Genomic DNA, 230686 nt, shown 5'->3' with positions numbered 1-230686 from the left:
GAACTGCCCGGCATCGGCCTGTCCACCGCCGGCGCCATCGCCAGCCTGAGCATGGGCCTGCGCGCGCCGATCCTCGACGGCAACGTTAAGCGCGTACTGGCGCGCTTTACCGCACAAGAGGGTTACCCAGGCGAACCCAAGGTAGCCAAGCAGCTGTGGGCTACCGCAGAACGCTTCACGCCCCATGATCGCGTCAATGCCTACACCCAGGCGATGATGGACATGGGCGCCACCCTGTGCACGCGCAGTAAACCCAGCTGCCTGCTGTGCCCGCTGGAAAAAGGCTGCGAAGCCCACATGCTCGGCCTGGAGACACGCTACCCGATCCCCAAGCCGCGCAAGACAATCCCGCAGAAGCGCACGCTGATGCCGATGCTGGCCAACGCCGAGGGCGCGATCCTGCTTTACCGTCGCCCCTCAACCGGCTTGTGGGGCGGCCTATGGAGCCTGCCGGAGCTGGACAACCTGGAAGACCTCGATCACTTGGCCATCCAGCATGCGCTCGAACTGGGCAAGCACCAGGAGCTGCCAGGACTGATCCATACCTTCAGCCACTTCCAGCTGGCCATCGAACCCTGGCTGGTCCAGGTCGAGGAATCCGCCCATCACGTGGCCGAGGCCGACTGGCTCTGGTATAACCTCGCCACCCCGCCGCGCCTGGGCCTTGCCGCCCCGGTGAAGAAACTGCTGAAGCGCGCGGCTGAAGTATTGAACGCAGGAGTGTCGTCATGACCCGCACCGTAATGTGCCGCAAGTACAAAGAAGAACTGCCAGCCCTGGAACGCCCTCCGTACCCAGGCGTCAAGGGCCAGGACATCTACGACCACGTCTCCGCCAAAGCCTGGGGCGACTGGCTCAAACACCAGACCCTGCTGATCAACGAGAAACGCCTGAACATGATGAACGCCGAAGACCGCAAATACCTGGCGGGCGAGATGGACAAGTTCTTTTCCGGCGAGGAATACGCCAAGGCCGACGGCTACGTGCCACCTGCTCAATAATTGAGCAAAAACCGGGGTCGACTCGTAAGCGACGGTAATAATTAAATATTTTTTGAAAACTTGCTTGACGACCCCCTGAAAAACCCGTTTAATGCGCCCCGTTGCCCAGATAGCTCAGTCGGTAGAGCAGGGGATTGAAAATCCCCGTGTCGGCGGTTCGATTCCGTCTCTGGGCACCACTAATTAGTTTCAGGTGGTGCAAACGTCATCTGAAACACACAAGAAACCCGCCTAGTGCGGGTTTTTTGTTGCCTGGGATTTAACCCCCTACGCCCTCTCCTGTTGCCCCGCGCACTAGTAGCGCTATGATATGATTCAAAATGTGCCAAGGTAGGCGATTAACAGTATGCGGATGCATCCCTCCTGTAACCCGTCAGCCATTGCCACGTAGCATCGGAACAGGCAACGACGGCGGATCCAGTATCCCCGCGCTCCTCGCCCAAAACGCTGCAACTCCACACCCCCGCTTCGACACCATCTTGGGTCATGCCCAAACGGTGAGAGCGTGCGCGCAAGAGCAGCGGAACAAGGACACATCATCCGGCGACGCGCAGCCCGGCGTATCGCTTACTCATACGGGCACATGGAGAAATAAATGGCATACACATCGATCATTTTCAAAAACCCGAATACGGGCGCGATGAAGGAAGCTCCAGTCGGCTTTTCGTGGACAACCTTCTTTTTCGGTTGCTTCCCGGCACTGTTTCGCGGCGACGTGAAATATGGCTTGATCCAGTTCGTCATTGCGATGATCACCATGGGCGTCAGCAACATCGTCTTTGCGTTCATCTACAACAAGCTCTACATCAAGGATCTGATCGGCCAAGGCTTCAAGGCTCAGTCCATCGCCAGCGGCGACATGAACTTTGCCTCGGCCAAGATCGGCATGCAGATCCCTCAGCTGGAAACCGCATAAACCGTATTCGACAAAAAGCCTGCTGAACGCAGGCTTTTTGCTGACTGGCTGACTCACCTCAACAAAAACACCATCAATGGATTGTCGTTTAACCGACCTTCAAAATCCGGGCCCTGGTGCTCCAACGGCGTCCCCGCCAGCAACGCGGTTTCCTTGCGCGCCACGACCACCCAGGCTGGCCGAGGTACATCGGCTAGTTGCCCAAGCTCATGACCGCCGATGAACACCGGCTGCTCGTCGTGATCCAGGTTCATCATGTAGCGCACCGCCCAGGTATCCCGGCCGAGGTCGATAAACACCAGAGGGCCCGGCTGCGTTGCACGCAGCGCTTCAACCTGGCTGACAAACTGCCGGGTATCGAACTGCAAGTCCTTGGCCGGCTCCACCACAGCCACCAGCAGTAACCACTGCGCCGCCAGTGCAATCAAGCTGAGCGACACCAGCCGCCCCAAACGCCGCCAAGCAATCAACGCAGCGACTTGCAGCACCACCAGCACGCCGACCAGTAACGGCAGCGAAACGTCTGGCCAGTAACCGTGCTTCTGCCACCCATGCCGGCAGACAAAGACTACAACCACGCACAACGCCGGTAGCGCTGCGACAAGCCCTTCGTAGCATCGGCGCACGCCCGTAAGCCACCCTTGCGCCTGAAGGAGCCCATAGGCAGCGACAGCGGCAAACATCGGCACCATCGGCAAGATGTAATAGGCGCGCTTGAAGTGCGGCAGCGACAACCCGAGCAGAATCATCAACCCGCAGGCACCGAGCCGCACAACCAATTGCACGCGCCCATCAAACCGTTCAGGCCAGCGATGACGCAACGCAACCAACGTGGCCAGCGCCAGCGGCACCACAGGGAAGTAGCGATACAAACTCAATTGAAGATAGAAATAGAACGGCTCGCCACTTTCATCCAGGCGCCCGCCCACTTGCATCTTGAACACCGCATCGGCAAATGCATCGCCCCCACTGATGCGCGCCAGCTTTATCAGCAACCACCAACAGGCCGCCAACAACACCAGACCAACCAGGCCGTGAACCAGCACTTGCCTGACCCGCGCCCCAGGATTGCCAAGCGCCCAATACACACAGACCACGCCGCAGACCTCAATCAAGCCCAATGGCCCACGCACGGCAAAGCCGAGGACGAACAACGGAAACACCGCCAACCGCCTCAGTCGCGAACCCACGCGCTCGCCGCTGTGCAGCAGGTAGAAGCTGCCCACGCAAAGCAACGCGACCATCTGGTCCAGGCACACCGAACGGGACTTCTCAAGCAGTTGAGTGGTGAGCAAGGTCAACAAAACGGCGAGCAGCGCCCACTGTCGACTCGCAGGGACCAGCAAGCGATACAGCAGCGCAACCACCCCGGCGGACGCCATTGCGGTGGGCAGTACATTCGCCAAGTGATTGGGCGCACCGAATAACCGGGCAAACACAAAGCTGAAGAAGGTCGCGGTGCCAGGGTAGTCCGCGTAGGGCTGGCCGTAGGTGGTGGGGAAAAGGCTCGCGCCATGGCGAAACATTTCCTGCAGGAATAGCGCCCAGCGCCCGTCAAATCCCTGGGGCTGCTGATCCCAGATTCCAAAGGTGAACAGCACTAGGGCAAACAGGAAAATGCCCAGGGATTCCAGGCGAAAACGGTTGCGGTGATCCATCGGTAGACCTGTCAGGTGGGGAGCGCCGACTTATGTTGCCGAGCACACCCCTGAATAGCGCCTGAACAGACCTGAACATTCACCCGGTTACCGACCTGCGGGCCACACCAACCGAGGAATAAGGCGCACATAGATCAACTCGGCCACCAACTCGACCAAGGTCTGCAGGATCACCGCCGTGGCGGCCAACCCGCGCACGTCTTCGGGCAGGGCCAGGGCCAGCGGCAAAACCACCAACGAATTGCGCGTGGAGGCGCTGAACGTCACCGCCCGCGCCGTGACCGCAGGTAGCGCGAACAGCCGCGCCGCCAGCATCCCCATCAGCGGCGCCAGCAACACAAAGGCCACATAAATCGGGATCACCGGCATCAGCAGGCCTATATCACGCACCACCGAGGTGATTTGCGAGCCGATCACCACAAACAGCACCATCGCCATCGCAGGCACGGGCAACCAAGCCCATGCGTCATTCCAAACGCTGATAACCGTCGAGCGCCGCGCGAGCGCAGTCGTCAGCACCGCAAGCACCATCGGCAGCACAATCAGCAACACGAACGCCTCGATAAACGGCCCCGCCTGCACCACTAACTGCGACTGCGTGCCCAACATCAAACCCAGGTACACCGGCAACAGCGCCAACTGCAGTAACAACAGCAGCGGCGTGGCCGCCAGCATTAATCGCGAGTCGCCCTTACCGATGTGAGTAAACACCACCACGTAATCGATGCACGGTGTCAGCAACACCAGCAACGCTCCCACCAGCAACGCCGGGCGCTCCGCCAGGCCACGGGTCAATACCCACACCAGCACCGGCACCAGAATGAAATTGGCCAGCAACAACGCCGATAGGAAGCGCTTGTTGCCCAAGCCTGTACGCAGGTCCAGAAAGGGGATTTGCAGGAACATTGCGTACATCAGTATCGCGATGACGGGCGTGATCCATACGCTGAGAGTGTGAGCCGATAAAGGCGCGAGCAGGCCAACGACTGCAGCCAGGAGAACGGTGAGTAAATAGAGGGGGATCTGGTGGTGTTCGAGGGTGTCGCGGGTCATGGAATAGGCTCTGGCGTATCGCAAAAGTGCGAGGCTATGTGCCTACTGACTTAAGGTCGAGCGAAATAGTCGACCGAGCCAGAAGGATATTCTTGGCGAGCATGAAGCACAGTCAGTATCTCGATGCGGTCGGTAACTCGGCGCACAACAATTTCACGAATACCCGGAATTCGACCCAACCGATACAGATAAGGGTGCTGGGGAAGCGCGGTAGTTACGGCCTCAATTGCTTCATTCAAATCGCTGGCCGCTACAAGATTGCGACCGACGATGTATTCAAGAATCTCCCTGAGTTCAGCTCGCGCCTCGGGCCGCCAATCCACTTGCATCACGCTCTTTACGCTTGGACTCGATCAGCGCGCGCATCTCAGCCATAACCTGATCATGCGGAATACTCGGACGAGGATCATCAATTGAAGCCTGCACCTTGGCCCTAAACCAACGTTCGTAGCTCGCGGCCTGCTCTTCTGTTTCAAACTCCGAAACGATAGGAGAAAGTGGGATGCTCATAGAGACCCCCGTATTGGATGCCTGCCAGTCTAATCTGTGCATGGTTCGCTGTCGTCTCTCTCAGATGTGTGGTTTTTCCAAAGCCGCACGCCGGAACGATCCACGGTCCATCCAACGAGTGGCGCGAACGTCGGAGGTTAATGACCCAGCAAAAGCTCAGACAAGTGCTGGCAAATCGGTTAACGGTTACTAAAAAATAAAACTGGAGCACAGGGCTGCGCGTGACGAAACACACCCGCAACCCTTGGGATTTGCCCCAACCTGCGCTTCAATACCCACCCAGACCCAGAACCTTAGGACGTTGAGCCCATGGCCTCGCCGAACAAGCAGCAAAAACGTGCCCAGCGGGCAAAGACCAAGGCCAAGCAAAACCGTACTCAACGCGCCGTGGCGACCAAGCCGGATGCGTTTGCAGGTGATGACAGCCGCATTGACCTTGAGTCGGTGGACTTGACCGAGCTGTTTGTGGAGATGCGCACCGCTGGCGAGACCAGCCAACAGGCATTGTGCGCAGCATTCCTGGCACACCCGCTGCTGGCGCTGGTGCTGGAACAGGAAGGCGAAGAAGAAGCCACGGACTTTATCCTGGCGGCGCTGATCGAGTATCGGCAGTGGGCCACGGACAGTGACGATGAAGCGGCGGCACTGGCGTGGATCGAGTCGCCAGAGTTCCAGGCGGATTACCTGGCGGCGTCCCAAGCGCTGACCAACTCGCAAGACTGACGCAGAACCCAATGTGGGAGGGGGCAAGTCGAATCGTCGCACCGCCCCTCCCACATTTTTTACCGCATTTCGTCAGTTAAGCACCGCAGCGCCGGCTCTCTGCGCCTTGCGACGGCTCGCCACAACCAACCCCGCCACCACGACCAGCAAGCTCAAAACCCCCGTCGCGATAATCTCGACCCGGTGCGCTTCCTGGAACAGCATGATGGTCAACGTACCCACGATAAACACCATCACCGCATAGGTCAGGCCAGGGAACAGCCACATCTTGAAGACGATTTTCTCGCCCGCCGCCGTACGCTTCTGACGCATGCGCAGTTGCGACACCGCGATCACCAGGTACACCAGCAATGCGATGGCGCCGGAGCTGGCCAGCAGGAATTCGAACACCGCCGCCGGCGCCACATAGTTGGCAAACACCGCCAGGAACGCAGCACCGGTGGACAGCAACACCGCCCAGTAAGGCGTGCCGCTCTTGTTGGTGCGCTTGGCCACGGCCGGTGCATCACCGCGACGGCCCAAGGAGAACAGCATGCGCGAAGCGGTGTACAGCGCCGAGTTCAGGCAGCTGGTCACGGCAACCAATACCACCAGGTCGACGATCAGCTTGGCATTCGGAATACCCATGCGTTCCAGCACAGTCTGGTAGGAACCTACCGCCGCCAGGGTCGGATCGTTCCACGGCACCAGGGACACGACGATGAAGATCGACAACAGGTAGAACAAGCCAATCCGCCAGATCACCGAATTGGTGGCCTTGGTGATTTGCTGCCCTGGGTTCTTCGATTCGGCCGCTGCAATGGTGACGATCTCGGTGCCCATGAACGAGAACATGGTGGTCAGGATCGCAGCCAATACGGCGCCCATGCCGTTCGGCATAAAGCCTTGGGTGTCGAACAGGTGCGACACGCCACTGACCTGGCTGGTCGGCAGGAAGCCGAAAATCGCGGCCAGGCCGAGGATCACAAAGCCCACAATCGCCACGACCTTGATCAGCGCAAACCAGAACTCGAACTCGCCGTAGTTCTTCACGCTGAACAGGTTGGTCGCCGTGAGCAACAACGTGATGATCAGGGTAAAGGCCCAGATGGCCACATCCGGGAACCAAGCGTGGAGGATGGTCGCGGCGGCGTTGGCTTCCAACGGAATCACCAGCACCCAGAACCACCAATACAGCCAGCCAATGGTGAAACCGGCCCAGTGACCGATCGCACGGTCGGCATAGGTGGAAAACGAACCGGTATCCGGCGACGCCACGGCCATCTCGGCCAACATACGCATCACCAATACCACCAGCGTACCCGCAGCGGCATACGCCAACAGGACAGCGGGGCCGGCGGCAGCAATCGCGTGACCGGAGCCAACAAACAAACCGGCACCAATAACGCCGGCAATCGACAGCATGGTGACGTGACGCGGTTTGAGCCCCTGTTCGAGGTCATTGGAGCTTTGCGTACTACTCATTGACACACCTTTGCGAGGAATTGCGAAAACGGTTCGCCCGGCCTGGGATCTTCCTCGTGAAAAGAAACCAACAGGGCGTTCTTTATTTTTTACGCAAGATCTGCGCCAAAATGTTACGAAGTCGCGATTGACGCGGGCTGTAGGACGATTCGTCAGCCATTGCAACTCATTGATAATAATGGCATTCCGCTATAGCGTTACCGCGCGACTCACATTCAAGACGAACCAGCGCACCAAAAACACACACAAAAAGTACGTGGCGCGCCATAAAGGGGCTGATAGCTACCGTTTGCCCGTTTAACCCTTCCAACACCCGGCCAAAGCTGGCACCATCGCGCCCTTTTTTACGCGAAGCCTGCGGTTTACCGGGATCAAACGGTTGTTCGGTTGTTGATGGCGCGACACGCTGCTGTGCCGATGCGACACCCTGCCGCACACCGTCTGTTTACCCTCCGCGGGGCTGTTGGTGTCGTCCGGGCGCTATGCTAGCTTGGCGCCTCGCCAGGAAGGCGTCCCAACAGCAGGATCGCAACGAACACAATGAGGACCGCACATGGCCGAGGCCACGCCCGCGCTTGAAATCCGCAACTTGCATAAACGCTATGGTGAGCTGGAGGTACTCAAAGGTATCTCGCTGACCGCTCGCGACGGCGATGTGATCTCGATCCTGGGTTCCTCCGGTTCCGGCAAGTCCACGTTCCTGCGTTGCATCAACCTGCTGGAAAACCCACATCAGGGCCAGATCCTGGTGGCCGGCGAAGAACTCAAGCTCAAGGCCGCGAAAAACGGTGAGTTGATGGCCGCCGACGGCAAGCAGATCAACCGCCTGCGCAGCGAAATCGGTTTTGTGTTTCAAAACTTTAACCTGTGGCCACACATGAGCATCCTCGACAACATCATCGAGGCGCCCCGCCGTGTGCTCGGCCAGAGCAAGGCCGAAGCCATAGAAGTGGCCGAAGCCCTGCTGGACAAGGTCGGCATCGCCGACAAGCGCCACGCCTACCCCGCGCAATTGTCCGGCGGCCAGCAACAACGGGCCGCCATTGCGCGCACCCTGGCGATGCAGCCTAAAGTCATCCTGTTTGACGAGCCCACTTCTGCCCTTGACCCGGAAATGGTCCAGGAAGTACTTAATGTGATCCGCGCGCTGGCCGAGGAAGGTCGCACCATGCTGCTGGTCACCCATGAAATGGGCTTCGCCCGTCAGGTATCCAGTGAAGTGGTGTTTCTGCACCAAGGCCTGATCGAAGAGCAAGGATCGCCACAGCAGGTGTTTGAAAACCCGCTTTCGGCGCGCTGCAAACAATTCATGTCCAGCAACCGCTAACGGAGCAACATGCATGCAGAACTATAAAAAATTCCTTCTGGCCGCGGCCGTCTCGATGGCGTTCAGCGCCACGGCCATGGCAGAGACCTTGAAAATGGGGATCGAAGCGGCCTACCCGCCCTTCAACAATAAAGACGCCAGCGGCAACGTCGTCGGCTTCGACAAGGACATCGGCGACGCCCTGTGCGCCAAGATGAAAGTCGAAAAGTGCGAAGTGTACGTGTCCGACTGGGACGGCATCATCCCGGCCCTGAATGCCAAGAAGTTCGACTTCCTGGTGTCCTCGCTGTCCATCACCGATGAACGCAAGCAAGCCGTCGACTTCACCGACCCGTACTACTCCAACAAACTGCAGTTCATCGCCCCTAAAGCCACTGCAGACTTCAAGACCGACGCCGCTTACCTGAAGGGCAAGGTCATCGGCGCCCAGCGCGCAACGCTGGCCGGTACCTACCTGGAAGACAAGCTGCCGGATACCGAAGCCAAGCTCTACGACACCCAGGAAAACGCCTACCTCGACCTGACTTCTGGTCGCCTGGACGGGATTCTCGCCGACAAGTACGTGCAGTACGAATGGCTCAAGAGCAAAGACGGTTCGGCCTACGAGTTCAAGGGTGACCCAGTTGTAGAAAGCGACAAGATCGGTATCGCCGTACGCAAGGGCGACCCACTGCGCGAGCGCCTGAACAAAGCCCTGGCAGAGATCAAGGCAGACGGCACCTACAAGAAGATCAACGACAAGTACTTCCCGTTCAGCATCGAATGACCTGAACGGCCTGACCGGCGCGCTCGCTTGAGCGCGTCGGCTTCCAGCAATGCCTGCCGCGATATGAAAACACCATGAATTTCGATCTCTACGGATTCGGCCCCGCGCTCGCTGCCGGCGCGCTGATGACCGTCAAACTGGCGCTCACGGCCTTATGCCTGGGGCTGGTCCTCGGCCTGGCCGGGGCCTTGGCCAAGACTTCCGCGTACAAGCCTCTGCAATGGCTGGGCGGGACTTACTCGACCATCGTTCGCGGCGTGCCGGAACTGTTGTGGGTGTTGCTGATTTACTTCGGCACCATCAACGCCATGCGCGAACTGGGTGAGCTGTTCAACATCCCCGACCTGTCCCTGAGCGCCTTCGCCGCCGGCGTCATTGCGCTGGGGCTGTGTTTCGGCGCCTACGCCACCGAAGTGCTGCGCGGCGCAATCATCTCCATTCCCAAGGGCCACCGCGAAGCCGGCGTGGCGCTGGGCCTGTCGAAGTTCCGCATCTTTACCCGCTTGATCATGCCGCAGATGTGGCGCATCGCCCTGCCGGGGCTGGGCAACCTGTTCCTGATCCTGATGAAAGACACCGCGCTGGTCACGGTCATCGGCCTCGAAGAAATCATGCGCCACGCGCAGATCGCCGTCACCGTCACCAAACAGCCGTTCACTTTCTACATGGTCGCCGCGCTCATCTACCTGGGCCTGACCTCACTGTCGATGGTCGCCATGCACTACCTGGAAAAACGCGCCGCCCGCGGCTTCGTGAGGACGACGTAATGGAATGGGAAGTCATCATCAAGTGGCTGCCGAAGTTTATCCAGGGCGCCATCCTGACCCTGGAACTCGTCAGCATCGCCGTGATACTGGGTTTGATCCTGGCCATCCCGCTGGGCATCGCACGTTCGTCCAAGCGCTGGTATGTGCGCTCGCTGCCCTACGCCTACATCTTCTTCTTCCGGGGTACGCCGCTGCTGGTGCAGTTGTTCCTGGTCTATTACGGCCTGGCTCAATTCGACAGCATCCGCTCAAGCTTCATGTGGAAATACCTGCGCGACCCGTTCTGGTGTGCCACCGCCACCATGACGCTGCACACTGCGGCCTATATCGCCGAGATCCTGCGTGGCGCCATCCAGGCCATTCCGCCTGGGGAAATCGAAGCAGCCCGTGCGCTGGGCATGTCCAGGCCCAAAACGCTGTTCTACATCATCTTGCCGCGTGCGGCGCGCATCGGCTTGCCGGCCTATAGCAACGAAGTGATCCTGATGCTCAAGGCAAGTTCACTGGCGAGCACCGTGACCCTGCTGGAACTGACCGGTATGGCCCGCACGATCATTGCGCGCAACTACCTGACGGTAGAAATGTTCTTCACCGCCGGCGTGTTCTACCTGTTGATCTCGTTCCTGCTGGTACGCGGCTTCAAACTGCTGGAACGCTGGCTCCGCGTCGATGCTTGCCAGGGACGTTGAAACGCGCTTCCGGGCGCTGGATGCGTTTCTGATCGAGCATCAAGGGCTGTGGCGACCACGGCCCTTTACGCATCGCCAACTGCCCTGGGAACGCGAATACCCCGAGCTGGCCCAGTGGCTGCGCCAACGCTCGTTGGCCGAGGCTGAAGCCAGCCACAACCAGCCCCACGAGCTGCCCGCTCCCGCGCCGTTTCCACAGATTGCCTTGCAAGCGCTGCAACTCGGCACTGTGGATAAGTTACCGACGCAGCCCCTGCATCCCGCCGCGCATCGCCTGAATGTCGATGTCCCCGGCCGCAAATGGCAACAGATCGAAGCCTTCGGCGCGGCGCTGCACTTTGCGCAAACACCCCGGCATTGGCTGGACTGGTGCGCCGGCAAAGGCCACCTTGGTCGCCGCCTGCTGCACACAGACCAACAGCTGACCTGCCTGGAATACGACCCGGCCCTGGTCGCGTCCGGCCAAGCCTTGAGCGAGCACCATGGCCTGCCCGTCACCCATCGTTTGCAAGACGTGATGGCCGATGTCGCCATCAGCGCCGAACACACCCCCGTCGCCCTGCATGCCTGCGGCGATTTGCACGTACGCCTGCTGCAAGTGGCCAGCGCCGCCGGCTGCAAGCAACTGGCATTGGCGCCGTGCTGCTATAACCGAACCCATGCACACACTTACCAGCCGCTGTCCGTAGCCGCCCGCGCTTCCACCTTGCAGTTGTCGGTCGACGACCTCGGCCTGCCCCTCAGCGAAACCGTCACCGCCGGCAAACGCGTGCGCCTGCAACGGGACACGTCCATGGCCCGGCGCCTCGGTTTCGATCAGTTGCAACGCCAGTTACGCGGCTGCGACGACTACCTGCCCACGCCGTCCCTGCCCGCCCGCTGGCTGGACAAACCCTTCGCCGACTACTGCCACGAGCTGGCCCGCCTCAAAGGGTTATCCACAGGCAAACAGGATTGGGCGGCACTGGAGGCGCACGGTTGGCAGCGTTTGGCTGAGGTCAGGAATCTGGAATTGGTGCGCGGTCTGTTTCGGCGCCCGCTGGAAGTGTGGCTGGTGCTGGATCGGGCACTGTTTCTCAGCGAGCGTGGCTACAGGGTTGAAGTAGGCAGCTTCTGCGACCCGGCGTTGACACCGCGCAACTTGTTGGTGCTTGCCGAGCGCGATTAAAGGGCGAAATTGTCGCACCCCAGCCTGTGGATAACTCTGTTGATGAATTCTTTACAGAGCCTGTAGCCGTCTACGCTACAGGCCAAAAGCCACGATGTTCATTTTTTACTCACACCATAAAACGCACGTAAAACAGGCAGTTGCAGTGTGTTGAGAACCGCTCCACAAAACGGCTATTTCATGACAACTGCATCCGACCGATTGTGCATAAGCATCTGGCGTCAAGCGTATAACCCGTGCTTTACAGGCGTTTTCTGCGAGCGATCAGTAACCGGCAAAGGTCGTTGATGTCATCACCCGCCAGGCTTGTAACCGCGTTGTCCAGAGGGTCGGTAGAAAAGGCCAGGCCTTCGCTGATCGCCGGATCGCGGTGTATGACTTCCAAAGGGTACTCACTGCGACGCAGCTTGAACGCATCAAGCATGTCTAGGTTGAACGCCGAGTTTTCATCCAGTTGGTTGATCACCAAGTGGCAACGCGGTGGACGTGCACGCTCAAGGTGGGGTGCCAGCAGCGCATCCAGTTGATCCAGCGTGCCGAGACAGGCGGCGTTCGGTTGGGCGACGACCAGCACGATATCGGCCACGCTCAACGCTTGATGGAGGTAGACGTTGTTGCCGGCGGGAGTATCGACGATCACGGTGTGCCGTTCGCTCAGGTCCAATGCCGCCAGGCGCTGGGCCAGCCACTTCGGTTCCCGCGTCAACCAGCGTTGCAGGTTTTCCTGCTGCTGGGTGTCCGCGTCGCCGAAGGGAATCACCTGGCAACCGGCAAAACCCGATTGCAGGATGGTGTTCCATGGCGTGTTGAGCAGGCTGCTGCGGGCGAGGCCGGGAAGCTCATGGTCCACACCGAAGTGCTGGCGCAAAGCGTTCTGAGGATCCAGGTCCAGCGCCACGACCGACTCACCCAGACGCTGCAGACCGCTGCTCAGCGCCGTGGCCAGCGTACTGCGGCCAACGCCGCCATTGACGGACACCAGCGCGACTACCGTCGGGCGCAGCGCGGTCAATGACTCATGGTGGTGATGTTCATTGGCGTGGGAGGCATGGGCCCCAAAGCGCGAACCCTCTTTCTGGTTCACCCGTGTGCCATCGTCGAAAGGAATGCTGCCAAAAAAATGCAGGCGGGCGTTTTTTCCCGTGGGGTCGCGGGAAACGCTCTTGCCGAACAGGGCAAATAGATCATCAGTGCGGCTCATGGCCGGAGCTCCTTCACGGCGCCATATAAAGACGTGGAAAGATCAGCAAGGTACGGCTTCACCGCAGGTCTTTTTGTAGGCGTTTTCATTGCTTCATTCTGTGACAGCGCTAGGGAAGTGTCATTATTTTGATGAAAGTCGAGCCAGCCTTTCAGACGAGCGGAAATTAGCCAATTTACTGACGTACCATTACTACAATTCAATGGCGGTGATTTCATCGTGCCATTGTTTTTTCCCCTATATCACCGCACCATTGCCGCACCTTCAATGCTGCAAGCTTGGGTAATCGCAGTGGCGATACGCTTTAAACTCCCTCGGATTCTGTACGGCCTCGCCATCACGCTGTTGCTGGGTGGCGGCCTGCTGGGCGATTTGCTCGCCGATTGGGATTTCAGCCAGATCAGCCGCCGCGCCGAGTCGCTTTATGGGCCGCTGGGGCCGGGGCGCCAGCGCATTGATGCCTGGCAACAATTGCTGGCGACGCAGAAGCAGGTGAGTGAGGCAGAGCAGCTCAACGTGGTGAATCTGTTCTTCAACCGCCAGTTGCGCTACGAAGAAGACATCGACCTGTGGCACGAAATTGATTATTGGGCGACCCCAATTCAATCCCTGTGGAAAGGCGCTGGCGATTGCGAAGACTACGCCATCGCCAAGTACTTCAGCCTGCGTCACTTGGGGGTGCCCGCCGAAAAACTGCGTATTACCTACGTTAAAGCCTTACGCCAGAATCGCGCGCACATGGTGCTGACGTACTATGCCAGCCCCGAAGCCATGCCCCTGGTGCTGGACAGCCTGATGGACGCCATTTTGCCCGCCAGCCAGCGCGCAGACCTGCTGCCGGTCTACGCGTTCAACGGTGAAGGGCTGTGGCTGACCGGCGCAGGCGGGAACAAAAAAGTCGGTGACACCAAGCGTCTATCACGCTGGTTGGACGTCTTGAAAAAAATGACCGCTGAAGGGTTTCCGGCCAGTTCGGATAATTAACAGGAGCTACGATGTCACTGTTCAAACAATTGCTGATCGCTATCTGCGTGTTCCTGGTGGTCGCGTTCAGCGGTAGCTTCTTCGTCAGCCTGGAAAGTTCGCGTACCCAGTACGTCAACCAGTTGCGCTCCCACGCGCAGGACGCGGCCACAGCGCTGGCCCTGTCGTTGACGCCGAACATCGATGACCCGGCAATGACCGAACTGATGGTCAGCTCGATCTTCGACAGCGGCTACTACGCGAGCATTCGCGTGGTGGACCTGAGCAATGACCAGGTGCTGGTGGAACGTGCCGCCGAGCCGGATGCCAGCAGCGTGCCGGCCTGGTTCGTCAAGATGATCGGCCTCGCGCCGGCCGGCGGCGATGCCATCGTCAGCCGTGGCTGGCAGCAGGCAGCGCGGGTCGAAGTGGTCAGTCACCCGATGTTTGCCCTGGCCAAACTCTGGCAAAGCGCGCTGGGCAGCCTGGTTTGGCTGCTGGTCTGTGGCGCGGTGAGTGCGGTACTGGGCGCGCTGTTGCTGCGTCGTCAGCTCAGGCCTTTGGACTATATGGTGGAGCAGTCCCACGCTATCGCGCGTCGAGAGTTCCTCAGCTTGCCCGACCTGCCCCGCACCCCGGAACTGCGCCGCGTGGTGCAGGCCATGAACCAGATGGTGGAGAAGCTCAAGGCGCTGTTCCACGAGCAGACCGAGCGCAGCGAGAAGCTACGGGTGGAGTCCTACCAGGACAGCCTGACCGGGCTGGCCAACCGTCGCTACTTCGAGATGCAGCTGCAATCGCGGGTCAGCAACCTGGAAGAGTCCAGCTCAGGCTACCTGCTGATGCTGCGGGTCAACGACCTGGGTGGCCTCAATCAGCGTCTGGGCGGGCAGCGCACCGATCAGTTGCTGCAAGCCGTCAGCCAGCAACTGGTGCGCACCTGCGCCAAATACCCGGAAACCCACAACCTGATCACGCGCAGCCGAGGTGGCGAGTTTGCCGTGCTCGCGCCGGGCCTGGTGCGTGACGAGGCCGTGCAGTTGGCCCAGGAACTGGAAGCCACCTTGCAGAGCCTGCACGAAACCGGCGCCACCGACATGCCCACCGTGGCCTACATCGGCCTGGCCCCTTACAACCCCGGCGACGCCTCGGCAGACCTGCTGATGCTGGCTGACCAGGCGCTCACGCAGGCCGAAGCCAACAGCCTGCAAAGCTGGGTGTGCCTGACCCATCAAACCCTCGACACCGTCAGTGACGACCCGCACAGCTGGCACACCCTGCTCGACACCGCCCTGAGCCAGGGTCGTTTCCGCCTGTTCTTCCAGCCGGTGGTGAGCAGCAACGATATCCGCCAGGTCCTGCATTACAAAGTGCTGTCGCGCCTGCTCGACAGCCAGGACCAGACCATTGCCGCCGGGCATTTCCTGCCATGGCTGGAGCGCTTCGGCTGGACCGCGCGCCTCGACCAGGTAATGCTCGATCTGGTGATCGCCCACTTGGGCCAGCACAACCAATCGGTCGCGCTGAACCTGTCGGCAGCCACCCTGAACGACCCGCAAGCCCTGGAGCACATGTTCGAACGCCTGGCCCAACACCCGCTGTTGGGCGAACGCCTGACCCTGGAAATCGGTGAAGAACAAGTACCCGAACAGACGCAGCTGGAGCGTTTGATCCGGCGCATGCGCGGCCTCGGCTACAGCCTTGGCCTGCAACGCTTCGGCGGGCGCTTCAGCATGATCGGCAACCTCGCGCACCTGGGCCTGGCCTACCTCAAGATCGACGGCAGTTACATCCGCGATATTGATCAGGAAAGCCACAAACGCTTCTTTATCGAAGCCATCCAGCGTGCAGCCCACAGCATTGACCTGCCGTTGATTGCCGAGCGCGTGGAAACCGAGGGAGAGTTGCGGGTGATCCGCGAGATGGGGATTGAAGGGGTGCAAGGCCAACTGGTCGGTGAACCGGCGCCCTGGAAGTGAAGCTCAGAATAATCACGCCTCCTTGACGCTCACGCCGTGAAGGAGGTGCGCGTCAGATCAGGCCGGTTTCTTCGTCATTGATCAGCTCGCTCAAGCCACCCAGCGCCGCCCGGGCTTGGGTACGCTCCAGGAACTTGGTCTGCGCCGCCGGCGGCAAGTCGGTGATGCTCATCACGTTCTTGGTGATCAGCACCTGGATCAAGTCGTCCAGTACGCGGATCATCTCAAGGTCACTGCTCTTGAGCTGCTTTAGGCTGTTCTCAATCTCATCGTCGGCAAACCACGCCTGGATCTCATGATGGTCAGCCGGTAGCGTCTCAGTGGCTTCTGCGAAGGCCTGCGCCTCGACACGCACCAAAGCGTTGTATTGATCGCGTTGCACGTAGAACATCAGCCCTCTCCCAATAAAAAATCCCTGCAGGCGCCGCACACGGCTCCCACAGAGATTACACACATTTCCCCAAAGCGCATGCCAAAGGGGCACCAATCCCGAAAGATTGACGCCCCGCTGGTGATCAGTCGTGGTGTTTGACGGTCAAGTCGCCACCGGCGATCAGGCTATTGATCGCAGCGGCGCCACTGCCCCAGCTCGCGCCGTCCACCTTGATCGTCACATCTGCCGTGCCGCCGTTGGTGCCGGTAAACGACCCGGTGCTGCTCACGCTCAGCGTCGAGTTGCCCGCCGAGTCGGTGGTCAACCTCAGGTAGCTCGACAGGTTGGTGTCGTTATTGCCTTGCAGCAAGTCGGACAGGTCCAGCTTGTCGCCTTCGCCGTGCTTGAAGTCAGTGATGCGATCAAAGCCACCGCTGGTGTTGGTGTCGCCTTTGAGCCACACAAAGGTATCGGCACCCGCGCCGCCGGTGAGGATGTCGTTACCCTTGCCACCCACCAGGATGTCATTGCCTGCACCGCCGGAGAGCGTGTCGTTACCGCCCTGGCCGAACAGGATGTCATCGCCGGCGTTGCCGATCAGGTTGTCGCCACCATCGCTGGTGCCGTAGATGTTCGACGCGTTGGCCAGGGCACCGACGTCCTGCACATGCTCAGTGATGTACTGATGCAGGGTGCGGTCGTCGATCTGATCGACGGTGGTCGCCAGCTTCTCGGCAGCGAATGCCTTGAGCGCCGCGCTGCCTTCCTGGCCTTTGTAGCTGATCAGGTCGCCGAAGATGATGTCGTTGCCCGAACCGCCGGAAACGTTGTCGGCACCGGTATCGGCAGTGTGGCCGGTGATGGTATCCGCCAGCTTGGCGGTGTCGATGGTGGAGACCGTCTTGTCGGTATCAAACTGTTTGAGCACGGTGCTATCAATGTCGCTGCCAAGACCGATGGCCTGCACCTCAACCCCGCCCTTGACCGCAGTGGTCAGCGCAGCATAAGCGGCCTTGGCCGCTTCCAACGGATAGTCGTAGTAGTAGCTGCTGTTGCCGACAGCCCCCGCCACGTCGAAACCGCCACGGCCGTCGGACACGACATAACCTTCAAAGGTCTTGGTGCCGGACGAGCTGTACGAGTAGACCTTGCCGTCGCTGTCGACAATGACCTGGGTCTTGCCGTAGACCGTTGCGGTGACCGCAGCGGACTGGCCCAGGGTGTAGGTTTTGCTGTTGACCTTACTGTCGAAGTAAACCGTGTCACCGTAGCGGCTGGTCGCGCCAAGAGTGATGTCGCTGTATGTGTAGTTGTAGACGTTCGGCGCACCGTCGGTAATGAAATACGTCAGGTTTTTCGCACTGGCGTTGCTGGTCGCTTCAGAGCTCTTGAACCAGGCCGTCGCGGTGTTGAAGGCGTCCTGGTAGTTGGTCACGTCAGTCGAGTTGGAGCTCATGTTGTTCAACACAGCCTGCAACGCATCCTTGGCAGCCGCCTGGTCAGCCAGGTTGACCGACACTTGCGATTCGACCTTGGTATCGAAGTCCACCAGCAACACTTTCACCACACCCGAACCGGTCAACTTGGCGTTGGCGATCAAGGTATCGAAGATGGTCGACAACTGGGACTTGATCGACGTCATCGCGCTGGAGCCGATACTGCCCGAAGTGTCGACGATAAACGCGATGTTGTAGTTGGTGCCCGGCGTGGTGATACCGCCCTTGTCGCTTACCACGATGTTGTGGGTCGAGCTGGAGCCCAGGTCAATGGTATCCGCTGCCGCGCCGCCTTCCGTGACAGGGCTGTAGACCTGAGGCTTGACCGTGATGGTGGTCGTTGCCGCCAACGAACTCAGGCTGTTGCCACCCTCATTGTCAGTCACCGAGACATCAATGGTGCGATCGCCCAGCGTCGGGTACTTGCTGGTGCTGGAGTACTGGAACGACTCAAGCAGCGTCTTGTAAGTCGCCGCGTCCGCCGTGCCCGACAGGGTCAGCACGATCTTGCCGCTGACGTCAGTCCCGACGCTGGTCACGGTGATGCCTTTGTACGTACCCCCGACGGCTACCAGGTTGGAGCTCAGTACATCGCCCGAACTGGCGTTTTTCAGGGTGATGGTGGCGCTTTGCATTTGGGTGCTGTCGACGTCAGCGATGGCCACGCTGCCGGTAATCGCAACACCGCTGGTGCTACGTTCGGTGTACGAGGTGCTGAAGCCAGTAGCGACCGAACCGTCGGCAGTGCTCAGGTCCAGGGTTGGGGCGTCGTTGACCGCCGTGATCACGATGCTAACTTTGCCGGTCGTCACCGCCGAAGCTCCGGTGCTCAACTCGGTGGCCGTGGCTTTCACGATGATGTCGAAGCTGGCGGTCGAATCCTTGGCCGGCGTAACTGTCAGAGTCTTCAGGTTCCAGGTGCTGACATCGTAGAGCGTGCCGCTGCCATTGGAGGTGATGCTCGTGGTGCCATCGGTGATCACCGTACCGGCAGGCAAGCCGCTGATTTGCACCTTGTGCGACTCCGAGCCATCGTTGTCGACAAACGTGGTGGTAATCGGGCTGACCTTGATCGCGGTGTCTTCCAGGCCACGGTTGTAGACGTAGCCGGTGTAATAGCCTTCGCCATTGACCACGTGGCTATCGCCGAGCACTGCACCTGCGGCTTTCAACGCTTCCACGCTGGTGTAGGTCTGCAGGCCGCTGTTGCCCAGGGACATCGACACGCCGTTGTTAATCGACACGTTGACGTCGTAGTTGCCCCCGCCGGCCTGGTTGTAGTGGTAGATGTCGAGGGTGTAGTAACCCGACTCGGTCGGCGTGTAGCTCGACCCGCTAATCGCGCTGCCCTTGCTCCAGGTCTCGGTGGCAACCAACTTGCCGCCCACGGTAATGGCCAGGCTGTCGTCGGCCGTACCGGTGAAGGTGTAGCTCTTGCCGGCTTCCAGGTAGATCAGGCCGGAGACCTTGGTCGCGGTGCCATCGACCACATTGCTGTTGCTGACGTTGTTGGTCACACCGGTGGAAGCCGCACTGGCGGCTGTCTTGGCGTCGATCACACGGATCAGATCGCTGGAATTGGCCACACCGTTACCGTTGGTCCCCAAATCATTGCGCAGGGTGCCGCCGGTCCAGGTCTGGATCACCAGGCCTGTCGGCACAGCGCCGAACGCGCCAACCGCCACGACAGGCACGTCCGCCACCGGGTGGATATCCACGGTGATGATCTTGGTGTCGCTGTAGGAATTACCGTCGGTAGCCTGGAATTTCAGCTGGGTGTAATCGCTCTGCTTGTTGCCCACGCCTGTGCCGCTGAAGCTGTTATCGCCCGACTCGTTGGCCGCCGGGGTGTAACGCACGTTGTGACTGTCGAAATCAGCCTGGCTGAACGACTTGCCGGCCGAGGTGGCGGTTTTCAGGTCAGACGCGGTCAGCGCAACCCACACGCCGTTGACGTTGTACTCGATCGAACCGGCCGGCAGGTTGGTGAACACCACTTTAGGGTTTGCGGAGTCTTCATCGCTGACGCCGAAGTTCGCCCAGATCAATTCGATCGAAGTGTCTTCGTTGCCTTGGATGTAGCCATTGTTGGCGATAGGGGTGTCGTCGACCAACGTCACGGTCGGCTGGCCAATGCTGTGTGAGTAAGCGCCGTCAGCGTCGGTGACGGTCAGGTCAATCTTCGGCAATTGATGACCGGAGTTGACGTAGTCCGCGCCCTTCTGCGTCAGCACAACGCTATTGCCGGACAAGCTGTAGTAGCCATCGGCGTTGCTTGTGCCGGTGAAGGTGATCTTCAGTTGGGCGGCCGGGGTTTCTTCGTCGCTTGCCGTGAAGGTACCGGCCACAGTGCCGACTTTGGCGGTGTCCTCAACAATTGTGGCAGGCGTGATTGCAATCACTGGCACGTCGTTATGCAAGTTGACGGTCGGTTGGCCACTGTTGTTGGAGTGCGCGCCATCAGGATCGGTGACGGTCAGGTCGATCTTCGGCAGTTGATTGCCCGCGTTAACGAAATCAGCACCTTTCTGGGTCAGCACAACGTTGTTGCCGGAGATGCTGTAGTAGCCATCCGCGTTGCTGGTGCCGGTGAAGGTGACCGTCAGGCCCGAACGTGGGGTTTCTTCGTCTTTAGCAACGAAGGTACCGGCGACGGTGCCCGCAGTCGCAGAGTTCTCTTCCAGGGTGTTAGCAGCAACCGTGATGACCGGCACGTCGTTATGTAGATTGACGGTCGGTTGGCCGCTGTTGCTGGAGTTCGCGCCTGATGGATCGGTAACGGTCAGATCGATCTTCGGCAACTGGTTGCCGGCGTTAACGAAGTCAGCGCCCTTTTGGGTCAGCACAACGTTGTTGCCGGAGATGCTGTAGTAGCCATCGGCGTTGCTGGTGCCGGTGAAGGTGATCGTCAGGCCCGAACGTGGGGTTTCTTCGTCGGTCGCGGTGAAGGTACCAGCGACGGTGCCCGCAGCAGCCGAGTTCTCTTCCAGGGTGTTAGCAGCAACCGTGATCACCGGCACGTCGTTATGTAGGTTGACGGTCGGTTGGCCGCTGTTGCTGGAGTTCGCGCCCGATGGATCGGTAACAGTCAGGTCAATCTTCGGCAACTGGTTGCCGGCGTTAACGAAATCAGCGCCCTTTTGGGTCAGCACAACGTTGTTGCCGGAGATGCTGTAGTAGCCATCAACGTTGCTGGTGCCGGTGAAGGTGATCGTCAGGCCCGAACGTGGGGTTTCTTCGTCGGTCGCGGTGAAGGTACCAGCGACGGTGCCCGCAGCAGCCGAGTTCTCTTCCAGGGTGTTAGCTGCAACCGTGATCACCGGCACATCGTTGTGCAGGTTGACGGTCGGTTGGCCGCTGTTGCTGGAGTTGGCGCCCGATGGATCGGTAACAGTCAGGTCAATCTTCGGCAACTGGTTGCCGGCGTTAACGAAATCAGCGCCCTTTTGGGTCAGCACAACGTTGTTGCCGGAGATGCTGTAGTAGCCATTGGCGTTGCTGGTGCCCGTGAAGGTGATGGTCAGGCCATCACGCGGAGTTTCTTCGTCGGTGGCCGTGAAGGTACCGGCGACGGTGCCGACTGAGGCAGAGTTTTCTTCGATCGTGGTCGGAGTAACTTCAATCACCGGTACATCGTTGACCAAGGTCACAGTCGGCTGACCTTCGCCAGTAGAGCTGAGGCCACCAGCGTCGGTAACAGTCAGGTCGATCTTCGGCAGCGCGTTACCCGCGTTGACGAATTCGGCACCTTTGGCCGTCAGTACAACGTTGTTGCCCGAGATGGCGTAGTAGCCGTCTGCGTTGGTGCCAGCAGTGAAGCTAACAGTCAGACCATCGCGTGGGGTCTCTTCGTCTTTAGCAACGAAAGTGCCGGCAACGGTGCCTGCTTCAGCAGTGTTCTCAACGATGGTGGCCGGCGTAACAGCAATTTCGGGAACGTCGTTGACCAGCGTTACGGTCGGCTGGCCTTCGCCAGTAGAGCTGAGGCCTCCAGCGTCGGTGACGGTCAAGTCGATCTTCGGCAGCGCGTTACCCGCGTTGACGAATTCGGCGCCTTTGGCCGTCAGCACAACGTTGTTGCCGGAGATGGCATAGTAGCCGTCGGTGTTAGTACCGGCAGTGAAGGTAACGCTCAGACCATCACGCGGTGTCTCTTCATCACGTGCGTTGAAAGTACCGGCAACGGTGCCTGCTTCAGCAGCGTTCTCAACGATGGTGGTCGGCGTGATGTCGATCAACGGTACGTCGTTAACCAAGGTCACAGTCGGCTGGCCTTCGCCAGTGGAACTGAGGCCACCAGCGTCAGTAACAGTCAGGTCGATCTTCGGCAGCGGGTTACCCGCGTTGACGAATTCGGCGCCTTTCGCGGTCAGCACAACGTTGTTGCCCGAGATGGCGTAGTAGCCGTCTGCGTTAGTACCAGCAGTGAAGCTCACGGTCAGACCATCACGCGGAGTTTCTTCGTCACGTGCGTTGAACGTGCCAGCAACGGTGCCAGCTTCAGCAGCGTTCTCAACGATGGTGGTCGGTGTTACATCAATCACCGGAACGTCGTTGACCAGGGTCACGGTAGGCTGACCTTCGCCGGTAGAGCTGAGGCCACCGGCGTCGGTGACGGTCAGGTCGATCTTCGGCAACGGGTTACCCGCGTTGACGAATTCGGCGCCTTTGGCCGTCAGGACAACGTTGTTGCCCGAGATAGCGTAGTAGCCGTCTACGTTGGTGCCGGCAGTGAAGCTAACAGTCAAACCATCGCGAGGAGTTTCTTCGTCACGTGCGTTGAACGTGCCCGCAACAGTGCCCGCTTCAGCGGCGTTCTCGACAATGGTGGTCGGCGTGATGTCGATCAACGGTACGTCGTTAACCAAGGTCACAGTCGGCTGACCTTCACCGGTGGAGCTGAGGCCACCAGCGTCAGTAACAGTCAGGTCGATCTTCGGCAGCGGGTTACCCGCGTTGACGAAGTCAGCACCTTTAGCCGTCAGGACAATGTTGTTGCCGGAGATGGCGTAGTAGCCGGCTGCGTTAGTACCAGCAGTGAAGCTCACGGTCAGACCATCACGCGGAGTTTCTTCGTCACGTGCGTTGAACGTGCCAGCAACGGTGCCAGCTTCAGCAGCGTTCTCAACGATAGTGGTCGGCGTAACGTCAATCAGCGGAACGTCGTTAACCAGCGTTACGGTCGGCTGGCCTTCGCCAGTAGAGCTGAGGCCACCAGCGTCGGTGACGGTCAAGTCGATCTTCGGCAGCGCGTTACCCGCGTTGACGAATTCAGCACCTTTGGCGGTCAGGACCACGTTGTTGCCCGAGATGGCGTAGTAGCCGTCTGCGTTGGTGCCGGCAGTGAAGCTAACAGTCAAACCATCGCGCGGAGTTTCTTCGTCACGCGCGTTGAAGGTACCGGCAACGGTGCCCGCTTCAGCAGCGTTCTCAACGATAGTGGTCGGTGTTACATCAATCACCGGAACGTCGTTGACCAGCGTTACGGTTGGCTGACCTTCGCCAGTAGAGCTGAGACCACCAGCGTCGGTGACGGTCAGGTCGATCTTCGGCAGCGGGTTACCCGCGTTGACGAATTCAGCACCTTTGGCAGTCAGGACCACGTTGTTGCCCGAGATGGCGTAGTAGCCGTCTGCGTTGGTGCCTGCCGTGAAGCTAACAGTCAGACCTTCACGCGGAGTTTCTTCGTCACGGGCGTTGAAGGTACCGGCGACGGTGCCAGCTTCAGCAGCGTTCTCAACGATAGTGGTCGGCGTGACGTCGATCAGCGGAACGTCGTTAACCAGCGTTACGGTCGGCTGACCTTCGCCAGTAGAGCTGAGACCACCGGCGTCGGTGACGGTCAGGTCGATCTTCGGCAGCGCGTTACCCGCGTTGACGAATTCGGCACCTTTCGCGGTCAGGACCACGTTGTTGCCAGAAATAGCGTAGTAGCCGTCTGCGTTGGTGCCTGCGGTGAAGCTAACAGTCAGACCATCGCGAGGAGTTTCTTCGTCACGTGCATTGAAGGTACCGGCGACGGTGCCTGCTTCAGCAGCGTTCTCAACGATAGTGGTCGGTGTTACATCAATCACCGGAACGTCGTTGACCAGCGTTACGGTTGGCTGACCTTCGCCAGTAGAGCTGAGACCACCAGCGTCGGTGACGGTCAGGTCGATCTTCGGCAGCGGGTTACCCGCGTTGACGAATTCAGCACCTTTGGCAGTCAGGACCACGTTGTTGCCCGAGATGGCGTAGTAGCCGTCTGCGTTGGTGCCTGCCGTGAAGCTAACAGTCAGACCTTCACGCGGAGTTTCTTCGTCACGGGCGTTGAAGGTACCGGCGACGGTGCCAGCTTCAGCAGCGTTCTCAACGATAGTGGTCGGCGTGACGTCGATCAGCGGAACGTCGTTAACCAGCGTTACGGTCGGCTGACCTTCGCCAGTAGAGCTGAGACCACCAGCGTCGGTGACGGTCAGGTCGATCTTCGGCAGCGGGTTACCCGCGTTGACGAATTCAGCACCTTTGGCAGTCAGGACCACGTTGTTGCCCGAGATGGCGTAGTAGCCGTCTGCGTTGGTGCCAGCGGTGAAGCTCACGGTCAGACCATCACGTGGGGTCTCTTCGTCTTTGGCAACGAAGGTACCGGCAACGGTGCCTGCTTCAGCAGTGTTCTCAACGATGGTGGTCGGCGTAACAGCAATTTCTGGAACGTCGTTGACCAGAGTCACAGTCGGCTGGCCTTCGCCAGTAGAGCTGAGACCACCGGCGTCGGTGACGGTCAGGTCGATTTTCGGCAGCGGGTTACCCGCGTTGACGAATTCGGCGCCTTTCGCGGTCAGCACAACGTTGTTGCCGGAGATGGCGTAGTAGCCGTCGGCGTTGGTGCCAGCGGTGAAGCTCACGGTCAGACCATCACGTGGGGTCTCTTCGTCTTTGGCAACGAAGGTACCGGCAACGGTGCCCGCTTCGGCAGCGTTCTCAACGATGGTGGTCGGCGTAACGTCAATCACCGGAACGTCGTTGACCAAAGTTACGGTCGGCTGGCCTTCGCCGGTAGAGCCGAGGCCACCGGCGTCGGTAACGGTCAGGTCGATCTTCGGCAGCTGGTTGCCGGCGTTGACGAATTCGGCGCCTTTGGCTGTCAGGACAACGTTGTTGCCAGAAATAGCGTAGTAGCCGTCTGCGTTGGTGCCAGCAGTGAAGCTAACAGTCAGACCATCACGCGGAGTTTCCTCGTCACGCGCATTGAAGGTACCGGCGACGGTGCCCGCTTCGGCAGCGTTCTCAACGATGGTGGTCGGCGTAACGTCAATCACCGGAACGTCGTTGACCAAAGTTACGGTCGGCTGGCCTTCGCCGGTAGAGCCGAGGCCACCGGCGTCGGTAACGGTCAGGTCGATCTTCGGCAGCTGGTTGCCGGCGTTGACGAATTCGGCGCCTTTGGCTGTCAGGACAACGTTGTTGCCAGAAATAGCGTAGTAGCCGTCTGCGTTGGTGCCAGCAGTGAAGCTAACAGTCAGACCATCACGCGGAGTTTCCTCGTCACGCGCATTGAAGGTACCGGCGACGGTGCCCGCTTCGGCAGCGTTCTCAACGATGGTGGTCGGCGTAACGTCAATCACCGGAACGTCGTTGACCAAAGTTACGGTCGGCTGGCCTTCGCCGGTAGAGCCGAGGCCACCGGCGTCGGTAACGGTCAGGTCGATCTTCGGCAGCTGGTTGCCGGCGTTGACGAATTCGGCGCCTTTGGCTGTCAGGACAACGTTGTTGCCAGAAATAGCGTAGTAGCCGTCTGCGTTGGTGCCAGCAGTGAAGCTAACAGTCAGACCATCACGCGGAGTTTCCTCGTCACGCGCATTGAAGGTACCGGCGACGGTGCCCGCTTCAGCAGCGTTCTCAACGATAGTGGCCGGCGTAACGTCAATCAGCGGAACGTCGTTAACCAAGGTCACAGTCGGCTGGCCTTCGCCGGTAGAGCTGAGGCCACCAGCGTCGGTGACAGTCAGGTCGATTTTCGGCAGCGGGTTACCCGCGTTGACGAATTCGGCACCTTTCGCGGTCAGGACAACGTTGTTGCCAGAAATAGCGTAGTAACCGTCTGCGTTAGTACCAGCAGTGAAGCTAACGGTCAGACCTTCACGCGGTGTCTCTTCATCACGTGCGTTGAAAGTACCGGCGATGGTGCCAGCTTCGGCGGTGTTTTCCACGATAGTGGTCGGCGTTACATCAATCACCGGAACGTCGTTGACCAAAGTTACGGTCGGCTGGCCTTCGCCAGTAGAGCTGAGGCCACCAGCGTCGGTGACGGTCAAGTCGATCTTCGGCAGCGGGTTACCCGCGTTGACGAAGTCAGCACCTTTAGCCGTCAGCACAACGTTGTTGCCAGAAATAGCGTAGTAACCGTCTGCGTTAGTACCAGCAGTGAAGCTAACGGTCAGACCTTCACGCGGTGTCTCTTCATCACGTGCGTTGAAAGTACCGGCGATGGTGCCAGCTTCGGCGGTGTTTTCCACGATAGTGGTCGGCGTTACATCAATCACCGGAACGTCGTTGACCAAAGTTACGGTCGGCTGGCCTTCGCCAGTAGAGCTGAGACCACCAGCGTCGGTGACGGTCAAGTCGATCTTCGGTAGCGCGTTACCCGCGTTGACGAAGTCAGCACCTTTAGCCGTCAGCACAACGTTGTTGCCCGAGATGGCGTAGAAGCCGTCTGCGTTAGTACCAGCAGTGAAGCTAACAGTCAGACCATCACGCGGTGTCTCTTCATCACGTGCGTTGAAGGTACCGGCGACGGTGCCCGCTTCGGCAGTGTTCTCGACAATAGTGGTCGGCGTGATATCAATCAGCGGCACATCGTTGACCAGCGTCACACCCGGCGTAGCCGCATCGTGGGAGCTGCCCTTGTCGGCGTCGGTGACGGTCAGGTCAATGGCCGGCAGTTTGTTACCCGCGTTGACGAAGTTCGCGCCCGCCAGGGTCAACACCACGGCGTTGCCCACGAGGGTGTAGTAGCCGTTTTTGTTGGTGTCGCCGGTGAAGGTGACTTTCAGATCGGCAATCGGGGTCTCGACGTCGCTCACGGTAAAGGTACCGGCGACGGTGCCTTCGCCGACCTGTTTTTCCACCAGGTCGTTCGCGACGACTTCAATCACTGGCAGGTCGTTGACCGCAATCACATTGATCGGCAGCGTAATCGACTCGGACTTCGGCGTCGCATCACCATCTTGCGCAGTGGCGGTAACGGTGAGGTTCACCAGGCCGTTGGCGTTTGGCACCGGGTTGTAGACCAGTGTGGCCTTGTTCCAGCTGCTGATATCGATGCTTTGCACGTCAGCCGTGGCCGTGAAGCTGTGGCCCGGCGTGCCATCGGAAATGGTCGCGCCTTGCGGAATGCCGCTGATTTCCAGCTTGAGGGTCTCGGAACCATCTGTGTCAGTGGCATAAGCATCAATCGCGGACAACTTGATCGCGTGATCTTCCAGGCCGGTATTCAGCACTTGGGTAACGCTGATGTTGTCCAGCACGCCGCCAAGCGAGTTGTTGGTGTCGCCGGCCGGGGCCTTGAATTCGAGTTTGGCGTCGCCGTCAGCGGTGACGGGCACGGTGAAGGTGTAGGTCTTCATGCCCACGACGGTGGCGTCCAGGGTGCCGACTTTGACGCCGCCCCAGAACACGTCGATCACCGAGTTGTTCTCGGCGCCCGCACGCGGCGAGTAGTCGACCGAGATGGTGTAAGCAGTGCCGCTTTCAGCCTTGATGATGGTGTACAGGCTGGCGTCATCGCCGGCGTTTTTCTCCAGCTCGATGACCGGGCTGTTGCCTGGGGTCTCTACGCCGTAGACGCTGCCTTGGCCGATTTCCACTTTGCCGTCGGCGTTGCCGGTCAGCCATTGGGTGTTCGGATTGGTGCCCGTGCCGGCTGCGTTATTGGCATCGCCAACCGCGACCGTGCCCCAGGCGCCGTTGATCGGGGCGCTGTCGAAGTTGATCGCGCTCACCACGCCGCCGCCGAGCAGGCCCAGGTGCGGGGTGTCGGTGACTGGCGCGATGGTGATTGCCGCGGTGGTGTCGCCGCTTGGTTTGCCGGCATTGTCGACGGCGGTGAAGGTCAGCGAAGTGCTGCCGCTCCAGTCGCCGGTCGGCGAGAAGTACACCGAAGCCTTGCCGTCGGCACCTGCCGGTACCGAGTCGCCGACTTTCAGGGCGATGGTGAGCGTCGAGTCGCTGTAGAGCGTGCCGTTGGTCGGCAAGGTGGTGATGACGAAGCTGGCAACGGAGCCATCCACGTCGGCGCCACTCAGGACGATGGTTGCGGCGTGGTCTTCGTTGGCACTGGCTGGGTCAGCCGAGGCGGTCGGAGCATCGTTGAACAGGTCGATGGTGACCTTGCCGGTGGCGCTGCCGGTTTCCGGTGGCTCGCGGTCAAGGTTGCCGCCGCCGATGTCGGTGACGTCGATGGTGACGGTGCGATCAGTGCCAGCCGGATTGTTGCCCGGGGCTTGGAAGGTAATCGCTTCAACCAGCTTGATGAAGTCCGCCGCGCTGCTGCCGGCTGGCGAATTGCTGGTCAGGGTGTAGACGACTTTGCCATCCGCGGCGCTGCCGGTTTCGGTGATGGTGATACCGGCAACGGCCAGGGCCTTGAGTACATCGGCATTGCTGAGCAGATCACCAGACACCAGGTGATCAACCGTGACCACCACTTTGCTGAAGGTGGAGTTGTCGACGTCGCTGATGGACAGGTTCTTGACCAGCGCGCCGCCTGCGGTCTGCTCGGTGAAGGTGGTGCTGTCGAAGCTGACTACCGGCACATCGTTGACCGGAACCACGTAGACCACCGAGGTCACTGGCGCGGAGTCCGCCTGACCGTCGTTGACGGTGATGGTCAGGTTGCGATTGACCGGGCTCGGGTCTTCGCTCTCGCTGGCGAAGTGTACCGAGCGCAGGACTTCCTGGTACTCAGCCTTGGTGGCTTCGCCGGACAGGCTCAGCACACCGGTGTTCTTGTCATAGCTGACAGTGATTTTGGTGTTACTGACATCCGCGATCAGCACGTCATCGGTCAGGTGGTTGACCAGCGTGACCTTGGCGCTTTGCAAGGTGCTGTTGTCGACGTCGGCGATGGTCAGGTTTGCCGCAACGTAGCCGCCCGGCTTGCCTTCAATGTAGGTGTCGCCGAACGCGTTGGTCGAACCGTTGCCCAGCACCGGCGCGTCGTTGACCGCAGTGACTACGATGCCGATCTTGCCGCTGGTGACTTCTTCAACGCCGGTGCTCAACTCTTTGGCCGTGGCTTTGACGGTCAGGTCGAAACTGGCAGTCGAGTCCTTGAACGGGGTAACGGTCAGGGTGCTCAGGTTCCAGGTGCTCACATCGTAGAGCGTGCTTGCGCCGGTCGAGGTGATGCTGTGACCAGTGGTGCCGTCGGTGAGCACGGCGCCTTCCGGCAGGCCGCTGATTTCAACCTTGTGGGATTCCGAGCCGTCGTTGTCGACGAACGTGGCGGTAATCGGCGCGATCTTGATCGCGGTGTCTTCCAGGCCGTGGTTGTAGACGGAACCGGTGTAATAGCCTTCGCCGTTCACCACGTGGCTGTCGCCGAGCACCATGCCGGCGGCTTCAAGCGCGGCCACACTGGTGTAGGTCTGCAGGCCGCTGTTGCCCAACGACACGGCCGGGCCGTTGTTGGTCGATACGTTGACGTCGTAGTTGCCCGGGCCGTTCTGGTTGTAGTGGTAGACGTCGAGGGTGTAGTAACCCGACTCGGTCGGCGTGTAGGTCGACCCGCCAATCCCGCTGCCCTGGCTCCAGGTCTCGGAAGCAACCAGCTTCCCGCCTACGGTGATTGCCAGACTGTCGTCGGCAGTACCGCTGAAGGTGTAGCTCTTGCCGGCTTCCAGGTAGACAAGGCCCGACACTTTGGTCGCGGTGCCTTCGGCCACGTTGCCGTTGCTCACATTGCTGGTCACGCCAGTGGAGGCTGCGCTGTCAGCGGTCTGGGCGTTGATCACATTGATCAGCGTGCTCGACTGGGTAACGCCTTGGCCGTTGGTGCCCAGTTCAGCCGGCAGGTTGCTGCCGGTCCAGGTTTGAATGGTCAGACCGGTTGGCACTTGACCGAAGGTCAAAACCGGCACATCCGTCACCGGGTGGATATCCACGGTGATGGTTTTAGTGTCGCTGTAGGAGCTGCCGTCAGTCGCCTGGAAGTTCAGCTCGGTGTAATCGCCTTGCTTGTTACCCACGCCAGTGCCGCCGAAGCTGTTATCGCCCGACTCGTTGTCTGCCGGGGTGTAACGCACGTTGTGGGCATCGAAGTCAGCCTGAGTGAAGGCCTTGCCCGCCGAGGTGTCGGTTTTCAGATCGGCCGTGGTGAGCTTGACCCACTCGCCGTCGACTTTGTATTCGATGGAACCGGCCGGCAGGCTGGTAAACACCACTGCCGGGCTGGTGGAATCCTCGTCCTGGACGCCGAACGTCGCCCAAGTGAGCTCGATCGAGGTGTCTTCGTTGCCCTCGATGCGGCCGTCGACGGCGGTCGGGGTGTCATCGACCAGGGTTACGGTTGGCTGGCCTTCGCCGGTGGAGCTGAGGCCACCGGCGTCGGTGACAGTCAGGTCGATCTTCGGCAGCTGGTTGCCAGCGTTGACGAAATCGGCGCCTTTTTGGGTCAACACGACATTGTTGCCGGAGAGGCTGTAATAGCCGTCAGCGTTGGTGCCGGTGGTGAAGTTGATGGTCAGGTTTTCACGCGGCGTTTCTTCGTCACGTGCGTTGAAGGTACCGGCGATGGTGCCTGCTTCGGCGGTGTTCTCAACGATAGTGGTCGGCGTGATGTCGATCAGTGGAACGTCGTTGACCAGGGTTACGGTCGGCTGGCCTTCGCCGGTAGAGCTGAGGCCACCGGCGTCGGTGACAGTCAGGTCGATCTTCGGCAGCTGGTTACCCGCGTTGACGAATTCAGCGCCTTTGGCGGTCAGTACGACGTTGTTGCCAGAGATGGCGTAGTAGCCGTCGGCGTTGGTACCAGCGGTGAAGCTGATCGTCAGATTTTCGCGTGGGGTTTCTTCGTCACGGGCGTTGAAGGTACCGGCGACGGTGCCTGCTTCGGCGGTGTTCTCAACGATGATGGTCGGCGTGATGTCGATCAGTGGAACGTCGTTGACCAGAGTTACGGTTGGCTGCCCTTCGCCGGTAGAGCTGAGGCCACCAGCGTCAGTAACAGTCAGGTCGATTTTCGGCAGCTGATTACCCGCGTTTACGAATTCAGCGCCTTTGGCGGTCAGTACGACGTTGTTGCCAGAGATGGCGTAGTAGCCGTCGGCGTTGGTACCAGCGGTGAAGCTGATCGTCAGATTTTCGCGTGGGGTTTCTTCGTCACGGGCGTTGAAGGTACCGGCGACGGTGCCTGCTTCGGCGGTGTTTTCGACGATGGTGGTCGGTGTGATGTCGATCAACGGAACGTCGTTAACCAGGGTCACAGTCGGCTGGCCTTCGCCGGTGGAGCTGAGGCCACCAGCGTCAGTGACAGTCAGGTCGATCTTCGGCAGTTGGTTGCCCGCGTTGACGAATTCGGCGCCTTTGGCGGTCAGGACGACGTCGTTGCCGGAGATGGCGTAGTAACCGTCGGCGTTAGTGCCGGCGGTGAAGCTGATGGTCAGATTTTCACGTGGCGTTTCTTCGTCGCGGGCGTTGAAGGTACCGGCGATGGTGCCTGCTTCGGCGGTGTTCTCAACGATAGTGGTCGGCGTGATGTCGATCAGTGGAACGTCGTTGACCAGGGTTACGGTCGGCTGGCCTTCGCCGGTAGAGCTGAGGCCACCGGCGTCGGTGACGGTCAGGTCGATCTTCGGCAGTTGGTTGCCAGCGTTGACGAATTCGGCGCCTTTGGCGGTCAGGACGACGTTATTGCCGGAGATGGCGTAGTAACCGTCGGCGTTGGTGCCGGTGGTGAAGCTGATGGTCAGATTTTCACGCGGCGTTTCTTCGTCACGTGCGTTGAAGGTACCGGCGATGGTGCCTGCTTCGGCGGTGTTTTCGACGATGGTGGTCGGCGTGATGTCGATCAGTGGAACGTCGTTGACCAGGGTCACAGTCGGCTGGCCTTCGCCGGTAGAGCTGAGGCCACCAGCGTCAGTAACAGTCAGGTCGATTTTCGGCAGCTGATTACCCGCGTTTACGAATTCGGCGCCTTTAGCGGTCAGGACCACGTTATTGCCGGAGATGGCGTAGTAGCCGTCTGCGTTGGTGCCAGCGGTGAAGCTGATCGTCAGGTTTTCACGCGGCGTTTCTTCGTCGCGGGCGTTGAAGGTACCGGCGATGGTGCCTGCTTCGGCGGTGTTTTCGACGATAGTGGTCGGCGTGATATCGATCAGTGGAACGTCGTTAACCAGGGTCACAGTCGGCTGGCCTTCGCCGGTGGAGCTGAGGCCACCGGCGTCAGTGACAGTCAGGTCGATCTTCGGCAGTTGGTTACCCGCGTTGACGAATTCGGCGCCTTTTGCAGTCAGGACCACATTATTGCCGGAGATGGCGTAGTAGCCGTCGGCGTTGGTGCCAGCGGTGAAGCTGATCGTCAGATTTTCACGCGGGGTTTCTTCGTCACGGGCGTTGAAGGTACCGGCGACGGTGCCTGCTTCGGCGGTGTTTTCGACGATGGTGGTCGGTGTGATGTCGATCAACGGAACGTCGTTAACCAGGGTCACAGTCGGCTGGCCTTCGCCGGTGGAGCTGAGGCCACCAGCGTCAGTGACAGTCAGGTCGATCTTCGGCAGTTGGTTGCCAGCGTTGACGAACTCTGCACCTTTCGCGGTCAGGACAACGTTGTTGCCAGAAATAGCGTAGTAGCCGTCTGCGTTGCTGCCGGCTGTGAAGCTAATAGTCAGATTTTCGCGTGGGGTTTCTTCGTCACGGGCGTTGAAAGTACCGGCGACGGTGCCTGCTTCGGCGGTGTTTTCGACGATGGTGGTCGGTGTGATGTCGATCAACGGAACGTCGTTAACCAGGGTCACAGTCGGCTGGCCTTCGCCGGTGGAGCTGAGGCCACCAGCGTCGGTGACGGTCAGATCGATTTTCGGCAGCTGATTACCCGCGTTTACGAATTCGGCGCCTTTAGCGGTCAGCACAACGTTGTTGCCGGAGATGGCGTAGTAGCCGTCTGCGTTGGTGCCGGCGGTGAAGCTAATGGTCAGGTTTTCGCGCGGGGTTTCTTCGTCACGGGCGTTGAAAGTACCGGCGACGGTACCTGCTTCGGCGGTGTTTTCGACGATGGTGGTCGGCGTTACATCAATCAACGGTACGTCGTTGACCAGCGTTACGGTCGGCTGACCTTCGCCGGTGGAGCTGAGGCCACCAGCGTCAGTGACAGTCAGATCGATCTTCGGCAGTTGGTTACCCGCGTTAACGAACTCTGCACCTTTCGCGGTCAGGACAACGTTGTTGCCAGAAATTGCGTAGTAGCCGTCGGCGTTGGTACCAGCGGTGAAGCTGATCGTCAGGTTTTCGCGTGGGGTTTCTTCGTCACGCGCGTTGAAGGTACCGGCGACGGTGCCTGCTTCGGCGGTGTTTTCGACGATGGTGGTCGGTGTGATGTCGATCAACGGAACGTCGTTAACCAGGGTCACAGTCGGCTGGCCTTCGCCGGTGGAGCTGAGGCCACCAGCGTCGGTGACGGTCAGGTCGATCTTCGGCAACTGATTACCAGCATTGACGAAATCAGCACCTTTTTGGGTCAGCACGACATTGTTGCCGGAGAGGCTGTAATAGCCGTCAGCGTTGGTACCAGCAGTGAAGCTGATCGTCAGGTTTTCACGCGGCGTTTCTTCGTCTGTGGCAACAAAAGTGCCCGCAACAGTACCCGCCGCCGCCGTTTCTTCAACAATGGTGTTAGCCGTGATTTCAATCACTGGCACGTCGTTGACCAGGGTCACGGTCGGCTGGCCAGCTGCGTTGGAGTTTAGGCCTTCGGGGTCGGTAACAGTCAGGTCGATCTGCGGCAGCTGATTGCCGGCGTTGACGAAGTCAGCGCCCTTCTGCGTCAGTACAACGGTGTTGTCGACGATGGCGTAGTAGCCATCTTTGTTGTTGTCGCCCGTGAACGTGACCGTCAGTTGGCCAGCCGGCGTTTCAGCGTCGCGGATAACAAACGTGCCTGCCACGCTGCCCGCGACGGCGGTGTTTTCGACCAGGGTGGTGCCCGTCACGTCGATCACCGGCGCATCGTTGACCGGCGTGATGGTGATCGTCAGCGTGCTGCTCGATCCGGTATTGGTGGTGTAACCGATCTGCGGCACTTCGCCGCTGTAATCCTTGACCGGGGTGAACACGTACGCGCCATCAGTCCCGATGGTGACGGAACCGATACCTTCGATGTCAGCCGTCTGGCCCGCGTTGTAGGTCGTGTTGCCTACTGTGAAGGTGGCGACAGTCAGCACGTTATCGATGTCGCTGTCGTTGCTCAGCACGTTGCCGGTAGCGACGCCATCTTCGGCAATAGTGTTGGTATCGGCGACCAAAACGCTTGGATCATCCACAGCAACCACAGTGGAAGTGGCTGGCGCGGGATTGATTGCCAGGTTTTCGTAGTTACCGCCGGTCGCCTCGGTGATCGTGACGCTGACGGCCAGGTCCTTGCCATCTGCCAGGTTGGCAGGTGTGTCGGCTGTGACCGTGCCGGTGGTTTTACCGGCCTCGATGGTGATGCTCAGGTCGTTGGACAGCTTGATCACAACGTCGGTCTGCGCCGCGTTGGTCACGGTGGCGGTGTAGACGATCTGGCCGCCTTCGTTCACCGACGGAGTCGCGGTCAGGGTGACGGTAGTGGTGTCGATGGTGTCCGCGATCTGCGTGACCGCTGCCGCCGGGTCGGTGGTGATGATCAGGTTGCCGCCGCCAGAGGTGCCGGCGATGGTGGCGGAGATCGACGAGGCGTCCAGGTAAGGCGTGTCATTGCCGGCGAAGGTGACGTTCAGCACGCCCGAGGTCTGGCCAGCGGCGATCACAACGGAGAGGCCGTTGGACAAGGTGACGGTCAGGTCGCTGGTCGGTGCCTGGGTGATGAATACGGTGTAAACCACGACGCCACCGGCTTCGGTGATGCTCGGCGTGGCGGTCAGGGTGATGGTGACGTTGCGCGGATCGACGCCGTTATTGTCAGCGCCGGTTTGGGTAGTGCCTACGGCGTCACCGGCATTCAAGCCGGTCGTGGGGTAGCCGATGGTCGGGTCAACCACGCCTGCGGTGGCTTCCAGCACGACAAAGCTGTGGCCGCCACCCACGGCACCGTCTGCGCCTGCGGCGGCCGGGCCGGCAGCGGTGGCTTCGAGATCTTGGGTCGGGTCGGCGCCGGCAGCGATGGCTTGCTGCAGTTCGGCAACGGACGGTGCGGCTTGAGCAGTGGCGGCGCTCAGGTCGGTGACAGAATCAGGAGCGTTTGCGCTCCACTGAGTGTCGCGACCCAAATCGATGATCCGGCCGTCGGCCAGTTCCAGCGAGACAGCGCCCGATGCGCCGGTATCGACTTGCTCACCCGCGAACAGGCGATCCCCTTCTACAAGCAGGCGACGAATCCCTTCCGGGGAAACCGCGAACACTTGACCGACAATGCTTTTGACGACCGCAACGCTGCTCATAAAAGACTCTCCGTGTATTACCGTTCAGGGGGTATCCATCAAGGAGACCGGCCCTTTCGCTGGTGCCGATTCAGTAGCTGGAGTACTTAATTTCTTGGAAAAAACTTTGGCGTCAATATTTTGTTGTCTCGTCAGAAAAATTACTTTTCCGTCAAGGTATTGACCTATTGGGCGTCATCCTAAACAATCCGCCAGGTAATGTCACATTGATATTTATGCGGCCTCGCGACTTTCTGTTTGCGCCCTCCGGCGCCCTAGAAAAACGGGCATTTCGAGTTGCCACTCCAATGCAATATTCCAAGTTTGTTGCGGTTTTTCAGGCAACCAATCCCCGGGGAAACATCAGAATGCGTTTGCACCTTCTTAAAGCTGTGCCTTTTGCTCTAGCCGCCAGTTTCGTCCAGGCTCAGACCCTGCCCGAAGCCATGCAAGATGCGGTGAAAAACCACCCGGAGATCCAGGCAGCAATCAATGCGCGCATTGCCGCTGACTATCAGGTCAGAGAGGCTCAGGGCGGTTACCTGCCTAAAGTCGACCTGCTGGGCGGCTATGGCCGCGAAAGCTCGGACAACACGTCGACCCGTGCCGCCAGCAACAGCCATGACTGGAAAACCCTGAACCGCGGCGAGTCGACCATCCGCCTGCAACAAAATTTGTTCCAGGGTTTTGGCACCGTCAATGAAGTCGGTCGCCAACAAGCCACCGCCAATTCCCGTGGGTATGCGCTGCTCAATACTTCCGAGCGCACCGCGCTGACCGTCGCCCAGGTTTATCTGGATGTCCTGACCCGTCGCGAGATGGTGCAGCTGGCAGAAGACAACCTGAAGAGCCACGAACGCATTTTTGACCAGATCAAACTGCGCACCAGCCGTGGCGTCGGAAGAATGGCGGACATGGATCAGGCCGAAGCCCGACTGGCTCAGGCGCAGAACAACCTGATCACCGAGCAGACCAACCTGGCAGACGCCAACACCAACTTCCTCAGCGTTGTCGGCAAAGAGCCCGACCAGTTGGAACGGCCAATGGGCATCGTGACTGCCCTGCCTGCCAGCCTGGATGAAGCACGCCGCGCGATGATTGCCGACAGCCCGGTACTGCGCTCGGCCGAATCGGACATCGCTGCTGCCGAGAAGCAGTACGAAGCTGCCAAGTCGACTTTCTACCCGCGTTTTGATGCGGTGCTGCAACGTTCGGCCAACAACAACATCGGCGGCGAAGAAGGCCATGACAATGGCTACTCCGCGATGCTGAACATGCAGTTCAACCTGTACAACGGCGGCAGCGACAAGGCCAGCCTGCAGTCCAAGGCTTCCCAGGCCACCCAGGCGCTGGATATCCGCAACAACGCCCTGCGTCAGTTGAACGAAGAACTGGGCCTGGCGTGGAACGCTTACAACAATGCCAGCCAGCAAGTGCCCATCGCGCAGCAGTACGTCGACCGCAGCACCAAAGTGCGCACCTCGTATCAGCAGCAGTTCAGCCTCGGTGAGCGTACACTGCTCGACTTGCTCGACAGCGAGAACGAACTGTTTACCGCTCAGCAGCGTCTGGCACAGATCAAAAGCCTCTACGTTTACACCCAGTACCGTATCAAGGCTGACATGGGCCAACTGCTGAGAAGCCAGGGCGTCGTTGCTCCGATGGCATCAGTTGTGCAAAACGATATTAAACCGTCGGTAAACCTGCCAGGGATGAACTGATTCTTGACGGCGTTGGACCACACAACCGTTTAAGAGAGAGTCAGCTTGGATTCTGAAATAGGTTTGGCGCCACTTCACCATGACCCCCGCGCTCAGCATGACGACCCATTGCTAGATGGGTTGTTGGCTCTCTGCTCGCTGCATTACAAGCCTGCCAGCCGAGCCATGCTGACCACCGGCCTGCCCTTGGCGGGACAGCGCCTGAGCCCCGACTTGCTGCCGCGCGCAGCAGCCCGGGCGGGTTTGCAGGGGCGTTTGCTGCAGCGCAAGCTGGAGCAGATCCCGTCCATCGCATTGCCGGCCTTGCTGCTATTAAAGGAAGGACGCAGTGCGGTGCTGTTGGGATGGGAAGGTGATACCGCCCGCCTGCTGCTCAGCGAAAGCGACGGCGGCGAAGTCCAGGTCACCCGCGAGGCGCTGACTCAGGATTACAACGGTCGGGTGTTCTTCGCCCAACCACAGCATAAATTTGACGTCACCAGCGGCACGCTGATCCCCCGCGCACGCTCGTGGTTCAAAGACACCCTCAAACGCTCCCGCTGGCTGTACGCCGACGCCATCGCCGCGAGCCTGGTGATCAACCTGATCGCCCTGGCTGCGCCGTTGTTTGTCATGAACGTGTACGACCGCGTGGTGCCGAACCAGGCCACCGCCACCTTGTGGGTGCTGGCCATCGGTATTTGTGGCGCGTACCTGTTCGACCTGCTGCTCAAGATGATGCGCAGCCTGTGCCTGGACCTTGCGGGCAAGAAAACCGACCTGATCATCTCCGCGACGCTGTTCGAGCGCATCGTCGGCATGTCGATGAAAATGCGCCCGGCGCGCGTCGGCAGCTACGCCTCCAACATCCACGAGTTCCAGGGGATGCGTGACTTCCTCACGTCCCTGACCCTCACCAGCCTGATCGACCTGCCCTTTACCCTGATCATCCTCGGCGTGATCGCGCTGCTGGGGGGCCACTTGGTATGGATTCCCATCGTCGCCTTCCCGCTGGCATTGGGTATCGGCCATTTCCTGCAAAAGCCACTGACCGCGACACTTGAGCGCACCATGGCCCTGGGCGCCGAGCGCCAGTCGAGCCTGATCGAGACCCTCGCCGGGCTGGACGCGGTCAAGGTCAACAACGCCGAAAGCGAACGCCAGTACCAGTGGGAACAAACCATTGGCACCCTCAGCCGCCTCGAACTGCGGGTCAAAGTGCTGTCCGGCCTGGCGATGAACATCACCTTGCTGATCCAGCAAGTAGCGGGCGTGGCGATGATTATCTTCGGCGTGTACCAGATCATCGACGGCACCCTCAGCATGGGCGGCCTGGTGGCGTGCTACATGCTCAGCGGTCGCGCACTCGGCCCGTTGGCCCAGCTGTCGGGCCTGCTGACACGCTACCAGCAAGCCAAGGTGACGATGGTCTCGGTGGACCAGATGATGGAGCTGCCACAGGAACGCAACTTCGACGAACGCCCGCTCAGCCGCAAAACGCTGCAAGGCGCGATGACGTTCCGCGAGGTCGACTTCACTTACCCGAACCAGCAAAACCTGGCCCTGCGCGGCATCAACCTGAATGTCCGCCCTGGCGAAAAAATCGGCATCATCGGCCGCAGCGGCTCGGGCAAAAGCTCCCTGGCCAAGCTGCTGGTGGGCCTGTATCAACCGGACTCCGGCTCGTTGCTGGTGGACGGTGTGGACATCCGCCAGATCGACGTCAGCGAATTGCGCCATAACATCGGCTACGTCGCCCAGGACATCCAACTGCTGGCCGGCACCTTGCGTGACAACCTGGTCTCGGGCGCCCGCTACGTGGACGACGAGATGGTGCTGCAAGCCGCAGAACTCGCCGGCGTGCATGAATTCGCCAGGCTGCACCCGCAAGGTTACGAGCTGCAAGTGGGCGAGCGCGGGCAGAACCTTTCCGGCGGTCAACGCCAGAACGTCGCCCTGGCCCGTGCGCTGCTGCTGAACCCGCCGATTCTGTTGCTGGACGAACCGACCAGCGCCATGGACAACACCGGTGAAGAGCGCCTCAAGCAGCGCTTGCAGTCGGTGATCGAAAACAAGACGGTGATTCTCGTCACCCACCGTGCTTCGCTGTTGAGCCTGGTTGATCGCCTGCTGGTGATCGACCGTGGCCAGATCCTCGCAGACGGTCCAAAAGCGGCCGTTATGGAAGCGCTGAAAAAGGGGCAGATCAGTGTTGCTTAAGTCCGGCCCAGGCCATTGGAAAGACGTTATCTTCCGCTACTTCAAGGGCAGCGACTCGCTCGATGATCAGCCACTGCCCGAAGTCGAAAAGGCACTGATCGACGACGCACCCCGCATCGTGCGCATGACCATTTGGGCCGTGATCGGCTTTTTCGTATTCCTGGTGTTGTGGGCGCACTTCGCGATCATCGACGAAGTGACCAAGGGCGAAGGCAAGGCCATCCCGTCGTCGCGCATCCAGAAGATCCAGAACCTGGAGGGCGGCATCGTCGCCCAGATCTATGTGCACGAAGGCCAGATCGTCGAAGCCGGCGCGCCGCTGATCCGCCTGGACGACACCCGGTTTGCCTCCAACGTCGGCGAAACCGAAGCCGACCGCGTGGCCATGGAACTGCGCGTGGAACGTCTCAGTGCGGAAGTCGACAACCGCCCACTGAACATCACCGATGCCGCACGCAAAGCCGTGCCCAACCAGGCCTCGAACGAAGAATCGCTGTACCTCAGCCGCCGCCAGCAACTGGCAGACGAGATTGGCGGGCTGCAACAACAACTGCTGCAACGCCAGCAAGAGTTGCGCGAGTTCAGCTCCAAGCAGGAGCAGTACCGCAACAGCCTGAACCTGCTGCGCCAGGAGATCGGCATGTCCGAACCCCTGGTGCAACAGGGCGCCATCTCGCCGGTCGAAGTGCTGCGCCTCAAACGCTCGGAAGTTGAAACCCGCGGCATGCTCGACGGCACCACCCTGGCCATCCCCCGCGCCCAGGCCGCCATCAACGAAGTGCAGCGCAAAGTCGACGAAACCCGCGGCAAATTCCGCAGCGAAGCCCTGGCCCAGTTGAACGAAGCCCGCACCAACCTGAGCAAGGCGCAGGCCACGTCCAAAGGCCTGGAAGACCGCGTCAGCCGCACCATGGTCACCTCCCCCGTGCGCGGCATCGTCAAGCAGATGCTGGTCAACACCGTTGGCGGCGTGATCCAGCCCGGCAGCGACATGGCCGAAGTCGTCCCATTGGACGACACCCTGCTGGTCGAAGCAAAAATCCGCCCACAAGACATCGCCTTCCTGCACCCCGGCCAGGAAGCCATGATCAAATTCACCGCCTACGACTACACCATCTACGGCGGCCTCAAAGGCAAACTCGAAACCATCGGCGCCGACACCGTGATGGATGAAGAGAAGAAAAACACCTACTACATCATCAAACTACGCACCGACCGCAGCCACCTGGGCACCGATGAGAAGCCACTGCTGATCATCCCCGGCATGGTCGCCTCGGTGGACATCATCACCGGCAAGAAGAGCATCCTGAGCTACCTGCTCAAACCCATCATCAAATCCCGCGCAGAGGCGATGCACGAGCGTTGATTTTGGGCGGGTGACGCGCATAAATGCGGGGAGATTTGCGAAAACTTGGGTTTTCGCAAAAATAGTCAGATTTCAGGGGTTTACATAACCTTTGCAGTCGCTATAATCGTCGCCCTAACACGCCGGTATAGCTCAGTTGGTAGAGCAACTGACTTGTAATCAGTAGGTCCCGGGTTCGACTCCTGGTGCCGGCACCATATAAATCAAGGGCTTGCAGCGATGCAGGCCCTTGTTTTTTGCGCTAGACGTAACAAGCGACGTAATAACCCTTCCCTATGCCCTCCCCTGGCGAGGTGCCCGGTCGTCGGAATAGCCCAGCGGCGGACGTCTTAGCACACAGCACCACGCAACCCGGGAAGCCAGCCATACCAGGGCGGGCTTTCTAAAATGTGCTTATGCCTGAAAAAAGAGTGATAAAGGTAATATTGCAGCCCGAATCAAGCTGTAAGCCACGGCCCATAAGGCTTTGAGCGGTACTCGGGAAAAGTGATATTTAAGTGATATAGAAGTAATTGCATTACTGTTTTATAAGGTGATATTTCAAACTGATCAAACCCAATGAAACCGGGGGTTTGGCGGAAATATTACTTTTCATATCACTCCATATCACTTCGCAATGTGATATTGAAAACCCAGGGAAACCGTGCCCTGCAGCTGATTCATGACCGTTTCTTACCCTTATTACTCTTTTTGAAACGACCACCCAGCAGCTGGGAATCACTATCATCTTCAAATCGTTTTCCGCGTGGCACAAGGGCAGCGGTACATGGTGACAGTTGACATACACGTCAACTATGCCCATTATTACCTCACTACTCAGCCCCGTACGCAGCGATTAAGTTCGCTGGCTGTTGGGGTGAAGAAACCGGCCTAGCGCCGGTTTTTTCGTTTCTAAGGACTGAAAATCTTGCGTACAGCGTGCTTTGTAGACGGTTACAACCTGTTTTATGGCCTACTCGCAGGCACACAGTACAAATGGCTCGATCTTCCGTCTTTGCTCGCGCACATTCTGCGCGTCGAGCATCCTGAAAACTCCCTGGCGTCCGTCAGCTTTTTCACTTCCGGTGTGAAACCCTCGCTTGCCAGTCGTGGCATCCTTTCGAAAGAAGCTCAAGACAGTTACCTGCGCGCCTTGATTGCGCGAGGCGTCAGCGTTACCTATGGGCGCCATCAGTTGGAATCAGGAAAGGCCCCTCGTTTCGTCGACAAAAACACCCCGGCGTCCAGGCTTGATCAGGTTGACATCTGGAAACTTGAAGAAAAGGAAACGGACGTTCATATCGCCATCAGCATGTATCGGCTCGCTGCTCAACAGGCGGGCATGATGCCGGAAGAACGCATCCAGCAGCTCGTATTGGTCTCCGCTGACACCGATATGACCCCAGCCTTGCGAGCACTGCGGGAAGATTTTCCCAGCTTGCGGATCGGAGTAATTTTGCCGCACCGCGAAGGCATCAAGCGGACGATACCCGGTTCCCTCAAAGACCATTCGCATTGGATGCGTCACATCGTGACAACTGAAGAACTTGCCACCCATCAGTTTCCTGATCGTGTGCCTACGCTCAAAAAGCCCGCCGTTAAGCCTGACTACTGGTAATGCTACGCAGTATGGGCCACCGGTACAGGAGCGTACTTAAGCTAGCTTAGCGTACGATTTTTTCCGAACTCTGTACGCTCCTCTATAACGCACTTAAACGCCCCCCCTGCAGTGCGCTGCATTGAAATCACTCGGAATGGTTACAGGCCTGGAAAAACAAGGGCTGTACGGCAATATCCCTCTATCAGCACGCACGCAGTTGCCGTTCCAAATAGATGCATCGCGTTTTGAAAAACCTCCGAATCCAAGCGTTTTCTAATTTTTCGTCCAATGGTACTGGGGGGGCCAACTGATCCCCGTACGTGCCTGTCCGAGTCAGCGCTTTGTAACACCACTGCATTTCTGTTCAAAATTTTGCAATCCGTGAAATCGCCGACCGACCGCAAAGCCCCCCGGCCAGCCTGGGCTACAGGTTTGTTTGCACTACTTCCGGCGTTGCACAAAAAAAGGACGCAAACCCCGTCGGCGGGAGGGGGATAAGTGCTTTTTCTCCCAGTTTTTTCTTGTTCACGCGGATTTCGAGATTGCCTCCCGGTCGACACTTCGTCGGATCAGCGGCCAGCCAAACACACACGGCAATATACTGTATTTATATACAGTATATTGACAAACCAGTAGGGCCAACGCAATGACGAGCGCAAGTGACTTCACGCAGAGCAGGACGACCGCATTTTGGCTAGAGCTGCTGCGAGATGAGGCTGCATTGCTGCGACACCCAGGGGCACACCATAAAAAGCTACTTGACGCGGCACACGCACTGCATAGGGCTCAGCTGATTGATCGTGATGATCTGGCCGATCTACTTGAACAAGCGGATAGTGCACTGGAGTACGCCGTAGAGGCGCTCTTGGATGAACCAGGCGACCACTAGGGGGCTTATCATGCACATGCTAGTGACCCCGATGCGCTGCAAGGGCGTGGCTCTGGACCCACAAGAAAGGAGGCGCTATCCGGCGATCAGGGGTGACGTACTTGTAGCGCCTGCGACGAGTAACGAACTTGGTCGAAGCTCAAATGTAGCGCGGCTATCGAAGGGCATGCCGTTGGAACCTGATCCACTACCTCAGTTGCTCGATGCGAACTTGTCCGGTATGGCTCCGACGGGCTTTGTATTGAGTGGCATCGAGTACGTCGACGGGTGCGCTTACGCACAGTCCTGGTGGTGCCGGCTCGGATAATCTAGCAACAATAATTTGAACACCTTTTTACCATCACTGTTAATCTTGAGGCTTGATCTATCGCCAATTTCGCTCGGAGCACATTATGCCAAAGACGGCTTACTCTATACGTTATGGAATGGAATTGGACGCAAACCAATTGGTCTCCCTTTACACGGGGCAGAGCATTGAAGCGTCAGATGAAATATTAAAAGATATTCCCCCAAGTATCAGAACGCTCGTTGGCGTTGATGTTTTGTGCTCGTCATGTGGTGTATCTGGCGCTATTATAGTTAGCGGCGCACATTCCAAATCCAGCAAGGCACAAATAAGATTGGCTCACTTTCGTTTCAAAGGTGATGATGAAGAAGATACTCATCGTGAATTTTGTGAGTTCTCAAACACAGACGATGACACCCCAAAACTTGGTGGAGATGTTAAGTTTGAAAAACCTCGAACTAACGAACAGCGAGCCATCAGGAGCTTGGTGTGTAAAGCCATTGAATTAAAAGTATTTAGCCAGGCAGATATGAGATCGATGCGACAATGGTATTTCGATACTAAAACTGCTGACTGCTATCAGATGGAGATAACAGAGAAGCCATTCATATATCTAAATCAGCTTTTCAGAACGGTCGGCTGGGGGGCAGGTGAAGAATATCGGCATCACCCCTCATATGGCGAGATACCCGGCTACGACTGGAATTATGCGGCGTTCGCGAGGCTGACTCAAAAAAACAAAGTAGTTCGTGATGCCTTGCGCGGAATGGGGGGCACGGGCTCTATTTCAGAAGCACTTAGATTGGTTTCTAAATTCCAGGGAAGAAAAATATTTAATGTAACTGCGTTGGAGCCATACTACAAAAAGACGATAGAGCTATGTGCCTTTGCATCGCGCCATGTAATTAAAAAATCGAAGATTCAACGCTATGCATCAGCTTCAAATGAACTGCTTGCCTTTTGCTCATTGCTTCTAAGCACTTCTAGCTGGAGCGTAGAGTCGGCCATTGACAGTCTAGTAAAAATTGCACGCGCACCTGAACCAACTGACCTTTTACTCGGCAACATTATTGGTCTAAACCCTTTTCATGAATATGACGCGTGGCGGCTAATAAAGGTTGTCAGTGAAATACAGGGTGATTTTGATTTTAGTGAAACTGTATTACAGCAAGTCGCAAATATAAAATCTTCAATGAAAGCTGAATACATTGAGTGGAGAAAAAACGAGGGGTTACCGGATATTGCAGCATTACCTCGGCTTGGAAGAGTACCACTCCCCTCGCCTCCTTGGGGAAACGAGGATGACCTACCGTTCTAGAGTCTACGACGTTATGGGTTTCAATTGAGAGGACAGCTGTAAAGAGTTTTTCGAATTGAGTAAATAGTCCGGCGTTACTTGGAGGAGGCGTTGGCCCATGGGCGTGCGCAGCCAATTGAGTGTTCATCTGCTGCTCGAGGTCGAGCAAATCACACAGCACCTGCAGCACTTTCAGCCCCTCGGATCCTAGCCTTCGGAAGCTAAAACGCTATAGGACGCCCGTTGACGCCCTATTTTATTTCTAGCCAACTATTCAGGCTTTTCAGAAACGTCATATTCAGCATACATCCTAAAGTCTGCAATAGCCTCTGGAATAAGTATCCCCAACCGACCGGTTTTCTTATTAAATCCTAGCTCACCAGTCCCAGCGATTATTTTGATATGCTCCACCACCTCTTCATTCAACTGGGCAGTTACAAACTCAATAAAGCGCTCGACAGTTTTGTGATCTTTATGTATTCCTTCATAACCTACCGAGCGCATCGATGCACCTATAGATATACTCCAAAAATCATCATACTGTATAAAAAGAGGAACCTTCCCTCGAAAATATATGTCGCCGATAGATAGTTTTGCAATCTCAACATTTCCATGCAAAAGGTCATTCCGCTCATTCATTAGAGTATGAAAGTCCTTGCACTCCTGGGAGGTATAATCAATCGGCCTATCAAATCCAAGGCAGTTCAAGTGTAGTGACTGCACGCGAATATCTATAGGCTGCCGAACAATACTTTGAAAGAGCCGATCATTTGCTTTTACTTCAGGCTTCGCTAAAGCGAAAATCAGCAAATTAATAAAAGACTCTGCTAACACTGGAAGCATGGACCGAAGACCAAAAACCAACCCGACTGCCGCACTATATCTTGCATTCAACGCAGCCCAGCGCTCGTTAAAGCCTTTCATTTCTTCAGCAGTCGTTGGATGTACAATCCTGTCACTAGAGGGATTTATACCTAGCGCATCCAGCTGATTGAAGTTTTCGGTAACTGCACGTCTAATACGCTCATAGGGATTGACAAACTGCGTCCACTTTTCGAGTTCCTTTCTGAATTCTGTAATTTTTTTGCCGTAATTAACAAAATCTCCCTTTATTTGACTTATGAACATATCTAGCTCTAAGCCTTTCCCTTGAAAGTCACCTGCGAGCATTACTTCAGTGCGAAAATTCATTCCCATTATTGAAATCAAGCCATCAGCACTAGCCAATGTCCATTCCCAATGTATAAGATTGTCTGAGTCGTCTTTTCGGAATAAGTTTTGCAATCCATTCGGCTCGCCATACTTTGCGTATAAGTAGCAATATAGGTCTAAAGGTTTTATTTCGTTAGTAAACTCCCATCGGAGGCCTTTTTTAGGTAACAATCCTCCTTTGAGAATATTAGAAATACACCCGGTATGGATGGCCTGTAGATCTAAGAAGTAAGTATCTGACATGAACAATATCCATATTTAGGTGCGTTCGCTTTATGCTTTAGAGGTCAATACTAAAGCGTTATTGGACGTAGCTTTTGTACCAACCGCTCTGCCAATGCGGCTTTTTCTGTAAATTTACCGGAGTCTGTAAGGCTTGGCGATGGACCAGGTGAGTGTGTATGCCCAGCCATTTGAGTATTCATCTGCTGCACCAGGTCGAGCAAATCGCACAGAACCTGCAGTACGTTCACCCTTTCAGACCCCAACCAAGTCCTGGGCGCCACGAGCCGCTGACTGACTGCCGCCACACTCTCGCGAATCCCCTGTATCCTTTCCTCCATGTCGCCACCCACCGTGGCGTTGTGCTTCTGCCCCACCACCAGGTTCAAATCCCGCCCGGTCGCCTGGTGCAGATCATCCACCGCCGCCAGGCTCGCAGATCCACCCGACAACAGCTTAAGCGCACCCAGCGCCTCGATCTTCTTGATACCGCCCACTGACTCGGTTGAATGGTCATCCACCGTCCTGATGTGGCTCTGGAAGCTCTCCGTGTTCTGCATTGCCTCCACTTCCCGCTCGATCGCCTTGTCCAAGATCTTGCCGTCGGTTTGGCGCAGCCAGTTGCCGTCGGCGTCGACACGTTGCTGGCAAGCTTCACTGTGCTGCCATACCTGGTCACCCTTCGGTACCCGGGGCAGGCTCAGGCCATGGGGCAGGATCTGCGTGATAAAGGGCTTATGCGGCAGACCATAGGCAAAGCTGACCACCACAGTGGTGCCTTCTTCCGGGAAGCCGAACATGCCCGCTTCTTGCCCGCCCATAGGGGCCGGTAGTGGTAGGCCAGTCAGGATCGGTAGCGCCGAATCTGGCTCGCCATCGGGCAACAGCACTTCCACGTCGACGCCAAAGCGCGGCCGGAAGTCGTCGCACAGACCAGGTGCGGCCGGCGCATCGGGAACGGCCACCACTCGGCCAAAGCGCGGCAGGTGATAGCCACCGGTCAGTTCGGGGAATTGCCGCTCTACACTGCGACGGATTGCGTCGTCCATTTGATCGCCATTTGGTTGCCGGCAAGGGTCACGCTGGTGATCCTCTCGCCCTGATTGATGGTTGCACCTGGTCGTAGCCCTGGGAGGGCCGCGATCATTGCGCTTTGGTTGCCCTGGTAGCCGTCGAACAGTTCGACCGGCAGCTGCAGCGGCGGGCGGATGCCAAAGAAGCTGTCGGCCCAACTGCCCACAAACAATTCGCCATCGCCCTGCTGCTGCCATATAAAGTCGGGGATGCTAAACACGCTGGCCAGGCTATCCATCGCCAGGTAGCCGGTGGCCAGACTGTAGAAAAACGGGGCTTTGACCTTGGCGTATGCCTGGTCCGGCACGCGAAAGCGCAGGCCGGTCTTATCGCTGACTTCTGCCAGCACGTCCTGCAGGTCGACGTGTCGCAGGTTCAACGGCATAGGCTGCGACAGGATCGCCGCCAGTTCGCGGCAGACCAGGATCTGCTGCACGCTGTTGATCGCCGTCGAGCGTTCGACAAATCCAATGAAGTGGCGCTGCAGCGGGCCGTCGTTGTAGCCGACATCGAGCATCACCAGGCCTTTGACTGGGGCGCCGGCCTGGATGGTGAAGGTCGCCCGGCCGGGACTTTTAATGTCCAGGCGGACTTCGTCCTTGATCAGTGGGTAAGGCGTGCCGCCGATCGTCAGCACCTTGTGCAGTTTCATGGTGTGGGGGCCAGCCAGTCGTCGACCTTTTTCAAGGTCCGTTCAAAGCCGCTCAGTTCCTCGGGCTTGCCGGTGCCGTCGCCCCCACCAGCGGCGCCGCCGCCAACCGCCGAACCCGGGCCGGATTGCGACGTGACGCCGTTGCCGGCGCGACGGTTCTCCACCCGCTCGGGGTTGGACAGTTTTTCAGATAGGGTGAACTGCACCAGCCACTGACTGAGGGTGTCGTCTTCCCGCGCACTCACACCATCGCTGAATTGCACCTCGCGGATGCCGAATGCGGCGGCGGTGTCGTTGACGATGCGGTACATCTTGAGTTGACCACCGCCGGCCGTGGCCTCGGCCAAACGCATCAGGCTACGCAGTTGCACTTGGTCAACAAAGGGGATGGCCAACGATACCGTCAGGGTTTTGGGTTTGAAGCCCTTGTGCGCCGTCTGGCTGTTGCTGGTCTGCCCCGACAGATCGTCGCTTTCAATACGCAGGTTGGCCGTGATTTTTAGGCGTTTGCCCAGGATCTGTTGGCCGTCGAGTAATAGCGTCATAGGCCGACCAGCTCCCGAACAAAGCTCAGGCCATCCCGCGAACCGACCAACAACACGCCGGCGCACAGCACCCACTCATGACCTGGTGCATCACCCTGCAGCAACGCACGGCGCAGCTCGTTGTTGTCACCGGGGCCCAGGATCCGCGCACGCATGCTGTGATCGGCATTCCCGCCGGCCAGCAAGGCTTTCAGGTCGTTCAGCTGTTTGTTGCGGTCCTGCTGCTGGGCAGCTTTGCGGCCGGCCAGCGCTGCCAAGTCCCCCATGGGTGAACTGTCGGCCGCGTAGCTCTCCAAGACGGCAATCTGGCCGGCCATGGATTGCTTGGCCGCTTTGACCAGCGTGCAGCGCTCCAGGGGCAGAGCAGACCAACGCGGCAAAGGCCCGGCGCTGGGGATCTCCCACTTTTCAGTTTCCAGGCACGATAGGTTCCGCGCCCGACGTTCGGCGCGCACCAGGTCAGGGATCGGTAGCAATGCATTAAAGCGCGCCAGGGTCTCGGCGAACTGATCCAGGCGCGTGCCCAGGAAGATCAGCGACAGCGCGTACTGAGGGCCAGCCGGCCGGCCGCTATCAGTGGCGTCGACCAGTTTGGCGGCCAGCTGCTGCAGCAAATTCGGCGCGGACAAAAAACGCTGGTGGCCACGGCCCTGCCCTATCCCGCTTTGAAACGGCGTCACGGCCAGGCACGCCGGCGCCTCGCCCATCTGCCCGGCCAATGCTGTATGGCCGGCCTCGATCGCGCCCTTCGCTGCATTGCCTACCGGGCCCGGGTTTGTGCTGGTCATGCCGTCCAAACCCGCCAGGCGTTTCGCCGTGCCGGCCAACTCGCCGCCGGCGAGACCCTGCGCCGCTGCCAACTGGCTCATCCACTGGGTGGACTGCTCGGGCCAACGCATGGTCACGGGAGCCCAGGTAACACTTGGAGTGCTTACCACTTCACAGCCTCCAGTGCTTCGAGGTCACCTGCGCTAAACGCATCATCCAACAGTTGCTTGAGTGCGTATGCCTTCTGCAATAGCTGCTGCTTGATCAGAGTGAAGTCGTCACCGACCTGCCGGATCTGCGCGTAGGTATGCGGGCGAAACTCCCTCACTCCAGCCTCATCACGGCAGGCGTAGAGCGTGTCCAGCCCAGCAAGCACGGCACCGGTCAAATTGAGTTGGTCGTTCAGTTCGCTGCTGTACTGATGGCGCATGCCCAAGGCCGAGGACCAAAACCCAGCGGTGATAGCCGCTTCACAAGCCGCGTTGATCATCGCTGTCTGCGCGTCGTATTCGGGCTGCAGACGCGGAGGATCGATAAGGATAGGTAAACCGCTGGCGTCGTGGCTGCGCACCTTGCCCATTGGGGGGTTGGCGATCACCGACAGGTACAAAGCCTCAGTGATGGCGATGGCGTCATCTGGGATGTTGGCGTGCATCGCAGGAAAGTAAGTCGTGCCCAGGCTCGGGCTATAGAAGCGCTGCATGATTAATATCCTATGGACAACAGTTGAGGGTATCCACCGGCACTGGAGCTGCCCGTACCGCTCCACTGCGCCACAACCACCACCGACTCTTTAGTCGATGAAATCGTCTGGAACCAAAAGTCGGACGCAGTGGTGCTGACAGCGAGTGTCCCGACGATTGAGAACAAGTTGGCCGAAGGAAACGCTAAGGGGAGCGCGATGGTGTGGACGCTGTCCCCCACATTGGTATGAACGCCGCGTGCCCATTGAATGACCAGGCCACCCAACCAGGTCGGGAAAACCACGTACCCGTTCGCGGTCAAGCTCAGCAGGAAGCCCCAGCGCAGCTTTTTGGGAGTGATGAAACTGAGGTCGTCGACACCTGTGTTGGTCATGACCTGTGAGGCGATTTTGGAACTACCAACGAATGCCTCGGTGGCCTGACTTCCAGAGGTGGTTATCGTTACGTCGCCAGATCCGTCGAGCGTCACGTTACCCAGCACTGCGCCGTTCAGCGTGATCTTGCGGGCGTTGGCCCACCTTGCCGCCTTTCCCACCACGGTGACTCCCGACACGATGTTGGCGATACCGGTCCAGATCAATGCAGTCGCGGCCTTGACCGCTTTAGTGGTGGCAAGAATGACGCTGCTGTTGGTGTCCTGGTCGTCGCTGATGGCGTTGGGAATGTTGCCCAGCCCTACGTCTTCCTTGGTAGTCGCTCGGGCTCGCAGGCTTTCATAATCCCCTACCCGGGCAGCGAAATGCTGCACCAGCGGCCCGCCGATCGGCTCCACCGGACGACGGTCGGTGATGGTGTTCGCGTTCGGCAGATCGGCGATCAGCACCTGGTAGTGCTTCACGCCTGCGCTGTCCGTGTAGTCCAGGCGATTTGCCCCAAAGGCGATTGTCGCCTTGGCAACCATGTCGCTCAGCTCGCGCTGCATCGCCACGTCAATCCACACCGAAGTCGGAAAAGCACCAGGTGCACTAAATTGAACAGCTGCACGCTCAAGGCGGACGCCCTCGACATAGGCGGTCCCGGCCTTGAGCTGGTAGACATTCCCGACCTTTTCGACCTGCAGGGCGCTACCGAAGAAGCACACCCGGCCAAACACATCGCGATTGGCCTGGCGCTCGCGCTCATCGATGCCAGCCAAGCGGACGGTGAAATCATGCTGCCAGGTCTTGGCGTCAATCGTGACGCCGGTTAGCGCTTGGGCGCCGTCGAACACCACCAGGAAGTTGCGCGTTAGGTTGTTTCCGACCTGCTGGGGTGGAATGTTGCGGCGTTTTTGCTGGACCGGCACGTACGCGACCGCGAACAGCACGCCGTCGGCGGTCTCAAGTCCGATCCAGTTGAAGTCCCAGTCGCCAACATCAGAGCCGATCTGGGCGCTGTACACGACCTGGTTGGGGTTCACATAGCCGACATGCTCGGACGGGATCTGGTGCGTATACACGATTTGCGCCGCCACAGGCTTCGGCGCGGCACGGTCCACAGGTGCGGTTGGGTTCAACCCGGGCACGTTGGCAAAAATGAATCGGCTGACTTTCAAACCGGCATTGGCGGCTTGTTTGGCGGCGATCAGGTTTTCACCTGCAAGGGTAAGGCTGGCCATGGGGGCTCCTACAGGCTGGCGACCAGCGTTTGCTGATCGTCATTGAACTGGACGATGGCGGTGGCCACCGTGATTGGGGTGATGGTCGAAAAGTCATAGCGCCGGCAAGTGCGGCCGTACTGCTGGATCAACACGCGCAGCAGCTCGGGGTTCTGCGATAGCTGGGAGTCGGAGAAACGCAGTAACACCACGTCCCAGTCGCGCCCAGCCTGGCGCTCCTCGATCTCGACATAACCGACGCCCAAGCGCTCCAGGATGCGTTTCATCCCTGCGGTGCTGCCGGCGTCGACGGCGTTGATGAACGCGTACTTGACCCGTAGGCGATACAAGGCCTCGGGTTCGCCCTTGAAGCGGGTGATGTCGCGCTGCCAGGCCAACAGGTCCAGCACCGTGATGTGGCAGGTGTCCGCGTCCATCTGCAGCAGCGGCCAGCGTAACCAGCCTTCGACGTTTTCCCACCAGGATTGGGCCGCAGCCTTGAGTTTGGTCAGCTCGATGCCATCGAGCCAGAACGGCAAGTTGATCTTAATCACGCAACAACACCTCCAGGCTTTGGATCCGTGGAATGTTCAGCTCGCTGATGATGTCGGCCGTGGCAAAGCGCAATGATTCGATGCCGGCGAACTGCTGGTGAAGCTCTTCGCCCAGGCGGCTGAATGAAAACCGCGACTGGGGATAGGTCAGCGTCGGCTGGTAGTCGCTGGCAGTGCTGTCACGAAACGCCGCACGTACGAACAGCGCGGCGTTGTCTTTGAGGGTTGCACGCTGTTCGGTGGTCAAGGTCGAGCGCGGCCAGATCTCCAACTTTACGGCGTGCTGGGTTTCAGGCATGACCATCACCAACAGGTCATCGCCGTGGCCATGGTTGCCCTGGTCGCGGATATGCGCGTTGATCTGCGCCAGGTACGTCGCCGCCGGCACGTCCGCATCGAACAGAACAAAGGCGTTTGCACTGCCCGGGCCACGTGGCGCGCCGTGCTGGAAATACACGCCATCTGGGCGCACGCCTGGAAAGGCCGAGATCATGGCGCGATACACCGCGTCGGTGTGCCACTGGTTGACCGCTGAAAACTGGTTGCGGGTGCGCAAACGCAGCTCGTCATTGGGCTCAGGATCTGCACCAGGTGTAGTCAACCAGCCGTCGGTGTTCACCACCTGGGCAATGCCCGGTACCGGGACGGGCAAGATCGCGTAATAACCCGGGGCCAGGTTGAAACCGGCGCCGGTGTCGACCGCCTCGACCGGGATCTGCAGCTGCATCAACCCATCGGCGAAGATGCCCACCGCCGTGGTCACCACCTGGTAGATATGGCCATTGATAGATGCGGACTGCACTACTGTCCCGGCCGGCACTTCCAGGGCGCCGCCGGCGGCTTCGCGGGTGAACAGCAAAAAGCCCTTGGCCTTGGTCGCACCCTTACGCTCTACGTTGACCGCCCAGGCCAGCATGTCGAGCCAGGCGTCTACAGCGGTCTTGACGAAAAAGTTGGGCAGCACCGTGGCCACGAAAAAATCCAGGATCCACAGCACCGGCTTGGTCACCAGGGCGCGCACCACGCGCCAGAACGGCGAATAGGCGCTGGTGTTGCTCAGTTTGCTGCCCTGGGCGGCTACCTCTTTTTCCCACGCCTGCAGGAGCCCCGCTTCGGTCGTGGGAATGCCGGCGTCGGCCAGCGCCTGCTTGAAATCTACGTCGCTCACAAATCCACCTTAATATTGCCGAATTTCAGGGTTGTCGCTGTGACCAGGTACTGGCCTGGCTGCAGCTGTGTGATCTGCGCCGTGCCTGGTACCAGGCGCTCGTCGGCCTCCACCAGCAGTTCCAGTTGTTGGATACAGTCGCGTTGCTTGAGCCGGTCGCGCTCGGCCACCAGGGTGACCAGCAGGCCGCTGTCGCGGATCATGTGGGCGATGTCCTGGGCGATGCTGGCCCGGTCATCAATCAGCAACGGCTGACGCGACGGGTCCAGCACCAGGTCGTTGCCGACAATCAAAAGATCGATGTACTCGCTCATCCGCCCACCGACATGGCAACCATATTTTCCATCTCCAGGGAGGTCATGGGCTTGCTGTTGTGGATCTCGACTTTCTCCACGTGCATGCCCTTGTTCTGGCTGCTGCTGTTGTTCTGGATACTGGTCAGCAGCCCGCCCTGGGGCACGGCGTTGGGCCGCGCCGGCGACAGGCTTGGAATGGCCGCATTGATGGTCTGCTGGGCACGCTGCGCTGCTGCAGCGCTGTCCATGGAGTTGACGCCGATGTCGGTACCCGGCACCTCGGGCATGGCGCCGAAGCGGGTTTCAATGTCGACGCCGGGGATCTGGTTCAGCATCTCGATCAGGCCGTTGATTGCCGTGTGAAAGATCGCGACGATGCCGTCCCACGCGGCCTTGGCCATCCCGGCCCAGCCGCCCATCGAGGCGAACCAGTCCGACAACGCGGTGAGCTGGTCGCTGACCCACGTGAACGCCTCGCTGTTCATCAGAGCGGCCGTCCATTCGTCCCAATAGACGATCGCCAACGCGACGACAGCAATCAGCGCCACGATGCCGCCGACAATGAGCAAGACGGGGTTGGCCCACATGGCGGCGTTGACCAACCAGATCGCGCCCTGCCACAACAGCATCGCGCCGCGAACCAACCCCAGGCCCACGGTCAGCACGGAGACCACGGTGATGTAGGTCAGCATGATCAGCTTCTGCAGCAGGAACACGGCCGTGGTTCGAAGGCTGATCATCTGCACTACTTTCCAGACGGTCACCATGGCCAGCCAGGCCATACGGCCGGCGCCGACGGCAAAGGTCAGCAGGGACATGACGGCAATCAGCGCCAGGATCGTCAGCGTGACGATGCCGATCACCCGGGTGATGTTGGGGAACATCTGCGTCCAGCGGGTCATGGTGCCGGCGATGCCCGAAAGCTTGGCCATCAACGGCGTCAGGATCGGAATAAGCGCTTGGCCAAAGGCGATGCGCAGCGCTTCAACCGCTGCGCCGAACTGCTGCCACGGGTCGACCATGTCCATGGCCATTTTCTGCGCGTCCTCAAGCCCGCGCACCTTGCCCAGCTTTTCCATGCCGTTGCGTAGACGGTCGGTGTCCTTGGCCAAGGAGCCGATCACCTGCGCGCCCTCCCCGCCAAACGCCTCCATCAGTTTGGCGCTGGCCGACGCACTGGTCAGGTCGCCCAGCTTGCCCTGCAGCTTGTCCATGATCTGCAGCATGGGCAGCGCCTTGCCGTTGGAGTCGGTGAACTTCAGGCCCATTTTTTCGGACGCGGCGCCCAGGTTCTCGAAAAACGCCTTGTAGCGCCCGCCGGCGTCGCCGCCTTCCATGGTGCTGCTCAGCGAGCCGATCACCGCGAACTGCTCGGCAATATCGACGCCGGCAGCGGTCGCGATAGAACCCACTTCCTTGAAGGCGTCCTTGAGCTGGGCGCCGTCGGTGCGGAAGAGCTGCACCGCCAAAGCAGTCTGGCCACCCAGCTTTTCAACCCATTCGCCCTTGCCCATGGCGTCAGCCTGGCCTTTGAACAGGTTGTACATGGTGCCCACGTAGGCGCCCATGGTCTCGGCGTCGGATTTGGTGGCCTTGGCCAACAGGTTGCTGGTGTTGGTGAAGGTCGCCAGCTGGCTGCCCGTGAGTCCCTTGATAGCGCCCTCGATGCTGTAGGCCGACGCCACAAAATCCCGGGCGTTCTCGCCATAGTTCACCGAGAACTCCAGGGCCTTCTGATTCAACGCGCTCAGCGCATCTTCGGCCACGCCCAGGGATTTAACCTCGCCCAGGGCGCGGTTCATCTCCAGCGCGGGCTGTAGTGATTCGTTGATGCCGACAAAAGCCCCCGTCACACCGGCCAGGCCCATGCCCATGGTCTTGATGTTCTTTTCGCTTTGCTCGGTCAGCTCGGAAAAGCCCATCTTCACCTTGCCCAGGGGCGCGGTGACCTTGTCGGTCAGGGCCAGGATGAAGTCCAGGCGGGCGCTACGATCGGCCATGTGGTTCCTATCCGTTCAACGCACGGGCAATGCCGCTTGCCACGGCAAATTCCATGCGTTTCCAGTGTTCGTCTTCCAGCCACTTGGCCGTGCCCATGTTTTCGATGCTGGGCTCGGCACCAGGTAGCCAACGGTTGGTCAGGGCCAGCAACTGGCCCAGGCCGTCTTCGGTCAGGCGGTCAGCGTGTTCAAGGGCTTTTTTACGATGATCTCGACGTCAGGCGCGTATTCCTCCAGCAGCGCGCCGGCCACCTGCATGGTCATCACCGGGTTGGCCAACAGCTCGCGCAGACCGGCTTTTTCTGCCGGCAGCACGGTGCTGCTCAGGAGATTGAAGGACGGCGCGACCTTGTTATTGGCGGTCATGGCGTTGAAGTACTTGGTTACGTCCTGGGGGGTCAGGGTGAAGGTGAATTCCTTGTCGCCAATTTCCAGGGTGATGTCGCGGGCTTGGGTCTGGCTCATTGTTCGTATCCGTTGTGGTGGTTGGTTTAAAGGGGGGTTCGGGTCAGCGCAGGCACACCTGGTGCACGTAGTCCTGCAGCCCCAGGATCATTTGCTTACTGAAGGCAAGTTGATCTCTGAGGGTGAAATAATCCGGTCGAGCGTCTGTTGCGAGTTCGGCGGTGACTGCATCAGCCACGCCGCCGGCGCTGGTTTTTTCGGTGCCGGCGGCGCTGCAGGTGGCGTTGACGCGCAGCCGCTGACGGCGATCGTCAACAGCCCTGCGCAGCTCAAGGTTTGAAGCGCGTTCATGGTCAAGCTCCAGGGTTCGTTTAAGATCGATAGCGTCACGGTCAGCCAGCATCTCGCCGCTGATGCGGGCGGCTTCGCGCAGGCCTGTCACTTCGAACAGGGCGTTGTCACGCTCCAGGCGGGCGGTGTCGCGTTGCCCCTCCAAGATGTCGAAACCGATAAATGCGGCCGCGCACAGCAGCAGCGGAAACAGAATCTCGCGCAGCATCACAAGCCCTCCGCGCACATGGCCGCTTCGGCGCGCCGGCGAGCGTGCAGGCCTGGCACAAAGCGCTTGCGGCCCTGGGCGTCGGTGACCGACGACCACACTGGGCTCTTACCGTCGGGGCCCCAGGCGAGCGCCTTGCAGCCCTCGGCGATCTTGCCGGCATTGATCAAGCCCACGGCGCGACTGGCGCAGGTGCTGGGGGTACCGAAGTTGTGGCCATGGCTGCTCAGGGCGTCGAAGGTCTTCTGCCCGATCGCCGGATTGGTCAGGCAGTCAGCCAGTGCCAGTTGGCCTTTCTCAACCACCAGTTGCTCCACCTCGGCGCAGCGCGCCGGCGACCAGTAGTCACCCACAATCAACGGATACGGGCTGGTGTAACGGGTGATGCCCTTGCACACGGTCGGCAGGCCACGGGCCAAGCGATCGGCGTAGACGACGTTTTGGCCCTCCCCTTCCCACTTGCCCAGGAAGGCAAGCAAGGGCGCGCTGGCCAGCACCAGGACACCGGCGGCGATCTTGTTACGCAGGCTCATGGGAACAGGATCCGCAAAAGCGCCGGCCCGACCATCTGCGCGACCACACCCAGCACCGTCAGCACCGCCAACATGCGCGTGACCTTCGTACCGATATCGGACACGGTGGCGGTCAGCTCGCGCTGGCCATCGTTCAAATCCGAGAGCTGTACCGCCATGTGTTCGAATTCGCCTTCCAGCCGGGTGACACGGGTCGGCACGGTTTCATGACGTTCTTCCAGGTCGCCTACGCGGTGTTCAAGCACAGCAAAGCGGCTTTCCAGGGTGCCTTTGGGCTTGGCGCGTGCAGTCATCGGCGCTGTCCTTTCTCAAAAACTGATTGGCACGGTACGCAGCGGGTGATTCCGCCCAGGGCCTGGCGCAGTTCCGGAATCGGCTTAGCGCAGTCTTTGCAGTGGGTCAGGCTTGGCCCGCTAGGCCGTGCTGCAGCAAGTGCGGCCGCGATCGCCGCGTCACGCTGACGTTGTTCCAGGGCCTGGGCGCGATCGAACGGGCACACCATCAGCGCAGGCCCTCGATCTCTGCAGCAGCCAGGTACGGCACGCCGTTGACGCGGATAAAGTCCGGGCTGGTGACGTCAAAAGGCACCTTGTGCTTGGACTTCTCGCCGCCTTTAGGGTCGACACTCAACAGGCTGGACACCTTCAACTTGCAGCCGAAGGCCTCAATGCGCAGCTCTTCGTCGCCGGCCTTGGCGAAAAACACCGAGTCGAAGGGCTCCAACTGGCGGAAGCTGCCGGCACTGCGGGCGGCTTCGATCAGAAGGTTGAAGTTACTGGTGTCAAATTCGAATTCACCGCTGCACGACACATCGCCGTCGACGTGCCCGTTGGGCACACCCCGGGATTGCGCCACGGCGGTGTTATCGGTGATGTCCAAGGTGCAGCTTTCAACGTGGATCTGCAGATCGCCCAGGTTGATGTCGAAGTTTTTACCGCCAATACGGGACATACGGGATTACTCCGAATCGTCGTTGGAAAGGTCCAGGGCGATGTTCGCCGTGAGGTCTTTCGGGCAATTGAGGGGCTTGATCTTGATGTACACCTCCACCTTGGTTTTGGTGTGCCAGACCAGCTGGATGTCGCCGTCTTTCGGGGATTCGATCTCGCCGGGGAACACCTGACCGGCAAAGGTCGTGGACTTGGCCATCACGCGCAGCGGCTTCATAAACGCGCTGATTGCGGCCGCCATGCTGTTGGCCGTGTTGTTCAAGCGCCGATCGGCAACGCGCAGGATCAGCAGCGGGCGCACCTGGCGAGCAGCCTTGTCAGCCAAACGCAGGTACTCAACCACCTGGAAGTCGCTCGCCGGCGCATCGAGCATGTTGCCGTCGCCCCAGAACACGCCCGGGTAGTCGGGGTAGGTTTGCGAGACTGAGAAGCGCGCCTTGTCGAGTTCCGATCGGACGGCCGACGGCAGCGGCAGGCCTTCTTTGTCTTTGGGCACGCTGCCCAAGGCCAAAACGGCGCCGCTGGCCACGCGCATAGGGCTGTCAGCAATGCTGACGGCAGCATTGGCCAGGCGCCCAGCCAGGACGCCCAGGTCGTTGCCGTGCAACTGGGGCACGACCAGGACACGCGGTGCCGCCAGATCTTTGGTGATCGCCTTTTGCTGGGCCAGGTAGTCCGACCAGGTCTGTTCTGCAGTGATGCCAGCGGTGCTGGCCATCACGAACACACGACGGCCGTAGGTGTTGCTGACGGCGATCGCGGCGTCATGCATGGCCGAGAGTTCAGCAGCAGCGGCCACCGGTTTGGTAATCACCACGGCTTCCACAGAAAAGCCCTGCTGCTGGGCTTTTTCCAGGGCGACAAGCCAGTCACCATCGGCAGCAATCGGAGCCGCCAGGCACGCCCAGCGGTCGCCGCCGTTGGCCTTGGCTGCCGCGACTTGGGTTTTCAGGTCGCTGATGGGCTGGCCCAGGACCGCTTCCAGGTCACTGTCGGTGTTCAGGGCGATCAGGCTACCGACGCTCTTAGCGCCGGGACCAATGAACAGGAAATAGCGCTCGATCTCGGTCACGGCACCCTGGCCGAGGTTGAGATTGTTAACGCTGACTTTGCCAAGTGCCATGCAGTGCCTCGTTATTTGGGGGAGTTGAGGATTTGTGCCAGTACCTGGTTAACCAGCAGGCTGGTATCCCGATCGGTACTGACGCCCAGGAACTGGCGTTTTGGCAGGGTGATTTCCCAGCTTTGCGCGCCGTTGCCCTCGGCCTTTTCGTCGGACAGGATGCGTATCAGCAGGCCCGCCTTGGCGTAGTTCACGTGTTCTTGAATCCATGCCACGGATGGCCGGGACAGGCTTTTTTTGCCCTTCTGGCGCACCTTGAAGCCCAGGCGACGCAGACGTTTTGCCTGTTTGTCCGTCGCGGCCAGGCCCTCGGGCACCTTGTTCCACCGGCGCATCTGCGCGGCAGTACGGCGCTCGGTCGCGCCGTGGTGTTGCTGCGCGGCGACCCAGCCGGTCAGGCCGTTACGCCATCCCAGGGTTGCGGAGTCCGCGCTCACGTTGGTGACCTGGAGCAACTTGCCCAGGCCGGCTTCCATCTTCTTTTTGCCCTTGCCGTCACCCTTGCGTGCTTCGAAGGCCGAGCCGTCCAGGTTGCGCTGTTCGCGGATCCGCTTACGGCTCATGGTCCGCACGCGCTTGGTCACGTTGTTGAGCAAACGCCGGCGCAGCTGCGGGGGCAGACTCAACAGCGCCAGCTGCTCGCGAACGCCCAGGTGCCCCCGTACGTCCAGCTCGAAAGTGCTACGCGCCACCGCCGCGGACCTCGCCTTGCTCAGCAACCCACAGGTCGAAGTCGACCAGGCCCCACTTCTTGCCGAACGCCTCGACCAAGCCGTTAGGGTCTTCGGTCAAGTGCTGCGCCTCGACAAACTCCAGGGTCAGTTCCAGATCTGCTTCGTCCGGGGTGACCTGGTCGACGGCGAACGTCGGCGCCGGCAGGTCGTCGTCCCGATCGGGATCGTTGGTTTCCAGCCAGCCGCCCAGGAGCGCCATCAACAGCGCCGGGTTGCCGGCGAATCGCTCAATCACGACTACGGCGCGATAACGCATATCGCCCATGTGCAGGCCCTGGGTGGTGTCTTTCCAGATCAGGTCCAGGTTGACCTGCTCGGCCCAGCTGTCGATCTGCTCGGGCAGCACCAGATTCAGGCCGATCAGGTAGGTGGTCAGGGCGCGGAGCTTGTTCATAGCAACGCCGCCGTGATGCGGCCACGGCCCTGCAGCGAGCGCACAGCCTGTTGGCTGAATGCCAGGAAGGTTTCCGGGCGATCGGGTAATTCCTTGCCCAGGTTCTCGGCGCTGTCGCGGCGGATGATGGTCGCGAACTGGGGCAGCAGGCTCGCTTTGGCCCTGCAGTAAACGGCGCGTTTGTACGTCGCTGCTTGAAATGTGCGCTCCGGCAGCACCATAGGGTCAGCAGATTCCAAGGTGGTGACACCTTGGTTCTGCCAACGCGCTTTGCACGTGGCCAAGTCGCTGTTGACCTCGGACATCGCCGTGGTCAATTCAGCCGTCAGCAGTTCCACCAGGTATTCCGCCGGCAGGCGATAGCCCTTCTGGAATTCGGCCACATCGAGGTTCGGCCAAAAGCCGTCATTCTCGATCGCCATTTCCACAAGGGTGGTGGGTTTACCTGAAAAGCTCATGCTGACCGCTCAAATAGGGCGGGGAGCCTGTTTTCAGTGGGACGGTCCATAAATGGGCGGCTCACTTCCACAGGTCCCCGCTGGGGGGGGTAGTCGGTTATTCGGTGGCCGTGGTAGCGGCCGCTTGTTTTGCCAGGGCCCTGCGGACCTTTTCGATGCGGGTGTCGTTGCCGGCCTGTGCGTACAGCTCCGTTGAGCGCTCCAGGTGCTTGAGTGCGACCTCAAAATTCCCGGCCTCCATGGCGCGCATACCGATCAACTTGTGGTACTTGCTCGGGATCTGCTCCGTCAGTTGCCACTCACCGTCAACCAGGGGCAGCAAGTCGGAGAGGTAAGGCTCTGGGCTGCGGTTGGCTTTGTATTCGGCGTAGGCCCACTCGCACACCGCGTCAGCGACAAAGGTCTGGATGTCGCGGCGCTTGAAGCGCTCCGGCATCTGCTGGCCCTGCTCGATCAGAACGTCGGCCAGCTCCAGGGCGTCTTCGAACTGGGCGGTGTCGAACAGCCAGACCAACACCTGCACCGCAACGCGATTTGGGAAGACCAAACCCGACTCGCAATAGCGCTGGACGTACTCCTGGTACTTGGGCAGCAGCTCGTCGCGTTTAAGTGCCTGGCGTCCTGCCAGGCCATTGATCGCGCTGATGCGTGCCAGGTCCTGGTCCAAGGCCGCTTCCTGCAGCAGCAGGTGCTTGCGTGCATTGGCGGGGCTGCTCAGGGCTTCCGCCGGCGAGTAAGGAAGCGCTGCGGAGACGGCAGCCGCCGTAATGGCGGCGCCTCCCAGCGCGATAGTGCGGCGCTTGTGCGCAAGGGCCAGACTCACGCCACAAGCTCCACGTTTTCGGTCATGGCGAACTTTTCCAGCTGCTCGATCACATAACCTTCATTGCGGCTGTTGTAGTCCTCAACGCGGGAGCGCTTTGGATTGTCGACGGTCTGCTTACGCCAGCTGGAGTCCTGGAAGTAGATCGATAGGTTGTCCCAACTGGTGACGACCACACCGTTGACCGGGAAGAACGGCACGCTAAAGCTCGGCAAGCCGCCATAGGTGGCGATCACCTGGGCTTCTTCGATGCGCTCTTTTTCGGTCGGGGTGTCGCCCTGCTTCGAATACAGCTTGGCCTTGTCAGCGGCCAGCAGGTCGGTGCCGATGATCGCGATCAGGTCGCCGGCATCGCGCAGACGCTCGTCCACCAGCTGCTTGGTGTCGTGCACCAGGGCATCGAGGTTGGCATAGTCGCCACCGGCGCCGAGGGTGACTTTGCCGGCGACCTTGCCTTCCTTGAGGACCTGGGCCGGGATCTGTTCCCGGGCCTGTTGCAGCCAGCCTTTGTTGACGTCCTGCAGCATCGGGTATTTTTCGATGTCGGTCTGCACGGCAGCATGGGTGCCGTGGAAGCCGACCATGATGCGGTCCAGCGCGATCTGCTTTTGTACGGCAGCGGAATAGCGCTGGTGGAAGTCCGGAAACTTAGCCCAGGCATCGATTTTGGCGTAAGGCAGGCCAACATCGGACTCGGTGGAAGACAGCTCATAGGTGGACTGATCCAACGACGATGCGTCTTTGGCTTCGCGATCGGTGGTCTTGGTGTTGGTCCGGCCAGTGACCGGGCCCGACACGCCAATGAAGACCTTCTGGCCTTTGATCTCGGTCACCGGAATGACGTTGATACGCCCCAAGAAGTCGGACTTGGCCGTGATGGCGTCGTTCAGCTCCTGGGCAATGGTCGGGTCGACGCTGAAGTGCTTGCTGGCCAACTCCACACCGTAGCTTTCAGCGATGGCCAGTTGCAGCTGCGCGTACATCTTGGCGCCGTAGGCGCTCAACGAATAGGCCATGTCAGAGCACCCGCGGTTTGACGGTGGTTACCGGGCCAGGGTTGCGCGGCAACTGGCGACCGGTAGAGTTGTTCTGCAGAGCGGTGAATTGCTTCTGCAGTGCGGCCATGCTCGCCAGCAATGCCTTGTTCGTGGCGCCGCCCTTGCGGCTGAACTCGCGTTCGCCCTCGGCGGTGGTCACGATGTCGTCGACAGCGGCTTGAACGTCATCGATCGGAGCGGCCTCAGGCTCTGGAGCTTCTTCGGCGACGGGCTCAATAACGGCCTGAATGCCGGCAGCGACAATCAGCAGTTGAGCCAGCAGGGCCTTAAGGGCCGTTGCGGTAGCTTCATCCATAGGGGGTTGGGTCTCGGTTGGGGTGGTGGGTTCGACGGGCTCGGCGTCCGTCGCGAAGCGCTTGAAAAAGCCAGTAAGCAAACCAATCAGCTTGCCCACTTCACCTTGGGGCTCCTCTTCAAAGGCGCCCAGCTCAACGGCAGCGGCGTAGTACGTCGCTTTGTTGGTTTGGCGGGTGAAATAAAGTTCTTGAGTGCCGAGACTCGACGGCGTGTCGGTCACTGCCAGACCGGTCAGGTAGGATTTGCCGCTACCCGCAAAATTCGGCCAAATCTCAATGCTGGTGAACAGCTTCTGCCCCTGGTCATTCAGGTACAGCAGTCGGTCGTTGGGCTTGAGCTGCGCCTCCAGGGCGATCTGCCCCTCTTCCAGGTCGTCGCCCTCTTCAACCAGACGCACCGCGTATACGGTCCCAAAGGAACCTTCAGAGCGCTGGTGTTCGCACCAGATCACAGCGGTGTATTTCGAAGGCTTGTAGGTTTCAGCGATGTCGCGCAGCTCCTGGGGAAGGATCTCGCGACCATCGGCAGTGATGCCGCTGGTGGCGACACGTTTCCAGAACGAAACAAGGGAACGGGGCATGGGCGATAACTGCGCTCAATCGTTGAATGAGCCGCCAAGATAGGGAGCCGCCGGCGCTCAAACAAACGGTTCAAATGCGCGTTTCTCCTAGATCCAACATCTAGGAGAATCACGGAATTTAACCCCGCGTTTCCGGCGTTTTCGCCGCATAGACTGCGGGCCATGTACTACTCGACCGAAGTTAAAGAAGCCGCCAAACGCCTGTTTCTACGCCGCTGTAAGGCCAAGGAAATTCAGGCGCAGCTCAACCTGCCCAACATCCGGATCGTCTACTACTGGATCCGCCAGGGTGGCTGGGAAGACATGCTGTCGGACGAAGAACCGCTCACCGCCGTCGGCCGGCGAATCACCCTGCTTTTGGACAAAGTCGGCAGCCTGTCCAAAGACGATCTGAACGAGCTGGACCGACTGACCCTTGTTCGCGAACGACTGCTGAAACAAGCGGCCAAGCCCGCACCGGTGGCGCCATCAAACGGCGACGACCTGGACGAGCCCCAGGAACCGCGCAAACGCTCGCGTGGCGAACGCTCCAGCCGTGGCGAAGGCAGCGACAGGAAAAAGGAAAAGAAGGCCAAGAACGACATCAGCGGGCTGACCGAAATCGACTTCCTAGATAAGTTCATCAGCAAGATGTACCGCTATCAGCAGGAGCTGTTCGCGGCCAAGCAGAACCCGCTGACGAGCCGGATCCGCAACATCCTCAAAAGTCGCCAGGTAGGTCTGACCTACTACTTCGCCGGCGAAGCGTTCATGGATGCGGTCCTGACTGGCGATAACCAAGTGTTCCTATCGGCCAGCCGCTCGCAATCGGAGATCTTCCGCAGCTACATCATCCAATTTGCCAAGCAGTGGTTCGACATTGAGCTGACCGGCAACCCGATCACGCTCAGCAACGGCGCCGAACTGCGCTTCCTGTCGACCAACAGCAGCACCGCCCAGGGCTACCATGGCCATGTGTACGTGGATGAGTACTTCTGGATCCGCGACTTCGAAAAACTCAGCACCGTGGCCAGCGCCATGGGCACCCACAAGAAGTGGCGCAAAACCTACTTCTCGACACCCAGCGCGGTGTCGCACCAGGCGTACCCGTTCTGGTCGGGCGAGGAATTCCGCAACAGCAAACGCGGCAAGAAAGCCGGCGGCATCTGGCCCACCGAGGCGTCCTACACCCAGGGCGCCCTGTGCCCCGATGGCCAATGGCGCAAGACCATCACCATCCAGGATGCGATCGATGGCGGCTGCGATCTGTTCGACCTGGAGCAGCTGCAGCTGGAGTACGACGAAGACAAATTCCAGCAGCTGTTCTACTGCAAGTTCATCGACAGCAGCCAAAGCGCGTTCGGGCTCAAGGATCTGGAGCGCTGCTACTCCGACCTATCGTTGTGGGAAGACTACAACCCGGAGTTGGATCGACCTTTCGGCAACAGCCCAGTGTGGCTTGGCTACGATCCGAGCCGCACCCGCGACGACGCCACGTGCGTGGTGGTCGCCCCACCGCTGGAACCCGGGGCGAAATTCCGCATCCTGGAAAAGCACAGCTGGCGTGGGCACTCGTTCAATTACCAGGCCGCCCAGGTCAAAAAGCTCACCGAGCGTTTCAACGTCCAGCACATCGGTATCGACATCACCGGCGTGGGCTATGGCGTGTTCGACCTGGTACGTGACTTCTACCCGAAAGCCACGCCGATCCATTACAGCCTTGAGACCAAAAACCTGCTGGTCCTCAAGGCCCAGGACACGATCCAGGGCAGTCGCATCGAGTGGGACGCCGGCTGGACGGACATCGCCCAGGCGTTCCTGACCATCAAGCGCGGCACCACCACCAGTGGCCAGGTCACCTACAGCGCTTCGCGCACCGACGCCACCGGCCACGCCGACATCGCCTGGTCAATCATGCACGCCCTGTTCAATGAACCCCTCAACACCAACAAGCGGCGCCGTAGCCGCTACGTCACGAGCGGAACCAATGCCCAAGCCTCGACACAAAAAGCCCCAAGCCAGCCAACAAGCACGACAGCCACAGCCCATGCGGGCGTTCACCTTCGGGGAACCCGAACAGGTGCTGTCCGGCAACATCGGCGAGTACCTGGGGGTGTTCCTCAGCGACGACGGCGAGATCTACAAGCCGCCGGTGTCGCGGGCGGGCCTAGCCAAGCTGCTGCGCGCCAACGCCCACCACGGTGCCATTCCGAAGTTCAAACGCAACCTGCTGCTGCGTGAGTTCATCCCGTCCGAGGGCTGCAGCACGCAGACGATGGGCCGGGCGAGCCTCGACTACATGGTCTTCGGCGAGGCGTATTTCTATCGCGATACCAACGCCTTTGGCGAAGTGCTGGAGATGCAACACCTGCCGGCGATCAACATGCGGGTGAAGGTCGACGGCGGATTCAGGATGCTGCTGAAGGACAACAAGTTCATGGACTTCGACCAGGACGAAATCGAACATGTCCTGGACTACGACGTAGAACAGAACATCTACGGCGTACCCGATTACCTGGGCGGCCTGCAGGCACTCTTGCTCAACGAAGCCGCGACCCTGTTCCGCCGACGCTACTACAGCAACGGCGCGCACGCGGGCTACATCTTCTACACCAACGACCCGGACCTGACCGAGGAAGACGAGGACAACCTGCGCGCGCAGATCAGCGCGAGCAAGGGCGTGGGCAACTTCCGCTCAATGTTCGTCAACATCCCCAACGGCAAGGAAAACGCGATCCAGATCATCCCCGTGGGGGACTTCCAGGCCAAAGACGAGCTGGAAAAGGTGAAGAACATAACCCGAAACGATGTGATCGCCGCCTGGCGTATGAACCCTGCCCTGGCTGGGATCATCCCGGAAAACAACGGGGGGTTTGGCGACATCGAGAAGATTGATCGCGTGTACACCAGCAACGAGATCAGGCCGATTTGCCAGCTGTTCAACCAACTGAATGACACGCTGCGACGAGACAGGAAAATATCCTGGCAAGAAACCAAAACACCAGTCGATAACACTGGGCAAACGTCTTAAAACAGCTATTGCCACTACAAAATATGGCAAAATAGTGGCTATTGGCTGCCCTGGGGAGGGACACAATGAGAGTTGTATGCAAATGCGGGAACAAGGGCCGGATTGCCTCACGCGAGGAACTGTCGCGGGACTTTGCCAAACTTTATTGCCAGTGCCTCGACGCAACGTGCGGGCACACATGGGTAGCGAATTTGACGTTTTCGCACACGCTCAGCCCTTCCGCTCAATCCTACGAAAGAATGCTGTTTGATCGCTTGAGGGATATGCCCAGGGCCAAGCAGCGCGAGCTATTTGACCAACTTGGAGCTGCGTGAAACTGACCCAAACGCCGACCAATGAGGCCGGCGACCAAGCTATGCCGGAAGTTTTTTAATGTAACGGTTCAACTCGCTACCGACTCTTCTGGAACGGTTGCCAGGGCCTCCGTAAGACGTATGAGCTGCTTTCGATCCTCTTCATTCAACTGCCGATAAAAGCCGATGAAATTACGTTCGATTTTGGAAAGGGCGAGCCATTCAAACTCGAGGCCTTCGGTGCAGGCGCGTTCATTGTTCGTGCGATCCAACATGCTTTTTACTCCATAAATGCATTGCTGAATCGACGTTATCGGAGCAGGGATTCGCTTTAGAACTAAGGAGACCTGAATGCGATACAAGTTTTGTTACAACTTAATTCGAACTTTTTGCCACGTCGTCGGCGATCGCCTGGATGAATCGACGCACAGATTTTTGGTCATCCGACGGCATGCTTCGGTAACGCCTGACCAGCACCTCTTCATCCTCGGCCAGATCCCCAACAGGTATAGGGGTCCGTACGCCTGTTACAACGTAAAGGACGTCCAGACCCACAGCATGCAAGGCTTTCAGATAGCCCGTATCCGGACGCCGCTCATCACGCTCATAGCTGCCCTGGGTATTACGGGTTACGCCGCCAATCTGCGCCATTTCTTCTTGTTTGAGGCCCAAACGGGCTCTTTCTTCGCGCAAGCATTCGCCCGCACTTACATCTGGGAATTCTCCCGATGACAAATTTTTCAAACTTAAGCCCCTTTACAGGACAAATAAATTGGTCATAATCGGCGCCGTACAAACACGAATCCACACGAACGCACACGAGCGAACACTATGCCCGCCACCCTTACACCCGAGCAAGCCCGGGAGGCTCTGGATCGCAAAGGGATGAGTATTGCGGAGTTCTGCCGCACTCATTCACTGAATAAGAATTTGGTCAGCGACCTTTTGAACGGTCGTAAAAAAGGTCGCCGGGGGGAGGCACATCGCGCCGCCGTACTGCTCGGTATCAAAGACGGCGTGATTGCACAGTAATGGCCAGCGCACTGAGGGAACAGCAGAAGATGAAAAGTCGTGTTCTAAAGACGCGTAGGGAAGTGGTCAGCGCGATCATTTGCAGCTACTCAGGTGGCCGCGAATGTGCCGCCGCCCGGATCGGCCTGCCGCTCAAAAAGTTTGATAACCATGCTTATGAGAACAACAGCTGCCGCCCGTTGACCGATGCGCAGATCTACCAGTTGGAGCAGGTGACGGGCACTCACCACTTGCCCAACTATGTCGCAGCAATGTACGGCGGCATGTTCGTCCCAGTGGTCCATCCAGACAGACTGGATAACGTGGAGATGTACGCACGGGCTATGCAGAGTTCAGCCAAACAAGGGACGGTCGACCAGATCATTGCCCAGGCGCTTGATGACGGGGTGATAACCGACGTTGAGGCCGAGCTGATCCAGAACGCCCATACCTTGCACATGGCCGCACGCACCGCCGAAGTGTATGCCGCGATCGATCTCTACCGCGCCAAATCGGGGAAAGCCAAATGACCACCCAAACTAATGCCCTCGACTATCAGGAATGCATGCAGAACGCCGCCCTAGCTTTCCTTGAGCGCCATCAAGCCGAACACCTGAGCGATCTGTCTGCGCTTCTTAACCGCGCCATTAACCACCTGGTGGCCAGCTTCGACGTAGCGGAATCGGTAGCAACCAAACTAACCTCCCTTGCCCACATCGAGCTGATAGAAATCGCTTTCCGCCAGCGCCTCATCCTGGACCACAGCACCGAGACCGTTGTTGTAATCCGCGATCCAGTCAAAGGGCATTGCTGGTCAGTGCCTGTCAGCCTGATCTATCAACGCGTCCTGAACACCCCGGACAACGTGCGTCTGCGCTCCGCGCACTCGTAACCCCCAATCCAAACAAACGCCGGCCCCACATCTCGTGGGTTTGGGTGAGCTGCGCCCGAAATCGAGGTTTCACGATGGTAAACGCCGTAATTGTCACCACTCAACTGCCCCCGGCCGAGGCCGAAGCGTTGCTGGCCGCGCTGCGTGAACAGTATCGCTTGAGCCTCAATGAACATTGGTACGACGACCAATTCCGCCTTGTAGCGGACGGTCTTCGCCACGGCGCAATCCTCGCCCACGTCCCGGTAATGGCAGCGCAAAAACGCCTGATGGCAGCCCTGTCCCACAGCCTCAAAGCAGTGAAGTAACCCCATGAAAGAAGATCTTCGTCACGATGTGCTGCAGCGCCTGGAATCCGACTACGGCCTGAAACATCGCAAAGATACCGATTACATGCGCGGTGGTGAGTGCCCTAAGTGCCACAAGCGTGAGCTGTATTCGCGTCATGACAAACCCTGGCTGGTGATCTGCGGCCGATCTGAGAAGTGCGGCCACACCCTGCACGTCAAAGAAATTTACAACGATCTGTTTGAAGATTGGAGCAAACGTGCGCCGGCGACGGACAACGCACCCACCGCCACAGCCCGCGCCTATCTGGAGTTTGGTCGCGGATTCAACATCGAGTTGATCGCCGGCTGGTTCACCCAGGACTCCCACTATTCAGGGCAGCACAACGCCGGCAGCGCCACAGTTCGTTTCGCCCTGGAGAAAGGCGGCTACTGGGAACGCCTGATCGACAAACCAGCCCGCTTCGGAAAGATGAAAGCCCGGTTCGCACCGGGTGAAAGCTATCGTGGCACCTGGTGGTGCCCGCCGTGCGTCGACGTCCTGGAAGCGAAAGAAATCTGGATCGTTGAAGGCATTTTCGATGCCATCGCCCTGGTCCATCACAATATTGCTGCCGTATCAGCTATGTCTTCGAACGCCTTCCCGGCCGACTCGCTGCAGGCGATCGTGGCAGCGCGTCCAGGCAACTTGCCGAAGCTGGTGTGGGCGTTGGACAACGAGCCAGGTGCACACGCCTATACGAAGCGATGGGTGCGTATGGCGCGTGAACTGGGCTTCACCTGCGAAGCTGCACAAATTCCCCAGCGGGACAACCGGAAGGTCGACTGGAACGATCTGCACCAGCGCTGGCAGTTCCTGGACGAGGGCGCCAAGCGCGACACCCAGTTTGACAAGGACATCACCACAGCCCGGCACCACGGCGCTCTGCTGATCGCCGACAACGCCACGGAGAAGGCCCTGGTGATGTTCGATTGGAAGCGCCGTAGCGAATTCCACTTGGAGTTCGGCAACCGCCTCTACTGGTTCAAGCTCGACTTGGAGAAGTACAACAAGGCGATTCAGGAACTTGAGGACAGCGAACACCACGACGACCAGCAATTAAACAATAAGCAGATGCGTGCCAAGGCCATGCAGCAGTGCGGCGCCCTGCAGCGTATCGCTACATGTAATCCCAAAGCGCTGTACTACCAGGAAAACAAGCTCACGGACGAGTCCTGGTACTACTTCCGCATCACTTTTGCACATGACGCCGCGCCTATTAAGAACACCTTCACCAGCTCTCAGATCGCATCGTCTGCAGAGTTCAAGAAGCGCTTACTCGGCATTGCCCCGGGCGGGATGTTCACCGGTACCACGCAACAACTGGATGCGTTCATTGAAGAACAAACCGACGCTCTGAAAACTGTGCAGACCATCGACTTCACTGGATATACCCGTGAACACGGTGCGTACGTCTATGGCGACGTGGCGGTGCGCGACGGGAAAGTGTTCAAGCTTAACGAGGAAGATTTTTTCGATATGGACCGGCTCAGCATCAAGACCTTGAGCCAGTCCGTGATCCTCAACCTAAACACCGACCTGCAGAAGTTTGAGACTGAATGGCTTGAAATCATATGGGAATGCTTCGGCGCCAAGGGCCTGGTAGCGCTCGCTTTCTGGTTTGGTTCCCTGTTTGCCGAGCAAATCCGGCAACACCAGAAAAGCTACCCGTTCATGGAGATCATCGGCGAACCAGGTGCCGGCAAATCCACCCTGATTGAGTTCCTGTGGAAGCTGTGCGGCCGGAGCGATTACGAGGGCTTCGACCCAACCAAGGGCACACCGGTAGCCCGGGCTCGTAACTTCGCCCAGGTCGCCAATCTGCCGGTGGTGCTGATTGAATCCGAGCGGGAAAAGACCGACGGCAGCCAGACCAGACAGTACGACTGGGACGAACTGAAAACCGCTTATAACGGGCGTAGCGTCCGCTCCACCGGTGTGAAGAACAACGGCAATGACACTCGGGAACCGCCCTTCCGTGCGGCCGTGGTCATTGGCCAGAACCACGCTGTCAATGCGTCAGAGCCCATCCTGCAGCGGCTTGTGCACATTGCAATGACGAAAGAAGGCCAGACACCTCAGACCAAACTATTGGTGGAAAAGCTGGAGCGCATGCCGGTGGATCGCGTCAGCGGCTTCCTGGTGAAGTCCACCATGATGGAAAGCGCAGTGATGGAAACTGTCCGCGAAAAGGGGCCCAAGTACGAACAGCAATTGCTCGCCCTGCCCGAAATCCGCACGGTGCGGATCGCAAAAAATCATGCCCAACTGCACGCCCTGGTCGACGCCCTGGTGCACGTCGTCCCGTTGAAAAAACACCAGGTGGACGCGGCTCACGCCGAGATTCAAAGCATGGCCAAAGATCGCCAACTGGCCATTAACGCCGACCACTCCGTCGTTGTGGAGTTTTGGGAACTGTTCGACTACCTCAACGGGCCTGACGGGGATCTCAACCACTCCCGAACTGACGGCCTGATCGCCGTCAACTTGAACGAGTTCGCGGAAATGGCGGCGAATAAACGGCAGAAAGTTCCGGATCTGACCGAACTTAAACGCCACCTCAAGACCAGCAAATGCCCCAAGTTCCTTGAGACCAATCGCACCGTTTGCTCGGCACGGGCGAAGGACGCGTTCGACAAAGCAAAAACCGTTCGCTGCTGGATGTTTCGAAGCGACTGACCACCACCGGGAGCAACACCAATGCACATACAAATTATCACCGGCGAAGGTCGGGACGGCGCTACGAAACAGCTCAAACACATGATGGAGCTGCAGCAGTGGATTGGCGAGGCCAGCCAGCTGGTACACGCCGAGGCATATAGCGCCGCTGGCCTGGTCGAGATTCTGGAAGTCCGTGGTGCCACGGAGAAAGAGCTTCTGGTTCTGCAGTGCACAAGGCAGCAGATCCAGGCGGTATTGGAATGGCAGTCAGCCATGGACGAAGTAATCGAGCTGGAGAACTTGGTGATTCACCTGGTTAGGCAAGTGCAACCAAAAACTTCCGGCGAACGCCGGTAATTAGAACGGTGCAGGGGAGTTACAGCTCCCCGACACCAGCCACCACTGAGGGCAAGACCATGCAAGCACAGCACCAAAGCAGCAGCAGCGATAAGGCTACCACAGGGCCGACCGATAGCATGCAAGCAGCTCGACACCTGATGGCCATCCGCATCGTCGGTACCGCGCTTTTCGATTACCAGGTCCATAAGACACCCGACGCCAGGATCCGCCTCGAGGCGGTCACCACCATGGCACACCTGCAAGGTGATCTCACTGCAGTTGAGAGGGCATTTGTGTCGCAGCTTCTGGGCAATCAATAGTCCAGCAGTTTGCATCCCAACTTCTAACAACCATGCCCCGGTTGCAGCGCTAGACTGCCCGGGGTGCTCCAGCTTACAGAGGGCAAGCAATGAATTCCCGATCGGACAACGTCCTGGTATTCACCGATCTGCAGCGCATCACCGGCTACCAACGCCGGTCTGATGTTGAACGCTCGCTGATCGACCAGGGCGTCCGGCTGTTCCGTGGCCGTACCGGACCATGGACAACGCTGGACCTTATCAACCATGCCGCAGGCTTGGAGCCTGCCGCTGCAGAGCGGTACGACGCCGACATCCTATGAGGAAAGCAAGAAAGCGGAAGCATAATCCGCACATTCCCGCTCACATCGATCAGGCCGCTCTGCCAGCGGCCGTTTACTTTGACCAGCGAAACGAAGGGGTCTGGTACACCCTTCATCGTGACGAGACGGGCAAACAGCGCCGGCGTAACATTGCTCCGGCGAGCGTTTCGCTGGCAGAGCTGCACCAGATCATGGACGAGGCGTCCAACGTTGGCCGGGGAACGCTTCGCTACGTTTGCGCACAGTTCCACGACAGTGATCGTTACAAAAAGCTCAGTTCAAAAACCCACGACGACTATTGCTATTCCCGCGATGTTCTTCTGAACATTCCCACCAAGCTGGGAAAACCGCTGGGGGATCTGGCTGTTCGGAAATTCACTTCTGCCCTGGTGCAGCGAATCGTTGACCGACTGGCGGATGAAGGTACGCCGTCGAAAGCCGCGCACGCGTTGCGGTACCTGCGCCGTGTACTGCAGTGGGGCCGCAATCGCGGCTTCCTGGAAGTGAACCCAGCCCTAGGCATCGAAGCGCCCGTGGAGCGCAAACAGCGCCGCCTGCCGAATCACCTGGTTATGGATGCTCTCATCGACCGGGCAATTGCCAGAGGTTTGCTGCAGCGCAACGAGAAAGGCGGCTGTCCCGAATACCTTGGCTACGTCATGGAGCTAGCGTACCTCTGCAGGTTGCGCGGCATCGAGGTTGTGACGCTCACCGACGAAAACGAGCTGGAAAGCGGAATAATGACCAACCGCCGCAAAGGCAGTCGGGACAACATCGTGCGCTGGACGCCACGTCTGCGCAAAGCTTGGGACAACGCTAAAGCTTATCGGGCCAAGGTATGGGGTAAGCGCAAAACGGCAATTCCGATCATGCCGTCACGCAGGAACATCATCGTGGCCAGCCATGGTGGACCACTTCGCAAAACCAGCCTAGACACGGCCTGGCAACGCTTCATCACCCTTGCACTGGCGGACGAGTTCATCACGCCAGAACAGCGGTTTGCCCTTCACGACCTGAAACGACGTGGCATTACAGACACTGTGGGCACTCGGGCGGACAAGCAGGAAGCCAGCGGTCACCGAGATCCCAAAATGATGGACGTCTATGACCTGAGCATCCCCACCGTCTCACCGTCAGGGAACTGAGGAAACTCCACGTAACAAGAGTACTATCGCCCGCTTTCTACGCGGGTTTTGGCGCGCCAGCACGTAACAAGGAATCACGTAACTCACTGATTTCTATGTTTTGAGCACCTAGCTTGTAATCAGTAGGTCCCGGGTTCGACTCCTGGTGCCGGCACCATACAAGGTTCCAGAGAAGGCTTTCAAAATCTCTGGAACCCCCGAAAAACCCGCCTTCTGGCGGGTTTTTTCGTTTTGGTGTTCCGTCGGATTCCGCCAAAATCTTATGGATACCAGCCGTTTTAAGGATAAAGATAGGGATAAGGTCATTCGATAAAGGGAGGAGTACCCTTATGTCGCGCACCACTGCCCCACTCTCCGATTCGGCTTGCCGCTCAGCCAAGCCCACCGACCGCGCCTACAAGCTTTTCGACGGCGACGGCCTCTACCTTCTAGTCCAACCCAATGGCCGTAAAGGCTGGCGTTTCAGGTATGTAAAACCTGATGGTCGTGAAGGACTGACCTCCTTCGGCAACTACCCCGTGGTCTGCCTCGCCGATGCGCGCAAGAAGCGCCTGGAGGTCAAGCGGATGCTTGCGAAAGGCATCGACCCCATAGAGACCAAACACCAAGCCAAGACGCAGGCCGCAATCAAAGGCCGATCCTTTGAAAGCGCCGCGCTGGACTGGCACAAAGCGATGTCTGCCAAATGGGCTCCGGGCCATGCCAAGACCGTCCTGAGCCGCCTCAAAACCCATGTCTTCCCGCTGATCGGCGCTCGCTCTATTGTCGATCTGGACACCCATGACCTGATGCAACCTCTGGAAGCGATCCAGAAGCGTGGCACGATTGACGTCGCTTTAAGGGTACAAAACTACCTGCAAAGCATCATGCGCGAGGCGAAGCGTTCTCGGCAGATCACGGCAAACCCTGCCTACGATCTTGAAGGCTTGATCAAAGCCCCGAGAGTGGTTCATCGCCCCGCTCTACCCTTATCGCGTCTGCCTGAATTGCAGGAACGTATCGACACCTACAAAGGCCGCGCACTTACCCGGCTGACGGTCATGCTCTCGCTGCATGTGTTCGTACGCTCCAGCGAACTGCGATTCGCCCGCTGGAGCGAATTCGACCTTAAACGCGGCACCTGGGAGATACCGGACACTCGACCCGCGTTGGACGGAGTACCTTTTTCAACAAGGGGTACGAAGATGGCCGGGGACATCCACCTTGTACCCTTATCGCCGCAAGCCGTGGCCCTGCTTGAACAGATCCACGCCCTCACCGGCGAATTCGACCTAGTGTTTGCAGGCGATGCCAAGCCTTGGAAACCCATGTCTGAAAACACGGTGAACAGCGCACTCAGGAAGATGGGGTACGACACCAAAGCCGAAATATGCGGGCATGGGTTTCGGTCGATGGCCTGTAGCGCGCTGATTGAGTCAGGATTGTGGTCGGAGACAGCCATTGAACGGCAGATGAGCCACAAGGAACGCAACAACGTCCGCGCCGCATACATCCACAAGGCCGAGTTCATTGAGGAGCGCAGGCTGATCATGAACTGGTGGATCCGGTACCTTGAGGCGAATCAACAGGAGCATGTCACCCCACACGAATTTGCAAACCAGACCGGGACGAACGTCACGCGGCTCAAGGCGAAAAGCCGCTTGAGGGAGTAGGCCGTTAGCCTACTCCTCGTCCTGCCCACCAACGTACGCTTTGTACGCCTGCCTTTCATGAGTCGGCTTGGACGGAAATGCCAACTGAATCTGCCTACTTTTCACCATTCCATTCAGGTACTGCTGACGGAGGGCATCTGGACTGCGCTTTACCAAATTAGCCAAAACGTTGAGCGTCAGATAGTGTTCCTTGCATAGGGTGATAATCACCTGTTGCATACGATCCTTTTGCATGCGCTCTCGATTGCGCGGCTCCTCAGCCAGTATTTCGAGCTTTTCTCGAAACCCTGCATCAAGCCTGTCCAAAGCATCGATCAGCGGCGCGTCAATATGATCGCTCAACAAGCAGCCATCATCGTTTCGCTGCATATCCAGCTCGACCTTATGTTCGGAGCTACCTGCGTTATGTTCGGAGCTAGTCCCGTTATGTTCGGAGCTGCCGGCGTAATGTTCAGAGCTCTGTAGCGGACCTGCGAACACTTGCTCCGGCGTAGGCAGTTGCTCACCCGGCAGGTGATAAATCATGCCCCGTGAGCGCCCGTCGGGCACAAGGAATCCCTCGCGTACCAACCGCGCAAGCAGTTGGCTCAAGTCATGAGCATGAGTATCACAAATCTCAAGGAGACGATTATGGCTGACCACCCGCTCAATCGCGGCCGTGGCCAAAATCAACCTGGCAGTATGTTCCAAGCTCTCGAAACGAACTCCAAATCGCTCTCGTAACTGCTCCACCACCCCGTCAGGAAGCAAGTCCAACATACGAAGCTCAAGCAGGGTTTGCTCGGGCTCGGGCTTTTCATAAAGGGCTGGCGGTCGCCAATGCTGGCTGCGCCACCCGCTGTAGATTTTTGGAACCCCAGAACCACCACGCTCGCCAAGGCCGATAAGAAGAAACATTTGGTGCATTAGCCTGTTCCGGCAATCGCTGGTACCACCTTGCAACACCTGCTCAAGGGGTAAACGTAAGCCGCCGGGATTGCGAAAACCAAACAAGTCAGGACGCTTCACGACTAACACAGAAACCCGCCCGGTATAGTCGGCATGGACCAAGGTATTAACCAAAGCCTCGCGCAGAGCTTCATGTACCGGTGTGTCATCCTGGCGCTGATCACCTTTGAGAGCGAACGGTACCTTTAAGTCCTCAACCAACTTGCGATAAACCCGCCGGTAGAAATCAAACAGATTTCCTGACCAGGTTCCATCAGGGACGAGCCTATCCACCCAACGTAGTTCTGTTTTGGCGTACGGCCGCTCCTGATAGTCCACAAAGTAATGCGGCACACTCTCTTGGATCGAAAGCCAGCGTCCGAACATGAGTAAACCTGCCAGAGTCAGCCCTTCGACTCCGTTCGCTCGGTCCTTTCGCCAGCCGCCTATCTGTCGGAGAAACTCAATCCCTTGGTGCTCCAGCGCTGGATGGCCTGGCTTTATGTCGCTAAGCATCTGGCGGTAGATACGCAGACTGTCCGGATCGATGTCTGCGAAGTCGTAATTTGGCAAAATCCGCTCGTCCCGACAGTCCTCCACTTGCTCTGCGAACATGCGGCGAACATCTTCCTCAGAGCAACGCCGATCACCCTCATGTAATCGACGATAAGTGTTACCTAGCGGCTGACCATTGAGAAATACCGGCTTCTGCTTACGCGAAGCCGCCGGGATTTTCACTTCAAGTACCTGCTTGCCCTCCAGCTCTCTTACGACCACCTCCCGGTCAGTCAGCAGATTGACACTGACCTTGGCCGGATTGTTGAGGGTATTGAACAGGTCAGTACGTACTTTCTCGATATTTGATAGGCCTGCAACGCTGAACTGCCCATCCTTCTCGCGCACGCCAAGCAGTACCACCCCACCCTGAGTGTTAGCAAAAGCGGAGTAGGTTAACCAGAAATCCTTAGGCAACTCTCCCTTCCCATCCTGCCCCTGAGCGAGCTTGCATTCGAGCTCGACAGATTCAACCAGCGAGGGCAGGTCTTCAAGGGTGTGGGGATTGAGTGACATCAAAGACTTCCTAAATGATCAGCCTGCTTCACGTAGCTGCAAAAGGTCGAAGAAAAGACATACGTGCGGGGATTGTACTCAGTCTTCCATAGTCGCACGCAACTCGACGAGCGGAGACTGATCATCAACTGGTGGAGCCGATTTCCAGTCACCAATCAGCAGGAGGATGTCACTCCTCACGACTTTGCGCGAACATCACACGGCCAAAAGCTAATCGCGGCGTAGTAAAGTAAGCGTACGTTCTCGAAATCTCGATGACCCGCTTGTCCACGCGGGTCCATCCAAGCGGGGCTGCAAAGCCGCCCTGCTTGGATGGACCTCACTTAAAAAATCTAAAGCCCACGCAACTGTCTGTGGAAAACCACTGATTTCCACCGGTGGATAATTTCATCCACAGCCGCAGAATTCCCGAAAATTCGAGCCTTGACCCAAATTATCCACAGGCGTAGAAAAGATCGGGCAAGTGCTGTCGTTGACAGCAACCCAGGTAGCCAGAACCTTTAAGGCTACGCCACACCGTGGTGGTTCTCCCAAAGTGCGATTAGCGTCCGGCGGCTCGCACGGTCACAGCGATGTGATGGATGCCTACTTTTACCAGTGTGCCCACTGCGGCAACTCATCCCCTTGCATAGCTGCCCTGCAGCAACCTATCCGCTTGGCCATTTCCTTGCGCCAACCTGCGCCCGTCTCTTTCTTCCGGAAAGAGACGGGCGCTCCTACCGCTGCTGCAGCCCAACTTGTACAAGGCTTTGCGGCATTCCCCCTCGTGACAATCGGCGTGACAAACACCGAAGTCACCAGCAACAGCGATGCCGATGATGGTGCCGCAGCCCAAGGAATGGACTGCACCTGACTGACAGTCAGGCATGCCCCGGTCATCGCATCACTGCCTTCACCCGACTCAGGATCTCGCGGCATTGGTCTCGTCAGCCAGTGCAGCCTCCACCCACCCACTTCTTTTTGGAAGTGTTCAGGAGGTCAGATCATGAGATGCCCAAGCTCCCGGTCGTAAAGAGCCGCCAGTCCTGCGTTAGAGGACAACCCTCACAGGTCGCAGGGGCCTTGATCCCTGATAACACTCAACATTCGTGGCGGGATGACGTGAGGAAGGTTTGAAACTTTTTGGCTTCGAGAGGAGTTCGATCATGGCACTGGTAGGTAAACGTGGCGGGCGCAATTTTGGCTATGGCCGGCAACTGAGTTATGCCGGGCCGCAGGCGTTAAAAGACATGTTCGGCGGAGGGCATTACGGGACCGTCAAAGCGCACAGTGATCGTTGGCTGGCATTTGTACGATGGTGTCGGTCTGAGGATGGGCCCGGGTTTAACGATGCGAGGCAAATTGATTGGCGGATCTTGCTGGACTACGCCGGTCATCTGCGTCACCAAGTTGAACAAGGCGCTATCAGCATCGCCACCGCGCAAAACCGGTTGTCCAGCGTAAACCGAACCATGGCCGCACTTCGCGGTGATCAGTATGTGAAAGTGCCCAGTCCGAGCAAGACGCTGGGAATGCGGCGGAACAGTGTTCGTCGCTCGGTGCCGCAAGGCCAAGACCGCGAACACGTGAAGCGGATCCTCGACGTGCTCTGCGAACACCAAATGCCGCGTGCGGCGGCCATCGCCCAGTTGGCGCGAGCCACCGGCATGTGCTTGCGCGAGGCCATCTTGGCCGACCTTCCGCGCCTGCGAAGAGAAGCCGAACACTACGACAAGATCAACATCCAGGATGGCACCAAAGGTGGCCGCGGCGGCGCAACCGCGCCTCGTTGGATCAGGGTGGATGACCATATTCGCGAAGCGCTCAGGTACGCCGAACAGGTCTCTCCCGACGGTAGCCGCAACCTGCTGGCACCGAACGAGAGCTACCTCGATTTCCAACCGAGTGTCATACGCCCCGCCCGAGACATCCTCCATACGCACAACCTCAAAGGCTTCCACGAATTGCGCGCGGCTTATGCATGCGAACGCTATGAGCAGATCACCCATCACCTAGCGCCCATCAACGGTGGCAGGGGTAGGCGCCTCGATCCATGCCTTGATCGAGAGGCACGCTTACAAATCAGCTATGAGCTGGGACACGGTCGAATCGACGTGGTATCGGCGTACATCGGTGGTCGGGTATGAATAAACCATTCGATATGGAGATCTTCTTGGCTGGGGCACTGACTGGAGCACATGCCACACGAGAACGTCACATCCGCCAGGCCAAGACTATTCAAGCAGCCATTTCTGAACGCTGGAACCGAGATAATCCATGGACATGGCAAAGAAAGCATCTCGTTTGGTTTTTGAACCACCACATGAACTCAAACTCGAAATCGACGCGCTACTACTACCTGCTGACCACAAGCCTGATCACTCTGCGCCTAGGAAAATCCTGGAATTTTCAACGTTAGCCGAATGCCAGCAACTGCGCGCTCTGTATCCCTAACTGGCAGATTGAGCCAGCCAACAATTTGATTGGGATTAGGGCGGATTTCTTGAGCCCCTGAACCTAACCTCTGTTGTTTGATAACCTCTATGTTTTACTGATGGACTGAGGGTTGTAGCTCAAGGCTACAGGCTTCACCTGAGACGTAGAGGCTGAAGGCGGTGATAGACACTAGTCTGGTGGCGAAGCTAAGGGCTGAGAATGCAAGATTGGTTGCCTTGCTGGATGCTCATGGCATCGAATGGCGTCCGCCTGCTGAGCCAGTCAAGATAGCGATTGTCCAAGCAGAACAATCACAGCAACTCGATACTGATGGAAAGCTTGCCCTATTCCGAAGCTTGTTTCGTGGTAGGACGGACGTTTATCCCATCCGCTGGGAAAGCAAGGCAGGCAAATCAGGATACGCACCCGCTTGCGCAAACGAATGGAAGCCTGGTGTTTGTGAGAAGCCCCGAATTAAATGTGGCGACTGCGGTAACCGCCAGCTGCTTCCGCTGACCGATGAGGTGGTCTATCGCCATCTGGCGGGCGAAGTGGTCGTTGGTATCTACCCCCTACTCTCTGATGACACTTGTTATTTTTTGGCAGTCGACTTCGATGAGGCCGAATGGCGTGATGATTCCAAAGCTTTTGTACAGTCGTGCCATGAGCTGAACGTCCCGGTGGCGCTGGAAATATCGCGCTCAGGCCAAGGGGCTCATGGCTGGATTTTCTTTGAGCGTAATGTTCCTGCCTGCGATGCGCGCCGCCTCGGTGCCGCAATCATCAGTCGTGCCTGTGAGCGCACCCGCCAGTTGGCGCTCAGCTCCTATGATCGACTGTTTCCAAACCAGGACTATATGCCCAAAGGCGGCTTTGGAAATCTCATCGCGCTCCCTTTACAAAAGCGGGCCAGAGCCCAAAACAATAGCGTTTTTGTAGACGACTCGCTTGAGCCTCATCCTGATCAATGGGCCTTCCTGGCATCGATTCAGCGCATGAGTCCAGAAGATATCCAGCCCGTTATTAGCCAGGCGATGGGTAATCGGGACCCTCTAGGGGTCGCCTATGTCGATGACGAAGGTGATGCAGAACCTTGGAAAGATCGTGAATCGAGATCACGTAAATTGACATGCCCGTTGCCTGCTGCTGTCAACATCACGCTGGCTAACTTAATTTACTTTGAAAAGTCGGAATTGCCACAGCCATTGGCAAACCAGCTTGTCCGGCTCGCTGCCTTTCAAAATCCTGAGTTCTACAAAGCTCAGGCCATGCGCATGTCAGTGTGGAACAAGCCAAGGATTATCGGCTGTGCCCAGAACTTCCCCAAACATATTGCGTTACCACGTGGCTGTTTGGATGCTGCGCTGGAGCTTTTAGAGGAAAACGGGGTTACCCCTATTCTTAAAGACGAACGCTTCGCGGGCAACCCCATCGACGTGAGCTTTCTCGGGACCCTGCGTTCTGACCAAGAGGCTGCTGTCAGCGCAATGCTAAGTCATGACACCGGTATCCTCTGCGCACCGACAGCTTTCGGTAAAACAGTGAGTGCTGCTGCGTTGATTGCCGCACGTGGCATTAACACGTTGGTGCTTGTGCATCGGACAGAACTATTAAGGCAGTGGCAAGAGCGCTTGCAGGCGTTCTTGAGAGTCGGGAATGGTGTCGTTGGTACTCTTGGGGGCGGAAAAGCGAAACTTACAGGCATCATCGACATTGCCGTAATGCAGTCGTTATCGCGAAAAGGCGAGATCAGCGATCAGGTAAAAAATTACGGCCAGATCATCGTTGATGAGTGTCATCACATATCAGCAGTGTCATTCGAGGCACTACTGAGAAGCGCTACAGCGCGGTACGTACTGGGACTCACTGCAACCCCAGTGCGCCGAGATGGGCAGCAGCCCATTATTTTCATGCAGTGCGGACCGATCCGACATTCTGCTGCTCGACCTGCGAGTGCGCCCCATGACCTCTCTGTCGTGCCTCGATTGCTGCCCAAACCAATAGTGGTCCCCGACGGCTTTGGGATTCAGGACGTTTTTCGGCGTCTAGCCGACGACTCTGAGCGGACAGCCAAAATCGTCTCGGAGATTGAGCAGGCGTACAGCGAGGGTAGAAAAATTCTAGTGTTAACGGAGCGGACGGAACATGTGGATGTCCTTGAATTAGAATTGAAGCCGCGCGTGCATAACCTTTTCACGCTTCATGGACGAGTGCCTAAGAAACAGCGCATTTCCCGTATGCATGAGCTTGAGTCCCTTCCCCCAGATGCTCCACGGGTGCTGTTGGCAACAGGAAAACTAGTAGGTGAAGGCTTCGATCACCCGCCGTTGGACACGCTGGTGCTGGCGATGCCCATCTCATGGAAAGGAATCCTTCAGCAATATGCGGGGCGGTTGCATCGAACGCACGCCGATAAGACCGACGTGCGAGTGATCGACTTCGTTGACGATGGTAATGTCGCGCTGCTGAGGATGTGGGATAAGCGCCAGGCGGGTTACAAAGCGATGGGCTACCGCATGGCTGATTCCATGGCCACCATGGACCTACTCTAACTCTAACGTGGTTGATAGTTGACACATCAACGGCCCAACTCTCATAGACAAATGACCGGCCGCTGTGGGGGCAACTCCGGCCCTTCGCCGTTAGTAACGTCAAGCAAGATCCTCAGGCGTACGAGGACCTTGAGGTAGTTTTAGAGGTAGAATCGCACAGGTCTTTAAGTATTAATCAGCTAATTCAATAACTTATTAGATCGTTCGACTCCTGGTGCCACCATGTAAAACCAAGCCCCTGCAAAAATGCAGAGGCTTCGTTTTTTCTGGGATATTCATCCTCAAACAGCCCTTCCGCTTCACCTCCCTACCTGTTGAATCACACCTTTTCGCGCCAAAACTCCAGATTCCATCCTTTATGCTGAATTATGTATTGCCAATAATTATGGCCTACCCATAAAAAATAATGACATCCCGCCATGTGGCAAACCTTCAAGACAAACTGAAAAATCAACCAATCTATTTTCCCGATTGCTCCTCACCGCTCACCACGCTAACCTCCCCCCATCGCTGCCAATTCAGCGATCGGGCCTGAGAACCCGGCAAGATGCAGGCGCACCAAGCGCCCCCAACACCCGATTTTGAAGGCGTTTTTTTTTCGCCTTAAAATTCGTGCAATGGCGGCTGTGCGTGGGAGACCTTCGGGTCTGCCGGGTTCCTGTATCTCCGGTTTCTCAGCCTGCGCACAGCTGCCACCCATTCGCCTGAGAACGAACGTGGTAGCTCTCAATCGATACGGGAGTTCCACCAATGACCGCTACACATCCATCTGCGTTAACCACCCTCGGCGTCACCCCTTTCTCCTTTCACTCCGACCAACCTCTGTTCCGCGTCAACAGCGGTGTTTCCCTGCATGAAGCCTTGCACCATGTTTCCGATTTGCTCCACGTTGCCAAGCTGCTCGCCGAAGATGCGGCGATGACGAAGGAGACGGACCGCTATGCCTGGGCGTCGCATTATTTGCAGGAGATGAGCAAGGCGGTGATTGATGATGTCGTGAAGGTGTTGGAGGCGCCTGGGAATACCGGGCTGTAAGTAGGGCTGCGCAGCGGCCCCATAGCCAGGCGCTGGGTTTTAACAGGAAAATCTCAGTGTCTTTATTGGGGCTGCTGCGCAGCCCGGCGCGCGGGCGGTGCGACGATTCGACAAGCCCGCTCACTACAGGGTTGTGGGCCACACATTGAGCGTTGTAGATACCCAATCCCACAGAAGCGCGCCTCGGCTTGGAACGCTTTTTTCGGTATAAACCTGAACACCCTCCGCGTCGTGAACGGACTCCCATGAACGCCCTGAAACTGATCTGCCTCCTGGTCGTTTTCCCGCTGTTGCTGGCCGCCCTCGGTGGCTGGGAGCGTCAGCGTGCTGACGAAACCACCACTGCAATGATCGATTACCACATCACCGTGGACATCGCTAAACAGCAACTCCAGGCGCTGGCGGCCAAGGATCCGGCAACCATGCTCGATCTGACCCATGAAAAAATCAGCGTACAGCTGGCCCTCTCCCGCCTGGAAAAAATCGAATCCGAACTGCCCACGGCCCATAAGATCAACCGCGTGCTACGCGCCCTCGCACCGTGGGTCTTCGGCCTGGGCCTGCTGGCGGCATTGATCGGTGTGGCAGCGCTGGCCAGCACGCACTGGGCCGGACGCCGGGCGCGGCAGTCGCGAGAAAGGTTGCTGCACGTGTTCTCCCTGGGCAGCCGTTTGTTGCCTTACGTGCTGGTCAGCCATGTGGTGGCAATGGCGGCAGCGGTTGCTTTGGCGTTGAGCTACGAAGGTCTGGCGATGTGGCATATCGGCCGGCTGGGCAGTGGCGAGGTCAAGCTGATGGCGGTGCTGGGGGTGGTTGCGGCGTTTTGCTTGTACTCGATCTGGCAGTTGCTTAAACAGTTGCGTCACATGTTGGGGATGTTCATGCCTGAACCGTTGGAGATGTTCGGGCAGGTGGTCACGCCCGAACAGGCGCCAGGGTTGTGGCGCCATGTGAACGAGCTGGCGGGCAAACTCGGCGCGCTGCCGCCGGATCATATTGTGGTGAGCCTGGCCCAGGGCTTTTACGTGACGTCCAGCGCGGCCACTGTGCAACCGGCGAACACGGGGCTGCGCGGGCGCACCTTGCATCTGCCGCTGCTGTACCTGGGCCTGCTGAGCCACGAGGAAGTCGGCGCGGTGATCGGCCATGAGCTGGCGCACTTTGCGGGGCAGGACACGGATTACAGCCTGCGCTTTTTACCAATCTACGACGGGGTCAATCGCAGCCTGGAAGCGCTGTTGGACACGATGCTGGCCAGCGATTTTATCCAGGGACGGCTGATGCGGCCGTCGTTCATGTTCGGTGTGTTTTTCATGCAGCGCTTTGATGACGCGGTGAACCACTGGAGCCGCGAGCGCGAATTGCTGGCGGATGCGGCCGGCGCGCGGCTGGTCGGCAATGCCGCAGCGGCGTCGGCGCTGTTGCGGGTGTCGGTGTTGCAGCCGCACGTTGAGGAGTCATTGTTGGCGGTGTGTGAAGCCGGGTCGGCGATAGATCTGCCCGACGCCGTGCTCGCGGCTTTGCGTGAGTGTCCATTGCAACTGCCGCCAGAAGCCCTGGCGATCCATCAACCCCATCCAACCGACTCCCATCCGTCCAACGGCGAACGCCTGCAAGCGCTGAACGTGTCGCTGGACGATGCCCTGCGCAGCGCAACCCGCACGGTGGACAGCGACGCGGCGAATGCGCACATCGATGCCTGCTTCAGCGCGCCACGGGCACTGCGCGAGCAGTTGTCTGGCGATGTGATGGAAGTGGCAGTGTCGGAGAACGCCGAGCATACCCACCTGCTGGAAACCCTGGCCGCGTCGGCCGAAGGCGAGCGTGCATTGCATGAGGGCAGCGCATGGCGAGGCGCGTTGATGGCGCTGGCGGGGCTGCCCTTTGTGCTGGGTGGGGTGTTTATCCTGAGCCGGGTCTGGCTCGCACCGGAGCGTTTGAAAGGCACGCCGTTGTCGGCGGTCGGCGCAGGTGCGTGCCTGGGTGTTGTCGGGCTGGGCCTCCTGTGGCTGGGCATCCGTCGATTCAAGCGTGCGCCGCAGACCGCATTGCGCCTGACGCCTGAGCATTTTGTGTTCAATAACCTGGCGCAGCCGCTGCCCATCGAACATATCGAAGAGATCTCGCTGCAATTCGTCCAGGGTATTTGGATAACGCTGCAATTGACGCCTGAGGCGCCCTTACCTGCGACGCGCAAAGCGGCGTTCGGCGTACCCGGTGTGCGCATCAATAAGAAGAAACGCCAGGTGTTGCTGCTGATGGCACAACTTTGTATCGACAATAAAAAGATCGAGCCCTACGAGGGGCTGTCCTTGATGCTCGATTACAAAAATGCAGCGCTGGCCCGCAGTATTTTACAGAGCCGCGAGGACTGATCCGCGCCCATAAAAAAACCCCGAACCAGTCGGGGTTTTTTATCACCTTGAATCAGGCGCGACGTGCGATCACTTAGAAAACGTTGATCGGGTAGTCGGCGAACAGACGCAGTTCGTTACCACCAACGTTGTAGTTGCTGGCGTTGTTGGAAACGCGCAACCACGAGGCGCGAGCACGCAGGCTCAGGTCTTTGGCCGGACCGCTCTGAACGACGTATTTGAACTGGTTGAAGATTTCACGCTCGGTGCCATTGCCGCGGCCGCTGCCGTCGTCAATGTTGGTACCGCGCACGTAGGCCACGTTGTAGCTCAAGCCAGGCACACCGAAGGTGGTGAAGTCGATACCGTACGCGGCTTGCCACGAACGCTCGTCCTTGCCGTTGAAGTCGGACCAGTAGGAGTTGGCCAGCAGGATGGTGTTGCCACCGTCGCCGATGCCGGTGTCGCGGGTATTATCGCGATAGCCGCCGTACAGGTAGCCGGTGTCGCCGGTGCTGCGCTGGTGGGCCAGGGTGAAGGTGTGCGGGCCGACAGCCCAGGTGGCACCGAGGCTCCAGATTTTGTTGTCGCGTGCGTCTTCATCACCGCGCTGCGAGGCAAAGCTCTTGTCCAGCTTGGTTTTGTAGCCATTGAAGTCAAACGTCAGCGACTGCTTTTCTGGCAGGGCCAGTACGTAGTTCACGTTGACGTATTGCTTCTTCAGCACGTCTTCCATGTCGGACGCGTACAGCGCAGCGGACAGGCTTTCGGTGAACTTGTAGCTGCCGCCCAGGTAGCTGATGTTTTTCAGGTTGCCGCTGTCGGTGCCTTCAGCACTTTTGCGAGCTTCCTTGGTGAAGCGACCTGCATCCAGTTGCAGACCTTCGATCTCTTTGGAAACGATCGAGGTGCCGGTGTAGGTTTCCGACAACAGACGCGAGTTGTCGTACTGCAGCACAGGCACGGCCGGCATTTGATCGCCGTACTTGAGCACGGTGTTCGACACGCGGAACTTCACCGCCGCGCCGCCTTTGGACAGGTCGTCGGCTGCTGCGCCGCTGGCGCCTTTCTTGAAGAAGTCGATACCGCCCGCGCCGCTGCGGCCTTTGCCGCCGTCCAGACGAATCGCGTATTGACCGATCACATCCACACCTACACCGACGGTGCCTTGGGTGAAGCCGGACTCGAACTTGCCGATGAAGCCCTGGCCCCATTCGGCTTTGTCTTGCTTGCCGTTTTTGTAGTCACGGCTGATGTAAGCGTTACGTGCAGCGATGTTCAGGTGGCTGTCTTCAACGAAACCCTTGGATTGCTCCTGGTCGTTTGCCATTGCTGCCGATGCGCTCAAAATCCCCAGAGCGATCAGACTCATCCGTTGCTTCAACATTTTCTTGTATTCCTTATTTCTGGTTGAGTACGCGTAGTGACACCAGGCTCCATGTCGCATTTTCTGGTGTCGACTTTCTCCGAAAAAAAGAAGGCCCGCGGACGACTTAACATGGCGCGGGCCTTTTCTTATTGGATGAGTCATGGCGGTTAGCCACAGGCGTTGGACGCAATCCTAGTCGCGCGTTGAACTATGTGTCAATTTCGTGAATCGTCTGTATTTAGGCGAAATAATTCTAAGCAACGGCCTACGGCCTTTCTGAAAACGACAAAAAACCTGTCGCGCATCGTCAAAGAACACATCTCGCAACATATTTCAAAGCCGATACGTTTGGTAATAGATAACGCGCGCAAATGCAAAGCATTACCATTAGTGCGCTTTTCCTCCCAAACCCTTTGGATACATTTCCCCATGCCTGCCCCTCGCCTGACGCCCATCACTCTTGGGCTCTCTGTTCTGTTGTCTGCCGGTTTTGCCTGTGCGGCCACCACCTTGCCCGAAACCTCGATCAGCGCCGAAGCTGACGAAGACGACCCGCGTGTCAAGGAATCCAGCACTGCGACACGCACCGCCACTGCGGTGCGTTATGTGCCCCAGGCCATTGATTCGGTGAAGACCGAAAGCCTGCGCTCCTACGGCACCAACGACCTGGGCCAGGCGTTGAGCGGCATCCCCAACGTGAGCAGCGGCGCCGATACGCGCTTCGACAGTGTGCGCATCCGTGGTTTTGACGCGAGCAATGACTTCTACCTGGACGGCATTCGCGACGACAGCCAATACGTGCGCGATCTGCATAACATCGAGCGTATCGAAGTGCTCAAAGGGCCGGCGGCAGTGCTTTACGGGCGAGGCGGTCAGGGAGGGATCGTCAACCGCGTGAGCAAGCTGCCAGAGGCCGGGCACAAGTCGAGCATCGAGGCACAGGGCGGCAGCAATGATATGCGCAGTCTGTATGCGGACCTGAGCACTGACCCCACCGATAACATCAGCCTGCGCCTGAACATGGGCAACCAGGACAACAACAGCTTTCGCGATGACATCAGCGGTAGTCGCCAACTGTTTGCGCCCTCCATGAGCTGGCAGCTCACGCCTGACCTGAACTGGCTGGTGCAATACGAATACAGCCGCTACAACCGCACGCCGGATCGCGGCGTGCCCGGCGTCAACGGGCGCCCGGCGGATGTGAGCCGCAGCACCACCTACGGCGACGGCCGCGACTACATCGACGACAAAACTCAGTCCCTGCGCTCCAAGCTGACCTATGAGCTCAACGACAACTGGCAACTGCGCCAGACCCTCGGCGTGTTCAAGCTCGACAGCGATTTCGACAACACCTACCAAACCGCCTACAACCGTTTGAACAACAGCGTGACGCGCCAACGCTGGCAACAGGACCTGACCACCCTCAACATTTTCAACAACGTCGAGCTCGAAGGCAGCTTCAGCACCTACGGCCTGGAACACCGCCTGCTCACCGGCCTTGAGCTGGGCAGTCAACGTCGCGATCCGAAGCTGTACAGTGCTGGCCTGACTGTACCGGCGCTTGACCTCAACCAGCCGAATCGTCATCTGAGCCACACCGGGCGCATGAACGTGTCGAGCAACAACCACACCGAAGTCGAAAGCCGCGCCATTTACGTCCAGGACCAATTGCGCCTGAATGATCAGTGGCAAGTGCTGGCCGGCGTGCGTTACGACATGTTTGAAGTGAGCACCAAAAACAAGCTGACCCATATTCAGCAGGAGGTCGACAGCCGCAAGGCCAGCCCACGTTTCGGCCTGGTGTGGACGCCTCTGGAACACCACTCGTTTTATGCGTCATGGAGCAAGACGTTCTCCCCGGCCGGTGGCGGTGTGATCGGCATCACCCCGAACGCCGCCGGCAGCGTCAACGACCTGAGCCCCGAGATGACCAAGCAGAAAGAAATCGGCGTGAAAAGCGACTGGCTCGACGACCGCTTGAGCACCACTCTGGCGGTGTACGAACTGGAACTCTACAACCGCCGCACCAGCGACCCGCTGGACCGTACCATCACCCTGCTCAGTGGCCTGCAACGCTCGCGTGGTGTGGAGCTGACCGCCACCGGCAAGATCGTCGGCAACTGGTCTGTACGCGGCGGTATCGGTGTGCAGGATGCCAAGGTCGAGAAGGACAACAACGGCTTTGAGGGCAAACGCGTCAGCGATGTGGCCAAGCGCAATGCGAGCCTGTTTATCACCTGGAAACCGGAAATGGGCTGGTACGCGGAAACCGGCCTGACGCTGGTGGGCGACCGTTACGCTGACAACCTCAACACCGTGGTCCTACCCGGTTATGGCACTTGGGATGGACTGGTCGGGTTCCGCCATAAGGAATGGGATGTACGGGCGGCGCTGAACAACATCGCCGACAAGACTTACTACGAATCGGCGACCAGCGTGGCGCAGATTCAGCCGGGCGAGCCGCGTAACCTGGTGGTAACGGGCACGTACAGTTTCTAGTAATCACGCAACCCTTGTAGATACCGTCTTGACCTTCACCGGGCAAGCGCAAGTTTCGGGTCGTAGCAGCTGTCGAGCGCAAGCGAGGCTGCGTCAGGCGCGCTGCCGATTCAAGCTTGAGTCGCGGCCGACGCAGCCTCGCTTGCGCTCGACAGCTGCTACGGGGGGTTGTGTGGTGCTGGATGTATCTACGCTTCAGTTACACATCAACTCACACAACGCATGCACTTCATCCTCGCTGAACAGCCCCACCGGGTAGCGTTCACTCATCACGCTGCGCAGATCCGGCTGCTGCCGGGCCTGCCGCGTGCCGTGCTCCTTCAACCACTGCCCCAGCGCATGGATCGTGTCGTTGTTAACCCGTGAAGGGTGGAAGGTGCGCGTGTACATCGGGTTGATATCGGCGTTCATTTCAGCGCTCTCTCCTACTGCTTGAGCGGCTAACTTACTCAAGGTTTATGACAGAACCGTGCAGTCATCACCTTGGGCCACTGTGGCAACACCGATACAAGAGCTATGCCAATGTGGCGTATCTACAGGCAGATAGACACAAAAAAGCCCCCGGCCTTACGGGGCCGGGGGCTTGCTGTGGGCGCTGATACCGAGTAGCGCCTCACTTCTGGAAAGGCGCTGTTACAACTGCACTCAGTTTTTGTGCGGTGCCGGTTGCTGTTGGGTCAGGCAGTGGATATTGCCGCCGCCCAGTAACAGTTCACGGCCGGGCACCATCACCACTTCGTGTTGCGGAAACAGGTTCTGCAGGATGGTCTTGGCTTCGCTGTCCATCGGGTCGTCGAAACTTGGCGCGATGATGCCGCCGTTGACGATCAGGAAGTTGACGTAGGAACCGGCCAACCGCACGGTCGGGTTGCGTTCCTGGGTGCCGTCCACCGGATCGACACCTGCGCATTCTTCCTGCGTGGCGTACAGCGGCCCCGGGATCGGCATTTTATGCACTGTAAACGGGCGGCCCTGGGCGTCGGTGTTGCTTTGCAGTACGTCCATGGCCGCGTGGCAGCGTGCGTGGTTCGGGTCTTGCACATCGTCGGTCCAGGCCAGCAACACTTCGCCAGGGCGCACGTAGCAGCAGAAGTTATCCACATGGCCGTCGGTCTCGTCGTTGAACAGGCCATCCGGCAGCCAGATGATCTTATCCACAGCCAGGTTGGCACTCAGCACCGCTTCAATCTCGGCGCGGTCGAGGTGCGGGTTGCGATTGCGGTTGAGCAGGCATTCTTCGGTGGTGATCAGGGTGCCTTCGCCGTCGACATGAATCGAACCGCCTTCCAGCACAAAACCTTCGGTGCGGTAACGCGGCGCACGTTCGATTTCGAGGATCTTGCCGCCCACCTGTGAGTCGCGATTCCACGGCGAGTAAAGCCCGCCATCAAAACCGCCCCAGGCGTTGAAATCCCAGTTCACGCCGCGCACTTCGCCGCTGTTGTTGATCACGAACGTCGGGCCGGTGTCGCGTACCCAGGCGTCGTCGCTGGACATTTCCACCACACGAATATTCGGCACGTCCAAACGGGCGCGGGCGTTTTCGTACTGGCCGGCAGAAACCGCCACGGTCACCGGTTCAAACCGTGCAATGGCCTTGGCCACCGCCACGTGCGCCGCCTGCGCCGGCTTACCACCCAGACGCCAGTTGTCCGGGCGCTCGGGCCAGACCATCCACGTTTGCGTCTGTGGCGCCCATTCGGCGGGCATGTGGAAGCCATCGGCGCGGGGTGTGCTGTGCAGGGTGGTCATGGCGATCAGGGCTCCGAATGGGGGTAGAAGCCGACTTTATAACGGATAAAAATCGGCTTTAAAAGCAGTCAAACAGCATGATCGATAAATATGACAGGGAATAACCGATAACAATCGATTAATCACAAGTGTTCATCGAGCACCTTCGACAGCATGTCGACAAAAAAGTCCACGCTCCGTTTAGACGTCACCATCGGCGGCTTGATTTTGAGGATGTTCAGGTAGTCACCGGTCGGTTGCATGAAAATCCCCAACTCGCGCAGACGGTCGCACAGCAGCGCAGTCTCTTCAGTCGCTGGCTCCAGGGTTTGCCGATCGCGCACCAACTCCAGGCCCAGATAAAAACCGGAACCGTGAACCGCACCCACCAAGGGGTGGCGATCAATGAGTGCTTCCAAGCGCGCCTTGAAATGCCCGCCTACCTCTTGGGCGTTTTCCCACAATTTTTCTTCCTCCATCACGTCCAGCACCGCCATGCCGATGCGGCAACTCACCGGGCTGCCCCCTGACGACGAGAAGAAATACCCTTCAGCCTCCAGCGCCTCGGCAATGTCTCGGCGCGTAATCACGGCGCCGAGTGGCTGGCCGTTGCCCATGCCCTTGGCCATGGTAATGATGTCGGGCACCACGCCCTGCTCTTCAAAGCCCCAGAAGAAATGCCCCATGCGGCCGTAACCCACCTGCACCTCATCGGCGATACACACGCCGCCCTGGGCGCGAACCAACCCGTACACCTGCTGCAAATAACCCGGCGGCAGAGAGATGCCACCGGCATTGCCGTACACCGGCTCACAGATAAACCCGGCCAACTGACGTTTGCTTGCGGCGATTTTCGCCAGGTTGTGTTCCACGCTTCGTACGTAGTCCGGCGCGCTGTCCTGCCCACGGAATTCACCGCGATAAGTATTCGGCGCAGTCACCGGGTGCACCCAGTCCGGGCGGCTGCTCAGCGCCTGGGGGTTGTCGGCGATCGAGGTGGACACCGCATCCGCCGCCACTGACCAGCCGTGATAAGCCTCCAACACACTGAGCATGTCGCGCCCGCCGCTGTAGGCCCAGGCCAGGCGGATGGCCAGGTCGTTGGCCTCGGTGCCGCTGTTGACCAGAAACACCCGGTCCATGCCCGCCGGCGCCAACGCCAGCAAGCGCTCGGAAAACTCGGCAATTGCGGCATAGTGAAACCGCGAGTTGGTATTGAGCAGCGACCATTGCCGCGCCGCCACCGCCGCCATGCGTGGGTGGCCATGGCCCAGCACCGCGACGTTATTGAGCATGTCCAGGTAGGACCGGCCCTGCATGTCGATCAGGTGGTTGCGCCAGCCGCGTTCGATGCGTGGCGGATCGACGTAATAGTGTTTTTGCGACCGGGCAAAACTGGCGTCACGGCGGGCCAGCAGCGCGTGAGGGTCCAGCTCCGGTTCGGCATCGCACGCCAGCCCCAGCAAGGCGGCGGGCGATGGGCACAAGGCTTGCCAGGCCAAGGCGCGAGACGGCGTGCAAAACAGCGGCGGTTCGAGTTCGGCACGGCACAGTTGCACGGTCAGCGGCGCATGAACCTCGCCCAGAACCTGCCCTTTTACCAGCAACGAGCCCGGCTTCAATGAAGTGTTCACTCCCCATAGCCGTACGCTCAGCTCGACGCCTCGCACACTCACAAGGCCATCGCCGCCCTGGTGCAGCGTCCCGGCAAAAGGCACTTCCAGCAACGTGCCATGGGGCAAATGCAGCTCTACATGGAGCGCGAAAGTGTCTGGCTCGGCGGCGCTGTCCGGGCAGGTACGCGACAGCCGATATTGCCCATACCGACTGGCCGCCAACCCATGCACGGTTGCGGCTTCATCCAATAACCGACGGTCAACCCCAGGCGTTTCCCAATTGCCCGCCTCGAAGTGCGGACTGAGCACGCCCAGGTCGATCAGCGCAAACTCCCGCCCCACCAGACCGGGGAGCAACGGGGCGAAGTCCTCGCTGGCAATCGGCGCCAGCGTCTCGCCGACACTGCTGAGAATCGCAGCCGCCATCAGTTCAAATGGCACCGACGTCGCTACATGGAAAATTTCCCACTCGTGTTCGGCGTTTTTCAACAGGTAGGCGTTATCCGGATCCAGGCGCTGCTGCTGTTCGCTGCTCAGCACCAGCACTGCCGCACGGGCGACGATCAGCGGCCACAGCGCCTGCAATTCCTCACGTTGCAGCGGCGTAACCGCATGACACGCCTGGACCGCCGGCAGGATCGCAAACGGGTCGCCCTCGGCATGGTGCAACAGGGCGGCGCAGGTCACCGACAGGTCGGCAATGCGCCAGGTGTGCACCAGGTCGCCGAAATCGATAACGCCCTGAAGTTGCCAATGCCGCTGGGCATCGCGTTGCCACACCACGTTGTCGTCAGTGATGTCCATGTGCACAGCCTGCCACGGCAGGCGCTCGGCCAAGGGGCGGATGCGCGCTTCAACCTGTTCGGCGATCTGTTCCAGCGCGGCCCGGTGGGGTAGGTTTTCCAGGGTGGCCAACAGGTGGGTGATCAGTTCACTGGCATGGCGCGGGTCCCATTGCAGGGTGCGCTCCAGGCCAGGGTGGGTGAAGCCAGCCAGCGCGAGGCTCATGCGACCGCACAGGTCACCGAAGCCTGCAATCACATCGCGCCCCAGATGCGGCAGATGGGTCAACGGCTGGCCGTCGATGTAGTCCAGCAACCGCAGGTGCAGGGTCTGGCCGTCGAGCGTCACGGTCAGCAGCTCCTCACCGCTCAGTGCCTTGATGACCTTGGGCACGCGCACGCCCTGCAATGTGTTGAGGGCCGCGTGCTGGGCATGCAACTCCACTGCCGCGTAGTCGCCCCGGCAGATTTTGAGAACAAACCGGCCAAGGGAGCTGTCGACTTTGTAATTGAGGTCTTGCTGACTGCCCAGTGACTGCAACGTGCCACTAAGGCCGTAATGCTGCGCAAGGAGTTGAGCCGCCTGATCGGGGCCTACTTGCGGGCAGGGTAGACTGGCACGGTGGATCAACGTGGCGAGCAGCATGGGGGTGGCCTCAATTTTTTAGACGTGTATATCGCCATTGTTCGGGGGGCTTGCGCAACCCCCACACACAGACCGCCCTGACCAGCGCCATAACACCCGCTATGCTCCACTTACTGAACGTCCGTCTAAGGAAAAAGGGCCCCCGTCATGCGCATTCTCATTACCGGTGGCGCCGGTTTTATCGGTTCTGCTTTGATACGTCACCTGATTCAGCACACCGAGCATGAAGTGCTCAACCTCGACAAACTCACCTACGCCGGCAATCTGGAATCGCTGACCAGCATCGCGTCCGATAGCCGCTATGAGTTTGTCCACGCCGACATCATCGACCAGGCCACCGTCAGCGCCGTGCTCGCGCGCTTCGAGCCCCACGCGATCATGCACCTGGCCGCTGAATCCCACGTCGACCGTTCGATTGACGGTCCGTCGGATTTTATCCAGACCAATATCGTCGGCACCTACAGCCTGCTGGAAGCTTCCCGAGGCTACTGGCAAACACTGTCCGGGCCGGACAAGAGCGCGTTTCGCTTCCACCATATTTCGACCGATGAGGTCTACGGCGACCTCCACGGCGTGGACGATCTGTTTACCGAAACCACGCCCTACGCGCCCAGCTCGCCCTACTCGGCCAGCAAAGCCGCGTCCGACCACCTGGTCCGCGCCTGGCAGCGCACCTATGGTCTGCCCGTGCTGCTGACCAACTGCTCGAACAACTACGGCCCCTTCCACTTTCCTGAAAAGCTGATCCCGCTGGTGATCCTCAACGCCCTCGCGGGCAAGCCGTTGCCGGTCTATGGTGATGGTTTGCAAGTGCGCGACTGGTTGTTTGTAGAGGACCATGCGCGTGCGCTGCTCACCGTCGTGACGCACGGCGCGGTCGGCGAGACGTACAACATCGGCGGCCACAACGAGCAAAAGAACATCGACGTCGTGCGCAGCATCTGCCGCTTGCTGGAGGAATTGGCACCCCGACACCCGCAGGGCGTCGAGCACTACACCGACCTGATCACGTTCGTGAAAGACCGTCCAGGCCACGACCAACGCTACGCGATCGACGCCAGCAAAATCGAGCGCGAGCTGGGTTGGGTACCCGAAGAAACCTTTGAAACCGGGCTGCGCAAAACCGTGCAGTGGTACCTCGATAACCTGGAATGGTGCCGAAGGGTCCAGGATGGCAGTTATCAGGGTGAACGATTGGGCAACACCGACATGAGGGATCTGATCGCATGATGAAAGGAATCGTATTGGCCGGTGGCTCCGGCACGCGCCTGCACCCCATCACGCTGGGTGTCTCCAAACAACTGCTGCCGGTTTACGACAAGCCGATGATCTATTACCCGATCTCGGTACTGATGCTGGCCGGCATCAAGGAGATCCTGGTGATCTCCACCCCGGCGGACTTACCGCAATACCGCAACCTGCTGGGTGACGGCAGCCAGTTTGGCGTGACCTTCAGCTACGCCGAGCAACCGAAGCCGGACGGGCTGGCGCAAGCCTTCCTGATTGGCGAGCAGTTCATCGGCAACGACCCCGTATGCCTGATCCTGGGCGACAACATTTTCCACGGCCAGCGCTTCAGCGAGCAGTTGCATGCGGCGGTGAATCGCGGCAAAGGCGCCACGGTGTTTGGCTATTGGGTCAGAGATCCGGAGCGCTTCGGCGTGATCGACTTCGACAGCGAAGGTCGCGCCCTGTCCATCGAAGAAAAACCCGCCGTGCCGAAATCCAGCTATGCCGTCACCGGCCTGTATTTCTACGACAATGACGTGATCAACATCGCCAAGGCGGTCAAACCCTCCGCCCGAGGCGAACTGGAAATCACCGACGTCAACAACGCTTACCTCAAGCGCGGTGACTTGCAGGTGGAGCGCTTTGGTCGGGGTTTCGCCTGGCTGGATACCGGCACCCACGACAGTTTGCTCGACGCCTCGCAGTACGTGCAGACCATCGAGCGGCGCCAGGGCCTCAAAGTGGCGTGCCTTGAAGAAATCGCCTATGGCAACGGCTGGATCGACCGCGCTCACCTGCTCGAACGCGCCAAATACTTCGGCAAGACCGGTTATGGCCAGTACCTGTATTCCCTGGCGGGAGACAACCAGTGAATGTCGTCGATACATCGCTTCCCGGCGTCTTGATCCTCGAACCAAAAGTGTTCGGTGACGAACGCGGTTTTTTCTACGAAAGCTTCAACGCCCGGGCCTTTGCCGAGGCCACCGGGCTCAAGCGCGAGTTTGTGCAAGACAACCACTCGCGCTCGCAAAAAAACGTGCTGCGGGGCCTGCATTACCAACTGGAGCACACCCAAGGCAAACTGGTGCGTGTCACGGCGGGCGAAGTGCTCGACGTCGCGGTGGACATTCGCCGCAGCTCGCCGAACTTCCGCCAGTGGGTGGGCGTACGCCTGTCGGCGCAAAACCACCGCCAGTTGTGGGTGCCGGAAGGGTTTGCCCATGGGTTTGTAGTGCTGAGCGACTACGCCGAGTTCCTGTACAAGACCACCGACTACTACCAACCGAGCGCCGAGCGCAGCATCCTGTGGAATGACCCGACGCTGGCTATCGACTGGGAGCTGACCGAGCCGCCCCAACTGTCCGCCAAGGACCAGGCGGGCAAACTGCTGATGGAGGCCGATCTGTTCCCATGAAGATTCTGATTACCGGCCAACGTGGCCAAGTCTCCCAGGCACTGCAACAGCGCCTTCAGGGGCTTGGCGAACTGATTGTGCTCGGCCACGAGCAACTCGACCTGGCCAAACCGCAGCAGATCCGCGAGCAAACCCGCGCCCATCGCCCCGACCTGATCATCAACGCCGCCGCCCACACGGCGGTCGATCAGGCCGAAAGCGAACCGGACGCCGCCTTCGCCATCAACGCCATCGCCCCCGGCATCCTCGCCGAGGAAGCCAAGGCCCTGGGCATTCCGCTGATTCACTACTCCACCGACTACGTGTTCGACGGCAGCAAGGCTGCGCCCTACACCGAGGTCGACACGCCGAACCCGTTGGGCGTGTACGGCCAGAGCAAGCTGGCGGGCGAGCAGGCGATTGCAGCGGTGGGCGGCGAATACCTGATTCTGCGCACCAGCTGGGTCTACTCCAACACGGGCAAGAATTTCCTGCTGACCATGCAACGTCTGCTGCAAGAGAAACCGCAGATGCGCATCGTGGCTGACCAGATTGGCGCGCCAACATGGGCCGGTACCATTGCCGGCAGCACCCGCGCATTGATCGAGCGTTGGCAGGCCGGCGAGACCGGCGAATGGGGCGTCTATCACCTGACGGCCCAAGGTGAGACGTCGTGGTTCGGCTTCGCCCAGGCGATTGGCGAGCACCTGCGCGCCGAAGGGAAACAGTGTGCTGAACTTGAGGCGATCCTCTCCAGCGCCTACCCGACGCCCGCCAGGCGCCCACTGAACTCGCGCCTCGATTGCCGCCGCCTGCAGCAACAGTGGCACGTCAGCCAGCCACACTGGCAAGACGCATTGCGCGAGTGTCTTGCACAGCAGCACTAGGCATAATGCGCCTGTACCCACAGGCGCACGACTCCCATGACTCCATCCCTTCCGCGAAGACCCCGCTGGCGCAGCCTCGCCCTGCTGGCGTTGTGCCTGGCACCGCTGCTGTGGCCGTTGGAGCACTTGGCCGAGCGCTACTACCGCAGCGAACTGGCCGGGCAGAACCGCCAGACCCTCGACCTGTACGTCGCCAACCTGCTGGGCACCCTGCACCGCTATGAAGTGCTGCCACAGATCTTGGGCGACTTGCCCGCCCTGCGCACCGTGCTGGAGGCGCCGAACGTCAGCAGCCACCAGGTCAACGCCAACCTGCTGCTCAAGGACGTCGCCGCCCAGGCCGGCGTGGAAGTGATGTACCTGATGGACACCACCGGCAAGACCCTCGCCGCCTCGAACTGGGATAAACAGGACAGTTTTGTCGGGCGCAACTTCTCGTTCCGCCCTTACTTCAGCGAAGCCATGGCCGGGCGCCTGGGGCGGTTTTTCGGCCTGGGGACTACGTCGGCCAAACGCGGTTACTTCTTCGCCGCCGCCGTGCGCGAGGGTGACAAAATCATCGGCGTGCTGGTGGTCAAGGTCGACCTGGACCACACCGAAAGCCTGTGGGGCAACACGCCTGAACAACTGCTGGTCACCGACCACAACGGCGTGGTGATCCTCACCTCGCGCCCGCAGTGGCGGTTCCGTGCCACTCGGCCACTGACTGACGAAGAACGCCAGGCGATCATTGCGATCCAGCCCTACCCGACCCGCGACCCACAGCCGCTGAGCCTGAGCAGCACCGCGTGGCTGCGCCAATCCACGGCCATCGCCGAGACCGGCTGGAATGTGGAAATCCTCGCGCCGCAATCCTTGATCAGCCGCCCGGTGCGCACGGTGGTTGCGGTGGGCGGCGCCACGCTGCTGGTGCTGATGTTGCTGCTCGGTTTGATGATGCAACGACGCCGCCATTACCTGGATCGCATCGCGTTTGAAGCCAAGGCGCGTCGCGAGCTGGAAGCCCGAGTGGTCGAACGGACCAGCGACCTGGAAGGCCTGAACCGGCGGCTCAAACAAGAAGTGCTGGAGCGCGAACACGCCCAGCAGGAACTGGTGCGCGCCCAGGATGATCTGGTGCAAGCGGGCAAGCTGTCGGCGTTGGGCACCATGTCGGCGAGTATCAGCCACGAACTCAATCAGCCTCTGGCCGCGATTCGCAGCTACGCGGAAAACGCCGAGATCCTGCTGGACCATGAACGCACCGCCGATGCGCGGGGCAACCTCAAGTTGATCAGCGAACTGACCGGGCGCATGGCCTCGATCATTGCCCACCTGCGTGCCTTCGCCCGGCGCGACCGGCATGCCCCGGAGAGCGTGGCCCTGCAACCGGCGCTGGACGACGCGCTCGCGCTGTTGGCCAAGCGGCGGCGGTCGATGGAAGTGGAGCTGATCCGTGATCTGCCGGAAGCAACGCTGTGGGTGCAGGCCGGCGAAACCCGTCTGCGCCAAGTGCTGGGCAACCTGCTGGCCAACGCCCTCGACGCCCTCACCGAAAAAGGCCCACCGCGCAGACTCTGGCTGAGTGCCGAAACCACCGCGCAGGGCGTCAACCTGTACATCCGCGACAATGGCCCAGGGTTTTGCATGGAAGCGCTGGGCCGCGCCAGCGAGCCGTTTTACACCACCAAGACCCGCACCCAGGGCCTGGGGTTGGGCCTGGCGATCTGTGAGACCCTGATGCGTGCCTTTGGCGGCGAACTGTCGTTCGCCAACCACAAGGAAGGTGGCGCGCTGTTAACCCTGAAATTGCGTGCCGGCTCGCCGGGCGTCAGTCTGCAACCGTCCGAGGACCGCAGTGTATGAGTATCGATAACCAGATTCAGGTGGTGTTGATCGACGACGATCCGCACCTGCGTCAGGCCCTGTGCCAGACCCTGGACCTGGCCGGGCTGAAAGTCCTGACCCTGGGCGAAGCCACCGGCCTCACCGCGCGCCTGTCGCGGGACTGGCCGGGCGTCGTGGTCAGCGACATCCGCATGCCCGGCATGGACGGCCTGGAACTGCTGGCTGAACTCCACGGCCAGGACCCCGACCTGCCGGTGCTGCTGATCACCGGCCACGGCGACGTGCCGCTGGCGGTACAGGCCATGCGCGCCGGCGCCTATGACTTCCTTGAAAAACCCTTTGCCAGCGATTCGCTGCTCGACAGCGTACGTCGCGCTCTGGCCCTGCGCCGCCTGGTACTGGACAACCGCAGCCTGCGTCTGGCCCTCAGCGACCGCCAGCAACTGAGCACGCGCCTGGTAGGCCACTCGCCACAGATGCTGCGGCTGCGCGAGCAGATCGGCGCACTGGCGGCGACCAAGGCCGACGTGCTGATCCTGGGTGAAACCGGCGCCGGCAAAGAAGTTGTGGCCCGTGCACTGCACGACCTGTCGAGCCGCCGCAGCGGCCCGTTTGTGGCGATCAACGCCGGTGCCCTGGCGGAATCGGTGGTCGAAAGCGAACTGTTCGGCCATGAACCCGGCGCCTTTACCGGGGCGCAGAAACGCCGCATCGGCAAGTTCGAATTTGCCAACGGCGGCACCTTGTTCCTCGATGAAATTGAAAGCATGAGCCTGGATGTACAGGTCAAACTGCTGCGCCTGTTGCAGGAGCGCGTAGTAGAACGCCTGGGCGGCAATCAACTGATCCCGCTGGATATCCGTATCATCGCCGCCACCAAGGAAGACCTGCGCCAGTCCGCCGACCAGGGCCGTTTCCGCGCCGATTTGTATTACCGTCTCAACGTCGCGCCGCTGCGCATTCCGCCGCTGCGCGAGCGCGGTGAAGATGCGTTGATGCTGTTCCAGCATTTCGCCGACGAAGCCAGCAGCCGCCACGGCCTGACGTTGCACGAGCTGCAGCCAGGCCAACGCGCACTGTTGTTACGTCACAACTGGCCGGGCAATGTGCGGGAATTGCAGAACGCCGCCGAGCGCTTTGCGCTGGGCCTGGAACTGGCACTCGACAGCACGCCGGACAATACCGCCAGCAACGTGCTGACTTCAACGCCAGGCGGCTTGAGCGAGCAAGTCGAGCAGTTCGAGAAAAGCCTGATCGCCGCCGAACTGACCCGCCCCCACAGCTCCATGCGCAGCCTGGCAGAAGCCCTCGGCGTGCCGCGCAAGACCTTGCACGACAAACTGCGCAAGCACGGCCTGAACTTCGCCAACCAAAGCGCTGACGACGAATGACCCTGCCCACCCACCAAGAGGCCCCCATGAGCCGCGACAGCCGTTACCTGGAATCCATCCTGCACCACGACATCCCCCTGACCCGGGAAATGGGCCTCAAGGTGCTCGACTGGCAAGGCGGACAACTGCGGCTGCACCTGCCCCTGCAAGCCAATATCAACCACAAGAGCACCATGTTCGGCGGTAGCCTCTACTGCGGCGCGGTGCTGGCCGGTTGGGGCTGGCTGCACCTGCAACTGCGCGAGGAAGGGGTTGAAGACGGGCATATCGTGATTCAGGAAGGGCAGATCAGTTATCCACTGCCAGTGACGCGGGATGCGACCGCTGTGTGCGCGGCGCCGGAAGAGAAGGTGTGGAAGCGCTTTTTGGCGACCTACAAGCGCTACGGCCGGGCGCGCTTGGCGCTGGAGACGTGGATTGTGAATGAGGGCGATGAGGAACACGCAGTGGCCTTCACCGGCCAATACGTCCTGCACCGCTAGAAGCCAATACACAAAAAAAATGTGGGAGGGGTTTGCCCCCTCCCACATTTTGATCTGCGATGGTTTTAAGATCTTGCCAAGGTCAACAACCGCTCGCGCCACGCGGCCTTCGCCGGCAATGCCAGGAAAAACGGGTTCAGCAACGATTCTCGCGCCGGGTAGCTGAACGGCTCACCACTCAACTCCAGCACCTCGCCTCCCGCGCCTTCGAGCACGCCCTGAGCCGCCGCCGTATCCCACTGCGAAGTCGGCGCCAGGCGCGGGTAGCAGTCGGCGCTGCCCTCGGCCAACAGGCAGAACTTCAAAGAGCTGCCGATATTCGCCAACTTCAACTCGCCCAGATCAGCGCTCAACCCATCCAGCAAACGCTCTTGCTCAGGGCTGGTATGTCGACGGCTGGCAACCACGGTAAACGCCTCACCCGACGCTGGCGCTGCACGCACCTGGATCTGTTTGGGTGCGTCGTTCACATCGGAGCGCCACGCGCCCAACCTCGCACCGCCAAAGTAGCAACGGCCGCTGGTGGGCATCGACACCACACCGAACACCACGCGCCCCTGTTCAATCAGGGCGATATTGACGGTGAACTCTTCGCTGCCGGCGATAAATTCCTTGGTGCCGTCCAGCGGGTCCACCAGCCACCAACGCGTCCAGCCGGCGCGCACGCTCTGGTCGATATCAGCGTCTTCTTCGGACAGCACTGGGATACTTGGGTCCAGCGCGGTAAGGCCAGCGAGAATCAGATGATGAGCGGCCAGGTCTGCTGCCGTCACCGGCGAATCGTCGGCCTTGGAGGTCACCGCCACATCGGCGCGCCAGTACGGCAGGATGACTTCACCCGCCTGGCGAGCCAGTTCGATCACAGGGGCGATAAACGGGTGGCCTAAAAACAGTTCGCTCATGCGGTAAACGCTCCACGCTGGATCAACAGGTCTCGTACCAGGTACAACGCCGCCAAGGCGCGACCTTCACTGAATTGCTCGTTTTGCGCCAACTGCGACAGCTCGCGCAGGTTGACCCGGTCCACGCGCATCGGCTCGGGCTCATCGCCTTCCAGGCGCTCTTCATAGAGATCGGTGGCCAGCACCACCTGGATTTTCTGGCTCATATAACCAGGCGACAGCGACAGCTCGGTAATGTGTTCCAACTGTCGCGCGCCGTAGCCGGCTTCTTCCTTGAGCTCACGGTCTGCCGCCGCCAGCACGTCTTCGCCCGGTTCGATCAGGCCCTTGGGCAAGGACAACTCATATTCGTCGGTACCGCCGCAGTACTCTTCCACCAGCAAGGCATGATCTTCGTCGATCATCGCCACGATCATCACCGCGCCGTAGCCGGCACCACGCCCCACCAGGCGCTCGTAGGTCCGTTCAACGCCATTGGAAAAGCGCAATTGCACTTCCTCCACGCGGAACAAACGGCTACTGGCGACTATTTCGCGGGCGAGGACGGTGGGTTTCTGGCGCATAAGCGGCTCCTTGGCGTGATCGGGTTACTATACCGTGGCTTTTCCGATTGTCTGTGTCGGATATCTTTACTTACATGAGAACGCCCCATGCCCTCTTTGCCCTGGCACGCCATCGACACCGTCCTGCTGGACATGGACGGCACCTTGCTGGATCTGCATTACGACAACCACTTCTGGATGGAACACCTGCCCCAGCGTTACGCCGAGTTGCACGGGGTGAGCCGGGCCATGGCCGAGATGGAATTGCTGCCACTGTTCGAGCGTAACGCCGGACAGTTGCAATGGTATTGCCTGGATTTCTGGAGCGCGGAACTGAAGATCCCGGTGCGCGAGCTCAAGCTGGAAACCGCCCATTTGATCGCCTTGCGCGCGGATGCCGACACCTTTCTGGCCGCGATCAAACAGGCCGGCAAGCGTGTGATCCTGATCACCAACGCCCATCGTGATTCGCTGTCATTGAAGCTGGAACGCATTGAACTGGCGCCGTATTTCGAGCGATTGATCAGCTCCCATGATTACGGTTTTGCCAAGGAAAACCCGCAATTCTGGGATGCCCTGCACGCTGACATCCAGTTTGATCCTTCGCGCAGCCTGTTTATCGACGACACCTTGCCGATCCTGCGTAGCGCCAGGGATTTTGGTGTAGGGCATCTGCTGGCGGTAAAAGAGCCGGACAGTAAAAAAGGCCCCAAGGACACGGCGGAGTTTGCAGCAGTAGAGGACTACCGCGACCTCATTGCCGGACTCTGAACCCAATGTGGGAGGGGGCAAGCCCCTCCCACACTTTTACTCAGGGATACGCAGTGTCTGGCCCGGGTAGATCTTGTCCGGGTGCGACAACAACGGCTTGTTGGCCTCGAAAATCTTGTTGTACTGATTGGCGTTGCCGTACACCGCCAGCGAGATCGCACTCAGGGTGTCGCCCTTTTTCACTACGACGAAACGGGCAGCGGCAACCGCCGGCCCGGAAACAGTGATCTGGTCATCCACACTGGCAACACCGGCGATGTTGCCCAGCGCCAGCAGGATTTTCTCTTTCTCTTCCTGGGTAGCGACCTCCCCCGTCACGGTCACCTTGTCGCCATCCACCGTGGCCTGCACATTCGGATTCCCCAGACCCACCTTCGACACGTGGTCTTTCAACTGCTCACTCGCGTTCGCATTACCCGGCGTCAACAGGTCGACAAGCTTTTCGCCGGCTTCTTTGATAAAGCTGAAAATACTCATTAGTGCGCTCTCCTTGGTAGTTGTATTCCAGATGCCCAAGACTAGACCAGTCCTACAGATTTGGGTTCCAGCCCGGCCAAAGACCCAAACGCGCTAGAATCCCCCCGCCATTGGAATAAGCCCTGGAGCGAAGATGGACATCAAACAGCTGAAATTCCTCATCGCCCTCGACGAAACCCGTCACTTCGGCCAGGCAGCGGCACGTTGCCACATCACTCAGCCCACCCTGTCGATGCGCCTGCGCAGCCTCGAAGAAGAGTTGGACTTGCCGTTGGTCAATCGCGGCCAGCGTTTCGAAGGTTTCACCGCGCCCGGCGAACGGGTGCTGGCGTGGGCCCGTACGGTGCTGGCGGCCTATGACGGCTTGCAGGCCGAAGCCGCTGCCTGTCGCGGCAATCTGGTGGGCACATTGCGTTTGGGCGTGGTGCCACTGTCGAGCTTTGATCCGTTGGCGTTGATGCAGCAACTGCATAAAGCGCACCCGAGCCTGCGCTTTGAGCTCTCGGCCCTGAGCTCCGAACAAATCCTTGAACAACTGGCGAGCAACCGCCTGGACCTGGGCGTCTCTTATCTGGAACGTTTGGATAATGAACGCTTTGACTCGCTGGCCCTGGGAGAAACCCGCATGGGCTTGCTCTACGACCAGCGGTTCTTCAGCTTTGGTGACAAGCCGTTGAGCTGGGAAGCACTGATCGAGTTGCCTTTGGGCATGCTCACCAGCGGTATGCACTTTCGCCAGTCCATCGACCACAACTTCCACAGCCGTGGGCTCAACCCCCAACCGCTGCTGCAGACCGATGCCGTCCATCAGTTGTTACAAGCGGTGCACGGCGGACTGTGCTGTGCGGTAATGCCGCTGGACGGCGGCCTGGATGCGCTCACCGAGCACTTGCGCCTGCAACCTATCGAGGATGCCCACACCCTCGCGCGTCTTGGGCTGATCATGCGCCGCAGTGCACCGCGCTCTGCGTTGGCCGAGGCGTGTTTCGCGCTGTTTCAGAAATCGCAAACCGAGTCTTGATCGACGCCATCTATCGGTAGATCAGTACTGGCAATTAGACGCGACGCTTTGTCGCGCCTAGTCTAAACACTGATCAATCCGCCGGTGGTACTGCCCCATGAACGCCAAGCGCCCAGTCTGCGCGGCGCCCGCCTCTGAAACGCCCGCGCCCGCCGCCAGCCAGAGCTATCAATACTGCAATCTCGAACACACAGAGGTCGCCAGCACTGCGTTGGCGGAAGAAGTGGCGTTGGCGATCGCCTATAACGACATCAGCCAGGCGGTGATGCTGGTCACGCCGACGGATCTGGAAGACTTTATCGTCGGTTTCAGCGTCGGCAGCGGCATTATCGCTGACGTTAGCGACATTTATGATCTGAAACTCAGTGGCTCCGGCTCGACACAGTACGCCCAGGTGCAGATTTCCAGCCGCGCGTTCTGGAACCTCAAGCAGCAACGTCGTCAATTGGCGGGTACCAGCGGCTGTGGTTTATGCGGTGTAGAGGCGGTGGAACAAGCCTTGCCGGACCTTGAAGTCTTGCCCGGCGCACCGCTACCCCCAGCGGAATGGCTTGATGGCCTGCGCCAGCGCATCAGCGCCTTCCAACCTTTGGGCCAATACAGCGGCGCGGTACATGCGGCGGTGTTCATGAACAGCCAGGGCGAATTGTTACTGGGCCGCGAAGACATCGGCCGCCATAACGCCCTCGATAAGTTGATCGGTGCACTGATCCGCCAAAAGATCCCGACCGACGGCGGACTGGCGATTGTCACCAGCCGTTGCAGCCTCGAATTGATCCAGAAAGTGTTGCGCGCAGGCATCCAGACCCTGGTCAGCCTGTCGTCGCCCACCGGCCTGGCCCTGCAATGGGCACGCCGGCATAACCTCAATCTCATCCACCTGCCGCAGAAAAGTGCGCCGCGGGTCTACAGCCCTGCGATGGAGAACCAGCCGTGAGCAATCATCATCAAGCCGACCAAACCCCAACCCCGCGCTATAAGCCGTATAAAGGCGCAGCGGGTGGCTGGGGCGCGCTGATCAGCGTGGCGCAGGCCTGGCTGACCAGTGACAACGCACTGAAGAACCTGCGCATGATGCTCAAGACCAACCAGAACGGCGGTTTCGACTGCCCGGGCTGTGCCTGGGGCGACTCGCCGGAAAGCGGCATGGTCAAGTTCTGCGAAAACGGCGCCAAGGCGGTCAATTGGGAAGCCACCAAACGTCGTGTGGATGCGGCCTTCTTTGCCAAACACAGCGTCACTGCACTGCTGGAACAGAGCGATTACTGGCTTGAATACCAGGGCCGCCTGACCGAGCCGATGCGCTACGACGCCGAAAGCGACCGCTACACACCGGTCAGCTGGGAAGCGGCGTTCGACCTGATCGGCAAACATCTCAATGCACTGCCCAGCCCAGACATGGCCGAGTTCTACACCTCGGGCCGGGCCAGTAACGAAGCGGCATACCTGTATCAGTTGTTCGTGCGCGCCTACGGCACCAACAACTTCCCGGACTGCTCGAACATGTGCCACGAGGCCAGCGGCGTGGCCCTGGCGCAGAGCGTGGGCGTCGGCAAAGGCACCGTGACCTTTGATGATTTCGAACATGCCGACGCGATTTTCGTCTGGGGCCAGAACCCTGGTACCAACCACCCGCGCATGCTCGAACCGTTGCGTGAAGCGGTCAAACGCGGCGCCCAGGTGGTGTGTGTCAACCCGCTGAAAGAGCGCGGCCTGGAGCGCTTCCAGCACCCGCAACACCCGCTGGAAATGCTCACCAACGGTGACAAGCCGACCAACACCGCCTACTTCCGCCCCGCATTGGGTGGCGACATGGCCATCCTGCGCGGCATGGCCAAGTTCCTGCTGCTGTGGGAGCGCCAGGCGCAAGCCGAAGGCAAGGAAGCCGTGTTCGACCACGACTTCCTCAACGAGCACACCACCAACGTGCTTGATTACCTGGGCCAGATCGACGACACCTCCTGGGATGAAATCGTCGCGCAGTCCGGGCTGCCGTTGGTGGAGATCGAGCAAGCGGCGCGCATGTATGCCAAAGGCAAGAATGTGATCATGTGCTGGGCGATGGGCATCACCCAGCATCGCCACTCGGTGCCGACTATCCAGGAAATCGCCAACCTGATGCTGCTGCGCGGCAACATCGGTCGGCCAGGCGCCGGCCTGTGCCCGGTACGTGGCCACAGTAACGTGCAGGGCGACCGCACCATGGGCATCAACGAGCGCCCACCGGTGGCGTTCCTCGACTCGCTGGAGCGTCGCTTCAAGTTCCAGGTACCGCGCACCCATGGCCACAACGTGGTGGAAGCGATTCACGCCATGTTGGAGGGCCGCTCCAAAGTGTTTATCGGCCTGGGCGGCAACTTCGCCCAAGCCACCCCGGACAGTCCGCGCACCTTCGAAGCGCTGCGCAATTGCGACCTGACCGTGCAGATCAGCACCAAGCTCAACCGCAGCCACCTGATGCATGGCAAGGACGCGCTGATCCTGCCGTGCCTGGGCCGTACCGACATCGACATCCAGGCCGATGGCCCGCAAGCGGTCACGGTAGAAGACTCGTTCAGCATGGTTCACGGCTCCAACGGCCAACTGCAACCGCTGTCGAAGCTGATGAAATCCGAGCCGGCAATCCTCGCCGGCATTGCCGCCGCGACGCTGGGCAGCAAGCCGGTGGATTGGAACTGGCTGGTGGCTGACTACAGCCGCATCCGCGACCTGATTGCCGACACCATCCCGGGCTTCAAGGACTTCAACGAAAAGATCAAGCATCCGGGCGGGTTCTATCTGGGTAACTCCGCCGGTGCACGCCGCTGGAATACACCGTCTGGCCGCGCCAACTTCCGCCCGAACAGCCTGCCCAAGGACCTGATCCACGAGCGGACCCACGCCACAGGCCGTGTGCCGGACCTGATCATGCAATCGATGCGCTCCCACGATCAGTACAACACCACCATTTATGGCCTGGACGATCGCTACCGTGGGGTCAAAGGCCAGCGTGACGTATTGTTCGTCAACGAAGCCGACATCATCCGCCTGGGCTTCAAGCCAGGACAGAAGGCCGACATTGTGTCGCTGTGGGAAGACGGCCGTGAGCGCCGCGTCAAGGGCTTTACCTTGCTGGCATTTGATATTCCGGCGGGGCAGGCAGCTGCTTATTACCCGGAGGTGAATCCGCTGGTGCCGCTCGAAAGTACCGGCGATGGCAGCCATACGCCAACCTCGAAATTCGTGGCGATTCGCCTGGAAGCCGCGAGCGAGAGCGGTTTGATCATGTCGCGGTCGGCCTGACCGATCATTTTGGACACAAAAAAAGGCCGCTTTTGCATAAAAGCGGCCGTTCCGAAGAGCTAATGACTCGCAAAAATCACTTAAGTTCCGTAGTTAAAACAGTAACTTAGAGAATTGTGTACAACTCGTGTTACTGGTCGGATTTCTATTGTCAGCATGTCAATACAGCCTCAGGATCGCGCCGTCATCACCTTGAGGTTTTCCTGAATGAAGCTTTCCTCGATTCTCTTGTTGTCCCTTGGCCTGGTCAGTGGCGCAGCCATGGCCGGTGGCACCACCGAAGCCGGTGTAGGCGGCGCATTGGGCGGGGTTCTAGGTTCAGTTGTCGGCCAACAGCTGGGCGGCAACACAGGTTCGACCATCGGCGCGGCCCTTGGCGGCGCGGGTGGTAGCGCGGTCGGCGCCGACAAGCGCAGCCGTGGCGAAGCCGCTATTGGCGGCGCGCTGGGCGCAGCCGGCGGCAACGTCGTAGGCCGCAGTGTCGGCGGCAGCACCGGTGCACTCGTCGGCTCCGCGGCCGGTGGTGGCGCAGGTGGCGCGCTGGGCAATTACATGGGCAACAAGAGCGACGACGATGACCGCCGTTATCGTGGACGCGACCGTGACGACCGTCGCTACTACCGCGATGACCACCCAGGCCGTGGTCATGCTTATGGGCATCGCAAGAACAAGCATCGTTATCGCGACTGATCCATACGCAGTCTGACGAACGTTGCAGAACTAAATATGGGAGGGGGGTTGCTTCCGATAACGGCGGATCAGTCACAGCATCATTGACTGATCGACCGCTATCGGGGGCAAGCCCCCTCCCACATTGAGCTTCACAGTGTTGGCAGCTTTTGCGGGATCGGCTACACCACCAACCGCTGCAACGCCTCGCGCAACGTGCCCGCAATCGTCACTGGCTGGTTAGTCTTGCGCTCCACAAACACATGCACAAAGCGCCCCGCCGCACAGGCGTCCTCTTCGCCTGTCTTGAACACCGCCAACTCATACTGCACTGAGCTGTTGCCCAGCTTGCCCACTCGCAAGCCGATTTCAATGCGCTCGGGAAAGGCGATCGACGCAAAGTAATCGCACGCCGAACTCACCACAAATCCCACCACCTCGCCGTCATGAATATCCAGCCCGCCCTGCTCGATCAGGTAGGTATTCACCGCCGTGTCGAAGAAGCTGTAATAGGTGACGTTGTTGACATGGCCGTACACATCATTGTCGTGCCAGCGCGTAATGATCGGCTGGAAGTGAGGGTAGTCGGCACGTTGCGGCACGGAGTCAGGCATGTAGACCTCTGGTGAAAGGGAATTTACAGGTCATTCAAATGGGCCTCGGCCCACTCGCGCACTTCGGCGTAGGGGTAGTCCTCCAGCGCAGCAAAGCCCGGAATGCCCCGCGCCTTTAGCTTGGTGAACAACGGCACACTGATCCCACCCAGGAACCGCGTCAGCCGTTCCGCGCCGGGCAGTTGACCGGTGTGCTCATGATGCCTGTGGATAAAATCACCGCACAGCCCCATGAAGTTTTTATCCACAAGCGGCGGCAGACTCGGCGGCGGTGGCAGATGCGCGACGTGCCCGTGGCACACCGAGCAATGTCCGCAGCGCTGCGGTGCGTTCTCATCACCGAAATACCGCGCCAACCGCTGCCCCAGGCACTGTTCAGTGGCAAACAGATCAAGCATGGCGTGAATCCGCGCCACCTCCGTCACCTCGTGCTGCTTGAAGCCTGTGTATAACTCGGCGCTCAGCACCTGTGGATCAAAATCCGTATTCAGCAGGCTGTAGACCTCCGTCATCTGCTTGCTTTCCAGCTCGATCAGGCCCTGCTCCTGAAAGTAATCCAGCGCCTTCACCACGCGGCTGCGCTCGGCGTTGTGCTGCTGGTAAAGCGCGTCGAAATCCACCGTCGCCCAGGTTTTCGCGCGCTTGCACACCTGGATAATGGCCGCGACAAACTGCTGCCGCTCACCGGAGAAGCGCGCCAGTAAAACCTCGGGCTCAATCAGATACTTGAAGCGGTATTCGGCATAAAACGCATAGCGCGGCGCGATCACGCCCTTGAGCTCCAGTTGCACCAACAGCGTCTTGAGCGGCAGCTCACGAATATTGCTGTGGTCCGACAGCGACCTCAGCACAAACTCCCACTGCCCCTCGCTGCGCGCCGTCTGCAAGTCTTCGAGCACGTGGCGGATGCCCTCCTGCTCGGGCGTATCGCCGTAGATGAAGTTCTCCAGCACATTGAGACTGTCGCGGTTGGCCAACACCAGACAGTCCGAAGGCTGGCCATCACGCCCGGCGCGGCCGATTTCCTGGCTGTAGTTCTCGATGGATTTGGGCAGGTCGAAGTGCACCACATTGCGGATGTCACTCTTGTCGATGCCCATGCCGAACGCGATGGTGGCGACAATGCAATTGGAGCGACCGCCCATGAAGCGCTGCTGGATACCTTCGCGTTTGTCATGGGGCAAACCGGCGTGATAGGCCTCGGCCTGGATGCCGTTGCGATTCAAGTGTTCGGCGATCTGCTCGGCGGTTTTCTGCAGGGTGACGTAGACGATGCTCGGTTGGTTGGCGCGCTCGCTCATCCATTGCACCAGGCGTCGGCGCTTGTCCGCCCCGCTGACCGGCTCGACCAACAGGTTCAGGTTCGGTCGATAGAAACCCGTGGTCACCACATCGTCCGGCGCAATGGCGAACTTGGCCTGCATATCGGCGATCACTTTGGGCGTGGCGGTAGCCGTCAGCAGCAGCGCTTGCGGAATCTTGAACTGGCGTTGGTAGTCCGGCAGTTTCAGGTAGTCCGGACGAAAGTTGTGGCCCCATTCGGAAATGCAGTGCGCCTCGTCCACCACCAGCAGCGAGATCTGCACACTTTGCAGAAAGTTGCGAAAACGCTCGTTCTTCAAGCGCTCTACGGAAATCATCAGGATTTTCAGTTCACCGGAACGGGCGCGGGCCATGACGTCATTGGCGTCTTCGCGGCTCTGGGCCGAATCAATGCTGCCTGCCGAAATGCCATGGCGCTGTAAAAAGCCCAACTGGTCCTGCATCAACGCCAACAGCGGTGAGACCACCAGCGTCAGGTGCGGCAACAACACCGCCGACAGCTGATAACACAGGGATTTACCCGACCCGGTAGGGAAAATTGCGGCCGCCGAACGACCGGCCAGAACGGCACTGACCGTTTCTTCCTGGCCCAAACGAAACTGGGGGTAACCAAAGACCTGCTGGAGGGTGTCGTGCATAGGCTGTCACTCCATTGACCGCTGAAGGTGGCTTAAAAACGTAGCCCAGTAAGCTCAGCGAATCGAGAAAGGTCGCTTGGAAAAGAGAGACAGGATGATACACAGGGTGCAGCAATGGCCTTGGGCCAAATTCGACAAGTTCGACTGTGGCTGTAGGAACACTACAAACCAAATGTGGGAGGGGGCTTGCCCCCGATAGCGGTGGGTCAGCGACAAATAAGTTGGCTGACCCACCGCTATCGGGGGCAAGCCCCCTCCCACATTTTCAGAACTGCGCTACAGCTGAATCAGCGATTGCGCACCCGCTCAATCGCCGTGTCATACACCGGATTAGCCTTTTGCTCCTTGGCCAACTGGTAGTGACGCAACGCATCCGGGAACTGCCCCGCCGCTTCGTAGATCCGCGCAATGTTGTAGTAGGCGCCGGCGCGTACCGTCGCAGCATTTGCACCGGTTGCCAGGGCGATAGCCTTGCGGTTGGCCCAGATCGACTCGGCCGTGTTACCGGCTTTCTGATAGGCCAGGCCGAGGTTGCCGTAGGCCTTGCCGAAGCCATTGTCCAACTCGATGGCCTGGCGGAACAGGTCGATGGCCTGGTCGAGATTACCCGCTTGGTAGGCGGCTTCGCCTTGCAGGTTCAGACGCTTCGCATCAGTTTGTACGGAAGAGCTGACAGTAACCGCGGTCACTGCAACGCTGTCATTGAGCAGTGGTTTGACCTCATTGAGTACATTCGCCGCATTCACGGTGACGCCGCTGAAGGTGTTGATGTCCTGGAAGTCGCCGCTGCCGGTCATGCGGAATACGGTCCACAAGTTGCCGCTGCGGTTTTTAGGCACGTAATAAGTACGCACCAACGACTGGCCCATGTACACAAACACTTTGGCTTCGCTGCTGGACAGCTGGCGCGAACCCGGATTACTACCGTTGCTGTAGTCGTGCACGGCGTAAACGTAGCTTTCGCCGTAGTGTTTTTTCTGCAGGGTGATGGTTTCCGGGCCGTAGCTGTCGGTGTCATCCACGTCCAACTCGGCGTCGGTGCCGGTCTTGTTCTCGAAGTAGATATTGTTGCCGGGGAAGATCATATGGGAGTCGAGATCGTCCGGCGTCTGGCCCCAGGTCAGCACCACACGCAGGCCATCGAGGTTTTCCATCACCGGGCTGATGGCATAGGTCATGCCCTTGCACGGGCACTTCACCACCAGGTTGGAATAACCAGGCTTCTTGATGATCAGCAGGTTGCTGGCATCATCAGCCGCCTCGCTGGTCAAGGTCACCTGGCCCTGGGCGTTGGTACGACCCACCACGTTCTGCGCGCCGTTGCGTTGCAGCAGCACTTCGGCGTCGGCGATTTTCTGGTCCTTGACCACCGCGCTGAGCACCTCAATCGGCAACTGTTCGGCCTGAACGGAAAAAGCCACCGCACACAAAGACATCGCCGAAGCGACACGAAGCAAACTCATGCTTAACTCCCTTTAAGTAATGGGCGGAATCGCCCTACAAGATTTTGCGGTGAAACATACGCTGAATTCAGCTTGCTGGCGGACTTTTTATACAAAATGTGACGCGGTTTTTATCCCGCCTGCCCGCTGACGCATTGCGCTACAATCAAGCCTTGCTACCCAGGAGAACGCTGCGATGAGCGAACTGACGTTTGAGCAAAAACAGGATCACTACCATAAGATCCGCCGTTCCAATTACCTGGCCAGCCTGCGCCTGGAAGGGTTCGAGACCCAACCCGCCGACGTCGACAAACCCCTGCCGACCCGCGAAGCCGTGCTTGCCAAGTACCGCAACACCTCGCGCTGATGCTCGACAAATACGGGGTGGGCCAGGACCCGTACTGCTATCCCGGTAGCAGCGTCCTGCGCAACCGCCTCGATTTGCTCGACGAGCACCGCCTGCACCAGGCCGAGCGGGAATTATCCGAAATCGCCGTAGGCAGCCTCCCGCTCTTTCCGCCGCCCTACGACCTTGAGCGCCTGCAACACATCCACCGTACGCTGTTCGGCGACATCTACGACTGGGCCGGTGAACTGCGCAGCGTCAACATCCAGAAAGGCGACACACTGTTCTGCACCCCGGAGCGCATCGCACCGGAAGCGGCGAAGATCATTCGGCATATGGAACAGGCGAACTGGTTCGTCGGCGCGAGCCAGGCCGAACTGGTGACGCAGATTGCCCAGGCATACGGCGACCTCAATGTTATCCACCCCTTCCGCGAAGGCAACGGCCGGGCGCAGCGGATTTTGTTCGAACAGATCATCGTGAATGCAGGTTTTTCGGTGAACTGGTGGCTGGTGAAGCATGCGGCGTGGATACCGGCGAATATTGATGCGGTGGCGTGTGATTATCGGGGGCTTGAGGCGATTTTTGAGCGGTGTATCAATAAGCCGGCCAGCGCCCACATTTGACCCGTTTCAGCTGCCAAATCGCTGCCAAGCCGAAAATGCCAGAAGTTGCTGTAGGAAACAACCAAACACCGTGCAAGCCTATTCCTAAACTGCAAAAAACACCTGCCCGCCCCTCTACAGGCCCCCCTATTTCTGACCGAAACTAGCGCTCTCTCAATTTTTTCGGCAAAAAAATGTGAACATCGAACGGACTCAACACATCGGCCATTACGGCGTCACGTTCACTGTGATTCGCCTTACCGTTTTACCTGCCAACCGACAGGCACTGGCAAACCTTTGTTTATTGGAGGCCGGCCCTTCAGCAAACGAAGTTCGCTACCGCCTGATGCGCCTTTACGAAAAAATGCTTGCCCGTGATTTACCTTGCAAGATGACTGTCGCAATCTCCAAGCCGCTGACCCGGCGCCAGGCCGATTTGCTTAATGAACGTGGAACCATCGTGGCAGGGTTGATCGCCAGTGCTGTTTCAGCGCCCATCAGCCTGGCATCACCCTTTTTGGGAGCCGCCTCAGGTGGAGCAGTTGGCCTGAAAGTGAAAGATGTCATTCGCAGCTATCACGCCGCAGACGTCATCATCGGCATAGACGCACAAGTAAACGGCGGCATCGGTCCTCAACGATCGTTGTCAGCCATGGTCCGAAAGTTCCAGGGAGGATAATAGGGTGACCGAATACTCTCCCTGGATAACTCTTATCATCCTTGTAGTACTTGCCACTGTATTGGATAGGAAACTGAAGCACCCCGTGATCAGAAAATGGACTGGGTTAGCCCTTATGCTTACAGGACCCACACTTTTATTCAGCGCCACGTCCTGGATAACACAGTTACCATTCTTCAGTTTCCCGATCATTGCCTTCATCACAGGTGTCGATCTCTTATTCACCCAAAACAAACACAAAAGATCACACAACCATCCCCTTCACCCACTCCTGCGTGCCCCAACCATGAACCTGGCCCCCAACTTCCCCGAAGACCCCGCGATGCAACAGTTGTTGCAACTGCTGCACGAAGAAATCGGCCTGCCGAAACACAAGACCCTCCGCCTGCAAACCTCGATCAACTTCGACCTGGGTTGCGACGGCAGCGAGGCCAAACAACTCATGGAAGCACTGGAACAGGATTTTGGCGTCGACCTGGGCGATTACGACGCTTATCGTTACTTCAACCCGCCGATGTTCGACGTGTTCATGAAACACCGCGCCAAGGGCCGTGGCGAAAAAGTGCCGCTGACCATCGGCATGCTCTACCTGGCGATCAAGACCCACAGCTGGGACACGCAGACACTGGAAAACCTGAGCTGAACGAACACCGACTCCAGGCACGCCGCCCCTCCCATATTGAATCTGCGCTATAACCGTTCGCGCACAAAAAAGCCGCCCACAAGAGGCGGCTTTTTCACAACATGCGAATCTTACAACTTGGGACCTGCAGCCTTGATCGCATCGCTCACTTCAAACTTCTTGAAGTTCTCGATGAACAGACCGGCCAACGCCTTCGCCGCTTCATCGTAAGCCGCCTTGTCAGCCCAGGTGTTACGTGGGTTCAACAGGCCAGTTTCAACGCCCGGTACGGCCAATGGCACGTCGAGGTTGATGGTGTCGAGGTGTTCGGTTTGCGCACCGATCAACGCGCCGCTCTGGATCGCTGCGATGACGCCGCGAGTGGTCGGAATGTTGAAGCGCTTGCCAACGCCATAGCCGCCGCCGGTCCAGCCGGTGTTGACCAGGTAGACCTTGGAGCCGAAGCCGCGGATGCGCTTGATCAGCAGCTCTGCGTATTCACCGGCCGGGCGTGGGAAGAACGGCGCGCCGAAGCAGGTGGAGAAGGTCGACTTGATGCCGCTGCCCGAACCCATTTCAGTCGAACCCACCAGTGCGGTGTAGCCGGACAGGAAGTGATAGGCCGCTTGTTCTTCGCTGAGGATCGACACCGGTGGCAGCACGCCGGTCAGGTCGCAGGTCAGGAAGATCACTGCGTTTGGCTCGCCGCCCAGGTTCTTCTCGGAACGCTTGGCAACATGCTCCAGCGGATACGCGGCGCGGCTGTTCTGGGTCAGGCTCACGTCGGCGTAGTCGGCGTGCTTGGCGTCGTCGATCACGACGTTTTCCAATACTGCACCGTGCTTGATGGCTTTCCAGATGACCGGCTCGTTCTTCTCGGACAGGTCGATGCACTTGGCATAGCAACCGCCTTCGATGTTGAACACCACACCTTCGCCCCAACCGTGTTCGTCGTCACCGATCAGGTAACGGCTTTCGTCGGCCGACAGGGTGGTTTTACCGGTGCCGGACAGGCCGAAGAACAGGGTGACGTCGCCCGCCTCGCCAATGTTGGCGGCGCAGTGCATCGGCAGTACGTCGGAAGCCGGCAGCAGGAAGTTCTGCACCGAGAACATGGCTTTCTTCATTTCACCGGCGTAACGCATGCCGGCGATCAGCACTTTTTTCTGTGCGAAGTTGAGGATCACGCAGCCGTCGGAGTTGGTGCCGTCACGCTCTGGCACGCACTCGAAGTTGGCCACGTTGAGCACTTGCCATTCGTCACGGCCGGCCGGGTTGTACTGGGCCGGGTTGATGAACAGGCAACGACCGAACAGGTTCTGCCAGGCAGTCTGGGTGGTCATCTTCACGGCCAGGTAGTGGTCTTCGGCAGCCCCTACGTGAACGTGGGAAACGAAGTGCTCCTGCGCGTTGTTGAAAGCCTCGACGCGAGCCCACAGGGCATCGAACTTGTCGGCCGGGAACTTGCGGTTGATCGGGCCCCAGGCGATAGCGTCCTGGGTGGAAGGCTCTTCAACGATGAAACGGTCAACCGGCGAACGACCGGTGCGGTGACCGGTTTCTACGACCAGTGCGCCAGTATCGGCAAGCACGCCTTCACCGCGCTGCAGGGCTTCTTTGACCAGATCGTCAACACTCAGATCGGTGTATACGGCGTTATTGGCTTGCGTCATGAGGTTCCCCGTCGGCCTATGGCCGAGTGCTCCAAACGTTTTGTAGTAGAAAGTTGCGCACTACTACCGCGAAAAAAGTGGGCCGGATTATGCCAGAAAAGCCCAAAAAGAGTAGGGCCCTCCCGTCAGAACAGCGCTATCTCGGCATTTCTCAGGTGATTTACCTGTGCTTAAACGTTTTAGTGGCGGGTGTCGGATGGGGTGTCGATGCCTGCGCCGGCAAATAATTGGGCGACATCGGCAGCATCAAACAGATAGCGCTGGTTGCAGAACTGGCAGTCAATCTCAATATTGCCGCCGTGTTCTACCACCAGGTTTTGCGCATCTTCCAGGCCGAGGCTGACCAAGGCGTTACCTGAACGCTCGCGGGAGCAACTGCAATGGAAGCGCAGGTTTTGCGCATCAAACAGGCGCACAGGGTCTTCGTGGTACAGGCGGTGCAGAATGGTTTCGTTGTCCAGGCCCAGCAGTTCTTCGGCTTTCAGGGTGTCGGCCAGGGCGATGGTGTGCCGCCAGCTTTCAGCGCGATCATCGTCGTCCTTGATGCGGTCAGCCGGCAGTTGTTGCAGCAGCATGCCACGGGCGCGCTTGCCGTCGGCATTGAGCCAGAACTTGGTGCCGACTTGCTGGGACATCACGAAATAGTTGGTGAAGCATTCCGAGAGGGTTTTGCCGTCGAGGTCGACGATGCCCTGGTAGCGCTGGCCCACAGTCGGGTCGATGGTGAGCGCCAAAACGCCGTTCGGCATCAGGTCAGCCAAGGTCGCGTCCGCAGCGATCTGGTCGGCCTCGTAACGGGCCAGGCCACGGATGTCACGCTCGCTGGAGCACTCGATCATCAGCAGCGGGATCGGGCCTTCGGAGCGGGCTTGCAGGATCAGCAAACCGTCGAACTTCATGGTGCCCACCAGCAACGCCGCAGCGGCCATCAGCTCTCCGAGCAGTTGCGCGACTGGCTCCGGATAGGCGTGCTTGGCGAGGACTTCGGCATAGCTCAGTTCCAACGAAACCATCTCGCCGCGGGCGTCGCTCTCGTCGAAGATGAAACGTTGGGTGAAGTCGGTATCCGGTAGATCAGTCATAGGTCTGGGTATCTGAATTGATGACGAATTGATTACAAGGTTTATAACGTTAAACGCTTTAGCACCGTTTTGGTGCGGCCGTCTCCTGAAAACAGAGAGCTTGAATAGGGCGAAGAGGGACAGTTTATGAACAATCCGGGTTTGTTCCAAGCCAAGTGGAAGCTCCGGCGACGGGCTGGGGTTATTACACGCCGTTTACGGCGGTGGTGTCGGGAATGCTGAGGCGGGCAACGACGCCGGTGTTTGGGCTGATGGCCAAATGGCCATTGATCGGGCGCTTGAGTGTCCTGCGCGCACCCCATTAGCACCACAGGCTACATGTGGGAGCGCGCTACCTCCCACACGGGATCTGCTTTTGACTGGTAATTGACGCACTTAGTCGTCATTGCCACTGCCGCGAAACTTGAACAGATCGCGACGCTGCTTCTTGCTCGGCTTGCCATCGGTGGTCAGGCCTGAAGCCCCTGCCTTACGCATCGCCGCAGCATTTTCGCGCTTGGCGATACTGGCTTCAGTCTCGGCGTAAAGAGCCTGAGCCTCAGGCGCACCACGGCGCACGATGGAAAGTGCCTGGACCACGATGGTTTTTTCATCAAAACCGGTACGAATCTGGAACTCATCGCCGACACGCGGTTCCTTGCCCGGCTTGCACCGCTCGCCGCGATGGTGCACCTTGCCGCTCTCGATGGCGGCCTTGGCCAGGGCACGGGTTTTATAGAAACGCGCCGCCCACAGCCACTTGTCCAGACGGACCTTTTCTTCCTCTTCCTGCTTTTGAGCCACTTGAATTCCTCGCTCTGAAAAATGTCGCAACTTTACCGTTGAAACCCTTCGACGCATAAACCCCAAGGCTCACCTAAGATACGCCAGATAGCATTCTGTTTTCGCGAGGATACGCCGTGACCGACTTTCCCACTTCACTCACCTCGCCTGACCAGCGTTGCGTAGGCTGCCAGCAAAACGAACCTTTGGGTTTCGATTTTGCTTTCGCCTACCAGCCAATCGTAGACCTTCGGGACCATTCGATTTTTGCCCACGAAGCCTTGGTGCGCGGTCCACAAGGCGAAGGGGCGTTGTCGGTGCTGGACCAAGTCAACGAAAGCAACCGCTACCGCTTCGACCAGCGCTGCCGCACCCAGGCGATTGCCGGTGCTGCCGCCCTGGGGATGCAAACCCACCTATCCATCAACTTCATGCCCAACGCCGTGTACCGTCCGGAGTTGTGCATCCGCAGCACCCTGGAGGCGGCTCGCGCGCACAATTTCCCGCTGAACAAACTGATTTTCGAGACGCTCGAAAGCGAGCATGTAGATAACTATCGTCATTTGACGAATATTCTGCGTGAATACCGCGAGTTCGGCTTCAAGACCGCCATCGACGACTTCGGCGCGGGCTATTCGGGGCTGAATCTGCTGGCTGATTTCCAACCTGACTTTATCAAACTCGACATGGCGCTAATCCGCGACGTCGACCAGGATCGTGTCCGTCAGGTGATCGTCAAGGGGATTGTCACAATCTGTGAGCAGTTGAGCGTTACTGTCATCGCCGAAGGCATCGAAAGTGCCGGCGAACGCGACTTTCTGTCTGACTGTGGAATATTTCTGATGCAAGGCTATTGGTTCGCCAAGCCTGCATTCAAAGCAATGGCCGAGGTTTCACCGAAAGCCTGGGCGAATTGATCGGTTACTCATTTTGAAGACATTTGACCATTTGACCGTTGTGGGTCTGCGTGAGTGGGTGGCACTTCCCGACTTGGGAGTGGCAGGCCTGCGCGCGAAGATCGACACCGGTGCCAGCACCTCAAGCCTGCATGCCACCGATATCGAGCCCTTTGAGCGTGACGGTGAGCAGTGGGTGCGCTTTACCGCGCACCTGGGCACTGTTGTGCAACTGCGCCACCGCCGCTGTGAAGCGCCCCTGGTGACGATGAAAACCATCAAGAGCTCCAACGGTCACGCGCAGGTGCGCTATGTGATCAGCACCACCCTGGCGTTGGGTGATCGGGTATGGCGGGTGGAATTCACCCTGGCCTGCCGCAAGGCCATGCGTTACCGCTTGCTGCTGGGATCCAAGGCGCTGATTGACGGCCAATTGGTCGTCAACCCAGGCATCAAGTACGTTCAAGACAAGCCGGTGTTCCCGGTCTCTACTATTTCTGCCCCAGGTGCTGCATGAAGATTGCTGTGCTGTCGCGAAACCCGCGTCTGTATTCCACCCGCCGCCTGGTCGAGGCTGGCACCGAACGTGGCCACGAAATGGTGGTGATCGACACGTTGCGTGCCTACATGAACATCGCCAGCCACAAGCCGCAGATCCATTACCGCGGCAAACCGCTGGAAGGCTTTGATGCCGTCATCCCGCGTATCGGTGCTTCGGTGACATTCTATGGCTGCGCGGTGTTGCGCCAGTTCGAGATGATGGGGGTGTTCCCCTTGAACGAATCCGTGGCCATTGCGCGCTCGCGAGACAAACTGCGTTCGCTGCAACTACTGTCCCGCCGAGGCATCGGCCTGCCAGTCACCGGGTTTGCCCACTCCCCCGATGACATCCCGGACCTGATCGAGATGGTCAACGGCGCGCCGTTGGTGATCAAGGTACTGGAAGGCACCCAGGGCATCGGCGTGGTGTTGTGTGAAACCGCAACGGCAGCCGAATCGGTGATCGAGGCGTTCATGGGCCTCAAGCAGAACATCATGGTTCAGGAATACATCAAGGAAGCCGGTGGTGCGGATATCCGCTGCTTCGTGGTGGGCGACAAGGTCATTGCGGCGATGAAGCGCCAGGCCAAGCCTGGAGAGTTTCGCTCCAACCTGCACCGTGGCGGCAGTGCCAGCCTGATCAAGATCACCCCAGAAGAGCGCATGACCGCATTGCGGGCGGCCAAGGTGATGGGCTTGGCCGTGGCGGGTGTGGATATCCTGCGGTCAAACCATGGGCCGCTGGTGATGGAGGTGAATTCGTCGCCGGGGCTGGAAGGGATCGAGACCACTACCGGCAAGGATGTGGCGGGAATCATCATTCAGCACCTGGAGAAAAATGGTGGGCCGAATATGACCAGGACCAAGGGCAAGGGCTAGGGGCTTGAAGCCGTAAGGGTAAAAAACTGTGGCGAGGAAGCTCGCTCCCCCGCCACAGGCACAGTGTTAGCGGACTGGCATTAGGGCAAGCACCCTCCCACATTTTGATCTGCGTCGTTTGCTAGACCGCGTCTCTGGGTAGCATCAAACCAAGCGGCAAACGCACCCGCGCCTCAAGGCCGCCGCCTTCGCGGTTACGCAACTCAACATTGCCGCCATGCATCGAGGCAATCCGCCGCACTATCGCCAGCCCCAACCCAGTGCCCTTGCCTCCACGGGCGCGGTCCCCACGGGTAAACGGGTTGAAAATACCTTCCAGCTCCGCCGGATCGATCCCTGTTCCGCGGTCCATCACACTCAGCACCACATAGGGCGCGGCACTGTCGCCCGATACGTACGCAGCCACTTCCACGTCCGAACCCGCGTGATGCAAGGCGTTGCCGATCAAGTTGTTCAGCAGACGCTTCATCGACACACGTCGCAACGCAAACGGCTGGATCGGCTCAAGGCGCATGCGCACCTGTTCGCCGTTCTGGTTGTAGGGTGCGACCACTTCGCGCACCAGGTCCGTCAAATCGACTTCCTCAACCACCTCGTCGCGGCCATCGCGGATAAACGCAAGGAACTGGTCGAGAATCGCATCCATGTCCTCGATGTCACGGACCATGTCGTCGGTCAGGTCGGTATGGTTGCCCATCAATTCCAGGGACAATCGCAATCGCGTCAGCGGCGTGCGCAGGTCGTGAGACACGCCGGCCAGCATCAACTCACGTTCGCGTCCGGCCTGTTCGACGTCCTCCGCCATCTGGTTGAACGCGCCGTACACTTCGGTCATTTCACTGGGCGTATCACTTACCGGCAGACGGACGCTACGCCCCTGGCCCAATTGCCGGGCGGCAAACACAAGCCGTTTAAGGGGCTGGTTGAGCTGGCGAACGAAAATCCACGCGGATGCCGTTGAAAGCAACCCGATCGCCAGGAACCAGCCCAGCACGTTCCAGATCTTCTGCCCCCGCAACGGATGGGGGTATAGCGGCACTTTCAGCCAGTCCTCACCCAGGCTCGGCGCACGCACCCACAATGCCGGAGACACATGCATACGCAGACGGACCTCGGTGTCTTCACCCAGTTCGGCCTGCATTTGGCGCTGGTAAATCTCGCTATAGGGCCAATGCTGCTCGCCCTCGGGCACACCCGCGCCCGCCACGCGCACCAGGGTGGCGGCCTTGGCGATCTTCTCGCGGTTCTCGGGATCAGCGGCCCAGTAGGCGCGCAGCGTCAGGGCGACACCGTGGCTGTACTGTCGATCCACCAGCACATCTTCGTTCATCAACAGATAAACCAGCGTAAGTGCCTTGGAAAACAGAACGACGATCAGCACCAGCCAAAGGGTGCGGGAAAAGAAACTTTGTGGGAACCACAGCGGGGTTTTCATAGATGACAGCTGGACACCTTGCAGGAACGAACGGCGCTCGCAGAATTGCAGACGCCGGGCATCCCGTCGACCCTCACGGAGTCAAACGCCAGAATGCCCGCCGTGCAAATCATCGATCACTTGGTGGCGGTGCCATCCGGCACGAACACATAGCCCACACCCCAAACCGTCTGGATGTACCGTGGTTTGGACGGGTCCGGCTCGATCATCCGGCGCAGACGGGAAATCTGCACGTCGATGGAGCGCTCCAGGGCGTCCCACTCCCGACCACGGGCCAGGTTCATCAGCTTGTCGCGGGTCAGCGGCTGACGCGCGTTCATCACCAGGGCCTTGAGCACTGCGAATTCGCCAGTGGTGAGCATGTGCACTTCGTCGCCACGCTTGAGCTCGCGGGTGGCCAGCGACAGTTCGTAGTCGCCAAAGGTAACGCTTTCATCTTCGCTGCCCGGCGCGCCCGGTACTGGCAGTGCCTGACGGCGCAATACGGCCTTGACCCGCGCCATCAACTCATCCGGGTTGAAGGGTTTGGCCAGGTAGTCATCGGCGCCCAGTTCGAGGCCCTTGATGCGGCTCAGCTCATCGCCCTTGGCAGTGAGCATGATGATTGGAATCTGATTGTTCACGCCGCGCAGGCGCTTGCAAGCGGTCAGACCGTCTTCGCCAGGCAGCATCAGATCGAGTACGACCAGATTGAAGACTTCGCGCCCCAGCAGGCGATCCATCTGCTCGGTGTTTGGCACCGCGCGGGCACGGTAGCCCTTGGAATTGAAGAATCGCTCCAGCAGGCTGCTCAGCCCCGGATCGTCATCTACGATGAGAATTTTTTCGCCTTCAGCAGTTTGTGCAGTGCTGCTCATTGGATGCTCCTCTTATCTCGGCGCGCATTATGGCCTAGCTGCCGTTATACGCACCGTGTGCATTGTTAGCAGATTTTTCCTCGACTGCCAGCAAACCCGCGCCGTACAACCACTGGCGCAGTAGCCCTCAAGGACAGAACGCTGGTTATAATGCGGCGCCTCCGTGCAGGGCAATGTCAGATCGTTACCGTTTACTGCCGGGGCTTTTTTTACCCGCTTGCGGTGATTTTTTCGATTTCGAGGGTCAATAGGCAGCCCCTTGACCCAGGCAGCGGCGCCCGTCAGGCCGCTCAACCAGCCGCGCAAGGCCTTGTTTTCCGGGCCTGCGAGCTGCTTCTAAGAATTTCAGGTGGATTTATGGACAGCATCAACAGCCGCATCGCCGAAGAACTCGGTGTACGCCCCCAACAGGTCGAAGCGGCCGTCGCTCTACTGGACGAAGGCTCCACGGTGCCCTTCATCGCCCGTTACCGAAAAGAAGTGACCGGCAGCCTCGACGACATCCAACTGCGTCACCTGGAAGAGCGCCTGCGCTACCTGCGGGAACTCGACGAACGGCGTATCAGTATCCTCGCCAGCATCGAGGAACAGGGCAAGCTGACCCCACAGCTTGAGCGCGACATCAAGCTCGCCGACACCAAGACCCGCCTTGAAGACCTCTACCTGCCCTACAAACAGAAGCGTCGTACCAAGGGCCAGATCGCCCTCGAAGCCGGCCTGGGCGAGCTGGCCGACGGCCTGTTCAACGACCCGTCGCTGACCCCGGACACCGAAGCTGCTCGCTTTATCGATGCCGAAAAAGGCGTTGCCGACGTCAAAGCCGCCCTCGAAGGCGCCAAGTACATCCTCATGGAGCGCTTCGCCGAAAACGCCAGCCTCCTGGAAAAACTGCGTACGTACCTCAAGCAGGAAGCCACCCTCAGTGCTCGCGTCATCGCCGGCAAAGAGGAAGAAGGCGCCAAGTTCCGCGATTACTTCGAACACGATGAGCCGCTCAAGAGCATGCCGTCCCACCGTGCCCTGGCGATTTTCCGTGGCCGCAACGAGGGCATTCTCAGCTCCGCGCTCAAAGTCGGCGACGAGCTGCCGGGCAGCATGCACCCGTGCGAAGGCATGATCGGTCAACAATTCGGCATCCAGAATCAGAATCGTCCTGCGGATAAGTGGCTCGGCGAAGTGGTGCGCTGGACCTGGAAGGTCAAGCTCTACACCCACCTGGAAACCGACCTGCTGGGCGAATTGCGTGATGGCGCCGAAACCGAAGCCATCAACGTCTTCGCCCACAACCTGCACGACCTGCTGCTGGCCGCCCCGGCCGGCCCGCGCGCCACCCTGGGCCTTGACCCTGGCCTGCGCACCGGCTGCAAGGTCGCGGTGGTCGACGCCACCGGCAAGCTGCTGGATCACGCCACGGTTTACCCACACGTGCCGCATAACAAGTGGGACCAGACGCTCGCGATCCTCGCCGCCCTGTGCGCCAAGCACGCGGTGGACCTGATCGCCATCGGCAACGGCACCGCCAGCCGTGAAACCGACAAGCTGGCCGCCGAGCTGATCAAAAAATACCCAGCCATGAAGATGACCAAGGTCATGGTCTCGGAGGCAGGGGCTTCGGTGTACTCGGCGTCGGAGCTGGCGTCCAAGGAATTCCCGGACCTCGACGTGTCGATCCGTGGCGCCGTGTCCATTGCCCGCCGCCTGCAGGATCCACTGGCCGAGCTGGTGAAAATCGACCCTAAATCCATCGGTGTCGGCCAGTACCAGCACGATGTGTCACAGCTGAAACTGGCGCGTGGCCTGGATGCGGTGGTGGAAGACTGCGTAAACAAGGTCGGCGTGGATGTAAACACTGCCTCGGTCGCGCTGTTGGCACGTATTTCCGGCCTGAACACCACCCTGGCGCAGAATATCGTCACTCACCGTGACGAGAACGGAGCGTTCAAAACCCGCGCCGCGCTGAAAAAGGTCGCACGCCTGGGTGAGAAAACCTTCGAACAAGCCGCTGGTTTCCTACGCGTAATGAACGGTGACAATCCGCTGGATTCGTCGGCCGTTCACCCGGAAGCGTATCCACTGGTCCAACGCATTGCCGCCGAAACCGACCGCGACATCCGCTCGCTGATTGGCGACGCCGCGTTCCTCAAGCGCCTGGACCCCAAGAAGTACACTGACGAAACCTTCGGCGTACCGACCATCACCGACATCCTGCAAGAACTGGAAAAACCCGGCCGCGACCCCCGCCCGGAGTTCAAGACCGCCGAGTTCCAGGACGGCGTCGAAGACCTCAAGGACCTGCAACTGGGCATGATCCTCGAAGGTGTCGTCACCAACGTGACCAACTTCGGCGCTTTTGTGGACATCGGCGTGCATCAGGACGGTTTGGTGCATATCTCCGCGCTTTCGGAGAAATTCATCAAGGACCCACGCGAAGCGGTGAAAGCCGGTGATGTGGTCAAGGTCAAAGTCATGGAAGTCGACATTCCACGCAAACGCGTCGGCCTGTCGATGCGCATGAGCGACACCCCCGGCGAGAAAATCGACGGCGCCCGTGGCGCACGCCCAGGCTCGGCACCGCGCCAGTCGCAGAACCGCTCCGAAAGCAGTCAACCGCGCAAGGAAACCGCAACTGCAGCGCCAAGCAACAACGCCATGGCCTCGCTGTTCGCCAACGCCAAGCAGTTGAAGAAACGCTGATGGAAATCCCGGCCGGTTTGACTCAGAGCGCGTTCAGCGAACTGATCGGCTGCCGCCTGCAACACCTTGAAGAAGGTGTTGCACAGGTGGCCCTGACCCTGGAGCCGCACTTGCGCAACCGTGCGGGCAAGCTCCATGGCGGGGCGATTTTCAGCCTGGTGGACATCACCATGGGCCTGGCCTGTTCCAGCAGCCATGGTTTTGACCAGCAGAGCGCGACCATCGAGTGCAAGATCAACTATATCCGCGCTGTGGAAGACGGGGATGTGCTGTGCACCGGCCGGGTGATTCACGCCGGCCGGCGCACGTTGGTGGTCGAAGCCGATGTGTATCAGGACGAAAGACTTGTCGCAAAAGCACAGGGCACCTTCGCTGTCCTATAGCTCCCCACCCTCGATTTGAGTTAATTTCGGCGCTGCGATAACGGCGTCGGAATTTTCCCGCTGCGCTATGGCCCAATTCATGGAGTGAAGTAGGCTTTATTTACTGCGGGTCAAATCGACTCAAAACCAGGCGATCACGCCAGTTTTAACTTCACCCTTGTAGACCGTCCTGCCCACCCCCATATTGGGGCGACTGACGCGTGAAGGAATCCAACTTGAGCGAACTTCTCAACCGCCGCCTGGCTCTGCTCGGCAAGCGCGAACACCTCTCCCTGCTAGAGCAGTGCCTGCATGGCATCGAGCGTGAATGCCTACGTGTCACCGGTGAAGGTCGCCTGGCGCAAACGCCGCACCCGGAAGCCCTGGGCGCCGCGTTGACCAATGAATTGATCACCACCGACTACTCGGAATCGCTGCTGGAGTTCATCACCCCAGCCCTGCCCAACCCGGCCGACACCCTGAGCAGCCTGGATAAGATCCACCGATTTGCCTACACCAAGCTGGGCAGCGAATACCTGTGGAGCCCTTCGATGCCGTGCCCGTTGCCGGCCGAGGAAGATATTCCGATTGCCTACTACGGCACCTCCAATATCGGACAGCTCAAGTATGTGTACCGCAAGGGCCTGGCCCTGCGGTACGGCAAGACCATGCAGTGCATCGCCGGCATCCACTACAACTTTTCCCTGCCGGAACAGTTGTGGCCGTTGCTCAAGGAGACTGAAGGATTCGTCGGCACCGACCGCGACTACCAGTCCACGGCCTATATCGCGCTGATCCGCAATTTCCGCCGTTACAGCTGGCTGCTGATGTACCTGTTCGGTGCCTCGCCGGCCCTGGACGCAGGTTTCCTGCGCGGTCGCTCGCACCAGTTGGAAGTGCTCGACGCCGACACCCTGTACCTGCCCTACGCCACCAGCCTGCGCATGAGCGACCTGGGTTACCAGAGCAACGCCCAAGCCGGGCTTACGCCGTGCTACAACGACTTGGCGAGCTACACCGACAGCCTGCGTGAAGCGGTGGCAACGCCCTACGCGCCATACGTCGAAATCGGCACGCACAAGGACGGTGAGTGGGTGCAGCTCAACACCAACATCCTGCAGATCGAAAACGAGTACTACTCCAACATCCGCCCCAAGCGCGTGACCTACACCGGCGAACGGCCGATCCAGGCGCTGGTGGCCCGTGGCATCCAGTACATCGAAGTGCGCTGCCTGGACATCAACCCGTTCCTGCCGATGGGCATCGATCTGCCGGAGTCGCGCTTCCTCGACGCATTCCTGCTGTACTGCGCGCTGAACGACAGCCCGTTGTTCGCCAACACTGCGTGCGGCAATGCCACCGCCAACTTCCTCAGCGTGGTCAAGGAAGGTCGCCGTCCAGGCCTGCAATTGCAGCGCGACGGCGCGCCGGTGGACATGAAGGAATGGGCCACCGAACTGCTGGAGAAGATTGCACCGCTGGCCGCCCTGCTCGATCAGAGCCACGGTATCAGCGAGCACAGCCAGGCGCTGGACGCCCAACTGGCGAAAATCAACGACCCGTCGTTGACGCCGTCGGCCCAGGTGCTGGCAGCGATGGCCGAGCGCAAAGAGACTTTTGCGCAGTTCTCCCTGCACCAGAGCCAGCTGCATGCCGAGTATTTCCGCCAGGAGCCACTGGCTGCCGAGGAACAGACGCGGTTTGAAGAACTGGCGCGTAAATCGCTGGCACAGCAGGCGGAGCTGGAGCAGAACGAAGTGGGCGATTTTGATGTGTTTGTCGGGTCGTACCAGGCGAGTATCCTGGCCATCAGCAACTGACTGAAGCCGAATCTGGCTCGACATGTGGGAGGGGGCTTGCCCCCGATTGCAGTGGGTCAGCTACACATTAGCTGGCAGCTCCACCGCTATCGGGGGCAAGCCCCCTCCCACATTTGCCTTCACTTGACTGAAAACCCGCTGCAGCTGTTCTCCACATAAGCTAATTCGAAAATGTTATTTATTTTCGGATTCTTAGATCATTTAGTCTCCTCACACGCCGACCCTCGGCCGCCTGATTGAGGAGCTTCCCCTTGAAACTGCTTACCCCTCTGCGCCTCTTGGCCGCATTGTCACTGGCCGGTGCCAGCCTGTTTGCCCAGGCGGCGGATGTGACCATCGCTTATCAGACCACCGTAGACCCGGCCAAAGTCGCCCAGGCCGACGGTGCGTATGAAAAAGCCACCAACGCCAAGATCGACTGGCGCAAATTCTACAACGGCGCCGATATCATTGCCGCCATCGCTTCCGGCGACGTGCAGATCGGCTACCTCGGTTCCAGCCCGCTGACCGCAGCGATCACACGCAAAGTTCCAGTGCAAACCTTCCTCGTCGCCACCCAGATCGGCGGCGCCGAAGCCTTGGTGGCGCGCAATGGTTCGGGGATTAACAGCCCCCAAGACCTGATCGGCAAGAAAATCGCCGTGCCTTTCGTCTCCACCGGCCACTACAGCCTGCTGGCCGCGCTGAAGCACTGGAACATCGACCCAGCCAAAGTGACCATCCTCAACCTTGCGCCACCGGCGATCATCGCCGCCTGGAAGCGCGGTGACATCGACGCCACCTACGTCTGGGACCCGGCGTTGGGCGTGGCCAAGGAAAACGGCAAAGTGCTGATCACCTCCGGCGAATTGGCCAAGTTCGGTGCGCCAACCTTCGATGCGTGGATCGTGCGTAAGGATTTTGCCGAGAAGCACCCGGAAATCGTCACGGCCTTCGCCAAAGTCACTCTGGATGCCTACTCCGCCTACCGCAAAGACCCACAAGCCTGGCTCGCCGACAAAGGCAACGTCGACAAACTGGTGAAGCTTTCCGGCGCAAAAGCCAGCGATATTCCGCTGCTGCTGCAAGGCAACGTCTACCCGTTGGCCGCGGACCAGGTGACCCTGCTCGGCGCACCGACCACCAAGGCCGTGACCGATACCGCTGCGTTCCTCAAGGAACAAGGCAAGGTCGACGCCGTGCTGCCGGACTACGCCCCTTACGTCAGCGCCAAGTTCATCACTAACTGATTCAAGGAGTTCATTGCGATGGCCTTGCTACAACTGGAGCGCATCAGCGCACAGTACCCAGGTGCCCCGGAGCCGGTACTGGCGGATATTTCACTCGACCTGGGCCCCCAGCAATTGCTGGTGGCCCTCGGCCCGTCCGGCAGTGGCAAGACCTCGCTGTTGAACCTGATTGCCGGTTTTGTCGAGCCTTCTGCCGGGCGCATCACCCTTGATGGCGTGCCGGTCAAAGGCCCCAGCGCCGAGCGCGGCGTGGTGTTCCAGGACGATGCATTGCTGCCCTGGCAGGATGTGCTGGCCAATGTCGGCTTTGGCCTCGAACTGGCCGGGGTACCCAAGGCGCAACGCGAAGTACGTGCCCGGGAAATGCTCGCGCTGGTGGATCTGGCGGGTTTCGACAGCCGCCGTATCTGGCAGCTCTCCGGCGGCCAGAAGCAACGTGTCGGCCTGGCGCGTGCCTTGGCGGCAGACCCACGTGTGTTGTTGATGGACGAACCCTTCGGCGCCCTCGATGCCTTTACCCGCGAACAGATGCAGGAGTTATTGCTGCAAGTCTGGCGGCGCACGGCCAAGCCGGTGTTCCTGATCACCCATGACATCGAAGAAGCCGTGTTCCTCGCCACTGATCTGATCCTGCTGGCGCCCAACCCCGGCCAGATCGTCGAACGCCTGCGCCTGGACTTCGGCCAACGCTACGCGGCCGGCGAATCGGCGCGGGCGATCAAGTCCGACCCGCGCTTTATCGAGACCCGCGAACACGTGCTGGGCAAAGTGTTCTCGCAACGGCAGGTGTCCGCATGAGCAGCTACGAACTCCCCGCCACCGCCATCACGCCGTTGCTGATTCCGGTGCGCCGCAGTCTGAGTACGCGCTGGATCAGCCTGCTGACGCTAATCGCGTTACTGGCCATTTGGTGGGCCGTGACCGCCACCGGCTTGATCGAACCACTGTTCCTGCCGCCGCCATCCGCCGTGTTGCAAAAGGGCTGGTTGCTGGCCACCACGGGCTACATGGACTCCACCTTGTGGCAGCACCTGGGCGCGAGCCTCAGCCGCATCGGCCTGGGCCTGGGCTTTGCGGTGCTGACCGCCGTGCCGGTGGGCATCGCCATCGGCTCTAACCGCATCGCCCGTGGGATTCTCGACCCGCTGATCGAGTTCTACCGGCCGATTCCGCCTTTGGCTTACCTGCCATTGATCGTGATCTGGTGCGGCATCGGCGAGCTGTCCAAAGTGCTGCTGATTTACCTGGCGATCTTTGCACCGATTGCCATCGCCACCGCGACGGGGGTGCGCACCGTCGACCCGGCCAAGCTGCGCGCTGCGCAGTCGCTGGGCGCTACCCGCGCCCAACTGATCCGCCATGTGATCCTGCCCAGCGCCCTGCCCGATATCCTCACCGGTGTGCGCATCGGCCTGGGTGTGGGCTGGTCCACCTTGGTCGCTGCCGAGCTGATCGCGGCCACCAGCGGCCTGGGTTTTATGGTGCAGTCGGCGGCGCAGTTCCTGGTCACCGATGTGGTGGTGCTGGGGATTCTGGTCATCGCCCTGATCGCTTTCGCCATGGAAATGGGCCTGCGCGCCCTGCAGCGTAAATTAGTGCCTTGGCATGGCCAGGCACACTGAGTGATGAGAATTAAATGAGCCGCCTGACCGTTACGCCATTAAGCACCGCCTTGGGCGCCCAGATCAGTGGCGTCGATATCACCCTGCCTCTGAACCTCGAACAGCGCGACGCCATCGAACAGGCGCTGCTGACTCACTCGGTGCTGTTCTTCCGCGACCAGGCCATCACCCCGCAACAACAGGCGCGGTTCGCGGCGAATTTCGGCGACCTGCACATTCACCCGATCTACCCCAACGTGCCGGAACAGCCCGAAGTGCTGATTCTCGACACCGCCGTCACCGACGTGCGCGACAACGCCGTATGGCACACCGACGTGACCTTCCTGCCCACCCCGGCGCTCGGCGCGGTGCTCAGTGCCAAACTGTTGCCGGCGTTTGGCGGCGACACGTTGTGGGCCAGTGGGATTGCGGCGTATGAGGCGTTGTCCGAGCCGTTGAAGGTGCTGCTCAATGGGTTGACCGCGACTCACGACTTCACCAAATCCTTCCCGCTGGAGCGCTTCGGCAACACCGCAGAAGACCTGTTGCGCTGGGAAGAAACCCGCAAAAAGAACCCGCCGTTGTCACACCCGGTGGTGCGTACGCATCCGGTGAGCGGGCGCAAATCGCTGTTTGTCAGTGATGGTTTCACGACCAAAATAAACGAACTGGAACCGGCCGAGAGTGAAGCGATTCTCAAGCTGCTGTTCGCCCACGCGACGCGCCCGGAATTCACCATTCGCTGGCGCTGGCAGGAGAATGACGTGGCGTTCTGGGACAACCGCGTGACCCAGCATTACGCGGTGGATGACTACCGGCCACAACGGCGGGTGATGCACCGGGCGACGATTCTGGGGGATGTGCCTTTTTAGCCACACTGCAAATCAAATGTGGGAGGGCTTGCCCCCTCCCACACTTTTGACCCAGTTGTGTCAGGTCATTCAGCCGTCGATGGCTTTTCCCACAAGTTAATCCCACCTTCCTGCGCAAACCGATCGATCTCCGCCAGTTCTTCCGCGCTGAAACTCAAGTTCTTCAGCGCACCAACGTTCTCGATAATCTGCTCCGGCCGGCTCGCGCCGATCAGCGCGCTGGTGACCCGTGGATCACGCAGCGTCCAGGCCAGTGCCAGTTGCGCCAGGCTCTGGCCACGACGCTGGGCGATTTCGTTCAGCGCACGTACGTGGGCGATGTTGGCTTCGGACAAGTGCTTGGCCTGCAACGAACCACCGCCTGGACGATTGACCCGTGCATCCGCTGGCACACCATTGAGGTATTTGTCGGTCAACAAACCCTGGGCCAGTGGCGTGAAAGCGATCACGCCGGCGCCGAGTTCTTCGGTGGTATCCAGCAGGTCTTTTTCTACCCAGCGGTTGAGCAGGTTGTAGGCCGGCTGGTGGATCAGCAGCGGCACTTTCCACTCCTTGAGCAGCGCCGCGATTTCACGGGTTTTCACCCCGGAATACGACGAGATACCGATGTACAACGCCTTGCCTTGTTGCACGGCCGTGGCGAGGGCGCTGGCGGTTTCTTCCAGCGGGGTGTCGGCGTCAAAACGGTGGGAGTAGAAAATATCCACGTAGTCGACGCCCAGGCGTTGCAGGCTCTGGTCAAGGCTGGCCAGCACGTATTTGCGCGAGCCGCCGCCCTGGCCGTAAGGGCCGGGCCACATGTCCCAACCGGCCTTGCTGGAGATGATCAATTCGTCGCGGTAATGCTTGAAGTCTTCGCGCAGCAAACGGCCGAAATTGATCTCGGCGCTGCCGTAGGGCGGGCCGTAGTTGTTAGCCAGGTCGAAGTGGTTTATCCCCAGGTCAAACGCGGTGCGCAACAGGGCGCGCTGGGTGTCGATCGGGGTGCTGTCGCCAAAGTTGTGCCACAGCCCCAGGGACAGTGCGGGCAGCACCAGTCCACTGCGGCCTACGCGGCGATACGGGATAGATTCATAGCGGTTTTCGGCAGCAATGTACGTCATCGAATCCTCTCTGGGCTTAGGGCAAATAAGGCCTGGGAATAAGGTTATTCCCAGGCCTTTTAACCAGCTGAATCGCTTAAGTCTGCCCTTTCGTTTTACAGCAAATGGCTGCCCGAATGGAACGACAAGATCATCTCAACGCACCAGGTGCAGGAACTGCAAATGCCGCTCGTACTGGTCGAGGATGTCGTTGATGATCTGCTCTTTGGTATAGCCCACCAGATCGTAGTCCTGGCTGCCCTCGCTCAAGTGAACTTCCGCCCGGTAATAGCGGCGGTTGTTGATCTCTTTGGAGCCCATGCCGCCACGGGCGAACGACGGCGTGAAGTAGCCGCGCATCTGCACCTGGTAGATGAAAGGATGTTCCTCGCCATGGCCGATCTCCAGGCTGACGCTGTCGTTGGACGGATCCGGCTGGGTCACCACCGAGAGGCCCTTCTCGACAAACACTGCCGTCACTTCTTCAATCGCCGGGCGCACCGTCGACTCAAGGAAGCGGTATACCTCATCCCTCGATGGGAAATGCACCGCCTGGCTCAAGCGCTGGCGCCAGCCGCCCTTGCCTTTGCGTGAAGCCGAGATCGGCGCCAACGAATGCAACTGTGCGATCTGCTTTTGCGATTCGAGGTAGAACGCCTTGTGCAGCCCCCACATCATCAGCAGCAGGATCAGCGAGAACGGCAGCGAGGTCAGCACCACCGCCGATTTCAGCGAGTCGATACTGCCGGCGAACAGCAAGGCACTGGTGACCAGCGCCGTCATCGCGCCCCAGAACACCCGCAGCCATTTGGGCCCGTCTTCATCGGCATTGCCACCCTTGGACGACAGGGTCGACAAGACCACCGTGCCCGAATCCGCCGAGGTGACGAAGAATACGAAACTGATGAACACCGTGACCGCGATTACGGTTTTGCTCCACGGATAGGTTTCCAGCAGCAGGTAGAGGCTCATCGACGGGTCATCGATGGCCGACTGACCGAGCGCGGCCATGCCGTGGTTGAGCACTTGGTCGATGGCGCTGTTACCGAAAATCGACATCCATGCCAGGGTGAAGCCCAGCGGGATCAGCAGCACGCCGAACACGAATTCGCGAATGGTACGGCCACGGGAAATCCGTGCGATAAACAGGCCCACGAACGGCGACCATGCGATCCACCAAGCCCAGTAGAACACCGTCCAACCGCCCAGCCAGTCGCTCGGTTTGTCGTAGGCGTAGACGTCGAAACTCTTGGTCGGCAGCGCACCGAGGTAATCGCCGATGTTCTGGATCAGGGTGTTGAGCAAATGCTGGGTCGGCCCGGCAAACAACACGAACAGCAGCAGCGCGCAGGCCAGCAGCATGTTGATGTCGGACATCACCCGCACGCCTTTATCGACGCCGGCTACTGCGACCAGAATCGCCGCGCCCATCATCAACGTGATCAGGCCAACCTGAATCCACTGGGTGTGGGCAATGCCGAACAGATAATCGAGGCCAGAGTTAAGGTGCAACACACCAAAGCCCATGTCGGCGCCAAGACCGAACACCGTAGCGATGATGCCGAAGCCATCCACCGCATAGCCGATGGGGCCGTTGATGCGCTTGCCGATCAGCGGGTACAGCGCCGAGCGCAACGCCAGCGGCAGGTTATGCCGGTAGGCGAAATACGCCAGCGCCATGCCGACAAACGCGAACACGCCCCAGCCGTGCAGGCCCCAGTGCAGAAACAGAATCTGCATGGCCTGACGCGCCGCATCGGCGTTCATCGGCGCGCCTTGTGGCGGCTGCACCAGGTGCGTCAGGGGTTCGGATACGCAGAAGAAAAACAGCGTGATGCTGATGCCGGCCGCGAACAGCATGCCGGCCCAGGACAGGTAACTGAATTCGGGCTCGTCGTGGTCGGCACCGAGTTTTATCTTGCCGTAGCCCGATAGCGCGGTGACCACCACGAAGACCAGATACAGGGTCATCGCCAGCATGTAGTACCAGCCGACCGTATTGGCCGCCCAGTTTTGCGCCGCCAGCAGCCAGGCACCGGCCTGTTGCGGGATAGCGATGACAGTGATGCCGAACAGCAGGATGAAGGTCGCGGCGAAATAGAAAACCGGCGCATTCATGCGCACTTGGCCGCTGGCAGGGGTGGACGATGCACTCATGAACGATGCACCCCGAGGTTGAAGGATGTGGCTGTAAATAACGGACTCAGCAAAGGTAAGCCTCCTGTTGTGAGCGGGCAGCGAACCACCGGGTTTAACTTGAACGAGCGTTCAAGTTAAACATGAATAGGCGGTCCGGGACTAATCGCAGGGCTGAGTGGTATGACGGGTGAGCAAAGGAAATCGTTCAGCGACTGCTGACTGAAACACGGTCTCCGTGTGGAATGCCGTCAAAATGTGGGAGGGGGCTTGCTCCCTCCCACAGGTGACCGGTGCAGGTTCTCTACTTTTGCGCCCCATCATCATGCTGCAGATTCGCCTGGGTGATGTTCGCCTCAGCCGGCACACTGCGCGTCAGCCACACATTGCCGCCAATGGTCGAACCCTTGCCAATAGTGATTCGCCCCAGGATCGTCGCCCCGGCGTAGATCACCACATCGTCCTCGACGATCGGGTGACGCGGATGGCCCTTCTGCAACTGCCCATCTTCATCCGCCGGGAAGCGCTTGGCGCCCAACGTCACGGCCTGGTAGATACGCACCCGCTCGCCGATGATCGCGGTTTCGCCAATCACCACACCCGTCCCATGGTCGATAAAGAAACTCGGGCCGATCTGTGCGCCGGGGTGAATGTCGATGCCGGTGGCCGAGTGAGCGATTTCCGCGCTGATCCGCGCCAGCAGCGGCAAACCGGCGCGGTACAGGTGGTGGGCCAGGCGATGGTGAATCACCGCCAAAATCCCCGGATAGCACAACAACACCTCATCCACACTGCGCGCGGCCGGGTCGCCGTGGTAGGCGGCGAGTACGTCGGTGTCCAGCAGGCTGCGCAGGGACGGCAAGGCCAGGGCGAAATCCTGGATCAGGCGGATGGCGTGGGCATCAATCTGGCTGTCGTCCTGGCCGCCCTGCCGCGCGGCATAACGCAGCTCCAGGCGTGCCTGGGCGAGCAAGGCATTCAGCGCGACGTCGAGGGTATGGCCGACGTAGAAGTCTTCACTTTCTTCACGCAGATCCGCCGGCCCCAGGCGCATCGGGAACAGTGCGCCGCACAAAGCTTCGAGGATCTGCGCAACGGCTTCTCGGGACGGCAACTCGCGGCCGCCATGCTCGCCGCTCAAGCGACCATTGCGCGTTCGCCACGCGTCTCGGGCACCGCGCAACTGGCTGACGATGGTCTGTAATTGCCAATGGCTGGAACGCTCACTCACGGTATTCACTCCTGACGTAATGGCAATCACTTTACGGTATGCACCTCGGCCGCCCTTAAGAACCAATGGTGTGATGCTAAGAACCATCGGGCATAAGCGATTGACGGTTGCCCGATGAAAAGTGCCTGCCTATAGTCGCTTTATCCCTTAGCCACCGTGCGTAGCCATGATCAAGCAACAGCTCGACCGTTTTAACCGCCTGGACCTGCTCGGCGGCGCCACCGCCCTGGAAAAACTCGAACGGCTGTCGACCTGGTTGGGACGTGACATCTACGTCAAGCGCGACGACACCACGCCACTGGCCATGGGCGGCAATAAGCTGCGCAAACTCGAATACCTCGCGGCCGATGCTATCGCCCAGGGCGCCGACACGCTGGTGACGGCTGGCGCTATCCAGTCCAACCACGTACGCCAGACCGCCGCCCTCGCCGCCAAACTCGGCCTGGGCTGCGTCGCGCTGCTGGAAAACCCCACCGGCACCGACGACCCCAACTACCTCGGCAACGGCAACCGCCTGCTACTGGAACTGTTCGACGCTAAAGTTGAGTTGGTGGAAAACCTCGATAACGTCGACGACCAACTCAACGCCCTCGCCGACCGCCTGCGCAGCAACGGCAAGAAGCCGTACCTGGTGCCCATCGGCGGCTCCAATGCCCTCGGCGCCCTGGGTTATGTGCGCGCCAGCCTGGAACTGGCCGCGCAGATCGAAGACAGCGGCATCGAATTCGCCGCCGTGGTGTTGGCTTCCGGCAGTGCCGGTACCCACAGCGGCCTGGCACTGGCGTTGAGCGAAGCGCTGCCGAATCTGCCGGTGGTGGGCATCACCGTGTCGCGCACCGACGAAGCCCAGCGCCCGAAAGTGCAGGGGCTGGCCGAGCGCACGGCCAAGTTGCTGGGTGTGGATATCCCCGAAGCGTTCAAGGTAATCCTGTGGGACGAATACTTCGGCCCGCGCTATGGCGAACCGAACGCCGGCACCTTGGCCGCGATCAAACTGTTGGCCAGCCAGGAAGGCCTGCTGTTGGACCCGGTCTATACGGGCAAGGCCATGGCCGGTCTGCTGGACGGCATCGGGCGTCAACGCTTTGAAGATGGGCCAATCATTTTCCTGCACACCGGTGGGGCGCCGGCATTGTTTGCTTATGACTCGGTTTTCAACTGAATAAACGCGGGCTATAGGTGGGAGGGGGCTTGCCCCCGATTGCGGTCGATCAGTAACAAATATGCTGGCTGACCCGACGGCATCGGGGGCAAGCCCCCTCCCACACTGGATCCAACTTATATTCAAAAATGGAATATGAATTAAGATTTATATTATTTTCAAGTCTTAAAACCTGCCTTTATCATCGCGCCGAAGGCGAAGACGCGCTTCGCGCTTTAAGGCAGGATACGACTACTGCGTCATCTGCTTCGCTCACCATAAAAAACACAGGGGCTCTTCATGACTATTTCCGTATTCCGTCGCACCTTGCTGGTCGGCACTTTGGGTCTGGCGCTCGGCGCCGGGCTGCTGGGCCAAGCGGTTGCCGGCGAGCAACTGGGCAACATCAAAAAGGCCGGCGAGATTAAGATCGGCCTGGAAGGCACCTACCCACCGTTCAGCTTCGTCGATGAAAGCGGCAAGCTCAGCGGTTTCGAAGTCGAGCTGTCCGAAGCCCTGGCCAAGGAGCTGGGCGTCAAGGTCAAGCTGCAGGCCACGCCATGGGACGGCATCCTCGCTGCCCTGGAATCCAAGCGCCTGGACGCTGTGGTCAACCAGGTGACCATCTCTGAAGAGCGCAAGAAGAAGTACGATTTCTCCACGCCTTACACCGTCTCCGGTATCCAGGCGCTGGTGCTCAAGAAGAACGTCGACAGCATCAAGACTGCCGACGACCTGGCCGGCAAAAAAGTCGGTGTCGGCCTGGGCACCAACTACGAACAATGGCTCAAGGACAATCAACCCAAAGCCATCATCAAGACCTATAACGATGACCCAACCAAATTCCAGGACCTGAACGTCGGCCGTATCGACGCCATCCTGATCGACCGCCTGGCCGCCCTGGAATACGCCAAGAAAGCCCCGAAAACCGCCGCTGCCGGCGATGCCTTCTCCCGCCAGGAATCCGGTATCGCCCTGCGCAAAGGCGAGCCTGAATTGCTGGAAGCGGTGAACAAGGCCCTCGACAAGCTGCGCGCCGACGGCACCTTGAAGAAGCTGTCCGAGAAGTACTTCAACGCTGACGTCACTCAATAATGGAGGCAAGTCTCCAACTCGCGCTGGACTCCGCGCCCTTTCTGCTCAAAGGCGCGTATTACACGGTGATCCTCAGCCTCGGCGGCATGTTTTTCGGCTTGCTGCTGGGCTTCGGCCTGGCGTTGATGCGCCTGTCGCGCTTCAAGCTGCTGAGCTGGACTGCCCGGGTCTACGTGTCGTTCTTTCGCGGCACGCCCTTGCTGGTACAGCTGTTCTTGATCTACTACGGCTTGCCGCAAGTGGGTATCGAGCTGGATCCGATCCCGGCCGCCATGATCGGCTTTTCGCTGAACATGGCCGCCTACGCCTGTGAAATCCTGCGGGCCGCCATCGCGTCTATCGAGCGTGGCCAGTGGGAAGCCGCGGCCAGTATCGGCATGACCCGCGCGCAGACCCTGCGCCGGGCCATCCTGCCGCAAGCGATGCGCACTGCGTTGCCGCCGCTGGGCAACAGTTTTATTTCGCTGGTCAAGGACACGGCGCTGGCCGCCACCATCCAGGTGCCGGAGCTGTTTCGCCAGGCGCAACTGGTGTCGGCGCGTACCTTTGAAATTTTTACCATGTATCTGTCCGCCGCCCTGATCTACTGGATACTGGCGAGCATCCTGGCGCATTTTCAAAATCGTCTGGAAGACCGGGTCAACCGGCATGACCTGGAGTCTTGAAGCATGATCGTGGTTGAAAAACTGACCAAACAATTCAACGGTCAGGTGGTGCTCAACGGCATCGACCTTGAGGTCAAGGAAGGCGAAGTCGTCGCCATCATCGGCCCCAGCGGTTCCGGCAAGACCACCTTCCTGCGCTGCCTGAATTTCCTTGAGGAACCCACCAGCGGCCGTATCAAGGTGGGCGACATCCAGATCGACGGCAGTAAACCGCTCAACCAGCAGCAAGGCCTGGTGCGGCGCCTGCGTCAACACGTGGGTTTTGTGTTCCAGAACTTCAACTTGTTCCCCCATCGCACAGCGCTGGAAAACGTCATCGAAGGGCCCTGCGTGGTCAAGAAGATGCCGCGCGAAGATGCTGTTGCCCTCGGGCGCAAGCTGCTGACCAGGGTTGGCCTGGCGGGCAAGGAAGACGCGTACCCACGGCGCCTGTCCGGTGGCCAGCAACAGCGCGTGGCGATTGCCCGTGCGTTGGCCATGGAGCCGGAAGTGATTCTGTTCGACGAGCCAACCTCGGCCCTCGACCCGGAGCTGGTGGGTGAAGTGCTGGCGACCATCCGCAGCCTGGCTGAAGAGAATCGCACCATGGTCATCGTCACCCACGAAATGAGCTTTGCCCGAGACGTGGCCAACCGTGTGATCTTTTTCGACAAGGGCGTGATCGTGGAGCAAGGCGAAGCCAAGGCGTTGTTTGCCAACCCCAGGGAAGAACGCACCCGACAGTTCCTGAGCAAGTTTTTGGCTCACTGACGCGCGCCTGAATATGGAGAGGCAGATCGCTTCCTCTCCATCGTTTGTATTCCTACAGGAAGTCCGCGCACACACCGGTAAAACACCCCCGCTATCGCCCCTTAAAACCCCCCGCCCAGTCAGACCCATCTGAATATCGCCAAACCCGCCGTTTAGCCTTTTGCCGCCATTGACGCTCCCTGGCCAACCCTCTTATCTAAGGCCCAGAGGATTGGATCCTATCCCGGCTACTCACTGAATCGTTCCTTTCAGCCCCCCTGCGCACCCGCGCCAAAGGGCTGGAACGATTGCTGCTGGCTGCATCAAGGAGATTACTTATGACGCGCATCGCAACCCCGGCACGGCTCATCGCCCCGACGCTGCCCCAGGCCCTTCGACACGGCATCAATGCCTTGGCAGCCACACAGCTGCTGGTGGATATCGCGCCCTACCCCGGCATGGATGAAGGCGACCTGATCGAACTGTTCTGGAACAACTGCTTTGCGGCCTCACGGCGGGTGACCGCGTGCAAGGTCGGCATGCCAACTCGCCTGCGGGTTCCGGAAAGTTTTGTGCAGGAGGGTGTCGCCCAGGTTCATTACCAGGTCATGCAGATCGGCCGCGCCCCGGCACGCTCGGCCATGGCGCACCTGCGCGTGAAAACTACGCCTCCGGGAGGCCTGCCCTGCGCACTCTACAGCGATGAAAACCAGAACCTGGCCCCGGTCGGCCTGCCAGAAACCATTCGCCGCTATGGTGTCAACGCCAGCCAGGTACGGCGGGGCATCCCGCTGACCATCGAGCCTTATCTGAACATGACCACAGGCGACGCCATCACCCTGCGCTGGGGCGACGTGCGCCTGGACCTGCCGAAGATCCAGCCCAAGGCCGTCGGCCACGCGGTACAGGTGTGGGTGCCGTCGACGTTGATTGTCGAGGCCGGTGACGACAGCCGCCTGGAAGTGACCTACTGCATTCTGGACCGTGTCGGCAATAATTCGCGCTGGGCGCCAGCCCGCACGTTACGCATTGCCGCCTGCGCGCCAACCCGCCCGGCCGGCGCCGCGCCGGTCTATCAACCCCGCCCGCTCGGCTCACCCTGCGAACCTGGGTGACTGCCCTTCTATGCATATTCCCAAAAGTTAGTTTATTTAAATATTTAACACGCTTAGGGTATATGCACCGGACCACCGGACCTCTTTGATTTTTCTGTTTTCATTTCATTGAATGCGAGGTCGGTATGGTCAGAATTACCCCGGTGCGCAACGCCAGGGCATTACGTGCAGCCAAGGAGCGGCGCTGATGTCTAACTTGGCTCTAACACCCCCCCAACGAGATCTGGACGTGGCACCGCTGCTGTTGCCGGCCGCCGTGCTGCGCAACGACGCCCAAGCGCTGAACGCCGCCCACGAGCTGGCCCAGGCCGCGCGCCTGCAAGCCGCCACGCGCGACCAGCAACGCAAGCTGCCATGGGCGCAGCTCGAACAGTTCACCCGCAGCGGGCTGGGCAGTATTTCCATTCCCCGCGAGTACGGCGGCCCGCAAGTGTCCTTCGTGACCCTGGCCGACGTGTTCGCGATCATCAGCGCGGCAGACCCGGCTCTGGGACAGATCCCGCAAAACCATTTCGGCATCCTGCACCTGTTGCAGGGCGCGGCCACCGAGCGCCAGAAAAAGCAGCTGTTCCAGAGCGTGCTCGACGGCTGGCGCATCGGTAACGGCGGCCCGGAGCGGGGCACCAGGAACACCCTGGAACTCAAGGCACGCATCACCGCCAAGGGCGACGGTTACGTGATCAGCGGCCAGAAGTTCTATTCCACCGGTGCGTTGTTTGCGCACTGGGTAGCGATCAAGGCGCTGAACGACGACGGCAAGCAAGTCATGGCATTCGTGCGCCGGGGCACCGAAGGGCTGCGCATCGTCGATGATTGGTCCGGCTTCGGCCAACGCACCACCGCCAGCGGCACCGTAGTGCTGGACCAGGTGCCGGTCGATGCCGACCTCGTGGTCGACAACTGGCGCATCGGCGACAGCCCGAACATCCAGGGCGCCGTGTCGCAATTGATCCAGGCGGCCATCGACGCCGGCATCGCCCGTGGCGCCCTTGATGACACCATCGCTTTCGTTCGCGAACGCTCGCGCCCCTGGATCGACGCCAAGGTCGAACGCGCCAGCGATGACCTGTATGTGATCGCTGACATCGGCAGGCTGAAGATCGAACTGCACGCCGCCGAAGCGCTGCTGCGCAAGGCCGGCCAGGTGCTGGACCAGGTCAGCGCCGCGCCGATCACCGCGCAGTCCGCCGCACGCGCCTCAATCGCCGTGGCCGAGGCCAAAGTGTTGACCACCGAAGTGTCGTTGCTGGTCAGCGAAAAGCTCTTCGAACTGGCCGGCAGCCGCGCCACCCTCGCCGAGTTCAACCTCGACCGGCACTGGCGCAACGCGCGCGTGCACACGCTGCACGACCCGGTGCGCTGGAAGTATCACGCCATCGGCGCCTATCGCCTGAACGGCACGTTACCCGCTCGTCACTCCTGGATTTAACCGACCAGACCTCTGGAGAAATACGCATGACCCTTTCTCATCACGTCGCGGTGATCACCAGCGATGAACAAGCCCTTATTGTCGCCAGCGACCTGGCCGAAGACTTTCGCCGTGACAGCATCCTGCGCGACCGTGAGCGCCGCCTGCCCTTGCCCGAACTGGACGTGTTCTCGCGCTCCGGCCTGTGGGGCATCAGCGTGCCCAAGGCGTACGGCGGCGCCGGTGTATCCAACGTCACTCTGGCCAAGGTCATCGCGCTGATCGCCCAGGCCGACGCCTCCCTGGGCCAGATCCCGCAGAACCACTTCTACGCCTTGGAAGTGCTGCGTGTGAACGGCAGCCCGGCGCAGCAACAACGCCTGTACGCCGAAGTCCTTGCCGGCCAGCGCTTCGGCAACGCACTGGCCGAACTGGGCACCAAGACCGCTCACGACCGCGTCACAAGCATCACCCGCGACGGCGACGGATTTCGCATCACTGGCCGCAAGTTCTACTCAACCGGTGCGATTTACGCGCAACGCATCCCGACGTCTGTGGTGGACGAGCACGGCGTGCAGCAACTGGCGTTTGTCCCGCGCGACAGCGAAGGCCTGAGTGTGATCGACGACTGGAGCGGCTTTGGCCAGCGCACCACCGGCAGCGGCTCGGTGGTGTTCGACAACGTGTGGGTCGCCGCCCAGAACGTAATCCCGTTCCAGAGCGCCTTCGAACGCCCGACAACGGTCGGCCCGCTGGCGCAGATCCTTCACGCCGCCATCGACACCGGCATCGCCCGCGCCGCCTTTGAGGATGCGCTCCACTTTGTGCGCACCAAGACCCGCCCGTGGATCGATTCCGGCAACGACAAAGCGACTGAAGACCCGTTGACGCTCAAGAGCTTCGGCCACTTGAGCGTCCGCCTCCATGCCGCCGAAGCACTGCTGGAACGCTCGGGCGAATACCTCGACCGCGCCCAGGCCGACACCACTGCCGATACCGTCGCCGCCGCCTCGATTGCGGTGGCCGAAGTGCGCGCCTTGAGCACCGAAATTTCCCTCGCCGCCGGCAGCACGCTGTTCGAACTCGCCGGCAGCCAGGCCACCCTGGCCGAACACGGCCTCGACCGCCACTGGCGCAACGCACGGGTGCACACCCTGCACGACCCGGTGCGCTGGAAGTATCACGCGGTGGGCAATTACTACCTCAACGATGAAAACCCGCCACTGCGGGGGACCATTTGATGGCAAAGAAAAAAATCCTGCTCAATGCCTTCAACATGAACTGCATCGGGCACATCAACCATGGCCTGTGGACCCATCCACGGGATACGTCCACCCAGTACAAGACCATTGAGTACTGGACTGAGTTGGCGCAAACCCTGGAACGCGGGCTGTTCGACGGTCTGTTTATCGCCGATATCGTCGGCGTGTACGACGTCTACCAACACTCCATCGACGTACCGCTCAAGGAGTCGATCCAACTGCCGGTCAACGACCCGTTGCTGCTGGTCTCGGCGATGGCGGCCGTCACCAGAAACCTGGGCTTCGGCCTCACCGCCAACCTGACGTATGAGCCGCCGTATCTGTTTGCCCGACGCATGTCCACACTCGATCACCTGAGCCGTGGCCGGGTGGGCTGGAACATTGTCACCGGCTACCTCGACAGCGCCGCCAAGGCCATGGGCCTTACCGAGCAGGTCGAGCATGACCGCCGCTACGACCAGGCCGATGAGTACCTGGAGGTGCTGTACAAACTCTGGGAAGGCAGCTGGGAAGACGACGCGGTGATCAACGACCCGGCGCAACGGATCTACGCGCAGCCGGGCAAGGTGCACAAGGTCGAACACCACGGCGAGTTCTATCAGGTTGAGGGTTATCACCTGTGCGAACCGTCGCCACAGCGCACGCCGGTGTTGTTCCAGGCTGGCAGTTCGGACCGTGGCTTGCTGTTCGCCGGTCGCCATGCCGAGTGCGTGTTTATCAGCGGGCAGAACAAAGCGTCGACCAAAGCCCAGGTCGACAAGGTGCGCGCCAGCGCGGTCGGGGCCGGACGCAATCCGGATGACATCAAGGTATTCATGGGCCTCAACGTGATCGTCGGCGCTACCGAAGAGCAGGCCTGGGCCAAGCACGCCGAATACCTGAGCTACGCCAGCGCAGAGGCCGGCGTGGCGCACTTCTCGGCGTCCACCGCGATTGATTTTGCCGAGTACGAACTGGACGAACCGATCCAGTACGTGAAGAGCAATGCCATCCAGTCAGCCACCAAAAACCTGCAGAACAACGACTGGACCCGGCGCAAATTGCTGGAGCAGCACGCCCTGGGCGGGCGCTACATCACCTTGGTGGGTTCGCCGGAGCAGGTGGCGGATGAGTTGGAATCCTGGATCAGCGAAACCGGGTTGGATGGGTTCAACCTGACGCGGATTGTGACGCCGGAGAGCTATGTGGACTTTATCGATCTGGTCGTGCCGGAGTTGCAGCGAAGGGGCTCGTACAAGACCGCTTATGAGACCGGAACGCTGCGCGAAAAAGTCTTCCACACCAGTGCTCGCCTACCCGAACAACACACCGGATCAACCTACCGCCACTGAACAAAAAAATGTGAGAGGGGCAAGCGCCCTCCCACATTGGATCTCCACTGTTTGCACTAATAACTTATGACTGGAAATAAACCATGAAAAATATACTGCTCTCCCACCCAGTCAAAGCACTGGCCCTGGCCCTCGGGTTGTTCAGCTCGGCGGTGTTCGCCGCCGATGCGCCGCTCAAAGTCGGCACCACTGCCGCCTTCGCGATTCCCCTGGAAGCCGCCGTCGCCGAAGCCGGCAAGCAGGGCCTCAACGTCGAGCTGGTGGAATTCACCGACTGGATCGCACCCAACGTCAGCCTGGCCGCCGGCGATATCGACGTGAACTACTTCCAGCACATCCCCTTCCTGGAAAACGCCAAGGCCGCCGCCGGGTTTGACCTGGTGCCCTACGCGCCGGGCATCATCAACAACGTCGGGCTGTATTCGAAGCAATACAAAAACTTCAACGAACTGCCCGAAGGCGCCAGCGTGGCCATCGCCAATGACCCGATCAACAGCGGTCGCGGCCTGCAACTGCTGGCCAAGGCCGGGCTGATCACGCTCAAGCCGGGCGTAGGCTACAAGGCCACCGAAGAAGACATCGTCGCCAATCCAAAGAAAATCAAAATCCTGCAAGTCGAGGCCGTGCAACTGGTGCGCGCCTATGATGACGCCGACCTGGTGCAGGGCTACCCGGCCTATATCCGCCTGTCCAAGACCTTCGATGCTGAATCGGCGCTGCTGTTTGACGGCCTCGACCACCCGGAATACGTGATCCAGTTCGTGATCCAACCGAAGAGCAAAACCGACCCGCGCGTGATCAAGTTCGTCGACATCTACCAGCACTCGCCGGTGGTGCGCGCGGCCCTGGATAAATCCCTGGGCAAGCTCTACCAAGTGGGCTGGGAAGCTAAAAAATGACCGCCGCCAACACCCAACTGCGCGACCTGGGCACACCGCCCAGGGACGCCGAGCAGACTGAACTGCATCCGGACCTGAACCGCGCCCATGTGCGTTTTATCAACCTGGGCAAGACCTACGACGGCACGGTGCATGCCTTGCAAGGCATCGACCTGACGATCCAGCGCGGTGAAGTGTTCGGCATCATCGGCCGCAGCGGCGCGGGTAAATCCTCGTTGATCCGCACCATCAACCGCCTGGAACAACCGAGCAGCGGGCGCGTACTGATCGATCAGGTGGACATCGGCGACTTCGACGAAGACCGCCTGGTGGCGCTGCGTCGGCGCATCGGCATGATCTTCCAGCACTTCAACCTGATGTCGGCCAAGACCGTGTGGCAGAACGTCGAGCTGCCGCTCAAAGTCGCCGGCGTGCCCAAGCCCCAGCGTGAGCAGAAGGTGCGCGAACTGCTGGAGCTGGTGGGTTTGCAGGACAAGCACAAGGCCTACCCGGCGCAGCTGTCCGGCGGGCAGAAACAGCGCGTGGGCATAGCCCGTTCACTGGTGCACGACCCGCAAATTCTGCTATGCGACGAAGCCACCTCGGCGCTGGACCCGGAGACCACGCAATCGATCCTCGGCCTGCTGCGCGAAATCAACCAGCGCCTGGGCCTGACCATCGTATTGATCACCCACGAAATGGCGGTGATCCGCGACATCTGCGACCGCGTGGTGGTGCTGGAGCACGGGTGTATCGTCGAGCAAGGCCCGGTGTGGGAAGTGTTTGGCAACCCTCGACATGAGGTCAGCAAAACCCTGCTGGCGCCGTTGCAACACGGGCTGCCGGAAGAACTGCAAAGCCGTTTGCAGAGCACGCCTTCGTCCACGGACGCCGCCGTGGTGCTGCGCTTGCAGTTCACCGGCAGTGCCAGCGATGAACCGGACCTGGCGGCGCTGTTCAGCGCCCTCGGCGGGCGCGTGCGCTTGTTGCAAGGCGGCGTGGAACGCATCCAGGGCCATGCCTTGGGGCAATTGCTGCTGGCGGTGAATGGCGCCCCCCACAGCGCCGAAGAACTGCGCAACCGCGCCGCGAATTGGGCACAACAGGCGGAGGTGCTGGGCTATGTGGTTTGATCGTTTATTGCAGGGCGCCATCGACACCTTGTTGATGGTCGGCGTGTCGTCGCTGATCGCGTTGCTGGTGGGGATTCCACTGGCGGTGTTTCTGGTGACCAGCGACAAGGGCGGCATCTACCAGGCGCCGGCGCTGAACCGCGTGCTCGGGGCCTTCGTCAATCTGTTCCGCTCGATTCCGTTTTTGATTCTGATGGTGGCCTTGATCCCGTTCACCCGGCTGATCGTCGGTACTACCTACGGCGTATGGGCCGCCGTTGTGCCGCTGACCATCGCTGCCACGCCGTTCTTTGCGCGGATCGCCGAGGTGAGCCTGCGCGAGGTCGACCACGGTCTGATCGAAGCCGCACAAGCCATGGGCTGCCGTCGCTGGCACATCATCTGGCACGTGCTGTTGCCGGAAGCGCTGCCGGGAATTGTCGGCGGATTTACGATTACGCTGGTGACCATGATCAACTCGTCCGCCATGGCCGGCGCGATTGGTGCAGGCGGCTTGGGCGACATTGCCTACCGCTACGGCTATCAGCGTTTTGACACGCAGATCATGCTCACCGTGATTGTGCTGCTGGTGGTGCTGGTGGCGGTGATTCAACTGGGCGGCGATCGCCTGGCGCGGGTGCTGAACAAGAGGTGAGGTATAGTCGGGCCATCTCAGCGCCCGGTATTCCCCGTCATGACCCTCAAGCCCGACGACCTCAACCAGATCACGTCCACCACCCTCGGCCACTACAACAAAGTGGCCGAGGATTTCCGTGAAGGCACCCGCGACCACGATGTCAGCCAGAACATCGACGCGCTGCTGCGGCATATCCAAGGCGCGGCGCCGTTCACCGTGCTGGATTTCGGCTGCGGGCCGGGGCGGGATTTGCAGACCTTTACCCGTATGGGCCACATCGCCGTCGGGCTGGACGGCTCAGAGCGGTTTGCGCAGATGGCGCGTGAAGACAGCGGCTGCGAGGTGTTGCAACAGGATTTTCTCAAGCTGGATTTACCCAATGAGCGCTTCGACGGGATCTTTGCCAATGCAGTGCTGTTTCATATCCCCAAGCAGGAACTGCCGCGTGTGCTCAAGCAGTTGCATGGCGCATTGAAGCCTGGGGGCGTGCTGTTCAGCTCAAATCCACGGGGTGAGAACCAGGAAGGCTGGAACGGGCCGCGGTATGGGTCGTATCACGACTTGGCAGCGTGGCAAGAGTTGCTGACGACGGCGGGGTTTGTGGAGTTGGAGCACTACTATCGGCCCGCCGGATTACCGCGCGAACAGCAGCCGTGGCTGGCCAGCGTATGGCAAAAACCGTAGAAGCAACACATTTCCAAATGTGGGAGGGGGCAAGCCCCCTCCCACATTTTGACCGCACTCCGCCCGTTAAACGCGTTGCTCCTGCTTGGGCTCGCGGATCTTGTACCAGGCCACATACAGCGCCGGTAAAAACAGCAGCGTCAGCAAGGTGGCGATGATAATCCCGCCAATCATCGCGTACGCCATCGGCCCCCAGAACACCTCACGCGCAATAGGGATCATTCCCAGGCTGGCCGCTGCCGCCGTGAGCAAAATCGGGCGACGCCGGTGCTCGGTGGCTTCCACCACCGCATCCCACGGCGTGTAGCCGGCCACTTCGTATTCGTGGATCTGCGTCACCAGGATCACCGAGTTGCGAATGATGATGCCGATCAGCGCCAAGATGCCCAGGATCGCCACAAAGCCCATGGGCGTACCCGTGGGGATCAACGCCAGCACCACGCCGATCAGGCCCAACGGCGCCACGCTGGCCACCAGGAACATCTTCTGCACGCTGTGCAGCTGGATCATCAGGAAGGTCGCCATCAGGAACAGCATCAACGGCACCACGCTGGCGATCGGGCCTTGGGCCTTGCCGCTTTCTTCCACGGTACCGCCCGTGGCGACCTTGTAACCCACCGGCAAACCGGCGCTGAATTTATCGATCTCGGGCTTGAGCTGCTTGACCAGATCCGTCGGCTGCATCTCGTCACGCACCGAGGCCTTGATGGTGATGGTCGGCTTGCGGTCGCGACGCCACACCAGCGGCTGCTCCAGTTCGTAACGCACGGTGGCGAACGCCAGCAGCGGGATCGAGGTGCCGTTGGGCGTGACGATCTGCAGGTTCTGCAAGGTTTCCGGGGTGCCGCGTTCGGCGTCTTCAGCACGGCCGACCACGTTGATCAGGTAGATATCGTCGTGCACCTGGGTCACCGACGCGCCGCTGACCACGCTGTTCATCAGTTGGGCCACGTCTTCCGACGACAGCCCCAGTTGCCTTGCCTTGTCCTGGGCGATGTCGATGCGCAGCACTTTGCCGGGCTCGTTCCAGTCGTAGATGATCTCGCCCAAATGGGTGTTTTTATCCAGCAGCGTCGCCAGTTCGATGGCGTGCTTGCGCACCTGGTCGGTGTCTTTGCCGGATACGCGATACTGGATCGGACGCCCCACCGGCGGGCCCATTTCCAGGGGCTGCACAAAGCTGCCGATGCCGACAAAGTCATCACGCAGGCGTTTTTGCAGGCGCGCAATCAGCTCGCCGCGTTCTTCCAGGCCTTTGCTGACGATCACCAACTGCGCGTAGTACGGGTTTTCCAACTGCTGGTCGAGGGGCAGATAGAACCGAATCGCGCCCTGGCCGATATAGGTGCTCCAGCGTGCGATGTCGGGGTCGTCCTTGATGATCGCTTCCAGGCGGTCAACGGCCTTGCGCGTCTCGTTGATCGAGGCGTTTTGCGGCAGGTTGAGGTCGACGAGGATTTCCGGACGGTCCGACGACGGGAAAAACTGGTTCTGTACGAACTGCATCGAGAACACCGAAGCGACGAACAAGCCCACGGTAATGCCGATGGCCCACCAGCGGTTGCGCATGGCCCAGAGCATGCCGCCGTTGAAGGCGCGCCCGATGCGCCCAGGCTCGGCGTCGTGGGGTTTGACCTTGGCGCTGAGGATATGCACGCCGATCACCGGCGCAAACAGCACCGCCACCACCCACGACACCAGCATCGCCACGGCAATCACCGCAAACAGGGTGAAGGTGTACTCGCCAGCCGAACTGGCGTTGAGGCCAATCGGCACGAAACCGGCGACGGTCACCAAGGTACCGGTGAGCATCGGGAACGCCGTCGAGGTATAGGCGTAGGTCGCGGCCTGTTCCTTGGTTTCGCCCTTTTCCAGGCGCGTGATCATCATCTCCACGGTGATCATCGCATCGTCCACCAACAGGCCGAGGGCGATGATCAACGCGCCCAGCGACACCCGCTGCATGGTAATGCCGCTGTATTCCATGAACACGAACACCAGCGCCAAGACCAGCGGAATCGAACACGCCACCACCAACCCGGCGCGCATGCCGAGGCTGATAAAGCTCACCACCAGCACAATAATCACGGCTTCAAACAACGCGCTGGTAAAGCCGCCGACGGCCTCTTCCACCACTTCAGCCTGGTCGGAGACTTTGTGCACCCCGACGCCCACCGGCAGGTCGGCGGTCAGTTCGTCCATGCGGGTGTGCAGGGCCTTGCCGAACGACTGGATATTGCCGCCCTTCTGCATGGCGATGGCCAGGCCAATCGCCGGTTTGCCGTTGAACCGGAACATCGGTCGCGCCGGGTCGACGTAGCCGCGGCTGATCTCGGCGATGTCCGCCAGGCGATAGAAACGGTCATTGAGCCGCAGATTGACGTTGGCCAGGTCCTTTTCCGAGGCGAACTGCCCCGACGTGCGCACCGAAATCCGCTCCGGCCCGGCCTCGATCACGCCCGCCGGGGTCACGGCGTTCTGCGATTGCAGGCTCTGCACCACCTGGCGCTGGTCAACGCCCAGGGCGGCCAGTTTGCGCGTGGAGAAATTCAGGTAAATCACTTCGTCCTGCTGGCCGATCATCTCGACCTTGCCCAGCCCCGGCACCGAACGGATCTCGGCGCGCACCTGCTCCACATAGTCGCGTAACTGGCGCATGGACAGGCCGTCGCCGGTAAAGGCGTAGACCGAGCCGAATACATCGCCAAACTCGTCGTTGAATGACGGCCCCTGCAAACCCTGGGGGAAGGTGCCGCGAATGTCGTCGATCTTCTTGCGCACCTGGTACCAGATTTCCGGAATGGCCTTGGCGCTGGTGGTGTCCTTGAGAAATACAAACACTGTGGACTCGCCCGGCCGCGTGTAGCTTTTCACGTAGTCGAGGGAGTCGAGTTCTTCGAGTTTTTTCTCGATGCGGTCGGTGACCTGCTTGAGGGTTTCTTCCTGGGTCGCGCCTGGCCAGCGGGTCTGGATCACCATGGTCTTGATGGTGAAAGACGGGTCTTCCTCACGCCCCAGGTTCATGTAGGAGAACACGCCCATCAACAGCGCGACGAACATCAGGTACCACACGAAGGACTGATGCTTGAGGGCCCAGTCGGATAAGTTGAAGCTCCCTTTCATCGCGGGCTGTCCTCGTCGATTTTGACTTTTTGCCCGGGCTTCAGGCTGTTCACGCCAGCGGTGACGACACGTTCGCCGGGTTTGACGCCGCCGTTGAGCACCGCGCTGTGGCTGTCCCGGCTGACGACACTGACATCACGCGGTTGCACGGTCTGGCTTTGGGTGTCGAGGATCCAGAGGCGGGTCTTGCCGTCGACGTCTTGCAGGGCGCTGAGGGGCAATTCCAGGCGCGGCGCGATGGCCGTGCTCAAGGTCACGCTGATGGCGGTGCCCAGGCGGAATGCGGCGGGCGTATCGCTCAGGGTCAGCCGGGCGCGACGGGTACGGGTGGCGCTTTGGGCCTGGGGTTCGATCTCACGCACGATGGCGGTGGTGTTGACGCTGGGGTCCAACTGGCTGGCGACCAGGAACACCACGTCAGGTGGCAGGCGCTCGGCGAGGCCGGCGGGCAGGTCGATGACCGCTTCCTTGATGTCCGGGCGCGCCAGGGTCACCACTTGCTGGCCGGCGCTGACCACCTGGCCAGCCTCGGCGTTCCAGGCGGTGACGATGCCCGCGTGGTCGGTGCGCAACTCGGCGTAGTTGAGCTGGTCCTTGGCCTGGTTGACCGAAGCCTTGGCTTGGTCGAGTGAAGCCTGGGTGGTTTTCAGGTCGGTCTGGGCGATATCCAGTTGCGCCTGGGCGCCGACGCCACGGTTGAACAATTCCTGCTGGCGACGAGCGTTGGCCTGGGCGTTGATGAATTGCGCCTGGACGCGAGCGAGGTCGCCTTGGGCGGCGCGCAACTGGTTTTGCTGATCCGTGGGGTCGAGCACAGCGAGCAAGGCGCCCTTCTCCACTTCAGCCCCCACATCCACGGCGCGGCGGGCAATACGTCCCGGCACGCGAAAGCCCAGATTGCTTTCATAGCGCGCCTGGATGGTGCCGGCGAAGCGACCGAGGGTTTCCTGGTCTTCGGCTTTCACTTCCATGGACAGCACCGGGCGCACGGGCTCGGGCGGCGCCTCTTCCTTGGAGCAGGCCGCCAGCAGCAGGCTGGCGGCGAGGGCTAGCGTCAGGCGCTTCATGGCTGGGCTCCCTGCTGGGCAATCTCGACCAGCATGCCGGGGTGCAGCAATTGCCCACCGGCTACCACGACTTTTTCACCGCCTGTCAGGCCATCACCGATGATGACCTTGCCGGTGAGGTAACGGGCCACCGTGACCTTGTGCAATTGCGCCTTGCCGTCGCCATCGATCAGCCACACCGCGGGTTCGCTCAAGTCTTTGGTCAATGCCGACCACGGCAGCTCTACGCTCCGCTTGGCCTGCCCATTGGCGGTGGCGCTGACCACCGAACCGAGCTGCATGCCTTTGGGCAGCGATTGCAGCGCAATCTTCACCTGCACCGTGCCGGTGTTGGCCGCCACGGCAGGCGTGACTTCACGGACTTTGCCCTGGGCCTTGATACTCGGGTTATCCAACAGGCTGACGGTGATCGGCGCATCGGGCGGCGGCTCCACCAGCAGGGATTCGTAAACGTTGAACACCGCATCACGCTCGCCGTCGCTGGCCAGGCTGAAAATTGGCACAGTGGCCTGCACCACCTGGCCGACTTCCGCTTGGCGAGCGGTGATCACACCGGGCGTTTCAGCGATCAGCGAGGTGTAGCCCAGTTGCTCGCGGGCATTGGCCAGTTGAGCCTGGGCAGCGGCCAGGGCGCTTTGGCTGCTGCGCAGCGCGGCCTGGGCGGCATCGTATTCGCTGCGGCTGGTGTAGCCCTTGGGCAGCAGTTTTTCCTGGCGCACAAAGGCCGCCGCCGTCTGCTTGACCCGCGCCTGCTCCGCCACGACCTGGGCCTGGGCGGAATCGACGTTGGTCTGCAAATCCTTGGGATCGAGCTTGGCCAGCACTTGCCGGGCGGTCACGCGGTCACCCACATCCACCATGCGCTGGATGATCTTGCCGCCGACGCGAAAGGACAGGTCGGTTTGCACACGGGCCTGGATATCCCCGGTCAGTGTGACCGCTGCGGCAAAATCCGCCGACTGCACGGTTTGCACAAAGACCCGGGAATGCTGCTTGGGTTCGGCCTTTTCCTGGCCGCAAGCGCTCAGCAACACCACTAAACCCAGGCCGACAATACAAGTGGAAATACGACCGCCCATGCAGACTCCTTGTGCGCGATGCGATGTGCCAGTGTGTATGCGACTGTGAGCTTAGTTCAGGGTTCCTTATCTGCATGGGCCAGCACGTTTTGAGGTGATTTCACTGGCCTCATCGGGGGCAAGTCCAATCGTCGCATCGCCCCTCCCAAAAAGGGTTGGTTTCACAGATTCTGATGTGTGAATACAGTCAAATGTGGGAGGGGGCTTGCCCCCGATGCGGCCAGTAGCATCAATGAAGAATCAGCCCTGCCACTTCCCGCCTTCAACAATCACGCTCTCCGGCTTGGTCTCATCGCTCAGTTCTTTACGCACATATTGGTCATACAGCTTGAGCAAAAACTTCTCTTCACCCAGCTTGGCCAACTCGGCGTTCACCCAGTCGCGCAGTTCGATGTTGCCCTTCTTCACCGCCGGCGCAATCGGCGCTTCATCACCTAACTTCTCTTCCAGCACACGATAGCCAGGGTTCTGCTTGGCCCAGCTGAACAGCACCAGGTTGTCTTGGGCGTAGGCATCGCCACGGCCAGCCGACAGTGCTTGCAGCGACTCGGAGTTTTTCTCGAACTTGAGCAGTTTCCAGTCCGGGTGGTTTTTGGTCAGCCAGATATCGGCGGTGGTGCCAGTGGTGACGATGGTGGTGCGGGTGGCCAGGTCATCCAGGCTTTTGATCGCGCTGTCGTTAGGCACCAGGGCCTGTACCGCGACTTTCAGGTTGGGGTTGGTGAAGTCCACTGCTTCCTTGCGTTCCGGCGTCACGGTCATGTTGGCGAGGATCAAATCGACCTTGTCGCTTTGCAGGAACGGAATGCGGCTGGCCGGTTCCACGGCGACGAATTCGACTTTGTTCTCATCGCCCAGCAGGTCCTTGGCGAATTGACGGCCGATGTCGGTATCGAAGCCAACGTAACGGCCCGCTTCGTTCACAAAGCCAAACGGTGGTTTGTCGGTAAAGACCCCAACGATCAGCTTGTCCCGCGCCTTGATTTTGTCGATGTAGCTGACGGCCGCAGGTTTTACCGGCTCTTCGGCCTTTTTATCGCAGCCGGCCAGCAAGACGACGGCCAACAGTGGCAACAGTAGTTTTTTCATATCAGTTCCAGTTCCTTGGTTTTCTTGGGCAGTGTTGAAACAAAGGAGAACTTCTCCAGGAACTGCTGCGCGCGTGCGGTTTGCGGGTTCGTAAAGAATGCCTCGGGGGTGTTGTGTTCGAGGATGCGACCGGCCTCCATAAACACCACGCGGTCGGCGACGGCGCGGGCGAAGGCCATTTCATGGGTGACGATCAGCAGGGTCATGCCATCGCGGGCCAGCCCCTGGATCACTTCCAGCACTTCCTTGACCATTTCCGGGTCAAGGGCGGCGGTGACTTCGTCAAACAGCATGACTTGCGGGTTCATGCACAGCGAACGGACGATGGCGATACGTTGCTGCTGGCCGCCGGAGAGCTGGCGCGGGAAGGCATCGCGTTTGTCGGCCAGACCGACACGTTCCAACAGCTTTTCGGCCTGCTCGCGGGCTTCGCGGGGGTCGCGTTTTTGCACTTTGAGCGGGCCAAGCAGGATGTTGTCGAGCACGCTCATGTGCGGGAACAAGTGGTAGCTCTGGAACACCATGCCGATGTCCTGGCGCACCTGGCGCCAGTCGGTGTTTTTGCCCAGCAGCTCGCGACCTGCAAACCGCAGACTGCCGCTGTGGGCCACTTCCAGCCCATTGAGGCAACGCAGCAAGGTGCTTTTGCCGCAGCCGCTGGGGCCGAGGATCACCACCACTTCGCCGCTTTGCACACTCAGGTCGATGCCCTTGAGCACCTGCGTCTCGCCGAAAAATTTGTTGAAACCCTGAAACTCGATCAATGCGCTCATGCTTGGGCCCAGCGCCGTTCCAGCACCTTGGAGGCGGCCGACAACGGGTAGCAGATAAAGAAGAAAAACAGGAACAGCACGCCGTAGATCAGGACCGACTCGTAGGTGCGTTCGATGATTTGCTGGCCGACTTTGATCACGTCCACCACACCGATCAGCACCGCCAGGGAGCTGGTCTTGATGATGCGCGTGTAGACGTTGATGGTCGGCGGGGTCATGCGCTTGAGGGCCTGGGGCAGCAGCACGTAGCCGTACAGCTGCGGGTCCGACAGGCCAATCGACAAGCCCGCTTCTCGCTGGCCACGGGGCAGCGAATGCAAGGCGCCGCGCACCACCTCGCCCACCTCGCTGGCGCCCCACAGCGACAGCACCAGCACCGCGCACCAGAAGCTCGGGATGCTCAAGCCGAAGAAAATCGGCAGGCCAAAAAACAGCAAGTACAGCCATACCAGCACCGGGATCGCCCGGAACAACTCCAGGTACACCCGCAGCACTGCGTTGATCAGCTTGTTATTCAACGTGCGCAGCACGCCATACAACACGCCGCCGATGGTGCTGAAGGCAATGCTCAAAAACGAGATCGACAGGGTTTGTGCAGCGCCCTTGCCCAATTGCGGCAACGACACCCACAACAACTCAAGACCCGAACTGGCCATGCTGGAGCCTCCTTTCCAGGCGGCTGAGCAACAGCGACAGCGGCAAAAACAACAGCACGCAAATCAGCGTCAGCACGGCGAGCATTTCGTAGGTCTTGTAGTAAAGGGCGATGTAGCTCTTGGTGGTGTAGAGAATCTCCGGCACCGCCACGGCGGAGACCACGGTGGTCTCCTTGAGCAGGAAGATGAAATTGGCGAACAGCGCCGGCAGGCTGAGGATGCCGGCCTGGGGCAGGATCACATGGCGCAGCAACTGCCAGTCGGACAAGCCGATGGACTTGCCCGACTCGACCTGCGCCAGCGGCACCGCTTCCACACCGGCGCGCAGCACCTCGGTGAGGTAGGCGCCGCCCAGGAACGTCATGGTGATGATCGCCGCCCAGAACCCGGAGATATTGAAGCCCAGTGCCGGCAGCGCGAAGTACACGAAAAACAGTTGGATCAGCAGCGGCGTGTTACGCGCCAGCTCCACGTACAGCGCCACCAGGCGCGACAGGTAGGGCGTGCGAAACACCAGCAGCGCGGCGTTGATCAGTGCCACCAGCAGCGAGGTAGCAATGGCAATCAGGCCGACTTGCAGCGTCACGCCCACGGCTTTCAGAAACGCCGGGAGCGTGCTGAGGATAAAAGCGAAATCGAAGGTCATTTCCAGTCCATGACGCCGCAAGGGTAATCAGCGAGCGCAATCCGATCCGGCGTGGGTAACGCCGGGTAGCGCGAACTTTAAAGGTATAAAAAAGAAAATTTAAATATCCAAATAGCATATTGATATCACCCAAAAAGATAACCCCCGGATTCGCGGGTTTGACGGGTGACAGCTATGGTTGGAGGGTCTGAGATTCGAGGGATCGAACCATGCCGGAAGTGAAACCGATGGATCCGCAGGAGTTGGTGAAGTGGTTGATGGCGTTGCGCAGGGCGATCAATCGTCAAGCGCTGTAAAAAAAACAACAGCCTCACCGTGGTGAGGCTTTTTTTCATCGGCTCAACCTTTGGTGGATGGCCGCCGATCAGCACCTCCCGCCATGGCTTTGGTGGCGCTGTTTTGCTGTTCTTCGGTCTCAAAGTTGACGTAGTTGTCCGGGAACTTGAAGTGGGAATCCACCAGGCCCCAGTACTCTTTGTTCTGTGGCTTTGCCATGTCCCAGATACGTTCAGCGGAGGAGACGGCGTCGCTACGGATCAGCTCCGGTCGCCCTTTGGCTTCTTGTATCACCCTGTCAACATGCCCACGTAGTGCGTTGGGCCCGGTGGTTTCGATCGTGCTTTTATTCGGACGGCTGAAGTAACGGTCTCCAGCGTACTCATTGCCTTTCATCGAACGGTATTTGTCCCCGATGTCATCAATCAGGCTCTTCAGCATCGCGCTCTGGGGGTGGCTGGAGAACAGTGCGTTGGCAAAATAGGGGGTGGCGTTGCCACTTGCCTCACTCTTGCCCGCAGCCATGCCGACCAGCATCAGGTCTGGGTGGGCATTTAAGGCGCCATCAAGCGGGCGCACGCTTTCCAGGTCAATATCCGTGTAGGTGCCGCCATAGTGATTGACGATTTCATATCGGGCGACGTCGGAAGCTGCGGCGTAACCGCCGTTGCGGCCCATGATTTCATGCTGATACACGTCCTTGTTTTGCAGGCGTATGTCGGCAGGATTGCTCAAGTCACGTATCTGCACGTTCTTCAGATCGCTGAAACGCTCCCGTAAAGCCGCCAGGGTCTTCGTGTCACGGGGAGGGTTACTGGCGTAGCGGTCCCAAGACTTTGTCGTCTGGTCGAGAATGATGGCTTCTGCTTGATGAAACTTGTCGTCGGTGCGTGACGCGTGACGTTCAAAAGCACTGAGCACTTGAGAGGCGTTTTGGGGCGTAACTTTTCCACCCTCAGGCAGCAATGCTTCCTTCAACGCTTTGTTACCTGAAGACAAAAGCTCTTTATTAAGCTCTGCAATAACTTGTTTCTGCTCGATTTGATTGCGAGGCAATTGCAGCGGGTTGTTAATTGCTGTCTTAAGTTGACTGAACAACCCTCGAACAGGTCTTTCTGACTGGTAGTTTGGGTAAACACTTTCGGCTTTTGCCTGAGCTGATTTATTAGTTGCGTAAGCATCAAACTGAGTAGAGTCAACCCATAACATTATTTTATGATTCGGGTTCATGGAGGCCCACTGGCGTAAATAACTATCCTGATGCGAACCCGGTTTGGAACCCACCCAGACCATGTGGATATTATTGGGGACTGGCTTGAACTGATCTTCGGGGTATTTTGCTTCAAATCCTGCAGCAGATGACAAATGAGTAGCGTCATTCGCATGACCAGCCAGAGGGATTCGTACATCGTATGGAGAAATGGATTTCATCATAATGACATTGACTTCCAAAAGTTGGTAGAACTCACGGGCGCCTCCATGCGATCACTCTTACAACGCGCGCAAGTTTGGTCCTACTAAACCAACTAATCAAACCGTAAAATGTAAGGCAATTTAAAAATACACCCAGACACAATCCATCAAGCCAGCCAATGAACTAAACGGCGAACCTCGACCAATAACTTACTTAACGCCTTTAATTTTAGTTCTCTTTTTTATCAAAAACCCGGAATAAAAAAACGCCGACGCGATGCAAGCCGTCGGCGTTAAAACCTTGAAGGAGGTTTGGGTTACATCAGAACGCCGGCACGACCGCGCCGCTGTACTTCTTCTCGATGAAGGCTTTGACTTCCGGGCTGGTCAGGGCCTTGGACAGTTTCTGGATCGCGTCGCTGTCCTTGTTGTCCGGGCGAGCCACAAGGTAGTTCACGTAAGGCGAGTCGGAGCTTTCCAGGATCAGTGCGTCCTTGGCCGGGTTCAGCTTGGCTTCCAGGGCGTAGTTGGTGTTGATCAAGGCCAGGTCAACCTGGTCCAGTACGCGTGGCAGCAGGGCCGATTCCAATTCTTTGAATTTCAGGTGTTTCGGGTTGCTGGCAATGTCTTTGGGCGTGGCCAGAGCGTTGGTCGGGTCTTTCAGGGTGATCACGCCGTTCTTTTGCAACAGCAACAGGGCGCGGCCGCTGTTGGAGCCTTCGTTCGGGATGGCAACCGTGGCGCCATCTTTCAGGTCTTCAATTTTCTTGATCTTTTTCGAGTAACCACCGAAAGGTTCAACGTGCACGCCGACCACGGTCACGAGGTTGGTGCCCTTGCCCTTGTTGAAGTTTTCCAGGTACGGCAGGGTCTGGAAGTAGTTCGCATCCAGGCGTTTCTCAGCGACTTGCACGTTCGGCTGCACGTAGTCGGTGAACACTTTGATTTCCAGGTCCACGCCTTCCTTTTTCAGGGTTGGCTTGATCAGCTCCAGGATCTCGGCGTGCGGGATCGGGGTGGCGGCCACCACCAGTTTCTCGTTGGCCTGGGCGAAGCCGGCAGTCAGGGCAGCCGCCAGAGCGGTAAACAACAGAACCTTTTTCATGCAGTGTCCTTATCGGAATTCCGGGGCGTCGGTGACGACCGTTGTTATGTGGTGTGCCAGCGAAGTGCTATCGCGGCGTGAAACGGACAATACCTAGTTTTTTTATTCCCGAACAATATCTTTTATTCACGTTGATATTCCATTTTGCTCATGTAGGAATTTTCGCAATGATTCCTGCTCGGCAGGACTGGCGCTGTTGAAAATCCGCTGCAGTTGCTCCAACGGTGAGCCCGCCGCCGGCAGGTTCAAATGCTCGGGCAAAATTTCGTCGCCGCTGCTGACCAGCAGGGCAAAGTGAATGACGTTCTCAAGCTCCCGGGTATTGCCCGGCCAGCTGTGGTGTTCGAGGACGCGCTGGGCCGCATCGCTGATCAGCGGCACGGGCAGGTCCAGGCGCTGGCTGTAGATGCCGAGGAAGTACTCGGCCAATGAAAGGATGTCGCCGACCCGCTCGCGCAGCGCCGGCAAGTCGAGTCGGCCTTCGCTCAAGTAATGGAACAGCCGCTCATGAAACTTGCCCGCCGCCACGGCCTGGGCCAGGTCGATACTGGTGGCGGCCACCAGGCGCACGTCCACCGGGCTCGGCTGATGGGCGCCGACGCGGGTGACTTCGTGGTTTTCCAGGGCAGCGAGCAATTTGACCTGGATCGGCAGCGGCAAGTCGCCGATCTCATCCAGGTACAAGGTGCCGCCATTGGCCGAACCAAACCAACCGGCCCGGCTGCTGGCGGCTCCACTGTGGGCGCCGGCGGCGTAGCCAAACAACTCGGCATCGGCGTAAGTCGGGCTGATCGCGCCGCAGTTGACCGAGACAAACAGCCCGGTGCGGTCACTGCCACGGTGGATATGCCGCGCCAGCAGCTCTTTACCGCTGCCGGTCTCGCCACGGATCAACACCGGCAAGGCTCGGGGGGCGAGGTTTTCCAGGTCTTCGCGCAGTTGCCGCGAACGCGGGTCGACAAACACCAGCGCCTTGGCACGAATGCTCAGCGGGCTCTTTTCGGCGTCGGGGAAGGTCAGCAAGGGCTGGCCGAAGGTTTCATGACTCATGGCAGGCTCCCGCCCCAATCCACTCAGGGACGGGGCGTTGAAAAAATTTATGCGCTACGCCGGGCGTGGTGCTCAAGGCGGTTTTGCAGGCGATAGAGGTAGGCGAAACCCTGCTCCCAGCGCTGGTGACCGGACTTCACATTGATATGGCCAGCGCCGGAGAGGATGCCGGCTTCGGCGCCCCAATTACGCGCCAACTCCAGCGCACGCGGGGCGCTGACGGCACTGTCGTTGTCGGAGCCAACCACTTGGCTGGGAAACGGCAGCAGATCGGTCGGGATGGGCGCGAAGTTGCGCAGGGCCGCAGAGCAGGCCGGGCGTTCGACATCGGCGGGCGCCACCAGCAAGGCACCACGTACCTGCCGCAGGTACTGCAACGGCGCGGCGGCAGCCCAATGGGCCACGGTGATGCAGCCCAGGCTATGGGCGATCAGAATCACCGGCGTACTGTCGGCGGCGATGGCCTCGGCGAGCGCAGCCACCCAGTCTTCGCGACGCGGGGTGAACCAGTCGGCCTGCTCCACACGCGCACTGTTGGGCAAGCTGTTTTGCCAATGGGTTTGCCAATGATCTTCTGGCGATCCTTGCCAGCCCGGCACGATCAGATAACGAATCGACTCGCTGTGCATGGGTGTGCCCTCCTGCAGCGTTTAACGTTGTAGGACAGTATAGGGACGGGGTTTATATTCGTTAAGGAATAAGAAGCTATTTATTAATAACCAAAAACTTATTACCCCAGCAGATCCAAATGTGGGAGGGGCTTGCCCCCGATTGCAGTGGGTCAGCTACAGATAAGCTGACTGATACACCGCCATCGGGGGCAAGCCCCCTCCCACATTGATCGGATTTCACATTGGAATTGCAGTGATTTTCAGGTCGCGTGACGGGTCCGAGGCATACAGTCGATGGTGCGATCTACCACCGTCTTGGCCATTTCCAGCAAATGCCACGCCGCATGGATTTTCGCGCGGTCGTGCGGCTGCAGGTGCTCACAGCAGTCCCACACGGTGGCCGAGGCGCTGTGGATCAGGTGAGCGATATAAAGTTGGGCGTCTTCGAAACTGAGATTTTCGTTGGCGACGAGACAATCGAGGGGTGGATCGGGAAGTGCTTTGGTCATGGTGTAACTCCTATTGAACATGGGAGCGACCACTAACGCTGCTAAACGATAAGTGGCAGCTGTACGCGGGTTAGCAGACTGGCCAATAGGAACACCAGCGCACCCGAGGGTGCCCCACGCACAGCCGCCATAAACGCGGATGTGAACCGTGTGCCTATTGAACTCAGGCTGCTAAACCCGATCACTGAAAACCAGCGACGGGCCGAAGACTAGCCATCCATTCCAACAGCCACAAGGCGGCGGGGATTGTCTCGGAAACGTCCTGCAATTTAAAGGGATATGACTTGCTGGCCCTTTACAAACCATGACGGATTTTAATGGCGGCACTGACGAGCTTTCGCTTCTGGCCATCACACTTGGCTGCGTTAAATAGCCGCCTTCATTTCCCCGCCCGCCCGAGCCCCATGGACAACTCCGACATCGCGATCACCGTCGTTTTGATCTCCGCTTTCATGCATGCCACCTGGAACGCGGTCGTCCGGGGGGGGAGCAGTCGCTTCATGACCTTGGCCATGGTCGATGGTACGGCGCTGCTGATCTGCCTGGGGGCGCTGCCGCTGGTGGATGCGCCAAGCCCGCAGGTGTGGGGCTATGTGCTGGTTTCCGTGGTGCTCAACACGGCCTATCGATTGTTTCTGATCAAGGCGTATGAGACCGGCGACTTCGGGCAGGTCTACCCGGTCATGCGCGGGGTGCCACCGGTTTTAGTTGCGCTGTTTTCCTACTTTCTGCTCCATGAGCAGCTATCGCCCTACGCAATGGCAGGCGTGTTCCTGATCTGTGCCGGCATTATCAGCCTGACATTCGTGCGCAAGATGACCGCGCGTATGCTCAAACCGATCGTGATGGCGGTGTGTGCGGGTGCGTTCATCGCGTCCTACACAGTGGTGGATGCCAAGGGTGTAAGAGCCAGTGAGACGGTACTGCAATACATTCTCTATCTGACGGTATTCCAGAGCATTCCGATTCCGGCGCTGGCGGTTATCAAAAAGCGTGTGGCATTCGCAGAGGCCATTCGCAACCATTGGAAGGTCGGCGTCATGGGCGGCGTTTTGTACCTCACTTCCTACGGCCTGGTGCTGTTTGCGCTGTCGCTGGACGCGGTGGCCAAGGTCTCAGCGCTGCGGGAAACCAGTGTTATTATCGGCGCCATCATTGCCGCGCTGTTTTTTCACGAGCAGTTCGGCTGGCGGCGGATGCTTTCGGCGTTCGTCATTGTTTGCGGGATCATCTTGATCAAAGTGAGCACCTGATGGGCCAACGTCCGCCACCTACTCCCATGCTGCAAGCCTTTGTCAGTGCTGCACAGACGGGAAGTTTTGCGCGCGCCGCCTCGCAGTTGAATCTGACCGCCAGTGCGATAAGCCATCAAATTGCGGGGCTTGAGGAGTGGTGGGGCGTGCAGTTGTTTGAGCGCCACTCTCGGGGCGTGAACCTCACGGCAGCGGGGCACGTTTTGTTGCCGGTTGCAGATGGTTTTTTCCAAGCACTTGAGGCGGCTTTGCACACACTTAATCCGAGCAAGTCCCAGCCGCTTTACCTCTCGTGCACGTCTTCTCTGTGTTCCACCTGGCTAATCCCCAGAATGCATGGTTCCCACACCGATGCTTCATTCAACCTCGACCTGGTATTAACCAGTGCGGACATGAACAGCGCCAATCTCGGCGCTCATCAGTTCGATGTCGCGATTGTGATGGGGTACGGCGACTATCCGGATCATCATGCCGAACTGCTGATGCGCGATGCCGTGTTCCCGGTGTGCTCGCCAGAATTTCAACGTGCCAATGGCGATATTCCGCTGACTGATATCGCGCAGTATCCACTCATTCACCGTGTGGACGATCAGGTGTGTCCGGGGTGGGAAAGCTGGTTTGCGTTTCAGGGCCTGGCGGCTGCGCCTTATCACCATGGGCCACGCTTTCCGGACTCCAGCCTGGCAATCAGCCTGGCGGTTAAGGGTGGCGGGATTGCACTGGCCAGGACAGCGTTGGTGTATGACCAGTTGGAAGATGGCGCGTTGGTCACACTCGGCGGGCCGGTGATGATGTCGCCGGCGGCGTACTACGTTATTTGTCGCAACGGACGGCAATCGGAACCTGATATTGCTCGGTTGATTGGCTGGCTTAAAGAAAGCGCTGGAAAGTTTCAGCGTGAAGTTGAAATCCGGTATCCGCAAATCGCTGGGGTTGGTTCACTCTGAATCTGTGGTATTGCTGAAATCGAGGCAAAAAAAAGGCCGCACCCTGCCAAGGAGACGGCCAAAAAATTGTCGAGGCTTTTGCAATCAACGGGCGGTAATCACCGACAGCTTGGTTATCCCCGCGCGTTCGATAGACGCCATGGCTCGCGCCACTTCGCCGTAGTTCACTCCGTTATCCGCCTGCAGTTGTACCCGCACATCGGGGTCCTTGGCCTTGGCCGCCTGCAGGTTGAATTCCAGCAGGTCCGGCTGGATTTCCTCCTTGTTGATAAACAGCTTGCCGGCACCGTCGATGCTGACCACCAGCGGGTCTTTTTGCTCGACCGGGGCCACGGCCTCGGTCTTGGGCAGGTTGATCGGAATCGCGTTGGTCAGCAGCGGCGCGGTGACGATAAACACCACCAGCAGCACCAGCATCACGTCCACCAGCGGCGTAACGTTGATCTCGCTCAGTACCTCATCGCTGTCTTGCGTGGAGAAGGCCATCTCAGGACGCCTCCTTCACTTTTTGCGGGTTGCCGGCATTGGCTTTGTTCAGCGCCGGGTGCAGCAGTACGCGGAAGGAGTTTTTCTGCGCGAGGCTGTAGAAGTCGTGGGCAAAGTCATCAAGATCGGCCGCCGTGAGCTTCAGGCGACGCAGGAAGTAGTTGTAGACCAGCACCGCAGGCACCGCGACGGCGATACCGACGCCAGTCGCCACCAACGCTGCGCCAATCGGCCCGGCCACGGTTTCCAGGCTGGCAGAACCGGCGGCGCTGATGCCCTTGAGCGCTTCCATGATCCCCCACACGGTGCCGAACAGGCCGATAAACGGCGAGGTGCTGCCGATACTCGCGACCACGGCCAAGCCGGTTTCCAGGGAGCGGCGCTCGCGTACGATCTGTTGACGCAGGGCGCGTTCGAGACGGTCTTGGTGGTTGATCGCCTGGCTCAAGTCCGCCGCGTGGGGTGTTTCGCCGACCTGGATCGCGGCGTAACCGGCCTGGGCCACACGGGCCGCAGCGCCTGGTTGCGTTTCAGCCAGTTCAGCGGCCGAATCCAGACTCGACGCCGCCCAGAACTGTTTGTGGAACTTGCGATCCTGGGCCTTGAGACGCCCGAACTGCACGCCCTTGAGCAGGGCCAGGACCCAGGTGGCGACCGAAAAGACCACCAACAGCCAGATGACCGCGCTTTCAATGGATTCAAGTGGAGATGCTAATGCCATGGTGTGTTCCCTCTGTACAAGTCGCGGCGTGTGCAGCACCCCGCAGCAATAATTAGTGAATCTTGAAGTCGATCGGCACGCTGACCCAGCCGTCCTGGGCCACTTCGCCCTGCTTGGCCGGCACGAAGCTCCAACGCTTCACGGCGGTCAGTGCGGCGTCGTCGAGTTGCTGGCGACCGCTGCTTTTCTGGATCTGGATCTCACCCGGTTTGCCGCTGGCCAATACATGCACCCGCAACAGCACCGTGCCTTCCCAGCCCCGGCGCTGGGCCAGTGACGGATACTCCGGCGCCGGATTCTTCAGGTACGCGGCGTTGGCCGAAGCCGGGGTGACCGGGGCGGGTGCTGGCGGCGCGACCGGTGCCGGCGCGGGTGGCGCAGGCACAGGCGGCGCCGGCGGTTGCTCAACCGGTTTCGCGACAGGCTTGGGCACCGGCTTGGGAACTGGCTTGGGTTTGGGAATCTTTTTCGGCGCCGGCTTGGCGGCCAATTCATCCACCACAGGTGGCGGCGGCTCGACCACCGGCGGCGGCGGGGGTGGCGGCGCGGGCGGTGGCGGTTCCACCACGGGTGGCGCCGGCTGGGAAAATTCGATGGTCATCGGCGGGATTTCCGGCGGCACAATCGGCAGCACCGGTGTGGCCTTCTGGCTCACCCAATAGATCACCGCACCGTGCAGGGCCAGCACCAGCAACCCGAGCAGAATCCCTTCGCGGCGGCTGGAAAAACGCTTCGGCGTCTTCTGCGTCCGCAGTTGCCCCAATGGCGCGCGATGCGGCCGGCCAAGGTCGACCAACTCACCACCCGGTGCCTGGCGCCATGGCGCCTCGTGTGCACTGGCGGCGGTCTGGACATTGCCCATTGATTCACTCCCTACGGTTTTTGAAACAAAAAACCGACAGGCCTGCGTGGAAGGCCGTCGAGGGCTGAATCATCGGGGCCAGACGCTTATCTCTTAAAGTAATCTTTAAAGTTATACATAGATCTAAATTGAATAAATAAAACTGACGCAAATGCCCAGGCCACGGCCTGCAAGGGCTGGCGCCAAAGTGCATTTTTTCAATGCTTTTCAGGCATAAAAAGTATTCATTGAAGGCATGGTTCGACGGGGCTGTTCGCGCACAAATCCAGCAATTCAGCCTGCAAACATTGCCCCGCCGCGCTCAGGCCGTGGCGCGCATATAACGCCAGGCGCACGCCTTGTACCGCTGGCAAACCGCTGTCCGGTCCCAATTCCACATGCCCCGGCTGCACCACCCGGCGCGGCAACAAGCTCACGCCCAACCCGGCCGCCACCGCCGAACACACGCTGGCCAGGCTGGCGCTGGAATAGCCGATGCGCCAGCGCCAGCCGCCTACTTCCAGGTGGTGCAGCATTTCATTGCGGTACAGCCCGCCCACCGGGAACGCCACCAGCGGCAATGGATCGCGGCCCAACGACGGCGTGCTGCGGCTGTCGACCCAACACAGCGGCTCGGGCCACGAGGCCAGGCAGTCGTCGCTGTCGCCCATCTGCTTGACCAGCAGCACATCGAACTCGCCGCTGCGAAATTGGCGCTGCAACTCCGGGCCCAGACCGCTGGTGACCTCCAGGCGCACCCGTGGATACGCCAGCACGAAGGCCGAGAGCAACGGCATCAGGCGCTCGGAGGCAAAGTCTTCCGGCACCCCGAGGCGCAGCACGCTGTCACTCTGCTGGTTGATCAACACATCGGCGGCCTCTTCATGCAGCGCGAGGATGCGCCGCGCATAGGCCAACAAGCGCTCGCCTTCGGCCGTGGCGACGACGCGGCGTTGGTCGCGATCCAGCAACTGGCACGCCACCGCGTCTTCCAGGCGGCGGATCTGCTGGCTGACGGTGGATTGGGTCAGGTGCAGGCGCTCGGCGGCACGGGTGAAGTTGGCGCAGTCCACCACGGCCACAAAACTTCTGAGCAACACGGGATCGAACATGATCATTCCCTTTACCACTGGTTGGCATGGTTATATTTAATTTCAGAATACCTGTGGCGCTGGCCATACTCACGCCTCATTTACTCACCGCAAGAGCGCTGCATGACCCTCAACAAATCCCTCGCCGGCTGGGGCCTGCTGGTGGTGCTGGGCCTGAACCTGCGGCCGATCCTCAGTTCCATCAGCCCGTTGCTCGGTGAAATCCGCTTGGCCACCGGCCTGAGTTTCCAGAGCAGCGCTCTGCTCACCAGCCTGCCGGTGGTGTGCATGGGGCTGGTGGCGCTGGTGGGCGTGCGCGTCGAAGCGCAACTCGGTGAACGGCGCGGCATCGCCCTGGGCTTGATGATGATTCTGCTGGCGTGCCTCGCGCGCTGGCTGATGGGCCAGGGCTCGGCGCTGTTGGTCACCGCGTTGCTCGGCGGTGCCGGGGTGGCGCTGATCCAGGCGTTGGTGCCGGCGATGATCAAACGCGAATTTCGTCACCGTGTGCCGGTGGCGATGGGCGTGTATTCGGCCTCGCTGATGGCCGGTGGTGGGCTGGCGGCGCTGCTCAGCCCATTGGTGGCCACACACTTCCAGCAATGGCAGGCAGGTTTGGGCGTGTGGCTGTTGCCGGCGCTGGGCGCCTTGCTGCTATGGGTGTGGCTGCCCTTGGGTGCGGCGAAAAATCTGCAGGTGGTGCCGGCGTTCAAGGGCCTGCGCAATCGTCGGGCCTGGCTGCTGGCGGTGTATTTCGGGCTGGTGAATTGCGGCTACATGAGCCTGGTGGCGTGGCTGCCGGCCTACTATCAGCAACTGGGCTGGGGCGTGCTGCCCAGCGGTTCGTTGCTGGCGTTCATGACCATCTTCCAGGTGCTCGCCGCACTGCTGATGCCGATGCTGGCGCAACGCGGTATCGACCGCCGCCCCTTGCTCTGGATCAGCCTGTTGGCACAAACGGTGGGTTACCTCGGGCTGCTGCTGGCGCCGCTGCAGTTTCCCCATGTGTGGGTAGCGTTGTGCGGCTTCGGCCTGGGTGCGTGTTTCGCCCTGAGCCTGCTGCTGACCCTCGACCACCATCGCGACCCACGCCAAGCCGGGCAACTGGCGGCCTTCGTGCAGGGCGTGGGGTTTTTGATCAACGCGATTTCGCCATGGATGACCGGCTGGCTGCGCGAAATCACCGGCAGTTTTGCCAGCGCCTGGGTGGTCCTGACGGTGACCGCAGTGACGATGCTGGTGGTGACGCGGGTGTTCAGCCCGGCCACCTACCGCACGGCGCCGGCTCTATAGATATGCATTTAAGGTCTAGCAAAATCGCTATAGCTTCGTTGACGGAATAAGCAATCCCCTTAAAATCCCGGTTCTCCTACAGGATGTCGGGCACACAATGGACCTTCGCCAACTGCGCTACTTCATCGCGTTGAATGAGTACCGCAGTTTTGTGCGCGGCGCCGATGCCATGGGCATTACCCAACCGGCTTTCAGCCGCAGCATCCAGGGCCTTGAGCAGGAATTCGGCTGCGTACTGGTAGACCGCGCGCACAAGGACTTGCGCCCCACCCCCGAAGGCCAGGTGGTGTTGCAACATGCCTTGAGCCTGGTTCAAGGCGCCGCCCGGCTCAGCCATGAAGTCACACGCATGACCAAGCTGGATGCCGGTGAAGTGCGCTTCGGCAGCGATGCAGTGGCGGCGGTCAACCTGGTTCCCCAAGCGATGGCACGGCTCATCACCGCCCACCCCAAGGTACGCAGCGTGTTGCAGGTGGATAACTGGGAAAGGCTCGGGCGCAGCCTGAGCCGTGAAGAGATCGAATTTTTCATCGCCGATGTGCGCCACTTCGAAGCCGACCCGAACTTCCAGACCCAAGCGCTCTCGTCTCGGCGCAGCGTGTTCTTCTGCCGCGCCGGACACCCATTGCTGGCCAAGGACAGCCTGTCGACCAATGACCTGTTCGACTATCCACTGGCCACGCCGTTGATCGCACCAGGCATTCGAAAACTGCTGGCCAACCTCAGCGGGCGCATCGACTTTGCCCCCGCTATCGAGCTGGAGCAGTTCGCCGCGCTGGCTGTCATCGTGCGCCAGTCAGACACCATCGGCCTGGGCGCCGAAGAAGCCTTCGCCGCCCCCTTGGCCAGTGGCGAATTGAACGTGCTGCACTGGCGCAACGTGCCTCACGCCTTGGAAAGCCTGAACAGCCGCTGCGGGGTGATCACCCGCGCTGGGGCTCGCCTGTCGCCTGCGGCGAAGGCGCTGATCGAAACGCTGCTGGCGGTGGAAAACCAAGCCGATTGGCCCGCGCAAACGTCCCGAAGTCATTGAACCGCACGCCCATCTCGGCCATCATCTTATGCGCCACTTTGGCGGTCATCTGGCGGATGTAGAACGGCTCCTTCACCACAAAATGATGAATCCCGTGGGTGCTGCCGAAGTTGAAGCAAAACGCCTGCAACGGCCACATCCACCAGGGGTTCAACACTTGGGTCTGCTGGATCACATTGCCCAGTTCCACATCGCCGTAGTAGTGCATGTTGGAGCTGACAAAGTGCAGGCAGAAGGTGCGCAGCACGTTGGGGCCGATGATCACCACGGCGGCGATGTCGATCACCTGCATCATCTGCAACGTGCCGGCGGACCACTCGACCGGCGCGCCCAACAGGCTGGCGACGCCGTTGGCCGCATGAAACCCGAGGAAGATGTACCACGCGCCCCAATGCAGCAGCGCCAGTGGTGCGTAGACCAGCAGCGAGCGTTTGAGGATCTTGAATTTGTGGCCCCATGTCTTGGCGCGCAGCATGCGGATAAACGCCGACATCACGTTATCGCCCACCATCAGCAAACGCGCCAAGCCCCACGGCTCGCCGTTGGTGATGGCGCGCTCTTCCATATCGGTCTCGGTGCCGGAGACTTTGTGATGGTTGAGGTGCAGGTGGCGGCGGATCCACGGGTTGATGGTGCTGGGCCGCGCCAGCCACACCAGGGCCATCATCAGGTTGTGGGGCACACGCCGTTTGCGAAAGTACATGCTGTGAATCAGGTCGTGTTCCAGCTCGTGGGTCAGCGAAGCGAGGAAGGCGTTGAGCAGCAGGCACACCCACCAGGCCATATGCCCGGTGATGTAGAGCGCCGCCGAGCCGATCATGCCCAGCAGCGCAAAGGCCAGGATGCCCGCGCCCAAGGCGTCCTGATGCAACAACCACGGGTGCTGCCGGCGCAAGCGCACGCCTTCGGCCAGTACCACTTCACGGATAAGCGCGGAACGCTGTTGCGCGTTCATCTGCTGGGGACTTGCAGAAGTACCGTCCATGCTTCCATCCTCTGTTTATTGATGGATGCATCCTGACTCACGCGGTACGTCAGGGCAGCAGCCCCACACGCCAACCTGTTGACCGCAAGCGCCAATCGCCATGACCGAACCCACGTCCCTCGCCAGCTGGACCCGTGCCCTGCGCAAGCAGCTCGACGCCCTGGGCCTCGACAGCGCCGCGCTGTGCATCCAGGCCGGGCTCGACCCGCAGCAGATGGACGACCCCAATGCGCGCTACCCGCTGTCGGCGACCACGCGCCTGTGGGAATTGGCGGTGCAGGCCAGCGGCGATCCGGCGATTGGGTTGCGGGTGTCGCGGTTTGTCAGCCCCACCACGTTTCATGCGTTGGGCTACGCGCTGGTGGCCAGCGGCAGCCTGCGCGAAGTGTTCGAGCGCATCGTGCGTTATCACCAGGTGGTCAGCGATGCGCTGACGCTGGAGCTGACGCGGCACGACGAGCGCTACCGTTTTCGCCTGCTGCAACCCCAAGGCAGCCCGGCGCCGGCACTGGAAGCCATTGATGCATTTGCGGCGATCTATGTGCGCACCTGCCGCAATCGCCTGGGCCGGGATTACGCGCCCTTGGCCGTTTATCTAAGGCGTCCGGAACCGGTTGACCCCAAGCCCTGGCATGCGGTGTTCCGCGCACCGGTATTTTTTGGCGCCGTCGATGACTGCCTGGAGTTCGCCGCGCAGGACTTCGACAGCCATCTCGACGACGCCAACCCGGAGCTGGCCGAACACAACGAAACCGTGCTCAAACGCACCCTCGCCCAGCTGCAACCGCTGACCTGGGAGCGCAAGGTACGCGCCGCCATCGAGGCGCAACTGCCCGACGGCGAGCCGAGCGCCGAGCGGATTGCCCAGGCGCTGCACTTGAGTTTGCGCAGCTTGCAGCGGCACCTGGCGGATGAAGGCTGTCGGTTTGATGCGCTGCTCAATGAGTGCCGGCAGAACCTGGCGCTGCTGCACTTGCGGGACCCGCAGTGCTCGTTGGCCGAGATCAGCCATTTGTTGGGGTTTGCCGATACCAGCAGTTTCAATCGGGCGTTCAAGCGATGGACGGGGGTAACACCGGGGCAGTTTCGCGATGGGTTGCGGTAGGTAGATGTGGGGTGAGGGTCATGGCCTCATCGGGGGCAAGCCCCCTCCCACAGGGGAACGCATTTCAACAGGTGGGAGGGGGCTTGCCCCCGATAGCAATGGTCCAGGCACTGCAAGTTCCGGATCAGTCAGCGCCCACGATCGCGCCGCAACAACTTCCTCACCCGCGCCACCAACGCCTTGGCTTCAAACGGCTTGAGCAGGTAGTCATCCTCATGCAATTCCAACCCACGCAGGCGATCTTCGATACCGCCCGGCGTGGTCAGGAACAACACCGGCGTATCGCCCTTGTGCCGAATCGCCTGCTGCAATTTCCAGGCATTCAGCCCTGGCAGCATCACGTCGAGAATCACCAGATCGTACTCGGTGCTTTCCACAAAGCGCTGCGCCGCCATGCCATTGGCCGCGACTTCCACGGCGAAACCGGCCTCGCCCAGGCCTTGGGCCATGAGCTTCGCCAGTTGCGGCTGGTCTTCCACTAACAACACCTGCATGCCTTACCTCTGGGTTTGATTACAAACCTGTCATCAAATTGTGCGGTTTCTGACCCCGTTGACTGGCTAGGGTGGCGGCCTGTTTTCCGGAGTCGTCTTTATGTCCCGCCATGCCTTGTTCTTGAGCCTTGCCATCTGTACCGGCGCGCTGGCTGCGCCGCAGCTGCCACGCCATGCCGACCTCGACTTGCACACCGCGCGCCAACTGGCCGACGCCAGCCTTGCCCACTGCAGCGCCGCGCTGACGGTATTGGACCGTGGCGGCAACCTGCTGCTGAGCCTGCGCGCCGACGGCGTCGGCCCGCATAACAGCCTCGCCAGCCAGCGCAAGGCGTACACCGCGCTATCAACCAAAACCCCGACGCGGCTGTTTGCCGAGCGTGCGCGCAACAATCCCGAGGCCGCCAACCTTAACAGCTTGCCCGAGTTGCTGTTGCTCGGCGGCGGCGTGCCGCTGTTTGCCGAGTCTGAACTGGTCGGCGCGCTGGGCATCGCCGGTGCCGGCGGCGCCGCGCAGGACGAAGCCTGTGCCGTACAGGCCGCCGGGCAACTGGGCCTGAAAACTTCCCTCTGATTCCCCTCTAAAAGGATCGCTTGATGAAAACCCTCCGCATGACCCTCGCCGCCCTCAGCCTCAGCGGCCTGTGCACCCTGGCCCTGGCCGACGGCAACCCCCTGAGCGTGCACGTGCTCAACCTGGAAAACGGCCTGCCGTCTGCCGGCGTCAGCGTCACCCTGGAGCAGCAGGTGGGCGACAAATGGCAGTCACTGTCCGAAGGCGTCACCAACCAGCAGGGGCGCATCGCCGAACTGTTCCCCGCCAACCGCAGCATGACGCCGGGTGAGTACCGCGTGGTGTTCAAGACCGGCGACTACTACAAAAAGGCCAACCGCGAGACGTTTTTCCCTGAAGTGCCGGTGATCTTCCAGGTCAAACAGGCCGACCAGCATTACCACATCCCGCTGCTGCTCAGCCCTTACGGTTTCTCGACGTATCGCGGTTCATAGGCCCGCAGCCTGCTGCAGGCCTTTTAGATCGAGGATCTCAATCGCGCCATAACCCAGGCCGATGATGCCCTGCTGCTCCAGCGCCTTGAGCAGACTGTTGGTGGTCTGGCGCGACAGGCCCAGCATCGCCGCCAAGTCCTCCTGGGGCAGCTGCAATGTGCGGCGCGCCTGGTCTATTTCGCCGTAGCCCTCGGCGATCATCAGCAACCGATGGGCCAGGCGCGCGGACGCGGGCATCAGGCTCATCTGTTCGATGTTGATCAACGACAAGCGCAGTTTGTGGCTCATCAACAGGGCCACGTCGCGCCAATACGCCGGATGGTCTTCGAGAATGCCGAGCATCGCCGCCTGCGGCACCTGCAACAACGTGCATGGCCCCATCGCCAGGGCATCGTGGGTGCGCGGCAGATTATCGAACAGACAGATTTCGCCGAACCAGTAAGGCGTTTCCACCAGGCTCAACACCGCTTCCTTGCCTTGGGCATTCACCGCGCTGATGCGCACCGCGCCTTCGAGCACCGCGTACAGGCCACAAGGCGGGTCGCCGCGCTTGAACAGGCACTGTCCCGCCGTAAGCATGCGCAGCCGCGCCGCTGCCAGCAGACTACGCTGTAGCGCTACCGGCAGTTGGCTGAACCAGTGGCCGCTGGCCAGGCGGGCGTGCCATTTCTCTGCGTCCATCAGAACTCCGAAGATTGTCGCCCAGCTGACAGTCAGGCGCTGGCTGACAGGGCATGATCAAACATCCTACAGGAGGAACAACAATGAAAAGCCTCGTCGACCACCTCAGCCAATACGCCGCCTACCACCGCGACCCACGCAATATCGCCAGCCACTTCATTGGTATCCCGCTGATTGTGGTGGCGGTGGCCGTGCTGCTGTCGCGTCCCGAATGGACGATTGGGGGGCTGTGGATTTCACCGGCGGTGATCGTGGCGTTGTGTTCGGCATGGTTTTACCTGCGCCTCGAACTGGCCTTGGGCGTGCTGATGACGGTGTTGATGGGTTTGTCGGTATGGGCCGGGCATGAGTTGGCGGCGCAGAGCACGCTGGTGTGGCTGAGCGGCGGTATCGGCATGTTTGTGGTGGGCTGGGTGATTCAGTTTGTCGGGCACTACTACGAAGGCAAGAAACCGGCGTTTGTGGATGATGTGTCGGGGTTGATCGTGGGGCCGTTGTTTGTGGTGGCGGAGATGGCGTTTTTGCTGGGGTTGCGGCAGGACCTGAAGGCGAACATTGAGAAACGCTCGGGCCCGGTGGCGCGCCGCGATCTAAAGCCAAGCGAGGTCTAAATGTGGGAGGGGGCAAGCCCCCTCCCACATTGGCTCCCATTTTCACATTGGGTATGCGGGGTTATCAGGCTTTTTGCCATACCTTGGGTTTGAAAAAGAGGGTCTCGCCACGCACCAGACCGGTCAGGCTGTCGTGGTCCTTGACCACTTCGGCCTCGATCAGCTCGGGCTGGCCTTCGACCTTCAGCGTCACCCGCGTGGTCGCACCCAACGGGCGAATATCACGCACTTCGGCCGCATGGTGGTCTTCCAGCTCATGGCGCGACAGCGACACTTCGTGAGGGCGGAACAGTACGTGCTTGTCTTCCCCCAGGTGCAGGCGGTTGGAGTCACCGAGGAAGTGGTACACAAAATCGCTGGCCGGGTTTTCGTAGACGTCACCCGGTGAGCCGATCTGCTCGATCACGCCCTTGTTCATCACCACGATACGGTCGGCGACTTCCATGGCCTCTTCCTGGTCGTGGGTCACGAACACCGACGTCAGGTTGATGTCTTCGTGCAGGCGCGCCAGCCAGCGGCGCAGTTCTTTACGCACCTTGGCGTCGAGGGCGCCGAAGGGTTCGTCCAGCAGCAGCACTTTGGGCTCGACCGCCAGGGCGCGGGCCAGAGCGATACGTTGGCGCTGACCGCCGGAGAGCTGTTCCGGGTAACGATCAGACAGCCAGTCGAGTTGCACCATGTTCAGCAGTTCGTGAACCTTGGCCGCGATCTGGGTTTCGTTCGGGCGCTGGCTCTTGGGCTTCATGCGCAGGCCGAACGCGACGTTGTCGAACACGGTCATGTGGCGGAACAACGCGTAGTGCTGGAACACAAACCCGACGTTGCGATCACGCACGTCGTGGCCGGAGACGTCTTCACCGTGGAACACGATGCTGCCGTCATCCGGGGTTTCCAGGCCGGCGATGATGCGCAGCAAGGTGGTCTTGCCGCAGCCGGACGGGCCCAGCAACGCCACCAGCTCGCCACTCTGGATGTCCAGATTGATGCTGTTCAGGGCCTTGAAGGCGTTGAAGTTCTTGCTGACATTACGGACTTCGATCGACATGACTTATTCCTCACCGGCGCTTTTGCGCAGGCGGTTGATACGGTTCTCGCTCCACTGCTTGAGCAGCAGGATGAAGAGCGCCAGGATCAGCAACAGGCTGGCCACCGCAAACGCGGCAACGTGGTTGTATTCGTTGTAGAGGATCTCGACGTGCAGCGGCAAAGTGTTGGTCACGCCGCGAATGTGCCCGGACACCACCGACACCGCGCCGAACTCACCCATGGCCCGCGCGGTACACAGCACCACGCCGTAGATCAGGCCCCATTTGATGTTCGGCACAGTGACATGCCAGAACATCTGCCAGCCATTGGCCCCAAGCAGGCGTGCGGCCTCTTCTTCCTGGGTGCCTTGCTCCTGCATCAGCGGGATCAGCTCACGGGCCACGAACGGCACGGTGACAAAGATGGTCGCCAGCACGATGCCCGGCAGGGCGAACACGATCTGGATGTCGTGCTCCTGCAACCATGGGCCGAAGAAGCCCTGGGCGCCAAACATCAGCACGTACACCAGACCCGCGATCACCGGCGACACCGAGAACGGCAAGTCGATCAGCGTCACCAGGATGCTTTTGCCACGGAACGAGTACTTGCTCACGCACCAGGCGGCGCTGACGCCGAACACCAGGTTGAGCGGCACCGAGATCAATACGGCGATCACCGTGAGTTTCAACGCGGACAGCGCGTCGGGCTCCAGGATTGCGCTAAAGAACGTACCCAGGCCGTTCTTCAGGCCCTGGGACACCACGATAAACAGCGGCAGCAACAGGAACAGGAAAAACACCAGCCAGCCAAGGCCGATCAGGATGCGTCGCGACACCGCACTGCCACGCCGGGCGGCGTTGGCCGAGGACGCGGCGGAAATAGACGATTGGGACATGTTCCGCGCCTCCTTATGGACGTTCGATGCGCCGCTGCAACAAGTTGATCAGCAGCAGCAGGACAAAGGAAACCACCAGCATCAACACGCCAATGGACGTGGCGCCGCGGTAGTCGTACTGGTCAAGCTTGACCATGATCAGCAGCGGCAGGATCTCGGTTTTCATCGGCATGTTGCCGGCGATGAAAATCACCGAACCGTACTCACCGACGCCACGGGCAAACGCCAGGGCAAAGCCGGTGAGCCAGGCGGGCAGCAGCGCGGGGACGAGGATGTAACGGAACACCTGCAACGGCTTGGCGCCCAGGCAGGCGGCGGCTTCTTCGATTTCCCGGGGGATGTCGGCGAGTACCGGCTGCACCGTGCGCACCACGAACGGCAGGGTCACGAAGGTCAGCGCCAGGGTGATACCCAGCGGCGAGTAGGCGATCTTGAAGCCCAGGTCAGCGGCGAACTGGCCGACCAGGCCGGTCGGCGTGTACAGCGCGGTCAGCGCAATACCGGCCACGGCGGTGGGCAGGGCGAACGGCAGGTCGATCATCGCATCGATGATCTTGCGGCCGGGGAAGGTATAGCGCACCAGCACCCAGGCCAGCAGCGTGCCGATGACGCCGTTGATCAGCGCGGCGTAGAGCGCGGTGCTGAAGCTCAACTTCAACGCCGCCAACACACGCGGTGCGGAGATGATGGCCCAGAACTGATCCCAGGTAAGTTGAGCGGCGTGGACAAACATCGCCGCGAGGGGGATCAGTACGATCAGGCTGAGGTACACCACGGTGTAGCCCAGCGTCAGCCCGAAGCCGGGTATGACGGGGGAAATACGACGCGACATAAGAGTCCTTGGTTAAAGGGTAGAAACCACTGCTGTTGTGGCGAGAGAGCTTGCTCCCTCGCCACAGGAGGAGCCTGCCACGCTCCTGCAGGTACTTTGGCTTACTGCGCCGTGTAGATCTGGTCGAACACGCCACCGTCGTTAAAGAATTTCGGTTGGGCAGTTTTCCAGCCACCGAAGTCTTTGTCGATAGTCACCAGGTCCAGTTTCGGGAACTGCTGGGCGTATTTGGCGGCCACTTTTGCATCGCGTGGGCGGTAGAAGTTCTTGGCCGCAATCTCCTGGCCAGCCGGGCTGTACAGGTGTTTCAGGTATTCGGTAGCGATCTCGGTGTTGCCCTTTTTCTCGGCATTCTTGTCGACCACGGCCACTGGCGGCTCCGCGAGGATCGACAGGGACGGTACGACGATGTCGAACTTGTCGGCACCGCCGTCTTCCTTCAGCGCCAGGAAGGCTTCGTTTTCCCAGGCCAGCAACACGTCACCCTGACCGTTGTTGACGAAGGTGATGGTCGAACCGCGTGCACCGGTGTCGAGGATCGGCACGTGTTTGAACAACTCTTTCACGTATTCCTGGGCCTTGGCCTCGCTGCCACCGGATTTGAGGCCGTAGGCCCAGGCGGCGAGGAAGTTCCAGCGCGCACCGCCGGAGGTTTTCGGGTTTGGCGTGATCACCGACACGTCTTTCTTGATCAGGTCGCCCCAGTCCTTGATGCCTTTAGGGTTGCCCTTGCGCACCAGGAACACGATGGTCGAGGTATACGGGGTGCTCGCATCCGGCAGGCGGGTCTGCCAGTTTTCCGGCAGGGTCTTGCCCAGTTTTGCGATTTCGTCGATATCGCCGGCCAGGGCCAGGGTCACTACGTCGGCGCGCAGGCCGTCGATCACGGCGCGGCCCTGCTTGCCCGAGCCACCGTGGGATTGCTGGATCTTGACGGTGTCGCCTGGGTGGGACTGCTTCCAGAAGTTGGTGAACTCAGCGTTGTAATCCTGGTACAGCTCACGGGTAGGGTCGTACGAGACGTTGAGCAACTCGTAGTCCTTGGCAACAGCGGAACCTGCAAACACGGCGCTGGCCAGGGCGGCCAGGGCGTAACGGCGAATCGACGACATAGAAGCTCCTAGAATTCTTGGGTGTTGGCTTTTTCTTATAGTGACGGGGTCTATCGCCGTGGTTGCTCAGCTCGGTTTGTTACCCGGATTCTGCAGACGGAATTTTTCCTTGCGTTCGATCTGTACCACTTGGGCGTTATGCACAGTGATTTCCACCGCGCCAAACCGCAGATCGCGTAGGGCGCTCTGGATCTCACGCAAAATGGCTGCTTCGTCCTGGCCGTCGACGCTACGTAGAGATGCGCTCATGGTCTCGCTCCTGAAATGAATAGTGCCTCGCAGTGGCGGCACTGCTTGCGGCGTAGGGCGATAGTAGATAAGCGCGGATATTCTTAAAAATACTATTTAAGAATGTTTATATAACCAGAAAGAATTTTCTGCTGGGGCACGAGGTTGCGAAGGGATTAAGCCGTGCACATAGCCAAATGTGGGAGGGGGCTTGCCCCCGATGGCGATCTTTCAGCCAACAACTCTGTGACTGGGGCACCGCTATCGGGGGCAAGCCCCCTCCCACATTTTGAATGCATTTCAAGGCTGGATAGTGGGGGCGCACGCCCAGTCAATTTTATTCGCCGGCATCGGCCGCCCAAACCAATAGCCCTGCCCCAGGTCACAGCCCTGCTCCAACAAAAACTGCGCCTGCTCCACCTGCTCGATGCCCTCGGCGTGCACCTGCATGCCCATGCTTTTCGCCAACGCGATAACCACGCGCACAATCGCGGCGTCGTCTTCATCCCACGGCAACCCGGCGACAAAACCCTGGTCGATCTTGAGTTTCTGCACCGGCAGGCGCTTGAGGCGCAGCAGGGAGGAATAGCCGGTGCCGAAGTCATCAATAGCCAGGCGCAGGCCCAGTTCGCGCAGGCGGTGCAGTTGTTCCAGGGCCACCTCAGGGTCATCCATCACTGCACTTTCGGTGACTTCCAGCTCCAGGAAAGCCGGATCAAGGCCGGTATCGTGCAGCACCTGGGCGACTTGCTCGTACAGTTCACGCCGGGCAAACAGGCGGCTGGACACGTTGATCGCGATAAAACTCAGCGCCACGCCGTCGGCCAGCCATTGGCACATCTGGCGACAGGCCTGCTCCATTACCCAGGCGTCGATATCGGCAATCAAGCCGGTGCGTTCAGCGATGGGGATGAATTCGCCCGGCGGCACCAGGCCGCGTTCCGGATGCTGCCAGCGCACCAGCGCTTCGACGCCGACCAGGCGGCTGCTATGCAGGTCGTGCACAGGCTGGTAGTAGACGCGCAACTCCTGCTGGTCGAGGGCGCGGCGCAGTTCGCTGGCGATTTCCACGCGGTTCTGCGCGTGGGCGGTGAGTTCTTCGGTGTACAAGGCGTAGCCTTCGCGGCCCGCGCTTTTGGCTTTGAACAACGCGGAGTCGGCGTTGCGCAGCAGTTGCTCTGCGCTGAGGGCGTCATTGGGAAACAGGCTGATGCCGATGCTGGCGCTGATAAACAGTTGATTGCCGTCAAAGGTGAACGGCTGTTTCATCACGTCCAGCATGCGCTGCGCCAACGCCGCTGCCTGCACCACCTGTGAACAACTTTCCGCGAGCACCGCGAACTCATCGCCGCCCAGGCGCGCCAGGGTCACGCCGGGGCCGAACAGCGTCTTGAGTCGCTCGCCCACCAGCTTGAGCAACTGGTCACCAACGTTGTGGCCAAGGCTGTCATTGATGATCTTGAAGTGATCCAGGTCCAGCAACAACAGGGCGCAGCCGCGCTTGTGCAGTTGTGCCGAGGCCAGCGCCTGCTCGGCGCGGTCGGTAAACAGCAGACGGTTGGGCAGGTCGGTCAGCGGATCGTGGTGCGCCAGGTGCGCCAACTCGTGCTCGGAATCCTTGATGGCGCTGATGTCGGAAAACACCGCGACGTAATGGCTGACGTGGCCCTGGTCATCGTGAATCACCCGGATGGTTTGCCACTGTGGGTAAATCTCGCCGCTTTTGCGTCGGTTCCAGATTTCTCCGCTCCATTCACCGGTGTGTTCCAGGGTCTGGAACATCTGCTGGTAAAAACTCGACGAATGGCGACCGGACTTCAGCAGGCTGGGCTGCTGGCCCATGACGTCTTCACGCTGGTAGCCGGTGATCTCTATGAATGCCCGGTTCACATGCACGATCAGGCCGTTGGCGTCGCTGACCAGTACGCCTTCGCGGGTGCAGTCGAAGACGGCCGCCGCCTGGCGCAGGCGCTCGCGGTTTTCCTTGAGGGGTTGCTGCAACTGGTGGGTCCGGGCGAAGCGTGCGCACAACAGGTAAATGGCCAAGGTGCTCAGGGCTACCCACACATAACCGCGCACCTGCAGCCAACGCCCCAACTCCCACGGTTCATCGAGAAAGTTGATCAATACGTAATGGCTGAACTGGAGCCATGCGATGGAAACCAGCAGGTATACCAGCCCCACACGCAGGGCCCCTCGGTATGAAAACAGCATATGGCCAGTAGTCCTTACTAAAAAACCAGAATCGCCCTACAACGCGTCGGGATTATAGAATAGGAAACACCTTGTAAGTCTTATCTGAAACGGTGACTGGTTTTATCCTTAAAGCCAGTGATAATGCGGGTGCTGTTTTTTTCTTTATCAGAGGGCCATACAGCCTATGTGGTACAACGGTTTTCTTGACCTGTCAGCCTGGCAACTGGTTGCAGTCACTCTGTTGATGACCCACGTGACCATCGTTGGGGTCACGGTTTATCTGCACCGCTATTCAGCCCATCGCTCCCTGGAGCTCAATGCCGGCCTGAAACACTTCTTCCGCTTCTGGCTGTGGCTGACCACGGCGCAGAACACCCGCGAGTGGACCGCCATCCACCGCAAGCACCACGCCAAGTGCGAAACCGTCGATGACCCGCACAGCCCGGTCATCAAAGGCCTGTCCACCGTGCTGCGCAAAGGCGCCGAGCTGTACCGCACCGAGGCCGAAAACCCCGAGACCCTGCGCATCTATGGCAAGAACTGCCCGGACGACTGGATCGAACGCAAGATCTACACCCCGTACCCGCTGCTGGGCGTGGCGATCATGGGCGTGATCGACCTGCTGCTGTTCGGCACCATCGGCATCACCATCTGGGCGATCCAGATGATGTGGATTCCGTTCTGGGCCGCCGGCGTGATCAACGGCTTGGGCCATGCGGTGGGCTATCGCAACTTCGAATGCCGTGATGCGGCGACCAACCTGGTGCCGTGGGGCATCATCGTCGGTGGCGAAGAACTGCATAACAATCACCACACCTACCCCAACTCGGCCAAGCTGTCGGTGAAGAAGTGGGAGTTCGACCTGGGTTGGGCGTGGATCAAACTGTTCAGCTTCCTGCGCCTGGCCAAAGTCCAGCGCGTGGCGCCGATTGCCCATCGCGTCGAGGGCAAAGGCAGTCTGGACATGGACACCGCCATGGCGATCCTCAACAACCGCTTCCAGATCATGGCCCAGTACCGCAAATTGGTGATCGGCCCGCTGGTCAAGCAGGAACTGGAAAAGGTCGATCATTCGGTGCGTCACCAGTTCCACCGGGCCAAGCGTCTGCTGTCGCGGGAAACCAGCCTGCTGGATGACCGCCATCACCTGCGTATCCAAAGCATGTTGGAGCACAGCCAGGCCTTGAAAGTGATCTACGAAAAGCGCCTGGCGCTGCAGCAGATCTGGCTCAAGACCAGCACCAACGGCCACGATATGCTCGCGGCCATCAAGGAATGGGTGCACGAGGCCGAAGCGAGCGGCATCCAGTCCCTGCGGGATTTTGCCCACCAATTGAAGACCTATTCGCTGCGTCCTGCGGCGGTCTGACAGTGCCGTGGGAGGGATTGCTCTCCCACGCACCCTCTTTTTGGCGTCATTATCCGGGCACCGCCAATCGGCACCGTTCATGGAACTTCATCGCATTTACCCTCTCTCAATGAACACTTCGCCATCATGGTGGCCCCTTGTTGTGACCGCTGCTCCATCCTGCGGCGCGCCCAGAGAGAGTTGTGCCGATGGTTCTCGAAAAGCCCTTAGTTAACGACACCCCAACCGCTGACCCTCCACGTCCGGCTGCGGCTGCAACCCTGCTGGCGCTGGTGCATGCCCAGGGCGAAGTCGAACGGCTGAGCGAACGCGAACAACTGCTCAGCTCGCTGTTGGTCAGCGTGAATGCCGTGCTTTGGGCCATCGATTGGGAGACCCGGCGCGTGCTCTATGTGAGCCCGGCCTACGAGCGAATATTCGGCCGTTCTGCCGGTTTGCTGCTCGCCGATCATCGGGAATGGCGCAACAGCATTCACCCAGAAGACCTCGACTACGCCGAACACAGCCTTTCCCGTGTGCTGGAACAAGGCGCCGTAGAAGACCGCGAGTACCGCATCATCACCGCCGACGGGCAGATCCGTTGGCTGAGTGACAAGTGCTACATCAACCAGCAGGTCGAGCCCGGCGAGCCGGTGATCGTGGTCGGCATGGCCGAAGACATCACCGAAAAGAAGCAGCTGGAACTGGAACTGCACCGCCTCGCCACCACCGACGTGCTGACCCAGAGCAGCAACCGGCGGCACTTCTTCGAATGCGCCAACCAGGCCTTCGACACCGCCTGTGCCCAAGGCGCGCAATTGGCCTTCCTGTTACTGGACATTGATGATTTCAAGGACGTCAACGACACCTATGGCCACCTGGAGGGCGACCAGGTGCTGCGGCGTATTGCCGAGAGCGGGCGTGGGGTACTGCGCCGAGGCGACCTGTTCGGACGCATTGGTGGCGAAGAGTTCGCCGCCGTACTGCCCGGTTGCGCGCCTGAGATGGCCTTGCAAGTGGCCGAGCGCCTGGGCAAAGAGATCCAGGCGCTGAGTTTCAGCTTCGAAGGCCAGGCGTTCAGCGTCACCATCAGCCAGGGCCTGGCCAGCCTGACCGAGGAAGACTCGACTCTGGACAGCCTGTTCGCCCGCGCCGACGCCGCCATGTACGAGGCCAAACGCCAGGGCAAGAACCGCGTTATCGCTGGCTGAATGCCTCCCACAGGGGGTCAGGGGTGGCCGTCAATAAAAAAACCCGCCGAGGCGGGTTTTTTACATCGAGAAAGGCGCCGGGCTTACAGCTCGGAGAAGCACTCTTCGATGATTGCCAAGCCTTTGTCCAGTTGCTCGTCCGGCGAGGTCAGCGGGACCAGTACGCGCAACACGTTGCCGTAGGTACCGCAGGACAGCAGGATCAGGCCCTTGTCACGCGCCTTCGCCACCACGGAGGCAACGGCAGCGGCGTTCGGCTTGTGGCTGTCGCCGTCTTCAAACAGCTCGACGGCGATCATCGCGCCCAGGGCACGTACTTCGCCGATCACCGGGTACTTGGCCTGGATAGCCTTGAGGCCAGTCACCAGGCGCTCGCCCACTGCCTTGCAGCGGTCCAACAGGTGCTCTTCTTCGAACACTTCCATCACCGCCAGCGCAGCGGCGCAGGCAATCGGGCTACCGGCGTAGGTGCCGCCCAGGCCACCTGGCGCGATGGCGTCCATGTATTCAGCCTTGCCGCACACACCGGCCAGCGGGAAGCCACCGGCGATGGATTTGGCGAAGGTGGTCAGGTCGGCGGCAACACCCATCTGTTCCATGGCAAAGAAGGTACCGGTACGGCCGGCACCGGTTTGCACTTCGTCGGCGATCAGCAGGATGCCGTGCTTGTCGCACAACTCGCGCAGGCGCTTCATGAACGATTTAGGCGCGACGTAGAAACCGCCTTCGCCCTGCACCGGCTCGATGATGATGGCAGCGATATCACGCGGTTCGGCATCGTTCTTGAAAATGCGTTCGATGCTCGCGATGGAATCGTCGTCGCTCACGCCGTGCAGCTCGTTCGGGTACAGCGCGCGGAACACGCCGCCAGGCATCAGGCCCATGCCGGCCGAGTAAGGCACGACTTTACCGGTAAGACCCAGGGTCATCATGGTGCGGCCGTGGTAAGCGCCGGTGAAGGCGATCACGCCAGCACGGCCAGTGGCGGCACGGGCGATTTTCACGGCGTTTTCGACAGCTTCGGAACCGGTGGTGACCAGCAGGGTTTTCTTGACGAAATCACCTGGCACCTTGGCGTTGATCTTTTCGCACACTTCTACGTACGGCTCGTAGGCCAATACCTGGAAGCAAGTGTGGGTCAGCTTGTTCAGTTGCTCGGTCACGGCGGCGATGATTTTCGGGTGCACGTGGCCGGTGTTCAGCACGGCGATACCGCCGGCGAAGTCGATGAACTCGCGACCTTCAACGTCGGTCACGGTGGCGTTTTTTGCGGATTCGGCAAAAATCGGGTGAATCTGGCCAACACCGCGTGGTACAGCAGCTTCGCGGCGTTTCATCAGGGATGCGTTGGTCTTGCTCATAAAGTCCTCATTCGCCACTCATCGGGTGGCGCGGTTCAAGGAATACGTGGCGGGGAGGCAACTGCGGCAGCATGCGATGATCGACTGCCACAGCGTTCCCGGTCACTACGAATAACCATGTGAAACACGCAAAGGGTCAGCGCTCTCGTGCCCTTTGCGTTTACAGCCATGCCAAACCGAGGCTTAGATGCCCAGGCAGAGGTATTTGATTTCCAGGTAATCCTCGATCCCGTACTTGGAGCCTTCACGGCCCAGGCCCGAGGCCTTGATGCCGCCGAATGGCGCCACTTCGTTGGAGATTAACCCGGTGTTGACGCCGACCATGCCGTATTCCAGCGCTTCAGCCACACGGAACACGCGGCCCAGGTCGCGGGCGTAGAAGTAGGACGCCAGGCCGAACTCGGTGTCGTTGGACATCGCGATCACTTCGGCTTCGTCTTTGAAACGGAACAGCGGCGCCAGTGGGCCGAAGGTTTCTTCCTTGGCGACGGCGGCGTTTTTCGGCACGTCGACCAGGATGGTCGGCTCGAAGAAGTTGCCTTCCATCACCTTGCCACCGGCCAGCAGCTTGGCGCCTTTGCTCAGGGCATCAGCGATGTGCTCCTGAACCTTGGCCACGGCTTTTTCGTCGATCAGCGGGCCCGTGGTGGTGCCGTCTTCCAGACCGTTGCCGATCTTGAGCTTGGCCACGGCCACTTTGAGTTTTTCGGCGAACGCGTCGTACACCGAATCCTGGATATACAGGCGGTTGGCGCAGACGCAGGTCTGGCCGTTGTTGCGGTACTTGGAGATGATCGCGCCTTCCACGGCCTTATCCAGGTCCGCGTCGTCGAACACAATGAACGGCGCGTTGCCGCCCAGTTCCAGGGAGACTTTCTTGATGTCCTTGGCGCATTCGGCCATCAGTTGGCGACCGATTTCGGTCGAGCCGGTGAAGGACAATTTACGCACGATCGGGTTGCTGGTCAGCTCGCCGCCGATGTCGCCAGCGCTGCCGGTAACCACGCTCAACACACCTTTCGGGATGCCAGCACGGTGCGCCAGCTCAACCAGGGCCAGGGCCGAGAACGGAGTTTGCGAAGCAGGCTTGATCACCATGGTGCAACCAGCGGCCAGGGCCGGGCCGGCTTTACGGGTGATCATGGCAGCCGGGAAGTTCCACGGAGTGATGGCAGCGGTCACGCCGATTGGCTGCTTGATCACGATCAGGCGCTTGTCGGGCTGGTGGCCGGGGATCACGTCACCGTAGATGCGCTTGGCTTCTTCGGCGAACCACTCGATAAAGGACGCGGCGTAGACGATTTCGCCCTTGGCTTCGACCAGCGGCTTGCCTTGTTCGAGGGTCATCAGGCGACCGAGGTCGTCCTGGTTTTCGATCAGCAGTTCGAACCAACGGCGCAGCTTGTTGGCGCGCTCCTTGGCGGTCAGTGCACGCCAGGCCGGCAGGGCCTTGTCGGCGGCTTCGATGGCACGGCGGGTTTCCGCGGCGCCCATCTTTGGCACGGTGCCGAGAATCTCGCCCGTGGCAGGGTTGTTGACCTTGATGGTTTGACCATTGTCCGCATCGACCCAAGCGCCATCGATAAAGGCTTGCTGGCGAAACAACTGGGTATCTTTGAGCTGCATGTCGGCTTTCCTTAACAGCACCGCGCGCACGCGGAGCGAATTAGAGTTGTTGAAAGGCGCCTTGTGGGCTGCCGTCAGGGAAATCAGCCCCAGCACGCGAGGAAGTTGAATGCGCACGGGAGACAGAGCGTTTGAAATCTCAAACGAATCCTAGGATCAATGGGGGTACAGGGCAATAGTCTGTTCGAAAAAAAGAACGAAAACGGCACATTTGCCGAATCTTTCGGATCAGCGTAGCCGAGGCAGATTGGCGTGCATTGATCCGAGTTACGCGGCGCAGGGCCTTCGTCAGGCAAATTCCTACCGTTTAAGGACCAAAGACCAGCATGGACGCCCATGGTCGACATGGGTATGATGTCGCCCGCACAAGCATCCGTAGCTCAGCTGGATAGAGTACTGCCCTCCGAAGGCAGGGGTCGTGGGTTCGAATCCCGCCGGGTGCACCATATAGCAGTCTCAGACAGTCTACGAAACACCCCAAGAAGCCCGCCCTGTGCGGGCTTTCTTGTTTCTGGCTATCTCTCCTTGTCTCTCCCTATATCTTCCCTTCGTGTACCCCTTCATGTACCCCTTCATGTACCTTTTAAAATAATTGAAACTGAGGGGTACAAGAAACATGAAGCGCAGCGAGATAAAACGCCGCCCTTTAGCCGACACCGTGCTAGCCACCCTGGAGCCTGAAGCCAAGGAATACCGGGAGCTGGACGGAAACGCTCTGTATCTGCGAGTGCGCCCAGACGGTAACAAGTCTTGGCAATTGCGCTACAAGAAGCCAGACGGCAAGTGGTCATGGCTTGGCTTGGGCGGCTACCCGACCGGTGACCAAGCGCGGTGACCACCAAAAGTAACCATCTCGCATGGTTACCATGCATCCAAGGGCTCTCTATCACAGAGGCGCCCGCCAACCCTGACAATTGTTAACAGACCGACAGGCTGGCCAACCTCCCGAGGGACTAACTTTTGCTAACAGGCGGCGAACGTTGCCACCGGTTCCAGGCCGACCTGATGTCAACATTTGTCAACATCGGGCCAGGCTCCGCACTCGATTCGATATCAGGTTTTATAAGGTTCTGGTGCGCCCTCGATGACAGGTTTTGACAAGTCGTTGGCGCTGACCTTCAATCACGCTTCGACTCACAAGAGTGGCTCAAGGAGTGACCATGATTTGGGAAAGCCGGCACAGCCCAGAGGAATACGTTTTGATCATCGCGGAGGTTTTTTATGACCGCGCACGCCGCAAGAATGGTGTTCGTCCTGCAGGCGAGCAGCCCTTTGCTCAAAACATGAAGATCGAGTGCTCAAGGGAGATCAGAGATTATCCGGTAGGCACAAAGGTGCGTTTGCGAGTTGTGGAGACCGCAAAAGAGGAAGGTCGACCATTCCTGTATAGCAGCTATAAATGGGCGCATGAACTCGTCTAACCAATTCCCCGAATCAACCGATACGCTATCAATTGAAGGAGTAACAAATGTCAGGGACGAATGAAGATTTTGACGCGGAAGCCTGGCTAGCTAGCCGCCCATCACTAACAGAGATGAAAAGTCACCCAAATCACTGGTTCAATCGATCTTCGGACCTGCATGCAAGCGCAGGGGCGGTGTGGTATTCCATGGGAAACAACAACGCCCTAATCGCCCAAGAACTCGGGCTAGGGTCGAGCTTCGACATGGGGATTGCCTGTTATCACGTTTACCACATGCTATGCGGCCTTGCCTTAGAGGTCATGATGAAGGCGGTGCTTATACAACGAAGCGTCGCCCCGACGGATTTCAAAACTCACTCCTTTGAAAAACTCAACCGACTTTTGAACTTGTCGGTAGACGAGCAGGAACGAAATCTCCTCAAGTTCTATAAGGGCATGCTTGTCTGGGCGGCTCGCTACCCAACGCCCACAGACGTCACGGACGAAAAGCTTAAATCATTCTACTCATTATCTGACGCCGTTCTGACAATGGATGGGCCGCAGTTAGAAGGAACAACCCTTCGCTTTACCGTCAGTAGCGGAGCCACAGACTGGACCGTGTTCAGCGCTCTGTGGGCGAAGTACGCCAATCTCTTTAACCATGACTGACGTATTCTTGGTTTCTAAAGTGATCTGGGAAACCATTGAATGGTGTGGACGCTTTTGAATAATGCGAGACCTCTTCACACGGGCAAGTTTTCACGCCCCCTTCACGCGTAGTCTTCACGCACTGGCCGTGGGAGCGAGCTGTATGGCATTGATACGCAGCAAGGTACGCATGATCGTTACGCAATAGCCGATGCGTGCTGGTTGGAGGTTCGCACTTCTGGCTCGCACCCTCTTACGCGAACCTGGTGCGAACCATGCCGCCAATCTGTTATCAAAAGCTATGGTTGCCAGACACTGGTTTCCACTATGGTTTCCAGGGTTTTACTGCGGCGTTCACTGGCAACCTTGCCAATCGCGAAACACTCCTATGGAAAAGGTTCACTATTTCAGCGCCAAGTGTTGACCGGCGGGATGATGGAGTAGAAGGATAACTAGCTTCTCACCCAGCACTAATCAGCCGTGAAGACTGTCGGCTTACGTAACCGCCTAAGGATAATCATCCTGACACATCAATAGGTAGTTAGACTCTTGTATTTATCTGCAGGAAAACTCACCAAAACTTTCTGATTATTTTCCGCCATGAGAAGCCACACCTCAGCTTCAGTTTTATAAATAACACATCCCGTATGCAGACCATCATCAGTATCGATTACTACACGGGTGCAGCTTTTCTCATTTGCGACCTTTATTCCGGCAGCCCCCCCACGCTCGAAAGATATGGAGGTAATAATAGATATGCCGATGAAGCCAAACACCCACCAAAACTCTTTCACAACCCCATAAACACTTGTTTTGGCCACAGCTTGCCCAATGCCATGAAGTTTTCGACTTCCACAAATCTGAAAAGCCGTACTAGTTAAACCGACCACCAAGAGAATTGCAGCGAACCAGCACAGTGGAAGAAAGACAAGATCTAGTAACTGTCGCCCACCTTCAAAAATGACTCTCTCCATAGATACTGTAAAGAGATCGGGAGTTGCGTGAAGCTTTCGGAAGTACGAATTAAAGTAAGCGGTTCCCGTCGCATAGGAAACTGCCACCACAACAAATGTTCCGCCAGCGACATCTATTACATTACTCTTCATACTAATCAATCCTCGACACTTTGACTCCACCTTTCTCTTCAAGGACGGAAGTATCATAATCAGGTATAGTTAGCTTAAGCTTCGACTTAACCTTGATAGCTTTCTGGCGTTTCTTAATCTGCTCTAGCTGTGCAGCGTTCCCTTTTACTAACTCACCCAGCATTCTACCTACGTTATCTTCACCACTAGGCTTTAGATCTCTTTCCTTTATCATTCCACCCGGTGTATAAATGGATGAAGTGGAATTCCCCTCATCTAACTGCTCGGCTGCTGCCTCAGCTGAAATTAAACCAATATTGATCAAAACAAGTACTGCTAAAACCTTAGCCGCCAATTCTTTAGCGATACCAGCCGGTAATGGAAGCTTGCTCGAAATCCCGCCAGGAGACATGAAAAAAGCTTTCGTTGTTAAATCAAAACTCTCCCACGCGAGCTCCAACTCATCATTAACTAGCGCATCCACAAACGCATTAGTTATGACTCCGTTTAACATCTCATCAAGCAGAGGTTGAACATTGGATAGATTAGAAAACAGCTTGCTAATTACTTTTCCATTTATTTCCTCTCTGGTTCCAATAAACTGAGAGAAGTACAAGCTCTCACCATCGGTAAAAAAAGGATAGATAAGACTAAACACTTCCTTCCAGTGCTTATCAAGTCGAGATATTGTATGAACGGCCTGAAATGGAGCTCGTAATAGGCCCGCAGCTCTAGAGCGTGGAATTCTTGGTCCCCAATCAACCTTTTTACGAAGTGTATGAGGCAGCTTTGTAGTAGATCCGCCTTCGGGGTCAGGCTTGTTGAGACCTCTTTTACTAAAAAATGCTTTAGAGGATCTACATACACCGATAACGACGACATTATCATCTAGAGAAACAATCAAATCACCGCGTTTGATATCGTGCAGGAAATGCATAATTTGATTGTAACTACGTTGACCTGACCCATTAAGCTTTGGTGTTTTTGAATTTTGATCTCGATAATTTGCCTTGGAAAGAATCGACTTCCGGATAGCCTCATCTGAAGGAATATCTTTTGTGTCATGGTCAGAAAAGTTATAAAAAATGTCTAGATGCTTAATTGATATTACTGATCCAAACATGAAGTTTTCGAGGTACTGGCCACTATCGGCACGAACCATCCAGATTTTTTGCCCTTCTTCATAGCGGGCAATTTTAATTTGAGATAAATCCATTTTACTCTCCAATCTGATTGAACCCTCAGCATACGTTTGTGCCTCATCGTAGGGCAATCAAAATGCCAGCAAAATGACATCTTTGCAGGTCTGATGAAGAGTTCGCGTAGCTCTCGATTCGGCAAGCGGCTGTATTCAAAGGTCTTATCAAGCGGGCACGAATATATTTCTGGTTTAGGAGCGCTCTCCTCCAACGAATTCGGTGAGGCTTAGGGTTCCGTCTAGAGCCTCTCAGTGTCGCGATACAACCAATCCCAAATATCACGCTTTGACGGAATGTAAGGCAGGCATGAGACGAAACCGGCGCTGGGTGGCCGTCTGAGGCTTATCCCGTGTGGAGGCCGTCAAAGTTAAGGGCTTTTCCGTCTCATACCCCTGACAGACCCCTGACGGATTCTGGACAGGCTCTGGACGGCTGGAGAGACCGCAGTTCTTCCGGCCCGGCCCGCAGTTCAAAGCCAGTAAGGGCTGATGGCAGATCGGGCATGCGGCCGGATAGCTACCTCGTCCAGAAACAGGGTCGAGCCGTGATATTCACTGATGGGAAATCCTTCACCAGCCTTGACGAGATTTTAGACAGGTCTTGACGGATTTATCTGATGTCACCAGTAGCTGGATCGTTCAAAGCCAAGCTGGGCAAGGCTTTTCGGGCATTCTCGCAGCTTGGCCAGCACCAGCCTCGTCAAGAATTTATGAAGTGGCCGTCAAGGTGGATGCTCGATCAATATCCTGACGTATAGGATGGCGAAATACCGGGCCAGACAAATCCTCAGCGCGCCAGGCAATACTAGACAGGCCCTAGACGGATTTTCGCCAACAACCAGGGCCAAGCCGCCCTTTTTGCGGGGATTCCAGCGCCTGCAACGTGACGGCCAGCAAACTGAGGATTGAAGCTCGTCTAAGGAATACTTGCTCGTCCGAAACAGTCACGGAGCTGGAACGCACTGGAGGCTACACTCGCTAACAAGGTCACCGAGAACGGAGAGTCGTAGATGGATTTTTGCAGCTTATGCGAGATCAATATAACCACTGAGAATGACTCGAGAGAGCACGTCATCCCCAACAGCATAGGTGGCAGGAGAAAAATAAAAGGCTTTCTATGCCGGAACTGTAACAGCACTACAGGTGATGAATGGGACACGGAGCTCAGCAAGCAGTTGAATCCACTGTGTCTAATATTCTTCATTCAAAGAGAACGAGGAAATCCTCCTTCGCAAACATTCACAACCACAGAAGGTAGATCTCTAACACTTCACAGCAAAGGGGGAATGTCACCATCTAAAGTAAGCTTTGAAGAATCGACAAGTGATGGAAAAACGAGCATTAGAATACTTGCCCGAGACATCAAAGAAGCCAAGTCAATTCTGCAGGGTGTAAAAAGAAAATATCCGACCATAGATATAGAAAAATTGGCTTCCGAATTGCTGCCTACAGATGAGTACTTATCCGGAATGCTGGAGTTTAACCTTGACTTTGGTGGCCCAAAATCTGGTAAATCGCTCGTTAAATCCGCGCTGGGCTTGGCGTACAGCGCCGGCATCGCATCTAACTCATGCGAGCAGGCTATCGAGTACCTTCGCCACGATGGCAGCCCGTGCTTCGGCTACTACAATGAGCAGGAATTAGTCGAGAACCGCCCTATTAATACCCCCTTGCACTGCGTAGCCATTCAAGGAGACCCTGAGTCTGGGCTTCTTCTGGGTTATGTGGAGTACTTTGGTATACAACGAATGGTCGTGTGCCTATCAGAAAAATATACTGGCCGCGCCATCTCCAAGAGTTACGCGATTGATCCCATCACAGGGACAGAGCTTTCATTGAATGTTCGTATACCGTTGAGCCTGGAGGATGTCTATGCAACATACAATTATGAGAGATACGACCCAATCAAAATGCAACAGTGCCTTGAAGCAGTGATACCTGTTGCATTAGCGATGTCAGAAGCCAGAGAGAAAGATCGTGTTTTATCTGAAGCTGTTGAGTTTGCGTTTCAAAACTGCGGTGCAAATAAAGGTGAAGCTTTAACTGACGCTCAGTACAAAAAGCTTTGCCGATTGATAGCGGAAAAGCTCACTCCTTATCTATTAAGATATGAAAATTAATAGAGCAAAAAAAACACGATGGTCCGATTGAAATCCCGGATAACCAACAGCCGGAGGAACGAAAAGTGTCCGTTATTGATTGTGATTATCTACCAGCCGACAAGGTGGTGATTCCGCCGGAACTGGAACTGCTGATCGTCAGGAAGGCCAGCGCAATGGCGGTGGCATTCGAGAAGCAGGCGCTCGACCAGCTCACGAAGGACGCCCGGCGCGCCCTTTTGCGGGGAACTGAGCCAAGGCGCGTAATAAGGGAAATGCGCTTGTAGGCGGAAAAGGCAACCGCCAGGGCCTCGGTAGTTTTTCAAGTACCTGCCATACCGGAATGGGAGCCCAGGCTATTCACGGAGAATCCCGGACAACACCCTTTAGCGAAACACCCCATGAATGACCACTACCCTGATCCGGGGGGGGGGGCTGGCGCGGGAGAATGGCAAGAACTCCTCTGTGTGGTGGAACTGCCGCACGGCGCCAGCAACATCGCCGCAAAAAAGTGTGGCGATGGCTCCTCAAAAGTGAGGAGCGAGATAATTGGGCCACTTTTGGACTGATCATCAAAGGAGTGGTGGTGATGACCACACCTTTGCACCGGCGGCGGGTATATCAAGCGGCGTACCGTTCGTCGGGGATGGAGCAACGAACCTAGATAGCTTTTGCAGCCAGCGTGAAACGAGCCAAAAACGCCCCAGCAGCGAGCACCGTGTATCCCCTGGTGTATACCTTAGAAAATAGCGGAAGGTAAAACCCTTTAGAAACGGGAACATTACCTCCAGGTTCAAACGGCGCCGGGCACCATATAGCAGTCTCGGGCTGTCTCAGACAGTCTACGAAACACCCCAAGAAGCCCGCCCTGTGCGGGCTTTCTTGTTTCTGGCTTTAGAAATTTATATCTATGCTGCCAGGGCCTCGCGCAGCACCTGCTCCAGCAGGATGAAAAACCCGTGGATATGCGCCTGTTTCAACGCCTGGGGCCGGGTGACCAGGTAGACGTCCAGCGACGGCAGTTCAATCTCCGGGAAAATTTCGCTCAGGCCCTCCGCCAGGAGACGCGGCAGCACCGCGATGCCCATGCCGCGCCTCACCGATTCAAGCTGCACGTTGAACGAACTCACGCGGATCGCGGCATGGTCCAGCCCCGCCGCCTTCGCCGCGCGCATGGGCGGCAACAGGTCCAGCGGCGGCAGCAAGGCGATACTGGCCGCCGTGGCGGGGGTGAGCGCTGGGCATCGCTGCAGGTAAGCAGCCTGCGCGAACACGCCGTAGTCGAGTGTGCCCAGCGCTCGATAGATCAACGAAGGTTCGCCCAGATGCGCGGTGCGCACGGCGATGTCGGCCACGCCGCGCACGATCTTGTGAAAGTCGGTGGTGACCAGTAATTCCACGGCACAGCCAGGGTGCAGGGCGGTAAAACGATTGGCCGCTTCCAGGATCGAGGCCGAAAACCCCTCGCCGGCACTGACCCGTACCGTGCCGCTCAGCACGGCCCGCGCCCCGTCCCCCTCCATCATCGACTGGCGGCGCAGGCCGGCCTCGGCCGCCAGCGCGACGTCCACCAACGATTGCCCGCGCGAGGTCAGCCAGCATCCCTCGACGCCGCGCTCCACCAGCGGCTCCCCGAGGGCGGCTTCCAATTGGGTCAAGCGCCGGGAAACGGTGGACGCCGCTACCCCCAGCAACTGACCTGCTTGCAGAAAACTGCCACGCCGCGACACGGCCAACAGCAGACGAAGATCATCCCAATTTGCTTGCGACGCCATACCCGTGCTCATCCCTGGTCTGCAAATATGCAAAGCCATTATGCAGCAGTCGCCGTTTTTCACGCGTGGTCTCAGCGGTATATCTAGCGGCCTTCTAAACACTTGGTATGGCCTGAATGAACTCAAATCCCCATCGTCTGCACAGTACGTTCGTGACCGGCGCCACCGGTTTGCTGGGCAACAACCTGGTCCGCGAGTTGGTTGCACGCGGCTACTCGGTCAAGGCCCTGGTGCGCTCGCAAACCAAGGCTGAACAGCAGTTCAGTGACCTGCCGGGCGTGGAATGGGTGGTGGGCGACATGGCCGATGTCGGCGCCTTTGCGTCGGCGCTGCAAGGCTGCGACACGGTGTTTCACTGCGCGGCGTTCTTTCGCGATAACTACAAGGGCGGCAGCCACTGGGACGCACTCGAAAGGATCAACGTGACCGGCACACGAGCATTGCTCCAGCATGCCTACGACGCAGGGGTCAGACGGTTTGTGCACACCTCTTCGATTGCCGTGCTCGACGGCGCACCCGGTACGCCCATCGATGAGACGTGCCTGCGCGCCGAAGCCGATGCGGATGACTACTACCGCAGCAAAATCCTCGCTGAGCGTGAAGTGATGAGGTTTCTGCAAACCCATCCCCGGATGGGCGCGTGCATGGTACTGCCTGGCTGGATGTGGGGGCCGGGCGACCGTGGGCCGACGTCCTCGGGGCAATTGGTCAGGGACGTGATCAATGGCAAGCTGCCGGGGCTGATCCCCGGCACCTTTTCGCTGGTCGACGCTCGCGATGTGGCCTTGGCACACATTGCCGCCGCCCAGTACGGGCGACGCGGCGAACGTTATCTGGCGGCCGGCCGCAACTTGACCATGCGCCAGTTAGTCCCGCTGCTGGGACGGATTGCCGATGTGAAAACCCCGTCCCGACAACTGCCACTGCCCGTGCTCTACCTGTTGGCCGCCGTGCAAGAGACCTACGCCTACCTCACCGGTAAACCCATTTTGCTGAGCATGGCGACCTTGCGGCTGTTGATACGCGAGGAGCACCGCACCTCGTTCAACCACCGCAAGAGTGAAAAGGAGCTTGGCCTGAGCTTTCGCGCGCTGGAGCAGACCGTCACCGATACGGTGGCTTGGCACCAGCAGTACGGCGGGGTGTAAAAAAGCCCCAGGCCAACAGGCCTGGGGCTTTTTTGTGGGCACACCGGCTCAACGCTTTTGCAGCGCCTCCAGGCGTGCCGGCAAATCCTCCTCGGGAAAACGCTCATGCAACACCAGCAACTGTTCGTCCGCCGCTTTGGTTTGCCCCGCTTCACGCAACCGGATAATTTCCCGCAGCCCCTCCTCCAACGAAGGCTGGGCAACCGGTGCGCGCTTGCTCATTTTTGCCATGGACTGATCCGCCATCGCGCCGGCAATTTCAGCCTGTACCGGCGCACTTTCGGCCTTGGGCGCGGCGGCGATACGGGCCATTGGTGCTGGGGCGGATAACGCCTGAGGTGCCGGCCGTGCAGCTTCTTCGTGCACGGCGGAGAACGTCGCGGTGGAGATTTCGGTTTGCGGCACCGGCTCGCGCATGACCACGCCGATCATCAACGCCAGGCCTGCCACGGTGGCGAATGCCATTTGCCAGCGTGGGCGTTGGCACGCTTGCAGCCAGCGTTGCCACAGGTTCGGTTGCGGCGCCGGGGCTTCGCGGCGGGCGGTGTTGAGGATGAAGGCGTCGAGGGACGCGGGCGGCTCGACCGTGCTGTGTTGACGAAAATGCTGGAGCAGCTCGTCGTCATTGTCCGGGGTGTGTCGGGAATCAGTCATACAGATACCTCTTCGGCCAGCAGACGACGCAGTTTCTGCAAGGCGTAGCGCAAGCGGCTTTTTACGGTTTCCAGCGGGGCGTTGGTGAGCGTGGCGATTTGTGGCACGTCGAGATCGCCGTGCACGCGCAGCAGGAAGACTTCGCGCTGGTCTTCGGGCAAGGCTTGCAGGGCGGTGTCGAGGCGCGCCTGGTCGCGGCTCAGGCTCAACTGTTGCTCGGGGCCGGCGCTGTCGTCGGCCTGGGCGTGCAGTTGCTCGTCGTAGCTGTCGTGCAGTGGGCTATGGATGCCGTGCTTGCGCCAGTGGTCGATCAGGCGGTTGCGGGCAATCTGGAACAACCACGTACGAAAACTCGCCCGGCCTTGTGGCTGGGTGCTGCTCCGAATCAGGCTGAGCCAGGTTTCCTGGTAGATCTCCTCGGCCAGTTCGGCCTTGTTGCAGAGGGATACGAGGAAACGGTAAAGGCCCTGGCGATGGCGCGCGTACAAGGCTTCGAACGCGGCGGCGTCGCCGGTGCGGTAGCGGGCCAGCAGGGATTCGTCGCTGGGTGGATCATCGGGAACAGCCATGTAAGGGGCGAACTCCTTTTGTAAAGTTAGCGCTGCTCAAAGGTGGGAGGGAGCTTGCTCCCGATGGCGGTTTATCAGTAACCGATGTATTGACTGCTCTAGTGTCATCGGGGGCAAGCCCCCTCCCACATTCAGGGTTTCAGGCTTTGGGCCAGTTCGACCAATTGCACGAATTCATTGCGCAGGCCGAACGGGTCATCGCCCCGCGCCGAGCGGGCCAGTGCTGCGGTGTCCTTCAAGCTCATGTTGCCAGTGTAGCGGCCATCGCCCTTGAGCTGTTGGGCGAAGGCGGCTACCGCCGCCGCGAAGCGCAGGTCGTCACTGGCCTTGGTGATGTCTTGGCTGATGGGCCGCTCGATCAAGCGGCTATCACCGCCTGCAGCAGGCTTGTAGCGCACGCGCAGCATCGCCAGTTCATCGGACTTAGCCTCGACCGCAGGCGCGCTGGCGTAGCGCAACGGCTCCAACCAGCCCTTCTCGCCCTTCGGTACGATTTCGTACAGCGCGGTCACGGTATGCCCTGCGCCAATTTCGCCGGCGTCGACCTTGTCGTTGTTAAAATCCTCACGCTTCAAGGCGCGGTTTTCGTAGCCCAGCAAGCGATATTCGCTGACCTGGGCCGGGTTGAATTCCACCTGCAGTTTCACATCCCGCGCCACCACGGCCAGGGTGGAACTGAGTTGGTCCACCAGCACTTTGCGGGCTTCGCGCAGGGTGTCGATGTAGGCGTAGTTGCCGTCGCCCGCATCGGCCAGTTGTTCCATCAGGTGTTCGTTGTAGTTATCCACACCGAAGCCGAGTGTGGTCAGCGCGACGCCGCTTTTACGCTGCTCGGCAGCCATCTGCTTGAGGCTGTCGAAGTCGCTGATGCCCACATTGAAGTCACCGTCGGTGGCCAGCAGGATGCGGTTGATGCCTTTGTCGATAAAGCCTTCACGGGCCATCTGATAGGCCAGTTCGATGCCGGATGCGCCTGCCGTGGAACCGCCAGCAGTGAGTTGATCAATAGCATTGCGGATCTTGGCCTTGTCGCGCCCCGAGGTGGGCTTGAGCACCACGCGGGATTCACCGGCATACACCACCAGCGAAACCCGGTCCTGATCACGCAACTGATCCACCAGCAATTTCAGCGTGCCTTGCACCAACGGCAAGCCTTCGCGGCGGTCCATGGAACCGGACACGTCCACCAGGAACACCAGGTTGGCCGGCGCCAGCTCCGCCACGGCACGGTCGGACGCCTTGATGCCGATGCGCAGCAGTTGAGTGTGCGGGTTCCACGGTGTGGCAGCGAGTTCGGTGGTTACGCCAAACGGTGAGCCGTCGCTGGGCAGTGCGTAGCTGTAGGGAAAGTAGTTGACCATTTCCTCCAATCGCACAGCGCCTTCGGGCGGCAGGCTGCCTTGGTTGAGGAAACGTCGTACGTTGGCGTAGCTGCCGGTGTCGACATCGACGCTGAAGGTGGAGACCGGTGTTTCGGCCACACGGTGCACCGGGTTGTCCGGCAGGTTGGCGTATTGCTCACGGGGTTCGCTGCGGTAGTCCATCGCCACCGACTCCTGCATCCGCATCGGTGCGGGCATAGCCATGCGTTTGACCAGTGCGCCTTGCATCGGCGCGCTTTGCAGCTCGGCGACGGGGGCAGCCGGTTCGGCCAAATCGGGGGAAGAGGACGACTCACACCCAGCCAGCGCCACCAGCACGGTAACGGCAAAGCCTTGGGCGGCAGGACGCAGGAAGAGCAGAGGATGGGACATGGGCTGAGCCTCGTGAGTGAATGATCCGTTCACAAGGTCAGACGCGGGGGGTGGGGTGTTCGGGTTAAATCGGATTCAGATAACACTGCAGACCAATTGTGGGAGGGGGCAAGCCCCTCCCACAGTTGAACCGAGGTTATTGACTCAGTCCGTGCCGTACTTGGGGTTGCGCGGGCCGTATAGGATCCCGGCACGTTGGCCCGGTGACAGCAGGCGTGCACTGGTGATACCGGCAATCGGGTGCGCTGCGTCGGTGGAGCTGTTGATCACCTGCTTGACCGCCGCCGTAATCAACATGCCCACCAGGCCACCGCCGTTGTTGTTGCCTTCCTCGCTGGACGCGCGTGCGGTGCCGGTCCACAGGGTGGTGCCGGTGCGCAGGTCGACCAGTTTGGCTGAGGCGGTCACGGCGGTGTCGCTGGCGATCAGCATGTACTTGGTGCCGTACTCGCTGACGGTGATGTACAGCGCCGCGTCCGCGCCAAAGATGTCATGCAGCTTGGTCGGCGCCAGGCCCTGGATATCGTTGGCGGTGGTCAGGCCGTTCTGGCGGAAGGTTTCGTCCACCAGCGCGATCGGCAACACGTAGTAACCGGCTTCGGCCAGCGGGTAGGTCACTTGCGAGACCAGGCTGTACGAGGCCTGCACTTCCGGGGATTCGTTGATCGGTGGCAGCACCAGGATCGACTTCGGCCGCGCCTGTTTATACGCCGTGTAATCCACGGTCTTAGGCGTCGCACAACCGCCGAGCAACGCCAGGGCCAGCAAGGCGCCAGTGAGTTTTAACAGGCTCATTTGGTGGCCACTCCGGTCTTGGCGTTTTTCAGCAGAAAGTCCATGTAGGCGGCGGACTCAGGAAACAGTGCTTTCTCGGTGCGGAACTCCTGCACCATCTGATCATCCTTGCCCATGCTCAGGTAGAGCATGCCCAGGTGCGCGTGGTAACCCGGCGGCGCCTTGCGGCCACTGGCGTTGATCTTTTGCAGATCGCGTTCCAGTGCCTCGACCTGCGCTTCCTTGGGCTCGCCCTTGAAGTACTCATAAACCTGCGGCTGGTAGCTTTCCCATTGATACAGGGGTTGGGGCGCCGTGTGGCACCCGGCGACTGCCGCGATTGCTGTCAGCATCAGCGCCAACTTCACTGCCTTGCTCATCCGTGTACTGCTCCTTGAGGTGTTGCTGATCAGTTGCGCGGGTTCCAGGCGCCGGCGTTGATGCCGTCGACCAGGCGGTTGATCGCTTCGCGCATGGCCAGGTCCAGGACCTTGCCATTGAGGGTGGAGTCGTAGCTGGCGGTGCCGCCGAAGCCGACCACTTCACGGTTGGACAGCGCGTATTCACCGGCGCCCTGGGTGGAATACACCACTTCGGAGGTGCTGATGTTGACGATATTCAGCGCAACTTTGGCGTAGGCCACTTGGGTTTTGCCACGGCCGAGGATGCCGAACAGCTGGCGGTCGCCGGTTTCTTTGCGGCCGAACTCGGTCACGTCGCCGGTCACTACGTAGTCAGCGCCCTTGAGCTTCTGCGCGGTGCCTTTGATCGCGGCTTCCTGGGAGATTTCGCCCATGTTGTCGCGGTCCAGCACGCTGAAGCGGTTGGTTTGCTGCAGGTGGGTGATGAGGATGGTCTTGGCCTGGCCACCGAGACGGTCGACGCCGTCGGAGAAGATGCCGCGCATGTAGCTTGAGCGGTTGTCGAACTTACCCACGGCAATCGGCACGCGCACGCCGGAATAGGCGACGTGGGCGCTGGCGACTTGCTCCACCGGCAGGGCGCGATTGCTTTCGGTGGCGCAACCGGCCACGGTAAGCAGCGCTGCGGCGGTGAGGCCGGACAGCAGGATTTTGGAGAGAGTTTTCACAGGGTGCTCCTGGGGGTGATAAATCGGTTAAAGCGGGTGAAACTAACGGGATGGAATGTTGCGTAAATCCGTGGCGATGAAACCGCTCAGGTTGCCGGTATAAAACCCCTCGACATTTGAATTGCCGCTGCGGGTCAAAATACCGCCCACTGTCTTCCAGTGTTGCCACTGTCCGCGTCCCATAGTCGGCATGAGGCGTTCGCGGGTTTGGGCAAAATGCAGGACTTCGGTATCGCCTTTCTTGACCTTGACCTCATAGTTGAAATCAACCGAGACCAAGTACTTGTTGTCTTCGATGATCGTGCTGACGAGAGCACCGTGCGTATCCTGGATGAGCCGTTTGTAGACGACTTTTACATCGAGCAGGTAGTCGGCGGAAGCCTTGCTGGTGGCGTATCGATTGGCTTTAAGCAGACGGTTGACGAGGTCAATGCCCAATTGCTTGCGCACGTTGTCGTCCGACATGAAGCGATCGTTCTGCCCCACCACCTCAACATCGAAAGTATCGAGCCAGTAAGTGGCCGTCTTGGGAATAGTCACCGGCGCCGGAGAAATATAGTACTCCGGCTTGGAGGCGCAGCCCGCCATCAGGCAGGCAACGAGGAATACGGCAAACGCGCGCATGTCTGAATTCGTCCCTGAAAAGTATCGTGCTTTAAACAATCGCGGCATTTTACGGGGTTGAGAGGGCTTCTCAAGTGCTTTCGGTCGCCTGCGTGCGCCGCTGCACATTTCTCAAGTTGTGTACCATGCGGTCGAGACACTGTGTTGGGTCTGTTTATTAATAGGGATATTGCGTGTTTAAAGTTCTTCTCCGGGCTTCGGCCCTGCTCGCCGCGCTGTCGATGACCGGCTGCGTTTCCTACACCGTCACCGGCCCTATCGCCGCCCCGCTCCACCCGGTCGCTGTCAGCAGCCCGCGCAGTGCACAAATCGCCGATGTGACGGTGAGCGCCGCCGACGTCAACGAGGCCAACAAGGCTGCCATCAGCAGCTCCCTGACGGCCCAGATCACCCAGTACGTGCGCACGGCGGGTTACTTCAAGCAAGTTACTGAGTACCCGGTACGCCTGGGCGAGCAGGACGTGACACTCAAATTCAACATGACCGCCCTCAAAGGCCATCGCGCACCGCACCCGGCGTACGTCCCCGGTGCGCTGCTGACGCTGACCATCTGGATCTGGGTCAACGGCCCGATCTACGTGGACAGCTTCGAGGTGGCCGGCGACCTGGTGATTGTCGACCGCACTGGTAAAGAGCTGGCCAAGGCCAAGGACTCGATCAAGTTCGAGCACAACGTCGGGCTGTACAGCGGCCAATATTGGGCGCCTTCAATGGGCGGCCAACAGCTGACCAAACTGGTCGGGCAATTGCTCGACACCGCCACTGCCAACCTGGCCAAACCGTAATTAAAGGAAGCGAAACATGAAAGGATTGATCAAACACAGCCTGGTACTCGCAGCGGTCTTGCTGACCGGTTGCGTGTCCTACTCGCAGCACGAACTGCCCGCCGTACAGACCTGGCCACCGACCGCCAACGCACCGGCGCAAAAGCCCACGGCGTACGTGCACACCACCGCGCAGAACCACGTCAACGGCGGCCCGGGCAACGCAGCCGTCGGCGCCCCGGTGGTGATGTGGGAAAAGGCAGTGGCCGATTCGTATCGTGACTCCCAGCGCTTTTCGCGGGTGAGCACCGACAAGGTCGACTCGGACATCTACGTGGATGCCACGCTGCACAACAACGAGGAATACAGCCCAGTGTCGGCGTTTATCACCGGTTTCACGTTCTTCGTTATCCCGACCACAGCGAAAAACATCTTCACCCTGGAGACAGTGTTCAAGGACAAGGAAGGCAAGGAACTGGGCCGCGTCAAAAAGAGCGAATCGGTGCGCACCTGGATGCATCTGGTGCTGATCGTGGGCATCCCGTTCCAAAGCGACACACGGGAAGTGGTCGAGGCGTTGACGCGCAGTACGCTGGATGAGGCGGTGCAGCGCAAGTTGCTGTAACCCCACCCTCTGTAGGAGCGAGCTTGCTCGCGAAAAACCGGAGAACACCGCAGGCATTCAGCATGTCTGCGGTATCGTTACCGGCCTCAGCTCACTTGATCAGGTCAGGTCGAGTGGTCTTGAGCATCGCTGCGCTCACCGCGCCCTGAACCGAGCAGGTGATCATGCCATTGCTGGTCTTGGCCAGGTCACCGGGTGCGGGCTCGACCATCAAGATGCGTTCGGCCGTATCGGTGACCAGCTTGCCCGCGTTGTCATCGCCGCCTTCCGGCACCCAGGCTGATTGCTTGTGCGACCAGATCTGCGCACGCGCGTAGATACCGTTGGCTTTCTCCAACGCCGTACCCGGTACTTTACTCAGCTGTGCGTAAAGCGCATCGGGCGCCTGTTCGGTGTAGAAACCCCAGTTGATGATGCGCGAGCCCATCAGGTCCTGGTCTTCGGCGAAAAAGCCGGTCAAGGTCATACCGTCAAGCGTCAGTGGCGTGTCGAACATCCAGCGCTGGCCCATATCGGACTTTGTGCCGCCGCTGAGCGTGATCTTGCCGTTCGCCAGCTTATGGGCAACACGCTCCTTGAGCCCTGCCTGGCTTACCACCGCCAGGGAGTTCTGGTCGCAGGCGAGAAAATTTTGCAGGGCAGGCGCCGCAGCGAAGCTGCTGGTGCAGGTCGCCAGTGCAGTGAGTGAGATAAACAGACGATACAGTTTCATTGACAGCTTCCTTGGGTCTAAATAATTGCGGGCCGGAAAGGTCAGGCGCATAGCGGGGGATTTGCGTCCATAAGGTGCCACTCCGGCTTATGTCGCGTTTCAGTCAAAGAGGGTTGTGTCAGCCCCTTACCAAACCAAGCGTACAGGCCGGATGCACAGCAACAACGACCGAGCTCGGAGCCCGGCCGCCCTAACCTTTTTTAACTTACTTGCTTTCTTTTGCAACGGTACCCAAAGACGCATCCTTGACCAGATAACGGCCTTCCAGATCGCTCAGTACTTTGAGGCTGTTGCGCGCCACGGCGAAGCCCATTTCGACTTCCTGCTTTAGGTAAACCACCTCACCCGCCTTGACGTCGATTGGCATGTCCGCCCAGTTTTCAGCCTTGGAGCTGATCACATGCTTGCCCGGCGTCACGAAAAAATAGGGGTCACAGAAATAGCAGAAATAGGGGGCAGACCACCAATATACATTGGTGCGCTAATCGTGGTCTGCCCCCTATTTTTCCCAAGAAAAATTTATGAAATTAAGTGTTGCCTAAATAAACGACTCCATCCGAGAACTCCATCAACCAAGGCTCAGTTGATGACGAACAAAATGTATTCAAGACGCGGCCGTCAGATAATTTAAAAAATGGATCGATTGGCTGATCATCAATAAGCCAACCCACCTCAATAACGGATAAACCTAAAAGCTCAGAAACATGGTCAAGGGCGCCGTCATCCCAACAAGCGAACAGCAATTCTCCTCCCTTAGACACACGCCACGCACTGTCAGTCCGAAAGCTGCAACCCGCCGAAAAAAGCATCAAAGTATCACCATCCCAAAATACTCTTTCAATTTTCATAGGCAACAGAAGAGCCACCGCTTGCAAAAATGTATTCATCATTTAGTCCACTTGCTCAATATGCGTACGCTCTCTAATCCACTGCTTCCGTTCAGCCTTCGATAAACCCTGCGGGGGCTGCGGCGGTTTTCCAGTAGTAGGATCAACAGGTCCGCCATTAGCGTTCTCGAATGACGCGCGCTGGGGACTTCGACCATCCGCCTGCATCACCCGAACTCGCGAACCATCAGGCAAGATGTATTGAGTTCCGACCACATTTCCGCTGGTCGGAGAAACTACTGGTTTTGTTGGGTATCCTGCTGCTTCAAAATCAGCAATCATCTTAGACTGACTTTTAGGAAGACTCACTCCAGAGATATGACTAATTGACCCCACATTTGCTTTTGCACCGCCCCCCTGAGCTCCCGCTCCTCCCTTACCCTTCCCAACAATCGAAGCAATAGACGTTTTATCACGTCCTATCGAAGCGCCAGAAGCTGTCAGCACTTCCTTCCCAATTAAAGCCGCTTTCTCCCAGGCCGGCAGCGAGTTGTACAACAACCCCATATCGTTCTGGTTTTCGTCGGTGACAAACTCCTTCAACCGTGATGCGTCTGCCTCAGAAAGGTCGAAGTACCAGCGCAAGCTACTGACACTATCTGCCGTCTGTATCCCACCCTCATACTCAGACTGATAACCGACGCTGCAAAGCCCTACCTTACCCGCACAGCCTGCCAACATCTCTGCCCGCTTCTCAGCGCTCAGTTTTTTGTACTTGTCCCAAATAACCTCTGTTGGCTCGCCTTTCTTATTGGCGTTTGCGAGTTCCTTCTGTAAATCAACGACGTCCTTCGCGCTCAGTTGGTTATTTTCAACCGCATTCTTCCCAACCTGCGCGGCTGCCACCGCATTCAGCGCGTCCTTGCCAACCAACGATCCGGAGAGTCCAGCCGCCAACGTCGAGAGACTGGAGATCGTCTGCTTTTGCTCTTGGGTCAAATTTTCGTTACTGACATCGCCATACAGCTTCTCTTTGATCAGCTGTGCGGTTTTCTCCGCCACCACGGCCCCGGCGGCTCCTGCCAACGCCGAGTTACCACCCGCCCGCGCCAACACCGCACCCAATACCGCATGGGCCATCAGGTTGGCCTTGGGGTCATCCTCGGTCATTTTTTTGACCGTCTGCGCCAGATACGGCGCCGCCGCCCCCGCCAATGCCCCCCCTACACTGCCGCCCATGGCCGCTTGCACCACGGCTGTCACTGCCTGGCTAGCCTTCTGGAAACTGCTGCCAACGCCATAATCCTGTTGGGCACGCTGGCTGACTTGTTCCGGTGTCGGGTTGGCGATACCGTCGTCAATCAGCTTCTGCCGGGTGGCTTTACTGACGTCGCTGTTAGGGTCGTTGGCGGCCCTGATCCTGGCCGCAGCAATCGCATCACCGATGCCCTTGGTCAGCTCCATCGAGCTTTTGATCAGGTCCATGCGTTCCTGCATGGCCTTTTCGTCAGGCTTGTCGAGGCGTTGGTTGGCGTTGGCCGTGTCACGGTTAAGGCCGACCAGGTCACCCGCGCCCTCGGGGTTACGCACCACGATCGTCCCTTCGCTGACGGCACTGCGCGTGTAACTGTGGTCCGAATCGTTCAGCGACATTCCATACAAGGCACCCGGCGTGAGGGTACTCGCGCCGCTACTGTAGGAACCGGAGACGCTGACGCCGGCCGATTGGCTCTTGATCTCGCTCTTATTCTTGATGTCGCTGACCAGCAGTCGGTCGGTGAGCAGCAGGTTCTTGTCGGCCGTGGCTTCACTGGCAATCACCGCACCTTGCAGGGTGGTGTTTTTGGCCACGTCGATGGTGTAGCCACCCTTACCAGCAAAGAACCCGCTCTGGTCGGTGACGGCCTGGTAGTCGCTGTTCATCTTCGACGCCGCCAGGTTCGCGGACGCGGTTACCGGGGAGCCATAACAAATCGGCGGAATGCAGATGCTCGCACCGAAGCCCGCGCTGTTCTGCTTGCTCCTGGACGTTTCGGTGTCTTGGCGCGACAGGATGTTGAGGTTGCCGCCGATGTTGGCATCGATACGGTCAGCGCGTACCTGCGCGCCGATCAGGCTGGTGTCCTGGCCGCTGCGCAGTACCAGCGAGCCGGTGTCCAGGGTGGTGTTGACCTGGGTAACCGAACCACCCGAGCCAAGGTTCTTGGCGGTTTGGGCACCGAGGTCGATGGTGAAACCGTTTTGCTCACCGATGTTGAAGCTGGCACCGATAGCGGTCCTGTTGCGTGAGCCGTCGTTTTTGCGGTCAGTGGTGTTCTGTGCGCTCTGCATCAGGATGTTGTTTTTCGCGGACAGCAACGTGCTGTCGGCTTTCAACGTACTGCCGGTGATCGTCAAGTCACCCACAGTGCCCGGCGCATCGCCCGTAGCGATGATCGACAGTTTGCCCCCGGCGTTGAGGTTGCTCTGGTGAGCGGTCTGCGCCGTGTATTCGCTGCTGTTTTTGGTACGGGTATTGGCCAGTTCGGTGCCGATCTTGATGAACGAACCGTTGCCGACGGAGCCACCGGTTTTGTCCTTGAAGCCGGTGCTTTGCTTAGCGAGTTCGCCCGCCTGGTTATTGAGGTTGTACATCGACAGCGCCGCCTGGGCGATCTTCACTGCCTTGAGACGCGGGTCGTCGGAGCTGCGCGCCGCCTCGGCTGCGTCGCGGATGCTGTTGGCGGTGTCGACCACAGTGCCCGCAATCACCCGCCCAACCGCCAAGCTTTTTGAGCTGTCCTTACTGGTCTGACTGGCAGTCTCCATCCCTGAAGTAACGGTGACATTCGCCCCGCTCAACTCCATGTTTTTGGTGCTCACCAGATCACTGGCCACCACCTTCAACTCACGCCCCGCCGTCAACGACACATTGCCCGCACTCGAACCAATGGTGCTGCCGGTCAAGGTCATTTCATTGGCCGTGCCGTTGTGTTTCGAGCTGTTGATGTACAGCTTCTGGTTGCCGGTCATGTCATCCAGACCGAGCTTGTTGCCGGTCAGCACGCCGGTGAGGTCGCGATTTTTTTCCTTGTGCATGTCGGTGCGGGCGAAGGTGTTTTGCGCCCCGTCGATGGTCAGGTCGCGGCCGGCCTGGACGGCGAGGTCGCCAGTGCTGACCAGCGACGAGCCGGTGACCGTGGCATCACGTTTGGCCGCGACAGTGACGGTTTCGCCGGAGACCATGCTGCCCATGGCGGTGGTGCGTTTTTCGTCGACTTTGTCCTGGACTTTGCTCGACTTCAGGCCGCCCCAGCTGCTTTTGCTCTCCTTGCGTTCGTGACGGGCGCTGTCGGCGTTGCTGACGGCGAGGATGTTCACGTCCTGGCCGGCCACCAGTTGCGTGGCGCCTTTTTCAGCGGTGACGGCACTGCCGGCCAGCAGCAGGTCGGCACCGGCGACGACGGTGCTGTTTTTTCCGGCGCTGACGAGGCTGCCGACGTTGTTCACCACGTCGGTTTCATCCAGGCGGAATTTCTTGCCCTGGGAGGTTTTCTTGGTCTTGCTGTAGAAGCTGTAGTCCTGGTCTTGCGCGGCTTTGAGCTCGAGGTTTTTGCCGGAGACCAGGTATGCCTCGTTGCCGGCATTGACCTGGCTGGCGACCAGTTGCAGGTTCTGCCCGGCGCTCAGGGTGGCGTCGCCGCCGGCCTTGATCACGCTGGAGACCTGCTGCACATGGTCTTCGATGCTTTTGATTTTTTTTGAGTTGTACGTCGAATGCTGCTCGTTGGCTGCCGCAATGGCGTTGAGGTCGCGGGTGGCAATCAGGTTGACGTCGCGCTTGGCTTCGACCTGGCTGGCGATGGCGCTGATGTCGCGCCCGCCAATCACATGCAGGTCGCGGCCCGCGTCGACCACGGAGCCTTGCTGGGCGATGGTGATGAAGCTGGAACGGTTGCCGATGGCGCCGCTGTCGAGGCTTTTGGAAGCGGTGATGTTCACGTCGCCCACGGCTTTGACCGTGGTGTCGGCGCCGCTCTTGAGCACGCCGCCGATGTTTTTGACGTTGCCACCGGCCTGCATGGACAAATCGTTGGCCGATTCTATACGCGCGGCGCTGTCGACGAAGTCGCTGCGTTCGGTGCGGTAGCTGCTGGCGCTTTCGTGGGTGGTGACGCTGCGTTCGTTGAGCAGGTCGGCACCGGCGGCGAGGTTGACGTTGCCCGCGCTGATCACACCGCCGGCGCGGTTGCTCAGGTTGTTGCCAGTCAGCACATCGAGGCGGCCACCGGCTTCCATCAGGCCGCTGTTGGTGAAGCTGCCGCCGACGTTCGCCAGCAGGCTGCCGGTGGCGCGCAAGGTGCCCGCGTTGTTGAGGTTGCTGCCGGTTATCAGGTTGACGTCAGTGCCGGAAATCAACGCACCGTTGGGTGCCAGGCGGTTGTTCGCCTGGGCCAGGTACAGCACCGGCACCAGCACTTGTTGGCCGGCGACGGTGGCGTTTTCCAGCCACACGATGTCGTGGGTCAGGGCCGCGACTTGTTCGGCGGTGAGGCTCACTCCCACCGACAGGTTAAGCGCGGTTTTGCTGCCGATGGCGTTGTCCATCAGGTGCTTGAACAGGTCGGCATCGCTCGTCTGGCCGTCGATGAAACGCTGGCCGGTGCGTGCGAGCACGGCTTGCTGGATCAGGCGTTGTTCGTAGAAGCCGTCGCCCAGACGACGTTGCGCGGTGTCGGGGTTGTAGCCGAGCTTGGTCAGCATGTAGTCCGAGCTCAGGAACTGACGCATATCCGTGAACAGCGGGTTGGTTTCGATCAGGTACTTATGCGGGTTGGCCGCGAACTGGCTGGTGGGCAGGCCTTTGGCGCCATCGCTGTCGTTGAGGTGAAACAGGCCGTTCTCGCCGGTGGGCAGGGCGAAGCCAGGCAGGCCCAGCGGGTTGACCTGTTGCTGGGCGACGTCCGGTGGCAGTTGCGAGTTGAGGCGGACCAGGGTCGAGTAGCCCGGCGCGTGGGTGTTGGCGCCGCTGCCGACGTAGGTGTAGCCACCGCGCACGACGCTGTTGTCGACGCCGGCCTGGGCCTTCACGTCCACGCTGCCGGCGGCTTGGATGACGGCGGCGTAGCTCTGGTCGGGCACCATCAGTTGGGTGGTTTTGCGCAGGTCGGTCTTTTCGCTCTCCATTTTGCCGATGAACGAGGCCAGGCCCGCTTCGACGCCGCCCATGTCCTGGCCCGCCGAATAGCGCTGGGTGAACGCAGCGGCTTCACGGTACCAGCCCCCGGGCTTGCGCTCGCGGGCGGAGGTAAAGATGCGATCGTACTGAGTGTCGTGGGTGACCACGCCAACGTTGGTCAGCTGGTTGACGATGGCTGTGAGATTGCCACCGGCGGCGATGCTACTGCTGCTGTTGAGCAGGTCGCCGCCGGTGAGCAGCATGTTGCTGCCCGAGGTGATGCTGGACGCTGCCGTGGCATCGCTGACGACGAAGTGATCACGCTGGGTAATCAGGAACGGATGGTTCTGCTTGCCGCCTTTGCAGTCGCCACCGGTCACCAGAAAGATGCAGGCCGTGGGGGTGATGGATGCGCTGTAGATACCGGACTCGGTGGTGAGCACAGTACGGATGTTCTGGATCGTGCTGGCGGCCAGGGTCAGGTTGCGCTCGCTCTCGATGGTGCCCGAGCTGTTGATAATGCTGGTGGCCAAGCCGCCTTGGCCGTCACGATCGACGCGAAGATTGCCCATGGCGTAGATCGTGGCACCGAGGTTTTTCAGGCGGTCGACCTTGAGGTTCAGGTCGCCGCCGCTGAAGATCAGGCCGTGGTCGTTGAGCAGGTTATCGACGTGCAGATCAAGGCTGCCTTGGCTGGCAACGGTGCCACCGACGGCCCAGTCCTGGCCTTTGCCGAGCAGCGCACGGGTGCCGAGCAACTTGCCGGTGGCGGTCTGTTGCAGGTTATCCACATTGACGGTCAGGCGCCCGGCCTGGATCGCGGTGCTGTTGGTCCAGCGGGTTTTGTCGAGGGTCAGGTCGCCGTTGGTGACCAGGCTGCCACCCACGTCATCGAGGCTGATATAACTGAGGTCGAGTAAGCCGGTGCCCACGTGCAACACCTTGCCGCCGGTGTTCTGGAAGCGGGAGGCGGCAAGGCTCAATTGGTCGTTGGCGGTCTCCAGGCTGCCGCTGTTGTTGAGCAGGCCGCCGATGGCGTAGCGGGTCTTGCCGCTGGTGCCCAGGGCGCGCAGTTGCCCGCTGTTGTTCAGGCTGGCGGTCTCGACATCGACGGTCGTGGCGCTTTCGATCAGGCCACGGTTGTTCAGTGCGCCCTCCAGGCTCACATCCACCTGGTTGCCGGCGATCTCACCGGCGTTATCCACATTCATGCCGGTCAGGTGCACGCGATCACGCGCAAACAACGCGCCGCTGCCGTTGTTGAAGTCAGTGGCGTCGATCAGTGCGTCGCCGGCCTTGGCGGCGATGCGGCCACCGTTATTGTCGAGGGTGCCGGCGGTGATGGTCACGCCGGATTTTTCACTGTGGATCAGGCCGTTGCCGCTGTTTTGCAACAGGCCGCTGGTGGTCAGGACCAGGCCATCGTTGGCGGCCAGGGTGCCGGTATTACGGTTGTCGATGCTGTTGGCGAAGACTGTCAGTAAGCCCTGGCTGGCGAGCTTGCCGCCCTGGTTGTCGATGTGTGCCGCACGCTGGATCAGCAACGGCCCGGCGCTGGCCAGCTTGCCGTTGCGGTTGATCAGGTCGCCGATCAAATCCAGGGTGATCGCGCCGCCACTGGTCAGGCTGCCGGCGCTGTTGTCCAGAGTATTGCCATGCAGGGTGAAGGCACCGCTGCTGTCAATGAGACCGCCCTGGGTGTTGTCCAGCAGGCCGCTGACGGTGAGGGTTTGTGCGCCGTCGCTGAGCAGTCGGCCTTTGTTGCGGTTGTCGACACGGTCGGCGGTGACGTTCAGCGCCTGCTTGGCGCTCAAGGTGCCGCCCTGGTTGTTCAGGGTACTGGCGGTGGCGGTGAGTTCGCGATTGGCGATCACTGTGCCGGTGTTGGTGATCTGCTGGCTGTCGAGGGTCACGTCCCCACCGGTGTTGCGGGTGTTGTCGGCGTTGACCCCGGCTTCGATGATGCCGCTGTTGGTCAGTTGGCCGTTGCTGGCCAGCGTGATGCTGTCGCGTGCGGCGAGGGTCTTGCTGTTTTTCAGTGTGCCCTTGGTCTGTGCCTTGAGGGTGGTGCCGGCGTAGACCGCGCCTTTGGTCTCCAGGCTCGCAGCCTTGATGTCCACCGCGCCGCTGGCAGCCGCCTGGGCCATGCTCAAGTGGCCGTTGGCATCGAGTTGAATGTCGCCGCCACTGGCGGCCAGGGTGCCGTCGAGCTTCACGCCCACACCGGCTTCGGTGCCCACCAACTTGATGGCGCCGGCATACATGCCGCCCAGGGCCGATGAGTCGATGGCCAGCTCCGGCTTGGCGCTGCCGTCGTCGGCGCGGGCGGTGGTTTTCAGGCTTTGGGCCTCGACGTCGTTGCGCCCGGCGATCACTGTGAGTTGTTTTGCGTTGATCTGCGCGTTGATCTTGGCCGAACGGGTGATGATCTCGAAGTGGTCGACGTTGCTCGCGTTCAGACCTTTGCCGTCGATGGTCACGGCGCCGCCGTCGACCTGGTAGCTTTTGAGCTGCCCGGCCTGATCGATCACCGGCTTACCGGTGGTCAGGGTGACGTTGGGGGTGTTGATGAATCCGCAGCCGTTGCAGCTGATGCCGTAAGGGTTGGCAACGATGACCTTGGCGGACTGGCCCGCCACTTCGGTGTAGCCGCGCAATTGGCTGGGGCTGCCGCCTTTGACTTCGTTGAGGATGACATTCGCCGCGCCGCCCTTGAGGTTCGGGTTGCCGACGATGATCCCGCCCAGTTGCGTGCTTTGCACAATGCTGTTGGCGTTGTTGAGGATCACGCCGTTGGGGCCGACGTTGTAGTCCTTGAATTGGTTGTGGGACAGGCCGCTGCCATTAGGGGTGGCGATGTTCACCACCGGCACGCCGTTGCCCGCCTGCCCGACGGTAGTGCCGGGGCCACTGACGACGATGCCTTCGGCCTGGGCCAGCAGCGGCTGCCAGAACAGCGCGTTGGCCAGGATCAAGGCCAGGCCGCGTTGGCTCAGGGTTTTCAGGGCAGTAACGGGGCGAACGTCCATATTCAAAATCTCAAAGGCTGCGGGCGTTGAATTACAGGTAGAAATCCAGGCGGAAATAGATCGGCGCTTCGCGCTCGGTCATCACGCCAGGTCGCTCCAGGGAGTGGGCAAAGGTCACGCTGGTGCTGACGTTTTTGCCGCGGGCGAACAGCTCCAAGGAGTTACTCGACACCCGGCCGTGCTGGTCATCGTTGTAGCGATCGTTACGAATCACGCCCTGGTCATAACCGACGCTGGCGCCGTATTCGGCAAAGGCGGGGCGCATCCAGTCGAGGGTCACCGGGCGTGCCCAGCGCACTTCGTTGCGCCAGTAGCCGCCGCTGTCGCCGGTCAGTTGCTGGTCCTTGAACCCGCGCACCGAGTACGAGCCGCCGAGGCTCATGCGTTGCGCCGGGTACAGCACGTCTTCACTGCGCTGTCCGGTGGCCAGGCTGGAAAAACTCAACGATTCGCCCCACAGCATGAAGGGTTGCAGGTAGCTCACTGTGGCGGTGTATTTGCGGTAGCGCGGGGTTGGCGTGAGGTTGCCGCGGATGCGTTCCTGGTCATCCTTTTGGGCGTCAAAGGCGCCGGTGCCGTTCTGCATGCCGACATCCAGGTTGACGAAGGCGCTGCCGATGCGGCGCCCGTGGTTGATACCCACCTGGAACTCGCTGAGGCGGTTGCTGCTGACGTCCAGGCGCTCGTCGTTGAAGTAGTTGTTGGTGCGCAGATGGGTCAGGCCGACGTTGACCGAGGTCTTGCTCACGTCATCGCGATGCACCACGCGCTCGGCACGCAGCTGGTGGTTCTGGCTGTCACCCGTTTGCTTGTACTTGTAGCCGTCAAGGTCGCCCGGCGCGCGGTACTCGCTCTCGCTGTAGGTATAACTGAAGTTCCACCAGCCCCACGGCACGTTGTAGTAGAGCATGCTGTTTTTCGAGGTTTTCTGGTGATCACTGATGGCATCGTGGCCGCCGCGCAGGATCAGTTGATCGGCCAGGCCCAGCGGGCTGTCCCACTCCAGGCCGGCGCCCCACTGCTGTTCCCCGGTGCTTTTCTGGCCGTCGTTGTTGCGCGACAGGCTGGCGCGCCAGGGTTTTTGCGGCTGGTTCTTGACCAGCACTTCGCTGCCGCCGATCTGGCTGCCGGGGGTCAATTCCATTTGCGCCTGCTTGGACGGCAGGCGGCTGAGTTGATCCACCAACTGCTCGACTTCGCGCAGATTGAGCGCCGCGCCGACTTTGCCCGGAAACGCCATGGCCAGCTCGCGGTCGGTGACCGTGCTGCCCTGGGCGCCCTTGATGCCTTCGAGTTTGCCTTCGACCACCAGCACTTGCAGATGGCCGCTGGAAAGATCCTGCTGCGGCAAGTAGGCGCGGCTGGTGACGCGGCCCTTGGCGATGTAGTCGTCGGTGATGACCTTGAGCAGTTCATTGAGCTGGGCAACGCCCAGGCACTGGCCGATATAGGGCTTGAGCAAGCGTGTGCGGTCGGCGGCGGAGAGGCTGTCGGCGCCTTTGAGTTCGATGTCCTGGATGGGGAAGCAGCGGGTGTCGGCCGGCAGTGCCGGCGCCTGTGGCTTGCCGGCGTTGCCGGGCAGGTCCTGGAGCTCGTCCAGGCGCCGGCGCTGCTCTTCGAGGAGGCGGTTCTGGCGATCGCGGATCAGGTCCTGATCCCCTGGCGTAGGGGCGGCCACAGCACTGTTAATACTCAAATAAGCGAGCAGTAAAGTGCACAGAAAATACCGAGTCCGTGGTAATAGAAAAGACATGTTCGGTCCGTCGAAAATCAAGGGCCCGGAAACTAACATCGAACTTGCAACAACCCAAAAAATTGAGCTAGTTGCACATTCGCACTAGTTAAATCCGTAACTCGTTGATTAAAAACAACAAAATATTATCAAAAAGACAAACAGCCTGAGACTGGACATATTATTCCGACAGGCGGCTGCTGTTTTGATAGCGATTTGTCGGACAACTTGAAATTGCCATTATTTGGCCATCAAGTTGTACCGAGATAAGTTAGTACCGGAAAATGCAGATAAGTTCGCGGGGGTTTTGTGAATTGGATCCCAGTTCTCGGGATCGGCAGGGTGATACCTAAATGTGGGAGGGGCGGTGCTCCACATCTTGAGCCAAGCCCCTGCGTAGATACCTATGGCCATCGGGGGCAAGCCCCCTCCCACATTGGATCGGGTTTACAGCCTTAGCTGGCGTCTTTGCTTTGGGTTGCGCCAGGCACGAGGGTCAACCCTGGCTTTTCCACGTCACGGGAGACATGGGCTTTGACTTCCGACACGCCACCCTCTTCGTCGTTGTGGATCACCAACACGCCTGGCCGGCGCAGTTGCTCCAGGTCGCCCTCCGCCAGGCTGAAGCTTTCGCTCAGGCGCTTGTCGCTGAGGGCCTTGGCCTCGGCGCGGCGCTGGGCGAATTTGCGCCCCTTGCGTTGCTGGTAGCGCGCCCAGGAGACCAGGATCACGGCGTTGAACAATGCGATCCACAGGTAGATCTGCAAGGTGTTGAGCGCGGCGAAGATCGGCGCCTCGATGCGCGGGCCGCCGTGGGTGTCGAGCATCGAGGTGATCCCACGCGCCAGCAGCCAGACCAGTCCGGCCCAGGCCATCAGGGTCAGGATCACGTCGATGATCCACATCACGGTACTTTGGCGAGTTCTGACCAGTTTCATGATCACGCCTCCTCTTCAACAGGTTTGATACCGCGATCGGGGCTGACCCAACGCGCGCGCTTCTGGTGCTGGTTGAACAGCACCTTGGGAAAACTGACCAACGTGGTGAACAGGCTGACCAGCCAGAACACCATCGGGTACCACACGGTCCAGAACAGGGTTTTCCACAGGTCTTTCTCGTAGCGGCGGTCGATCAGGATGCTGACTGCGAATTGCAGCAGGCACACCATCGCCAACACCAGGCCGGTAAACGCCGGCGGCATCAGTGAGTCCACGGCGATGGCCTGGGGCAGCGGGATGAACTTACCCACGCCCCAAAAGATCACCGACAGCATGAAGGTGAAGGCCCAGCCGGTGGACAGGCAGTATTCGAACAACAGCGGCCACAGGTAGCGGTGACGCCATTGCCAAATGCCACGAATGTTTTTGAACAACACTTCGGCACCACCCTGGGCCCAGCGCAGGCGTTGTTTCCACAGGCCGCCGACGGTTTCGGGCATCAGGATCCAGCACAGTGCGCGCGGCTCGTAGAAGATGCTCCAGTGGTCCAGTTGCAGCTTCCAGCTGACGTCAATGTCTTCGGTGATCATGTCGGTGGACCAGTAGTCGATACGGTCCAGCGCCTTTTTACGGAACGCCACCACCACACCCGACACGGTGAAGATCCGCCCGAACACGCGCTGGGTGCGCTTGATCAAGCCGATGATCGAGGAGAACTCGCCCACCTGCACGCGGCCGATCAAGGTCGAGCGTGTGCGGATGCGTGGGTTGCCGGTCACGGCGCCCAGGCGCGGGTTGTCGAGCATCGGCGCGACCATGTAGGCCGCTGCGTTTTTATCAAGCAGCGCATCGCCGTCGATGCACACCAGGTACTCACTGCGCGCCGCCACGGCGCCCATGCGCAAGGCCACGGCCTTGCCCTGGTTCTGCGCCAGGTGCAGCACCCGCAGGCGGGGATGTTCCAGCGCCAGGGCATCGAGCACGGCGGCGGTGTTGTCTTTGGAACCGTCGTTGACTGCGATCACTTCGATGTTCGTGTACAGCTGACCGAGCGCCGCATGGATGGTGTCGGCGGCGTTATCTCCCTCGTTGTAGCAAGGGATGATGATCGAGATCAGCGGGTTGCCGGCCAGGGTCGGCGCCGGGGTGTCTTCTTCCCAAGGCCAGTGGCGCTCCCAGTGCAGCCAGAAGTACAAGCCGCCGGCAATCCACAACGCCGACATGAACAGCGGGTAGAAGAACACGAAGTCCATCAGGAACTGCCCGGTGACCAGGAAGATCAGGCCCAGGGGCACGCCCAAGACCAGTGCCAGCACGAATAAAGCCAGGATTCTGTCGAACATGGTCAAGGGTTCCATTGGTTGGAAAGGGCCGGACGCACAGTCTTCAGGTCCGGGGAATTTTCCAGGAAGTTGTCCGGGTAGTAGCCAAAACTCGTGACACCCTGGCGCTTGAGTACACCCATCCATTCGGCCATTTGCGCGGCGGACAGGTCAGGGGCATCCGGGGTACGCCAGTCTTTGGCTTGCAGCTCGAATACGGTTCGCTGCATCGCACCGGGGCGGGCCTTGACCGTCGCCACCAGCTTTTCCAGCCAGGCGTTGGAGTTTTTCAGCGTCTCGCCTTCCATCAGCGGCATGGCCATGGGCGCGGTCCAGTCGTAGGTCTGCAGGAAGTCATCAAGGTTCTGCGCGAACCAGGCTTCGCTTTCGGGGTTGAGCATCGGCTGCGCGAAGATGTTGCGCGCGGTCAGCACCTGCGGCCCGGCAATGGCGCGGACCTTGGCGGTCAGCTCATTGGTGAAGTCGATCAGGTAGCGGCTCTTGAAGCGCGTCCAGCGCTGCATCGTCGCAGGGTCGGCGCGCAGGGCCTCGATGCTGCCCGGCAGGCCGTTGGCGGCATAGGCCTTGAGTGCGGCGGGGCTGGCATCTTCGAAGTCCGAGAACACCGCGTCGTCGTGGTACAGCACCCCGTCGATGGCACTGTTGCGCGCCAGGTCTTCATAGAGCTCGCCAATGATTTTGCGCACTTGCGGGTCGAACGGCGACAGGCGCTTGTATTGATCCGGATCGATGCCCACCTTGCCGGTTTCCGGGTCCCAGCGCGTCACACGCGGCAGCTTGGGATCAAGGGCAAAACTCAGCACTGGCATCCAGGCATACACGCTGGCATGGGCACGGGTGTGCAGTTGCCAGGCGACGCGGTTGAACAAGTCGGCGCGCATCGGCAGGTGGCGGTTGGGGAAGTACAGCGAGTGCACCAGGCCGTCACCCTTGGGGTCGGCGAAGGCTTGCAGGAATACGGTACCGGCGCCCATGTCCACCACACGTTGCACCAACTGGTCGAGGTTGCGCGCTTGTTGGGCGGCATCCGGGTCGTAGACGTTATCCAGGTCCACATGCAGTACCCGCAGCGGTGCCGGGGTTTGCACCGCGACGATGCTGTTGGCGAAATGCTCGCCATCCGGGTCGGAAGCCACCAGGAAGCGCGGGCTGTTCATCAGGTTATCGGAGCTGTCGAGGCCGTCTTCCAGGGTCAGGGCCATCTGGTAGCCCTGCTCGCCGACAATGGCCAGCGAGGTGCCTTTGGCCGCGCCGTATGGCCATACCCAGACCCGTGGCTTCTTGCCGGTCACGGTTTGGATTTTGTTGGAGATCGCCACCACATCTGCACGCAACCGCGCATCGAACTGCGCCTGGCTTTCATAACGCCCGGTAGCCGGGTCAAAACGCAACGAGGTCGCCGCCGGCTCCAGGTTGCCCTGGGGGTTGGCGAGGATGCCTTTGTGATTGGCGTCGGTGTGCGCGGCGATTTCCACCAGGCCGGACTGGGACACTTCGCGAATCTGCTGCCAGGTCAGGAACTCGCCACGCGGCCGGGGCGAGCCGGCAAAGTCCACCGGCTGGTTGAGCGGTGTGTCGATCCAACTGCCCACTGGCGCCAGCAGGGCCGGCCAGTGGTAGGCGCGCAAAATCGGCAGCACGCGGGTGTAGAAGCTCGAATAGCCATCGTCGAAGCTGAGCATGATGGCTTTGGGCGGCAATGCCGGGCCGCCACGGCGGGCGGCCAGGATTTGGTCAACGCTGACCGCCTGGTAGCCGTTCTCGCGCAGCCAGGCCAATTGTTCGATCAAACGCTCGGTGCGCACCGCCACCACGGCCTGGTCGGGATCGCGATCCGACACGTCGTGGTAGGCAATGCCCAGGAAATGGTTTTTCGGCCACGCCTGTTCGTTGAGCGGGGTCGGCCGCTCGGCGGGTGGAGTGAAAGGTGCGGGTTGCTGGGCGCAGGCACTGGCCAGCAATACACCCAGAACCAACAAGCAACGGCTGAGGAAGGTCATGGTCAGGCTCTTTTAGAAACGGTAAGTGAGGTCGACGAGCAGGCGCAGATCGCGTTCGCGATCACCGTCGTAAGGTCGGCTGATCAGGCTCAGGTTGGCGCCAACGTCCAGTACATCGTTCCAGCGATAGCGTTGGCCGTAGCCGATCAACGCCATGCCGCCGGTGGAGTAATCACGCTGGCTATACGTACCCGCACCGACCTGGAACTGCTGACTCCACTGGGTCTCGTAGCGGTGATAAAGCACATGGTTGATGGTGAGGACGGGCAGCACGGTGAAATCCGACTTCGGATTGAAGTACACCGTGTCTTCCTTGCTGTTGCGGCTGGCGCCGACTTCCAGGCCCAGGTCGACTTGCACCCTCGGCGAGCTGTAGAGGCCCTCGCGGCCGCTGAGCAGGGCTTCGAAGCGGTCGTTGCCGTCGCTGAAATGGGACGGGCTGAGGGTCAGTTTCCACTCGCGGCTTTCGTTGGCGCGCCAGCGGACAAACCCGCTGCCGCCGTTGGCCGTGATGCCGTCATTCAGCGCGCGCAACGGCGTGGTGCTTAGCAGGTAGCCGAGGCTGCCGCCGTATTGCCAGTGGTCGTTGATGTCGCGGGCAATCGAAATCGCGGCGCCTTGTTTGGAGCCATCGCCGTAGGAATGGTTGGAGACCTCGGCTTCGATGGTCATGTCGCGGGTGCGCCGCTCTACACCGACCACCTGCCAGCGATGCTGGCCGGTGCCCTCTTCGAAATCTGCACGGGCGTAGCCAGCACCCGCGAACAGGCGCCAGTCTTCGTCGATGGGCGGCGTGTAGAGACGGCTTTCGATGCCCCAGTCACGACTCCCCGAAACCGCCCCTGCCTCGCTGTCGTTACCGCCGCCGAAGCTTTTACCGGTGTAGGCCTCGACGCGCAGCTCAGCCATGTCATGCACATCGCGCAGGCGGCTGAGGCGCTGCACTTGGCGGTTGTCCGGGTTGCGCGCAACCACGTCGTCGGTGAGCACGTCGAGCTGGCGCCACTCCTGCAGGTCCATCGCGGTGTACGCCTGGCTCACTTCCAGGCCGATGTCGCGCGGGGCCTGGGCTTCGGTTTCCTTGAGAATGCCTTCGGCGCGCCGTGGCAGATCGCGGGCGCGGTACATGTCGGCCTGGGCCAGGCGCAGGCCGACGTTACCCGGAGCCTTGGCGACCAGCGCTTCCAAACCGGCTTCGCTGCCCGGCAGGTCGCCGCCGTACACGCCAGCCTGGGCCGACAGTTGCTGGGCGTCCATCCACGCGTCGTTGGGGTTGCCGACGGGCAGACCCTTGAGTTCGACACGGGGTTTCTGGCTGTTGGCGAGCCCCTTGGCAACCTCGTTGGCGTCCTCGCCTTTGTCGCTTTCCTGCAAGGCGTAGAACAACGCAGTGGTGTCTTCGACCCGGTCATCGGGTTCGGCATCGGTGGCGCTCAGGGCCTGGCGATACAGCGGCTCGGCTTTTTCCGGCTGGCGTTGGTCGAGGTAGGACGCGGCCACCCAGCGCACGGCGTAGGTCGGCAATTGCACGCCTTCGCCTTTAAGAATTTCGTACTCACGGATCACTTCGGCGGTACGCGCCCGCGCCTTGAGCGCACCCAGGCGGTCGATGCGCCAGCGCACCACGTCGTCATGGGCGGTGGCGTCCGGGGTCCAGCGGGCGAGCAGTTTGTCGTAATCCGCCAGGGCGCGGTCGGCAATCACGTAGCGGTCTTTTTCGCTGCGCGTGGCGAACTCGGCCATGCGCACGCGCTCGGCGGCGAGGTCGCCTTCCAGGCGCCGTTGAGTGACCGGGTCCAGCAGGCCGGGACGTTGGGCCGACAGGCGCAACGCGGCTTCCGGCAGGCGGGCCTTTTGCAGGGCAACGATGTATTCGCGGGCGACGTCGGGTTTGTCGCCGGCGCGGATAAACGCCTGGTCGAATTCAAACAACGCGTCGTAGTTCAAGCCGGCGCGGGTCAGCGCGTACCCCAGGGCCATGCGGCGGTTGGGGTCATCGGGCTTGGCGGCCACCAGCGCACGGGTGCGTTGCACGGCTTCGGTGGTCTTGCCGCCGTCGGCCTGGGTCAGGGCGAGGCCCAGTTGCAGGTCGATGTTATTTGGCTCACGCAGCAGCGCCTGGCGATAGACCGCCTCAGCCTGGGCCCACTGCTTTTGATTGCGATAGGTGCGCGCCACGGTGGCGAGCGCCTGGGTGCTGAGGTTGCGATGTTTACCCTCGGCCTCGTACACCTTAAGTACTTCAGCATCCTGGCCGGCCCAACCGGCGATCACCACATGATCGCTGACCTGGCCTGGCGTCTGGCGCTCGGCCGACAGCTGACGCAATTGGGTAAGGGCGGGTGTGAAGTTGCCGTTGCGCGCCTGGATGATCAGCGCGTCATAGGCCGGATCGGCCATGGCGAAAGCGGGCATCAATAGCTGGCTGCATAAAGCTGCCCCGACGAGCAGTCGCAACCGGCCTGATGCACTGAGTGGTAGGTTTCGCAACATATCGTGAGCTTCCTTACACACGGAAAGCTGTAACGATAGGTGGTCCTGCGCGATTCGCTGCAGGGTGCCGGCGTCTAATGACCCGGCCTAGCTTTCCTGTGTGAACTATCTCTTAGGAAAGTTGGCAGAAGTCCAATTCAGAACAATTGTTCAGAATTGCGGGCAAATCTGAAATGTGAATGCGGGAGCAGACTTGCCTGCAACAGAAGGGCTCGGTACGCATGAACGCCAGCCGTTTGACCTCTGTTGCGGGCAGGCCCGCTGCCCTATTATTTATTTGCGAGCCAGGGCAGATTATTTACTGCGCGCCGCTCACCGCACCAACTTTGGCCATCACAAAACCAATGAATTGCTCGACAGTCATCTTCTGGCCGTTGAACGTCACTTCATTGTTGGCGTAGTGCAACTTGGACACCACGTCGCTGCCGACCAGGGTCGCCAACTGCGTGCCCACCGCCATGCCGCTGACCATCTCGGCGGCCATCTGGGATTGTTGCTCGATGGCTTTCGGGTCGGTCACGCCGCCGAGTTGCGCCTGCAGCGCGGAAACGTCAGCGATCATCGGCTTGGACAGGGTCAGGTTGGCGTCCAGCAGCGCAATCATCTGCTTGCCCAGTTCAACCGGTGGCAGCTCCATGGACACCGGCTTGGCCAGGTCGACCAGCAGGCTGAACTTGCTTTCGCCGTGGGTGGTTTTCAGCGACAGGTTTTCCACCGCCACTTGCGGCTTGGCGGCCAGGACCTGGTTGACGTTGGCTTCGGCCAGGGCTTGCTCGGCTTCGGTCAGTTGCAGCTCAGGTGCCGGCTGGTTGGCGGCGGCAGCGGCTTGTACCGGCTGCATCTTGTCCTGGTAAAGCTTGGTCAGCACCAGCATGGCCGGGATGTCGACATTCTTCATGCTCACAGCCAGCGCCGCCGAACCCACGGGTTTGCCTTGGTAGCCGATCTCGTCGATCTTGTAGTCGACACGGCCGGCCAGGTTGTTGTCCTTGGTTTCGCTGGAGTCTTTCTGCTCGAAGCCTTTGACGGTCAGCACGGCTTTCTGCGGGCCGAAGGTGAACTTGCTGTCGGTCAGTTCAACGGTGTTTTGCCCGGTGTAGAAACCGAAGGTGGATTTTTCCAGATTGCTGGCGATGGTCAGGCCCGACAGCTCGGCTTCGAAGGCTTCGCCATTGGCATCCACGGCGGCGACCTTGAGGCTGTTCATAAAGCCATCGGCCTTGACCTTCTGGCCCTCAGCGGTGCCGTCGAAGTTCATGTTGGCGCCGGAGAAGCTCACCGACGATTTGTCGTCCTTGAACTCCAGCGGCAGCAATTCGATGTTGCCGTTGACCGAGCGGGTGTAACCGATATTGGCCACGCCTTTGAGCGGTGACACGTCTTTGGCGGCGGCGAACCACTTCTCGGTAGTGGCGTTCTTTTCCAGCGCGTAGTGACTGGTGGCCATGACCGGCAGCCACTTGAGCGTCACCAGGCGCGAGAACGGCAGCGGGCCGTGTTCGATATGGTCGACAAACAGCAGTTCCGGGTTCGGGTTGTCTTCGCCGAAGACCGAGCCTTGGCCTTTCAAGCGGTAATGGGCGGTGCTGCTGAACACCCCACGATCCAGGGAGACCAGCTCCAGGGCCACGGTGCCATCGACGCCGGCCATGGAGGTCTGCAGTTCCTTGTTGGCGTTCTGGATCGCGGTTTGCAGCACCGGCTCCAGTTGTTTACCGGTGTACCAGGCGCCGCCTGCACTGACGACGCCAACGGCGACAACAAAACCCAAAAGAACGACTGCTGGCTTATTCATGAAGTGACCTGATCAAATCCTGTGAGAAGTGGGCTGTCTTCCTTGAACCCTGTAAGGGTTGGCTCAAGCCCGCCGAAAGCGGGGGAAGATTAGCACTGGCGGCCGTAAACGGCCCAGCCTTTCAGAGGGATCAGTTCAGTAGTAGTTCAGGAATACTCCAGCTCGATTTCATCCAACTGGTGATCGAAACTCTTCAAGCGCGCCGTCCAGGTGTACACCAGCACCTCAAACTCGCGGTGTATCACCGCATTGCCGGGGGTGTCGGCCTTGGGGTCGCAGAAGTCCAGTTGGTAGCGTTCGCGGGCCATCTGTGTCGCAACATCAGACAATTCCCGCGCATTATTGAGCCAATGCCTACCTTCGGCGACCTGCTGATCGAGGGCCACGCACTGTTTTTTCAGGACTTCGAGGCTTTTTTCCAACGGCGTGCCGGTGAGGTCGCCCATGACTTCCTGGAAAGTGCGCCCCGGCTGCCAATAGCTGCCCCAGAAATAACGGTCGAACACCGTTTCCACCCGGCGCAGCGCAACCTTGGTGTCCCAGATCGCCACGCGGGTCTTGCCTTGTTCGAGGAGTTTTTTCTTGATGCGTTGATTCTGGTAAGAAGCCCAGGCCACCACGCCAATGGACAAGGTACCGATCACCAGGCAGGCGCTGTCGAGAAAGACCATGGCCTTGTCGAGCTGGTGAGCGAGCATGACGCCGTAGAAATACGCGGCCGATAACAGCACCAGTGCGAAGAGCACGCACCAGAAAGCGGGAGCATAAGGGTTTTTCATTATTGGAATCCCCATGAGCAAACGCGAGCAGTGTCAGGCAGGGCATCACGGCGCCCCACCTGACAAAGCATAGCTATCTGCTCAGGGTTTGCTGGCTTGCGCAGGTTGCGTTCGTCCGCTTTCCCAGCCGCCGCCCAAGGCCAGGAACAGGTCGATTTGACTCATCGCAACCTGGGTGTTGGCCGCCGCCAGCTGCGCCCGCACGTCGGTGTAGGTGCGGGTGGCTTGCAGGTCCGCCAGGAACGACGCACGGCCGGCCTGGAAGAAGCGGTGGGTCTGCCCCGCCGCTTCCTTGGCCGACTCACCCGCTTCGGCCAGTGCGTCGCGCCGTTGCAACTGCGCGGTGTATTGCGCCAGGCCGGTCTGGGTTTCGCGGATGGCGTTGAGTACCACTCCATCGAAATGCGCCAGGGCGCCCTGGGTTGCGGCTTCGGCTTCGTGGACACGGGCGCGGGCGCCGTTGGTCGGCACGGTCCAACTGATCATCGGGCCAAAACCCCAGCGGTTGGTCGCAGGCGTGCCAAGGTTTTCGAGCAGGCCGACGGTGCCCACCGTGGCGCCGATGGCGATGTCCGGGTACAGGGCGCCAGTGGCCACGCCGATCCGAGCGGTGGCGGCGGCCAGTTGGCGTTCCGCCTGGCGCACGTCGGGGCGGCGCTTGAGCAGCGCCGCGCCGTCACCCACGGGCAGCAGTTGGGCGATGTGCGGTAGCTCGGCGCAGCTGCCGGTGCCCGCTGGCAGTTGGTCCAGCGGCTTGGCCAGCAGCATCGACAGGCGGAACAACCCGGCCTGGCGCGCCGCTTCGTAGCGCGGCATGTCGGCGCGCAGGGATTTGTACTGGGTTTGCGAACGGGTGACCTGGGTTTCATCGCCACGGCCGGCGTCGCGCAGGCGCTGGGTCAGTTTGGTGCTTTGGGCTTGCAGGTCCAGGGACTCGTTGGCAATCGCCAGTTCTTCGTTGGCCGCGCACACTTGGGTGTAGGAACGCACCACATCGGCCACCAGGGTGATACGTGCGATATCGGCAGCGGCCTGGGCCGCATCGGCGCTGGCTTGGGCGCTTTCGATACCGCGTTGCAAGGTGCCGAACAGGTCGAATTGATACGAGGTAGTGATGCCGACGCTGCCGATGTTACCCACCGGCACTTTGTCGGCCAGCAAAAATGCTTCGCCGGACTCCTGCAGGCGCTGCGCCTCGGCCTTGGCGCCGAGGCTCCAGCCGCCGGCAGATTCAGCCTGTTGGGTCTGGAAACGCGCACGCTGCAAGTTGGCAGCGGCCACGCGCAGGTCGGTGTTGGAGGCCATCGCTTGGCGCACCAGTTCGTCCAGGCGCGGGTCTTTGTACAGCTTCCACCAGTCGCTCGGCACCGGCGCCGACACCACGTTGGCGCCCTCGCCCGCGATTGGCCCTTGCAGGTCGCCACGGTTGACGGCGGCCTTGTCCGGCAGCGTGTAGTCCGGGCCTACCACTTGGCAGGCCGACAGCAACAAACCCAGCGCGGCGGTTGCCAACAGCTGCTTCATGGCGTGGCTCCGTCATTGGGCTTGTCGCCAATGATCGACACCGTGGCCGTGCGCCCGGCGATCATACGGAAGTCCGCCGGCACGTCGTCAAAGGCGATGCGCACCGGAATCCGCTGGGCCAGGCGTACCCAACTGAACGCCGGGTTGACGTTGGGCAACAGGTTGGAGCCGCTGCTGCGGTCACGGTCTTCGATACCGGCGACGATGCTCTGCACATGGCCGCGCAGGCGGGCGTTGTCGCCGATCACACGGATGTCCACGGCCATGCCGACGTGGATGCCGTCGAGCTTGGTCTCTTCGAAATAGCCGTCGATATGGAAGGAATTGCTGTCCACCACCGACAGCACTGGGTGGCCAGCGGTGACGAATTCCTGGGTACGCGGCGCGCGGTCGTTGACGTAGCCGTCCACCGGGCTGCGGATCACCGAGCGATCCAGGTTGAGTTGGGCCGAATCCACCGTCACTTGCGCTTCGGCCAGGGCCGACTGGGCACGGGCCACGCGGGACTGGCTTTCTTCCAGTTGCTCGCTGGGCACCAGGTTGCCGAGGCCACGGTTACGCTTGTACTCGCGGCTGGCCTGGGCCAGGGTTTCCTGGCGGTCGGCCACGGCGGCCTGGGCCTGGCGCAGGGCCAGCTTGAAGCGGTCCTGGTCGACGGCAAACAGTACCTGGCCCTTGGTCACCAACTGGTTGTCGCGCACGTCCACGCGCTGGATCAGCCCGGACACGTCCGGGGCGATCTGCACGATGTCGGCACGAATGTGGCCGTCGCGGGTCCAGGGCGCAAACATGTAGTACATGACCATGCGCCACACAACGACGACCGCGAAGCTCACGATCAACAGCGTCAGGACTACACGGCCGATGGTCAAAAAAGGTTTTTTCATGTCATCAGGTATCGACTGAGTGAGTCCACCGCGCCCAGCAACAGCGCGTAGAGCCCCACATTGAACAATGCCCGGTGCCAGACCAGGCGATAGAAGTGCATGCGCGTCAACAGCCCGTGCACCACCAGGAACAACACGTACGTAATGCCCATCAGCACCAGCAGCGTGGGCAGGAACACCCCGCTGATATCCAGATCACCGATCATAAAGGCGCTCCATCCGGCAGCGGCGCTTCCAGCTCCGTGCCACCAATAAATTCGACGCCGGGCAACAGCGCCAGGCGCAGGCCGGCCAAGGCGTGCAACAGGTGCAGGCGGGTATCGTCTTCGTCCTGCAGGCCTTGTCCGTTGAGGGCGCGGCGCGTGCGGTCCAGGGTCATCAGCAGACCGCTGGGCGCGGGCAAGCGTTCACCCGCCTTGAGGCAGGCTTTGAAGTAAGCGCCGACGCCTTCCACCACTTGGTTGAGCAACACCCGTGGCACGCCGAGGATGCGCGGCGAATAGGCCAGCAGGTCGAGCAGGTTCAGCGCCACGCGCAAATCGCGCAGGGCGATGCCGGTGTCCTGGCCGGTAAGGGCCAGGCGCGGCAGGTGCTGCATCAGGCGATCGAGCATTTGCACGGCCAGGTGCCGGTGTTCAGCCAGGGTGGCGGGTTCGGTGAGGCCGACGATGTCACGCCAGCTGAAACGGGTCAGGCGCTTGGCCGCGAATTCGGCGCCAAAAGGCCGTGCGACCAACGTCCACACAAAGGCAAACAGCAGGCCCACAGGCCCGGCCAGGTTGACGTTGGCGAAGTTAAGGAAGTCCGCGTCGTAGGCGCCCTGGATACTGATAAACGACGAGGTGTTCACCAGCGTCAGCAACATGCCCAAGTAGAATCGCGGCTGCACGGTGAGGGTGCCGATGCAGATAAACGGCACGGCGAACGCCAGCACCAGCATCGGAAAATCGTGCAGGTTGGGCAGCACCAGAAACAGGTACAGGCTGGCGAACAGCACCGACATGGCGGTCCAGAAAAAGAATCGATAGATCTGCGGCGCCGGGTCGTCCATCGAGGCGAAGAAGCTGCACGCCACGGCGGCCAGGATCACGGCGCTGCCGCCGTCGGTCCAGCCCAGCAGAATCCACAGCACCGAGGCGACGATGATCGCGGTGACGGTGGAAAACGCCGAGTAGAACATCAGGCCACGGTCGAGGAATGGCGTAAGCCGGCCCAGGCGCCAGTGACGGTACACGGCGCGCCAGGTGTCTTGGCTTTCGCACTGGATCGCGGCCTGCAGGCTGCGGCAGTCTTGCCACAGGTCGATCCATTCGCCCAGGCGGTACAGCGCGTTGGAATACAACAAGGTGTGGCGATCATCCAGCGCTTCGCCTTGGGGTTGCAGGGCGTCGACCTGATCACGCAGGGCGCGCCAGCTTTCCATGGGTGCGCTTTCTTGGGTGCCTTCCAGCCATTGGCTGGTGGCTTCCAGGATCGGCTTGATGCGGTCTAGAAATTCCGGCGCACGGTGTTCGATGGCGTACAGGGCATCATCCAGGGCATCCACCACCGGCAGCAGATGGATCATGCGCCCACGCAGTTCCTTGGTGTTGCGCACTGTCTGCGGCCGCGCGCCTTCGTGGGGCAACTGGCCGATCATCAATTCAAGGGTGTTGAAGGTGGCAACCATGCCGCCGCGCAAGGTGCTGACCTCTTCCGGCGCCACGTTGCGCGTCAGAAAGCGCTGGCTGTAGACCTGGGCATCGGCAAACCACTTGGCCACCGAGCCATCGAATACCGGCATCAGGCGGCGCGGCCAGAACATCGCGCCCACTACGGCAGCGACTGCAATGCCGAGGAAGATTTCTTCGGTCCGCGCCTCGGCGACATCCCACACCGCCAGCGGGTTATCCACCACGGGCAGGGCGATCAGCGGCAGCGTGTAGCCGGCCAGCATCAGCGCATAGTTGTTGGCGGTGCGCAGGTGCATGGAGAGGAACAGCAAAGTGCCCGTCCACAGCGCGATCACCACTACCAAAATGTAGGGTGACTGCACGAACATCGGCACAAAAAACACCGCCGCCGCCGCGCCCATCAAGGTGCCAATGGCGCGGTACAGGGCCTTGGAGCTGGTGGGGCCGACAAACGGGCTGGAGACGATATACACCGTGGCCATCGCCCAATACGGACGCGGCATTTGCATGAGCATGGCGATGTACAACGCGATCATCGACGCGGCGAAGGTACGCACGCCGTAGAACCAGTCGCGGGCGGGCGGAAAACCGGTAAAGAACCCGTTCAAAGCGTCGCCGCCTCAAAGGCGCGCAGCACACGCAGCGCGGCCTCCATATCGGCGGGTGCGATCTGCGCCAGCACTTCGCGGCGCAGGCGCACCAGTTGCACTTCAACCGCTTGCACCAACTCACGGCCACGCTCGGTGAGGCTCAAGGCCTTGGCGCGGCGGTCGTGGACGTCTTCGGTACGGCACACGTAGCCGTCACTGCACAGGCGATCCAGCAGGCGCACCAGGGACGGGCTTTCCATCCCGGACGCCTGGGCCACTTTGACCTGATGCACACCGTCGCCCAAACGACCGATCATCAAGAGCGGCACGGCGCAGGCTTCGGAGATGCCATAGCTCACCAGCGTGGTCTGGCAGATTTTGCGCCAGTTACGGGCGCCCACCACCATGCTGCTGCTGAGGTTCATCTGGAGTTGTTCGAGGGATTGAGGCACTGGATAGTTCGCATACAGTTAGTTTGCTAACTATCAATATGATGGAGGGTGGTTGTCCCGTCAAGTTTTGAAACAATTTAGCGATGGGTGGAGCGTTTCAGTGGCAACAGCGCAGAACCCATGTGAGAGGGGGCTTGCCCCCGATTGCGGCGGGCCAGACATTGATGCATGCGCTGGCAAGCCCCCTCCCACATTTGGATCGGTGTCGGCTTGCTGGATTTTCCATTATGTCGAGGCCATAGGGCAGGGAGACCAGTGCGGCGGTTTTGGATGTCAGATGGGGTTGTGCCACAGACTTGATGGGTTCTCAGGTCTCTTGGCCGGTCAGGGTTTTTTGCACCATCGCCATACGCTCCAGACTTTGATTGCCTCCGAAATAATCACTAACACAGCCATTAACACCAAATTGTAGTTAGGGACAAGCTGAGCCCCTACCAGCAAAGGCGAAACAGAAGGCACAATAAAAGCCAATCGCAAGGGTGTTTGAAGGTAAGTAACCCATCTCACCTGTTTACGTCCAAGAAAGAACAGTAGGCACGAGAGCACGATGGAAACTTGCAGCAGCATGGCAAAGCCGAACATGTATAACTGCACAACGCTATGATCACGCAGTACCCATAAAGCACTTTCAACATCGCTTAAATAAGGAATCCTTGCCTGTATTGCGCTGGCCACCGCATAACGAATCAGATATAGGGCATCCATGGCTCCCCAAAACCAAAAAACATGCTTGCGCGTCATTCTCCTGCCTCCTTGTATTCGTAGAACACGTCCGGTGTTACAGGCTGCCAATGCCACGACTTACCACCCACCTGCCAGTTGTCATCGCCCTCCATATAACGTTGTTTTATATGCCGCAGCTCTCCATATCGACGCTCAACTGATCGGTGAGTAAGTTGATCATCTCGACTATCAAGCCTTACCCACCGTTGAGTCATAGCGCCTGTTAATAACGACTCCCACACACCGGCCACTATCGCCCACTTCCCTTTAGTCGATAGGAAGTTTCCCAACTTCACGCAGAGCACTCCCCACCTCCTCCTCAATAAACTCAAACACCTCCTCCGACACGCTGTACTGAAACTGCTTGCGCCGGTGCTTGGAAACCTTGCCGTCGTTATCCAGGCACATCATCACCAACCTCGACAAATCACTACCGCGCACGTCAAAGCGTTGATTCACGGCCTTGATCACCCGGTCATAACGGTCGAGAAATTCGGTTTCCTCGCGCAGTTCCACTTCCAGGGCGCGGCGGGCCATTTGCAGGGTGAATTCGACGCAGCAGGTGGCGTCCCAGTAGCGGTAGATCGAGGGGTGGCCGATGAAGTCGAAGGCCATTTGATCGCCGTCCAGCCAGGTGACGTCCCAGAACTCGCGCGTCGGTCGTGAAAAACCTTTGAGCGCCTCCAGATAGGCCTGCTCTTCGTGCTTCATCGCGACGGACACCGGCCGCAGCAGGCCATTTTCCAGTGCGCCGTAGTGGCAGAGCGTTTGGTGGATCAGGAAGCGCGAGAGGCGCCCGTTGCCGTCCATGAACGGGTGCAGGAACACAAAGCCGAACGCGGTAACGGCCGCCGCTACCAGCGGATCGACGCCGCGTACCGGTTGGTTGGCGAAGGCCATCAGCTCTTCCATCAACTCCTGGCGCAACAGTTGGACGAAGCGGCGGGATTTTTCTTCGCTCGGTTGTTCTTTTTCGATGGCGAACGAGTCGCGGGTTTCGTGGAGGTAGGCCCACTGGATGGCACGGTCCATCATTTCGGGTGGGAGGGTGGCCATGAAGGATTTGGCGCGGTC

Annotated in this window: 198 protein-coding genes, 3 tRNA genes and 4 pseudogenes (2 of these 205 only partly in view); 96 read left to right on the top strand and 109 right to left on the bottom strand. The window is 59.7% G+C overall.

Annotated features, from left to right (window positions below; genetic code table 11):
• The 4 genes from mutY to DNK50_RS05150 all read left to right on the top strand — a co-directional run.
• A protein-coding gene (mutY, locus tag DNK50_RS05165) for an A/G-specific adenine glycosylase (protein ID WP_099583872.1) crosses the window boundary here: on the top strand, positions 1 to 732 show its 3' portion. Its footprint begins 336 nt before the window's first position; the window shows 732 of its 1068 coding nt (coding positions 337–1068); its start codon lies off the left edge, out of view; its stop codon occupies positions 730 to 732.
• Positions 729 to 1001 (top strand): oxidative damage protection protein, encoded by a 273-nt coding sequence (locus DNK50_RS05160; protein ID WP_099583873.1) that lies wholly within the window; start codon positions 729 to 731, stop codon positions 999 to 1001. Before mutY ends, DNK50_RS05160 begins: the two co-directional genes overlap by 4 nt.
• Before the next feature lie 103 nt (positions 1002 to 1104).
• Positions 1105 to 1180, top strand: a tRNA-Phe gene (locus tag DNK50_RS05155).
• 416 nt (positions 1181 to 1596) lie between these two features.
• The gene (locus tag DNK50_RS05150) at positions 1597 to 1917 is read left to right on the top strand and encodes a hypothetical protein (protein ID WP_099583874.1); all 321 of its coding nucleotides are present in this window, start codon (positions 1597 to 1599) and stop codon (positions 1915 to 1917) included.
• A gap of 53 nt (positions 1918 to 1970) precedes the next feature.
• Here DNK50_RS05150 and DNK50_RS05145 read toward each other — a convergent pair whose 3' ends face one another.
• The 4 genes from DNK50_RS05145 to DNK50_RS05130 form a co-directional block, all read right to left on the bottom strand.
• Positions 1971 to 3575 (bottom strand): glycosyltransferase family 39 protein, encoded by a 1605-nt coding sequence (locus DNK50_RS05145; RefSeq protein WP_112193014.1) that lies wholly within the window; start codon positions 3573 to 3575, stop codon positions 1971 to 1973.
• Positions 3576 to 3662: 87 nt separating this feature from the next.
• Entirely contained in the window at positions 3663 to 4628 is a 966-nt protein-coding gene (locus tag DNK50_RS05140) for an arsenic resistance protein (protein WP_112193013.1), read from the bottom strand.
• Between the two features lie 50 nt (positions 4629 to 4678).
• Complete coding sequence (locus DNK50_RS05135) at positions 4679 to 4957, bottom strand: type II toxin-antitoxin system RelE/ParE family toxin (protein ID WP_112193012.1); 279 nt, start codon at positions 4955 to 4957, stop codon at positions 4679 to 4681.
• Complete coding sequence (locus tag DNK50_RS05130; RefSeq protein ID WP_099583878.1) at positions 4923 to 5138, bottom strand: antitoxin; 216 nt, start codon at positions 5136 to 5138, stop codon at positions 4923 to 4925. Before DNK50_RS05130 ends, DNK50_RS05135 begins: the two co-directional genes overlap by 35 nt.
• A 309-nt stretch (positions 5139 to 5447) precedes the next feature.
• On the opposite strand from DNK50_RS05130, the gene DNK50_RS05125 reads away from it, so the two are divergent.
• Entirely contained in the window at positions 5448 to 5861 is a 414-nt protein-coding gene (locus DNK50_RS05125) for a hypothetical protein (protein WP_099583879.1), read from the top strand.
• A gap of 72 nt (positions 5862 to 5933) precedes the next feature.
• Here DNK50_RS05125 and gabP read toward each other — a convergent pair whose 3' ends face one another.
• Complete coding sequence (gene gabP / locus DNK50_RS05120) at positions 5934 to 7325, bottom strand: GABA permease (protein ID WP_112193011.1); 1392 nt, start codon at positions 7323 to 7325, stop codon at positions 5934 to 5936.
• 553 nt (positions 7326 to 7878) lie between these two features.
• On the opposite strand from gabP, the gene DNK50_RS05115 reads away from it, so the two are divergent.
• The 5 genes from DNK50_RS05115 to DNK50_RS05095 all read left to right on the top strand — a co-directional run bounded on the left by DNK50_RS05115 (position 7879) and on the right by DNK50_RS05095 (position 12042).
• Positions 7879 to 8652 carry an ABC transporter ATP-binding protein gene (locus DNK50_RS05115; protein ID WP_065925764.1) on the top strand — a complete coding sequence of 258 codons (774 nt, stop codon included), beginning with the start codon at positions 7879 to 7881 and terminating at the stop codon, positions 8650 to 8652.
• A gap of 13 nt (positions 8653 to 8665) precedes the next feature.
• Positions 8666 to 9418 carry an ABC transporter substrate-binding protein gene (locus DNK50_RS05110; protein ID WP_003187758.1) on the top strand — a complete coding sequence of 251 codons (753 nt, stop codon included), beginning with the start codon at positions 8666 to 8668 and terminating at the stop codon, positions 9416 to 9418.
• 74 nt (positions 9419 to 9492) lie between these two features.
• Positions 9493 to 10185, top strand: coding sequence for an ABC transporter permease (locus tag DNK50_RS05105; protein ID WP_099583881.1), 693 nt, complete (start codon positions 9493 to 9495; stop codon positions 10183 to 10185).
• Positions 10185 to 10874 (top strand): ABC transporter permease, encoded by a 690-nt coding sequence (locus tag DNK50_RS05100; protein WP_099583882.1) that lies wholly within the window; start codon positions 10185 to 10187, stop codon positions 10872 to 10874. The genes DNK50_RS05105 and DNK50_RS05100 overlap by 1 nt, the downstream gene beginning before the upstream one ends.
• A complete protein-coding gene (locus tag DNK50_RS05095) occupies positions 10855 to 12042 on the top strand; it encodes a methyltransferase (protein ID WP_112193010.1) in 1188 nt (395 codons plus the stop codon). The genes DNK50_RS05100 and DNK50_RS05095 overlap by 20 nt, the downstream gene beginning before the upstream one ends.
• A 241-nt stretch (positions 12043 to 12283) precedes the next feature.
• Here the strand turns inward: DNK50_RS05095 and bcsQ are convergent, their stop codons facing one another.
• Complete coding sequence (gene bcsQ / locus DNK50_RS05090) at positions 12284 to 13243, bottom strand: cellulose biosynthesis protein BcsQ (RefSeq protein ID WP_112193009.1); 960 nt, start codon at positions 13241 to 13243, stop codon at positions 12284 to 12286.
• Positions 13244 to 13510: 267 nt separating this feature from the next.
• Between bcsQ and lapG the strand changes: the two genes are divergently transcribed.
• Positions 13511 to 14227, top strand: coding sequence for a cysteine protease LapG (gene lapG / locus DNK50_RS05085; protein WP_099583885.1), 717 nt, complete (start codon positions 13511 to 13513; stop codon positions 14225 to 14227).
• 11 nt (positions 14228 to 14238) lie between these two features.
• Positions 14239 to 16185 carry a cyclic di-GMP receptor LapD gene (gene lapD, locus DNK50_RS05080; RefSeq protein WP_112193008.1) on the top strand — a complete coding sequence of 649 codons (1947 nt, stop codon included), beginning with the start codon at positions 14239 to 14241 and terminating at the stop codon, positions 16183 to 16185.
• Positions 16186 to 16237: 52 nt separating this feature from the next.
• Here the strand turns inward: lapD and DNK50_RS05075 are convergent, their stop codons facing one another.
• Both DNK50_RS05075 and DNK50_RS05070 read right to left on the bottom strand, forming a co-directional pair.
• Positions 16238 to 16576: a tryptophan synthase subunit beta gene (locus tag DNK50_RS05075; RefSeq protein ID WP_099583887.1), complete on the bottom strand. Its 339-nt coding sequence runs from the start codon at positions 16574 to 16576 to the stop codon at positions 16238 to 16240.
• 124 nt (positions 16577 to 16700) lie between these two features.
• Positions 16701 to 35666: a retention module-containing protein gene (locus DNK50_RS05070; protein WP_112193007.1), complete on the bottom strand. Its 18966-nt coding sequence runs from the start codon at positions 35664 to 35666 to the stop codon at positions 16701 to 16703.
• Positions 35667 to 36013: 347 nt separating this feature from the next.
• Between DNK50_RS05070 and DNK50_RS05065 the strand changes: the two genes are divergently transcribed.
• From DNK50_RS05065 to DNK50_RS28750, 7 genes are all read left to right on the top strand, one after another.
• Positions 36014 to 37366, top strand: a complete 1353-nt coding sequence (locus tag DNK50_RS05065) for a TolC family outer membrane protein (RefSeq protein ID WP_112193006.1) — start codon at positions 36014 to 36016, stop codon at positions 37364 to 37366.
• Positions 37367 to 37411: 45 nt separating this feature from the next.
• Positions 37412 to 39565: a type I secretion system permease/ATPase gene (locus DNK50_RS05060; protein WP_112193005.1), complete on the top strand. Its 2154-nt coding sequence runs from the start codon at positions 37412 to 37414 to the stop codon at positions 39563 to 39565.
• The gene (locus DNK50_RS05055; protein ID WP_099584441.1) at positions 39555 to 40931 is read left to right on the top strand and encodes an HlyD family type I secretion periplasmic adaptor subunit; all 1377 of its coding nucleotides are present in this window, start codon (positions 39555 to 39557) and stop codon (positions 40929 to 40931) included. The genes DNK50_RS05060 and DNK50_RS05055 overlap by 11 nt, the downstream gene beginning before the upstream one ends.
• 121 nt (positions 40932 to 41052) lie before the next feature.
• A tRNA-Thr gene (locus DNK50_RS05050) sits at positions 41053 to 41128 on the top strand.
• A gap of 710 nt (positions 41129 to 41838) precedes the next feature.
• Positions 41839 to 42528, top strand: a complete 690-nt coding sequence (locus DNK50_RS05045; RefSeq protein WP_112193004.1) for an NYN domain-containing protein — start codon at positions 41839 to 41841, stop codon at positions 42526 to 42528.
• 881 nt (positions 42529 to 43409) lie between these two features.
• A complete protein-coding gene (locus tag DNK50_RS29075; protein WP_112196893.1) occupies positions 43410 to 43706 on the top strand; it encodes a hypothetical protein in 297 nt (98 codons plus the stop codon).
• Between the two features lie 85 nt (positions 43707 to 43791).
• Complete coding sequence (locus DNK50_RS28750; protein WP_158878968.1) at positions 43792 to 45003, top strand: hypothetical protein; 1212 nt, start codon at positions 43792 to 43794, stop codon at positions 45001 to 45003.
• A gap of 249 nt (positions 45004 to 45252) precedes the next feature.
• Here DNK50_RS28750 and DNK50_RS05030 read toward each other — a convergent pair whose 3' ends face one another.
• The 25 genes from DNK50_RS05030 to DNK50_RS04915 all read right to left on the bottom strand — a co-directional run bounded on the left by DNK50_RS05030 (position 45253) and on the right by DNK50_RS04915 (position 63667).
• Positions 45253 to 46437: a hypothetical protein gene (locus DNK50_RS05030; protein WP_112193002.1), complete on the bottom strand. Its 1185-nt coding sequence runs from the start codon at positions 46435 to 46437 to the stop codon at positions 45253 to 45255.
• A 50-nt stretch (positions 46438 to 46487) separates the two neighbouring features.
• Entirely contained in the window at positions 46488 to 47465 is a 978-nt protein-coding gene (locus tag DNK50_RS05025; protein WP_112193001.1) for a hypothetical protein, read from the bottom strand.
• Positions 47438 to 48142 carry a hypothetical protein gene (locus DNK50_RS05020; protein WP_112193000.1) on the bottom strand — a complete coding sequence of 235 codons (705 nt, stop codon included), beginning with the start codon at positions 48140 to 48142 and terminating at the stop codon, positions 47438 to 47440. The genes DNK50_RS05025 and DNK50_RS05020 overlap by 28 nt, the downstream gene beginning before the upstream one ends.
• On the bottom strand, positions 48139 to 48687 hold the full coding sequence (locus tag DNK50_RS05015) for a DNA-binding protein (protein ID WP_112192999.1): 549 nt from the start codon (positions 48685 to 48687) through the stop codon (positions 48139 to 48141). Before DNK50_RS05015 ends, DNK50_RS05020 begins: the two co-directional genes overlap by 4 nt.
• Entirely contained in the window at positions 48684 to 49586 is a 903-nt protein-coding gene (locus DNK50_RS05010) for a hypothetical protein (protein ID WP_112192998.1), read from the bottom strand. Before DNK50_RS05010 ends, DNK50_RS05015 begins: the two co-directional genes overlap by 4 nt.
• 32 nt (positions 49587 to 49618) lie before the next feature.
• Entirely contained in the window at positions 49619 to 50158 is a 540-nt protein-coding gene (locus DNK50_RS05005; RefSeq protein ID WP_099583422.1) for a hypothetical protein, read from the bottom strand.
• 2 nt (positions 50159 to 50160) lie between these two features.
• The gene (locus DNK50_RS05000; RefSeq protein WP_112192997.1) at positions 50161 to 51756 is read right to left on the bottom strand and encodes a phage tail protein; all 1596 of its coding nucleotides are present in this window, start codon (positions 51754 to 51756) and stop codon (positions 50161 to 50163) included.
• Positions 51757 to 51764: 8 nt separating this feature from the next.
• Complete coding sequence (locus DNK50_RS04995; protein WP_112192996.1) at positions 51765 to 52289, bottom strand: phage tail protein; 525 nt, start codon at positions 52287 to 52289, stop codon at positions 51765 to 51767.
• The gene (locus tag DNK50_RS04990; protein WP_112192995.1) at positions 52282 to 53457 is read right to left on the bottom strand and encodes a baseplate J/gp47 family protein; all 1176 of its coding nucleotides are present in this window, start codon (positions 53455 to 53457) and stop codon (positions 52282 to 52284) included. The genes DNK50_RS04995 and DNK50_RS04990 overlap by 8 nt, the downstream gene beginning before the upstream one ends.
• Positions 53454 to 53771, bottom strand: a complete 318-nt coding sequence (locus DNK50_RS04985; RefSeq protein WP_112192994.1) for a DUF2590 family protein — start codon at positions 53769 to 53771, stop codon at positions 53454 to 53456. Before DNK50_RS04985 ends, DNK50_RS04990 begins: the two co-directional genes overlap by 4 nt.
• Positions 53768 to 55753 (bottom strand): phage tail tape measure protein, encoded by a 1986-nt coding sequence (locus tag DNK50_RS04980; RefSeq protein ID WP_112192993.1) that lies wholly within the window; start codon positions 55751 to 55753, stop codon positions 53768 to 53770. Before DNK50_RS04980 ends, DNK50_RS04985 begins: the two co-directional genes overlap by 4 nt.
• 7 nt (positions 55754 to 55760) lie before the next feature.
• Entirely contained in the window at positions 55761 to 55904 is a 144-nt protein-coding gene (locus DNK50_RS28745; RefSeq protein WP_021491337.1) for a hypothetical protein, read from the bottom strand.
• A gap of 20 nt (positions 55905 to 55924) precedes the next feature.
• Positions 55925 to 56218 (bottom strand): putative phage tail assembly chaperone, encoded by a 294-nt coding sequence (locus tag DNK50_RS04975; RefSeq protein WP_112192992.1) that lies wholly within the window; start codon positions 56216 to 56218, stop codon positions 55925 to 55927.
• 43 nt (positions 56219 to 56261) lie between these two features.
• A complete protein-coding gene (locus DNK50_RS04970) occupies positions 56262 to 56717 on the bottom strand; it encodes a lysis system i-spanin subunit Rz (RefSeq protein ID WP_112192991.1) in 456 nt (151 codons plus the stop codon).
• Positions 56717 to 57250, bottom strand: a complete 534-nt coding sequence (locus DNK50_RS04965; protein ID WP_112192990.1) for a lysozyme — start codon at positions 57248 to 57250, stop codon at positions 56717 to 56719. Before DNK50_RS04965 ends, DNK50_RS04970 begins: the two co-directional genes overlap by 1 nt.
• A complete protein-coding gene (locus tag DNK50_RS04960; RefSeq protein WP_112192989.1) occupies positions 57247 to 57543 on the bottom strand; it encodes a hypothetical protein in 297 nt (98 codons plus the stop codon). The genes DNK50_RS04965 and DNK50_RS04960 overlap by 4 nt, the downstream gene beginning before the upstream one ends.
• Positions 57540 to 57752: a TraR/DksA C4-type zinc finger protein gene (locus DNK50_RS04955; protein WP_112192988.1), complete on the bottom strand. Its 213-nt coding sequence runs from the start codon at positions 57750 to 57752 to the stop codon at positions 57540 to 57542. The genes DNK50_RS04960 and DNK50_RS04955 overlap by 4 nt, the downstream gene beginning before the upstream one ends.
• Positions 57752 to 58201 (bottom strand): phage protein, encoded by a 450-nt coding sequence (locus tag DNK50_RS04950; RefSeq protein WP_068932245.1) that lies wholly within the window; start codon positions 58199 to 58201, stop codon positions 57752 to 57754. The genes DNK50_RS04955 and DNK50_RS04950 overlap by 1 nt, the downstream gene beginning before the upstream one ends.
• Positions 58202 to 58207: 6 nt before the next feature.
• A complete protein-coding gene (locus DNK50_RS04945) occupies positions 58208 to 59323 on the bottom strand; it encodes a DUF2586 domain-containing protein (protein ID WP_112192987.1) in 1116 nt (371 codons plus the stop codon).
• A gap of 11 nt (positions 59324 to 59334) precedes the next feature.
• The gene (locus DNK50_RS04940; protein WP_078834478.1) at positions 59335 to 60015 is read right to left on the bottom strand and encodes a phage virion morphogenesis protein; all 681 of its coding nucleotides are present in this window, start codon (positions 60013 to 60015) and stop codon (positions 59335 to 59337) included.
• The gene (locus DNK50_RS04935; protein WP_112192986.1) at positions 60005 to 60451 is read right to left on the bottom strand and encodes a phage tail protein; all 447 of its coding nucleotides are present in this window, start codon (positions 60449 to 60451) and stop codon (positions 60005 to 60007) included. Before DNK50_RS04935 ends, DNK50_RS04940 begins: the two co-directional genes overlap by 11 nt.
• On the bottom strand, positions 60448 to 60909 hold the full coding sequence (locus DNK50_RS04930; RefSeq protein ID WP_112192985.1) for a head completion/stabilization protein: 462 nt from the start codon (positions 60907 to 60909) through the stop codon (positions 60448 to 60450). Before DNK50_RS04930 ends, DNK50_RS04935 begins: the two co-directional genes overlap by 4 nt.
• A gap of 97 nt (positions 60910 to 61006) precedes the next feature.
• Complete coding sequence (gene gpM, locus DNK50_RS04925; protein WP_112192984.1) at positions 61007 to 61732, bottom strand: phage terminase small subunit; 726 nt, start codon at positions 61730 to 61732, stop codon at positions 61007 to 61009.
• Positions 61729 to 62748, bottom strand: a complete 1020-nt coding sequence (locus DNK50_RS04920; RefSeq protein ID WP_112192983.1) for a phage major capsid protein, P2 family — start codon at positions 62746 to 62748, stop codon at positions 61729 to 61731. The genes gpM and DNK50_RS04920 overlap by 4 nt, the downstream gene beginning before the upstream one ends.
• A 1-nt stretch (position 62749) precedes the next feature.
• Positions 62750 to 63667, bottom strand: coding sequence for a GPO family capsid scaffolding protein (locus DNK50_RS04915; protein ID WP_112192982.1), 918 nt, complete (start codon positions 63665 to 63667; stop codon positions 62750 to 62752).
• Positions 63668 to 63829: 162 nt separating this feature from the next.
• Between DNK50_RS04915 and DNK50_RS04910 the strand changes: the two genes are divergently transcribed.
• The 3 genes from DNK50_RS04910 (at position 63830) to DNK50_RS04900 (ending at position 66991) form a co-directional block, all read left to right on the top strand.
• Positions 63830 to 65887 (top strand): terminase large subunit domain-containing protein, encoded by a 2058-nt coding sequence (locus tag DNK50_RS04910; RefSeq protein ID WP_112192981.1) that lies wholly within the window; start codon positions 63830 to 63832, stop codon positions 65885 to 65887.
• Positions 65799 to 66677 carry a phage portal protein gene (locus tag DNK50_RS04905; protein ID WP_177411592.1) on the top strand — a complete coding sequence of 293 codons (879 nt, stop codon included), beginning with the start codon at positions 65799 to 65801 and terminating at the stop codon, positions 66675 to 66677. Before DNK50_RS04910 ends, DNK50_RS04905 begins: the two co-directional genes overlap by 89 nt.
• A 65-nt stretch (positions 66678 to 66742) precedes the next feature.
• Positions 66743 to 66991: an ogr/Delta-like zinc finger family protein gene (locus DNK50_RS04900; RefSeq protein WP_071483122.1), complete on the top strand. Its 249-nt coding sequence runs from the start codon at positions 66743 to 66745 to the stop codon at positions 66989 to 66991.
• Positions 66992 to 67059: 68 nt separating this feature from the next.
• On the opposite strand, the gene DNK50_RS04895 is transcribed toward DNK50_RS04900, so the two are convergent.
• On the bottom strand, positions 67060 to 67245 hold the full coding sequence (locus tag DNK50_RS04895; protein ID WP_112192979.1) for a hypothetical protein: 186 nt from the start codon (positions 67243 to 67245) through the stop codon (positions 67060 to 67062).
• A gap of 100 nt (positions 67246 to 67345) precedes the next feature.
• A complete protein-coding gene (locus DNK50_RS04890) occupies positions 67346 to 67642 on the bottom strand; it encodes a helix-turn-helix domain-containing protein (protein ID WP_256595491.1) in 297 nt (98 codons plus the stop codon).
• Positions 67643 to 67801: 159 nt separating this feature from the next.
• Here DNK50_RS04890 and DNK50_RS04885 point away from each other — a divergent pair, with 159 nt between their 5' ends.
• The 10 genes from DNK50_RS04885 (at position 67802) to DNK50_RS04840 (ending at position 75619) form a co-directional block, all read left to right on the top strand.
• A complete protein-coding gene (locus tag DNK50_RS04885) occupies positions 67802 to 68002 on the top strand; it encodes a DNA-binding protein (RefSeq protein WP_112192977.1) in 201 nt (66 codons plus the stop codon).
• Between the two features lie 29 nt (positions 68003 to 68031).
• Complete coding sequence (locus DNK50_RS04880) at positions 68032 to 68511, top strand: YmfL family putative regulatory protein (RefSeq protein ID WP_305883445.1); 480 nt, start codon at positions 68032 to 68034, stop codon at positions 68509 to 68511.
• Positions 68508 to 68873, top strand: coding sequence for a hypothetical protein (locus tag DNK50_RS04875; protein ID WP_112192976.1), 366 nt, complete (start codon positions 68508 to 68510; stop codon positions 68871 to 68873). Before DNK50_RS04880 ends, DNK50_RS04875 begins: the two co-directional genes overlap by 4 nt.
• Before the next feature lie 74 nt (positions 68874 to 68947).
• Positions 68948 to 69181: a hypothetical protein gene (locus DNK50_RS04870; RefSeq protein WP_112192975.1), complete on the top strand. Its 234-nt coding sequence runs from the start codon at positions 68948 to 68950 to the stop codon at positions 69179 to 69181.
• A gap of 4 nt (positions 69182 to 69185) precedes the next feature.
• Complete coding sequence (locus DNK50_RS04865; RefSeq protein WP_112192974.1) at positions 69186 to 71879, top strand: toprim domain-containing protein; 2694 nt, start codon at positions 69186 to 69188, stop codon at positions 71877 to 71879.
• A 21-nt stretch (positions 71880 to 71900) separates the two neighbouring features.
• Positions 71901 to 72218, top strand: coding sequence for a hypothetical protein (locus DNK50_RS04860; protein WP_112192973.1), 318 nt, complete (start codon positions 71901 to 71903; stop codon positions 72216 to 72218).
• A 59-nt stretch (positions 72219 to 72277) separates the two neighbouring features.
• Entirely contained in the window at positions 72278 to 72520 is a 243-nt protein-coding gene (locus DNK50_RS04855) for a hypothetical protein (RefSeq protein WP_112192972.1), read from the top strand.
• An 89-nt stretch (positions 72521 to 72609) separates the two neighbouring features.
• Positions 72610 to 72822 (top strand): hypothetical protein, encoded by a 213-nt coding sequence (locus DNK50_RS04850; protein ID WP_112192971.1) that lies wholly within the window; start codon positions 72610 to 72612, stop codon positions 72820 to 72822.
• The gene (xerC, locus tag DNK50_RS04845) at positions 72819 to 73967 is read left to right on the top strand and encodes a tyrosine recombinase XerC (protein WP_112192970.1); all 1149 of its coding nucleotides are present in this window, start codon (positions 72819 to 72821) and stop codon (positions 73965 to 73967) included. Before DNK50_RS04850 ends, xerC begins: the two co-directional genes overlap by 4 nt.
• Before the next feature lie 329 nt (positions 73968 to 74296).
• A complete protein-coding gene (locus DNK50_RS04840; RefSeq protein ID WP_112192969.1) occupies positions 74297 to 75619 on the top strand; it encodes an integrase arm-type DNA-binding domain-containing protein in 1323 nt (440 codons plus the stop codon).
• 9 nt (positions 75620 to 75628) lie between these two features.
• Here DNK50_RS04840 and DNK50_RS04835 read toward each other — a convergent pair whose 3' ends face one another.
• Positions 75629 to 77617, bottom strand: a complete 1989-nt coding sequence (locus DNK50_RS04835) for an RNA-binding domain-containing protein (protein WP_112192968.1) — start codon at positions 77615 to 77617, stop codon at positions 75629 to 75631.
• A gap of 1145 nt (positions 77618 to 78762) precedes the next feature.
• Here DNK50_RS04835 and DNK50_RS04825 point away from each other — a divergent pair.
• From DNK50_RS04825 to DNK50_RS04805, 5 genes are all read left to right on the top strand, one after another.
• On the top strand, positions 78763 to 79743 hold the full coding sequence (locus tag DNK50_RS04825; protein WP_112192967.1) for an integrase domain-containing protein: 981 nt from the start codon (positions 78763 to 78765) through the stop codon (positions 79741 to 79743).
• Positions 79740 to 80015 (top strand): hypothetical protein, encoded by a 276-nt coding sequence (locus DNK50_RS04820; RefSeq protein ID WP_080932528.1) that lies wholly within the window; start codon positions 79740 to 79742, stop codon positions 80013 to 80015. Before DNK50_RS04825 ends, DNK50_RS04820 begins: the two co-directional genes overlap by 4 nt.
• Before the next feature lie 196 nt (positions 80016 to 80211).
• Positions 80212 to 82584 (top strand): DEAD/DEAH box helicase family protein, encoded by a 2373-nt coding sequence (locus DNK50_RS04815; RefSeq protein WP_099584437.1) that lies wholly within the window; start codon positions 80212 to 80214, stop codon positions 82582 to 82584.
• Positions 82585 to 83334: 750 nt separating this feature from the next.
• Positions 83335 to 83619 (top strand): DUF3077 domain-containing protein, encoded by a 285-nt coding sequence (locus DNK50_RS04810; protein ID WP_112192966.1) that lies wholly within the window; start codon positions 83335 to 83337, stop codon positions 83617 to 83619.
• Between the two features lie 245 nt (positions 83620 to 83864).
• A complete protein-coding gene (locus DNK50_RS04805; protein WP_112192965.1) occupies positions 83865 to 85994 on the top strand; it encodes a M48 family metallopeptidase in 2130 nt (709 codons plus the stop codon).
• A 73-nt stretch (positions 85995 to 86067) separates the two neighbouring features.
• Here the strand turns inward: DNK50_RS04805 and DNK50_RS04800 are convergent, their stop codons facing one another.
• A complete protein-coding gene (locus DNK50_RS04800; RefSeq protein WP_099584434.1) occupies positions 86068 to 87360 on the bottom strand; it encodes an OprD family porin in 1293 nt (430 codons plus the stop codon).
• Between the two features lie 411 nt (positions 87361 to 87771).
• Here DNK50_RS04800 and DNK50_RS04795 point away from each other — a divergent pair, with 411 nt between their 5' ends.
• Positions 87772 to 89841, top strand: a complete 2070-nt coding sequence (locus tag DNK50_RS04795) for a TonB-dependent siderophore receptor (RefSeq protein ID WP_112192964.1) — start codon at positions 87772 to 87774, stop codon at positions 89839 to 89841.
• 195 nt (positions 89842 to 90036) lie between these two features.
• On the opposite strand, the gene DNK50_RS04790 is transcribed toward DNK50_RS04795, so the two are convergent.
• From DNK50_RS04790 to DNK50_RS04780, 3 genes are all read right to left on the bottom strand, one after another.
• Entirely contained in the window at positions 90037 to 90252 is a 216-nt protein-coding gene (locus DNK50_RS04790; protein ID WP_099584432.1) for a hypothetical protein, read from the bottom strand.
• A gap of 234 nt (positions 90253 to 90486) precedes the next feature.
• Positions 90487 to 91593 carry an agmatine deiminase gene (aguA, locus tag DNK50_RS04785; protein ID WP_112192963.1) on the bottom strand — a complete coding sequence of 369 codons (1107 nt, stop codon included), beginning with the start codon at positions 91591 to 91593 and terminating at the stop codon, positions 90487 to 90489.
• 122 nt (positions 91594 to 91715) lie between these two features.
• Entirely contained in the window at positions 91716 to 94616 is a 2901-nt protein-coding gene (locus tag DNK50_RS04780) for an aminotransferase (protein ID WP_112192962.1), read from the bottom strand.
• Positions 94617 to 94763: 147 nt separating this feature from the next.
• Here DNK50_RS04780 and rfbB point away from each other — a divergent pair, with 147 nt between their 5' ends.
• From rfbB to DNK50_RS04745, 7 genes are read left to right on the top strand one after another with little or no spacing between them, the layout of a single operon-like run.
• Positions 94764 to 95846, top strand: a complete 1083-nt coding sequence (gene rfbB, locus DNK50_RS04775) for a dTDP-glucose 4,6-dehydratase (protein WP_112192961.1) — start codon at positions 94764 to 94766, stop codon at positions 95844 to 95846.
• Entirely contained in the window at positions 95843 to 96718 is an 876-nt protein-coding gene (gene rfbA / locus DNK50_RS04770; protein ID WP_112192960.1) for a glucose-1-phosphate thymidylyltransferase RfbA, read from the top strand. Before rfbB ends, rfbA begins: the two co-directional genes overlap by 4 nt.
• Positions 96715 to 97260 carry a dTDP-4-dehydrorhamnose 3,5-epimerase gene (gene rfbC, locus DNK50_RS04765; protein ID WP_112192959.1) on the top strand — a complete coding sequence of 182 codons (546 nt, stop codon included), beginning with the start codon at positions 96715 to 96717 and terminating at the stop codon, positions 97258 to 97260. The genes rfbA and rfbC overlap by 4 nt, the downstream gene beginning before the upstream one ends.
• The gene (gene rfbD, locus DNK50_RS04760) at positions 97257 to 98126 is read left to right on the top strand and encodes a dTDP-4-dehydrorhamnose reductase (protein WP_112192958.1); all 870 of its coding nucleotides are present in this window, start codon (positions 97257 to 97259) and stop codon (positions 98124 to 98126) included. The genes rfbC and rfbD overlap by 4 nt, the downstream gene beginning before the upstream one ends.
• 36 nt (positions 98127 to 98162) lie before the next feature.
• Entirely contained in the window at positions 98163 to 99971 is a 1809-nt protein-coding gene (locus tag DNK50_RS04755; RefSeq protein ID WP_099584425.1) for an ATP-binding protein, read from the top strand.
• Positions 99968 to 101344 (top strand): sigma-54 dependent transcriptional regulator, encoded by a 1377-nt coding sequence (locus DNK50_RS04750; RefSeq protein WP_099584424.1) that lies wholly within the window; start codon positions 99968 to 99970, stop codon positions 101342 to 101344. Before DNK50_RS04755 ends, DNK50_RS04750 begins: the two co-directional genes overlap by 4 nt.
• Before the next feature lie 26 nt (positions 101345 to 101370).
• Positions 101371 to 101826, top strand: a complete 456-nt coding sequence (locus DNK50_RS04745) for a YiiD C-terminal domain-containing protein (RefSeq protein ID WP_112192957.1) — start codon at positions 101371 to 101373, stop codon at positions 101824 to 101826.
• A gap of 65 nt (positions 101827 to 101891) precedes the next feature.
• Here the strand turns inward: DNK50_RS04745 and cysQ are convergent, their stop codons facing one another.
• Together cysQ and nudE are read right to left on the bottom strand one after the other, a co-directional pair.
• A complete protein-coding gene (gene cysQ, locus DNK50_RS04740) occupies positions 101892 to 102728 on the bottom strand; it encodes a 3'(2'),5'-bisphosphate nucleotidase CysQ (protein ID WP_112192956.1) in 837 nt (278 codons plus the stop codon).
• Positions 102725 to 103291 (bottom strand): ADP compounds hydrolase NudE, encoded by a 567-nt coding sequence (gene nudE, locus DNK50_RS04735; RefSeq protein ID WP_101265489.1) that lies wholly within the window; start codon positions 103289 to 103291, stop codon positions 102725 to 102727. The genes cysQ and nudE overlap by 4 nt, the downstream gene beginning before the upstream one ends.
• Before the next feature lie 87 nt (positions 103292 to 103378).
• On the opposite strand from nudE, the gene yrfG reads away from it, so the two are divergent.
• A complete protein-coding gene (yrfG, locus tag DNK50_RS04730) occupies positions 103379 to 104041 on the top strand; it encodes a GMP/IMP nucleotidase (RefSeq protein ID WP_099584420.1) in 663 nt (220 codons plus the stop codon).
• A 36-nt stretch (positions 104042 to 104077) separates the two neighbouring features.
• Here the strand turns inward: yrfG and lysM are convergent, their stop codons facing one another.
• Positions 104078 to 104518: a peptidoglycan-binding protein LysM gene (lysM, locus tag DNK50_RS04725; RefSeq protein ID WP_099584419.1), complete on the bottom strand. Its 441-nt coding sequence runs from the start codon at positions 104516 to 104518 to the stop codon at positions 104078 to 104080.
• Positions 104519 to 104651: 133 nt separating this feature from the next.
• Here lysM and DNK50_RS04720 point away from each other — a divergent pair, with 133 nt between their 5' ends.
• The 4 genes from DNK50_RS04720 (at position 104652) to DNK50_RS04705 (ending at position 109511) form a co-directional block, all read left to right on the top strand.
• Entirely contained in the window at positions 104652 to 105539 is an 888-nt protein-coding gene (locus DNK50_RS04720; RefSeq protein WP_112192955.1) for a LysR family transcriptional regulator, read from the top strand.
• Between the two features lie 97 nt (positions 105540 to 105636).
• Entirely contained in the window at positions 105637 to 106476 is an 840-nt protein-coding gene (fdhD, locus tag DNK50_RS04715) for a formate dehydrogenase accessory sulfurtransferase FdhD (protein WP_099584417.1), read from the top strand.
• Positions 106473 to 108821, top strand: coding sequence for an FdhF/YdeP family oxidoreductase (locus DNK50_RS04710; protein ID WP_112192954.1), 2349 nt, complete (start codon positions 106473 to 106475; stop codon positions 108819 to 108821). Before fdhD ends, DNK50_RS04710 begins: the two co-directional genes overlap by 4 nt.
• Before the next feature lie 207 nt (positions 108822 to 109028).
• A complete protein-coding gene (locus DNK50_RS04705; protein ID WP_003171039.1) occupies positions 109029 to 109511 on the top strand; it encodes a glycine zipper domain-containing protein in 483 nt (160 codons plus the stop codon).
• 161 nt (positions 109512 to 109672) lie between these two features.
• Here DNK50_RS04705 and DNK50_RS04700 read toward each other — a convergent pair whose 3' ends face one another.
• From DNK50_RS04700 to DNK50_RS04690, 3 genes are all read right to left on the bottom strand, one after another.
• Positions 109673 to 110104 carry a thioesterase family protein gene (locus tag DNK50_RS04700; protein ID WP_078731112.1) on the bottom strand — a complete coding sequence of 144 codons (432 nt, stop codon included), beginning with the start codon at positions 110102 to 110104 and terminating at the stop codon, positions 109673 to 109675.
• Positions 110105 to 110127: 23 nt separating this feature from the next.
• On the bottom strand, positions 110128 to 112065 hold the full coding sequence (locus DNK50_RS04695) for an ATP-dependent DNA helicase RecQ (RefSeq protein ID WP_112192953.1): 1938 nt from the start codon (positions 112063 to 112065) through the stop codon (positions 110128 to 110130).
• A 287-nt stretch (positions 112066 to 112352) separates the two neighbouring features.
• On the bottom strand, positions 112353 to 113528 hold the full coding sequence (locus DNK50_RS04690) for a tetratricopeptide repeat protein (protein ID WP_112192952.1): 1176 nt from the start codon (positions 113526 to 113528) through the stop codon (positions 112353 to 112355).
• Between the two features lie 175 nt (positions 113529 to 113703).
• On the opposite strand from DNK50_RS04690, the gene DNK50_RS04685 reads away from it, so the two are divergent.
• The 4 genes from DNK50_RS04685 to DNK50_RS04670 all read left to right on the top strand — a co-directional run bounded on the left by DNK50_RS04685 (position 113704) and on the right by DNK50_RS04670 (position 115780).
• Positions 113704 to 113874, top strand: a complete 171-nt coding sequence (locus DNK50_RS04685) for a YhfG family protein (protein ID WP_003171034.1) — start codon at positions 113704 to 113706, stop codon at positions 113872 to 113874.
• Positions 113874 to 114479 carry a putative adenosine monophosphate-protein transferase Fic gene (locus DNK50_RS04680; protein WP_112192951.1) on the top strand — a complete coding sequence of 202 codons (606 nt, stop codon included), beginning with the start codon at positions 113874 to 113876 and terminating at the stop codon, positions 114477 to 114479. Before DNK50_RS04685 ends, DNK50_RS04680 begins: the two co-directional genes overlap by 1 nt.
• A gap of 175 nt (positions 114480 to 114654) precedes the next feature.
• On the top strand, positions 114655 to 115137 hold the full coding sequence (locus tag DNK50_RS04675; protein WP_112192950.1) for a hypothetical protein: 483 nt from the start codon (positions 114655 to 114657) through the stop codon (positions 115135 to 115137).
• A gap of 286 nt (positions 115138 to 115423) precedes the next feature.
• Positions 115424 to 115780 (top strand): DUF1493 family protein, encoded by a 357-nt coding sequence (locus DNK50_RS04670; protein ID WP_078731107.1) that lies wholly within the window; start codon positions 115424 to 115426, stop codon positions 115778 to 115780.
• A 110-nt stretch (positions 115781 to 115890) separates the two neighbouring features.
• On the opposite strand, the gene DNK50_RS04665 is transcribed toward DNK50_RS04670, so the two are convergent.
• The 3 genes from DNK50_RS04665 to DNK50_RS04650 form a co-directional block, all read right to left on the bottom strand.
• Complete coding sequence (locus tag DNK50_RS04665; RefSeq protein WP_112192949.1) at positions 115891 to 117432, bottom strand: phosphoenolpyruvate carboxykinase; 1542 nt, start codon at positions 117430 to 117432, stop codon at positions 115891 to 115893.
• A gap of 179 nt (positions 117433 to 117611) precedes the next feature.
• A complete protein-coding gene (hslO, locus tag DNK50_RS04660) occupies positions 117612 to 118514 on the bottom strand; it encodes an Hsp33 family molecular chaperone HslO (protein ID WP_099584407.1) in 903 nt (300 codons plus the stop codon).
• A gap of 375 nt (positions 118515 to 118889) precedes the next feature.
• A complete protein-coding gene (locus DNK50_RS04650) occupies positions 118890 to 119297 on the bottom strand; it encodes an RNA-binding S4 domain-containing protein (RefSeq protein WP_003236026.1) in 408 nt (135 codons plus the stop codon).
• A 116-nt stretch (positions 119298 to 119413) separates the two neighbouring features.
• On the opposite strand from DNK50_RS04650, the gene DNK50_RS04645 reads away from it, so the two are divergent.
• The 3 genes from DNK50_RS04645 to rimK all read left to right on the top strand — a co-directional run bounded on the left by DNK50_RS04645 (position 119414) and on the right by rimK (position 121591).
• A complete protein-coding gene (locus DNK50_RS04645; protein WP_099584406.1) occupies positions 119414 to 120193 on the top strand; it encodes an EAL domain-containing protein in 780 nt (259 codons plus the stop codon).
• Positions 120194 to 120272: 79 nt separating this feature from the next.
• Positions 120273 to 120689 (top strand): ATP-dependent zinc protease, encoded by a 417-nt coding sequence (locus tag DNK50_RS04640; protein WP_250926126.1) that lies wholly within the window; start codon positions 120273 to 120275, stop codon positions 120687 to 120689.
• Positions 120686 to 121591 carry a 30S ribosomal protein S6--L-glutamate ligase gene (gene rimK, locus DNK50_RS04635; RefSeq protein WP_003171022.1) on the top strand — a complete coding sequence of 302 codons (906 nt, stop codon included), beginning with the start codon at positions 120686 to 120688 and terminating at the stop codon, positions 121589 to 121591. The genes DNK50_RS04640 and rimK overlap by 4 nt, the downstream gene beginning before the upstream one ends.
• 121 nt (positions 121592 to 121712) lie before the next feature.
• Here rimK and DNK50_RS04630 read toward each other — a convergent pair whose 3' ends face one another.
• Both DNK50_RS04630 and ompR read right to left on the bottom strand, forming a co-directional pair.
• Positions 121713 to 123026 carry an ATP-binding protein gene (locus DNK50_RS04630; RefSeq protein ID WP_099584404.1) on the bottom strand — a complete coding sequence of 438 codons (1314 nt, stop codon included), beginning with the start codon at positions 123024 to 123026 and terminating at the stop codon, positions 121713 to 121715.
• A 116-nt stretch (positions 123027 to 123142) separates the two neighbouring features.
• Positions 123143 to 123883 (bottom strand): two-component system response regulator OmpR, encoded by a 741-nt coding sequence (gene ompR, locus DNK50_RS04625; RefSeq protein ID WP_099584403.1) that lies wholly within the window; start codon positions 123881 to 123883, stop codon positions 123143 to 123145.
• 357 nt (positions 123884 to 124240) lie between these two features.
• On the opposite strand from ompR, the gene DNK50_RS04620 reads away from it, so the two are divergent.
• The 7 genes from DNK50_RS04620 to tauD all read left to right on the top strand — a co-directional run bounded on the left by DNK50_RS04620 (position 124241) and on the right by tauD (position 132461).
• Complete coding sequence (locus DNK50_RS04620) at positions 124241 to 126577, top strand: Tex family protein (RefSeq protein WP_112192948.1); 2337 nt, start codon at positions 124241 to 124243, stop codon at positions 126575 to 126577.
• A complete protein-coding gene (locus tag DNK50_RS04615; protein ID WP_099584401.1) occupies positions 126577 to 126960 on the top strand; it encodes a PaaI family thioesterase in 384 nt (127 codons plus the stop codon). The genes DNK50_RS04620 and DNK50_RS04615 overlap by 1 nt, the downstream gene beginning before the upstream one ends.
• A gap of 215 nt (positions 126961 to 127175) precedes the next feature.
• Positions 127176 to 128759 carry a glutamate--cysteine ligase gene (gshA, locus tag DNK50_RS04610; protein ID WP_112192947.1) on the top strand — a complete coding sequence of 528 codons (1584 nt, stop codon included), beginning with the start codon at positions 127176 to 127178 and terminating at the stop codon, positions 128757 to 128759.
• Between the two features lie 251 nt (positions 128760 to 129010).
• The gene (tauA, locus tag DNK50_RS04605; RefSeq protein WP_112192946.1) at positions 129011 to 129988 is read left to right on the top strand and encodes a taurine ABC transporter substrate-binding protein; all 978 of its coding nucleotides are present in this window, start codon (positions 129011 to 129013) and stop codon (positions 129986 to 129988) included.
• A gap of 18 nt (positions 129989 to 130006) precedes the next feature.
• Positions 130007 to 130786, top strand: a complete 780-nt coding sequence (gene tauB / locus DNK50_RS04600; protein WP_099584398.1) for a taurine ABC transporter ATP-binding subunit — start codon at positions 130007 to 130009, stop codon at positions 130784 to 130786.
• On the top strand, positions 130783 to 131610 hold the full coding sequence (gene tauC / locus DNK50_RS04595; protein WP_112192945.1) for a taurine ABC transporter permease TauC: 828 nt from the start codon (positions 130783 to 130785) through the stop codon (positions 131608 to 131610). The genes tauB and tauC overlap by 4 nt, the downstream gene beginning before the upstream one ends.
• A gap of 14 nt (positions 131611 to 131624) precedes the next feature.
• Positions 131625 to 132461: a taurine dioxygenase gene (gene tauD / locus DNK50_RS04590; RefSeq protein ID WP_099584396.1), complete on the top strand. Its 837-nt coding sequence runs from the start codon at positions 131625 to 131627 to the stop codon at positions 132459 to 132461.
• 65 nt (positions 132462 to 132526) lie between these two features.
• On the opposite strand, the gene mgrA is transcribed toward tauD, so the two are convergent.
• From mgrA to epsC, 3 genes are all read right to left on the bottom strand, one after another.
• Positions 132527 to 133564: an L-glyceraldehyde 3-phosphate reductase gene (gene mgrA / locus DNK50_RS04585; protein ID WP_010214105.1), complete on the bottom strand. Its 1038-nt coding sequence runs from the start codon at positions 133562 to 133564 to the stop codon at positions 132527 to 132529.
• 135 nt (positions 133565 to 133699) lie between these two features.
• A complete protein-coding gene (gene betT / locus DNK50_RS04580; RefSeq protein ID WP_177411588.1) occupies positions 133700 to 135661 on the bottom strand; it encodes a choline transporter BetT in 1962 nt (653 codons plus the stop codon).
• Positions 135662 to 135983: 322 nt separating this feature from the next.
• Positions 135984 to 136910, bottom strand: coding sequence for a serine O-acetyltransferase EpsC (epsC, locus tag DNK50_RS04575; protein ID WP_099584393.1), 927 nt, complete (start codon positions 136908 to 136910; stop codon positions 135984 to 135986).
• Between the two features lie 166 nt (positions 136911 to 137076).
• On the opposite strand from epsC, the gene DNK50_RS04570 reads away from it, so the two are divergent.
• The 12 genes from DNK50_RS04570 to DNK50_RS04515 all read left to right on the top strand — a co-directional run bounded on the left by DNK50_RS04570 (position 137077) and on the right by DNK50_RS04515 (position 148967).
• Positions 137077 to 138072: a D-cysteine desulfhydrase gene (locus DNK50_RS04570; RefSeq protein WP_112192943.1), complete on the top strand. Its 996-nt coding sequence runs from the start codon at positions 137077 to 137079 to the stop codon at positions 138070 to 138072.
• A 279-nt stretch (positions 138073 to 138351) separates the two neighbouring features.
• Entirely contained in the window at positions 138352 to 139146 is a 795-nt protein-coding gene (gene tcyJ, locus DNK50_RS04565; protein ID WP_099584391.1) for a cystine ABC transporter substrate-binding protein, read from the top strand.
• Positions 139146 to 139811, top strand: coding sequence for a cystine ABC transporter permease (gene tcyL, locus DNK50_RS04560; RefSeq protein ID WP_112192942.1), 666 nt, complete (start codon positions 139146 to 139148; stop codon positions 139809 to 139811). The genes tcyJ and tcyL overlap by 1 nt, the downstream gene beginning before the upstream one ends.
• A gap of 3 nt (positions 139812 to 139814) precedes the next feature.
• Positions 139815 to 140561, top strand: a complete 747-nt coding sequence (gene tcyN, locus DNK50_RS04555) for an L-cystine ABC transporter ATP-binding protein TcyN (RefSeq protein WP_099584389.1) — start codon at positions 139815 to 139817, stop codon at positions 140559 to 140561.
• A 317-nt stretch (positions 140562 to 140878) separates the two neighbouring features.
• Positions 140879 to 141655 (top strand): hypothetical protein, encoded by a 777-nt coding sequence (locus DNK50_RS04550; RefSeq protein ID WP_112192941.1) that lies wholly within the window; start codon positions 140879 to 140881, stop codon positions 141653 to 141655.
• Between the two features lie 187 nt (positions 141656 to 141842).
• Complete coding sequence (locus DNK50_RS04545; RefSeq protein ID WP_112192940.1) at positions 141843 to 143084, top strand: SfnB family sulfur acquisition oxidoreductase; 1242 nt, start codon at positions 141843 to 141845, stop codon at positions 143082 to 143084.
• A 26-nt stretch (positions 143085 to 143110) separates the two neighbouring features.
• Positions 143111 to 144304 (top strand): SfnB family sulfur acquisition oxidoreductase, encoded by a 1194-nt coding sequence (locus DNK50_RS04540; protein ID WP_112192939.1) that lies wholly within the window; start codon positions 143111 to 143113, stop codon positions 144302 to 144304.
• Positions 144304 to 145656: an LLM class flavin-dependent oxidoreductase gene (locus tag DNK50_RS04535; protein ID WP_099584386.1), complete on the top strand. Its 1353-nt coding sequence runs from the start codon at positions 144304 to 144306 to the stop codon at positions 145654 to 145656. Before DNK50_RS04540 ends, DNK50_RS04535 begins: the two co-directional genes overlap by 1 nt.
• An 83-nt stretch (positions 145657 to 145739) precedes the next feature.
• Entirely contained in the window at positions 145740 to 146555 is an 816-nt protein-coding gene (locus tag DNK50_RS04530; RefSeq protein WP_112192938.1) for a MetQ/NlpA family ABC transporter substrate-binding protein, read from the top strand.
• Positions 146552 to 147667 (top strand): methionine ABC transporter ATP-binding protein, encoded by a 1116-nt coding sequence (locus DNK50_RS04525; protein ID WP_112192937.1) that lies wholly within the window; start codon positions 146552 to 146554, stop codon positions 147665 to 147667. Before DNK50_RS04530 ends, DNK50_RS04525 begins: the two co-directional genes overlap by 4 nt.
• Positions 147657 to 148301, top strand: a complete 645-nt coding sequence (locus DNK50_RS04520) for a methionine ABC transporter permease (protein ID WP_056858169.1) — start codon at positions 147657 to 147659, stop codon at positions 148299 to 148301. The genes DNK50_RS04525 and DNK50_RS04520 overlap by 11 nt, the downstream gene beginning before the upstream one ends.
• Positions 148302 to 148340: 39 nt before the next feature.
• Complete coding sequence (locus tag DNK50_RS04515; RefSeq protein WP_099584383.1) at positions 148341 to 148967, top strand: bifunctional 2-polyprenyl-6-hydroxyphenol methylase/3-demethylubiquinol 3-O-methyltransferase UbiG; 627 nt, start codon at positions 148341 to 148343, stop codon at positions 148965 to 148967.
• Positions 148968 to 149033: 66 nt separating this feature from the next.
• On the opposite strand, the gene DNK50_RS04510 is transcribed toward DNK50_RS04515, so the two are convergent.
• From DNK50_RS04510 to DNK50_RS04455, 12 genes are all read right to left on the bottom strand, one after another.
• Positions 149034 to 152090 (bottom strand): efflux RND transporter permease subunit, encoded by a 3057-nt coding sequence (locus tag DNK50_RS04510; protein ID WP_112192936.1) that lies wholly within the window; start codon positions 152088 to 152090, stop codon positions 149034 to 149036.
• Positions 152087 to 153157: an efflux RND transporter periplasmic adaptor subunit gene (locus DNK50_RS04505; protein ID WP_099584381.1), complete on the bottom strand. Its 1071-nt coding sequence runs from the start codon at positions 153155 to 153157 to the stop codon at positions 152087 to 152089. The genes DNK50_RS04510 and DNK50_RS04505 overlap by 4 nt, the downstream gene beginning before the upstream one ends.
• The gene (locus DNK50_RS04500) at positions 153154 to 154236 is read right to left on the bottom strand and encodes an efflux RND transporter periplasmic adaptor subunit (RefSeq protein WP_112192935.1); all 1083 of its coding nucleotides are present in this window, start codon (positions 154234 to 154236) and stop codon (positions 153154 to 153156) included. Before DNK50_RS04500 ends, DNK50_RS04505 begins: the two co-directional genes overlap by 4 nt.
• A 240-nt stretch (positions 154237 to 154476) precedes the next feature.
• Positions 154477 to 155325: a transporter substrate-binding domain-containing protein gene (locus DNK50_RS04495; RefSeq protein WP_112192934.1), complete on the bottom strand. Its 849-nt coding sequence runs from the start codon at positions 155323 to 155325 to the stop codon at positions 154477 to 154479.
• Positions 155322 to 156098 (bottom strand): amino acid ABC transporter ATP-binding protein, encoded by a 777-nt coding sequence (locus tag DNK50_RS04490; protein ID WP_112192933.1) that lies wholly within the window; start codon positions 156096 to 156098, stop codon positions 155322 to 155324. The genes DNK50_RS04495 and DNK50_RS04490 overlap by 4 nt, the downstream gene beginning before the upstream one ends.
• Entirely contained in the window at positions 156095 to 156754 is a 660-nt protein-coding gene (locus DNK50_RS04485) for an amino acid ABC transporter permease (RefSeq protein ID WP_112192932.1), read from the bottom strand. Before DNK50_RS04485 ends, DNK50_RS04490 begins: the two co-directional genes overlap by 4 nt.
• Positions 156735 to 157400, bottom strand: a complete 666-nt coding sequence (locus DNK50_RS04480; protein ID WP_112192931.1) for an amino acid ABC transporter permease — start codon at positions 157398 to 157400, stop codon at positions 156735 to 156737. The genes DNK50_RS04485 and DNK50_RS04480 overlap by 20 nt, the downstream gene beginning before the upstream one ends.
• A 339-nt stretch (positions 157401 to 157739) precedes the next feature.
• Positions 157740 to 159110: a TcdA/TcdB catalytic glycosyltransferase domain-containing protein gene (locus tag DNK50_RS04475; RefSeq protein WP_162633361.1), complete on the bottom strand. Its 1371-nt coding sequence runs from the start codon at positions 159108 to 159110 to the stop codon at positions 157740 to 157742.
• A gap of 301 nt (positions 159111 to 159411) precedes the next feature.
• Positions 159412 to 160194 (bottom strand): MetQ/NlpA family ABC transporter substrate-binding protein, encoded by a 783-nt coding sequence (locus DNK50_RS04470; protein WP_099584375.1) that lies wholly within the window; start codon positions 160192 to 160194, stop codon positions 159412 to 159414.
• A gap of 126 nt (positions 160195 to 160320) precedes the next feature.
• A complete protein-coding gene (locus DNK50_RS04465; protein WP_099584374.1) occupies positions 160321 to 161244 on the bottom strand; it encodes a sigma 54-interacting transcriptional regulator in 924 nt (307 codons plus the stop codon).
• 47 nt (positions 161245 to 161291) lie between these two features.
• The gene (locus DNK50_RS04460) at positions 161292 to 161873 is read right to left on the bottom strand and encodes an alpha/beta hydrolase (protein WP_099584373.1); all 582 of its coding nucleotides are present in this window, start codon (positions 161871 to 161873) and stop codon (positions 161292 to 161294) included.
• A 242-nt stretch (positions 161874 to 162115) separates the two neighbouring features.
• Positions 162116 to 162364 (bottom strand): hypothetical protein, encoded by a 249-nt coding sequence (locus DNK50_RS04455; protein ID WP_112192929.1) that lies wholly within the window; start codon positions 162362 to 162364, stop codon positions 162116 to 162118.
• Between the two features lie 404 nt (positions 162365 to 162768).
• Between DNK50_RS04455 and DNK50_RS04450 the strand changes: the two genes are divergently transcribed.
• Both DNK50_RS04450 and DNK50_RS04445 read left to right on the top strand, forming a co-directional pair.
• The gene (locus DNK50_RS04450; RefSeq protein WP_112192928.1) at positions 162769 to 163617 is read left to right on the top strand and encodes an EamA family transporter; all 849 of its coding nucleotides are present in this window, start codon (positions 162769 to 162771) and stop codon (positions 163615 to 163617) included.
• Positions 163617 to 164564: a LysR substrate-binding domain-containing protein gene (locus DNK50_RS04445; RefSeq protein WP_112192927.1), complete on the top strand. Its 948-nt coding sequence runs from the start codon at positions 163617 to 163619 to the stop codon at positions 164562 to 164564. Before DNK50_RS04450 ends, DNK50_RS04445 begins: the two co-directional genes overlap by 1 nt.
• An 84-nt stretch (positions 164565 to 164648) precedes the next feature.
• Here the strand turns inward: DNK50_RS04445 and DNK50_RS04440 are convergent, their stop codons facing one another.
• The 4 genes from DNK50_RS04440 to DNK50_RS04425 form a co-directional block, all read right to left on the bottom strand.
• A complete protein-coding gene (locus DNK50_RS04440; RefSeq protein ID WP_112192926.1) occupies positions 164649 to 165050 on the bottom strand; it encodes a biopolymer transporter ExbD in 402 nt (133 codons plus the stop codon).
• A gap of 1 nt (position 165051) precedes the next feature.
• Positions 165052 to 165771 (bottom strand): MotA/TolQ/ExbB proton channel family protein, encoded by a 720-nt coding sequence (locus DNK50_RS04435; protein WP_112192925.1) that lies wholly within the window; start codon positions 165769 to 165771, stop codon positions 165052 to 165054.
• Positions 165772 to 165823: 52 nt separating this feature from the next.
• Positions 165824 to 166633, bottom strand: coding sequence for an energy transducer TonB (locus DNK50_RS04430; RefSeq protein ID WP_112192924.1), 810 nt, complete (start codon positions 166631 to 166633; stop codon positions 165824 to 165826).
• A gap of 224 nt (positions 166634 to 166857) precedes the next feature.
• Positions 166858 to 167724, bottom strand: a complete 867-nt coding sequence (locus tag DNK50_RS04425) for a LysR family transcriptional regulator (protein ID WP_112196892.1) — start codon at positions 167722 to 167724, stop codon at positions 166858 to 166860.
• A 102-nt stretch (positions 167725 to 167826) separates the two neighbouring features.
• On the opposite strand from DNK50_RS04425, the gene DNK50_RS04420 reads away from it, so the two are divergent.
• Together DNK50_RS04420 and DNK50_RS04415 are read left to right on the top strand one after the other, a co-directional pair.
• Positions 167827 to 168996: a CynX/NimT family MFS transporter gene (locus tag DNK50_RS04420; RefSeq protein ID WP_112192923.1), complete on the top strand. Its 1170-nt coding sequence runs from the start codon at positions 167827 to 167829 to the stop codon at positions 168994 to 168996.
• 97 nt (positions 168997 to 169093) lie between these two features.
• Positions 169094 to 170029: a LysR family transcriptional regulator gene (locus tag DNK50_RS04415; protein WP_099584367.1), complete on the top strand. Its 936-nt coding sequence runs from the start codon at positions 169094 to 169096 to the stop codon at positions 170027 to 170029.
• On the opposite strand, the gene DNK50_RS04410 is transcribed toward DNK50_RS04415, so the two are convergent.
• Entirely contained in the window at positions 169920 to 171014 is a 1095-nt protein-coding gene (locus DNK50_RS04410; RefSeq protein WP_112192922.1) for a fatty acid desaturase, read from the bottom strand. The two genes, DNK50_RS04415 and DNK50_RS04410, sit on opposite strands and share 110 nt — an antisense overlap.
• 100 nt (positions 171015 to 171114) lie before the next feature.
• Here DNK50_RS04410 and DNK50_RS04405 point away from each other — a divergent pair, with 100 nt between their 5' ends.
• Positions 171115 to 172119 carry an AraC family transcriptional regulator gene (locus DNK50_RS04405; RefSeq protein ID WP_112192921.1) on the top strand — a complete coding sequence of 335 codons (1005 nt, stop codon included), beginning with the start codon at positions 171115 to 171117 and terminating at the stop codon, positions 172117 to 172119.
• A 128-nt stretch (positions 172120 to 172247) separates the two neighbouring features.
• Here the strand turns inward: DNK50_RS04405 and DNK50_RS04400 are convergent, their stop codons facing one another.
• Positions 172248 to 172613 (bottom strand): response regulator transcription factor, encoded by a 366-nt coding sequence (locus DNK50_RS04400; RefSeq protein ID WP_112192920.1) that lies wholly within the window; start codon positions 172611 to 172613, stop codon positions 172248 to 172250.
• A 100-nt stretch (positions 172614 to 172713) separates the two neighbouring features.
• Between DNK50_RS04400 and DNK50_RS04395 the strand changes: the two genes are divergently transcribed.
• Both DNK50_RS04395 and uraH read left to right on the top strand, forming a co-directional pair.
• Positions 172714 to 173187 (top strand): heme-binding protein, encoded by a 474-nt coding sequence (locus DNK50_RS04395; RefSeq protein ID WP_112192919.1) that lies wholly within the window; start codon positions 172714 to 172716, stop codon positions 173185 to 173187.
• Between the two features lie 23 nt (positions 173188 to 173210).
• Positions 173211 to 173621, top strand: a complete 411-nt coding sequence (gene uraH, locus DNK50_RS04390; RefSeq protein WP_112192918.1) for a hydroxyisourate hydrolase — start codon at positions 173211 to 173213, stop codon at positions 173619 to 173621.
• On the opposite strand, the gene DNK50_RS04385 is transcribed toward uraH, so the two are convergent.
• Positions 173616 to 174302: a Crp/Fnr family transcriptional regulator gene (locus tag DNK50_RS04385; protein ID WP_099584361.1), complete on the bottom strand. Its 687-nt coding sequence runs from the start codon at positions 174300 to 174302 to the stop codon at positions 173616 to 173618. The genes uraH and DNK50_RS04385 overlap by 6 nt on opposite strands.
• 83 nt (positions 174303 to 174385) lie before the next feature.
• Here DNK50_RS04385 and DNK50_RS04380 point away from each other — a divergent pair, with 83 nt between their 5' ends.
• Complete coding sequence (locus DNK50_RS04380) at positions 174386 to 174913, top strand: DUF962 domain-containing protein (protein WP_112192917.1); 528 nt, start codon at positions 174386 to 174388, stop codon at positions 174911 to 174913.
• A 64-nt stretch (positions 174914 to 174977) separates the two neighbouring features.
• Here the strand turns inward: DNK50_RS04380 and DNK50_RS04375 are convergent, their stop codons facing one another.
• The 6 genes from DNK50_RS04375 to dibA form a co-directional block, all read right to left on the bottom strand.
• Positions 174978 to 175958, bottom strand: a complete 981-nt coding sequence (locus tag DNK50_RS04375; RefSeq protein WP_112192916.1) for a sulfate/molybdate ABC transporter ATP-binding protein — start codon at positions 175956 to 175958, stop codon at positions 174978 to 174980.
• 3 nt (positions 175959 to 175961) lie between these two features.
• Positions 175962 to 176834: a sulfate ABC transporter permease subunit CysW gene (gene cysW / locus DNK50_RS04370; protein WP_099584358.1), complete on the bottom strand. Its 873-nt coding sequence runs from the start codon at positions 176832 to 176834 to the stop codon at positions 175962 to 175964.
• A 13-nt stretch (positions 176835 to 176847) separates the two neighbouring features.
• Positions 176848 to 177666 (bottom strand): sulfate ABC transporter permease subunit CysT, encoded by an 819-nt coding sequence (gene cysT / locus DNK50_RS04365; protein ID WP_064450147.1) that lies wholly within the window; start codon positions 177664 to 177666, stop codon positions 176848 to 176850.
• A 101-nt stretch (positions 177667 to 177767) separates the two neighbouring features.
• A complete protein-coding gene (locus DNK50_RS04360) occupies positions 177768 to 178778 on the bottom strand; it encodes a sulfate ABC transporter substrate-binding protein (protein WP_027607869.1) in 1011 nt (336 codons plus the stop codon).
• A 66-nt stretch (positions 178779 to 178844) separates the two neighbouring features.
• Positions 178845 to 179027 carry a sulfur starvation response protein OscA gene (oscA, locus tag DNK50_RS04355; RefSeq protein WP_003170956.1) on the bottom strand — a complete coding sequence of 61 codons (183 nt, stop codon included), beginning with the start codon at positions 179025 to 179027 and terminating at the stop codon, positions 178845 to 178847.
• A 279-nt stretch (positions 179028 to 179306) separates the two neighbouring features.
• Positions 179307 to 181220, bottom strand: coding sequence for a phosphodiesterase DibA (dibA, locus tag DNK50_RS04350; protein ID WP_112192915.1), 1914 nt, complete (start codon positions 181218 to 181220; stop codon positions 179307 to 179309).
• A 166-nt stretch (positions 181221 to 181386) separates the two neighbouring features.
• Here dibA and desA point away from each other — a divergent pair, with 166 nt between their 5' ends.
• Both desA and DNK50_RS04340 read left to right on the top strand, forming a co-directional pair.
• Entirely contained in the window at positions 181387 to 182571 is a 1185-nt protein-coding gene (gene desA / locus DNK50_RS04345) for a delta-9 fatty acid desaturase DesA (protein ID WP_099584356.1), read from the top strand.
• A gap of 188 nt (positions 182572 to 182759) precedes the next feature.
• Positions 182760 to 183761 carry a sensor domain-containing diguanylate cyclase gene (locus DNK50_RS04340; protein ID WP_099584355.1) on the top strand — a complete coding sequence of 334 codons (1002 nt, stop codon included), beginning with the start codon at positions 182760 to 182762 and terminating at the stop codon, positions 183759 to 183761.
• A gap of 83 nt (positions 183762 to 183844) precedes the next feature.
• Here DNK50_RS04340 and gabT read toward each other — a convergent pair whose 3' ends face one another.
• Together gabT and gabD are read right to left on the bottom strand one after the other, a co-directional pair.
• The gene (gene gabT / locus DNK50_RS04335) at positions 183845 to 185122 is read right to left on the bottom strand and encodes a 4-aminobutyrate--2-oxoglutarate transaminase (protein ID WP_032884867.1); all 1278 of its coding nucleotides are present in this window, start codon (positions 185120 to 185122) and stop codon (positions 183845 to 183847) included.
• Positions 185123 to 185305: 183 nt separating this feature from the next.
• A complete protein-coding gene (gene gabD, locus DNK50_RS04330; protein WP_112192914.1) occupies positions 185306 to 186748 on the bottom strand; it encodes an NADP-dependent succinate-semialdehyde dehydrogenase in 1443 nt (480 codons plus the stop codon).
• Between the two features lie 369 nt (positions 186749 to 187117).
• On the opposite strand from gabD, the gene DNK50_RS04325 reads away from it, so the two are divergent.
• The 4 genes and pseudogenes from DNK50_RS04325 to DNK50_RS04310 all read left to right on the top strand — a co-directional run bounded on the left by DNK50_RS04325 (position 187118) and on the right by DNK50_RS04310 (position 188819).
• Positions 187118 to 187194, top strand: a tRNA-Arg gene (locus DNK50_RS04325).
• A 170-nt stretch (positions 187195 to 187364) separates the two neighbouring features.
• Positions 187365 to 187571: pseudogene (locus DNK50_RS04320) on the top strand (Arm DNA-binding domain-containing protein); the annotation flags it as partial.
• A 337-nt stretch (positions 187572 to 187908) separates the two neighbouring features.
• Complete coding sequence (locus DNK50_RS04315) at positions 187909 to 188169, top strand: hypothetical protein (protein WP_112192913.1); 261 nt, start codon at positions 187909 to 187911, stop codon at positions 188167 to 188169.
• Positions 188170 to 188216: 47 nt separating this feature from the next.
• A complete protein-coding gene (locus tag DNK50_RS04310; protein WP_112192912.1) occupies positions 188217 to 188819 on the top strand; it encodes a hypothetical protein in 603 nt (200 codons plus the stop codon).
• A 509-nt stretch (positions 188820 to 189328) separates the two neighbouring features.
• Here the strand turns inward: DNK50_RS04310 and DNK50_RS04305 are convergent.
• Together DNK50_RS04305 and DNK50_RS28740 are read right to left on the bottom strand one after the other, a co-directional pair.
• Positions 189329 to 189904, bottom strand: a complete 576-nt coding sequence (locus DNK50_RS04305) for a hypothetical protein (protein ID WP_112192911.1) — start codon at positions 189902 to 189904, stop codon at positions 189329 to 189331.
• A gap of 1 nt (position 189905) precedes the next feature.
• Positions 189906 to 191099: a hypothetical protein gene (locus tag DNK50_RS28740; protein WP_162633360.1), complete on the bottom strand. Its 1194-nt coding sequence runs from the start codon at positions 191097 to 191099 to the stop codon at positions 189906 to 189908.
• Positions 191100 to 192091: 992 nt separating this feature from the next.
• Here DNK50_RS28740 and DNK50_RS29405 point away from each other — a divergent pair.
• The 3 genes and pseudogenes from DNK50_RS29405 to DNK50_RS04290 form a co-directional block, all read left to right on the top strand.
• Positions 192092 to 192199, top strand: a pseudogene (locus tag DNK50_RS29405) (HNH endonuclease); the annotation flags it as partial.
• A gap of 168 nt (positions 192200 to 192367) precedes the next feature.
• Positions 192368 to 193201, top strand: a complete 834-nt coding sequence (locus tag DNK50_RS04295; RefSeq protein WP_256595484.1) for a hypothetical protein — start codon at positions 192368 to 192370, stop codon at positions 193199 to 193201.
• A 65-nt stretch (positions 193202 to 193266) separates the two neighbouring features.
• Positions 193267 to 193467 (top strand): hypothetical protein, encoded by a 201-nt coding sequence (locus DNK50_RS04290; protein WP_112192908.1) that lies wholly within the window; start codon positions 193267 to 193269, stop codon positions 193465 to 193467.
• 621 nt (positions 193468 to 194088) lie between these two features.
• Here DNK50_RS04290 and DNK50_RS04285 read toward each other — a convergent pair.
• Positions 194089 to 194955: a LysR family transcriptional regulator gene (locus DNK50_RS04285; RefSeq protein WP_112192907.1), complete on the bottom strand. Its 867-nt coding sequence runs from the start codon at positions 194953 to 194955 to the stop codon at positions 194089 to 194091.
• A gap of 116 nt (positions 194956 to 195071) precedes the next feature.
• Here DNK50_RS04285 and DNK50_RS04280 point away from each other — a divergent pair, with 116 nt between their 5' ends.
• A complete protein-coding gene (locus DNK50_RS04280) occupies positions 195072 to 196103 on the top strand; it encodes an SDR family oxidoreductase (RefSeq protein ID WP_112192906.1) in 1032 nt (343 codons plus the stop codon).
• A gap of 48 nt (positions 196104 to 196151) precedes the next feature.
• Here DNK50_RS04280 and DNK50_RS04275 read toward each other — a convergent pair whose 3' ends face one another.
• From DNK50_RS04275 to DNK50_RS04245, 7 genes are all read right to left on the bottom strand, one after another.
• Complete coding sequence (locus DNK50_RS04275; protein ID WP_112192905.1) at positions 196152 to 196757, bottom strand: hypothetical protein; 606 nt, start codon at positions 196755 to 196757, stop codon at positions 196152 to 196154.
• On the bottom strand, positions 196754 to 197326 hold the full coding sequence (locus DNK50_RS04270; RefSeq protein ID WP_112192904.1) for an RNA polymerase sigma factor: 573 nt from the start codon (positions 197324 to 197326) through the stop codon (positions 196754 to 196756). Before DNK50_RS04270 ends, DNK50_RS04275 begins: the two co-directional genes overlap by 4 nt.
• 131 nt (positions 197327 to 197457) lie before the next feature.
• Positions 197458 to 199080 carry a VWA domain-containing protein gene (locus tag DNK50_RS04265; protein ID WP_112192903.1) on the bottom strand — a complete coding sequence of 541 codons (1623 nt, stop codon included), beginning with the start codon at positions 199078 to 199080 and terminating at the stop codon, positions 197458 to 197460.
• Positions 199081 to 199224: 144 nt separating this feature from the next.
• Positions 199225 to 199875 (bottom strand): DUF799 domain-containing protein, encoded by a 651-nt coding sequence (locus DNK50_RS04260; RefSeq protein ID WP_099584345.1) that lies wholly within the window; start codon positions 199873 to 199875, stop codon positions 199225 to 199227.
• Positions 199872 to 200234, bottom strand: a complete 363-nt coding sequence (locus tag DNK50_RS04255; RefSeq protein ID WP_032884856.1) for a DUF4810 domain-containing protein — start codon at positions 200232 to 200234, stop codon at positions 199872 to 199874. The genes DNK50_RS04260 and DNK50_RS04255 overlap by 4 nt, the downstream gene beginning before the upstream one ends.
• 29 nt (positions 200235 to 200263) lie before the next feature.
• On the bottom strand, positions 200264 to 200944 hold the full coding sequence (locus DNK50_RS04250) for a CsgG/HfaB family protein (RefSeq protein WP_112192902.1): 681 nt from the start codon (positions 200942 to 200944) through the stop codon (positions 200264 to 200266).
• A 42-nt stretch (positions 200945 to 200986) separates the two neighbouring features.
• Positions 200987 to 201568, bottom strand: a complete 582-nt coding sequence (locus tag DNK50_RS04245) for a hypothetical protein (RefSeq protein WP_112192901.1) — start codon at positions 201566 to 201568, stop codon at positions 200987 to 200989.
• Positions 201569 to 201741: 173 nt separating this feature from the next.
• On the opposite strand from DNK50_RS04245, the gene DNK50_RS04240 reads away from it, so the two are divergent.
• Positions 201742 to 202353, top strand: a complete 612-nt coding sequence (locus tag DNK50_RS04240; protein ID WP_112192900.1) for a hypothetical protein — start codon at positions 201742 to 201744, stop codon at positions 202351 to 202353.
• Positions 202354 to 202369: 16 nt separating this feature from the next.
• Positions 202370 to 202957: a hypothetical protein gene (locus DNK50_RS04235; RefSeq protein WP_099584341.1), complete on the top strand. Its 588-nt coding sequence runs from the start codon at positions 202370 to 202372 to the stop codon at positions 202955 to 202957.
• A gap of 91 nt (positions 202958 to 203048) precedes the next feature.
• Here DNK50_RS04235 and DNK50_RS04230 read toward each other — a convergent pair whose 3' ends face one another.
• The 18 genes and pseudogenes from DNK50_RS04230 to DNK50_RS04145 form a co-directional block, all read right to left on the bottom strand.
• Positions 203049 to 203669 carry a hypothetical protein gene (locus DNK50_RS04230; protein ID WP_112192899.1) on the bottom strand — a complete coding sequence of 207 codons (621 nt, stop codon included), beginning with the start codon at positions 203667 to 203669 and terminating at the stop codon, positions 203049 to 203051.
• A gap of 205 nt (positions 203670 to 203874) precedes the next feature.
• Positions 203875 to 204096 (bottom strand): annotated as a pseudogene (locus DNK50_RS04225) (hypothetical protein); the annotation flags it as partial.
• A gap of 100 nt (positions 204097 to 204196) precedes the next feature.
• Positions 204197 to 204556, bottom strand: coding sequence for a hypothetical protein (locus DNK50_RS04220; RefSeq protein ID WP_162633359.1), 360 nt, complete (start codon positions 204554 to 204556; stop codon positions 204197 to 204199).
• Positions 204557 to 204559: 3 nt separating this feature from the next.
• A complete protein-coding gene (locus DNK50_RS04215; protein ID WP_256595483.1) occupies positions 204560 to 212683 on the bottom strand; it encodes a hemagglutinin repeat-containing protein in 8124 nt (2707 codons plus the stop codon).
• A 31-nt stretch (positions 212684 to 212714) separates the two neighbouring features.
• The gene (locus tag DNK50_RS04210) at positions 212715 to 214436 is read right to left on the bottom strand and encodes a ShlB/FhaC/HecB family hemolysin secretion/activation protein (RefSeq protein ID WP_112192897.1); all 1722 of its coding nucleotides are present in this window, start codon (positions 214434 to 214436) and stop codon (positions 212715 to 212717) included.
• 434 nt (positions 214437 to 214870) lie between these two features.
• Positions 214871 to 215353: a poly-beta-1,6-N-acetyl-D-glucosamine biosynthesis protein PgaD gene (gene pgaD, locus DNK50_RS04205; RefSeq protein ID WP_099584339.1), complete on the bottom strand. Its 483-nt coding sequence runs from the start codon at positions 215351 to 215353 to the stop codon at positions 214871 to 214873.
• Between the two features lie 2 nt (positions 215354 to 215355).
• Positions 215356 to 216696 (bottom strand): poly-beta-1,6-N-acetyl-D-glucosamine synthase, encoded by a 1341-nt coding sequence (gene pgaC, locus DNK50_RS04200; RefSeq protein WP_099584338.1) that lies wholly within the window; start codon positions 216694 to 216696, stop codon positions 215356 to 215358.
• A gap of 2 nt (positions 216697 to 216698) precedes the next feature.
• Positions 216699 to 218696: a poly-beta-1,6-N-acetyl-D-glucosamine N-deacetylase PgaB gene (gene pgaB / locus DNK50_RS04195; protein WP_112192896.1), complete on the bottom strand. Its 1998-nt coding sequence runs from the start codon at positions 218694 to 218696 to the stop codon at positions 216699 to 216701.
• Positions 218697 to 218708: 12 nt separating this feature from the next.
• Positions 218709 to 221189, bottom strand: coding sequence for a poly-beta-1,6 N-acetyl-D-glucosamine export porin PgaA (pgaA, locus tag DNK50_RS04190; protein ID WP_099584336.1), 2481 nt, complete (start codon positions 221187 to 221189; stop codon positions 218709 to 218711).
• 298 nt (positions 221190 to 221487) lie between these two features.
• Positions 221488 to 222984: a YdgA family protein gene (locus tag DNK50_RS04185; protein ID WP_099584335.1), complete on the bottom strand. Its 1497-nt coding sequence runs from the start codon at positions 222982 to 222984 to the stop codon at positions 221488 to 221490.
• Between the two features lie 146 nt (positions 222985 to 223130).
• On the bottom strand, positions 223131 to 223763 hold the full coding sequence (locus tag DNK50_RS04180) for an NADH:ubiquinone oxidoreductase subunit N (protein WP_112192895.1): 633 nt from the start codon (positions 223761 to 223763) through the stop codon (positions 223131 to 223133).
• An 81-nt stretch (positions 223764 to 223844) separates the two neighbouring features.
• The gene (locus DNK50_RS04175; protein ID WP_099584333.1) at positions 223845 to 225287 is read right to left on the bottom strand and encodes an efflux transporter outer membrane subunit; all 1443 of its coding nucleotides are present in this window, start codon (positions 225285 to 225287) and stop codon (positions 223845 to 223847) included.
• Positions 225284 to 226174 (bottom strand): efflux RND transporter periplasmic adaptor subunit, encoded by an 891-nt coding sequence (locus DNK50_RS04170; protein ID WP_099584332.1) that lies wholly within the window; start codon positions 226172 to 226174, stop codon positions 225284 to 225286. Before DNK50_RS04170 ends, DNK50_RS04175 begins: the two co-directional genes overlap by 4 nt.
• The gene (locus DNK50_RS04165) at positions 226171 to 226380 is read right to left on the bottom strand and encodes a DUF1656 domain-containing protein (protein ID WP_003187469.1); all 210 of its coding nucleotides are present in this window, start codon (positions 226378 to 226380) and stop codon (positions 226171 to 226173) included. Before DNK50_RS04165 ends, DNK50_RS04170 begins: the two co-directional genes overlap by 4 nt.
• The gene (locus DNK50_RS04160) at positions 226377 to 228455 is read right to left on the bottom strand and encodes an FUSC family protein (RefSeq protein WP_099584331.1); all 2079 of its coding nucleotides are present in this window, start codon (positions 228453 to 228455) and stop codon (positions 226377 to 226379) included. Before DNK50_RS04160 ends, DNK50_RS04165 begins: the two co-directional genes overlap by 4 nt.
• Positions 228452 to 228862: a MarR family winged helix-turn-helix transcriptional regulator gene (locus DNK50_RS04155; RefSeq protein ID WP_112192894.1), complete on the bottom strand. Its 411-nt coding sequence runs from the start codon at positions 228860 to 228862 to the stop codon at positions 228452 to 228454. Before DNK50_RS04155 ends, DNK50_RS04160 begins: the two co-directional genes overlap by 4 nt.
• Before the next feature lie 351 nt (positions 228863 to 229213).
• Positions 229214 to 229630, bottom strand: coding sequence for a hypothetical protein (locus DNK50_RS04150; protein WP_112192893.1), 417 nt, complete (start codon positions 229628 to 229630; stop codon positions 229214 to 229216).
• A gap of 249 nt (positions 229631 to 229879) precedes the next feature.
• Positions 229880 to 230686 (bottom strand): annotated as a pseudogene (locus tag DNK50_RS04145) (Fic family protein) (it continues 520 nt past the right edge of the window).

This window comes from Pseudomonas sp. LG1E9 (assembly GCF_003290225.1).
GTDB lineage: Bacteria > Pseudomonadota > Gammaproteobacteria > Pseudomonadales > Pseudomonadaceae > Aquipseudomonas > Aquipseudomonas cyclaminis.
The sequence above is the reverse complement of the archived record's forward strand: the minus strand, read 5'-3'. Positions and strand labels throughout refer to the sequence as shown.

Excerpts from the sequence above, each read along its gene's own strand:
- DNK50_RS05160 (WP_099583873.1), top strand. The coding sequence starts at position 729 with ATGACCCGCACCGTAATGTGCCGCAAGTACAAAGAAGAACTGCCAGCC.
- DNK50_RS05150 (WP_099583874.1), top strand. The coding sequence starts at position 1,597 with ATGGCATACACATCGATCATTTTCAAAAACCCGAATACGGGCGCGATG.
- DNK50_RS05145 (WP_112193014.1), bottom strand. The coding sequence starts at position 3,575 with ATGGATCACCGCAACCGTTTTCGCCTGGAATCCCTGGGCATTTTCCTG.
- DNK50_RS05140 (WP_112193013.1), bottom strand. The coding sequence starts at position 4,628 with ATGACCCGCGACACCCTCGAACACCACCAGATCCCCCTCTATTTACTC.
- DNK50_RS05135 (WP_112193012.1), bottom strand. The coding sequence starts at position 4,957 with ATGCAAGTGGATTGGCGGCCCGAGGCGCGAGCTGAACTCAGGGAGATT.
- DNK50_RS05130 (WP_099583878.1), bottom strand. The coding sequence starts at position 5,138 with ATGAGCATCCCACTTTCTCCTATCGTTTCGGAGTTTGAAACAGAAGAG.
- DNK50_RS05125 (WP_099583879.1), top strand. The coding sequence starts at position 5,448 with ATGGCCTCGCCGAACAAGCAGCAAAAACGTGCCCAGCGGGCAAAGACC.
- gabP (WP_112193011.1), bottom strand. The coding sequence starts at position 7,325 with ATGAGTAGTACGCAAAGCTCCAATGACCTCGAACAGGGGCTCAAACCG.
- DNK50_RS05115 (WP_065925764.1), top strand. The coding sequence starts at position 7,879 with ATGGCCGAGGCCACGCCCGCGCTTGAAATCCGCAACTTGCATAAACGC.
- DNK50_RS05110 (WP_003187758.1), top strand. The coding sequence starts at position 8,666 with ATGCAGAACTATAAAAAATTCCTTCTGGCCGCGGCCGTCTCGATGGCG.
- DNK50_RS05105 (WP_099583881.1), top strand. The coding sequence starts at position 9,493 with ATGAATTTCGATCTCTACGGATTCGGCCCCGCGCTCGCTGCCGGCGCG.
- DNK50_RS05100 (WP_099583882.1), top strand. The coding sequence starts at position 10,185 with ATGGAATGGGAAGTCATCATCAAGTGGCTGCCGAAGTTTATCCAGGGC.
- DNK50_RS05095 (WP_112193010.1), top strand. The coding sequence starts at position 10,855 with ATGCTTGCCAGGGACGTTGAAACGCGCTTCCGGGCGCTGGATGCGTTT.
- bcsQ (WP_112193009.1), bottom strand. The coding sequence starts at position 13,243 with ATGAGCCGCACTGATGATCTATTTGCCCTGTTCGGCAAGAGCGTTTCC.
- lapG (WP_099583885.1), top strand. The coding sequence starts at position 13,511 with ATGCTGCAAGCTTGGGTAATCGCAGTGGCGATACGCTTTAAACTCCCT.
- lapD (WP_112193008.1), top strand. The coding sequence starts at position 14,239 with ATGTCACTGTTCAAACAATTGCTGATCGCTATCTGCGTGTTCCTGGTG.
- DNK50_RS05075 (WP_099583887.1), bottom strand. The coding sequence starts at position 16,576 with ATGTTCTACGTGCAACGCGATCAATACAACGCTTTGGTGCGTGTCGAG.
- DNK50_RS05070 (WP_112193007.1), bottom strand. The coding sequence starts at position 35,666 with ATGAGCAGCGTTGCGGTCGTCAAAAGCATTGTCGGTCAAGTGTTCGCG.
- DNK50_RS05065 (WP_112193006.1), top strand. The coding sequence starts at position 36,014 with ATGCGTTTGCACCTTCTTAAAGCTGTGCCTTTTGCTCTAGCCGCCAGT.
- DNK50_RS29075 (WP_112196893.1), top strand. The coding sequence starts at position 43,410 with ATGCACATGCTAGTGACCCCGATGCGCTGCAAGGGCGTGGCTCTGGAC.
- DNK50_RS28750 (WP_158878968.1), top strand. The coding sequence starts at position 43,792 with ATGCCAAAGACGGCTTACTCTATACGTTATGGAATGGAATTGGACGCA.
- DNK50_RS05030 (WP_112193002.1), bottom strand. The coding sequence starts at position 46,437 with ATGTCAGATACTTACTTCTTAGATCTACAGGCCATCCATACCGGGTGT.
- DNK50_RS05025 (WP_112193001.1), bottom strand. The coding sequence starts at position 47,465 with ATGGACGACGCAATCCGTCGCAGTGTAGAGCGGCAATTCCCCGAACTG.
- DNK50_RS05020 (WP_112193000.1), bottom strand. The coding sequence starts at position 48,142 with ATGAAACTGCACAAGGTGCTGACGATCGGCGGCACGCCTTACCCACTG.
- DNK50_RS05015 (WP_112192999.1), bottom strand. The coding sequence starts at position 48,687 with ATGACGCTATTACTCGACGGCCAACAGATCCTGGGCAAACGCCTAAAA.
- DNK50_RS05010 (WP_112192998.1), bottom strand. The coding sequence starts at position 49,586 with ATGCGTTGGCCCGAGCAGTCCACCCAGTGGATGAGCCAGTTGGCAGCG.
- DNK50_RS05005 (WP_099583422.1), bottom strand. The coding sequence starts at position 50,158 with ATGCAGCGCTTCTATAGCCCGAGCCTGGGCACGACTTACTTTCCTGCG.
- DNK50_RS05000 (WP_112192997.1), bottom strand. The coding sequence starts at position 51,756 with ATGGCCAGCCTTACCCTTGCAGGTGAAAACCTGATCGCCGCCAAACAA.
- DNK50_RS04985 (WP_112192994.1), bottom strand. The coding sequence starts at position 53,771 with ATGAGCGAGTACATCGATCTTTTGATTGTCGGCAACGACCTGGTGCTG.
- DNK50_RS04980 (WP_112192993.1), bottom strand. The coding sequence starts at position 55,753 with ATGGCCGATCGTAGCGCCCGCCTGGACTTCATCCTGGCCCTGACCGAC.
- DNK50_RS04975 (WP_112192992.1), bottom strand. The coding sequence starts at position 56,218 with ATGAGCCAGACCCAAGCCCGCGACATCACCCTGGAAATTGGCGACAAG.
- DNK50_RS04970 (WP_112192991.1), bottom strand. The coding sequence starts at position 56,717 with ATGCTGCGCGAGATTCTGTTTCCGCTGCTGCTGTGCGCGGCCGCATTT.
- DNK50_RS04965 (WP_112192990.1), bottom strand. The coding sequence starts at position 57,250 with ATGAGCCTGCGTAACAAGATCGCCGCCGGTGTCCTGGTGCTGGCCAGC.
- DNK50_RS04960 (WP_112192989.1), bottom strand. The coding sequence starts at position 57,543 with ATGACTGCACGCGCCAAGCCCAAAGGCACCCTGGAAAGCCGCTTTGCT.
- DNK50_RS04955 (WP_112192988.1), bottom strand. The coding sequence starts at position 57,752 with ATGGTGTGCCCGTTCGATCGCGCCCAGGCCCTGGAACAACGTCAGCGT.
- DNK50_RS04950 (WP_068932245.1), bottom strand. The coding sequence starts at position 58,201 with ATGTCCCGTATTGGCGGTAAAAACTTCGACATCAACCTGGGCGATCTG.
- DNK50_RS04945 (WP_112192987.1), bottom strand. The coding sequence starts at position 59,323 with ATGGCACTTGGCAAAGTCAGCGTTAACAATCTCAACCTCGGCCAGGGT.
- DNK50_RS04935 (WP_112192986.1), bottom strand. The coding sequence starts at position 60,451 with ATGAACAAGCTCCGCGCCCTGACCACCTACCTGATCGGCCTGAATCTG.
- DNK50_RS04930 (WP_112192985.1), bottom strand. The coding sequence starts at position 60,909 with ATGAGCTTTTCAGGTAAACCCACCACCCTTGTGGAAATGGCGATCGAG.
- DNK50_RS04920 (WP_112192983.1), bottom strand. The coding sequence starts at position 62,748 with ATGGCCTATTCGTTGAGCGCCTACGGCGCCAAGATGTACGCGCAGCTG.
- DNK50_RS04915 (WP_112192982.1), bottom strand. The coding sequence starts at position 63,667 with ATGCCCCGTTCCCTTGTTTCGTTCTGGAAACGTGTCGCCACCAGCGGC.
- DNK50_RS04910 (WP_112192981.1), top strand. The coding sequence starts at position 63,830 with ATGTACTACTCGACCGAAGTTAAAGAAGCCGCCAAACGCCTGTTTCTA.
- DNK50_RS04900 (WP_071483122.1), top strand. The coding sequence starts at position 66,743 with ATGAGAGTTGTATGCAAATGCGGGAACAAGGGCCGGATTGCCTCACGC.
- DNK50_RS04895 (WP_112192979.1), bottom strand. The coding sequence starts at position 67,245 with ATGTTGGATCGCACGAACAATGAACGCGCCTGCACCGAAGGCCTCGAG.
- DNK50_RS04885 (WP_112192977.1), top strand. The coding sequence starts at position 67,802 with ATGCCCGCCACCCTTACACCCGAGCAAGCCCGGGAGGCTCTGGATCGC.
- DNK50_RS04880 (WP_305883445.1), top strand. The coding sequence starts at position 68,032 with ATGAAAAGTCGTGTTCTAAAGACGCGTAGGGAAGTGGTCAGCGCGATC.
- DNK50_RS04875 (WP_112192976.1), top strand. The coding sequence starts at position 68,508 with ATGACCACCCAAACTAATGCCCTCGACTATCAGGAATGCATGCAGAAC.
- DNK50_RS04870 (WP_112192975.1), top strand. The coding sequence starts at position 68,948 with ATGGTAAACGCCGTAATTGTCACCACTCAACTGCCCCCGGCCGAGGCC.
- DNK50_RS04865 (WP_112192974.1), top strand. The coding sequence starts at position 69,186 with ATGAAAGAAGATCTTCGTCACGATGTGCTGCAGCGCCTGGAATCCGAC.
- DNK50_RS04860 (WP_112192973.1), top strand. The coding sequence starts at position 71,901 with ATGCACATACAAATTATCACCGGCGAAGGTCGGGACGGCGCTACGAAA.
- DNK50_RS04855 (WP_112192972.1), top strand. The coding sequence starts at position 72,278 with ATGCAAGCACAGCACCAAAGCAGCAGCAGCGATAAGGCTACCACAGGG.
- DNK50_RS04850 (WP_112192971.1), top strand. The coding sequence starts at position 72,610 with ATGAATTCCCGATCGGACAACGTCCTGGTATTCACCGATCTGCAGCGC.
- xerC (WP_112192970.1), top strand. The coding sequence starts at position 72,819 with ATGAGGAAAGCAAGAAAGCGGAAGCATAATCCGCACATTCCCGCTCAC.
- DNK50_RS04840 (WP_112192969.1), top strand. The coding sequence starts at position 74,297 with ATGTCGCGCACCACTGCCCCACTCTCCGATTCGGCTTGCCGCTCAGCC.
- DNK50_RS04835 (WP_112192968.1), bottom strand. The coding sequence starts at position 77,617 with ATGTCACTCAATCCCCACACCCTTGAAGACCTGCCCTCGCTGGTTGAA.
- DNK50_RS04825 (WP_112192967.1), top strand. The coding sequence starts at position 78,763 with ATGGCACTGGTAGGTAAACGTGGCGGGCGCAATTTTGGCTATGGCCGG.
- DNK50_RS04820 (WP_080932528.1), top strand. The coding sequence starts at position 79,740 with ATGAATAAACCATTCGATATGGAGATCTTCTTGGCTGGGGCACTGACT.
- DNK50_RS04810 (WP_112192966.1), top strand. The coding sequence starts at position 83,335 with ATGACCGCTACACATCCATCTGCGTTAACCACCCTCGGCGTCACCCCT.
- DNK50_RS04805 (WP_112192965.1), top strand. The coding sequence starts at position 83,865 with ATGAACGCCCTGAAACTGATCTGCCTCCTGGTCGTTTTCCCGCTGTTG.
- DNK50_RS04800 (WP_099584434.1), bottom strand. The coding sequence starts at position 87,360 with ATGTTGAAGCAACGGATGAGTCTGATCGCTCTGGGGATTTTGAGCGCA.
- DNK50_RS04795 (WP_112192964.1), top strand. The coding sequence starts at position 87,772 with ATGCCTGCCCCTCGCCTGACGCCCATCACTCTTGGGCTCTCTGTTCTG.
- DNK50_RS04790 (WP_099584432.1), bottom strand. The coding sequence starts at position 90,252 with ATGAACGCCGATATCAACCCGATGTACACGCGCACCTTCCACCCTTCA.
- aguA (WP_112192963.1), bottom strand. The coding sequence starts at position 91,593 with ATGACCACCCTGCACAGCACACCCCGCGCCGATGGCTTCCACATGCCC.
- DNK50_RS04780 (WP_112192962.1), bottom strand. The coding sequence starts at position 94,616 with ATGCTGCTCGCCACGTTGATCCACCGTGCCAGTCTACCCTGCCCGCAA.
- rfbB (WP_112192961.1), top strand. The coding sequence starts at position 94,764 with ATGCGCATTCTCATTACCGGTGGCGCCGGTTTTATCGGTTCTGCTTTG.
- rfbA (WP_112192960.1), top strand. The coding sequence starts at position 95,843 with ATGATGAAAGGAATCGTATTGGCCGGTGGCTCCGGCACGCGCCTGCAC.
- rfbD (WP_112192958.1), top strand. The coding sequence starts at position 97,257 with ATGAAGATTCTGATTACCGGCCAACGTGGCCAAGTCTCCCAGGCACTG.
- DNK50_RS04755 (WP_099584425.1), top strand. The coding sequence starts at position 98,163 with ATGACTCCATCCCTTCCGCGAAGACCCCGCTGGCGCAGCCTCGCCCTG.
- DNK50_RS04750 (WP_099584424.1), top strand. The coding sequence starts at position 99,968 with ATGAGTATCGATAACCAGATTCAGGTGGTGTTGATCGACGACGATCCG.
- DNK50_RS04745 (WP_112192957.1), top strand. The coding sequence starts at position 101,371 with ATGAGCCGCGACAGCCGTTACCTGGAATCCATCCTGCACCACGACATC.
- cysQ (WP_112192956.1), bottom strand. The coding sequence starts at position 102,728 with ATGAGCGAACTGTTTTTAGGCCACCCGTTTATCGCCCCTGTGATCGAA.
- nudE (WP_101265489.1), bottom strand. The coding sequence starts at position 103,291 with ATGCGCCAGAAACCCACCGTCCTCGCCCGCGAAATAGTCGCCAGTAGC.
- yrfG (WP_099584420.1), top strand. The coding sequence starts at position 103,379 with ATGCCCTCTTTGCCCTGGCACGCCATCGACACCGTCCTGCTGGACATG.
- lysM (WP_099584419.1), bottom strand. The coding sequence starts at position 104,518 with ATGAGTATTTTCAGCTTTATCAAAGAAGCCGGCGAAAAGCTTGTCGAC.
- DNK50_RS04720 (WP_112192955.1), top strand. The coding sequence starts at position 104,652 with ATGGACATCAAACAGCTGAAATTCCTCATCGCCCTCGACGAAACCCGT.
- fdhD (WP_099584417.1), top strand. The coding sequence starts at position 105,637 with ATGAACGCCAAGCGCCCAGTCTGCGCGGCGCCCGCCTCTGAAACGCCC.
- DNK50_RS04705 (WP_003171039.1), top strand. The coding sequence starts at position 109,029 with ATGAAGCTTTCCTCGATTCTCTTGTTGTCCCTTGGCCTGGTCAGTGGC.
- DNK50_RS04700 (WP_078731112.1), bottom strand. The coding sequence starts at position 110,104 with ATGCCTGACTCCGTGCCGCAACGTGCCGACTACCCTCACTTCCAGCCG.
- DNK50_RS04695 (WP_112192953.1), bottom strand. The coding sequence starts at position 112,065 with ATGCACGACACCCTCCAGCAGGTCTTTGGTTACCCCCAGTTTCGTTTG.
- DNK50_RS04690 (WP_112192952.1), bottom strand. The coding sequence starts at position 113,528 with ATGAGTTTGCTTCGTGTCGCTTCGGCGATGTCTTTGTGTGCGGTGGCT.
- DNK50_RS04685 (WP_003171034.1), top strand. The coding sequence starts at position 113,704 with ATGAGCGAACTGACGTTTGAGCAAAAACAGGATCACTACCATAAGATC.
- DNK50_RS04680 (WP_112192951.1), top strand. The coding sequence starts at position 113,874 with ATGCTCGACAAATACGGGGTGGGCCAGGACCCGTACTGCTATCCCGGT.
- DNK50_RS04670 (WP_078731107.1), top strand. The coding sequence starts at position 115,424 with ATGAACCTGGCCCCCAACTTCCCCGAAGACCCCGCGATGCAACAGTTG.
- DNK50_RS04665 (WP_112192949.1), bottom strand. The coding sequence starts at position 117,432 with ATGACGCAAGCCAATAACGCCGTATACACCGATCTGAGTGTTGACGAT.
- hslO (WP_099584407.1), bottom strand. The coding sequence starts at position 118,514 with ATGACTGATCTACCGGATACCGACTTCACCCAACGTTTCATCTTCGAC.
- rimK (WP_003171022.1), top strand. The coding sequence starts at position 120,686 with ATGAAGATTGCTGTGCTGTCGCGAAACCCGCGTCTGTATTCCACCCGC.
- DNK50_RS04630 (WP_099584404.1), bottom strand. The coding sequence starts at position 123,026 with ATGAAAACCCCGCTGTGGTTCCCACAAAGTTTCTTTTCCCGCACCCTT.
- ompR (WP_099584403.1), bottom strand. The coding sequence starts at position 123,883 with ATGAGCAGCACTGCACAAACTGCTGAAGGCGAAAAAATTCTCATCGTA.
- DNK50_RS04620 (WP_112192948.1), top strand. The coding sequence starts at position 124,241 with ATGGACAGCATCAACAGCCGCATCGCCGAAGAACTCGGTGTACGCCCC.
- DNK50_RS04615 (WP_099584401.1), top strand. The coding sequence starts at position 126,577 with ATGGAAATCCCGGCCGGTTTGACTCAGAGCGCGTTCAGCGAACTGATC.
- tauB (WP_099584398.1), top strand. The coding sequence starts at position 130,007 with ATGGCCTTGCTACAACTGGAGCGCATCAGCGCACAGTACCCAGGTGCC.
- tauC (WP_112192945.1), top strand. The coding sequence starts at position 130,783 with ATGAGCAGCTACGAACTCCCCGCCACCGCCATCACGCCGTTGCTGATT.
- tauD (WP_099584396.1), top strand. The coding sequence starts at position 131,625 with ATGAGCCGCCTGACCGTTACGCCATTAAGCACCGCCTTGGGCGCCCAG.
- mgrA (WP_010214105.1), bottom strand. The coding sequence starts at position 133,564 with ATGACGTACATTGCTGCCGAAAACCGCTATGAATCTATCCCGTATCGC.
- betT (WP_177411588.1), bottom strand. The coding sequence starts at position 135,661 with ATGAATGCGCCGGTTTTCTATTTCGCCGCGACCTTCATCCTGCTGTTC.
- DNK50_RS04570 (WP_112192943.1), top strand. The coding sequence starts at position 137,077 with ATGATCAAGCAACAGCTCGACCGTTTTAACCGCCTGGACCTGCTCGGC.
- tcyJ (WP_099584391.1), top strand. The coding sequence starts at position 138,352 with ATGACTATTTCCGTATTCCGTCGCACCTTGCTGGTCGGCACTTTGGGT.
- tcyL (WP_112192942.1), top strand. The coding sequence starts at position 139,146 with ATGGAGGCAAGTCTCCAACTCGCGCTGGACTCCGCGCCCTTTCTGCTC.
- tcyN (WP_099584389.1), top strand. The coding sequence starts at position 139,815 with ATGATCGTGGTTGAAAAACTGACCAAACAATTCAACGGTCAGGTGGTG.
- DNK50_RS04550 (WP_112192941.1), top strand. The coding sequence starts at position 140,879 with ATGACGCGCATCGCAACCCCGGCACGGCTCATCGCCCCGACGCTGCCC.
- DNK50_RS04545 (WP_112192940.1), top strand. The coding sequence starts at position 141,843 with ATGTCTAACTTGGCTCTAACACCCCCCCAACGAGATCTGGACGTGGCA.
- DNK50_RS04540 (WP_112192939.1), top strand. The coding sequence starts at position 143,111 with ATGACCCTTTCTCATCACGTCGCGGTGATCACCAGCGATGAACAAGCC.
- DNK50_RS04535 (WP_099584386.1), top strand. The coding sequence starts at position 144,304 with ATGGCAAAGAAAAAAATCCTGCTCAATGCCTTCAACATGAACTGCATC.
- DNK50_RS04530 (WP_112192938.1), top strand. The coding sequence starts at position 145,740 with ATGAAAAATATACTGCTCTCCCACCCAGTCAAAGCACTGGCCCTGGCC.
- DNK50_RS04525 (WP_112192937.1), top strand. The coding sequence starts at position 146,552 with ATGACCGCCGCCAACACCCAACTGCGCGACCTGGGCACACCGCCCAGG.
- DNK50_RS04520 (WP_056858169.1), top strand. The coding sequence starts at position 147,657 with ATGTGGTTTGATCGTTTATTGCAGGGCGCCATCGACACCTTGTTGATG.
- DNK50_RS04515 (WP_099584383.1), top strand. The coding sequence starts at position 148,341 with ATGACCCTCAAGCCCGACGACCTCAACCAGATCACGTCCACCACCCTC.
- DNK50_RS04510 (WP_112192936.1), bottom strand. The coding sequence starts at position 152,090 with ATGAAAGGGAGCTTCAACTTATCCGACTGGGCCCTCAAGCATCAGTCC.
- DNK50_RS04505 (WP_099584381.1), bottom strand. The coding sequence starts at position 153,157 with ATGAAGCGCCTGACGCTAGCCCTCGCCGCCAGCCTGCTGCTGGCGGCC.
- DNK50_RS04500 (WP_112192935.1), bottom strand. The coding sequence starts at position 154,236 with ATGGGCGGTCGTATTTCCACTTGTATTGTCGGCCTGGGTTTAGTGGTG.
- DNK50_RS04495 (WP_112192934.1), bottom strand. The coding sequence starts at position 155,325 with ATGAAAAAACTACTGTTGCCACTGTTGGCCGTCGTCTTGCTGGCCGGC.
- DNK50_RS04490 (WP_112192933.1), bottom strand. The coding sequence starts at position 156,098 with ATGAGCGCATTGATCGAGTTTCAGGGTTTCAACAAATTTTTCGGCGAG.
- DNK50_RS04485 (WP_112192932.1), bottom strand. The coding sequence starts at position 156,754 with ATGGCCAGTTCGGGTCTTGAGTTGTTGTGGGTGTCGTTGCCGCAATTG.
- DNK50_RS04480 (WP_112192931.1), bottom strand. The coding sequence starts at position 157,400 with ATGACCTTCGATTTCGCTTTTATCCTCAGCACGCTCCCGGCGTTTCTG.
- DNK50_RS04475 (WP_162633361.1), bottom strand. The coding sequence starts at position 159,110 with ATGATGAAATCCATTTCTCCATACGATGTACGAATCCCTCTGGCTGGT.
- DNK50_RS04470 (WP_099584375.1), bottom strand. The coding sequence starts at position 160,194 with ATGAAAAAGGTTCTGTTGTTTACCGCTCTGGCGGCTGCCCTGACTGCC.
- DNK50_RS04465 (WP_099584374.1), bottom strand. The coding sequence starts at position 161,244 with ATGAGTCATGAAACCTTCGGCCAGCCCTTGCTGACCTTCCCCGACGCC.
- DNK50_RS04460 (WP_099584373.1), bottom strand. The coding sequence starts at position 161,873 with ATGCACAGCGAGTCGATTCGTTATCTGATCGTGCCGGGCTGGCAAGGA.
- DNK50_RS04455 (WP_112192929.1), bottom strand. The coding sequence starts at position 162,364 with ATGACCAAAGCACTTCCCGATCCACCCCTCGATTGTCTCGTCGCCAAC.
- DNK50_RS04450 (WP_112192928.1), top strand. The coding sequence starts at position 162,769 with ATGGACAACTCCGACATCGCGATCACCGTCGTTTTGATCTCCGCTTTC.
- DNK50_RS04445 (WP_112192927.1), top strand. The coding sequence starts at position 163,617 with ATGGGCCAACGTCCGCCACCTACTCCCATGCTGCAAGCCTTTGTCAGT.
- DNK50_RS04440 (WP_112192926.1), bottom strand. The coding sequence starts at position 165,050 with ATGGCCTTCTCCACGCAAGACAGCGATGAGGTACTGAGCGAGATCAAC.
- DNK50_RS04435 (WP_112192925.1), bottom strand. The coding sequence starts at position 165,771 with ATGGCATTAGCATCTCCACTTGAATCCATTGAAAGCGCGGTCATCTGG.
- DNK50_RS04430 (WP_112192924.1), bottom strand. The coding sequence starts at position 166,633 with ATGGGCAATGTCCAGACCGCCGCCAGTGCACACGAGGCGCCATGGCGC.
- DNK50_RS04425 (WP_112196892.1), bottom strand. The coding sequence starts at position 167,724 with ATGTTCGATCCCGTGTTGCTCAGAAGTTTTGTGGCCGTGGTGGACTGC.
- DNK50_RS04420 (WP_112192923.1), top strand. The coding sequence starts at position 167,827 with ATGACCCTCAACAAATCCCTCGCCGGCTGGGGCCTGCTGGTGGTGCTG.
- DNK50_RS04415 (WP_099584367.1), top strand. The coding sequence starts at position 169,094 with ATGGACCTTCGCCAACTGCGCTACTTCATCGCGTTGAATGAGTACCGC.
- DNK50_RS04410 (WP_112192922.1), bottom strand. The coding sequence starts at position 171,014 with ATGGACGGTACTTCTGCAAGTCCCCAGCAGATGAACGCGCAACAGCGT.
- DNK50_RS04405 (WP_112192921.1), top strand. The coding sequence starts at position 171,115 with ATGACCGAACCCACGTCCCTCGCCAGCTGGACCCGTGCCCTGCGCAAG.
- DNK50_RS04400 (WP_112192920.1), bottom strand. The coding sequence starts at position 172,613 with ATGCAGGTGTTGTTAGTGGAAGACCAGCCGCAACTGGCGAAGCTCATG.
- DNK50_RS04395 (WP_112192919.1), top strand. The coding sequence starts at position 172,714 with ATGTCCCGCCATGCCTTGTTCTTGAGCCTTGCCATCTGTACCGGCGCG.
- uraH (WP_112192918.1), top strand. The coding sequence starts at position 173,211 with ATGAAAACCCTCCGCATGACCCTCGCCGCCCTCAGCCTCAGCGGCCTG.
- DNK50_RS04385 (WP_099584361.1), bottom strand. The coding sequence starts at position 174,302 with ATGGACGCAGAGAAATGGCACGCCCGCCTGGCCAGCGGCCACTGGTTC.
- DNK50_RS04380 (WP_112192917.1), top strand. The coding sequence starts at position 174,386 with ATGAAAAGCCTCGTCGACCACCTCAGCCAATACGCCGCCTACCACCGC.
- DNK50_RS04375 (WP_112192916.1), bottom strand. The coding sequence starts at position 175,958 with ATGTCGATCGAAGTCCGTAATGTCAGCAAGAACTTCAACGCCTTCAAG.
- cysW (WP_099584358.1), bottom strand. The coding sequence starts at position 176,834 with ATGTCCCAATCGTCTATTTCCGCCGCGTCCTCGGCCAACGCCGCCCGG.
- cysT (WP_064450147.1), bottom strand. The coding sequence starts at position 177,666 with ATGTCGCGTCGTATTTCCCCCGTCATACCCGGCTTCGGGCTGACGCTG.
- DNK50_RS04360 (WP_027607869.1), bottom strand. The coding sequence starts at position 178,778 with ATGTCGTCGATTCGCCGTTACGCCCTGGCCGCCCTGGCCAGCGCCGTG.
- oscA (WP_003170956.1), bottom strand. The coding sequence starts at position 179,027 with ATGAGCGCATCTCTACGTAGCGTCGACGGCCAGGACGAAGCAGCCATT.
- dibA (WP_112192915.1), bottom strand. The coding sequence starts at position 181,220 with ATGCTGTTTTCATACCGAGGGGCCCTGCGTGTGGGGCTGGTATACCTG.
- desA (WP_099584356.1), top strand. The coding sequence starts at position 181,387 with ATGTGGTACAACGGTTTTCTTGACCTGTCAGCCTGGCAACTGGTTGCA.
- DNK50_RS04340 (WP_099584355.1), top strand. The coding sequence starts at position 182,760 with ATGGTTCTCGAAAAGCCCTTAGTTAACGACACCCCAACCGCTGACCCT.
- gabT (WP_032884867.1), bottom strand. The coding sequence starts at position 185,122 with ATGAGCAAGACCAACGCATCCCTGATGAAACGCCGCGAAGCTGCTGTA.
- gabD (WP_112192914.1), bottom strand. The coding sequence starts at position 186,748 with ATGCAGCTCAAAGATACCCAGTTGTTTCGCCAGCAAGCCTTTATCGAT.
- DNK50_RS04315 (WP_112192913.1), top strand. The coding sequence starts at position 187,909 with ATGATTTGGGAAAGCCGGCACAGCCCAGAGGAATACGTTTTGATCATC.
- DNK50_RS04310 (WP_112192912.1), top strand. The coding sequence starts at position 188,217 with ATGTCAGGGACGAATGAAGATTTTGACGCGGAAGCCTGGCTAGCTAGC.
- DNK50_RS04305 (WP_112192911.1), bottom strand. The coding sequence starts at position 189,904 with ATGAAGAGTAATGTAATAGATGTCGCTGGCGGAACATTTGTTGTGGTG.
- DNK50_RS28740 (WP_162633360.1), bottom strand. The coding sequence starts at position 191,099 with ATGGATTTATCTCAAATTAAAATTGCCCGCTATGAAGAAGGGCAAAAA.
- DNK50_RS04295 (WP_256595484.1), top strand. The coding sequence starts at position 192,368 with ATGTCACCATCTAAAGTAAGCTTTGAAGAATCGACAAGTGATGGAAAA.
- DNK50_RS04285 (WP_112192907.1), bottom strand. The coding sequence starts at position 194,955 with ATGGCGTCGCAAGCAAATTGGGATGATCTTCGTCTGCTGTTGGCCGTG.
- DNK50_RS04280 (WP_112192906.1), top strand. The coding sequence starts at position 195,072 with ATGAACTCAAATCCCCATCGTCTGCACAGTACGTTCGTGACCGGCGCC.
- DNK50_RS04275 (WP_112192905.1), bottom strand. The coding sequence starts at position 196,757 with ATGACTGATTCCCGACACACCCCGGACAATGACGACGAGCTGCTCCAG.
- DNK50_RS04270 (WP_112192904.1), bottom strand. The coding sequence starts at position 197,326 with ATGGCTGTTCCCGATGATCCACCCAGCGACGAATCCCTGCTGGCCCGC.
- DNK50_RS04265 (WP_112192903.1), bottom strand. The coding sequence starts at position 199,080 with ATGTCCCATCCTCTGCTCTTCCTGCGTCCTGCCGCCCAAGGCTTTGCC.
- DNK50_RS04260 (WP_099584345.1), bottom strand. The coding sequence starts at position 199,875 with ATGAGCCTGTTAAAACTCACTGGCGCCTTGCTGGCCCTGGCGTTGCTC.
- DNK50_RS04255 (WP_032884856.1), bottom strand. The coding sequence starts at position 200,234 with ATGAGCAAGGCAGTGAAGTTGGCGCTGATGCTGACAGCAATCGCGGCA.
- DNK50_RS04245 (WP_112192901.1), bottom strand. The coding sequence starts at position 201,568 with ATGCGCGCGTTTGCCGTATTCCTCGTTGCCTGCCTGATGGCGGGCTGC.
- DNK50_RS04235 (WP_099584341.1), top strand. The coding sequence starts at position 202,370 with ATGAAAGGATTGATCAAACACAGCCTGGTACTCGCAGCGGTCTTGCTG.
- DNK50_RS04230 (WP_112192899.1), bottom strand. The coding sequence starts at position 203,669 with ATGAAACTGTATCGTCTGTTTATCTCACTCACTGCACTGGCGACCTGC.
- DNK50_RS04220 (WP_162633359.1), bottom strand. The coding sequence starts at position 204,556 with ATGAATACATTTTTGCAAGCGGTGGCTCTTCTGTTGCCTATGAAAATT.
- DNK50_RS04215 (WP_256595483.1), bottom strand. The coding sequence starts at position 212,683 with ATGGACGTTCGCCCCGTTACTGCCCTGAAAACCCTGAGCCAACGCGGC.
- DNK50_RS04210 (WP_112192897.1), bottom strand. The coding sequence starts at position 214,436 with ATGTCTTTTCTATTACCACGGACTCGGTATTTTCTGTGCACTTTACTG.
- pgaD (WP_099584339.1), bottom strand. The coding sequence starts at position 215,353 with ATGAAACTGGTCAGAACTCGCCAAAGTACCGTGATGTGGATCATCGAC.
- pgaC (WP_099584338.1), bottom strand. The coding sequence starts at position 216,696 with ATGTTCGACAGAATCCTGGCTTTATTCGTGCTGGCACTGGTCTTGGGC.
- pgaB (WP_112192896.1), bottom strand. The coding sequence starts at position 218,696 with ATGACCTTCCTCAGCCGTTGCTTGTTGGTTCTGGGTGTATTGCTGGCC.
- pgaA (WP_099584336.1), bottom strand. The coding sequence starts at position 221,189 with ATGTTGCGAAACCTACCACTCAGTGCATCAGGCCGGTTGCGACTGCTC.
- DNK50_RS04185 (WP_099584335.1), bottom strand. The coding sequence starts at position 222,984 with ATGAATAAGCCAGCAGTCGTTCTTTTGGGTTTTGTTGTCGCCGTTGGC.
- DNK50_RS04180 (WP_112192895.1), bottom strand. The coding sequence starts at position 223,763 with ATGAAAAACCCTTATGCTCCCGCTTTCTGGTGCGTGCTCTTCGCACTG.
- DNK50_RS04175 (WP_099584333.1), bottom strand. The coding sequence starts at position 225,287 with ATGAAGCAGCTGTTGGCAACCGCCGCGCTGGGTTTGTTGCTGTCGGCC.
- DNK50_RS04170 (WP_099584332.1), bottom strand. The coding sequence starts at position 226,174 with ATGAAAAAACCTTTTTTGACCATCGGCCGTGTAGTCCTGACGCTGTTG.
- DNK50_RS04165 (WP_003187469.1), bottom strand. The coding sequence starts at position 226,380 with ATGATCGGTGATCTGGATATCAGCGGGGTGTTCCTGCCCACGCTGCTG.
- DNK50_RS04155 (WP_112192894.1), bottom strand. The coding sequence starts at position 228,862 with ATGAACCTCAGCAGCAGCATGGTGGTGGGCGCCCGTAACTGGCGCAAA.
- DNK50_RS04150 (WP_112192893.1), bottom strand. The coding sequence starts at position 229,630 with ATGACGCGCAAGCATGTTTTTTGGTTTTGGGGAGCCATGGATGCCCTA.